Here is a 230,686-nt window from a genome sequence, read left to right as displayed (position 1 = left end):
AGGTGTCGCGTCATTTCATAGGCAGCGATCCGGTCGTCAATGCTGACGGCGGCCAGTTCTCCCGGTGCGCGTCCGGTCGCAACGGCCACGGCGGGGATGCCGGCATCGTCCAGGGCATCGACCAGTTCCGGCAGATCGCACAAAGGGGGGGGCAGAATCACGCCGTCGATCCGCCCACGCTTCAGATGGGCGACAACCGATGCGACGGACGTTTCCTCATCCCATTTCTCCACGACCAGGTCGACGCTGCTGCGGCTGGCCTGATCCAGGCTGCCGACCAGAAATTCGCTGAGATAAGAGGAGGAGGGGTTGGAATAGAGCAGGCCGATCCGCGTCTCGTCGCCGCCCGCCAATGTCCGCGCCGCGGCGCTGGGGGCATAGTTGAGCGCGGCGATCGCCGCCTCCACCTTCTCCCGCGTAGCGGCGCGCACCACCTGTTCGCCATTGATGACGCGCGATACGGTCATCGGCGACACGCCGGCATGGACGGCGACGTCGTTGATGGTGGGCGCGTTGCGCTGGCGGCGGGAAGATCGGCTGTCGCTCAAGAAGGCACTTTCGCTGGGATGATGTCGCAAGTGAAATGGTAGCGACATCATCCGCAATATTTAAAGCGAAAAATCAGTTATGCCCGGGCGCATAGGGGAATTTGAGCGCCTTGTACCAATTGAGGTCATGCGCCGGTTCGGCTGATCCGGCGGGCAGGGGGCGTTTCGACACCGACTGGAAATAGGCGATGCTGGCGTCGCGCCACCATTGGGCCTCACGATGCTGGATCGTCAGGAAGGCGTCCGTCTCCGCGAAGCGTTCCGCATCGACATAGGGTTTCAGCGATGTCCATGTCGTCTGCATGGTCGCGACATAGTTCACGCCCCGATCATAACGATGGATCAGGCCATCCCACAGCGTCTCGCCCGATTGCAGGCGATAATCCCATGGCACATGATGGAACCACAGCAGGTCGCGTTCCGGCGTGCTCTTCACATTATTCCACATCTTCGCCACCGGCGGCGCATATTGGCCTGCCGCGTCGCTGCCGCCCTTCGTCCGGTCAAAGCCGATGCCGCCCGCATCCGCCTTGTGATAATAGACCGGGTTCCATTCAGGTCGCGCCAGTTCCGATACCCACGGCCCGGGACCATAATGATGGCCCGTGTCCATGACATGTGCCAGACCCAGCGGCGTCATATAGTCGACCGCGGCCTCGCGCGATCCCATCATCATCCTGACCATGGGCTGCACGACCCTGGGATCAGGTGAGAAGGTCATCTCCGCCCATTCCTTCGCAATCGCTTCTGCCGACAGGCTGGTATCCCAGGCCAGGCGGCCAAAGGCATACCAGTCGGCCTGGTTGAAGATCGACCCGCTCCAGTCGCGATCGACGCCGATATTGGCGACGCCAGCGATACCGGTCAGCTTGTGGCCCTCCAGCGATCCGTCGATCACCTTGGCGACTGTCGATCCCTTGCCCTTGGCGTAGGTATCGGCGTCCAGCGTCTCCTCGAACAGCGGGCCAAGGTAAGTGAGATGCGTCGACTGGCCCAGATATTCCTTGGTGATCTGGAATTCCATCATCAGCGGCGTCTTGGGCATTGCGCCGAACAGCGGATGGAAAGGCTCGCGCGGCTGGAAGTCGATCGCGCCATTCTTCACCTGAACGATGACATTGTCGGCGAACTTGCCGTCCAGCGGTTTGAAATCAGTATAGGCCTGCTTTGCCCGATCATCGGGATTGTCATGGGCATAGACAAAGGCGCGCCACATCACGATGCCGCCATGCGGCTTCATCGCAGCCGCCAGCATGTTCGCGCCATCGGCATGGGTACGATTATAATCCTGCGGTCCCGGCTGGCCCTCGCTGTTCGCCTTGACCAGGAAGCCCCCGAAATCGGGAATCGCCTTGTAGATTTCGTCCGCTTTCGCCTTCCACCATGCGGCGACGGCCGGGTCGAGCGGATCTGCGGTCTTGAGGCCGTCCAGTTCCATCGGCGCGGTCCATTTGACCGACAGATAGACCTTGATGCCATAGGGGCGGAACACGTCCGCCAGCGCCGCCGCCTTGGCGATATAGGGCGCGGTCAGACTGTCCGCCTTGGCATTCACATTGTTGAGGACGGTGCCGTTGATGCCGATCGAGGCATTGGCTCTGGCATAGTCGCTATAGCGCGGTCCCTTCCAGTCGGGCAGGCGCCACCAGTCCCAGATCGACTGTCCGGCATAGCCGCGCTCCACCGTGCCATTGAGATTGTCCCAATGGTTGAGCAGGCGCAATCCGATCTTCGGCGCGCTGCGAATGTCCAGATTGTCCAGGCTCTCGCCGCTCTGGGCGAGGCGCAGCCAGTGATAGGCGCCGTGCAGCAGGCCGATATCGCTGTTGGCGGCGATCACTGTCACCGCCTTGCCGTCCACCGTCACGGTGCGAATCGCATAGCCTTCGTTACCCAGTCCGTCCGTCTTGACCGGCAGGGCGGGTGTGGAGGCGGGCGTTGCCAGCAGCAGCGCGCCTTGCTGGACTGTTGCTGACAGGGCCGGCGTCGTCCCGGTCATGCCGGCGATACCGCGTTGCAATTCCTGGGTCGCGATAGCCAGCGTCGGGCTGTTCCCGCTTGCCACGATAGCGTTCGCATGAGCCGCCAAAGCGCCCGCGCGCGACGGTTCTGCGCGCGCATAGCGCAGCCACAGATCATAGCCGTCCTCGGCCTGCGCCGCAGGCGCCATCACAGGCGTCAGGGCGGTTCCGGCCATGGCAATCATCCAGCAAAACAGGCGCGCTTTCACTTTCATCCTCTCCCTGATCCTCCACCGTCAAAGCCCATCCAACGGGCATTGACAAGTGCGTCTTGTCGAAGCAATGGTAACGCTATCAGTGCGGCTGCGGCAAGCGGAAATATGGTCGCGGTATAAAAATGGAGAGGGGTTTCGTGATCCGTACCAGCACAATCTTCTGCGCAGCCTCGGCGTTGGCGCTCAGTATCGCCTTGCCCGCAATGCCGGCGCAGGCCGCGCCGGCCGCTACGAGCAGCAAGATGATCTACAAGGATGCGAGCGCCCCGATCGAGGCGCGCGTGGACGATCTGCTCGCCCGCATGACGCTGGATGAAAAGATCGCCCAGATCACGACGGTCTGGCTCGACAAGGTCAAGATTTTCGATGACCAACTCCAACTCGATCCCGCCAAGCTGGCGGCCCAATATCCCAATGGCCTCGGCCATTTCACCCGCCCGTCGGATGCGAAGGGTTCCGTCAGTCCCCGCGTTGCCCGTGGCCGCGATCCGCGCCAGACTGTCGCGCTCGTCAACGGCCTGCAAAAATGGGCGACGACGCAGACCCGCCTCGGCATCCCGATCCTGTTTCATGAAGAAGGGTTGCACGGCTATGCGGCTGTCGGCGCGACCAGCTTCCCCCAGTCGATCGCCATGGCCTCCTCGTTCGACACGGACATGCTGCGTGACGTCAACAGCGTGATCGCGCGCGAAATTCGCTCGCGCGGCGTGCCGATGATCCTGTCGCCCGTGGTGGACATCGCCCGCGATCCACGCTGGGGCCGGATCGAGGAAACCTATGGCGAAGATCCCTATCTCGTCAGCGAAATGGGCGTTGCCGCGGTCGAAGGGCTTCAGGGTGTCGGTCGCGGGCGCAATCTGCGCGACGGCAAGGTGTTTGCCACGCTCAAGCATCTGACCGGCCACGGCCAGCCCGAAAGCGGCACCAATGTCGGCCCCGCACCGGTCAGCGAACGCGAACTGCGCGAAAATTTCTTCCCGCCCTTCGAGCAGGTGGTGAAGCGCACCGGCATCGAAGCCGTCATGGCCAGCTATAATGAAATCGACGGCGTCCCCAGTCACGCAAACCGCTGGCTGCTGGAAAATATCCTGCGCGAGGAATGGGGCTTCAAGGGCGCGGTCGTCTCCGACTATTCGGCCGTCGACCAGTTGATGAGCATCCACCATGTCGCCGCCAATCTGGAAGAAGCGGCGCAGCGCGCACTCGACGCCGGCGTCGACGCGGACCTGCCCGATGGCCTGTCCTACGCCACGCTCGGCAAGCTGGTGCGCGAAGGCAAGGTCAGCGAAGCGAAGGTCGATCTCGCCACCCGTCGCATGCTGGACCTGAAATTCCGCGCCGGCCTGTTCGAACATCCCTATGCCGATGCCGCCGCGTCGGAAAAGATCACCAATAATGCCGAAGCCCGCGCGCTGGCGCTGAAATCCGCGCAGCGCTCCATCACCCTGCTCAAGAATGACGGCATGCTGCCGTTGAAGCCCGAAGGCACGATCGCCGTCATCGGCCCGAGCGCCGCCGTCGCGCGTCTGGGCGGTTATTATGGCCAGCCGCCGCACACGGTATCGATCCTCGACGGGATCAAGGCGAAGGTCGGCACACGCGCGAACATCGTCTTCGCGCAGGGCGTGAAGATCACCGAGGATGACGACTGGTGGGCCGACAGCGTCACCAAGTCCGATCCTGCCGAAAATCGCAAGCTGATCGCGCAGGCGGTGGAAGCGGCGAAGAATGTCGATCGCATCGTCCTGACGCTGGGCGACACCGAACAGTCAAGCCGCGAAGGCTGGGCCGACAATCATCTGGGCGACCGCCCGTCACTCGATCTGGTCGGCGAGCAGCAGGAACTTTTCGACGCCCTGAAGGCGCTGGGCAAGCCGATCACCGTCGTCCTCATCAATGGCCGTCCAGCCTCGACCGTGAAGGTCAGCGAGCAGGCCAACGCCATACTGGAAGGCTGGTATCTAGGCGAGCAGGGCGGCAATGCCGTCGCCGACGTCCTGTTCGGCGATGTGAACCCCGGCGCGAAGCTGCCCGTCACCGTGCCGCGATCGGTGGGTCAGTTGCCGATGTTCTACAATGCCAAGCCTTCGGCGCGGCGCGGCTATCTGTTCGACACCACCGACCCGCTCTATCCCTTTGGCTTTGGCCTCAGCTACACGACGTTCGATCTGTCGGCGCCGCGCCTTGCCGCGACCAGCATTGGCACGGGTGGCAAGACGACCGTCTCGGTCGATGTCCGCAACACCGGCGCGCGGGAAGGCGACGAGGTCGTCCAGCTCTATATCCGCGACAAGGTCAGCAGCGTCACCCGTCCGGTCAAGGAGTTGAAGGGGTTCCAGCGCGTCACCCTCAAGCCCGGCGAAACCCGCACGGTCAGCTTCACCATCAGTCCTGAAAGCCTCCAGATGTGGAACGACCATATGGAGCGCGTGGTGGAACCGGGCGATTTCGAGATCATGACCGGCAACAGCTCGGTCGCACTCAAATCCGCCACATTGACGGTGCGATAATGGCGCTCGCCCGTCGTCAGGCTCTGGGGCTGCTGGCCTCCACTTCCTTCTTCGCGGCGGCCCCGGCCGTCGCGGCGCAGGGCAGGGGGCCGCTCTACAAGGATGCCTCCGCTCCAATCGACCTGCGCGTGCGCGACCTGCTGGCGCGCATGACGCTGGAGGAGAAGGTGGCGCAGATCATCGCGCTCTGGGCGACCAAGGCGCAGATCATGGACGGCATCGCCTTCTCACCCGAAAAGGCGGACAAGGCCTATCCCGACGGCTTTGGCCAGATCACGCGCCCATCCGACCGGCGGGGCGCTGCGGGCGATGCCAATCAGGCGGGCGGCGTCGGCGCGCATTGGCGCAGCCCAAAGGAAACCGTCGATTTCATCACGGCTGTCCAGAACTGGGCGACGCAGAAGACCCGGCTAGGCATCCCGGTGCTGTTCCACGAAGAGTCGCTGCACGGCTATATGGCGACGGAAGCGACCATGTTCCCGATGGCGATCGGCCTGGCGGGCAGCTTCGACCGGCAACTGATGCAGGATGTGCAATCGGTGATTGCCCGCGAAGTCCGCGCGCGCGGCGTTCACCTGGCGCTGTCGCCGGTGGTGGACATTGCCCGTGATCCGCGCTGGGGCCGGATCGAGGAAACCTTTGGCGAAGATCCCTATCTTTGCGGCGAAATGGGCGTCGCAGCAGTGCTGGGGTTGCAAGGCGAAGGCAAGCAACTCGGCCCGGACAAGGTCATGGCCACGCTCAAGCATATGACCGGCCATGGCCAGCCCGAAAGCGGCGAAAATGTCGGCCCCGCGCCGATCAGCCAGCGCGAATTGCGGGAGAATTTCTTCCCGCCCTTCCGTCAGGTGGTGAAACGCACCGGTATTGGCGCAGTCATGCCGTCCTATAATGAAATTGATGGGGTGCCGTCGCACCAGAATAAGTGGCTGCTGGCCGATATCCTGCGCGGCGAATGGCATTTCGACGGCGCGGTGGTCAGCGATTATGGCGCCGTCCACGAACTCGACACCATCCACCATGTCCAGCCCGATCCGGAGGCGTCGGCCCGTGCCGCCCTGCGTGCCGGGGTCGATTGCGAGCTGCCCGATGGTCTGACCTATCGGACGCTCGTGGAACAGGTCCGCAGCGGAAAAGTGCCCCTCGAAGCCGTCGACATCGCCTGCACGCGTATGTTGACGCTCAAGTTCCGCGCGGGCCTGTTCGAAAATCCATGGCCGCGCCGGGATTATGATGCGCTGACCGGCAATGCGCAGGCCCGTGCGCTGGCGCTGAAAGCCGCGCACAGGTCGATCGCGCTGCTCAAGAATGACGGTATCCTGCCGCTGACGGCCGGCGCGCATCCGCGTGTCGCGGTGATCGGCCCCAATGCTGCCATCGCCCGGCTCGGCGGCTATAGCAGCGTGCCGCGCCAGACCGTGTCGCTGCTGGAGGGCGTTACCGCCCGGCTGAAGGGCAAGGCGCAGGTCGTCCATGCGCAGGGCGTGTTTATCACCCGTAGCGAGGACCGCTCGGTCGACGACGTGCAACTGGCCGATCCGGCGCGGAACCAGGCGCTGATCGCAGAGGCGGTCGAGGTGGCGAAGGGCGCGGATATCGTGCTGCTCGCCATCGGCGATACCGAACAGACCAGCCGCGAAGGCTTTGCGAAAAACCATCTGGGCGACCGCACCAGCATCGATCTGGTCGGGGAGCAGAATGACCTGTTCGCCGCGATACGGGCGACTGGCAAGCCAGTCGTGGTCTGCGCGATCAACGGTCGCCCGCCCAGCTATCCCGCCGTGGTCGAGGGCGCGAATGCATTGCTCCAATGCTGGTATCCGGGGCAGGAGGGCGGCACCGCCATGGCCGACATCCTTTTCGGGGATGTCAATCCGGGTGCGAAGCTGCCGGTCACGGTGGCCCGCGACGCCGGACAGATTCCGATCTTCTACAATCGCAAGCCATCGGCGCGGCGCGGCTATGTGTTCGAGGATGTCTCGCCGCTATTTCCGTTCGGATATGGCCTTAGCTATACGCAATTTGACTATGGAAAACCTAGACTTTCTCAGAAAAGCATAGGTGTCGGCGGTATGGTGACGGTCGAGGTCGACGTGCGCAATGTCGGACAGCGGGCCGGCGATGAAGTGGTCCAGCTCTATGTGCATGACCAGACGGCCAGCGTCACCCGCCCGATCAAGGAACTCAAGGGCTTCGAGCGGATCACGCTCGCGCCCGGAGAGACGAGGACCGTCCGCCTGCCGCTCGGCCCCGACGCCTTCATGCTGTGGAATCTGGACATGCAGGAAGTGGTCGAACCCGGCCTCTTTGACATCATGGTCGGACCCGACAGCCGGAATCTCCAGACCGTTACGCTCGAAATCATCTGAACAGGACCGCTCAAATGCCTAAGATTATTGATGCCAAGGTCATTGTTACCTGCCCCGGCCGCAACTTCGTCACGCTGAAGATCATCACGGATGAAGGCGTCTACGGCCTTGGCGACGCGACGCTGAACGGCCGTGAACTCTCGGTCGCCAGCTATTTGCAGGACCATGTCATTCCCTGCCTGATCGGCCGCGACGCGCACCGGATCGAGGATATCTGGCAATATCTGTACAAGGGTGCCTATTGGCGCCGTGGTCCGGTGACGATGTCGGCCATCGCCGCTGTCGATACCGCACTGTGGGACATCAAGGGCAAGCTGGCCGGCCTGCCGGTCTATCAGTTGCTGGGCGGCGCCAGCCGTGAAAGCGTTATGGTCTATGGCCATGCCAACGGCACCAGCATAGAGGATACGGTCAAGGTCGCGCTGGAATATCAGGCGCAGGGATATAAGGCCATCCGCATCCAGTGTGGCGTGCCCGGCATGGCGTCCACTTATGGCGTGTCGAAGGACAAATATTTCTACGAACCGGCTGACGCCGACCTGCCGACCGAAAATGTGTGGAATACCAGCAAGTACCTCCGCATTGTTCCCGAACTGTTTAAGGCTGCGCGCGAAGCGCTGGGCTGGGACGTCCACCTGCTGCACGACATCCATCACCGCCTGACGCCGATCGAGGCCGGTCGCCTGGGCAAGGATCTGGAACAATATCGCCCCTTCTGGCTGGAAGATGCGACGCCGGCTGAAAATCAGGAAGCCTTCAAGCTGATCCGTCAGCACACCACGACGCCGCTGGCCGTGGGCGAGATTTTCAACTCGATCCATGATTGCCGCGAACTGATCGAAAACCAGCTGATCGACTATATTCGCGCCACCGTGGTCCATGCCGGCGGCATCAGCCACTTGCGCAAGATCGCCAATCTGGCCGATCTCTATCAGGTGCGCACCGGTTGCCATGGCGCGACCGACCTGTCGCCGGTCTGCATGGCCGCCGCGCTGCATTTCGACCTGTCGATCCCCAATTTCGGCGTGCAGGAATATATGCGCCACACGCCCGAAACCGACGCCGTCTTCCCGCACGCCTACACGTTCGAGAATGGCGCGATGCATCCGGGCGATGCGCCGGGTCTGGGTGTCGATATCGACGAGGAACTGGCCGCCAAATATGAATATAATCGCGCCTTTCTGCCGGTGAACCGGCTGGAAGACGGCACCATGTTCAACTGGTGATCGATATGCTCGGCTCATCTTTCCCACCTATGGTTTTTACGGCCCCCACATCCGTTTCTGCTGAGCCTGCCGAAGCATGCGCGCGCGCCCTTCGACAGGCTCAGGCCGAACGGACGCGGGTGGAGTCAGGGGAGAGGATGAACTGATGAACACCACCATCCCCAAACCCTCCGGCCCCACAAAGCCCTCCGGGAAAATTCGCTGGATCGTCTGCGGCCTGCTCTTTGCTGCAGTGGTGCTCAGCTATGTCGACAGGCTGGTCCTGCCGACGCTGAAGCCCGATCTTCAGGCCCGCTATGGCTGGAGCGAGAGCGGCTATGCCAGCCTCGCCATCTGGTTCCAGGCGGGCTACGGCATCGCCTATGTCTTCTTCGGCCGGCTGATCGATCGCATCGGCGCGCGGGCGGGCTATGCGCTCGCCGTCGCGCTGTGGACGATCGGCCATGTCGCGCACATCTTCTTCACCTCCACGGCGGGGATGCTGCTGGCGCGCATACCGCTGGCGATCGGGGAGGCGGGGACATTTCCCGCCGCCATCGCCGCGACGAATGAATGGTTCCCCAAGAAGGAACGGGCGCTGGCCATCGGCATCTTCAATGCCGGGTCCAATGTCGGGGCGATCGTCACGCCGCTCATCGTGCCGATCATCGCGGTGACGATGGGCTGGCGCTGGGCCTTCATCCTGACCGGCCTGCTGACGGTTTTCTGGCTGGCGGCCTGGCTGACCTTCTACCGCCGTCCGCGCGAGAAGGCGGGGCTGAGCGCTGAGGAACTCGCCTGGATCGAAACCGATCCGGTCGAACCGCAGGCACCCGTCAAATGGGCCACGCTGTTCCGTCATCGCCAGACCTGGGCCTATATGATGGGCCGCTTCCTGATCGATCCGGTGTGGTGGACATTCCTCTTCTGGCTGCCCGACTTCTTCAACAAGCAATATGGCGTGAAGATGCTGGATTTCGGTCCGCCGCTGATTGCCGTCTATCTGATGGCGGATGTCGGGTCGGTGGCGGGCGGCTGGGCCTCCTCGCGCTTCATGGGCCGGGGCTGGAGCGTCAACCGCTCGCGCAAGTCGGCCATGTTCCTGGCCGCGCTATGCGCCGTGCCGATCGCCTTCGCCGCCAGCGCCCCGTCCATGTGGATCGCGGTTTCGCTGATCGGTCTGGCCTGCGCCGGGCATCAGGGCTTCTCGGCCAATCTCTATGCGCTGCCGGGTGATGTCTTCCCGCGCTGGATGGCCGGGTCGGTGGTCGGGCTGGGCGGCCTGTCGGGCGCGGTCGGCGGCATGCTGATGGCCAAGTTCGCCGGCGCGATCCTCGAAAGCATCGGCAGCTACGGCCCGATCTTCGCGGTCGCCTCCGTCGCCTATCTGGTCGCGCTCGGCGTGATCCATCTTCTGCTGCCCCGCTATCAGCCGGTGGTGGCCTCTGTTCCCGGAAATCCTGCATGACCAAGACTTTGCGCCTCCATCCCGACCGCCTTTTCCCGTCAGACCCGGCCACCCGCGATATCGCGCGGCGGCTCTATGCGACGGTGAAGGATCTGCCGATCGTGTCGCCCCACGGCCATACCGATCCGCGCTGGTTCGCCTATGACGAGCCTTTCGCCAATCCCGCAGAACTGCTGATCGTGCCGGACCATTATGCCTTCCGCATGCTCATGAGCCAGGGTGTGTCGCTCGATCAGCTGGGCGTGCCGACGGTGGACGGCAGCGTGACGGAGAGCGATCCCCGCGCCATCTGGCGTCGTTTTGCCGAGCGCTATTATCTGTTCCGGGGCACGCCCACGCGCATGTGGATGGACTGGGTCTTTGCCGAGGCTTTCGGCATCGACGTGCAACTGAGCGCCGACACGGCGGACCATTATTATGACGTCATCGACGCTGCGCTGAAAACCGATGCCTTCCGCCCGCGCGCCCTGTTCGAACGCTATAATATCGAAGTGATCGCCACGACCGAAGGGCCGCTCGATCCGCTCGACCATCATCGCGCGATCCGGGAGTCCGGCTGGAGCGGCAAGGTCGTCACCGCCTATCGCCCCGACCCGGTTCTGGACCCGGACGATCCCCGCTTCATCGCCAATGTCCAGCGCTTCTGCGCCATGGCGGGCGAGGATGCGGGCAGTTTCGCCGGCTATCTGCGCGCCCATGAAAAGCGCCGTGCCGATTTCCGTGCGGCCGGTGCCACCTCCACCGACCATGGCCATCCGACTGCCTTTACCGCCAACTTGGCCGCTGAAGAAATTGAGGCGCTCTACGCCAAAGTCACGACCGGCCCCGCCACCCGCGAAGAGGCCGAACTGTTCCGTGGCCATATGCTGACCGAAATGGCGCGCATGTCGGTTGCGGACGGCATGGTGATGCAGTTGCACCCCGGCGTCCATCGCAGCCACAACGCTGCTGTGCTGGCCCGCTTCGGCCGCGACAAGGGGGGTGATATCCCGACCTCGGGCGAATTTGTGCGGGCGCTCAAACCGCTGCTCGACGCCCATGGCAATGATCCGCGCCTGACCCTGATCCTCTTCACCCTGGACGAGGATGTCTATGCGCGCGAACTGGCGCCGCTCGCCGGCCACTATCCCGCGCTGAAGCTGGGGCCGCCCTGGTGGTTCCATGACAGCCCGGAAGGGATGCGCCGTTTCCGCGAGCGCATGACCGAAACGGCCGGATTCTACAATACGGTCGGCTTCAACGACGACACCCGCGCCTTCCTGTCGATCCCGGCCCGCCATGACGTCGCCCGCCGCATGGATTGCACGTGGCTCGCCCAGCTGGTCGCCGAACATCGGCTGGAAGAGGATGAGGCGTTCGAACTCGCCCGTGCGCTCGCCTATGACCTCGCCAAGGCGGCGTACAAGCTGTGAACCGCCTGTCTTCCGCCACGCTGGCCGGGCTGCCCGCCGACGTCATGCTGCCGACCTATGACCGCGCCGCCGTGAAATGCGGCATCGTCCACATCGGCATCGGCGCCTTCCACCGTGCCCACCAGGCGGTCGTGTTTGACGATGCCCTGAATGCCGGCGACCTGCGCTGGGGCATCATCGCCGCCTCGCTGCGGTCGCCGGGCGTACGCGACCAGATGGCGCCGCAGGACGGTCTCTACACCATGCTGGTGCGTGATGGGGCGGCCGAGCAGGCGCGCATCATCGGCGCGGTGCAGCAGGTGATCGTCGCACCGGAAGAGCCGCAGGCGCTGCTCGCCGCGCTGGCTGCACCGGACACCCATATCGTCACCCTGACCATCACGGAAAAGGGCTACAAGCTCGATCCGTCGACCGGCGCACTGATCGCGGACGATCCGCAACTGGCCGCCGACCTGGCCTCGCTCGAAAGCCCGCAAACGGCACCCGGCTATCTCGTCGCCGCGCTGGCCCGTCGCCGCGCCGCCGGTCTGCCGCCCTTTACCGCCATCAGTTGCGACAACCTGCCCCATAATGGTGCGCGTTTGCGCAATGCCGTGCTGGAACTGGCCCGCCGCCATGACCCCGACCTTGCCGACTGGATCGCGACCCATGGGGCCTTCCCGGAAACCATGGTCGATCGCATCGTCCCGGCTACCACGCCCGAAGACATTGCCGCGCTCAGCGGGCTTCTTGGTGCCGAGGATCAGGCGATGGTCAAGACCGAGCCCTTCCTGCAATGGGTGATCGAGGACCATTTCTGCGGCCCCCGTCCGGATTTCGGCGCGGGCGTACAACTGACGCAGGCCGTCGCCCCTTGGGAGGAAGCCAAGCTGCGCCTGCTCAATGGCGCGCATAGCGGGATCGCCTATCTCGGCGGGCTGGCCGGCATCGATCATGTCCATGAAGTGCTGGCCCTGCCGGCGGCGCGTCATTTCGTAGAGTCGCTCTGGGACGAGGCGGAAACCACGCTGTCGCCCCCGCCCGAACTGGACGTTGCGGCCTATCGTCGCGACCTGATGGCGCGCTTCGACAACCCGACGCTGCGCCATCGCACGCGCCAGATCGCCATGGACGGATCGCAAAAACTGCCCCAGCGCCTGATCGCGCCCATCGCCGCGCGGTTGCAGGCCGGGCAGGGGATCGACTCGCTCGCCCTGGCCGTGGCGGCCTGGCTGCGGTGGCAGGCGGGGCAGGATGATAAGGGTAACAGTCATCAGGTGGACGACCCGCTCGCAGGCGCGATCGCGGCTACGCTCGCCGATGCCTGCAATCCGCAGCAACGGGTTGCCGCCATCCTCGCGTTCGACGCGGTGATTCCGCCCACGCTTGCTGCGGACGATCGCTTCCGCACGGCGCTGACCGACAGTCTCACCTTATTGGAGGAAGAGGGCGCGCTTGCCGCATTGGCGGCTTTGCGCGGCTGACAACGTAGTCAGCTATATCGTTACCATCATTGCTCGTCGGACGTCTTGACAAAGCGGAAGACGAGTTTATTGAAGCCTTAGTGATAGCGCTACCAGTTTACGCCCACCGGAGAGTCGGGGGCGGCGCTCAGGAGAGGGGTTTGTACATGTCTTCACGCACCCAGATTTTTCGTATCGCGCTGTTCGCCGCGTCCGCCATCGGTTCGCTGAGCCTCGCCCAGGCCGCGTCCGCGCAGGATGCTGCGCCGCAGGCCGATGCCGCCGCGCCCCAGGATGGGGATGTCGCCGACATCGTCGTCACCGGTATTCGCGGTTCGTTGCAGAGCGCTACCAATGCCAAGAAGGATGCCGTCGCCTTTGGTGACTCGATCTTCGCGGAAGACATCGGCAAGCTGCCCGCCACCAACCTTGCCGAAACCCTGAATCGCATGCCGGGCGTGCGCCTCAATCGCGACACCAATGGTGAAGGTACGCAGGTCGCGATCCGCGGCCTTGGCCCCAGCTTCACCCGCGTCCTGCTGAACGGCTCGCAGATTCAGGTCGCGTCGGACGGCGGCACCAACGGCGGCAGCGCCAACCGCGAAGTCGATCTCGACTTCTTCCCGTCGGAACTCTTCACCCGCCTCGACCTGGCCAAATCGCCGTCGCCCTCGACGCTGGAAGGCGGCATCGCCGGTACGGTCAACCTGCGCAACGCCCGTCCCTTCGACAAGCCCGGTACCCATGTCACGGTCGTCGCACAGGGTCAGTATACCGATGCGAATGACAAGATCAGCCCGCGCGGCGCGATCGTCGCTAGCCACACGACCGACACGTTCGGTATCCTTGTCGGCGTGGCCGGCGTGAAGACCAAGACCCGCGTCAAGGGCTTTGAATCGGTCGGCTGGACCGATGGCAATCTGGGTACGGTCAATGGCGTCGCCGATGCCGGCGGCAACAATTTCTCCTGGGCGTCGGTCGTCCCCAACAATGCCGGCCATGGCCTTGTCGCCGGCGATCCGGTCGACGTGGTTGCCACGTCCGGCCTGACCCGCGATCAGCTCAGCACCGCGTTGATCCCGCGCCTTGGCCGTCAGAGCCTGACCGAAGGCACGCGTTCGCGTATCTCGGCGCTGGCGTCGATGGAATGGCGCCCCAGCGACGAACTGCATTTTGCGATCGACGGCATCTGGGCCAAGTCGCAGCGCGACTATACCAAGGTCAACATGAACTGGCAGGTCCGCAACAGCGGCCCCGGCACCAGCGCCCAGTCGACCGGCGGCATGATCCCGATCGACCTGACCGTCGATGAAAATAATGTCGTCACCAGCGGCACCTTCGCCAACTCGTCCTTCTTCCTGGAGGCGAGCCTGTTCAAACAGACGACGAAGTTCTGGAACATCAACCCCAGCGTGACCTGGCAGCCGACCGAAGATCTGAAGGTCGACCTGAGCGCCAACTATTCCAAGAGCAGCTTCTTCCGCGAACAGCCTACCTGGGCGTTCCAGACGACGCCGCAGTCGGGCGTCGACGTCTATTATGAAAATAATGGTGGCGATTACCCGTCGATCACCAGCAATATCGACCTGAACGATCCGAACAATGGCAGCTGGCAGTGGTATCGCCAGAACGTCCAGCTTGTCCGTCGCAAGACCGAAACCAAGGGTGCGCATCTGGATGTGACCTATGGCGATGACTTCTTCAACGTGAAGGTCGGCGCGGCGTTCGATCAGGCGACTCGCTCGATCCGCGCCTATGACAACAGCTCGGCCTATCAGCTGTCGGTCTGCGGCACGGGTTGCACCGGCGCCACCGGCTCCATCACCACCAGCCAGATCGCTCAATATCTGAAGAGCTCGTCGACCGCAGGCTTCATCGTGCCTGATTTCGACGCGATCAAGGCGGCGACCAACTATGCCAGCTATCGCGACAGCGCGCCGGAAACGCGTGGTGCCGTGACTGGCGGTGCGACGGGTGACATGGACGAAAAGGTCATGGGCGCCTATTTCGAACTGAACGGCGTGACCACGATCGCTGGCCGCGACCTGCATATCAACACCGGCATGCGCTATGCGCACACCGATCAGACCGTTGTCGGCCCCAGCCAGATCGGCACCACCATTGTCGATATCACGGCCAAGTCGAAGTACGAGAATTTCCTCCCGTCCATCAACCTGACCTACGATGTCGCGGACAATGTGAAGCTGCGTGCTTCGGCCTCGCGGACGATGACCCGTCCGGACGCCAGTCAGATTCTGCCGGGCATCACCTTCTCCGATCCGTCGGCCCTGATGGCCAGCGCCGGCAATCCGGAACTGAAGCCCTACACGTCGGACAATTATGATCTGGGTGGCGAATTCTACACCGGTGGCATCGGCTATATCGGCGTGTCGGCGTTCATGAAGAATATTCAGGGCTTCACCGTCACAACCTCCAACGAAGTCACCTTCGGTTCGCTCAACATTCCGTTCAGCAGCCTGCTGTCCACGCAGCAAAATGCCTTGACCGATCGTGCTGCGGCCACCGGCGTCGCGGTCAATGACCTGCCGATCACTGTGAACCGTCCGGTCAACCTCAGCGACCTGAAGATCAAGGGTCTGGAAGCGACCTGGGTCCAGCCGCTAGACTTCCTGGTGAAGGGCCTAGGCTTCTCGGCCAACGGTACCTACCTCAAGCAGTCCTCCTCCTCGGGTCTGGTGGCGACCGGCGTGTCGAAATATTCGTACAACCTTCAGGGCTTCTATGAAAATGACGGTCTGTCGGTCAGCGTGAACTATGTCTGGAACGACAAGTCGATCGCTGTGAACAAGCCGCAGAACGGCATCCAGGACGCCTCGCTGCGCTCCGACGCCCGTGGCCAGCTCGACATGTCGGCCGGTTATCAGCTGCCCTTCTTCAACAAGGCGATGCGCCTGACGGTGGACGTGCTGAACATCACGGACGAGCCGATCCGCACCACCTTCGAACATTCGAATGCGGCCTATTCGGTTTACTATCCCGGCCGTTCCATCCTGGCCGGCATCCGGGCGAATTTCTGATCCTCCCCAAGGAAAACTCACAGGGCCGGCCGCAACGCCGGCCCTTTTTCTTGATGGGGTTGCTGCATGGCGGAGCGGCGCAAATGCTTCCAATGTTGGACTTTATCTGATCTGGTCCGGCGATGCCTATGTTCAGCCTCATTGGCCCGTCTTGGCCCTGTTGGAAGTGACGCGTCGTGAGCGCGTCGGCGGTGCGTCGCGAGCGCTTCCGGGGCGCTTCGGCCGCAAAAAGGCCGATAACGGTGTGAACTTCGGTGGCCATCTTACCGGCCTGCCATCATGTCAGAAGGACGGCGATGATGCGTCTCTCTCTCCTCTTCGGTTTCCCGCTTGCCCTGATCGCAACACCGCTCGCGGCAAAGACCTGCACCCCGACCTGGGTGGCCGGCTGGGCCTCGTCGCAATTCCGGCCCACCGGCGACGCGGAACTGCCCGTCGGTACGCTCAGGGACCAGACCCTGCGCCAGATCGTCCGGCCCTCCGTTTCGGGTGACCGGCTGCGCGTCCGCTTCTCCAACCTAGCCGGCACCCAACCGCTGCGCATCGCCGGCGCCAGCATCGCCCGTGCGCTCGGCAGCGCATCGCCGGCAATTGACCCTGGCACGCTCATCTCTCTGCGCTTCGACGGTGCGCCCGAAGTGGTAATCCCGGCCGGTGCCGACTATCTCACCGATCCCGTCTCACTGCCTGCCAAGGCGCTCGACAACATCGCCATCTCGATCCGCTATGATGGCGATCCGGAACAGACCTCCCACCCCGGATCGCGCGCGACGTCATGGCATCTGCCGGGCAATCACCTGATCGACACGGCGATGACGGCTGCCGCCAGCTTCGACCACTGGTTCAACCTCGCCGCGCTGGAGGTGGAACGCTGCGCTCCGTCGAAGCTGATCGTCGCGCTGGGCGATTCCATCACTGACGGCAAAGGCTCCACCACCAACGGCAATGACCGCTGGACCGATATACTGGCACAGCGGCTTCAGGCCGATCCGAAACGCCGCCACATCGCTGTCGTCAATCAGGGTATAGGCGGCAATCGCCTGCTGAACGACGGCCTTGGCCCCAATGCGCTGGCGCGGCTCGACCGTGACGTATTGGCCCAGCCGGGCGTCACCCATATGATCCTGTTGGAAGGGATCAACGATCTTGGCACCCTGACCCGCGACGCGCCGGTGAGCGTGGCGGAGCATCAGGCCCATGTTGCCCGCATCATCGGCGCCTATCGCCAGATCATCGCCCGCGCCCGTGCCAAGGGGATCAAGGTCATCGGCGCGACCGTCATGCCCTTTGTCGGCAATGATTATTATCATGCCGATGCCCGAAATGAGGCCGATCGGCAGGCGGTCAATGCCTGGATCAGGACGCCCGGAAATTTCGATGGGCTGATCGACTTCGACCGCGTGACCCGTGACCCCGTGCATCCCGACCATCTGCTGCCCGCCTATGATGATGGCGATGCGCTCCACCCCTCGCCAAGGGGTTACAAGGCGATGGGGGAGGCGGTGCCGCTCAGCCTTTTCGACTGACGCGCCTTTGCCCGGCCTCCAGCACCGTCTCCATCGCCACGAAGGTCGATGTGCTGGCGACATGGGGCAGGGCGCTGATCTTCTCGCCCAGCACGACACGATAGCGCCGGATATCGGACGTCCGCACTTTGAGGAGATAGTCGAAATTGCTCGCCAGCATATGACATTCCTCGACCTCCGGGATGCGCCGCACCGCTGCATTGAACTCCTGCAACGCTGCTTCCCGCGTGTCGGACAGCTTCACTTCGGTAAAGGCGATATGGTCCATGCCCAGCTTCGCCGGATCGACGATCGCGCGAAAGCCCCGAATGACACCCGCCTCCTGCAACCGCTTCAGCCGCACCTGGCAGGGCGTCTTGGAAAGGCCCACAAAAGCAGCGAGATCGGTGACGGTCATCCGCCCATCATCAACCAAAGCGGCTATGATCCGCCGATCGAACTCGTCCATTTCGACTGAGATGCTCTTATTGGTCATCCAATCTGCCTAGCATGGGCCATCTAATAAGTCACTTCGACCAGTTTGAAGCCATTCATAAGACGGAACGAAAATCTGATCCGGGTTATTCTGCCTTCATGACCGATCAGCCTTTTGCCAGCTTCGCCCCAGCCATTCGCCAGCCCACCCCGCTACGTCAGGCGATCACCACCGCCTATCGCCGGGACGAGGCTGAAGCGCTTGCCCCCCTGATCGCCGCCGCGACCCTGCCGGACGAGACGAAAGCGGCGGTGGCCGACACCGCCCGCGCCCTCGTCACCGCGCTGCGCGCCAATCACAAGGGGACCGGCGTCGAAGGTCTGGTGCAGGAATATGCGCTCTCCAGTCAGGAGGGCGTGGCGCTGATGTGTCTGGCCGAAGCGCTGCTGCGCATTCCCGACACTGCCACCCGCGACGCGCTGATCCGCGACAAGATCGCTGACGGCGACTGGGGCTCGCATCTGGGCGGTGACAAGTCGCTGTTCGTCAACGCCGCCACCTGGGGTCTGGTCGTCACGGGCAAGCTGGTCGGCAGCGTCGATGATCGCGGCCTTGGCGCGGCGCTGACCCGCCTCGTCGCCCGCGCTGGCGAGCCGGTCATCCGTCGCGGCGTCGACCTAGCCATGCGCATGATGGGCGAACAGTTCGTCACCGGCGAGACGATCAAGGAAGCGCTCAAGCGCGCGAAGGAACTGGAAGCCAAGGGCTTCGCCTACAGCTACGACATGCTGGGCGAGGCGGCGACCACGGAGGCAGACGCGAAGCGCTATTATGCCGACTATGAGCAGGCGATCCACGCCATCGGCAAGGCGTCGGCCGGGCGCGGCATCTATGCCGGCCCCGGCATCTCGATCAAGCTGTCGGCGCTGCACCCCCGCTATGTCCGGGCGCAGGCGGATCGCGTGATGGGCGAACTGCTGCCCGCCGTGAAGAAACTGGCGCTGCTCTCCAAAAGCTATGACATCGGCCTCAATATCGACGCGGAGGAGGCCGATCGGCTGGAACTCTCGCTCGATCTGCTGGAAAGCCTCGCCACCGATGCCGATCTGGCGGGCTGGAATGGCCTGGGCTTCGTGGTGCAGGGCTATGGCAAGCGCTGCCCGTTCATCATCGACTGGATCATCGATCTCGCCCGCCGCGCCGATCGCCGCATCATGGTGCGGCTCGTCAAGGGCGCCTATTGGGATGCGGAGATCAAGCGGGCGCAGGTCGATGGCCTTACCGACTTCCCGGTCTACACCCGCAAGCTGCATACCGACGTGGCCTATGTCGCCTGCGCGCAAAAGCTGCTCGCCGCGCCCGACGCCGTCTTCCCGCAGTTCGCCACCCATAATGCGCAGACGCTCGCGACCATCTATCAACTGGCCGGCCCGGATTTCTATGTGGGCAAATATGAGTTTCAGTGCCTGCACGGCATGGGCGAGCCGCTCTATGAGCAGGTTGTCGGCGCGGGCAAGCTGAACCGTCCGTGCCGTATCTATGCGCCGGTCGGCACGCATGAGACGCTGCTGGCCTATCTGGTCCGGCGCCTGCTGGAGAATGGCGCCAACAGCAGTTTCGTCAACCGTATCGCCGATCCCAATGTTTCCATTGACGAGATGATCGCTGATCCGGTCGATATGGTGCGCGCCATGGCGCATCCCGGCCGCCGGCATGACCAGATCGCGCTGCCCGCCGACCTTTACCCCGATCGCCGCAATTCCGATGGCCTCGACCTCAGCTGTGAAACCACACTGGCTGAACTGGACGAAGCATTGCAGCACAGTGCTACGCTTGCCTGGACCGCAGCGCCGGGAAGTGGGACAGGGGAAGCGCGCCCGGTTCTGAACCCTGCCGATCATCGCGACATCGTCGGTACTGTCTGGGAAGCATCTGCGGAGGAGGCCCGCGTGGCCGCCACTCGTGCTGCCGGATCGCTCTGGCCCAACAGTCCGGTCGCCCATCGCGCCGCCGCGCTGGAGCGCGCTGCCGACGCGATGCAGGCGCGTATGCCGATCCTCCTTGGCCTCATCGTCCGCGAAGCCGGCAAGTCGCTGCCCAACGCCATCGCCGAAGTGCGTGAAGCGATCGACTTCCTGCGCTATTACGCCGCGCAGGCCCGTTCCACCTTCGGCACGGCGCAGGCGGCGCTCGGTCCTGTGACCTGCATCAGTCCGTGGAACTTCCCGCTGGCCATCTTCACCGGACAGGTCGCCGCCGCGCTTGTCGCTGGCAATCCTGTGCTGGCCAAGCCGGCCGAGGAAACCCCGCTGATCGCCGCCGAAGCGGTTCGCCTGTTCCATGAAGCGGGCGTGCCGGCCGACGCGCTGCATCTGTTGCCCGGCGATGGTCGGATCGGTGCGGCGCTGGTTGCCGCGCCCGAAACCGCTGCAGTCATGTTCACGGGATCGACCGAAGTCGCCCGGCTGATCCAGCGCCAGTTGGCAGCCCGTCTTTCATCGGCCGGTCGACCCATCCCGTTGATCGCCGAAACCGGCGGCCAGAACGCGATGATCGTGGACAGCAGCGCGCTCGCCGAACAGGTGGTAGCGGATGTCATTGCCTCGGCTTTCGACAGCGCGGGTCAGCGTTGTTCGGCGCTACGTATCCTGTGCCTTCAGGAAGATGTCGCCGACCGGACGTTGACGATGCTGAAGGGCGCACTTGCCGAACTGCGGATCGGCCGCACCGACGCGCTGAAGGTCGACATCGGCCCGGTCATCACCGCAGAGGCGCGCGATGGCATCAACCGGCATATCGATGCCATGACGGCGCTGGGGCGCAAGGTGGAACAGACTGTGCTGCCGGCCGATGCCGTCCATGGCACCTTTGTCGCCCCGACGATCATCGAGATCGAGTCCATCGCCGATCTCAGTCGTGAAGTCTTCGGCCCTGTCCTTCACGTCCTGCGCTTCAAACGCGATCGACTGGATATGCTGGTCGATCAGATCAACGCTACCGGCTATGGCCTGACGTTCGGCCTGCACACACGCCTCGATGAAACCGTCGCCCGCGTGACCAGCCGGGTGAAGGTCGGCAATATCTATGTGAACCGCAATGTCATCGGGGCGATCGTGGGCGTGCAGCCTTTCGGTGGCTGCGGCCTTTCGGGTACCGGGCCCAAGGCGGGCGGGCCGCTCTACCTAGGCCGTCTTGTCGGCACGCCGCCGGTCTTCGCTGCGCGCGTCAGCCATTTGCGCTCGCCGCTGCATAGCTTTTCCGACTGGCTGGACGCGCAGGGTGAGGGCGAAGCTGCCGCCCATGCGCGCCGTACCGGGGATGCGTCTGCGCTAGGCGTCGAACTCACCCTTTCCGGTCCGGTAGGGGAGCGGAACCTTTATGCCCTGCATCCGCGCGGCCGCATCCTGCTGCGACCCGCAACTCGTCAGGGCCTGTTCCGTCAGATGGCCGCCGTGCTCGCCACTGGCAATCATGGCGTGGTGCAGGGAATGACGGTTCCGCCTGGGCTTCCTGCCGATGTCGCCGCCTGTTTCAGCACTGACGCCACCGGTCATTATGCCGCCGCACTGGTCGAAGGGGACGCCGCCAAGATCGCCGCAACCGCTCAGTGCGTTGCCGACCTACCCGGCCCGATCGTGTCGGTTCATGCCGACGATCATGGTCATGGCTATTGCCTCGACTGGCTGCTGGAGGAGCAATCGACGTCGGTCAACACGACGGCGGCTGGCGGCAACGCCAGCCTGATGATGATCGGCTAAATGTTTAGAGCATGATGCGGAAAAGTGGGAACCGGTTTTCCGCTTAAAACGATGCGACAAACTTGTATCGCTCCGGCGGGGTCCCACGGGTCACCTATGTCCCGCTGGCGCTCTCGTGAAAAATCTGGCCCATGGCGTACCCTTTCGTTCCTGGTTGAATAACGCATCATCAAAGGAAGGGGCTAACCAACTAGGGGTTCGCCGGATATTCCTCCACCGGCTGATAGCTGGCGCCGCCATGGCCGATGCGGCTTTCGAAGAGGGTGAAGCCATCGACGCGGAAGGCTGGACCGGTGAGTGCGGCATGGCGGGCGAGGAAGGGGGCGATTAAGGCGCCGGTGCGGCCGAAACGGGCGAGGGTGATATGGGGCAGATAGGCGCGGCTTTCGGGCGGGAGGCCGGTCGCGATGCAGGCGCGGTCGGCCTTTTTATGCAACCGTTCGAGCGCATCGCGGGGCTGGACGCCGGCCCAGAGCGTATCGACCACGCCTTTGCGATCGAAGCTGCCGATGCCGGACAGTTGGATGTCGAACGGCGCGAAGCGGATGGCGGACAGGGCGTCGGCAATGTCGTTCGCCTGATGCCGGTCGACCTCGCCGATGAAGCGCAGGGTGAGGTGAAGTTGCGCATCATCCTGCCAGCGGGCGCCCTCCACCCCCATCATCAGGGAGAGAAGATGCGCGCGCTGGTCGGCGGGCGGGCGGATGGCGACGAACAGGCGGTGCATGGGGGCTATATAGGGGCGTTTGTGACGATTGCTTGTGGGATTTTGGTGGGAGAATGTGGCCGTCACCGATCAGAAGTGGAAGTTGACGTCCGGCCCAGGCGACATAAGATTTCGTGATGACTAGGACGATTCTGCTCGTCGCGACAGCGGCTCTGTTTTCGTCCACGCCAGCATCGGCTTTGACATGCACGCCGGGACCGTGGATCGTCTTTTTTGACTCGAATGCAGCATATGCAGATAGAAATGCACAAGATGTGCTTCGCGATATGAGCCAAGCGATTGGCAGTTGCGGCTCGTCTCGGGCGATACTGGAGGGGCACACAGATACTCAGGAAGATAGTCAGTTAGCATCGGAACGGTTGGATATGGTTCGCACCTATCTTGAAGCGCATGGAATGCCGCATCGATCAATTACCGTGCAATCTTTCGGCTCTCGCCGTCCGCGCCTCGCGCGGAAGGACGATGCGACTGAAAGACAAAATCGCCGTGTTGAAGTATATTTTGCGCCCCTTATGTAATACCCGATTCAAAATATGCTCGTTTCGCTAACCACCAGACTCAGGCAAGCAGCGCCGTTGCAAGCATGACATATGCTGTCCGGACAATGACGAAGCATTCACGCATGCGGGTTTGGCTTGAAGTCGGGGGCGGTTGGGCCGATAATGAGGGGTAGCGGCATTGATGCCGACAAAGGAGAAGATTTTCATGGCCAACTGGTCCGATCCCCGTTCCGACAGCCCTGCCGGCATGGCGGGCTTTGGCGGCGCGACGGCGGCGCGGGGCGAGGCGTTCGACACCGGCCTGCGCAAATATATGCTGTCCGTCTATAATTATATGGCGAGCGGCGTGCTGCTGACCGGCATCGTGGCGCTGCTGTTTGCAAACAGCGGCATGGCCTACAACGTGTTCGTCGGTCCCGGCATCCTGAAATATATCGTGATGTTTGCGCCGCTGGCCTTCGTCATGGTTTTGAGCTTCGGTATCAATCGCCTTTCGACCGGCGCGGCGCAGGCGCTTTACTGGGCCTATGCGGCGGTGATGGGCGTGTCGCTTTCCTACATCTTCCTCGCTTATACCGGCACGTCGATCGCGCAGACCTTCTTCGCGACGGCCGCCGCCTTCGCGGGCCTGAGCCTTTGGGGCTATACCACGAAGAAGGATCTGTCGGGCTTCGGCACCTTCCTCATCATGGGCGTGGTCGGCCTGTTCGTGGCGAGCCTGATCAACATCTTCATGAAGTCGAACGCGATGAGCCTGGTCATCAGCGGCGTAGGCGTCCTGCTGTTCGCGGGTCTGACCGCCTATGACACGCAGAAGATCAAGAGCATCTATGCCCATGTCGCGGGCACGGACATGATGGGCAAGTCGGTGGTGATGGGGGCGCTGAACCTCTATCTCGACTTCATCAACATGTTCCTCTTCCTGCTGCGGCTGTTCGGCGATCGCCGCTGATCGCTTTGCGAGCTTGATATGGAGAAGGCCCGGTGGAGCGATCCGCCGGGCCTTTTCTTTTGTGCTCGCTTCGCTCGCTACCCACCCTTTGCCCGCTCCCTTAAAAGGGAGGGGGTGTGAAGCTCAGCCTTGTTTTTGCATTTCTGCGATGAGCGCGCCGTCTATCTCTTTCTGGCGTTTATAGGCGGGGCGTTCGCGCAGGCGGGCGGCATAGGCCTCAAGCGTGGGGCTGGACGGGATGGACTTGAAGCTCAAACCCCAGTCGATCTGCGAGCCGACATAGACGTCGGCGGCGGTGAACTGATCGCCGCAAATCCAGGCATTCCCCGCTACGGCGGTTTCCAGTGCCGCGACGGTGTCTTCGAAACTGCCATAGCCGGCGGTTCGCTCGCGGCCTTCGGGCAGGGTGAAGCCCATCGCCTTGTTGGTCACGGCAGCCTCGACCGGGCCGGCGGCGAAGAAGAGCCAGCGATAATAGGCATGGCGGTCTGCTGGCGGCGGGGCGAGGCTGGCGTCTGGGAAGGCGTCCGCCAGATAGACGCAGATGGCGGCGCATTCGGTGACGGTGCGGCCGTTGTGGATGATCGCCGGCACCTTGCCCATCGGGTTGATGGCGCGATAGTCGGCGGCCTTCATGCCGTCGTCGCCATAGGCCAGGATCACCGTCTCATAGGGCGCGCCGACTTCCTCCAGCATCCAGCGGACGATCTGCCCGCGCGACATCGGGTTGGTGTAGAAGATGAGGTCAGAGGGCATCGGAATCTCTCCTGAATCGGGATGGCGCGAGGGTGGCGCAAGCATGGGCGCGGCGCCAGCCTGTTTTGGGCCATGGCGCCGGCCTCGTCACATGCCCGTCGAAGACCTGCGCCTGTCCCGGAAGACAGACGGGGGCTTCTACAGGCTCAGCCCGAACGGGCCTTTGGCTATTTCGTCAGCAGCCCACGCCCATGGCGCTGCCCAGCATACCGCCGAGGCCGCCACTGCATTTCTTCTTTTTCTTAGGCTGTTGCTGTTGAGCAGGGGCGTCATCCTGATCGTCACTCGCGTCGCTCATCATGCTACCCATATCGGGGCCGTTCAGCATCCACATCGTGTTGGCGCGATAGCGGACGCGGGCGATCCATTCGGGTTTCCAGGCGATTTTCGGATCGGCCGGACGCGGCGGATAGGCGAAGTTCGCTTCCGGGCCATAGGCATAGAGGCTGCCCATCAGCATCTCTCCGCCCGCCTGAGTGACGGCGGCGGGGACGGTGCAACTGGTCTGGCTGGGCGGCATGACGATTTTCTGCGCGATCATCTTCTGCACGGCGGCGGGCGACATCCAGTCCCAGACCGGGCCGCCGAACGCCTGTGTCGCGGAAGAGGCCCACCAGACCATGTCGCCATTTTCCTGCGCGCCGAAGGTCCAGGCATAATAGCCGGTCGCCTGGGGCAGGCTGTTCCAGCTCAGAATGGTGGCGCCGCCGGCGATCTGCCGGGCGGAGCCTGTGATGGCGGGCATGAAATCCTGTTTCAGGTTGAAGGCGATGTCCGGGCTGTAATTGCCGGCGATGCGATGGTCCCCGAGCAGGGAGCTGTTGGCGGAGATGGTCTTGCGGGTCTGGCCGTTGGGCCAGTCGCCATAGGTCTTGCTGTTGGTGACGCGGACCTGCCATTCCTGTGGGATGGAAGCGCCGGTCATGTAGAGGCCGGGCGGAATCTGGCCCTTGGCGACCTTGGCGAAGTTGATGACGACCGGCTGGCCTGCGCCAACGGTGGCGCCGCAGCCCCAATAAATGAGCAGCCGGCCCTTGGGCCGTTCGCCGGGCATGGGCTGGTCCTCGCTGGGGACCGTGCGGGGGGTGACGAGCGGGACGGAGGTGCCAAGGCCGGCGCCGGTAGGCATGAAATGTTCGGCCGCCGGGGCGCCGCTGGCCGGCGCACGGGTGGAGCCGAGGCGCAGGACAAGTTCGTGCATCGGCTTGTTGCCGCCGCCCATCATCATGCTCATGGCCGCGCCCATGCCGCCGCCGCCACCCGCCATGGCAGCCATGCCGGACATGGTGCCGGCGTCGATCGTGTAGCGGGCGATGGGGCCGGATGCCTGCTGGCTGGTGCCGGGGGCGGCGAGAAAGGCGAGGGATGCGAGAAGAAGCGCACCGCGAGCGGGGCGAGACGTCAGAATTTTGCGCACAACATCTATTCCTTGATCGTTACGGAAGAGATGCGACCTTTTTTCTGGATGCGGGCTTGTAGCAGAGATTCAGGGGCGCTTGAAGCGGCCTTCGTGCAGGAAGTGGGCGACTTGATCGGCGACCGGGTGGCTGTAGATCATGGCGGTATGGGCGATAGGCAGGGTGAGGTGGTCGCTCTGGCCGGGCAGGTGGGTCGCAGCGACGCTGACCTTTCCGTCATTGGGGGCGGGGAAGACGAAGTTGGGCAGCGCGCCGATCATCGGGCGATCACCGGCGATGATGCCGAGGGGGTAGTCGACGGTGCCGAAAAGCGCCTCTGTGATCGTGTCGCGGTTCGTGCGAAGCAGGGCGCCGGCATGGTTCAGGATCGGGCGGTTGAGGCGCAGGCGATAGCAGAGATCGGCCAGTTCGCTGCCGCTATTGGGCGTGCCGAGCATGACGACGCGGCCGAGATGGGCGGGGCGGTGGCGGGCGAGATAGGCGCGCAGCAACAGGCCGCCCATGGAGTGACCGACGCAATGAATATGCTGCGCGGCGTAGGCGGGGCTGGTGGTGATACGCTGGTGGAGGTGAGCCAGCAACCGGTCGAGCGGCCAGCGCCAGCTGGGATAGCCGATATTGGCGACGATGTAGCCGGCAGTGCGCATGCGGCGGGCAAGGAGCGCGGTCTGGAGCGGATGGCCGCCGAAGCCGTGGAGGAGAATGATCGATTCAGGGTGCTGTGGCATGACGAACGAGGTGTCATGGGCAAGCTGCGCGGGCAAGGTGGAACTGTTGTCGTATGCGACCATTTTTTCTGTCGGGGCCCAGCGTTGCTGCCCTTAATTGCAGTCATTCACAGGTTAGATTACAGGGATAAGGCGCGGCTCGAAAGAATAACGCGGTGCCCCTATACACCTACGTCATGTCATGCAAAGGCACGACCAAAGTGTCTCAACATAGGCAAAGCAACTATACGGGGTTTCTGCTTAAACCAATTGCAGAGGCCTTTCCTAACCTCAAACCGGCGTTCGGCAATCTTATGCGAATGCAACCTGAACCCGTATCTGGTGTAGAACGGACGTGGACATGCCAGCAAGAGATAACAGGCGAGTATGTTATTTTGCATGTGATTGAGACGCGCAGTTAGTGCCCGATAGAGGGCGCCGTACATCCGTTCGGGCTGAGCTTGTCGAAGCCCCTCTCTTTAAATCCTCGTATTTTTGAAGAAGGAGCAAAGCCCTTCGACAGGCTCAGGGCGAACGGAGCTGAGGAATAGGCTGGTAGAATGCCGTCCTTAACGGTCATAAAAATGAATTAAAAACAAAAAAGGCGGCCTTTAGAGCCGCCTTTTTCGTTTGCCTGTAGAAAACTCTTACTTCGTGTCTTCGGTCGTCTTGGCCTTGCCGCCCTTCTTGCCCTTTTTGGGAGCTGCGGGGGTGATCTGGAACGCGAGCGCTTCCATGCCGTCGGCATCTTCCTTCATATGGACATGGACTTCGCCGCCATGGACCAGCTTGCCGAACAGCAGTTCCTCGGCCAGCGGCTGCTTGATCTTTTCCTGCATCAGGCGGCCCATCGGGCGCGCGCCGTAGAGCTTGTCATAGCCCTTCTTCGTGAGCCATGCCTTCGCCTCTTCGTCCAGCGTGATGTGGACGTCGCGGTCTGCCAGTTGCAGTTCAAGTTGCAGCACGAACTTGTCGATGACGCGGGCGACGATTTCCGGCGGCAGATAGCCGAACGGCACGATCGCATCGAGGCGGTTGCGGAATTCGGGGGTGAAGAGTTTCTTCACCGCGTCTTCCTGCACATCTTCACGCGTCAATTCGCCGAAACCGATCGATTCCTTCGCCATGTCCGACGCACCGGCATTGGTGGTCATGATGAGGATGGTGTTACGGAAATCGACGGTCTTGCCGTGATGATCGGTCAGGCGGCCATTGTCCATCACCTGCAACAATATGTTGAACAGGTCGGGATGCGCCTTCTCGATCTCGTCCAGCAGCAGGACGCTGTGCGGATTCTGGTCGACCGCGTCGGTCAGCAGGCCGCCCTGGTCATAGCCGACATAGCCCGGAGGGGCGCCAATCAAGCGGCTGACCGAATGGCGTTCCATATATTCCGACATGTCGAACCGCTGCAGCGGGATACCGAGTAGGGTTGCGAGCTGGCGCGCCACCTCCGTCTTGCCGACGCCGGTGGGACCGGAGAAGAGATAGTTGCCGATCGGCTTGTCGGGATCGCGCAGGCCCGCACGCGACAGCTTGATCGCCGACGACAGCACTTCGATCGCCTTGTCCTGGCCGAAGACGACGCGCTTCAGGTCCGTGGTCAGCGATTCCAGCACGCTCTTGTCGTCGGACGATACCGTCTTGGGCGGGATGCGGGCCATGGTCGCGATGACCTGCTCGATCTCCTTGGGCGTGATCGTCTTCTTGCGCTTGCTCGGCACGACCAGCATCTGCATCGCGCCGACTTCGTCGATCACGTCGATCGCCTTGTCCGGCAGCTTGCGGTCGTTGATGTAGCGCGCCGACAGTTCTACCGCCGCCTTGATCGCGTCAGGCGTATATTTGACGTGATGATGTTCCTCGAACGCGGTGCGCAGGCCTGTCAGGATCTTGATAGTATCCTCGATCGTGGGTTCGTTCACGTCGATCTTCTGGAACCGGCGCAGCAGCGCGCGGTCCTTTTCGAAGTGATTGCGGAACTCCTTATAGGTGGTCGAGCCGATGCAGCGGATCGTACCGCCCGACAAAGCGGGCTTCAGCAGGTTCGAGGCATCCATCGCGCCGCCGCTGGTGGCGCCAGCGCCAATGACGGTGTGGATTTCATCGATGAAGAGGACCGCGTGCGGCATCTTTTCCAGTTCGGTAACGACTGCCTTTAGCCGCTCCTCGAAATCGCCGCGATAACGGGTGCCGGCCAGCAGCGCGCCCATGTCGAGCGAGTAGATAACCGCTTCCTTCAAGACGTCGGGCACTTCGCCCTCGACGATCTTGCGCGCGAGGCCCTCCGCGATCGCGGTCTTGCCGACGCCCGGATCGCCCACATAGAGCGGGTTGTTCTTGGAGCGGCGGCAGAGAATCTGGATCGTCCGGTCCACCTCAGCGCTGCGGCCGATCAGCGGATCGACCTTGCCCCGGCCGGCTTTCTCATTGAGGTTCACGGTGAACTGTTCGAGGGCGCTGTCCTTCTTGGCCTTGCCGTCCTGCACCTTCTTTTCCTCCTCGGAAGCGCCCTTTGTCTCCTGACGCTCGGGCGTGGGCGTGCCCTTGCCGACGCCGTGGCTGATGAAGCTGACGGCATCGAGACGGCTCATATCCTGCTGTTGCAGGAAGTAGACGGCATAGGATTCGCGTTCGGAAAAAAGCGCGACGAGGACGTTGGCGCCCGTCACCTCATCCTTGCCGGACGACTGGACGTGAAGGATGGCGCGCTGGACGACGCGCTGGAAACCGCTGGTGGGGGAGGGGTCCGATGCCCCTTCGACCTTCAGGCTGTCGAGTTCGGTATCGAGATAATGGGTGACAGCGTCGCCCAGTTCGCCCAGTTCCACGCCGCACGCCTGCATGACCTTTGACGCATGTTCGTCATCAATCAGTGCCAGAAGGAGGTGCTCCAACGTAGCATATTCATGCTTGCGCTCCGACGCATGCGTCAGCGCATTGTGCAAGGTGGTTTCAAGAGCGGGTGCGAATGAAGGCATGTCTGTTCTACTCCTGGCCCGAAACAGGGGCGGTGTTGAACCCTATGTCGGCATTGCTCGACGCGGGATCAAGGCCATGGCCCCGACCAGCGGAATTGCCTGACTGCCGTAGCCCAACGGAGCCTTTCAAGGCGCAGGGGGCGTGGCAACGGTTCATCGTCTGAATAGCGCCTCGGCACTTGCCTTATGGTTAACGGCGCTTTCCATTGTCGATCTGGTGCGCTTTATTTCCGCTTCGAGGGCGGTGATGCGCGCTTCCAGTTCGGATACGGACAAGGGGCCCAGATCCTGTTTTACCAGGCGGGTCAGCGGATCGTCGCCCTTGTTCGGCAGATCGTCATCCAAGTCCATGACGCCAATGTTGACCCAGTTGGCCACTCTGTCAATAAGGGCACGAGTTCCGCACGGTAATTTTTGATGCGGTGCAACATGGTTAATGGCTGGGGGCAGCGATATGGCGGATTTGGGCGCAGTGCCGGGCGAGATGACGGCGATCGCGATTCCGACGCCGGGCGGGCCGGAGGCTTTGGTGCCCGAGCGGCGGCCGGTACCGGTGCCGGGCGAGGGTGAGGTGCTCATCAAGATTGCAGCCGCGGGCGTGAATCGGCCGGACGTGTTGCAACGGCAGGGCAAATATCCGCCGCCGCCGGGCGCCAGTGACATTCCGGGGCTGGAAGTGGCGGGCACGATCGTCGCAGCTGGCAGCGGTGCGGACGCGCTGGTCGGTCAGAAGGTCTGCGCGTTGCTGGCGGGTGGCGGTTATGCCGAATATGCGGTAGCGCCCGCGGGGCAATGCCTGCCGGTGCCGGGCGGTTATGATCTGGCCGAGGCAGCGGCTTTGCCGGAGACGCTCTTTACCGTTTGGACCAATTTGTTCGAGCGCGCCTATGTGGTCGCGGGCGACACGGTGCTGGTCCATGGCGGGACCAGCGGTATCGGCACGATGGCGATCCGGTTGTGCAACCTGTTTGATGTGACGGTCATAGTGACCTGTGGGTCGGACGAGAAATGCGCGCAGGCGAAGGATTGGGGCGCCGATCATGCGATCAACTACAAGACGCAGGATTATGTCGAGGAAGTGAAGCGGATCACCGGTGGGCAGGGCGTTCAGGCCGTGCTGGACATGGTCGGCGGCGATTATGTGCCGCGCAACCTCAACTGCCTGGCGGAAGATGGCCGCCATGTGTCGATCGCGGTGCTGGGCGGAGCAAAGGCGGAAGTCTTCATACCAGCGATCATGCAGAAGCGGCTGACGCTGACCGGATCGACGTTGCGGGCGCGGTCGGTGGGCTTCAAGAGCCTTGTGGCGGATGAACTGATGCGGACGGTCTGGTCGTTCGTGGGCGAGGGGAAGCTTCGCCCGGCGATGGACCAGAAGTTCGCGTTGACCGATGCGGCCAAGGCCCATGCGCGGATGGACGCGGGCGAGCATTTCGGGAAGATCGTGCTGGTCGTATGACGCAGCGGTAGTTTTACCCGTCCAGCCGGCGCTTGCGGTAGCTGGACGGGGTTTCGCCCGTCATGTTGCGAAAGGCGCGGTTGAAGCTGCTCTGGCTGGCGAAGCCGAGAAATTCGGCGATATAGTTCATTGATGCATCAGACTGGCCGAGCATGTCTTGCGCCCGTTCCAACCGGGTTTTCAATACATATTGGTGCGGGCTGACGCCGGTCGCCTTCTTGAACACGCGGCAGAGGTGCGAGGGCGTGATCCCGATCTGCGCGGCCATTTCTTCCAGCCCATGATCCGCTTCGGGCCTTTCGCGGATCGCGTTCATAATATGGTGGATGCGATAGGCGGAGAAAGCGGATGTCGGAAATTCCTGCGCCGCCGCCTTCACTGGGCCACGCAGCATATGCGCCTTGAGCGCGTCGATCAGGGCCGAGACATAGAGGTCGCGGGGGCCATCCGAGGGGGTATAGAGTTCGGCCAGTATCTGCCGGGCGAGCGCTGCGCCGAGCGGATCATTGAAGGCGAAGCGCATGCGGGAAAACTGGTCCAGCACGGATGCCGAGCGGAGATCGTCGGCATCGACACTCAGGGTCACGACGTCGAGTTCGCCGTCCACCAGCCATCTGGTCGCCATCGTCGCCGGCACGATGGTTGCGGCGCCGGGGAAGGAACTGGTTTCGCTCCAGCCGTCACGATCCCAGGTGCGCACATTGGTCTTGCCGGCCAGTTGCACCACGAAGAGCGGATCGGGCAAAGCGGGCAGGGCATAGCTGCCGACGAACTGGCGCCAGCGGCTGAAACGCCAGCGGCCGTCGGAGGATTCCAGCTTCACTTCCGGACCGCGCTTGAGCGTATCGGCGATGATCGCTTCGCCATGCCATTTCCGGTCGCGGGTCGATGTCTGTCCGGTGGCCATCATAGCGTGACCTTGTCTGCATTGCGCATAGATGTGCAACGAGTGTCCTGCTCGGGGCAGGCTGACAGGCGCGGGCTTTTCCGACTTTCTCCTGCGATCCTCACCGACCTCATCATATCACTCTCCATGCCGCCTTTTTGCGGTCGTTGCATCAGATTGTCATACAAGAATGGCCCGTCCAAGGCATTGCTGAAAAACGGCATCAGATTTTGCATTTCTTGCGCTTCGAATATGGGCGCGAGGAGCGTCAGGGTCGGCCGTCCAGATCCATCCCGCGCGCTATGATTTCCAGCATGATTTCGTTGCTGCCTGCGAAGATCCGGCTGATCCGGGCATCGGTATAAAGGCGGCTGATCCGATATTCGTCCATATAGCCGGCGCCGCCGTGCAACTGGACGCCCAGATCGACCATCTGCCCCTCCACCTCGCTGGCCATGAGCTTCGCGGCGGCGGCGTCGGAGGCTTCCAGCATCCCCGCATTGGCGCGCAGTACCAGTTGATCGACCATGACCTGCACCGCATCGATCCGGGCACGCAGGTCGGCAAGGCGGAAGCGATTGTGCTGGAACTGGCCGATCGCCTGACCGAAGGCATGGCGTTGCCGGACATAGTCGAGCGTCAGGTCGAGCGCGGTCTGCGCGGCGGCAATGCTGGCGATGGCGGCGATCAGCCGTTCGGTGGCGAGAAAGCGCATGAGGTTGCCAAAGCCGGCAGCGGGATCGCCCAGCAGATTGTCCGCTGGGACATGCACATCGTCCAGCATGATTTCGGCCGTGTCCTGCGCTGCCAGCCCCATTTTCCGGAGCGGGCGGCCGCGCGACAGGCCGGCCATGCCCCGTTCGACAAGAAATAGCCCGATCGGTTCGCCCGGCACATCCCGGCATCGCGCCACGACCACGATCGCGTCGCTCACTATCCCGTTGGAGATATAGGTTTTGGTGCCGGACAGGCGCCATCCCTCGCCATCCCTGACGGCCCGTGTCTGGACTGCGCGCAAATCGCTGCCGCCGCCCGGTTCGGTCATGGCGATGGCCAATATGGTGCTGCCCGCCACGATGCCGGGCATCAGCCGTCGGCGCAGCATGGGCGATCCGAGCCGGTCGATATAGGGTGCGACGAGATTGCTGTGCAGGTGGATATAGAAGCCGGTTTCGCCGTGGCGGACATTCTCCTCGATAATGATCTGGTCGAAGCGCAGGTCGGCTATCCCGGCGCCGCCGACATCGGCTTCAGCCCACAGGCAGAGCAGTCCGGCATCGCCCGCCTGCCGATAAATATCCCGATCGACCATGTTGTTTTCGCGCCATCGCGCGGCATGGGGCGCCACATTGGTCAGCATGAAGTGACGGACGGTGTCGCGGAACATCGCATGTTCGCTGTCGAAGATCAGCCTGTCCATGGTGCTGGTCAGTGCCCGGCGGCGGGCGACAGGGCGCGATATTCGTCGATCAGCCTGCGCTTCATCAGCTTGCCGGTGGGTTCTCGTGGCAGTTCGGCACGATAGTCGATGGCGCGCGGCGTCTTCACCCCGCCGAGTGCCGCGCGCACAAACCGGGTCAATTCCTCACTGAGCGATGTGCTGCCTTCCACGCCCCTGATCGGTTGCACGATCGCCAGTACGCTTTCCCCCATTTCCTCGTCGGGTACGCCGATGACCGCAGCATCGGCAACCTTGGAATGGGTTATCAGGCAATTTTCGATTTCCTGGGGATAGATGTTCACGCCGCCCGATATGATCATGAAGCTGCGCCTGTCCGTGAGGAAGAGATAGCCGTCTTCATCCACATGGCCGACGTCTCCCAATGTCGCCCAGCCCCTGTCATTATGGACCGAGGCGGTCTTTTCCGGATCGTTATGATAGACGAAGGCAGGGCCGTCCGCAAAGAAGACGTCGCCGGTAACGCCCGCTGTTACCTCCTGTCCCTGCGCGTCGACTATCCTGACCGTACCCAGCACCGCCTTGCCCACCGAGCCGGGGCGGGCCAGCCATTCGGGGGAGGACAAGGCGGTGATGCCGCAACATTCGGTGCCGGAATAATATTCGTGGACGATCGGCCCCCACCAGTCGATCATGGCCTGCTTGACCGGCACCGGACAAGGCGCGGCGGCGTGGATGACAGCGCGCAGGGAACTATGGTCGTAGCGGTCCCGGATAACTGCCGGCAGTTTCAGCAGGCGGACGAAATGGGTCGGCACCCAGGTTGCGTGGGTGACGCGATAACGCTCGATCAGACCGAGCGAGGCTTCCGCGTCGAACCGATCCATCACTATTACCGTCCCGCCGAGCCGATGGATGGTCATCGCCCAGCGCAGCGGCGCGGCATGGTAGAGCGGGGAGGTGGACAGATAGATGCTGTCTTCTCCCATGGCGTAAAGGCCGGTCCCCATGGCTTCCAGCGCGGTTTGCGCATCTAGCGGCCCATCGGGCAGGTCGGGCTTGATGCCCTTGGGGCGGCCTGTGGTGCCGGACGAATAGAGCATGTCCGTGCCGGCGCGCTCGTCGGGGACCGGGCTCTCGGGATAGCGGGCGACGCTGGCGCGCCAGCTTTTCAGCGGGCCGATGGCATCGTCGACAAGATAAGCCTGTACGCTGTCGCATTCCGCCAGCGCTGCTTGCGCCAACGGGGCGAGACGGTCGGACGCCACCAGGATGCGAGCGCCCGAATCACGCAGAATATAAGCGATGTCGGTGGCCGACAATTTGGTCGATACGCTGGTGAGATAGAGGCCGACGCGCTGCGCTGCCCAGCCCAGCTCGAAGATCGCCGCTTCATTGTCCATCAACAGAGCAATCACATCGCCACGCACGCAGCCGAGCGCGCGCAGCAGATGCGCGCCGCGATTGGCTGCGCTTTCCATGGCGCCATAGCTGATGGTCTGGCCGGTGGCCGGCAGGATGATGGCCGGTCGGTCCGGATCGCTGATCGCGAATGGCCTGGGGTGCATGGGTCGCCTCTCCAAAAATCATGCAGCGGGATATGTGCGGGGGAGGATCGGCCGGGGCCGTCATCTCTCGCTTCTTCTGCTTGATCGCCACAGAGGCCCAGTTTGGGCGCCAGCTCAAGGCAAGCGCAAGAAATGCCAAATTTGGCGTCAACTCTGGGTAAAGCCTTCCCGCGTCGGCTCGGCTAGGTCTGCCTCATCATAATCGCATCCCCCGCCAACAGGGGGAAAGATGGAGGAGAGGCTATAATGAAGTGCATCACGGGCAAGGCTTTGGCGATCCTGCTGTGCAGCGGCGTGTCGCAGGCCGCGCTGGCGCAGGAGGCCGCAGGCTTGCCCCAGTCGGCGACGGACACCGGCGATATCATCGTCACCGCGCAGCGCCGGTCGCAATCGATGCTGGCCGTACCGCTCGCCATCTCAGCGCTGGGTGGCGAAACGCTCCAGAACAAGGGGATTTCCAATTCCGCTGCGCTGGCGACGGCGGTGCCCAATCTGCAGGTCAGCAGCCCCTATGGCAGCACCCAGCCCAATTTCTCATTGCGCGGCATCAGCGTCGCCAATGAATATAACAGCAATCAGGCCTCACCCGTCGGCGTCTATATCGACGATGTCTACATCGCCGCGCGCACCAGTCACGGCATGGGCCTTTTCGATCTTGACCGGGTGGAAGTGCTGCGCGGGCCGCAGGGGACACTGTTCGGGCGCAATACGACCGGCGGCGCGATCAATTTCATCACCCGCGCGCCCAAGCTGTCCGGCACCAATGGCTATGCCGAACTCGGCTATGGCAATTTCAACACGTTCAAGGCGCAGGCCGCGATCGAAACCACGATGGTCGAGGATGAACTGGGCATCCGCGTCGCCGGCAATTATGAAAAGGGCGACGGCATGCTGCACAATGTCGCGCCGGGCGGCCGGGATTCCAACAGCGTCGATACGGCGCAGGGCCGCGTTTATCTGCGCGTGAAGCCGGGCAATGGTCCGCTCGACATCAAGATCCGCGCCTATGCCGGGCGCGATCGCGGAGCGCAGGCCGCCATTCATGGCCTCACCGGCCCCAGCACACCGGGGCAGGGCTTTTTCGACATCAATGAAAATGGCGTGGGTGAAAACCGTACCGATGCCTGGGGCGTGGCCGCTAATGTCGCGCTGGAACTGAGCCCTACAGTCACCCTGACGTCGATTACATCCTATGACGGCGGCAAGCAGGATTTGCGGCAGGCGGCGGACGGATCGCCACTTAACGTGCTCAACATCAACTGGCGCTCCAATTTCCGCCAATTCAGCGAGGAAGCGCGCCTGAATTATGAGGGCGACAAGTTGAAGCTGGTTGGCGGCGCCTTCTATGGCTGGGATCGTACGATCACCGACAATCGCTTCAACATCGGCAGCGCCCTGGGGCCGGGCGTGGACGGCGGCTTCTTCCAGCATTATCGCCAGACGCGGCGCTCTTACGCTGCCTTTCTTCAGGGCGATTATGACCTGACCGACAAGCTGGTGCTGACTTTGGGCGCGCGCTATACTTGGGACAAGGCGCAATATGGCGACGGCTATGCCTATCTGTTCGCCGGTCCGTTCGGCAGCGCGGGCACGCCGATCGCCAGCACCGTGCCCTGCGCCGGCGTGGCGGGCACCTGCGCCTATGATCCCGCAGCGCGCTACGCGATTGACGGCAGCAACAAGGCGCTGACCGGGCGTGCGGCACTCAGCTATACCTTCGATGGCGGTACGCTGGTCTATGCCAGCTACAGCCGTGGCTATCGGTCGGGCGCGTTCAATGGCGGCGGTTATACTTCGTCGGTCGGCATCACCTATATCGATCCCGAACGGGTCAATGCCTATGAAGTTGGCGTCAAGGGCCGCTTCCTCGACAACAAGCTGACCCTGTCGGCGGCCGGCTTCTATTATGACTATAGCAACCAGCAGGTGCAGGATACGCGGCCCGGCCCGGTGTCCTTCCTGGTCAATGCGCCCAAGTCGGAAGTCTATGGCGGCGAGGTGGAGGCCAGCCTGCGCCCGTTCAATGGCCTCGTCATCAACCTGTCGGGCGGTTATCTCCATGCCACCTACAAGGATCTGACGTTGCAGGACACTGACCTGTCGGGCAACGATCTGCCATTCGCGCCGCGCTGGACGGGGACGGCCGGGGTCGACTGGACGATCTTCGACACAGGCAGCGACAGCTTGATCTTCTCGCCGGTGGTCAATTATTTCAGCCGTCAATATTTCTCGCCCTTCAACGGCATCGACGCGGTGGGCACGGCGCAGGATAATGCGGAATTGCAGCAGAAGGGCTATGCCAAGGTCAATGCCACACTGGCCTGGGCGCATGGACCGTTCCAGCTGCGCGGCTGGATCAACAACGCCTTCAACCGCAAGACCTACAGCTATGGGTTGGACCTGCGCGGCGCGGGGTTCCCCTATAATTTCCTCGTCCCGGCCATGCCACGTACCTTCGGCGTGACCGGCCGGTTCAGCTTCTGACCGTGGGGGGAGCGCCCATGACCGCGACGACCTTCGCCCCGGACCTCAAAGACCCGAACCTCTATTTCGACCGGGCGCCGCACGACCTGTTCGCGCGGCTCCGGGCGGAACAGCCCGTCTACTGGAACCCGGAAACCGACGGGGCGGGGTTCTGGGCGCTCACCCGCTATGCCGATATTGTGGAGGTGTCGCGCAATCCGGGCCTCTTCTCGTCGGCCTATGACAATGGCGGCCACCGTATCTTCAACGAGAATGAGGTCGGCCTGACCGGCGCGGGCGAGGCGGCGATCGGCATCCCCTTCATCTCGGTCGATCCACCGGTCCATACCCAATATCGCAAGTTCATCATGCCGGCCCTGTCGCCGGGGCGGTTGGCGGGGATCGAGGAACGCATCCGGGAACGCTGCCTGTCGCTGATCGAGAAGATTCCGTTGGGCGAGACGGTCGATCTGGTGCCGTTGCTGTCGGCGCCGTTGCCGCTGCTGACCTTGTGCGAACTGCTCGATCTGTCGCCGGATATGTGGGTGAAGCTGTACGACTGGACCAACGCCTTTGTCGGCGAGGATGATCCCGATTTCCGTCAGTCTCCGCAAGCGATGGCGGCGATATTGGGTGAGTTCATGGGCTTTGCGCAGAGCCTGTACGAGGAACGGCGGGCGACACCAGGGCAGGATCTGGCGACCTTGCTGGCGACCATGGAGGTCAATGGCCAACCAGTGACGTTCCAGGAGTTTGTCGGCAACCTCATCCTGGCGCTGGTCGGCGCGAACGAGACGACGCGCAATTCGCTAAGTCACAGCGTCGCCGCCTTTGCCGCCAATCCCGATCAGTGGGATATGGTCCGCGCTGATCCGTCGCTGCTGAAGAATGGCGTGCGCGAAATGGTGCGCTATGCCAGCCCCGTCATGCACATGCGGCGGACGGCGACGGCAGACACGCAGATCGGCGGGCAGGCGATCGCCAAGGGTGACAAGGTCGTGTTGTGGTATATCGCCGCCAATCGCGACGAGAGCGTCTTTCCCGATCCCGGCCGGTTCGACATCAGTCGGGGCAATATCCAGCATCTGGGGTTCGGCACCGGCCAGCATGTATGCGTGGGATCGCGCCTTGCCGAAATGCAGCTGAGGGTGGCTTTCAGTCTATTGGCGGAGCGCGTCGGCGGGTTCAAGGTAATGGCGGCGCCACGCCGATTCCGGTCCAACTTCATCAACGGGTTGAAGAATCTGGATGTGCAGATGGCGCCTGCATGAGGAGAGGATGATGCACCCGCTGCCCCCCCGACCGATGAGGAAATCATTTCCGATGCGCTCGGTCGCGCACCCGATATCCAGCTGGGCGCGGATCATGGTCGCTGGCGTCTGTGCCGCTGGCGCCAGTTCGTTGGCAGCTATACCTTGCCGGCGCTGCCCGACCCGATGTTCGTCGTGCATATTGCAGGCAAGCCCAATGTCCGTACCTGGGAATGGGATGGCTGGAGTGAGACGAGTTCGCTGCCGGGATGCGCCACGATCGTCCCGTCTGGGCAGCCGACCGGATGGCTGGTCGACGGCGAACTGGATGTCGTGACGCTCAGCGTCGCGTCGATGGACCTGCAACGTGCGCCTGCGCTCGACCAGTTCCGGCGGATGCGCTTTGCCTTTTCCGATCCGCTGGGCGTGGCGCTGACGCGGCAAGTGCTGGGCGAATTGTACGCGCCGCAGACCAAGGAGCGGGACATCTATGTGGGGGCACTGGTCGATGCGCTGAAAGCGCATATGATGCGCGGGCCGGTGAGCGCCAGCAGCGCGGAAATTCCGACCGCCGCTTTCTCCTCCTATCGCATCCATGCGATCATGAACGCGATCCTCGAACGGCCAGAAGCAAATCATAATCTGGAGGAACTGGCAGCGCAGGCGGGCATCACGCCGACCCATTTCTGCCGCGTGTTCAAGAAGGCGACGGGCGTGTCGCCGCATCAATATGTCATGCGCGCGCGGCTCGACCGGGCGCAGCAGATGCTGGAACAGTCCGACACGTCGATGGCGACCATCGCCGACGCGCTGGGCTTTACCAGCCAAAGCCATTTCACCCGCGCCTTCCGCCAATTTGCCGGCGAAACGCCGAGCGATTTCCGCAGGCGCCGTCAGGAGACGCTTCAGTGAGTTCCATTCAGGGTTTTGACGGGCTGGTGCTGCCGGAATTGGTGTTGCACGCAGGTGGCGATCGGCTGGCTACCGGGGCGACCATCGCCGATATCGACCCCTGCACGGCGCAGGCCTTTGCCGAGGTGCCGGTCGCCGATGCCGGGCAAGTCGATGCGATCGTTCAGGCGGCGCACCAGGCCTTTCACGATCCGGCCTGGCGCGACCTGACGCCGCTGGCGCGCGAACGGTTGCTCCATCGTTTCGCTGACGCGATCGAGGCGGACCTGCCACGGTTGGCGGCCCTGGAGGCGCTGGATGCGGGCAAGCCGATTGCGGTAACGGAGACGGTCGATATTCCCGCCGCGATCGGCTGGCTGCGGACTTATGCCGGATGGCCGACAAAGCTGGCGGGGCGGGCGGGAACATTGTCCGCCACGCCGGGCCAGTGGCATGTCTATTCGCGGCGTGAACCGATCGGGGTGGTGGCGGCGATCACCCCTTGGAATTTCCCGCTGGTGCTGGCGATGTGGAAGATCGCACCGGCGCTGGCGGCGGGATGCACCGTTGTCCTCAAGCCCGCGCCGGAAACGCCGCTGTCGGCGCTGCGACTGGTGGAACTGGCGCGACAGGCGGGGTTGCCGGATGGCGTGCTGAGCGTCGTGACCGGTGATGGCTCGACCGGCGCGGCGCTGGTGGAGCATCCACTGATCGCCAAGGTCGCCTTCACCGGATCGACTGCGACGGGGCAGGGGATATTGCGCGCGTCCGTGCCAGACCTGAAGCGCGTAACGCTGGAACTGGGCGGCAAGTCACCGTCGATCATCTGCGCCGATGCCGACCTGTCGGTCGCGATTCCGCAGGCGGCGATGGGCTGCTTCTTCAACAGCGGGCAGGTCTGCTATGCGGGCACGCGGCTCTATGTGCATCGGTCGGTCTATGATGAGGTGGTCGATGACATCGCCGCCTTTGCCGCCGGTTTGACGCTGGGACGCAGCGCGGATCGCACCACCGCGCTCGGCCCGTTGATCAGCGCGCGCCAGCATGAGCGGGTGTCGGGCTATGTCGAGCGGGCGCTGGCGGCGGGGATAGAGGCGATGTCCGCCAGCGCTGGTCTGCCCGGCGAAGGCTACTATTTCGCGCCGACTGTGTTGCGTAATGTGCCCCGCGATGCGGAAGCGGCGCGGGAAGAGATATTCGGCCCGGTGCTGGCGACGGCGCCCTTCGATAATCTGGACGAAGCGATCGATCTGGCCAATGACAGCCCCTATGGTCTCGCCGCCCATGTCTTTACCCGCGACCTGGCGACCGCGCACCGCACGGCGGCGCGGCTGGAGGCGGGCACGGCATTCGTCAATTGCGTGATGCTGGCCGACCCGGCTTTCCCCTTCGGCGGCATGAAGATGTCCGGTATCGGCCGCGAAAATGGCAGCGAGGTGCTGGACGCCTATCTGGAACCCAAGACCGTGGTGGTGGCATTATGAGTGACGCAAATATGCATGAAGGCGGCTGCCTGTGTGGGCAGGTGCGCTACGCATTTTCGGGTGATCCGATAATGACGGCCATCTGCCATTGCCGCCATTGCCAGAAACAGTCGGGCGCCCCCTTCTCGCTGGTGTGCGTGGTGGCGGATGAGGCTTATCGCGAAAGTGGCGAAACCCGCATCTATGAGGATCGCGGCGAAAGCGGGGCGGCGGTCTACCGCCATTTCTGCGCGACATGCGGGTCGCCGATCCGGTCCATGGCCGCCGCGCTGCCGGGGCTGACGATCGTGAAGGCCGGGACGCTGGACCGGCCCGCCCCATGGACCCCAGCGCTGGAAGCCTATTGCGACAGCGCCATTGGCTGGATGCCCCCCATCACCGACCAGCGCTTTGCGCGGTCCAATATCGGAGAATGAGATGAGCAAGCTGGATGGCAAGACCGCCTGGGTCACGGGGGCGGGATCGGGCATCGGTCGCGCGATCGCGATCGCACTGGCGGAGCAGGGCGCCAATGTCGTGCTGGGCGACATCAATCCGGCTGGGCTGGAGGAGACGGCCGGGTTTTGCGGTGGCGCGGCAATCCTGTCGCTGACGCAGGACGTCACCAGCGAAGCGGCATGGGCGGATGGCGTAGCGGCGATCGGCGACCGCTTTGGACGGCTCGACATATTGGTCAACAATGCCGGCATCATGATGGCCGAGCCGTTCGAGCAATCGCCGGTGGAGACGCTGCGCCGCCAGCAGCGCATCAACGTGGAAAGCGTCTATATTGGCATGCAGACGGCGCTGCCGCTGATGCACCAGACCATTGCGGGCGGGGCGAAAGGCGCATCGATCATCAATATCGCGTCGGTCTATGGCATGGTCGCGGGCGCGCAGTTCGCCGCCTACAGCGCGACCAAGGGCGCGGTGCGATCGCTGACCCGCGCCGTCGCGTTTGAACTGGCGAAGACTGGCATTCGCGTCAATTGCGTGCTGCCGGGACCGGTGCAGACCAACCTGGGAGCCGACTGGGAGCCGCCCCGTGACGAGACGGGGGCCTTGATCCCGCCCGAAGTTGCACTCGCGGCATGGGCGCAGCTTATCCCGATGGGGCGGCTGGGCGTGGCGCAGGATATCGCCCCGCTCGTGGCCTTCCTGGCCGGCGACGATGCCGCTTTCATCACCGGCGCGGAGTTCGTTGCCGATGGTGGCTATACCGCAGCCTGAAGGAACGGACATGGACAGTATCGCCGCCATCGCTCACGCACCGCATCAGCCCTTTTCGGTTGAGCCGATTGCCATAGAGCCGCCCCGGCCCGGCGAAGTGTTGGTGCGGATTGCCGGGGTCGGGCTGTGTCATACCGATCTGGTCGCGCGGGATCAGTTCATCCCGATCCCGCTGCCCGCCGTGCTGGGCCATGAAGGGGCTGGCGTCGTTGAGGCGGTGGGAGAAGGCGTGACCAAGGTCGTGCCCGGCGATCGGGTCGTGATCGGCTTTGCCAGTTGCGGCCATTGCGCGCGGTGCGAGGAGCATCTCCCCTCCTATTGCCGCGAATTTCCGGTGCGCAACTATGCCGGAACGCGGATGGACGGCAGTTCCGGGCTGCGGCAGGGCGATGCCACGCTGTCGGGCCATTTCTTCGGCCAATCCTCCTTTGCTGCGCACGCGCTGGCGCAGGAGCGCAATGTCGTCAAGATCGAGGCGACGGACGTGCCGCTGGAACTGCTCGGTCCGCTGGCTTGCGGATTCCAGACCGGGGCCGGCGGGGTGATGCGCTCGCTTGCCTGTCCGGCCGGGTCTACCATCGCGATCTTCGGCGCCGGGCCGGTGGGGCTGGCGGCGGTGATGGGCGCTGTGATCCAAGGATGCGCGACGATCATCGTGGTCGAACCGGTGGCCAGTCGGCGCGACCTGGCGCTGTCGTTGGGCGCGACCCATGTCATCGACCCGGCGGCAGAGGCGGTGCTGCCGGAGGCAATCCGTGTGATCGTGGCGGACGGGGTGGAGTTTGCATTCGAGACGAGCGGGCGAGAGGCGGTGGTGGAGGCTGCGCTGGCGTCGCTCGGCAGCCATGGCCTGTTGGGGTTGGTCGGGGTGCCGCCCAAGCCGGAGAGCAGCCTCTCCATCAATCTGGCTGCGCTCATCACCTATGGCCATCGCATCCATGGTATCATCGAAGGCGACAGCGACTTGGACAGCTTCATCCCGGAATTGGTGCAACTGTATCAGGCGGGGCGCTTCCCCTTCGATCGGCTGATCCAGACTTTCCCGCTGGCGCAGATTAACGAAGCAGTGGAGGCGCAGGCGCGGGGCGATTGCGTGAAAGCGGTTCTGATCCCCTGAAATTCCCGTTCGCTTCGAGCGAAGTCGAGAAGCGGGGCACTACAGGTTTCTCGGCAAGCTCGAAACGAACGGAAGGAAGTGGTTTTTATCGACGAACAAAGGAATCCGCCTGCGTCAGATGGCTTTCTCCGCCCAGCAGGCGGGTGAAGTTGGGCAGGCCGGTATGCGCCGCGCCGCCGCCGTCGACCACCAGGTCATGACCATTCACATAACTGGCATCGTCCGATGCGAGGAAGGCGATGGCGGCGGCGATCTCCCGCGGTTCTGCGGGGCGGCCAAGGGGGAGGGCGTCGCGCCATGCCGCCATCACCTGCGCATTGCCGGTCAGGCCGGTCGCCAGCGGCGTGCGGGTCAGGCCGGGGCTGAGGCTGTTCACCCGGACGTGGGGCGCGTGATCCAACGCCATTGCCCGGCTGAGGTTGATGACCGCTGCCTTGGCCGCATTATAGGCGGCAAAGCCATAATCGCCGCCCGATCCCGATACCGACGCCACATTGACGATGCAGCCGCGCGCCCGTGCCAGATGGGGCAGGGCATGGCGGCAAGCCCACATGACCGCGTCGAGGTCTATCGTCATCACCTCGCGCCAATGGTCGAGGCCGATGTCCGCGATCGATCCGAAGGAGCCAATGCCGGCATTATTGACCAGTATGTCGATGCCGCCCAGCTTGTCGGCAGCGGTTGCGATCAGCGCCTCGACCGCGTTCAAATCCATCATGTCGACCTGAGCTGTTGTTAGCGCGTCGGTTGGAAGTGACGCCGTCAGTTGCTCAAGAGCGTCAGGCCGGATGTCGGCTGCCAGCACGGCGGCGCCGTCTTCCAGAAAGCGGCGCACGGTCGCCTCGCCGATACCCGATGCGCCGCCGGTCACGATAGCGCGCTTGCCGGTCAGTTTGCCATTGCTCATCCCGCTGTCCTTCCAACATGAAAACGGGCCGCTTCCTGATGAGGAAGCGGCCCGTACGATACACCTGCTCAGAAATTGTAGCGGGCGGTGATGCCATAGGCGCGCGGCGGGGCGTGCAGCATATAGTCGTAGCCAAAGGCGTCGCGCAGGTTGAGGCCGTACATGAACATCTTCTTGTTGAAGAGGTTGGTGGTCCACAGGCGGATCGCCAGTTGCTCGCTTTCCCAGCCCAGTGTCGCATTCACCCGGATATTGCCCGGCGCGTGCAGGTTGGTGTTCCCGGCCTTGTCGTTGAACGGCGAGAAATATTGCTTGCTGGTGTAGATGAGGTTCGGCGAGAAGATGATGCTGCCGCTACCCAACTGGCCCAGCGTCCAGTCCGCCCCGGCATTGATCGTGATCTTGGGCGCATTGGGCAGGTAATTGCCGTCCAGCACAGTGCCCGACAGGGTCAGCTTGTCATAGGTAGCGTCCAGCCAGGTGAAGGAGAAATTGGTCTTCAGGCTGGAGACGAAGCGGGTGTTGAATTCCAGTTCGAACCCTTTGATCGTGGAGCCGGGCGCCGAGCGGATGAAGCCCGTCGTGCCGATCACCTCGTTCAACTGCTGGTTCTTGTAGTTGGTGAGGAAGGCGGCGGCGGTCAGGTTGGCGCGATTGTCGAACAGGCGCGCCTTGGTGCCGACTTCATAGGCCTCCACCTTTTCCGGCGGTACGAAGTCGATCGGGTTGCCGGCATAGAATTGGCTGGAGAAGGAACCCGCGCGATAGCCGCGGCTGTAATTGGCATAGACCATGGCGCCGCTGTCGAATGTGTAATCGACGCCGATCTTGCCGGTCAGGCGGCTGCTGGAGCGGCTCTTGCTGGCCTCTGGCGTGATGACACCGGCGGAAGAGATCGTGCCATGGGTGAAGGTGATGGATGCCGCATCCGGGTCTGCCGGATCGAAATCATAGCCGCCGAAAGAGGGGGAGGTTGCCGGGTCGGCGAACTGCGTCAGGAAGCTGTAGGAGTCGTAATGACGGCTCTTGTCCTTGGTGTAGCGCAGGCCCAGCGTAAAGCCCAGATTGTCGCCCAGCTTCTGATTCAGCTGTGCAAAGGCGGCATAGCTTTTGCGCGTCTGCTGGTAATGCTGGTAGAAATAGAGGATCTGGATCAGGCGATATTTGTCGACATTGTCGATATGGTCCCAGCCATAATAGACGCCCGCCTGCAAATTGGTCCCGGCATTGTTATAGGCGAGTTTTACCTCCTGGTTGAACTGCTTGTAGGTATCGCCATAATTGGTCTGGAGGTGTCCGACGACGGGTGTGCCGGAGCCTTCCTGCGTGAATTCCTGCTTCGACCAGTCATAGGCGGTCAAGGTCTGGAGCGAGAGGGCGTCAGTCAGCTCGTAGTTGAGGTTGAACTGCACCCCGGCATTCTTGACGTCGTTGAAGCCGAGGTCGGGCTGGTTCGTTTCGAAGAAGCTGAGATTATCCTGCGCCCGATCATAGCCCGACGTGCCGTTGGTCAGGTGATAGGCCGCGGCCTGTGTCGGCTTGCCCTTCGACCCGGTGAATTTCAGCATCATGTCCAGCCGCTCGGTCGGGCGGGCACGGATGATGAGACGCCCGGCCAGGCTGTCGCGGCTGTTGGCATCGGGCTGGCCTGGGAAGATATTCTTCACGAACCCGTCCGCCTCGACATAATTGACCGATGCGCGGAAGCCCAGCACATCATCGACCAGCGTGCCTTCGATTGCGGCCTGTCCCTTCACCTCGTTGAAGCGACCATAGCCGCCTTCGACATAGCCGCGCGTGCCCGATTGCAGGTTGGGCTTGACCGAGATGAAGTTGATCGCGCCGCCGGTGGTATTGCGGCCATAGAGTGTGCCCTGCGGTCCGCGCACCGCTTCGACGCGCTCCAGATCATAAAGTTGCAAGCCGTGCATGGTACGGGCGGACAGATAATTGTCGTCGGTATAGACGCCGACCGGCGACACCTGATTGGCGCCATATTCATTGCCGACACCGATGCCGCGCATGGTGAAGTTGGGCTGCGCTTCGCCAAAGGCCGACGTGACTTGCAGCGAAGGGACTGCAGCGCTGAGCGCGAAGGTCGAGTTGGCGCCCTGTCGCTGGAGATCGGTGGGGGTCAGCGCGGTCACGGCGACCGGCACCTTCATCAGCGATTCCGACTGGCGCTGGGCGGTGACGACGATGTCCTCCAGCCCGACATTGGGCTGGGCCTGCGGCGCCTGTGGTTCTTGCGCAAAGGCAGGCGCACCGGCCATGGCCAGCGCCAGCAGCGCACACGATGTATGGAACTTATGGTTCTTCATCATTCCCCTCCTATATTGTCTTTGTTGGGTTGACCGCCTGGGGCGGTTCGCTTTTGTCCGAAGCTTCCTCTTCCGTTAAATTCTCGTCCAATTGCGATTGGCGGCCCATTCATCGGCATGGACGATGGACCGCGCAAAGTTCATTCGATCGGCACCTGCGTCGGCTGGCCGGTGGCCGCCGTTACGCCGCCATCGGCCACGACGATCGATCCGTGCATGTAGCTGGCATCATCCGACGCCAGGAAGGCGACGATCGACGCCATTTCCTCCGGCGCGGCAGGGCGCTGGGCCGGGATCGACTTGAACCAGTCCTCCAGCAATTGCGGGAAGGCCTTGAACGCATCGGTCGCAGGCGTCTCGACAAAGCCGGGGCAGAGCGCGTTGATGCGGATATTTTCGCGGGCATGATAGGTGGCCATGGCGCGGGTCAGATTGATGACCGCGCCTTTCTGTGCGCAATAGCTTGGGTAGGCGCCGTCGCCCGCCAGGCCGGATATGGATGCGACGTTGACGATGATGCCGCCGCCCTGCTGGCGGAACCGGTTCACGGCCCCGCGCGACAGAAAGAAGACGGAGTCGAGATTGACCGCCGTGCTGCGCCGCCATTCCTCCGTGCTATGATCGGGGATCAGCGCCACCGCTGCCTTGGCGGCATTGTTGACCAGGATGTCGAGCCGCCCGAACAGCGTGACCGCCCGCGCCAGCAGCGCCTCGCAATCCCCTTCCTCGCTCACATCGGCGCGCAGGAAATGGGCGTTGGGCGTGTCGAGCGCCGCCAGCGCATCGGCCCCGCGCCCTTCATCCTGCCCGCAGAACAGCACATGAGCGCCTTCGTCCAGCAGCCGGCGGACGATGGCGAGGCCGATCCCCGCCGATCCGCCGGTGACTATGCAGGCCTTGTTATCCAGCCGCGCCATCGCCCTATTCCTTGTCCCAGCGGCTGATATCCATGCCGCTCGTGACACCCAGCGGCGCATAGGCGCCCAATATCGCCTGTTCGAACACGCCGACCGACTTTTCCTGGCTGCCGTCGGGGTTGGTGAGCGTCAGGTGCGACAGGCGCTGAACATGGAAATTCTGCATCGCCATCGGATCGAGATCGTCGACCGTGAAGTCCTCGCGCTCCACCCGCAGCGGCATGCCATGATAACGGCCATGGAACCATTCGGGATGGAAATAGCCGATGCCCTTCATCTGCATCCGGTGGAATGGCTTGAACTCGACCGTATAGGGGCCAGTACCATAATCGACCGTCAGCGTGCCGCTTTCGGGCCAGAGCGTGCCGGGTTGCAGCACCGTGTCCAGCGTGCCTTCTTCCGTCTCCAGAAACGCCTCCGGCCCGGCACCATCAGGGCATAGGACCGAGCGCCGGTTCCAGACATGGCCGTCCGGCTCCGCGGCGATGTGGAAGAACAGGCTCTTGCTGGCAAAGTTCAGCGGGGTCCATTGCCAGAAATAGCCCTGCGGCGATTCGGGCACATTGGGCTGCGGATCGGACAGGCCGATCGGGCGGATGCCCCAGCTGCGATCCCGTGTGCCCATGGCGTTGGGCGACAGGTCGATGCGCCGGCCGTCTATGCTGATCCAGCCCGACCAATGGCCATTCTGGGTCAGGCGCGTGTAATCCAGAAAGCCACGCTTGCCCACGCGTCGGGTGAAGCGCGGTTCCTCGATCGGGAAGGCGCGGCCGGTGATGGTGAGGTCGGCGGCGATGCCGTCCTGCTCCTCGACCACGAAGCGCAAAGTCCAGAGCGGCTTGGGCACTTCCAGCCGCATCGGGCCGATGCTCATGTCCATGCGGTCGGTCAGGATGCGTGATCCGCGCAGGCAATATTGCTTGCCCTCGACCTGTATGGAAATGCCGCAGTCGGTGACGTTGAGATGCGGATAGGTGCCCATGCCGATCAGGAAGAAGAGCGACCCGTCCGGTTCGAAGCCGTTGAACCAGTAGCGGTCGTAGAAATTCCGGTCCGTGCCCGAATAGCAGATCGGTTCGGGCGTCTGGTGGATCGGAAAATCGTCGGCGGCTGTCAGCATCTATTCTCTCCGTCTATTCTGTCAGAAATTGGCGAGGGCGACCCGGCGCCGTTCGGTGGAGGCGCGCAGTTCGTCCCAGATGGCGCCGTTCAGCGCCTGTGCGCTATCGTCCGTCTCGATCCGCGCTTGCAGGTCGATCAAGGCGCGGCGGCGCTGGTCATTGATTCGCTCCAAAGTCGATATTTTGAGGTTTTCGGGTTCCTCTCTCGCCACATCGAAAAAGGCCGGGTCGCCGGTCAGGTCGCTGCCCTGCGCCAGCAGCGTGGCGAGCACGGCATTCTCCTGCACCAGCCGGTCGGCCGCGCCGTCCCAGGCTTCCGCCGTCATGTCGAGCATGGCGGCGGTCATACCGACCATGTTCGCCTGAAAGCCCTTGAGGTCGGGCAGGATCGTCTCGCGCAATTTACGCGCGACATCTTCAAGCACGGCGGGAATGTCTGGTTTCATAGCTTGTCCATCAGTTCGAGGATGGCCCGGTCCTGCGCATTGCGGAGCCACCAGGCGGCATAGGCCTGGATCACGTCGCGGTTCTGGCCGGACTGCCAGACATGGGCGCAGCTATTCCAGATCGCCTGCCCCTTGATGCAATTGAACAATTCCCACCAATGGAGCGCACGGGGATCAGCGGTGAGGCCGCTGGCCTTTTCCCAGATCGCCACCGCCTGATCGCGGGTCGCGAGGCCGCAATAGCGGTCGTCCTTGGCGAAGCAGAAGACGCGCGCGAGGCTCCAGCCCAGATCCTCCAGCGGATCGCCCAGATGGGCCATTTCCCAGTCCAGCACGGCGATCAGATTGCCATCATCGTCGTAGAGGAAGTTGCCGGCGCGAAAGTCGCCATGGACCATCGCCAGCTTCTGCGCGGTCGGTTGCCAGCGTTCCAGCGCCCGGATCGCCGCGCGGGTGATCGGCTCCGCGCCGACATCATGACGGTCCAGCACATCGACCCAGGTCGCCAGTTCCTGTGCGGCGGTTGTCTCCACAGTCGCGGGGCGGGTGAAGCCCATGTCCAGTCGCTCCACCGGCACGGCGGCGAGCTGGCCCATGGTCGACCACATTTGCTGCGCCACATGGGGCAGGCGGTCGGCCCAAGCGGCGTCCTGAAACTGATATTCGCTGTTATGATAGCCGCGCAGATCCTCCGCCAGGCTGATCGCGCCGTCAAAATGGGATGCATCCTGTTCCAGCAGGATCATCTTCGGGACGGGGATGCCGTGGCCGTAGATCGCCCGATAGGCGGCGAATTCATGCGCCCGGTCGCTCTCGACATTGCTGGCGGGCGGATCGCGCCGCAGGATCATTCCGGTGCGTTGGCTCTCCCCCTGTTCGTCCACATAGGACAGGTCGAAGCGGAAGGTTTCCCGCGATGCGCCGAGTGGCAGACGGAAAAGATTCTCGACCGCAAGCTGCGTCCATTGGGGCAGCTTGTGGCCGAGATAGGTTTGGAGAAGGTCTGCACTGATCGGTTTCATGCGTCTCTCAAAATGTCTGGAGAGAAGGGCAGGCTAGGCCGATCCCCGCATGGTGGGGATGGACGGAAATCCACCTATGTCGAGGCGACGAGCAGCTTTACCTGACTGCCATCGCCGCCTGTCAGCGCGGCAAAGGCATTGTCCAGTTGGGTCAGGCCGACGGTGCCGGTGACCATGGGGGCAAGCCGATCGGGATTGGCGGCGATCATCGCGAACGCCTCGCCAAATTCGGCCGGGGAGTAAGCGAAGACGAAGCGCAGGGTCAGGCTCTTCTGCAACAGGAAGGCGGGTTCGATCGGGTCGGTTTCCATGCAGTTGCCGACCACGACCAGCGTGGCGCCGGTGGGCGCGGTCTTCGCCAGCGTCATCAGCATGCCGGGCTTGCCTACGCATTCGAAAACCACCGCACGGCTGCGGCGTTTCTGCTCGGCGGTGACGGCCATGGCGTCCGACATGCCGATGGGCAGGCCAAGGTCGGTCCACCATTGCGCGCCCGCCGCATCGCCGGGCGAAAGTATGACGTCCGCACCCATCCGCTCTGCCATGGCCCGCCGTGCGGCATTGGGTTCGATCGCCAGCACCGGGCCAAGGCCCAGCGCCTTCAACCGCGCGATGATGAACAGGCCCACCGGCCCGCAACCGACCACGGCAAAGGCGCAATCGCTGTCGGCACCGCTTTCCGCGACCGCATGGACCGCGACGGACAGCGGCTCTGCCAGCGCGGCGATATCGGTCGGGACATGGTCGGGCACGGGCAGGCACAAGGCGGCGTCCAGCAGCATCGCTTCGGCAAAGGCGCCATTATAGCGATTGGAATAGCCGATCAGCTCGATTCCCTGCGGCCCGGTGAGGAAGGGGAGGCCGACGATCCGTTGACCTGCGACAAAGGTACCGGCCGACTCTATCAATTCGCAGCAAAATTCATGGCCCATGACGACCGGCCGGGTCGGGTCCATGAAACCGCGAAAGCCCGCGCGTTGGAGCAGGTCGCACAGATGGTCGGCGTGATCGCGAGCATGCAGGTCGCTGCCGCACACGCCGCAAACCAGTGGGCGGGCGAGCAACTGCCCCGCGCTCGGTGTGGGATCGGGTACCGACTCCAGCGTGAATCGTCCGTCGCTCAGCACCATGGCCTTCATTGCTGCTCTCCTTTTTATGTTTGGCCCTTGGGCTTCGCCAGGGTGCCATGCTTGCCGGCGCGCCACTCATCGCCTGTTCCGAACAAAACCAGCCGATTTTCCATATATGGCGTACAGGCTGGGGTTTATCGGGGTTGACCGTGTCCACCATGCACGGTGGCGTTGAGGATGATGTCAATTTCGTCTAACGAAAATATCGGGCAATATCGAGTCGTCAAGAGGCTCGGAGAAAGGAGAGCGATGCCGGACGCTGACCCGCAATTCGTGGTTGAGGCGCTGATCGACGCCTTTAATCGGCGCGATCCAACCGCCGTCGCCGCGCTGTTGCATGACGATATCGTCTGCATCGGCATACCGCTGCCTCCCGCACGGGGCAAGGCGGCGACGCTGGATCTGCTGGCGCCCTTCCTCGCGGCCGAAGCGATTGACTGGCAATTGCATGCCATCGCCGCCAATGGCCGGACGGTCTTCACCGAACGCACCGATCGCTTCCGTTTCGCCGGAGCAGGCTGGACGCAGGTGCGGGCAGCGGGAGTTTTTGAGATCGCCAGCGATGGCCGCATCGGCGCGTGGCGCGACTATTTCGACATGGCGGAACTGCTGGCGGCGCTGCCGCAGGATATTTGACGTTAACGGTCCGACTCTTTATGGTCGGATGAAATTGTCCGATAATGTGGCGAAAGGCCTGGGACGATTCTACCGGAGAGCTGCACGAAGCGGCCATGAACGGGAGGTGAGAGGATGAGGCTGAGCCAGGACATATCCGGCTTTACCGATCAGATGGTGGCGGACTGCGCGCTGGGCAGCGCGTCGATCTTTTTCTATGACGACAATGTCGGGGAAGGGCAGTTGTCCTACCTCTACCATGTCGGCGTCAGCGAAGAGGCGCAGCATCGCTATCATGACGGGCGGGTGTTCAAGTCGGACCCTTTCACCCGGCAATTGCTGGCGCAAAGCGACGTATCCGGCGCGCATTTCGTCCATTGGGGCGACGCCGCGCTCAATCGTTTTGTAGCGCGCAACTATACCAGCTTCCTCGACCATTATGCCGTCGATGTGGTCGGCGCATCGACCCGGCGCCTGGCGCCCGGCCTTTGCCTCATCATCGGCGCGCATCGGAAGGGACATCGTAGCGGATTGCCCGAGGTGCCGGAACCGTTGTTGCAGCAGCGGCTGGACACATTGTCCAACATGGTGGTCGACCGCTTCCTGTGCGACCTCATCGACTCATCGGACGGGCGCGTGGCGCTGCGCACGACGATGGGAGGCGCGGTCGCCTGCGTGGCGGGCCTGTCCCCGCGTGAGGAGCAACTGGCTGCCCTGCTGTGTCGCGGCTTGCAGAACAAGGCGATCGCCTATGAAATGGACCTGTCGGAAAATACCGTCGAAAATTACCTTCGCCGGCTCTACCGCAAGTTGGGTGTGCGCAACCGCGCGGGCCTCGTCTTCCGCATGACGCAGCGACTGCACTGAGCGCCAAAAGGGAGGACGGGCCATGTTCCATGTCGATCTCAAATTGCTGCGCAGCTTTGCCGCCGTGGCCTGTGAATTGTCGGTCACGCGCGCGGCCGAGCGGCTGCACCTGACCCAGCCTACCGTGTCCGGCCAGATCAAGGAACTGGAGCAGGCACTCGGCTTTTCGCTGTTCCACCGCACGACCCGCCATATCGCCCTGACGCCTGAGGGGGAGCGACTGCTGCCACTGGTCCAGTCGCTGCACCAGTGCGCACAGGCGGTGCGGGAAGAGGCGGAGGGCATGCAGCATGCCATGAAGACCCGCTTCCGGCTGGGCGCCGCCATGTACAGCATGGATTTTGTCGACCGGGTCGAATTGATCGACGCCTTTTCCGCTGCGCGATCGGATGTGCGGCTGACCATCGACAATCGCCTGCAATCGGATCAGGTGCGCGACCTGCTGACCGGCAAGCTGGATGCGTCGCTGCTGCTGGGCGTGCCGTTGGACAAGCCAGTGCCTGAATTTCTGGCGGAGATGAACCCCGGCGAGATCGCCAATGAAGTCCAGTTTCCCGCGTCGCTGGAACATGTCGTGCTGCGGCGGCGGCAGATCGGCCTGTTGGTGCCGGACGATAGCGATCTGGCGCGCTATGATGTCATTCCCGGCAGCCAGTTGATCGGGCGCCGGATTGCGATGATTAGCGCCGAACATGGCGAGGCTTTCGTCAACCCGATCGCCAATTTCCTGCTGCAATGTGGTGCTGTGCCGTCGGTATCGGCGGAGGGCAATGCCATGGCGGTGGAGCGACATGCGCAACGGCACGGCATCTGCGCGATCGGCATCGGCTGGTTCGCGACCCTGCCGGGCATGGTCCGGCGGCCAGTCGAGGGCATGGACTTTCACCTGGACCTGTCGCTGGTGTTGGGCACGGCGCCCAATCCGGCGGCGCGGCGCTTCTTCGACTTCGCCGTCCGCTGGCAGGCGGCGCGCGATGCCCTTGGCACCGGGGGCGTGGCGGGCGACCATTTCGCCGACCCGCCGATCGCCAGCACACGCATGGCGTTCGCCTGAAGTGGGTCAGCCGAGCGCGAACACCGCCTTCACATGCGCGGAATCGCTATATTCCTTGACCAGTGCGATCTGTTCCCCGGCGAAGCGAAACAGGAAGATATAGCGATTGTCATAGAGCGTCCCATTCCTGAGCAGGCTGTGCGACGTCGCCTCCACGAACAGATGCTCGCCCTGCTCCATGACGAGGCCGGGGGTGACGTGGATGCCGTCCGCCATCTGGGCATGCAGCGTGCCGAGCAGCGCGTCGAACTCCGCCACGCTGATGTCGATGCCGCCATTCCACCACCAGCGTGCGTCGGCGGTGAAGCGCTCCAGCGGGATGCCGCCGGTCGCGATGGCGGCCAATATCGCGCGGGCTGTCTCTTCATGGCTGGATGGCATGCGGCTCTCCTCTGGTCTGATCGGTCCAGCATGTCGGCGGCGGCTCTGCGTCGCCAATCATATTGGCTGCCGCATTCATCGTGTGGCCCGATGACTGGTCCGCAAAGCCCGATTGGACCCGCCCGGCCATGCTCTTCAAATTGAATTGAGACAGAAAATACGTCCTGAGGAGAGCCCATGTCGATCGCCCCGGCCGACTTGATCCATCCCGATCCCCTGCCCCGGCCCGAACATGTCGATGCGGAGTGGCTCAATGCACTGCTGGCCGACGACGCCGGGGTGGGAAAGGTAGCCGCCGTGACCGCCACACCGGTCGGTGCGGGGCAGATTGGCGAGACGGCGCGCTTCACCCTGACCTATGCGCCGGGGGCGACCGGACCGGCGACCCTGATCGGCAAGTTCGCCTCGCTCGACCCGGCGAGCCGGGAGGTGGCGCGCGGCTGGTCGCTCTATGAGCGTGAATTGCGCTTCTATCATGAACTAGCGCCGCGCGCGGGCATCGCCACGCCGCTTTATCATGGCGCGCGCATGGATGCCGAGGGTGGCTTCGTCCTGCTGCTGGAAGATCTGGCCCCGGCCGCGCCTGGCGACCAGTTCAAGGGGCTGGCGCGTGACCAGATGGGGCAGGCGGTGGCGGAGGCCGCAAGGCTGCACGCAGCCTTCTGGAACGCCGATGCCGACCCTGCGCTCGCCTGGCTCGATGCCGGGCATATAGCGCAGCCCTTCTATCAGGCGGAGGTTTTTCGCGCCGCCTGGCCGGCCTTTCGCGACCGTTACGGCGCGCAGCTTGAACCCCGACATCTGCGCGTCTGCGACGCGCTGGCGGAGCGCTATGAAAGCTACGCCGCACCGCTCTCCAGCCCGCGCTGCGTCACCCATAATGACTATCGGCCGGACAATATGCTGCTGGGGCCGGACCGGTTGACGGTCGTGGACTGGCAGTCGGTGGCGCTTGGCTGGAACGCGGTCGATGTCGCCTATCTGATCGGCGGTGCTTATGGTGCGGCGGAGCGGCAGGGCGTCGAGCACGATCTTTTGCGCCACTATCATGATGAACTGATCCGTTGCGGCGTGGGTAACTACAGCCTCGCCCAATTGCGCGAAGACTATCGCCACTTCACCTTCGCCGGCATCAATGTCGCGGTCGGCGCCGCAATGCTGGTCAAGCGCACGGAGCGCGGCGATCGGCTGTTCCTCACCATGCTCGATCGCTTCGTATCGCATGTGATCGACCAGGATGCGCTGGGCATCCTTCGCCAGCCCGCAGGAGTATGATGATGGTCAGCCTTGCCGATCCGCCCTTCGCCATGCTGATAGATGGCCGCCCTGTTGATGCATTGCAGACGATCCCGGTCGTCAATCCCGCGACCGAGGCGGTGATCGCCCATGTGCCCGATTGCGACGAAGCCGGATTGGAATCGGCGGTGCGTGCTGCCCGCGCTGCCTTTCCCGGCTGGCGCAATACGCCCTATGCGCACCGGCAGGCCGCACTGCGCACGATCGGCGGGACGCTGGCGGCCCATGCCGATGAACTGGCGGCACTGTTGACTGCCGAACAGGGCAAGCCGCTGGCCGCCGCCATGGGCGAGATACAGGCTGCCGCCTGGTGGATCGGCGTGGTGGCGGATCAGAAACTGCCGGTTCATGTCAGCGAGGCGCTGCCCGGCCAGCGCAGTGTCACGCGGCAAGTGCCGCTGGGCGTCGTCGGAGCGATCGTGCCGTGGAATTTTCCGCTGCTTCTGGCGATCTGGAAGATCGGCCCGGCGTTGCTGACGGGCAACACGCTGGTGCTGAAACCCTCGCCCTTTACGCCGCTGGCGACGCTCAGGTTGGGCGCTTTGCTGCGTGACCTGCTGCCGCCCGGTGTGCTCAATATCGTGACCGGCGGCGACGCACTGGGACCGTGGATGACGGGCCATCCGGATATCGACAAGATCAGCTTCACCGGCTCCACCGCGACGGGCCGTCGGGTGATGGAAAGCGCGTCGGCCAATCTCAAGCGGCTGACGCTGGAACTGGGGGGCAATGATGCGGCAATTGTGTTGGACGATGCCGATGTGGAGGCGATCGCCGAGTCGCTCTTCTGGGCCTGCTTCGCCAATAGCGGGCAGGTCTGCGTCGCGGCCAAGCGCGTCTATGTCCATGACGCCGTCTATGACCGGCTGGCGGCGGCGCTGACCGGCATTGCCGCGCGGATGACGGTCGGCGACGGTGCGGCGGAAGGCACGCAATTGGGGCCGGTGCAGAACCGTGCCCAATATGACCGGGTGTGCGGACTGATCGCGGATTCGGTCGCGGCCGGTCACAGTTTTCTCGCTGGAGGAACGGTTCCGGACGGGCAGGGCTATTTCCTGCCGGTCACGATCGTAGACAATCCGCCGGAAGATGCGCGCGTCGTGCAGGAGGAAGCCTTCGGCCCGGTCGTGCCGCTGATCCGCTATCATGATGTGGACGACGCGATCGCGCGCGCCAATGATTGCGACTATGGGCTGGGCGGGTCGGTCTGGTCGAGCGACATGGATCGTGCGCAGGCGGTCGCGGCGCGGATGGAAACCGGCACGGTGTGGATCAATTCGGCGCAGGGCCTTTCGCCTTTCGCCGCCTTTGCCGGGCACAAGCAATCCGGGTTGGGCGTGGAGAACGGCCCTGAGGGATTGCTGGAATTTACCACGCCACAAAGCATCTATCAGCCGGTGGCCAGTTGATGCTGCTGCGGGACAAGGTCACGTTCGTCACCGGTGCAGGGTCGGGCATTGGCCGGGCGGCGGCGCTCCTGTTTGCGCAGGAAGGCGCGCGCGTCGGTGTGCTGGACCACAATGCGGACAGTGCTGCCGCGACAGCGGATGCTATTGTGCAGGCGGGCGGGGAGGCGATGGCGCTGGTCGCCGATGTGGCCGACGACGCTGCGGTCGCGACCGCCATCAGCGCTCTGGTCGATCGTTATGGCGCGCTCCACGGTGCGTTCAATAATGCCGGCATCGAAATGGCCAACCGCCTGCTGCCCGATCTGACGGCGGAGGAATGGAGCCGGATGATGGCCATCAACCTGACCGGCGTCTTTTCCTGCATGAAGCATGCGACGCGAGCCATGGCGCCCGGTGGAGGCGCAATAGTGAATAATTCGTCGGGCGACGGCATCATCGGCGCGCCCTATGCGGCCGATTATGTCGCGGCGAAGCATGGCGTCATCGGTCTGACCCGCGCTGCCGCGTGCGAAGCGCGCCATACCGGCGTGCGCGTCAATGCGCTGCTTCCCGGCCTGATCCTGACGCCGATGGTGGAGGAAAGGCTGATCGGCAACCCTGCCTTCGAAAAGCAGATGGCCCCCATGGTCGAGCGCCATTCGATCGGCCGTTTCGGCAAGCCCGAAGATGTGGCCGAAGCCGCCTGCTGGCTGTTATCAGACCGGTCCGCCTTCATCAACGGCGCGCTGCTGACTGTGGATGGCGGTTACACGGCACGGTGAGATAAAATAGCGAATTGTGGTTTGGGAGAGTGTGATGAGAGACATGCGGATCATCCGCCTGGCCGCAAAGCCGACGCTCGACACGCTTACAGTCACGCGCGCGCCGATCCCGAAACCCGGTCCGGGCGAGGTGCTGCTGCGCTTGCGAGCCTCATCGCTCAACTTCCACGATTATCTGGTTGTCGCGGGCTTTATTCCGGTGACGCCGGGCCTCATCCCCTTGTCCGATGGCGCAGGCGAGGTGACGGCTTTGGGAGAGGATGTCAGCGACTGGACGGTCGGCGACCGGGTGATGGGCGCCTTCTTCCCGCGCTGGATCGACGGGCCGCCAAGCCGCACGAACAACGGCGCGATTAGTGGCGAGACGGCCGATGGTTTCGCCGCCGACTATGTCGTTGTACCCGCCGCATCGCTGACGGCGATCCCCGATGGCTGGTCCTTTGCGCAAGCGGCGACCTTGCCCTGCGCTGGCCTCACTGCCTGGCGCTTTCTGGTGGTGGAGGGGCAGGTGCAGCCCGACGGCACTGTGCTTTTGCCCGGATCGGGCGGCCTCTGCCTGTTCGCGCTGCAAATCGCCAAGGCGCTGGGCCTCACCATCTGGTCGACCACCTCCTCCATTGCCAAGGCCGATCGGTTGCGAGCGATGGGCGCGGACCATATCGTCAATTATCGCACCGATCCCGACTGGGGCGACACGATCCGCGCGGCCACCGGTGGGGAAGGGGTGGATCTGGTGCTGGAGATTGGCGGCCAATCCAGCTTCGTCCAGTCGGTCCGTGCCTGCCGCATGGGGGGCAAGGTCGTGGTCGTCGGCACCACCGCCAATGGCGCGCCGGAACTGCCCTTGAGCGAAGTGGTGATGCGCCACATCCGCGTCGATGGTATCGCCGTGGGCAGCGTGACGCAGTTGCGCGACCTCGTCGCCTTCCTGACCGCCCATGATATCCGCCCCGTCATCGACCGCCATTTTCCGCTGGAGCAGCTGGCCGATGCCTTCCGTTACCAGCTGAGCGGCGCCCATTTCGGCAAGATTATCCTCGATTTCTGACCGACCGCTGGCGGTACTCGAACAAGAGACGGAAATCCGTTATCTTTTAAGATTGTCAGACGATATTGATCGACTATAAAGTCTGTACGAATCAAAAAGAGCATGGAGAGGAGAGCAGCATGGCTGTCGCCGCAGGCCAGGGACCGGTGGGCAAATGACGCTGGATTATGTGCGACTGCTGGAGGCGAACAATGCCATCCAGACGATCGGCGACGATACCTATTGGCTGTGCGTGACGCGCACGGTGCAGGAATCGAAGCTGTTCCCCGTGCCATCCTACATGCTGCTATCCTATCTATGCTGCTATTATCGCTATCCCGCTTTGCTGCGGAAAATTGAAAGCGCGATGAAGGCGGAGGAGATTGGCGACCGGGCGCGGGCCATGGGCGGCAAGTTCGGCAATCTGCCCGGCTGGGGCCTGCCGACCTTCTTCCTGCTGGGGCGCGAAATCCTTATCAATATGGGCCTTCAGACTTCGGCTGACGATGCCGAGGATGTCGCTTATGTCATGGATTTCTGGCGCCGTTTCAAACTGGCGCAGCAGCGCGAGGACGGGCACCTCAACGCCCGCGAATATGGCCAGCGCGTCCAGCTCCTGCCCGAACGGCGTATCCAGCGCTTCCACGCCGATCTGCACGCCTGTTCCAATGGCGACCGGCTGCACAAGGCGGCGCAGACCTTCCTCGCCACTGTCTCCCAATATGGCTTCCTCGTGTCCTGCGAGAGCCGTTGTACGCTCAACAATAGCGGCCCCTACAAGCTGGCGGACAATCGCGAACTGGTGGTGCGAGACTTCACCGATCTGGCGCAGGGCGACTATCCCTGGCTGGACGGCGTGGCCGACGCCATTCCCTATCCCAACCTGACCGTCACGATGGAGGCGACGGACTGTCATTTCTACCTGATGGACGATTGGGGCAGTTTTGAATCCAAGCCGGAATTCACGGCGGAAAAGCTGACCGGGATCGGCCTTTACACATCGGACGTGCTGACCGAAAATTATGTGCCCGTCGGCATGGGATCGGCAGAGGAACTGGCCGAAACCTTCGAGACGCTCACCGAAGCCTTCCGCGCCGCCACGGTCGAATTGTGGAAGAATATGGCCAACTGGTCCCGCGATCAGATGATGGACGCCGGCGCGCTGGTCTATTTCAGCCTGATCAAGGATTTCGCCCATGTCGCGGGCGTTTATGACGTCGATGACTGGATGAAGATCGACGAACGCGCCGATCGCTTCCGGCCGCTCCTGAACGACGAATTCGGCCGCGATTTCCTGGGCGAACTGGTCGGGCTGGTCGATCTGCCCAGCCAGCAACTGCACGACTATGCGATGATGATGCATAATGGCCGCCCGGCCCGCTACATCTCGCATATCCCCCATAGCGTGCTGAACAGCGATGTGCCGCTCAGCAGCGCGCATGTCGCGTCCGGCGTCACCCATCTGACCGAGAAGGTCGATCGCTATATCACCAGCGCGGGGGCGCTGAGTCTGGCCGATTATAATGCGCGCGCGGCGGCGTTCCGCCCGGCGCAGATGCAGCAACCCTATCGTTTCCTGTGCGACAGCAGCGTGCGCGGTGCACCTGACAGTGCCGACGTCGCGGCGCTTTATGCGCTGGAGCAGGAACAGTCACGGCTCCTGAAGGGCAGGGGTGCCGGGCTGACACGCGACCAGATAGAAGCCCTGCGGGAGAAGAAGGCATGAGCGCCGGGGATAAAGAGCTTCAGGATATCGAGGCGCTGATCGCCGATTTCCAAGCATCAGGCATGCGTGAGTTGCATGTGCGGGCAGGGAATGTCGAAATCTATCTGTCGACCGACGCGTCGGCGCCGGGATTGGGCGCGCAGGCGGTCGCGGTGCGGGTGGAGCCGATCGCGCCGGCACCTCATGCGCCCGTCGCCGCGTCAGCAGCTGCGCCAGCCGCTGCTACGGCCACTGCACCGTCCGACTTGCCGGCTGACGCCATCATCGTCCGCGCGCCCTATCTCGGTACCTTCTACCGAGCGCCCAAGCCCGGATCGCCGGTCTATGTCGATGTCGGATCGGTCGTCACCGCCGACACGGAAATGTGTCTGGTGGAGGTGATGAAGCTGTTCACCGCCGTCCGCGCGGGGCTGTCCGGCACGGTCCACGCCATCCTCGCCACCGATGGCGCGATGGTGGAGGCCGACCAGCCGCTCTTTGCTGTTATTCCGGGGTAAAGACGATGGCCGTCAACCGCCTCTTCATCGCCAATCGCGGCGAAATCGCGCTCCGGATCGTGCGCGCAGCGCAGGGCCTGAACGCAGAAACCGTAGTCGGCATTTCGGACGCCGACCGGGGTAGCGCCGCCGCCAAACTTGCGGACCGAGCGCTCGTCCTCGGTCCCGGTTCAGCCGCCAAATCCTATCTTGACCCGCGTCTCGTTGTGCACGCTGCCAAGGCGGCGGGGTGCGACGCGCTGCATCCGGGCTATGGCTTTCTGTCGGAACGCGCGATCCTGCCGCGCCTGTGCGCCGAACATGGCATCGCCTTCGTCGGCCCCGAACCGGACATGATTGACGCGCTGGGCGACAAGTTGCAGGCTCGCGCTATGGCGAAAGCTGCTGGCGTGCCGCTGGTGCCGGGTAGCGAGGAAATCGCCTCCGCTGCCGACGCCCGCCGTGAAGCCGACCGCATCGGCTATCCCGTGCTGCTCAAGGCATCGGCCGGTGGTGGCGGGCGCGGCATGGTGATCGCCAACAACGCGGATGAGGTCGAGGCCGGCTTCCACAAGGCGTCGGCTGAAGCCCTTGCCGCCTTCAACGACGGCCGTCTGTTCATGGAACGCTTTGTGCCCGAAGCCCGCCATGTCGAGGTGCAGTTGATGGGCGACGGCACCGGCAAGGTCGTCCATTTCGGCGAACGCGACTGTTCGGTCCAGCGCCGCTATCAGAAGCTGGTCGAGGAAGCACCCTGCACCGCCATGCCCGATCGCGTGCGCAGGCAACTCCATGAAGCGGCCGTCGCGCTTGCCTCCAGTGTCCACTATCGCAACGCCGGCACCGCCGAGTTCCTTTACGATGTCGCGCGCGAGGAAGTCTATTTTATCGAGGTCAACGCCCGCATCCAGGTGGAGCATCCGGTATCCGAGATGATTACCGGCTTCGACCTGGTGCAGGAACAGATTCGCATTGCCGGCGGGTCGGCGCTGTCGGTGGCGCAGGACGATGTCCGCGTCACCGGCCATGCCATCGAATGCCGCATCAATGCGGAGGATGTGGGGAAGGGCTTCATCCCCGTCCCTGGCCGCATCACCGGCTGGCAGGTGCCGACGGGGGAGGGCGTCCGCCTCGACAGCCATATGTCGGAAGGGGCGATGATCCCGCCCTTCTACGACAGCATGATCGGCAAGCTGATCGTCCATGGGGCGACACGCGCTGACGCGGTGGCAAAACTCACCGAGGCGCTCGACGCCTTTAAGGTGGAGGGGGTGCCCACGACTATCGACCTGCACCGCCGTATCGTGCGCCACCCCGACTTCATCGAAAACCGCATCCACACACGCTGGCTTGAGCAGACGCTGCTCGCTTCCCCGGAGTAACAGGCATGGCCCATATCACTTTCCTCGACGAAACCATGCGCGACGGGCAGCAGAGCCTGTGGGGCATGCGGATGCAGGCCGGCATGGCGCTGCCCGTCACGCCGATCATCGACCAGACCGGTTATAATATTATCAGCCTTGCCGGTTCCTCCCTGTTCGAGGTGCTGACCCGTCATTGCCAGGAAGATCCCTGGGCGGGTCTTGACCTGCTGATCGGCTCCATGCCCAATACGCCTTTGCGGGCGGGTTGCCGCTCCAATGGGTCCGTGACCTTCGGCTTCACGCCCGATGTCCTTATGGATCTGTGGGTCGATCGCCTCTGCGCTCATGGCATCCGCAGCTTCTGGCTCTATGATGTGCTGTTCAACATCGACAAGATGCACCGTTTGGCGAAAATCGCCAAGACCCATGGCTGTCAGGTGGCGGGCACGATGCTCTTCACGCTCTCGCCGGTCCACACCGACGAATATTATGCGGACAAGGCGGACAAGCTCTCGGCGCTGCCCGAAGTCGACAGCCTGCTACTCTACGACACGGGCGGTGTGCTGGACCGCGACCGCATCTCCACCCTTGTCCCCGCGATCGTCGCCAAGGCGCGCGGCAAGCCGATCGAGATGCACGCCAACAACATGCTGGGACAGTCGGCCAAGACCTATATGGACGCGATCGAATATGGCGTGACCGTGCTGCATACGGCGGTCCGCCCGATGGCCAACGGGCCTTCTATCCCCTCGATCGAGATCATGACGAAAAATGTCGAGATGATGGGCCACACCCATAATATCGACACCAGCAAGCTGAAACCCGTCGCCGACCATTTCGAGCGGGTGGGCAAGGCCGCCGGTTTCCTGGTCAACCAGTTTTTCGAATATGACGTCACCGCGCTCAAGCATCAGATCCCCGGCGGGATGATGGGTACGCTGCGCGCGCAGCTGGTGCAGCAGAACATGCTCGACAAGCTGCCCGCCGTGCTGGCCGAAGTCGCCACGGTGCGCCGGGAGCTGGGCTATCCCGGCATGGCCACGCCCTTCGCGCAACTGGTTGGAACGCTGGCCGTGCTGAACATTGTTACTGGCAAGCGCTATTCCGTCGTACCGGATGAGGTGATCCAATATGCGGCGGGCTATTATGGCGATCCGGTCGCCCCGATCGACGCGAACGTCATGGATCAGATCATGGCCAAGCCGCGCGCGAAGGAAATCCTGTCCAACCCGCCGGAGCAGCCCGATCTTGCCGAACTGCGCCGCCGCCATGGCACTGGGGAGGATGACGATGAACTGATCCTGCGCGCCCTGGTGCCAGCGTCCGATATCGAGAAGATGCGCAAGGCCGGCCCGGTGGCACGCGATTATCCCACGCTCTCCTCGCCCGAACTGGCGCAGGTGCAGAAGCTGGTGAAGATGGCCACCGCGCCGCTGGTGCAGATCAAGTCGAGCGGGCTGGACCTGACGCTGCGGCGTTGAACATTCCCGTCATTGCGAGCGTAGCGAAGCAATCCAATGACGCGACGATGGATTGCTTCGCTACGCTCGCAATGACGAAAGGGGTCATCCCATGCGAATGATCGACTATTTCGATCGCGGCCTGCGCATCGCGCATGACAAGCCCTGCATGATCGAGGGCGGCACGCAAAAGACTTACGCAGAGGTCGCGACCCGCGTAAACGCCATCGCGGCGCTGTTGATCGCGGACGGCTTCACGCCTGGCGCCCATGCCGCCGTGCTGAGCGGCAACGCCATGGTCGCGTTCGAGGCGGTGCTGGGCATATTGCGCGCCGATGGCGTCTGGTCGATGGCCAACAACCGCGCCAGCACGGGCGAGAATGCCTATCTGTTCGACCTGCTCGATATCGACACGCTTTTCGTCCATTCCGACGTGGCGGATCGCATCGCCGATTTCCGCGCGCAATGTCCCAATATCCGCCGCTATATCGCGCTGGATCGGCCTTTCGCTGAGGCGGACTTCTATCTTGAAGACCGGATCGATCTCGACACCTCGCCCGTTCCCCAGCGCCGCACCGGCGATCCTCAGGAACTGGGTTTTCTCGCCAATACCGGCGGCACTACCGGCCGGTCCAAGGGTGTGATGCTGACCAACGGCAATTGGCAGGCGCTGGTGTCCAGTCTTGTCGCGTCCATGCCGATGACCACGCCGCCGGTGAACATGGTCGCCGCGCCCATGACACACGCCGCCGGCCCGCTCGCGCTCGCCAGCATGGCGCTGGGTGGCACTGTCGTCATCCTGCCCAAATTCGATCCCGGCCCGGTGATCGAGGCGATCGAGCGGCACCGTGTCACCTATATGTTCCTGCCGCCCACGGCGATCTACATGCTGCTGTCCCATCCGGGCGTGCGCGACGCGGATTTCTCCAGCCTGCAATATATCAGTTATGCTGGCGCGCCCATGTCGCTCGACCGCCTCAAGGAGGCGATAGAAATCTTCGGCCCGGTCATGAATGCCAGCTTCGGCCAGACCGAAGCGCCCATGTGCGTCACCGCCATGCCGCCGCATGAGCATCTGAACGCGGCTGGCGACCTCGCCCATCCGGGCAGTTGTGGCCGCCCGAACCTTCTATCCATCGTCGAGATCATGGACGATGACGGCAACATTCTTCCCCCCGGCGAGCGCGGCGAGATCGTCGTGCGCGGCCCGCTGGTGATGGCGGGTTACTACAAGAACCCGCAGGCCACCGCCGAAGTCTCCACCCATGGCTGGCACCACACCGGCGACATTGGTGTGCGCGACGCAGAAGGCTGGTTCTATGTCGTGGACCGCAAGAAGGACATGATCATTTCCGGCGGCTTCAATGTCTATCCGGCGGAGGTGGAGAAGGCGCTGCTGGCCCATGATGCGGTGCAGGATTGCGCCGTCGTCGGCATCCCCGATGAAAAATGGGGGGAGGCGGTCATCGCTTTCGTCGAGCCGCGCCCCGGCCACAAGCCGCAGGAAGCGACGCTGATTGCCTTCGCCCGTGAGGCGCTGGGCGCGGTCAAGACGCCCAAGCGGATCGAGATCATCCGCCAGTTGCCGCGCACCAACGCCGGCAAGGTATCGCGCGCGCAATTGCGCAAGCCGTTCTGGGAAGAGGCGGGAAGGAAAATCTGATGCGCGACGTCCATATCATCGGCGTAGGCATGACGCCCTTCGGCCGCCATCTCGACCGCACCCATACGGATCTGGCGCAACAGGCCGTCCGCGAGGCACTGGCCGATGCGGGGGCGAAAGCCAGCGATCTGGGCATGGCGATCTACAGCAATGTCATTCAGGGCTTCTTCGCGGGCGAAATGTCGATCCCCGGAGAATATGCGCTGCGGCCGCTTGGCATACAGGGGGTGCGCGTGCTGCATGTCGAGGCCGCCTGCGCCAGCGCGACGATCGGCCTGCATGTCGCGGCCGACTATATCCGTGCGGGCCTGACCGATGTGGCGCTGATCGTGGGCGTGGAAAAGCTCTACAGCGCGGATCGCGACAAGCGCTTCGCCGTGTTCCAGCAGCCGCTCGATGCGATCGAGGCGCAGCGCTATATCGACGCAACGCAGGGCATGCTGGCCCCCGCGCCCGAGGGGCTGGACGGTCCCGGTCCCAACATCATGATGGACGCCTATGCGGCGCAGGCCCGGCTCTACATGGCGACCTATGGCGCGACCCAGCGCCAGATCGCGGCCGTCTCCGCCAAGAACCACATCCATTCGCAGTTCAACCCGCTGTCTCAATATCGCAATGCCATGAGCATCGATGAAGTGCTGGCCGCACCCAATGTCAGCTGGCCGCTAACAGTCCCCATGTGCGCCCCGATCAGCGACGGTGCGGCGGCGGCGATATTATGTGCCGGCGACCTGCTCGACCGCTTCCCACAGGCGCGGTCGGTGCGCGTACTGGCCACGGAATCGCAGAGCGGCAGCGATCGGGCACCCGACGATTATGCCCGCCACGTCACTCGCATCGTGTCCACCCGCGCCTATGAAAAGGCAGGCATCGGCCCGCAGGACGTCCACGTCGCCGAAGTCCATGACGCCAGTTCATCGGGGGAAATCGTGCAGGTGGAGGCGCTCGGTCTCTGCGCACCTGGGCAGGCGGGGCATGATGCTGAAGCCGGCGGGACGGCGCTGGGCGGACGCATTCCGATCAATGTGTCGGGCGGTCTGGTGTCGAAAGGCCATCCGCTAGGTGCTACCGGCCTTGGCCAGATCCACGAACTCGTCACCCAGTTGCGAGGCGCGGCCGGTCAGCGCCAGGTGGAAGGCGCCCGCATCGCGCTCGCGGAAAATAGCGGCGGCTTTTACGGCGTGGAAGATGGCCTGACGGCGGTGACGATCCTGGCCAGGAACTAAACTCCGTCCGTCCTGAGCGTGTCGAAGGACATTATTCCACCTCGAACGCCACATCCGGCAGCTCGTCCACCATCCTATTGGTCTGCGCAAACAGGGCCGCGACCGCCGCTTCCGCCGCTGCGACATCGCCATCATTCACCGTCTGCGCGATTGCCCGATAGCCTTCCGTATGCGAATCCTGCTGCGCGCGGGTCTGGTAGGGGCGGATCTGCGCACGGAACAGGTCGGCGCGCCGCAGCGGCGTAACGCGCGGCAATTCCCGGTTGCCGGCGACTTCGAACAGGCAGTCGTAAAAGGCCTGCCGCACCGCGATATAGGTACGATGATCGCCATCCTCGTCATGCCGCCGCGCTGCCTCCAGCGCGGCATCCATCAGGCTGCGATTGGCATGGCCCGATGCCGCGCCCAGCCGCGCTGCCAGCCGCACCAGTTGCTCCAGCACCTCCAGCAGGTCGCGCACCTCGCGCCGGGTCAGCCGACAGATATGTGCGCCGCGATAGCGATGGATCGCGACGATCCCGTCCCCCGACAGATGCCGCAGCGCCTCCCGCAACGAAGATCGGCTGATCCCCAGCCGAAACGTCAGTTCCGCCTCGACCAGATGCTGTCCCGGTACAAACTGGCCGGTGCGGATGCCGGTCCTGATCGCGTCCGCGACCTTCTCGGTCGTGCCGATCGTGGCTGGAGGGTTCATGCCCGCACCGGTTCGGTTTCGAACAGCGCGCGGAAATTCGCCAGCTGGTCGTGCGCCGTCATGTCGAGCTGCATCGGCGTGATCGACACCGCATTGTCGCGCGCCGCCGCCAGGTCATTGCCTTCCGCCGCACCGCCATCTGGAAAGGCGATCTTGATCCAGTAATAGGGCACATGCCGTTCATCGACCCGCGGCATCGGGCGGAAGGAACCGGGCGGACGCATGCCCTGCGTCGTGACCCGCACGCCGCTGACCTGATCCAGCGGACAATGCGGGAAATTGACGTTGACGAAACTACCCTGCGTCCACGCCAGGTCGAGCAGTTGGGGCAAGATCTGCGCTGTGTAATGGCGCGCCGTGTCCCAGTGGACCGGCGTCTGGTAACTCCATATCTGGCTCAAGGCGATCGAGGGGATGCCCAGCATCGCGCCCTCAATCGCCGCCGACGCCGTGCCCGAATAGGTGATGTCCTCCGCCAGGTTCGGCCCGCGATTGATGCCCGACAACAGCAGGTCGGGCCTGCGATCGCCCAGCAGTTCATAGACGCCCAGCAGCGCACAGTCGGTCGGCGTACCCTTGACCGCAAAATGCCGCTCGTCGCGCTGCTTCACCCGGATCGGGTAGGACAGCGACAGGCTGTGCCCCGCGCCTGACCGTTCCTCGTCCGGCGCCACGACCCACACATCATCGGTAAACTGGCGCACCACCTCTTCCAGCAACAGGATGCCGGGCGCGTCGATGCCATCGTCATTCACGATCAATACGCGCGGATTGGGCTTGGCGTTCACACATTCTCTCCCGGATCGTCTTCTTTGATGCACAGGCTAGATGAGTCGAAGTTTGCCGTCAATATCGTAGGACGATTTCATCTGTCAGATGCTTGACAGCAAAGCCGCGACCCGGCACATCGAAGGTGAGAGCGCAGACTCGCAGAGAACAGGAGAGGTGTATGGGGTTGCCCATCGACAATGCGCACAGGGGGCGCCCGCCAGCTTCGCTGCTGGTGGAGGCGACGCTGAGCCTGGTGCAGGAAAGGCTGCGCGACCGCTTCGCGCAATCGGGACAGGATTGGGACGCTTTTCGCGTCAGCGGTGCGGCCCTGACCAAGGCGGATATGGTGGACGTCGAACGGCGGCTGCTCGCCACCGGCCACCGCTTCGACTGGTCGGCCGGCATTTCGGTCGCGGAACGGCCGGATATCTACAAGTCGCGCGGCGACGGCGATCAGGTGGATGAAAGCTTCTCCCACCCCGATGCGCCGCAGGGCGAACCGGACGCATCGGGCCGCGCGCTCGCTGGCGTCGGGGACAATGTCGTGCGCCATGATGCCGATGTTACCGGCATCGCTCGCTTCATCCGCACCAATGAACGGGTGCTGGATTATCTGACCAACGGCGTTCCGCCTGGCATCATTGCGGTGATCGACGATAGCGGCGGCACGCTGACCGCGCCGATCATCGAGCAGTTCAGTGGTGTCATCTGCGCGGGCGGTACGGTCCGCTCGCATCTGGGCATCCTGACCCGCGAATATAATATTCCCTGCCTGATGAACGCGAAGATCGCCGGCATCGCCGATGGCGACACGGTCACGATCGAGGCAACGGCCGCCGCCAAGACGACCGAGGATTATCAGCAAGGCGTCGATCGCGTCGGTCGCGTCTGGCGCTTGGCCAAAGAGGAGGCCGCTGCATGATCGACGACCGCGATCTCGTCTTCCACGGCGTCGCCATCAAGCGCCATGCCGGTGCCGCCGCCATCGCTGCTCTGGTCGACCTGCCCGAACCGCGCGTATCGACGCTGCTGGCCGATGCCGTAGCGACCGGTCGGGTGGTGGATACCGGCGATGCCTTCATCCTCGCCCCGCTGACCCGTGTGGTGCTGGAGGCGCGCTATGGCCTGCATTTCGCTCCCCTGCGGCAGGACAAGGCGTTCGAAAATGCCTATGTCGCCTTCGAACGGGTGAACAAGAGCCTGAAGCAGGTCATCACCGACTGGCAGACGATCAGCATCGGCGGCAACAAGGTCGCCAACGACCATAGCGATCGCGCCCATGACGAAGCGGTGATCGACCGTCTGGGGGAGGTTCACGAACAGGTCGAACCGATCCTCAAGCAACTCGCCGCCCGCTGGCCGCGCATGAGCTTCTACGCACAAAAGCTGCTCGCCGCGCTCGAAGCGGCCGAGGATGGCGACCATGAGTGGGTCAGCGACATCCGCCGCGACAGCTATCACACCATCTGGTTCGAACTGCACGAGGATCTGCTCCGCATCATGGGCCGGGTCCGGGAGGAATAATCTGATGTCATCCAACTGGACCGTCCTGCTGGACGGCACGAGCCTGCCCGATCGCAGCCTGATCGGTGGCAAGGCCTGGTCGATTGCGCGGATGCGGGGCATGGACCTGCCGGTCCCGCCGGCCTTCGTCATCACGACGGCGGCCTGTAACGCCTATCTGGCGCAAGGCGATTTTCCCGAAGGGCTGGAGGCGGAGATAGAGGCGGGCCTCGCCTGGCTAGACGAAGCGACCGGCCGCCATTTCGGTGGCGGGGACAAGCCACTGCTGCTGTCGGTCCGCTCCGGCGCCGCCATTTCCATGCCCGGCATGATGGATACGGTGCTGAACCTGGGTATCGATGATGCGGCCGAAGCTGCGCTTGCCGGCGAATCCGGCCTGCCGGATTTCGCCCGCGATACGCATCGCCGCTTCCTCGAACTCTATGCCTCGATCGTCCTGAAGATGCCGGTCGAGCTGGATCATGGCGCCAGCCCGGCCGACTGGCGCGCGCAGGTCGACGTGCCGGCCACCCCGCGCGAATGCCTGACCGGCGCCGTCCGCGCTGTCTTCGACAGCTGGAACACCCGCCGCGCGAAGAAATATCGCGAGCATAACAATATCCCGCACGACATGGGCACCGCTGTCACTATTCAGGCAATGGTTTTCGGCAATCTGGACGATCGTAGTGGCACCGGAGTCCTCTTCAGCCGCAACCCGCTGACCGGCGAGGCTGTGCCCTATGGCGAATATCTGCCCCGCGCGCAGGGGGAGGATGTCGTATCCGGCAAGTTCACGCCGCTCGCTCTCGACGCGATGCGTGACCTTGATCCGGCGTCTCATAGTGCGCTGCTCGACGCCACCGCCCGACTGGAGCGGGAACATCACGATATGCAGGATATCGAATTTACGGTGCAGAGCGGCACCCTCTATCTGCTTCAGGCACGTTCCGCCAAGCGCGCGCCCGACGCGGCCGTCCGCGCGGCGGTGGAGATGGTGGGCGAAGGGCTGATCGATGTGGATCAGGCGCTTGCCCGCGTCAGCCCCGAGCAGGTGCGCGCGCTGCTGCTGCCGCGTCTTGGCACCGGCGCACAGGATGCTGCCATCGTCGCGCAGGGGGAAGGGGCTTGTCCCGGCGTCGCGTGCGGCACGGTCGTCACCGATCCCGACGAAGCCGAACGGCGCGCCGCCGCTGGCGAGGCGGTCATTCTCGTCCGTGCGACCACCAGTCCCGATGACATCCATGGCATGATCGCGGCGAAGGCGGTGGTGACGGAGCAGGGCGGGTCGACATCTCACGCCGCCGTCGTCAGCCGCGCGCTCGGTCGCCCCTGCGTGGTCGGCGTGGGCGACGGCAAGGGGCCGCAGCCCGGCACCCTTGTCACCGTTGATGGGGAAACGGGCCGCGTCTATGCCGGCGAACTGCCGGTCGAAATGCCAGATGAGGCCGGCGATGCCCGGCTGGCCCAACTGATCGACTGGGCGCGCGATCGCAGCCCGGTGCGCGTCCTGCGCCCGGCCGATGCGGCCGGGATTGATGATGTGGTCGACATCGACGCGCTTTGGTCGGGGGGCGAGCCGGACGAACTGCCCGCCTTGCTCCACGGCGCTTCAGCGGCGCGAGGCGCGACCCTCGCCAATCCCGACACCGCCCGCATCGCCCGCGCGCAAGGGGTGCGCACCATCGTGACGGAGCCGGTGCTGCCCGCGCTGCTCGCTTTGCTGGGGGAAGCTGCATGACCGATATCATCACCGATACCCGCGCCCTGCTGCGCCTGTTCCGCCAGTCCGGCTATGCCGACATTCATCTGCGTACCGGCGATTATGAGCTGTTCGTTGCTACGTCCGGTGGCGGCACGAACCCGCTCCGTGCATCGATCGCGGTCGATGCAGCGCCTGTGAGGCCAGCCACGACATCAATGGAAGCTGTTAAGGCAGAGCAACTTGTTTCAGCTCCGCATATCGCCTCTTTCGTCTCTGCCCTGTCCGTGGGCAGCGCCGTGGCGGCAGGCGATGCGGTGGCGCGGATCGAACTGCTCGGCGAACCGATCGACCTCTGCGCCGATCAGCCTGGCCTGGTCACCGAAGTGCTGGCGGAACCCGGCGCCCTTATCGAATATGCCGCTCCCCTGGTGCGGCTGCTGGCGGCATAAAAATTCTCTTCTCGCTTGCGAACAGGCAACGTAATTATAAGCTTCATCCCATGGAGGGCCAAAGAAACGTTGGATTGCGCGGCTGCCTGCGCATTGCCATCCCGATCTTCATCCTGATCGGGCTTGGCCTGTACAGCGCTTTCCCGCACCCGACCCATAATCCCACCTAGTTGAGGGCAATCGCTGCCGAATCGCGGCTTTTGATGGCCACTCGCCCGATCAATACGCGGGAACCGGCTTTTCCCGTTCCAAAGGATCAATGGCCGTCTGCGATCGCCGGATTGAATCCCTATTCTGTGACCATCTATCGGGGATCGGTGCATATTGGCACGAAGCCGTTTTTCGATGGCGGCTGGGGATATGGTTTCGCACCGGACAAGGGGAGTCTTGGCCTGCTGCCTGAATGTTGGTCGCATTTGGGCGAGGGCGTGTTTTGGCATGGCCCCTGCTGAACCCAGCACCTTTCGTCTGATGCCTGTTTTCGCCTGCGTTGTAACTATAGCACCCGCATAGGCTCAGGCTGTTCTGGAAGGATTGGGTGAAACCTCCACGCTCGACTGTGCCGGCGGCAACGCGACGGTAATTAGGTCGTGATCGAAGGCGACTGCACGCATTTGACCGTCGAGGGCTTCGGCAACCTTGTAGCCGCGGAATCGGCGATCGATGTCGACGGGATCAGCAATAAGGTCAATTGGCACATGCCCGGCAAGACCGCGTCGAAAATCAGCAGCGCCGGCGTCGGTAACCGCCTGACTCGCGCGACACAGCGAAGCCGTTCGCCCCGAGCCTTTCGAAGCCCTGCGCTGTGATCTTGGCATCACGTGGCGAAAAGCTACTTCGACAGGCTCAGGGCGAACGGCCATTATTTCAGTGGCGGATAGCGCTATTGCCTGTCAGGCCGCCGCCATCGCCCGGCTTACCAGCAGTTTCGTATAGGCCGGCAGTACCGCGCCGAACGCCTTGAACCGCACGTCGGCCACTTTGCCGCTGGTGAAGAGATAGGCCCCCAGCGCAATGATTGCCGCGACCTTCGCCTGTCCCAGCACCGTATAGCGTGCGACGTCCACTGCCGCTCGGCCGGTACCCTTCTCCCATTCCGCGATCATGCGCTCTGCCGACCACCAGCCGGGCAGTTCGAACCCGGCATCCGCCAGCGAAGCCTCCCCCTGATCGTGGAACATCAATATATAGCCAAGGTCCAGCAGAGGTTCGGAAATCTGCGCCATTTCCCAGTCGAGCAGGGCGGTCAGGCGTCCCTCATGCCACAGGCAATTTCCGTGCTTGGGGTCACCATGCACCGGGGTCGGCGCGCCAGACGGGCGGGGCGGCCGGGCGGTCAGATCCTCCAGCACGCCGATCAGATCGGGCGTTGCTTCAGCCGAGCAGGCGACGTCCAGCCAATGCTGCGCCTCCTGCTGCACGGTCCGCCCGCCCGGCGGCATTTCGCCGACCGGCATATTGTGCAGGCCGATCACCGCATCGAACCATTGGCGACAGATGCTGTCCGGCACCGCGACCGGATCTGCCTTCACCCAATCCGGCGTCGCATATTCGAACGCATCGCCCGGTACGCATTCCATCAGGAAGAACTCGTCGCCGATGATCGATGGATCGGTACTGAGTTCCAACATCGCGGGCAGCGGTACCGTCGGCGCATGCGCCTTCACCGCCGACAATACTGCATGCTGCCGCGCCATGTCATAGGGCGGCAACAGCCCCTCCTCGGACGGGGGCATGCGCAGGATTTCGTTCAGCCCCTCGACCAGATAGGTTTCGTTGCTGTGGCCGGCCGACAGGGTCTTGACCCCTGTAATGCCGGCGCCACGGGGCAGAAAGGCACGCAGCCCTTCCGCAAGACGGTCGGTGTCGCGCGCCATGGTCCTTGCTCCCCCTTAGATCAGCGAGTTTTCGGCGGTCAGGCCGATGTCGGGATGGGCGCCATGGATGATCGTTTCCATGATGCCATGACCGGTCGCGTCGCCCTCCCGCACCAGGATCGGGCAGTCGCGGAGCTGGCGGATGCGCTTCAACGTGGTGACGTCCAGCGTGTCGTCGAACTTCTCGCCCTCGACTTCCAGCTTGCCCTTCCACGACCCATGCTTGCGTCCGTCAAAGCCGAGATACAGGCCCGGCCCCAGATGGACCGCCGTCGGTCCGGCGACCTCGACCTCGACCGTGTGACTGCCACCTTGCAGCATGTCGAAATGCACCTTGCCGCCCAGCAGGCGCCGCGTCTTATCGTCATAGGTCAGTTCCGGCCGCACCCGTGCGACCTTTTCCTGCCGCCCGTCGGGATGGTTGCGATAGCCGGATGAATAGAAGATGCGGCCCTGTTTCGACATGAAGTAGAAGTGATAGGCATGCTTCTCTCCATTCGGCGCAGTCAGCATGAACGGGCTCCAGATCAGCACGAACTCGCCTTCGCCGAACTTCACGTCGCCAAAGTCGGAAGAGGGGCGGACGTCGGCATTATGCGCGCCCACGTCCAGCCGCTGACCCCAGCTATGGTCGCGATACTCGGTCCATTCCTCGGGATTGATCTCGATCCGCTCGCCGTCGATCTCGACCCAGCCGGACGGCACGCCGATCTGGTGATAGCGTACCACGTCGGACCCGATGCGAAACCCGTCCTTCTCGCGCTGTTTATGCCGGTCCTCGAAGAAAGGCGGCATTTCGGACGTGAAGGTGACGTCAAAGGCGATCGGCTGGGCGTCGGTCTTTTCCAGCGCATAGCGAACCTTGTGCAGCGGCTCGATAATTTCGTAGGTCAGCGGGCCGACGCTGGTTTCGGTGGGGTCGTCGCGCAGTTCGCGGCTGGCCCGAACGGTCCATTGCTCCACCCCGCGCGCCACGGCGGCCCAGCCGTCCATCACGCCGCGATTATGATAGCGGCCGAGGCCAAAGTCGATCGACAGGCTGCCATCCTTGCGCACCAGTGCGGTCCAGATCTTTTCCGTCCAGCCTAGATCGGCCGTGGCGGTGGAAGAAAAGGTGTCGACAATCTGGTGGTTGAGAAGTTCGTCCAGTCCGATCAACTGGCCGATATCGTCCATTTCATGACGCACGAAGTTCCGCATCGCATTCTCCCGGATTTTGTGTTTTCAGGCGTCGATCAGGCTGCTGATTTGCAGCACCGGATCGACATTGGTGTAGCGGGGGGCATCCCCCATCAGTGCCGCGCCACAGATGCCCATGGCGCGATCAAAACTGTCACGGTCGTCGAAGATGAGTTCGCTCAGCGCCCAATAGGACGGAGCCGTGCCGTCCAGCGCGGCGGTGCCGAGCGTGATCCGCAATTCCCGCAGGCCGTGCGGTTCCAGCAGTTCACGCGCGAAAGGGGCATGGCGGTCGACATAGTCGCCGCCATTGAAATGGCTGCCCGGCAGGTTCGGATAAATGGCCGAAACGCGCAGCATGACACTCTCCTGACCGATGCCCCGATTCGTTCGGGGTCGGATGGAAAGCTAAATGTGTCTGACGATTTCGTCCAGCCAAAACATCAGCCGATCGACGCGATGCTGGCTGTCATCCGGACGGAATGCGCGGATTTCCGACTTTCAGCCCATGGTCGGGAATATATCTTCCGGTAATTCCGTCATCGTCTTGCGCGTGCCGTCAAAATGTTTCTTCACCGCCAGATCGGCCTTTTTCGGGTCGCCGGCGATGATCGCCCTGGCGATCGGGCCATAGCCTGACGCATGCCGCTTGCGCTGGGTGTCGGACTGGACCGTCTCGATCTGGGCGCGAAACAGGTCGGTGCGCGACAGAGGTATGACGCGCGCCAGTTCACGATTGCCGCCCAGGTCGATCATCGCGTCATAAAAGCGGCGGCGCGACTCCAGATAATGCGCGCGGTTGCCTGATCGGGCGGCGCGATCCAGGTCGGCGATTGCCTGCTCGATCAAGTTGCGTGCGGCAGGCGTCGTGCAATTTTCCGCAGCCAGTCGGGCCGCGAGCCGCGCCAGCGGCTCCAGTGTATCAAGTAGTTGCAGTGACGCGGTCCGGTCGAGCAGGCCGATATAGGCGCCGCGATAGCGGTTCAGCGTGACGATGCCGGCGGCCGCGAGATGCTTGAGCGATTCGCGCAAGGAGCCCCGGCTGATGCCCAGGCGGCGGGTCAGGTCCGGTTCCAGCAGATGCTGTCCCGGCACGAACACGCCGGTGCGGATGCCCTGGGTGATGGCTTCGGCCACCTTGTCGGTTGCGCTTTCGCTCTCCGGCGTGGCGGAGGTTTCCATACTGGTCGTGGCCTGTTTCGTCGCGGCTTTGGTCATCATCGGTCCATTATGTTTCTGGTCCGGCAATACCGTCCCGCAGGCGCCACGTCCATATGTGAGCGGACAGGGGCGGACTTCATGGTTAGGCGTTTTTCTCCGATAAAATCGTCAAACGATATTGACGAACAAGTCTGTATGTGGAAACAAGGGGGCATCCGGGGTGATTGGGCTCCCGGCGGCGACCCGCACAAGCGGGCGTGGAACTGGAGAGGAAGACCCATGCGACTCAAGGTCCAATCGACCCTGTTTTCCGACTGTTCGCCACGGGTGCGGGCGGCCATCGGCCAGGCGGCCGACACCGGGTCCATGCGCTTCATCGTCTGAATAGCTTCGAGCCTGCGCCGATCCGATCGGGCGGGCTTTTCGAACGATCATGAATGCGACCTGCAACAGCCGGCGCGACAATGTGGGAGAAGGAAAATGGGCATGATCCAGAAAAACGGCATGATCTGTGGCGTGGGGGCATCGCTGATCGCCCTCATCGCAGGGGCTGGCGCCGCCAGCGCGCAAACCGCCGATGCGCAGGCGTCCGGCGGCAATAATGCATATGCCGACATCATCGTCACCGCCAACAAGCGCGAACAGTCGCTGTCCGATGTCGGTCTTTCGATCACGGCTGAGACTGGCGACACGATGCTTCAGCGCGGCATCAATTCGCCAACCGACCTTGGCAAGATCGTACCGGGCCTGACCGTCCAGCCATCGCCGTTCAATACGCCGGTCTACACGTTGCGCGGCATCGGCTTCTATGAAACTACCCTGTCCGCAGCGCCGACCGTCGCCGTCTATACCGATGAAGTCGCGCTGCCCTTCAGCGCACCGACCCGTGGCGCGGCGTTCGATATCGAACGTGTCGAAGTGCTGAAAGGGCCGCAGGGTACCTTGTTCGGCCAGAACACGACCGGTGGCGCGATCAACTATATCGTCGCCAAGCCGACCGACGATTTCAAGGCGGGGGCGACCGCCAGCTTCGGCCGCTTTTCCACCTATGATGTACAGGGCTATGTGTCCGGCCCGATGAGCGATACGCTCAAGGCGCGTGTCGCCGTGCGCACATTGCAGGGTGGCGAGTGGCAGAAGAGCTTCACCCGCTCGGACGAGTTGGGCAAGCAGGACATGCTGCAAGGCCGCGTGCTGCTGGACTGGCAGCCGAGCGACAAGGTCAAGTTCCTGCTGAACATCAATGGCTGGCGGGACAAGGGTGATACGCAGGCAGCGCAGATCGTTTCCGACAATTGCGCCGGATCGGTAGAGGGCACCTGCGGCAGCCCGGACGCAACCAATTTCAAAAATTATCCCCGCAGCCCGCGCACGCCGCGTGCCGCCGATTGGGGCTATGGCGTCTTCGGTCGTCGTCCAGCCCGCGACGACAGTTTCTGGCAGGCCAGCCTGCGCGCGGATTTTGAGCTGAACGACAATCTGACCTTCACCTCCATCTCCGCCTATTCGCATTACAAGACGGATTCGGTGCAGGATTTCGACGGCACCACCTATGCCTCGGTCGACACCAACACGACCGGTTACATCAAGGACGTCGCGCAGGAATTGCGCCTGACCGGCGAGTTTGACAGCCTGACCTTCATCGTCGGCGGCAATTACAACAAGTCGAAAACCTATGACCGGCTCTTCTACAATTTCAGCGAAGGCCCGTCGTCCAACCCGCTCTGGATGATCCCGGGCGCTCCCCGCGGTGTATTGACCTTCAACTACTCGCGGCAGGATGTGAAGAATCTCGCCGCTTTCGCCAATGCGGAATATAAGGTCACGCCCAACATCACCCTGATCGGCGGCATCCGCTACACCGACAGCAAGCGCAGCTTTGAAGGCTGCACCAACGATTTTGGCGGCGACACGGCGACCTGGTGGAACGCGATCTTCGGCACGAACGTCCAGCCGGGCGGTTGCCTGACTTTCACCGCGAACTTCCCGGAGATCTTCGATCCGGCCGCCTTCGACAATCTCAACGAGGATAATGTCAGCTGGAACGTCGGCGCCAACTACAAGACCGATGGTGGCACGCTCTTCTACACCCGCGTTGCGCGCGGTTATAAGTCGGGCAGTTTCCCCACTGCCTCGGTCGCCAGCTATACCGGCTATGTTCCGGTCAAGCAGGAATCGGTCACCGCCTATGAAATCGGCATCAAGGGGCCGCTGGCCGACCGTCGGATCGAATATGCGCTGGCCGGATTCTATTATGATTATAAGGACAAGCAGCTTCGCGGTCGCAAGCCCGATCCGGTGTTCGGCACGCTCGATGGTCTGGTGCAAATCCCCAAGAGCCGCATCTGGGGTGTCGAAGCCTCGATCGTCGGCCGGCCGGTGGATGGCCTGCGCATCAGCCTGGGCGGCACCTATATCAATACGAAGATCACCGAGTTCACCGGCTATGACGCCTTTGGCGACCTGCGCAATTTCTCGGGACAGAAATTCCCCTATGCGCCCAAGCTGACGGCGGTCGCGGATGCGGAATATCAGGCGCCGATCAGCAGCTCGGCGGAGGCCTATATCGGCATATCCCTCACGCATAACAGCAAGACGACGACGGCGCTGGCCAACACCACGACCGCCTTTGTCGACGCCGATCCGCGCTTTGACATGAAGGCTTACACGCTGGTCGATCTGCGTGCCGGCTTCGAGTTTCCCGACAGTAATGTCCGGGCCGGCATCTACATCCGCAACGTCGGCAACACCTATTACTGGACCAATGTGCAGGACAATCTGGCGTCGATCTCGCGCTTTGCCGGCATGCCCCGCACCTATGGCCTTCAGGTCAGCTGGCACATGTGACCTGATCCTCCCCTGGGGTGGCACTCGACGGAGTGCCGCCCTCCTTGGGTAAGCAAGGTTGCACGTCGAACGTGATCGTCCTACGATGAAGGCAAGATTCCCGGCATGATCGGGACGGAAGAGGAGAGGTCCATGACCGCCCGAACGCTACCCTTTGATGCGGATTTTACGCCAGAGGAAGCCGCGCCGTCGCTGGCGCCGCTGGTCGATCGCATCCCGTTGATCCCGGAACGAAAGACGCTGCACGGCCGGTTGACCGCGCGGCGGCTGCATCGTTTCTACGCGCTGCTGGGCCTTGTCTTCCTGATTGGCGTCGCGCCAATATTGCTGGGGATGAGCGCGCAGTGGAAGGCGTTCGGCTTCGGCCTCATCTTCCCCGGCGCGGGCTTCCTTTATGCCGGCGACGGCGTGGGTATCCTTGGCGCTGCCCTGTCCGTGGTCGCCTTTGCGGTCATCATGTTCATCTGGTGGGCGCGCGGCGTGATCCTCGGCCCGCCTGCGGTAATGGTCGGAACGGCCTTGCTCTCCGCCGCCTGGATCGAGGGGCGTAGCGGCGTAGCATGGATGGAATGGGCCATCCCTGCCGCAGTGCTGGCATTGCACGGCTGGCTTGCCCTTGGTCGCCGCAAAGGCTTCGCCGCCGCCAGGGCGCGGGGTGCGGAGCTCAACGCCATCCTCGCAAAGACGCAGCCAGTCATGCGCGATGCACCGATCATGGCGGAACCGGAAATGCCGCCGTCGCAGGTCGCCGAATTCCGCCGCATGATGGACCTTGCGCTCCAGCCGGTCGACAGCTGGAACGGCTTTTCGACCGAGGACACCTGGCAGGACGGCGCATTGCGCTACCAGATCTGCACCATGTCCTGGAATCTGGCGCTGGGCCAATATACCCGCCTGCCTGCCTTCCATGGCTATCTGAACACCGCGCAGGAAAATCTGATCCGCAAGCATATCGACCGCAAGACCTGGAATTACTGGTATTGGGAAAGCCTGTGGGGCAATTTCAAGATCGAGAAGAACCCGGTCACGACGGACAATATCATGCTGTCGGGCTTCCTCGGCGTTTCGCTCGGCCTGTTCGAGACGGCGAGCGGCACATCGCCCTTCGCGGCGCCGGGCGCGCTGACCTTCCGCTGGGACGAAAAGACCGCCTTTCCCTATAATCACGAAAGCATGCTGGAAGAGGTGGTCAAGAATTTCCAGCGCTATGATCTGGGCTGGTTCCCCTGCGAACCGCGCTGGATCTATTCCATGTGCAACCTTGTCGGCCGCACCTCGCTGGCGCTGCATGATGCGCGGCACGGTACCGACATGCTGGCCCGCGTCGGCGACCGGTTCGACCGGACGATGGAGGAGGAAATGATGATGGCCGATGGCCGCATCAAGGTGTGCACATCCTCACCCTTCGGCTTCCAGGTGCCCAGCCTGTCTGGCCTGTTCGGTGAGACATGGGGCGTGCGTTTCATGACCCCCTATGATCCCGCCGGGGCCGAGCGGCTGTGGGAAGTGATGAAGCAGGATTTCATCGGCGTGAAGCCCGACGGGTCGCTCGACTTCCGCCTGCTGCCGCTGGGCTGGGATACGCGCAAGCCAGCGGACTTCTCGCGTTGGCCGGAACTCAACCCGCTGATGGTGACGCTATGGGCGGCGCAGGAAATGGGCGACGACCGCATCATCGAGGCGACGGTCAAGGCGATCGACCAGCGATCGGGCGAGGGCGTCGCCGCATCGCAAAGCTGGGGCGCGCGCAACACGATCCGCGACATGGTGAACATGGGCCTGCCGGAAGCCTGGGCGAAGGGGCCGATCCTGGCCGACGCCGTCTATCCCGACGTCATAGTTGGTCGGGCGGTCACGGACGGGACGGCGCTGGAACTGGTACTGCATCCCGGCGCGGGAGAGCGGCGCAGCGACATCGGCCTCGACCGATTGGTGCCGGGTCGCCACTATCGCGTCGTCGAGACGGACGAACGCTTTGTCGCCGGCATGGATGGCAAGGCGCAACTGACCGTGGCGCTCTCCGGACGCACGCCGCTGACGATCGTGCCGGTGGCCTGACATGGCCTGCTGCCTCATCGCTGCTTTTCTGGTCGCTCAGGCGATGGCGATGCTGCGGCGCTGGGCGGTCTTCTGGGGCCTGATGCCGGTGCCGGAAGGGGAGGTGGCCGACACCATCTTCACCCGGACTGCCGCCTTCCTGCGCCGTCCGCGTGTGCGGATGGCGGTGGTCGCGCTGCTGCTGGCGGAACTGGGTGGCGTAGGCGTCTGGCTCTATCGCGACCATGGCACCCATATCGCGCAACTGGCCGATATCGGCTGGTCACGGCTGCACGGCCAGCATGTCGTCTATGCCGCCATGTGCGGCATGAACGGGGAACAGAGCGTGCGGCTGGTGATCGACGCCGACGGCATACGCCATCGCACCGTCAGCGGTTAGGCGAGGGGAGCCATGGGGGAATTTTCGGGCAAGACCGCCATCGTCACCGGTGGTTCCAGAGGCATCGGCCTTACTGTCGCGACCCTTCTGGTGGAGCGCGGCGCACGGGTAGTGCTGGTCGGTCGTGATGACACGGCTCTGACCAAAGCAATTAGAGGGCTGGGGGAGGCCGCAGCCATGCTTGCCGGCGAGATAGCGCAGGCCGATACAGCCGAACGCGCCGTCGATTTCGCCATCGCGCATGGCGGCGGCCTCGATATCCTGGCCAACATCGCCGGTATCTTTCCCACCGCGCGGATCGAGGAAACGAGCGACGCCCTCTATGCCGACACGATCGCCGCGAACCTGACCGGTACCATGACTTTCTGCCGTGCCGCTTTCCCGATCCTGCGCGAACGGCGCGGCGCGATCGTCAACATGTCGTCCACCGCTGCACGCTTTCCGACGCCCGGCCTGTCTGTCTATGCCGCCGCGAAGGCGGGCGTAGAGGCTTTTACCCGCACGCTGGCGGCCGAAGGTGCGCCGCATATCCGCGTGAACGCGGTATCGGCCGGCCCGACCCGTACCGAAACCGTGGATGCGCTGATGGCGTCCGACACGACCGGCGCGGTGGAAGCCGTGACCAGCGCCTTGCCGCTTCGCCGGCTGGCGGAGACGAGCGAGATCGCCGAAGCGGTCCTCTTCCTCGCCTCCTCCCGCGCCAGTTTCATCACCGGCCAGATATTGTGCGCCAATGGCGGCGGACTGATGGCCTGAAGGAAAAGAGCATGACGACCGTTCGTACCGACTGGACCCGCGCGGAGATCGCCACGATCTTCGACCTGCCCTTTGCCGACCTGCTGTTCGAGGCGCAGAGTGTGCACCGCGCCCTTCATCGCGCCAACCATGTCCAGCAATCGACGCTGCTGTCGATCAAAACCGGCGGCTGTGCGGAAAATTGCGGCTATTGCAGCCAGTCCGCCCATTTCGACACCGGCCTGAAAGCCAGCAAACTGCTGGCCGTCGAAGCCGTGCTGGAGGCTGCGCGGGAAGCCAAGGCGGCGGGGAGCGAGCGGTTCTGCATGGGTGCCGCCTGGCGTTCGCCCAAGGATCGCGACATGGACAGCATTGTCGCGATGGTGGAAGGCGTGCGGGCGATGGGGCTGGAAACCTGCATGACATTGGGCATGCTGACCGCCACTCAGAGCGAACGGCTGGCACAAGCCGGCCTGGATTATTACAACCACAATATCGACACGGCGCTGGAATATTATGACCAGGTCGTCACCACCCGCGACTGGCAGGACAGGATGGACACACTGGGCCATGTGCGTGACGCGGGCATCAACGTCTGTTGCGGCGGTATCATGGGCATGGGCGAAAGCCGTGACGACCGCGTCGGCTTCATCCATGCGCTCGCCACCCTGCCGCAGCATCCGCAAAGTGTGCCGCTCAACCGGCTGGTCCCCATCGCCGGTACGCCGATCGGCGACGCGCAACTGGATGGGCAGGGCAGGTCGATCGACGAGATCGAATTCATCCGAACCGTCGCCACCGCCCGCATCGTTCTGCCCCGCAGCATGGTGCGGCTGTCGGCGGGGCGTGAAACGATGAGCGAGGCCGGACAGGCGCTCTGCTTCCTCGCCGGCGCCAATTCGATCTTCACCGGCGACCGGTTGCTGACGACACCGAACAAAGGGCAGAGCGCCGACGCGGACTTGCTGGACCGGCTCGGCTTCAACCGGGCCTACGACAGTGACATGTCGCGTGCCGATCAGGCGAAAGTCGTAGCCTGATCAGCCGTCCGGCCAGTAGCGCGCGCGCACGATCCGCTTGAGCAGCTTGCCATTGGGGTGGCGCGGCAGGTTGGGGTCGAAATCGATCTGACGCGGCAGCTTGATGCGCCCGATCCGACCAGCCAGATGCGCCAGCAATTCCTCCGCCAGCGCCGGCCCGGCCTCTTCCCATCGGGCCGGTTCGACCACCGCCACAACGCGCTCTCCCATTTCCGGGTCGGGCGCGCCGATGATGGCGACGTCGGCGACCTTGGGATGGGTGATGAGCGCATCCTCTATCTCCTGCGGATAGATGTTCACCCCGCCCGAAATGATCATGAAGCTCTGCCGGTCGGTGAGATAGAGAAAGCCCTCTTCATCCACCCAGCCGACATCACCCAGCGTGGTCCAGCCATGCCGGTTGCGGCTCTGCGCGGTCTTCTCCGGGTCGTTATGATATTCGAACGGCGCGCCATCGGCGAAATAGATGGTGCCGATCTCGCGCGGCGGCAGCCATTCGCCATCCTCGCCGCAGATGCGGACCTTGCCCCATATCGCCCGGCCGACCGATCCGGGATGGGTCAGCCACTCGGCGGGCCCTATGCTGGTCAGGCCATTGGCCTCCGTCCCCGCATAAAATTCATGCAGGATCGGGCCCCACCAGTCGAGGATCGCCTGCTTCACTTCCACCGGGCAGGGCGCCGCCGCATGAAAGGCCGTGACCAGCGAGGAAAGGTCATAGCGCTGACGCACATTTTCGGGCAGTTTCAATATCCGCACGAAATGGGTCGGCACGAACTGCGCATGGGTCACTGAAAAGCGCTCGATCAGCGCCAGCGTCGCTTCCGGATCGAATTTCTCCATCACGATCACCGTGCCGCCCAGCTTCTGAATCGACATGCACCAGCGCAGCGGCGCGGCATGGTAGAGTGGGGCGGGGGACAGGAAGATGCTGTCGGCATCCATGGCATAGCTGGTCCGGCCATAATCGGTCAGCGCATTGCTCTGATCCAGCGATCCTTCCGGCAGCGGTGGTTTTATCCCCTTGGGCCGCCCGGTCGTGCCGGACGAATAGAGCATGTCGTTCCCCGGCGATTCATCCGCGACCGGTGTCTCCGGCATCGCCGCCCGCTCGCGCAGGAAGTCGCGGGCACCGGGTGCGAAGACGATCAGGCCTTGTGTGGGCAGGTCGGCCGGCACAGGCTGCGACGCGATCAGCAGGCGCGAACCGGAATCGCTTAGGATGAAGGCGATTTCCGGCGTCGCAAGCCGCGTCGACAGACAGGTATAATAGAGGCCCGCCCGCTGCGCCGCCCAGACGATTTCAAAAAAGGCCGGCCCATTGTCGAGCAGCAGGGCGATGCCATCGCCGCGCTGCAACCCCAATGTACGAAACAGATGCGCGCCCTGATTGGAGCGCGCCTCCAGTTGGGCATAGCTGACGCTCTCGCCGGTCCCGGCCATGACATAGGCCGGCTTGTCCGGCGTGGTGCGGGCATGGATGGACGGGTGCATCCCTATGCGCCCCGGCCTGCATGAATGATGGGCATCGACCGCTCTCCCCGGCTATGGTTCTTGGCCTATCAAGCTAGGCAGCCCGTCCCTGTCGTCCAATCGCGATTGCCGGTGCATCCATAGCGGCCGGCGATGAATGGCCGACATGCGCAATCCACAGGCCGCCAGGTTGATCGACGCCGTCGATAAATCCGCTACCATCGCCGATTGGACCGGTTCTCCTCCCGCTCTCAGGATCAGGGGCAAGAGAGGAGACACGCCTGTGACGGACGCATTGCCAGAGGATATTGACGACATCATCGTTGATCCGCGCACCTATGGGGACGAACATAGTTATCACCGCGCTTTCGCGGCGTTGCGGCGGTACGATCCTGTCCACTGGGCGGAGCCGCGCGACTATCGCCCTTTCTGGGCGGTGACGCGTCATGCCGACATCATGGCGGTCGAACTGAACGCGAAGAATTTCCTCAACGACCCGCGCCAGTTCCTCGTGTCGAAACAGGATGAGGAAATGCTGCTGGCCCAGTCCGGCAGCCGCAATCTGGCCCGCAATCTGGTGGCGATGGATGATCCCGATCATCGCGCCTATCGCGCCCTGACCGCCGCCTGGTTCGGCGCGAAGAGCGTGCGGGCGCTGGAAGGGGAAATCACGGCGCTGGCGCGGGAGACGGTCGACCGCATGATCGAGAAGGGCGACGCCTGCGACTTCGCCAAGGAGATCGCCGCCTGGTATCCGCTGCGCACGATCATGATCGTGCTCGGCGTCCCGCGCGAGGATGAGCCGCTGATGTTGTCCCTGTCACAGAAATTGTTCGGCAGCACGGATAGCGACACAGGTGGCGGCGATGGCGTCAATTCTATGGTGGAGGCGTTCGACGCCTTCAGCCACTATTTCGACGCAATCACCCAGGATCGCCGCATCAACCCGCGCAACGATGTCGCCACCATCCTTGCCAATGCGACGATCGAGGGTCAGCCGATCGGCGAGAAGGAACGTAACGCCTATTATCTCATCGTCGCGGCGGCCGGCCATGACACGACCAGTTCGGCCATATCCGGCGGCTTGCTGGCGCTGATCCGGAACCCGGGCGAAATGGCCCGCCTACGCGCCAATCCGGACCTGATCGGCAATGCGGTGGAGGAATTCATCCGCTGGACCACCCCGGTGAAGCATTTCTTCCGCACGGCGCTGACCGATTGCGAGGTCGGCGGCAAGACCATTCGCGCCGGGGACTCGCTGATGATGTGCTATCCGTCGGGCAATCGCGACGAAGCCGTGTTCGACGCGCCCTTCGACTTCCGGGTCGAGCGGCCCGACGCCCGCAAGCATATCGCCTTCGGCTACGGTCCGCATCTGTGTCTGGGCAATATGCTGGCGAAGCTGGAAATGCGGATATTGTTCACCGAACTGCTCGCCCGCATCGACGCCATTGAACTGGCGGGCGACCCTGCCTGGGTGGAGGCGAATTTCGTGTCAGGGCTCAAGCGGCTCCCGATCCGCTATGCGGTACGATCCTGAAAGAGGTGGGCGCCCCGTTTCACCGAGGCGCCCTCATTTACCGACCCAACCACTTGGGCGCACGCTTCTCTGCAAAGGCTTTTGGCCCCTCAATGAAGTCCTCCGACGCCAGCAGCGCCTTCATCGTCGGATAGTCCCATTCGCCTTCCATGCCATCCTGCACCGACAGGGTCAGGCCGCGATGCGTCGCCTCCTTGGTCGCACGGATCGACATCGGGCTGCACGCCAGTATCTCGCCCGCCCAGCGCCGCGCCGCCTCCAGCACATCTCCGTCCGTAACCTCGGTTACAAATCCCAGTGCATAGCCTTCCTGCGCGCTGACGCGACGGCCCGTCAGCAACATGCCCATCGCCCGTTGCAGACCGATGATGCGCGGCAAGCGCTGCATCCCGCCGGCAAGGGCAGCAATGCCGACGCGCGGTTCCGGCAAGGCGAACAGCGCATTGTTCGAGGCAATCACGATGTCGCAGGCCAGCGCGATCTCGAAACCGCCCCCCATGGCGACGCCGTTGACGGCGGCGATGACGGGCTTGGTCAGGTCGAAACGGCTGGCCAGACCGCCAAAGCCGGCGGGCGGGGTCGCAAAGCCGCCACCGGATGCCTGCTGCTTCAGGTCATGCCCGGCGCAGAAAGCCTTCTGTCCCGCCCCGGTGATGATAGCGACCCACTGGCTGTCATCGGCCGCATAATCGTTGAACACGTCCTGCAATTCAAGCTGCGCCGCCGCATTCAGTGCGTTGTGCGCTTCCGGGCGATTGATCGTGACGATCGTCAGCGGACCTTCCCGCACAACATCGACATAGCGGTAGGTCATGCGGCTACCTTTCCGGGCTGGGGTTGCAGGAAGCCGGAGAGGCGCCCCGCGATGATCCGCTCGGCGTCCCCGACGATCTGTGTCAGCAGATCCTGACAGGTCGGAATGTCATGGATCAGCCCCTGAACCTGCCCGGCCCAGACAAGGCCTGCGTCCAGATTGCCCGTCTCCAGCGCCTCGCGTCCTTTGGCGCCGGACACGAAAGGCCGGATGTCCTCGAACACCGCCTCTGGCTGTTGGCTGATGGCGACCACCTGATCTGATACGCTGTTCTTCGCGACGCGGCCGGTATTGTGGAAACGGCGGAAGATCAGGTTGGTGGCGCGCTCGTCATTGGCGACGATGAACTGTTTCACAGCCTCATGGATTGGCGCTTCGACCGTCGCGCAGAAGCGGGTGCCCATGTTGATCCCCTCGGCCCCCAGCGCCAGCGCGGCCGCAAGGCCTCGTCCATCGCCGAAACCGCCGCTCGCCAGCATCGGCACTTTCACCTTGTCCGCCGCAGCGGGGATCAGGATCAGGCCGGGAATATCATCTTCACCCGGATGGCCGGCGCATTCGAAGCCGTCGATGGAGATGACATCCACGCCCATCCGTTCCGCCGACAGCGCATGGCGGACGGCGGTGCATTTGTGCAGCACGGTGATGCCATGGCTCTTGAAGTCCTCGACATGCTCCTGCGGCTTGTGCCCGGCCGTCTCGACGATCCGCACACCGCTGTCGATGATCGCCCTGCGATAGTCCGCATAAGGCGGCGGCGTCACCGACGGCAATATGGTCAGGTTCACGCCGAACGGCTTGTCGGTCATGGACCGGCACCGGTCGATCTCCCGGCGCAGATCGTCGGGCGTCGGCTGGGTCAGCGCAGTCAATATGCCAAGGCCCCCGGCGTTGGAAACGGCAGCAGCCAGTTCCGCCCTGCCGACCCACATCATGCCGCCCTGCACGATCGGATGCTCGATCCCCAGCAACTCGGTAATGCGTGTGCTGATCGCCATTACAGCGCCTCAACAATGGTGACATTGGCGATGCCGCCGCCTTCACACACGGTTTGCAGGCCATAGCGCTGGCCGCGCGCGCGCAGCTCATGTACCAGCGTCGCCATCAGCTTCGTACCGGTTGCGCCCAGCGGATGACCGAGCGCGATCGCCCCGCCATTGACGTTCAGCTTGTCGGGATCGGCACCCAGCGCCTGAAGCCAGGCCATCGGCACCGGCGCAAAGGCTTCGTTTACCTCATACAGGTCGATGTCGCCAATTGTCAGGCCGGCCCGCCCCAGCGCCTTGCGCGTGGCGAAGATCGGTTCTTCCAACATGATGACCGGATCGCCCGCCGTCACCGTCATGTTCACGATCCGCGCGATCGGGGTGAGATTATGGGCCTTGAGCGCGCGCTCGTTGACCACCAGCACGGCCGAAGCGCCATCACAAATCTGGCTGGCATTGGCGGCTGACAAAACGCCGCCTTCCTTCAGCAGCTTGACCGATCCGATCCCTTCCAGCGTGACGTCGGCGCGGATGCCCTCATCCGTCACATGCAGACCATTTTCGGTTTCCAGCGGCACGATCTGCGAGGCAAAGCGCTTGGCCTGCGTCGCGGCGGCGGCACGCTGATGGCTTTGCAGCGCGTACCGGTCCAGCGCGTCCCGATCAAAGCCATATTTGACCGCGATCATCTCCGCCCCTTCGAACTGGCTGAAATTCTCGACGCCGAACCGCTGCTTGATGCGGTCGCTAAATGGTCCCACACCCACGCCTTCGCGCTGATGATAGCTGATGTTGGAAAACATCGGCACGCGCGTCATGCTCTCCGAACCGGCGGCGATGACGACATCCTGCGTACCGGACATCACCGCCTGTGCCGCAAATTGCAGTGCCTGCTGAGACGATCCGCACTGGCGGTCGACGGTGACGGCCGGCACGCTTTGCGGCAGGCGGGACGCCAGCACGGCGTTGCGGGCAAAGGCGAAACCCTGTTCGCCCGCCTGCGTCACGCAGCCAAGGATTACATCCTCGATCGCGGCTGGATCGATCCCGCTGCGGTCGAGCAGAGCGTTCAGCACCTCGCCGCCCATGTCGGCCGGGTGCCATCCCGCGAGCGCGCCATTGCGGCGTCCGCCTGCGGTTCTGACGGCATCAACGATATAGGCTTGCGTCATGTTATGCATCTCCTGAAAAGTCTGGCTTGCGGCGGCCAAGGAAGGCGGCGACGCCTTCGCGACATTCACCGCTGCCGCCCGCCGCCGCGATGCTGCGCGTCTCGCGCTCCAGTTGGGCTTCCAGCGGACTGCTGGAACTTTCGAGCAGCAGCGCGCGGGCGCCGGCAATCGCGCCGGTCGGTCCGTCGGCCAGCATCCGGGCGGTCTTCGCCACTTCCGCGGCAAAATCCTCGTCGGCCACGGTGCGCGTGACCATGCCGATCGCAGCGGCTTCGTCGGCCGTGACCTTGCGGTTGGTCAGGATAATCTCCTGCGCCCGGCGCAGCCCGATATGGCGCGGCAACAGCCAGGACATGCCGCCATCGGGCGTCAGGCCGACGCTGCCATAGGCGGCAATGAAATGCGCCGATTGTGCGGCAATCACCACGTCGCCGGATATGGCGAGGCTGAGGCCCGCACCCGCGGCCGGGCCATTGACCGCCACCAGCAGCGGCTTTTGCATCCGCATCAAGCGGCTCATCGCCATATGCAGCGTGCCCGCCAGCCGGCTGAGAAAGGCCGGCACCTGATCGCCCGCCGCGTCAAAGGCGGAAATGTCGCCGCCACCGCAGAACAGCTTGCCATTGCCGGTCAATATGACGCAGCGAATAGCCGGGTCGCCATCACACAGTATCGCAGCGTCCAGCAGGGCGTCGGCCAGCGCCTGATTGACGGTGTTGCCCGCAGCGGGGCGGTTCAGCGTCAGGGTGGCAATGGCGCCGTCGATCGCGACGGTAACGGGCATATCGCTCATGCGCATTTCTTCATCGATTGGCGGGCCAGTGCGGACAGGCGGGGCAGGGCCTTGGCTCGTTCCCGCGCATGGGCGGAGGCCGCCGTGCCCCGGATCACGCGGCCCTTGATGCCGTGGAAGATCGCCGCCAGCCGGAAATAGTTGAAGGCGATGTAGAAATCCCAGTTGGGAATGCCGCTCCGCCCGGTTCGCGCGCAATAGGCGGCGACATAGTCCGCCTCGCTCGGAATATTCAGCGCGCCGATATCCACGCCGCCCAGCCCCGCCACGATATCGGGCGGCATCTGATACATCATCGCATGATAGGCGAAATCGGCGAGTGGATGCCCCAGCGTCGACAATTCCCAGTCCAGTACCGCCAGCACGCGCGGCTCGGTCGGGTGGAAGATGATGTTGTCGCAGCGGAAATCGCCGTGGACGATGCTGCTTTCCTCGCCTGCCGGGATATTCTCCGGCAGCCAGGCGATCAGCGCGTCCATGTCCGGATCGCGCCCGGCGTCCTCATCCTCCAGATATTGGCGCGACCAGCGACCGATCTGCCGCGCGAAATAATTGCCCGGCTTCCCATAATCTTCCAGTCCGATCGCCGCATAATCAATGCCATGCAACTGGGCGATCGTCGCATTCATCGCGTCGAAATAGGCGGGGCGTTCGGTGTTGGAGACGGTCGGGAAAGTCGCGTCCCAGAAGATGCGCCCCTCCACCATGTCCATAACATAGAACCAGCTGCCGATGACGCTTTCGTCGGTGCATAGGCCAAAGACCCGCGCTACCGGAAAGCCCACGCCGCCCAGCGCGCTCAGCACCCGCGCCTCGCGATCGACCGCATGCGCGCCCTTCAGGGTATCGCCCGGCGGCTTGCGGCGCAGCACATAGTTGCAGCCGGGCGTCACCAGCTTGTAGGTCGGGTTGGACTGCCCGCCCTTGAACTGCTCGACGATCAGCGGCCCCCGATAGCCCTCGACATGATCCGCCATCCACCGCGCCAGCGCTGCCTCATCAAAGCGATAGGCATCGCGCACCGCCGTGGTGCCCGCATTGGCATCGTCGCCCAAAGCGCCCATGCCTGCGCTCATGCCGCCTGCTCCTGTGCTTTCTTCCAGTCGCGTTTGATCTTCTTGGCCAGGCTCCATTTATGGACCTCGGTCGGGCCGTCATAGATGCGAAAGGCGCGGATTTCCCGGAACACCTGTTCTACGATCGTGTTGCTGGTCACGCCGGTGCCGCCCATCACCTGCACGCAGCGATCGGCGACCCGCATCAGCGCTTCGGACACCGCGACCTTCGCCATGGAGCTTTCCGTCGTGCCCAACGATCCTGTGTCCAATACGCCGGCGCACCAGTCGATCATCAATTCGGCCTGTTTCAGGTCGATGAGATTGTCCGCCAACATGAAGCCGACGCCCTCATGGTCGATCATCGCCTTGCCAAAGCCCATGCGGCGATTGGCATAGTCGGTCGCGATCTCGTTGGCGCGAGTACAGGCGCCCAGCCAGCGCATGCAGTGCGACAGCCGCGCCGGGCTGAGCCGCACCTGCGCATATTGAAAGCCTTCGCCCGAATGGCCGAGCATCTGGTCCGCGGGCACGCGCAGATTGTCGATGGTCAGTACGGCATGGCCGCCGGGCATCGAACTGTCGATCGTGTTGGGAACATGGTCGATGCGGATTGCCGGATTGGGCAGGTCGACCAGGAACATGCAAGCGCCATCCGCGGACTTCGCCATGACGATGCCGATCCCGGCCCCCTGCGCACCGGTGATGAACGCCTTGCGCCCGTTGATGACCCAATGATTGCCGTCCTGCACGCAGGTCGTCCGCATCATCGACGGGTCGGACCCGGCGCCGCCCTCCGCCGCCGGCTCGGTCATGAAGAAAGCCGACCGGGCACGTCCCTCCACCAGCGGCTTCAGGAAGCGCTCCTTGATATCCGCACTGCCGACTTTGCCCAGCAGATACATATTGCCCTCGTCGGGCGCAGCGGTGTTGCAGGCCAGCGGGCCGAGCGGCGACAGGCCTGTCTTCGCCAGCACGATCGCGGTTTCGCGCTGGGTCAGGTGGCTGCCATCGCTCAGGATATGGGGCGTCAGCACACCGGCGGCGCGCGCCTTCTCCTTCAATTCGTGGACCAGCGCTTCGCTGGGACAATCATGATGGTCCCTGCGCGGATCATGTTCATAAGGGGCGACGATATCGCGGACGAAAGCTTCCACCTTCGCGGCGATGGCGGCAGTGCGTTCCGCACCTGCCCCATTTTGGGCGCCGCTCATTTCGACGCCATCCGGATCGCGCCGTCCAGCCGGATTACCTCACCATTCAGCATCGGGTTGGCGATAATCTGTTCGACCATCAGCGCAAATTCGTCCGGCTGGCCAAGGCGCGTGGGGAAGGGCACCTGTTTGCCCAGCGAATCCTGCGCTTCCTGCGGCAATGTAGCGAGCAGCGGCGTCATGAAGATGCCCGGCGCGATCGTCATGACGCGAATGCCATAGCGCGCAAATTCGCGGGCGATGGGCAGGGTCATGCCGACGATCCCGGCCTTGGACGCGCTATAGGCGGCCTGCCCGATCTGCCCGTCAAAGGCGGCGACGCTGGCGGTGTTGATGATGACACCCCGTTCCTCGACGCCGACCGTATCGGCATCAAAGATGCGTGCGGCGAATTTGGACAGAACATTGAAGCTGCCGACCAGATTGACCGTCAATATCTTCGAAAAATCGGCCAGGGGGAGGGCCTGACCATCCCGGTTGATGACCTTGGCCGGCGGGCCGATACCCGCGCAATTGGCCAATATCCGCGCCTTGCCGTTCAGCGCTTCCGCTTCCTCGATCGCCTGCGCCACGCCGGTTTCGTCGGTGACATCGACCTGCACGAAGCGCGCACCGATCGCATTGGCATGAGCCGTGCCCAACTCAGCGTTCAGGTCGAAAATCGTTACCTTGGCGCCGGCCTTGGCCAGTCGTGCCGCCGTGGCGCCGCCCAGGCCCGACGCCCCGCCGGTCACGATTGCACCCACTCCGTCCATGTCCATCCGCAATCCTCTTCTCGCTTCGATCGAATCAAGAAACTTATTCGATTAATTTGCACTCATGAGTGTATTGCGCTTCCATGGGTTTCCTGTCAATGGTCGGGCCATGCAGAATTCACCCTTTAGAAATGCGGCGCAGCGAGAAGCGGACAGGGCGGCAAAGCGCGAAGCCGTGTTGCGTGCAGCCGTGCGGATGTTCAACGAACGAGGCTTTTTCCAGACATCGCTGGATGATGTCGCCGCCAGCCTCGGCATATCGAAGCGCACTATTTATCATTATCTGGCGAACAAGGATCAGGTGCTGCTGGAGTGCGTCACCATCGGTCTGGAGCAATTGCTCGAGGCCGCCGATGAGGCACGGTCCGAGCCGGGCAGCGGCCGCGACCGGCTGGTCAAATTCCTGCGTCGATATGTCGAAATCAACATGGACGATTTCGGCATCTGCGTGACGCGCACCGGGGAAGAGGCGTTGTCGCGCGAGAGCCTGCCGCGCTATCGCGGGCTCAAGAAGAAGATCGACGTCGCCATGCGTCAGATATTGACCGAAGCGGTGGAGGACGGCTCGATCGCCCCGATTGACGTCAAGATAACGGCCTTCACGCTCGCCGGGGCACTCAACTGGCCGGCGCGTTGGTATGACACCAAGGGTGAACTGACGCCAACGGAGATATCCGCGGCGATGGTGAAGGTGCTGATGGGCGGGCTGGACCCGCGGCTCAACTGACAGGGGAAAGGCCGGCGATCGAAAGCGCCGGCCTCTTGTTGCTTACGCCGCGCTCTTTGCCGATCGCGCCGCGGTATGGCGATTGTCCGGCACTGGCAGGCCCAGATGCTCGCGGAAGGTCGTGCCCTCATAGTCGGTGCGGAACAGGCCGCGCGCCTGAAGGATCGGGATCACCTTGTCCACGAAAAGGTCCAGTTGTCCCGGCAGCGGCTCGAACACAACAAACCCGTCCGCTGCGCCGCTCTCGAACCAGTCCTGCAACCGGTCGGCGACCGTCTCGGCCGACCCGACGAAAGCGCCACGCGGCGTCGCCAGCCGCTCGGCAATCTGGCGTAGCGTCAAATTCTCCGTCCGTACCTCCGCCAATATGCGCAACGTGCCGCTCTGCTGGCTGTTGAGGCCGATATGCTCGACGTCGGGGAAGGGTGCGTCCAGATCATATTGGCGGAAATCATGGTCATTGAAGGTGCGCGACAGATAGCCGAGGCCGGTGTCGATCGACTCCAGCGCCGCCAGTTCATGATAGCGCGCCTCGGCTTCCTCGTCCGTGTCGCCCACGATCGGCGCGATGCCCGGCAGGATGAAAAGTTGGTCGGCATCGCGGCCAAAGCCCTTTGCCCGGGCCTTGACGTCGGAATAATAGGCCTGCCCATCCTCCTGCGTGGCGGCATGGGTGAAGATCACTTCCGCGCGCTTCGCGGCAAAGGCGCGGCCGTCATCCGAAGCGCCTGCCTGAAAGATGACCGGCTGGCCCTGCGGCGTGCGCTTGATGTTCAGCGGCCCACGCACCTGAAAAAATTCGCCCTTATGATCCAGCCGGTGCAGCTTGTCAGGATCGATGAACTGGCCGCTTTCCTTGTCGGCGACATGGGCGTCCTTTTCCCAACTGTCCCACAGGCCCTGCACCACATCCAGATATTCGCCGGCGATGCGGTATCGCACCGCATGGGCGGGATGTTCGGCCTTGCTGAAATTGGCGGCGGTGTCGCCCAGCCACGATGTCACGACATTCCATCCCGCGCGCCCGCCGCTCAGATGATCGAGCGAGGCGAATTGACGCGCGACGTTGAAGGGTTCGGAATAGCTGACCGTCAGCGTGGCGACCAGGCCGATGCGCGACGTGGTGGCCGCAAGTGCGGACAGGATCGTGATCGGCTCGAAGCGATTGAGATAATGCGGGCTGGACTTTTCGTTGATCGAGAGGCTGTCGGCCACGAACAGGAAGTCGAACTTGCCGCGTTCGGCCGTAGCGGCCTGCCTCTGATACTGGGACAGACTGGTGCTGGCATTGCTGTCCCGATCCGGGTGTCGCCAGTCATTCCAGGTGCGCCCCACGCCATGCAGGATGAAGCCGAGCTTGATATGCCGCTGTTGGGCCATGGAGCGTCCTTTCCATGAAGAGTTGAAGGTCATGGAATAGGCGCGCGCATTTTCACGAACCAACGCGGACTGTTCGATCATTTATGATTTGGACAAATATTAAAGCCCTTCGGCTTCCACCCAATGCGCGCTGGTCAGTTCGCGCGCCAGCGTCCAGACCTGTCGCCGGATATCGGGCACAGCGACGATTTCCCAATGCGCGCCGCGCGTCATGGGGCCGACGATATGGAGCCGGGCCTGTGCATCGCCATGAAATGCGATGGCGCGGCACTGGCGGTCGACGTCGATGCCGATTGCCAGCGGGTCGGGTCTGATATCGCCTCGATCAAACAGGTTACGGAGCAGCGGATCGCTCACCCGCCGCAGGTCACCCAACGGCCCGGTGCAATTGACCACGCGCGCTACCTTCAATGTCTCGCTTGCAGCAGCCCCTCGCGCTCGCAAACCGATCAGCAGTCCATCAGCATCCGGCGTCGCCGTCGCCACCTTCGCGGCCCGCACATCCAGCCGACCCTGCGCACGCAGCCCATCCAGTCTTTCCGCCACAGCGGGTGCGATGCGGTGGCGATGCACATCCCAATAGGGCCGCAAATGGCGCAGGAATCGGCTGCGCTCGCTGGCGCTGGCGGCGCGCCACATGTCAGGGGTGAAGGGGCGCAACTCGTCCACCGCATTGCGCCAGCCAATCTCTGCCGCCCTATCTCTTACCGATCGGACAAGAGCGGAAGCGGGAGCAGCCGGACGCTCCCGTCGCGCGGCGTAGGGCGGGGCAGGGGCATGCGCCTGCGGAGCAAGGCCACGGCGGGACAGGGCGATGATCCGTCCCTTGTAGCCCGCACTGTCCAGGCTCAGCGCGCAATCCACGGCGGTCAGGCCGCTCCCCAGCAACAGCAGCACATCATCCGCCTCAAGACCGGCGGCAATGTCTGCCGCCCAGGGATCGTTGATATAGACGGGACGGTCCAGCCCGACAAAGGCGGGCAGATCATGTGGCGGCAGATTGCCCGGCGCGATCACGGCGGCGTCCGCTTCCAGCACGTCGCCGGATCGCAACGCAACGAAGGCGCCATCATCGCGCAAGACCAGATCGACGGCCTCATCACTGACAACTGCAAAGCGGTCGCCGGCCGCGGCCCGCGTCTCGTCCAGCATCGCGCACAGATAGGTGCCATAGGCGCGTCGGGTCGCAAAGCTGCCTTCCTGGCCTAGCCCCTGCTCCGCCAGCCAAAGTGCGAAATGACCGGGCTGGTCGGGCAGCGCGCTCATATTGGCGGCACGGACATTGAGGATATGGTCGGCCTGCGCCGCGCCATAGGCAAGGCCACGGCCCAGCCGATCGGGCCGGCGCTCCACCAGCGTTACCCGTACATCGCCATGGCGCAGCAGGTTGATCGCCAGCAGCACGCCGCTGAATCCGCCCCCGATAATGGCGACATGGTCGACCTTCAGCATGAATCAAGCATTTCTAATGGGTCCGCCAGCATTGCTTGTGGGACTTATCTCTACTGATAAAATAGATAAAGTCCATCTGCCTCCGAAGAAAGGACGATCATGACCCTGTTGCGTTCTCTGGCCCGGCGATGGGCGCGCCTGCGCGAGGCCGCCCGCCGGGAATTCCTGCGCGACCCCGATGTCGTCCTGTTCGAACGGCGGGTAGAGGCAGCGGGCGATGGCGTGCATGGCCGTTGATCCGCTGTCCCGCCGTGCTTTTATCGGCACGGCCTCCTGCCTGATCCTGACCGGATGCAGCGCGGCTACGGGCGGGCGCCCGAAATTGCGCGTCTCCATCACCGGCAAGGGGGAGGGGGATACGCGGCTGCTGTTCAAGGCGGCCGGTATCGTGCCCGAGGGTTTTGACCTTGCCTATAGCGAGTTCCAGTCCGGTCATCTGGTGGTAGAGGCGCTGAACGGCGGCTCGCTCGACTATGGCGGGATGAGCGAGATTCCGCCCATCTTCGCGGCCGCCTCCACCATCCAGAGCTTCCGCCAGATCGCCGTCGCCCATGGCGACGTCAACAATCAGGTCGTGTTGCTGCCCAAGGGTTCGAAGGCGAAGAGCATCGCCGATTTGAAAGGCAAGCGCGTCGGCTATGTCCGTGCCACCACATCCCAATATTTCCTCATCCGCATGCTGGAGGAGGTCGGCCTCGGCTGGGACGACATCACGCCCGTGGCGATGGGTGTGTCGGACGGCGCGGCGGCTTTCTCCCAGGGCGCGCTCGACGCCTGGGCAATCTATGGCTTCCCGATCCAGCGCGCCATTGCGACGGAAGGCGCGCGCATCCTCAGGACGGCCTATGGCATATTGTCGGGCAATTATCTGGTGTCCGCCCATGTCGATGCACTGGCCGACCCCGAAAAGGCAAAGCTGATCGGCGACTATCTGGCACTTGTGCAGAAAGCCTATGGCTGGGCAGCATCGCATCAGGATCAATGGGCGGCCGTCATCGCGCAGGATATCGGCGTGCCCCGCGACTATGTGCTCGATCAGTTCAGGCGCAAGAGCGCCAGCTATGAACTGCGCCCTGTGACGGACGCGGCAATCGCCTCGCAGCAACAGGTCGCGGATCTTTTCTATCGGCAGAAGCTGTTGCCCAAGGCGGTCGATGTGCGCCCGCTCTGGGACGCGCGCTTCAACCCTGTCCTTCCCAAAAGAGGCTGACCCATCATGGCCACACAGGCACTTCAGCAGGACGAAGCGTCGTTCCAGCCAGCCGGCCCCATCAGCGCAGACCAGTTGGATCGGCTGACGCGGCGCCTTGCCGAAACGGCGGAGCATTATGATCGCAGCGGCGAATTTCCCCGCGCCGGTTTCGATTATCTGGCGAGCGAAGGGCTGATCGGCCTGACCGTCCCGCGCGACCTCGGCGGCCGTGGCGCCGGCCTGGTCGAGGCGATCCGGGTGCTGGGCGCCGTGGCGAAGGGCGATCCCTCGACCGCGCTGATCCTCTTCATGACCTATCATTACCACGCCACGCCGACCCGCGCGCGCACCTGGCCGCAAGCGATCTTCGCGCGACTGGCGCGCGATGCCGTCGCCGGTCGAGGCCTGATCGGCGGCCTGCGGGTGGAGCCGGAACTGGGCACGCCCGTTCGTGGCGGCCTGCCCGCGACGATCGCGCGGCGCACCGCTGACGGCTGGGCGCTCACCGGCACGAAAATCTATTCCACCGGCTCGACCGGGCTCGACTGGTTCTCGGTCTGGGCGAAGACGGACGAGTCGGAGCCGCGCGTCGGCAACTTCCTGGTGCGCGCCGACAGCGCCGGCATCGATATCGAACCCGCATGGGACCATCTGGGCATGCGCGCGACGGTCAGCCATGCGGTGCATTTCACAGATACGCCAATCCCGCTCGATCATGCGGTCGATATTCGTCCGCCCGAGCAATGGGCGGCGGGCGCAGGTGACCCCGGCCTCGCCATCTGGAACGCGCTGGCCATCTCGACCATCTATGACGGCGTTGCGCGGGCGGCACGCGACTGGCTGCGCGGCTATCTCAACGATCGCGTGCCCACCAACCTGGGCGCCTCGCTTGCTACCCTGCCGCGCGTGCAGGAAAAATTCGGCGAGATAGAGGCGTTGCTGCAGGTCAACCGCACGCTGATCCGCGATGCTGCCGCCCGCCATGAAGCCGGCGATCGGCTAAGCGCCGTGGAAGTCAACAATATCAAATATCTTGCCACCGCCAACGCCATCCGCGCGGTGGAGATCGGCCTCGAACTCACCGGCAATCCCGGCATCAGCCGGAAGAATCCGCTCGAACGCCATTATCGCGACGTGCTGTGCAGCCGCATCCACTCGCCCCAGACCGACACCATATTGATCGCCGCCGGCCGGGCGGCGCTTGGGAACTGACATGTCGCTCATCATCGCCAGCCAGTTGGACGCCACTTTCAACAAGGGCCTCAGCCAGCATCCGATCGCCCCGATCCTGATCGACGTGGCGGACGAGGAGCCATGGACTGCCGCAGCCGAAGCCGACGTCCTGCTGGTGCGCCCGTCGCTATCATGGCGGCAACCATCGATCCAGCGCCCACCCGTCTGGCCGGGGCGACTGAAGTGGGTCTACAGCGCGTCAGCCGGCATCGACTTCTATCCGCAATGGTTGCTCGATGCACCGCTGGTCACCTGCGGCCGGGGCGTCGCATCGGATGAGATCGCCGACTATGTCATCGCCGCCATCTATTCCCATGCCAAGAATCTCGAAGGGATCACCGCCCGGTCGCGCGCGCAATGGATCAATGTGCCGCTCGGCCGGGTATCGGGTACGACGATCGGCATCGTCGGTCTGGGCGCGATCGGTCAGGCTGTGGCGAAACGTGGTCTGGCGCTGGGCGCGCAGGTCGTCGGTCTGCGCCGCACGGGTGCGCAATCGGGCATCAGCGGCGTCGAGCATGTCGGCGATATCGACACGCTCGTATCGCGCGCCGATCATATCATCATTGCTGTGCCGGCCACGCCGCAGACACGCCATTTGTTCAACGTGGATCTACTCGCGAAGGTGAAACCCGGTGCCCATATCATCAACGTCGCGCGCGGATCGGTGATCGACCAGGATGCGCTGATTCGTGCGCTGGACGGGGAGGGCGGTCCCGGCTTCGCGACGCTGGACGTCACCGACCCGGAACCGCTGCCTGAGGGCCATCCGCTCTACACCCATCCGCGCGTCCGCCTGACGCCGCATGTGTCGAGCAATCATACGCTGGTGCGTCATCGTCTGCTGGAAAAGGTCCGCGACGATATTTCCCGCTTCGTCCGGGGCGAAGCGCCCAGCGACATTGTCGATCCTGCGCGTGGCTATTGAAAACCAGTAGGCGGCGGATCGCCCGCCGCCTCCTATCTGCTGTCAGAGCGCGCCAACTGTCTCCCGCGCCAGTTCGGCCAGCCGGCTCGCGGCCTTGTCCAGCTTGTCGCCCGACCGCAGGATCGCCGCCACGCGCGGCAGTTGCGGCAGTCGCTCATGCTCCAGCGCCTGACTGTCTTCCAGAAACAGATGCGTCCGGCATGTGACGCCCAGCCCTGCGCCCACGGCCGCTTTCAGCGTCGCCAGATTGGGTGTCTCCACCGCGATCCGCCATTGCAGCCCGGCATCCTCCAGCGACCGGATCGCTGCCTCGCGGAACCGGCATGGCTCTTCCAGCACCGCCAGTGGAATGACCGCGCGATCGACCAGATGGACGTCGCCATACCAGCTCATTGGCGCGACGGTCACGGCATGGGCATCATTCGGCGCGGCAAAGCCCAGCACTATGTCCAGCTCCCGCCGTTCCAGCAGGCTTTGCAACTCCGCCGTGCCGGCTACGCGCGCATAGATTTGCGCGTCGGGATGCAGTTCGGCAAAGCGCGACAGCAGGCCCGAAAGCAGCGTGTCGGCAAAATCCTGCACCATGCCGATCCGCGCCGGCCCGGCAAAGCGCCCGGCGCTCACGGCCGCGACCGCCTCGTCATGCAGCAGCAGCACCCGTCGCGCGTAATCGAGCAATACGGTGCCCGCCGCGGTGAGGTTGAGTCGACGCCCTTCACGCAGGAACAGCGTCTGCTGCACCAGTTCCTCCAGCCGCTTGATCTGAAGGCTGAGGGCGGACTGGGTTACGAACACCTGTTCCGACGCATTCAGCATCGACCCGGTGTCGACGATGGCGACGAAGCTGCGCAGCAAGTTGGTCGGCAGATTGACCGGCACGATAAACCTCTCTGATTACGGGAAGCGGAGGAGCCGATCCGACGCCGGAAACGGACAAGCCCTTATCGCTGATGCTTATATATCAATCAAAATAGTAGAGATTTAAACGGCCCAGAAAAAACTTGGCCAAAACGAGCGCTGGACGGAAAACCGCCAATAACCGCGCTCGTCCGCCTCGTAGGGGCGATGAAATGCCATCTATGACGGATGCTGATAGGTCGGCCAATAAAAACTTAATTGAATAGGTAGACAATTCATGTTGGGCTTGCCGGGACTTCACAAAAGGCCCGGACATGGCAGTTCTGACGATCAATGATATATCACAGGCAGCGCGGGGGCGGTCGGCATCGACGTCCCGGCCTTTCTCCCTTTCGCGCTTTGGCGGTCGCTGGCTGTCACCGGTCCTCCTGCTGCTGCTGTGGGAGGCTGGCTCACGCAGCGGCCTGATCCCGGAGCGGACGCTGGCGGCGCCCTCCGCCGTAATCGGCACCTTGCTCGAAATGGTGATTTCCGGCGAACTGCCGTCCAATCTGCTGGTATCCTTCGCCCGTGTCGCGATCGGCCTGTTCATCGGCGTCAGCCTCGGCCTCGCACTCGGCCTGATCGCCGGCCTGTCCCGCTCGGGCGAACTGGCGGTCGATCCGCTCATGCAGATCAAGCGCACCATTCCCGCGCTGGCGCTCACCCCGCTCTTCATCGTCTGGTTCGGTATCGGCGAAACGCCCAAGGTCGCATTGATCGCCTTTGGCACCATCTTTCCCGTCTATCTCAACCTCTACAGCGGCATCCGCAGCGTCGACCTGCGCCTGCTCGATGCGGCGAAGAGCTTCGGCCTCAGCCGCTGGGATCAGATCTGGCATGTCGTCCTGCCCTCGGCCCTGCCGCAACTGCTGGTCGGCCTGCGCTATGCGCTGTCGGTGTCGATCCTGGTGCTGGTGGTCGCGGAACAGATTAATGCCTCCGCCGGCCTTGGCTATCTCATCAACAATGCCCGCGATTTCATGCGGACCGACATCATCGTCGTCTGCCTCATGGTCTACGCCATTCTCGGCCTTGGCGCCGACTGGCTGGTCCGTGCCATCGAAGCCCGCGCCCTTATCTGGCGCCCCAGCATAGTGGAGCAATAAGCATGGACGCTCGCCTCGGTTTCTCGGCGCTGGAGAGTGCCGCGCATCAACCCCATCCTGATCCCGTCGTCCGTCTGCGCGGCTTCACCCGCCGCTTCGGCGCCAATATCATCATCGACGGCCTGGACCTCGACATCGCGCCGGGTGAGTTCATCGCCCTGCTGGGCCGCTCCGGTTCGGGCAAGACCACGCTGCTGCGTACGCTGGCCGGCCTCGATGAAGTGTGCGGACAGGATGTGGAAGTCCCCGGCTCCCGCGCCGTGGTGTTCCAGGATGCCCGGTTGCTGCCGTGGAAACCGGTCTGGAAGAATGTGTCGCTGGGCCTCAAGGGCAATAATGGCCGCGATCGTGCCGAAGCGGCGCTCAAGGAAGTGGGCCTCGGCCATCGCCTAGATGCTTGGCCGCTCACCCTCTCCGGCGGCGAAGCGCAGCGCGTGGCGCTGGCCCGCGCGCTGGTGCGCGAACCCAAGCTGCTGCTGCTGGACGAACCCTTCGCCGCGCTCGACGCACTGACCCGCTATCGGATGCATGACCTCGTCCTGTCGCTGTGGCGCACGCACAAGCCCGCTGTCCTCATCGTCACCCATGATGTCGAGGAAGCGATCGCGCTCGCCGACCGGGTGCTGGTGCTGGACAAGGGCCGCATCGTCGCGGAAGAACGCATCACCGCCCCGCGCGGGGAACGCGCCAGCTTCGCCGGCCGCTTGCGCGAAAAGCTGCTCTCGCACCTTGGCGGCGACGATCATGGCGAGGGCGTCGTGCCATTCGCGGTCGCCGCCGAATGAACGCGCAGGCTATCCTGGATCGGCCGGTGGCGGCACCCAACACTAGGCGCCTGCGCGGTTTCATTACCGCCTTTGCAGACCTGCTGGCCGCCACGCGTGACGAGCAGGCGATACTGGAGAGCGGCCGCGCGCTGTTCAGCCGCCTGATCGCCACCGACGACTGGCTGCCGGAGGAATTCGCCCAGCCCGATCCCGACCGCTACCAGCAATATCTGCTCCATTGTGACAGTCGCGAGCGGTTCAGCGTTGTCAGCTTCGTATGGGGGCCGGGCCAGTCCACGCCGATCCATGACCATAGCGTCTGGGGCCTGGTCGGCATGTTGCGCGGTGTGGAAAGGGTGGAACGGTTCCGCCGCCTGCCGACCGGCGCGCTGGTGGATGAGGGTGAGGAACTGCTGCACGAGGGGGAGGTGGACGCCGTCTCCCCCCGCATCGGCGACATCCATCGCGTCACCAACGGCCTCACCGACCGACCCTCCATCAGCATCCATGTTTACGGCGCCAATATCGGCGCGGTCGAGCGCGCCACCTACGCCCTCGACGGCACGGCCAAGACCTTCATTTCGGGTTACGCCAACCGCGTGATCCCCAACCTCTGGGACAGATCGAAAACATCATGACCATCGAAATTTTGGACAAGATCCAGACCGCCACGCCGCAGGATATCCGCCACGCCCTGCTGGTGGGCAGCGAAATCGCCATCATCGACGTGCGCGAGGAGCATGAGTTCGCGCAGGGGCACCCGCTCTTCGCCGCACAGATCCCGTTGCGCCGCATCGATGAGGAAGCACATTGGCGTCTCCCGCGCCTTGCCACGCCGATCATCGTCTATGACGATGGCGAAGGGCTGGCGCACAAGGCGGCTGTCCGTCTGGAAGCGCTCGGCTATACCGATGTGCGCGAACTGGAAGGCGGCCTGTCGGCCTGGCGCGACGCGGGCTATGAACTGTTCGAGGACGTCAACAGCTACTCCAAGGCATTCGGCGAACTGGTCGAACATCGCCGCCATACCCCCAGCCTGGCGGCCGAGGAAGTGCAGGCGCTGATCCGCGAAAAGGCGGACATTCGTATCGTCGATGCGCGCCGCTACGACGAATATAACACGATGAGCATCCCGACTGGCACCAGCGTCCCCGGCGCCGAACTGGCGCTGCGCGCGCGCACCATCGCGCCCGATCCCGACACCACCATCATCGTCAATTGCGCCGGCCGCACTCGCTCGATCATCGGCGCCCAGTCGCTTGTCAATGCCGGCGTCCCGAACAAGGTGTTCGCGCTGCGCAACGGCACGATCGGCTGGACGCTGGCCGGGCAGGATCTGGAAACCGGCCAGACCCGTGCCGCGCCGGAAGTGGACGACGCTGCCATCGCTGAAGCCGACGTCCATGCCCGGGACGTCGCCTATCGCGCCGGAGTCAAGCGGATCGGCTGGGCAGAACTGGAAGCGTTCAAGGCCGACACCGCCCGCACCCTGTACCTCTATGATGTCCGCCAACCGCGCGAATATGAAAGCGGCCATCTGCCCGGCTTCCGTAATGCGCAGGGCGGTCAGTTGGTGCAGGAAACCGACCATAACGCCCCGGTGCGCGGCGCCCGCATCGTCGTGACCGACCCGACTGGCGTGCGCGCGGCGATGACCGCCTCCTGGCTGGCGCAACTCGGCTGGGACGTGTCGATCCTCGACATAGACTGGTCGGCCGTCCCGCTGGAAACCGGCCCGGACGGCGCGCCATCTCCGCGCGGGCCGGAGGGCCGCTACAAACGCCCCTATGAAGGCACCGACAACAAGGCCGCCGCCATGCAGGCCTATCTCGACTGGGAATATGGCCTCGTCGCCCAGTTGGAGCGCGACGGCACCCACGGCTTCACCGTCATTTAAAGATTAGGAGAGCAAGCATGAGCGTCAGGTTCATCGGCTATATCGGCTTCAACAACGGGTCCGAAACGCAATCGGCAGTGCGCAGCCGCGCGCTCGACACCGACTATGTCAACGCGGCGGCCAGGGCACAGGAAGAGGGCGGCTTCGACCGCGTCCTCATCCCCTTCGGCTCAAACAGCCCGGAAAGCCAGATCGTCGCGGCCCATGCCGCCGCTATCACCACCAAGCTCGGCTTCCTTGTCGCCCATCGCCCCGGCTTCACCCAGCCGACCGTGGCAGCGCGCCAACTGGCGACGCTGGATCAACTGTCGGGCGGCCGGGTCGCCGTTCACATCATCACGGGCGGCGCGGACGAGGAAATGGCGCGCGACGGCGACACCCGGACGGTGAAAGCGGAACGCTACAGCCGTACCGACGAATATCTAACGATCCTCCGCCAGGAATGGACTGCCTCGACGCCCTTCGACCATCAGGGCAAGTTCTACGACATTCGTCAGGCTTTCAGCGCGATCAAGCCCGACAATTTGCCGGTCTTTTTCGGTGGATCGTCGGATGAAGCGATCGATGTCGCTGGCCGCCATGCCGATGTCTATGCGCTGTGGGGCGAAACGCTCGAAGCGGTGCAGGACACGGTGCGCGCGGTACGCAAATCGGCGGCGCGTTATGGCCGTGACCCCGGCTTCTCGCTTTCGCTGCGTCCAGTGATCGCCGATACGGAGGAAGCCGCCTGGAAACGCGCGGCGGAGATCGAGGAGCAGGTCCGCGAAAACCGCATCGCCGCCGGGCTGCCGCTCACGGACCACCGTCCGCCCAATGCCGGGTCGCTGCGCCTGCTCGACACGGCCAGCAGCAACCGGCAGGACAAGCGCCTGTGGACCGGCGTGGCTGCCCTGACCGGCGCGGCCGGCAACAGCACCGGTTTGGTCGGTACGCCCGAACAGGTCGCCGACGCCATGCTCGATTATTATGATATCGGCATCGACCACTTCCTGATCCGCGGTTTTGACCCGCTGGGCGATTCCATCCTCTACGGCCGCGAATTGCTACCCGTCGTGCGCCGCAAGGTGGCCGAGCGTGAGGCATCCGGCCTCGCACTGGCGGGCTGATCCATGGCTAAGAAAAACGTCGTCATCCTGTCGGCGTCCCTGATCGCGGTGGCGGGCCTTGGGCTCGCCGCCGCGACCTTTAAGGGGCATGATGACAAGGTCTTGCGGGTCGCCAACCAGAAGGGGCAGGTCAAATCCATGATGATCGCATCGGGCGTGCTGAACGGTGCGCCCTACACGGTCGAATGGTCGGAATTTCCCGCAGCCCAGCCCCTGCTCGAAGCGGTCGGCGGCGGCGCGGCGGATCTTGGCCTCGCCGCCGACGCGCCCTTCATCTTCGCCTATCAAAGCGGCAGCCCGGTCAAGGCGATCGCGGTGCAGGCGCCCGCGCAACAGGCCGGGGAGGCGCTCGCCATCCTCGTCAAGAACGGGTCGCCGCTGAAGAGTGCACAGGATCTGGTCGGCAGGTCGGTCGCCACGACGCGCGGGTCGATCGGCCATCATCTGCTGCTTCAGGCGCTGGAGCGCGCCCATATCCCGGCCGATAAGGTGCGCGTCACCTTCCTGCCGCCCGGCGACGCCAAGGCCGCGTTCGACAGCGGCGCGATCGACGCCTGGGCGATCTGGACGCCTTATACCAATGTTGCGGTCAAGGAGGGCGCGCGCGCTATCGTCGATGCGAAGGATTATGGCCTGCCGCTCTATATTGACATCGCCCATGCCGACAGCATCGGCCCGAAACGCGCGCTGCTGGCGGACTTTCTCCAGCGGGAGGCGAAGGCGGTTGCCTGGGCACGCGCCCATCCCGACGAGTTCGCACAGGTTCTCTCAACGGAAACCGGGCTGCCGCTCGACATCGCCCGTGCCAGCTTCGACCGCAACAATCGAGTGTCGCAGCCGATCGACGCGAAGATCATCGCGCATGAACAGGCGATCACCGCCCGCTTCCGGAAAGCAGGCCTGACCGACGGCAAGCGCGACGTCGCGCAGGCTTTCGACACCAGCTTCGCCCGACCGCGCTGAAACAGGGACTTGGTGCCCGCCAAGATAATCTAAAGTTTAAGGAAAATCATGTGGCTAGCCTCAAACTCATTTCTCAATCAAAATTGTAGAAAATAGAGAGGTCCCCAAGTCTGATCTGGGGGAATATCCATGAAGAATAGCGCATATTATCTCGCAACCTCGGCCCTTACAGCTGTCGCACTCGCTGTCTCAACGGCGTCGGCGCAGGCTGTCAGCAGCCCCGACGAAGCTGCTGCCGATGCCGGGACGATCATCGTCACCGGCGTCCGTGGCGCGCCACGCACTATCGCCGAAAGCCCCGCGCCGATCGACGTGGTCGGCGCGGACAAGTTGCAGGCGACCGGCGCAGCGGAATTTGGCGAGGCGCTGTCGAAACTGTTGCCCTCGCTCAATTTCGGATCGACCCATGCCGGCGTCTTTTCCATCGGCCGCCCCGTCACCAATCGCGGTCTGGCCCCGGCCTATACGCTGGTTCTGGTCAACGGAAAGCGCCGCCATAACGGCGCCTTCCTCAACAATTCCACCACTGACACATCGGGCGCCAACCCGGTCGATGTGGACCTGATCCCGACCAGCGCGATCGACCGGATCGAGGTGCTGAAGGACAGCGCCGCTGCCCAATATGGCACCGATGCGGTCGCCGGCGTCATCAACATCCAACTGGCGCAGAAGGAGGGGCTGAGCGGCGACTTCACCTATGGCACGCTCTATTCGGCCAATGGCAAGCCGGACAGTTGGAAGGGCACGATCCGCTACGGCACGAAGATCGGCGATAATGGCGGTTTCCTGTCGATCGCGGGTGACATCCGCAAGCGCGGTGGCGCCTGGTGGAACCTGGCTGCGACCGACACCAATCTCTACGGCCTGCCCGCCGGCCGCACCATCGATCAGGTGGTAGCGTCTAGCGGCCTGACCCGTGAGCAGGTGGAAGCGAACATCGCTGAAGCCAATACGCGCAACGCCGAATGGAACCGCGACGGCGCTCATAATGGCGACCCGCAGATCAAGGCGTTCAACCTCAGCTACAATGCCGAATTGCCGGTGACGGACAGCGCCACCCTCTACAGCTTCGGCACCTATGGCGAGCGGGACGCGCAGATCGGCAACAACTTCCGCCGCCCCAACAGCACCGCCAATTTCACCGCGCTCTTCCCGGATGGCTATTATCCGCTCAACAATATTGATGAGACGGATTTCCAGTTCGTCGGCGGTCTGCGTGGCACATTGATCGGCTGGGACTATGACGTCTCCTCCTCCTTCGGCCGCAACGCCAGCCGCCAATATTCGAAGCTGTCGATCCGCCCGTCGCTGGGTCCGGACAGCCCGACTTACTGGCCCAATCTCGCCAATTTCGAATTTCGCCAATGGACCCATAATGTCGACCTGCATCGCGAATTCGACATCGGTTTCGCCAAGCCGCTGCAAGTGTCGATCGGCGGCGAATATCGGCTCGATCGCTTCCGCACCTTCGCCGGCGATCCGCTCGCCTACGAACCTGCGACCTACACCTTCCAGCCCGGCGACCAGCAATATGACTGGAATGTCGGCCGCGTCGCGTCCCCGGTGGTGCAGGGCGCGATCGTCCTGTCGCCGGCCGACGAAGCCGACATCAGCCGGAAAGTCTATGCCGGTTATATCGACCTTGGCCTCAATCCCACCGACGCCTGGTATATCGGCGCGGCGTTGCGGGCCGAACATTATAGCGACGGGTCTGGCAGCCCGATCGGCCTGAAACTCAACAGCCGTTATGAAATCAGCCCGGCGCTCGCCATTCGCGGCACGGTCGGCACCGGCTTCCGTGCGCCATCACTGACCCAGATCGGCTATGCCCAGACGGACGGGCGCACATCCTCCTTCTTCAACGCCGAAACCGGCCAGACCGAACTGCGCCCGACCGTCGCCAAACTGGTGACGGCCAACTCCACCGTCGGACAATTGCTCGGCGCCAAACCGCTCAAGGCGGAAAAGACCTGGAATGCCGGTCTTGGCTTCGTCTTCACGCCCTTGCCGTCGCTGTCGATCACGCTGGACGGCTATTATATCAAGATCAAGGATCGGGTCGAACGGACCGGCCGCCTGTTCGGTACCGGCATTTCCGCCATCCTTGCTGCCAACGGCCTGTCCGATGTCGAGCAGGCGGAATATTTCATCAACGCCGCCGATACCGAAACCAAGGGCTTCGATCTCGTCGCCGACTATTCGACCGGCCTTGGCGATTTCGGCAAGCTCGGCCTCACTTTCGCCTTTAACTATTCGAAGACCAAGGTGACCGACGTGGTCGCCACGCCTTCGCAATTGTTCGACGCCAATGGCAACAGCCTGCTCGGCGCCGGCTCGGTGTTCTTCGGCGGCGACAAGATTGGCGAACTGGAAGTGCTCCAGCCCCGAACCAAGCTGGTCAGCACGCTCAACTGGTCGAAGGGTATTTTCGGCCTCAGCATCACCAACACCCGCTACGGCAAATATACGCAGCGCACGGCGGCGGGCGACGATCGCTATTTCGGCGCGAAGCTGATTACCGACGCCAGCATCAGCGCGAAGGTCACCGACTTCGCGACGCTGTCGGTCGGCGCCACCAACCTGTTCGACGTTCGCCCCGAAAAGAACGGGCCGGGCAATCCCCAGACCGGGCAGGGCTATTATGGCCCGTCGCCCTTCAACCCCGCGGGCGGCTATTATTATGGGCGGATCGCTCTTGCTTTCTGATCGACGCACTTTCCTCGCCGGCGCCGCCGCGCTCGGCCTCACCGCCTGCGGTGGGGCCGGGAAGGGCGGCCGCACGAAGCTGGTGCTCGGCGATCAGGTCCATCTCCTCCAGTCGAAGGCAGAGGCGGCGGGCGCCATGGGCAATCTTGCCTATGATGTGGAATGGGCCAATTTCGTCGGTGCCGCGCCCTTGCTGGAGGCGCTGAACGCCGGGGCGGTCGATACCGCGCCGGCCGGCGACCTGCCGGTGGTGCTGGCAGCAGCAGCCGGTGCCCCGCTCAAGGTGATCGCCGGATCGCTTTCCTCCACCCGCGACATTGCCATCATCGTGCCGCCCGGATCGCCAATCCGCAATGTCGCCGATCTGGCCGGCCACCGTGTCATCGTGTCGAGCGCGCGCGGCAGCATCTCCCATTATCTTCTGCTCGAAGCACTCAAGGAAGCGAAGGTCGATCGCAAGGCGGTGGATATCGGCTTCATGCTGCCCAATGACGCCGCCGCTGCCTTCGCTGCGGGGCGGATCGAGGCCTGGGCGACCTTCGGCACCTATCAGATCGCGGCGGAAGCACGTGGCGCACGGGTACTGCGCGACGGGCAGGGGATCAATACCGGGCTCACTCTGATCGCCGCATCGCAGGCTGCGCTGGACGATCCGGCCAAATGCGCTGCGTTGAAGGACGTGCTCGCCCGTTTCCGCACCGCTAGCCAATGGGCGCAGGCACATCCCGATATCTATGCCGGCGTCTTCGCCAAGGCGACAGGCGTGGACCCGAAGCTGGCGAAGCTGATCGTGGACCGCCAGAATCCTGCCCTGATCGCGCCGGATGCCGCTGTCATTGCGCCACTGCAACGGGTGGTCGATCGCTTCCACGCCGATGGTGAACTGCCTGTCCATGTCGATGTGGCGCAGATCGTCGATCCGGGCGTGTTCCCGACATGAGCGCTGCTCACCCATCCATCAGACATTCTCATTGGGCGGCCCTGCGCTGCCGCCCTAGATTTGCCCGCAAAGGAGCATTCCCATGGCCCCCACCACCAATGTAATCCTGAAAGACGATCGTTTTCGCGCCTCCGGCATCAGCGAAGCGGAATGGAAGGTCCGCGTCGATCTTGCCGCCTTCTATCGCCTCTCGGCCCTCTATGGCTGGGACGATTTCATCTATACCCATATATCCGCCCGCGTGCCGGGGCCGGACCAGCATTTCCTCATCAACCCGTTCGGGCTGATGTTCGATGAAATTACCGCGTCCAGCCTGGTGAAGGTCGACCTGGACGGCCATGTCATTGGCGAGCGTGATTATGGCATCAACTATGCCGGCTATGTGATCCACTCGGCGATCCATGGCGCACGCGACGACGCCCATTATATCGCCCATTTCCACAGCGCCGATGGCGTGGCCGTCTCCGCTCATGCCGAAGGGTTACTGCCCCTCAACCAGCGCGCGCTCGCCCTGATCCCGCGCCTGTCCTATCACGACTATGAAGGCGTGGCGCTCAATCTGGACGAGCGGGAACGGATCGTCGCGGACCTGGGCGACACGAAGATCATGCTGCTGCGCAATCATGGCACGCTGGCGCTGGGCGCGACCCCCGGCGAGGCATTCAGCGGCATCTATCATCTGGAAGCAGCCTGCAAGGCGCAGGTCCGCAGCCTGTCGATCGGCCGCGACAAGATATTGATCGCCCCGGAAGAAGCCCAGGAAGAAGTCCGCCGCCAGATGAACCGGGACCGCAAGCCGGTCGAGGGAGCGAAGGCGCACTATGATCTCGTCTGGGAAGCCGCCTTACGCAAGGCGAACCGTCAGTCCCCCGGCTTCGATGCATAAGGGGGCGATCATGACCCAGCGCCAACTCAAGCTCGGCCTCGTCCCCACCGGCGTTGGCGGCCCCGGCGACAGCAATCGCTGGCTCGACACGGACATCCCGCTTGACGCCAGCGTCAGCATCGACTGGTATATCGATGTCGTCCGGCAAGCGGAGGCGGCGAAGTTCGACCTCGTCTTCATCGTCGACAGCCAGTTCATCACCGCCAATTCGCCGCCCCATTATCTCAACCGGCTGGAACCGCTCACCCTCCTTTCGGCGCTGGCGGTGGCGACGCAGCATATCGGCCTCGTCGGCACGCTCACCACTTCCTATAACGACCCGTTCAACCTCGCCCGGCGCTTCGCCTCGCTCGATCTCATCAGCAAGGGGCGTGCCGGCTGGAACGTGGTTACCAGCGGCGATGCGGGCACGGCCGGCAATTTCAGCCGGCCGGAGCATTTCGACTATGACACCCGCTATCGCCGCGCGGTCGAATTTCTTGACGTTGCGCGCGGCCTCTGGTCGAGCTGGGAGGAGGGGGCTCTGGTCCGCGACCGCGCGACCGGCCAGTTCCTCGATCCCGACAGGCTGCACCGGCTGGACCACAAGGGCGAATTCTTCCAGGTCGTCGGTCCGCTCAACCTTCAGCGCTCGCCGCAGGGCGAACCGGTGATCTTTCAGGCGGGCGACAGCGATCAGGGCCGCGATCTGGGCGCCACCATCGCCGACGCCATCTTCACCCATGCCGCGACGATCGAACAGGGGCAAGCCTTTTATGCCGACCTCAAAGGGCGCGCCGCACGGCAGGGCCGCAACCCGGACGAAATCGTCATCCTGCCCGGCTTCTTTGTCTATGTCGGCGATACGGACGAAGAGGCACAGCAACTCCAGCGCCGCTATCGCGAGCTCGACCAGAGCTTCGATCAGGCGCTGGCCGAATTTGGCCGCCCCTTCGGCTGGCATGATTTCCGCCAATATGATCCCGACGCGCCCTTCCCGGTACAAGCGCTGGAATCCGCGAAGAACAGCTTCTTCACCCATGCAAAGGCAATAACGGATCATGCTGTCGAACAAGGGCTGACCCTGCGGCAAGTCGTGGAGCGCGCGCGGATCGGACGCGGCAGTCCCTTCGTGGGATCAGCCGAAACGGTCGCGAACGAAATTCAGCGCTGGTTCGAAGGGCGCGCGCTCGACGGCCTCAACGTCCATCTTGGCCATCCGGAACAGTTCCGGCGCTTCGTCGATGAAGTGGTGCCGATCCTCCAGCAACGCGGCCTGTTCCGCAGGGAGTATGAGGCGGATACGCTGCGCGGCAATCTGGGGCTTCCTATCCCGGAAAACCGCCATCAAGCCATCCCCGCCCGGCGCGATGCCGCGTGAACCTATGACAATTCATCGTCGCTGGCGCGCTAACTCTCATTGGCGATGATCCAGGCCGCTCGCCATCATGATCCCGACCCAAGGAGATCATGATGGCGACACTACTCACCCAGACGCTCAAGGATCGGTTAGCCGCATTGCAGGCGGAACGGGAACGCAACTGGCCACCGGCACAACTGGAGGCCAATGCCGGCCAGCGCCGCCAGCTGGTCGAACGGTTCGATCCGGCGGTGGTGGCCCAGCCCGGCGACATATTGCCACCCTTGTCCTTTGCCGAAGTCGGCGGCGAAACGGTGACGCTGGACAATCTCACTGCACAAGGCCCGGCGCTCTTCATCTTCTTCCGCTTTGCCGGCTGCCCCGCCTGCAACATCGCCTTGCCTTATTATGCGGAGGCATTGCAGCCTGAACTGCTCGCGCGCAATATCGCACTGGTGGCGCTCAGCCCGCAACGGCCGGACCGCCTGCGCGACATCAAGCAGCGCAATGGCCTGCCGTTCCGCGTCGCGACCGATGCCGACAATGGCCTTGCCCGTTTGCTGAACATCAGCTTCCAGCCGGAAAATCGCCCATCGCCCCCGCCGGCCGGCTGGATCGGCGAAGTGACTGGTACGAACAGCTGGGAACTGCCGCAGCCCGCGGTCCTTCTCGTCGGGCCGGGGCGTGTCGTACAATGGCTTCAGGTCAGCCCCGACTGGCTGGATCGGCCTGAAGCCGCCGAAATCCTGAACGCGATCGACAACAGTTAGTCCTGATCGCAGGGCGGCGCGGAGGATGTCCGCGCCGCCCCTCGCTACCGGCGATCAGCCAGCGGCTTCCGGCTGGGGCAGGCCGTCGGTCGCTGCATCGACCGGACGGCGCCCGCCATAACGGGCATAGAGCGTCGGCAGCACGAACAAGGTCAGCAACGTCGCCGACAGCAGCCCGCCGATCACTACCGTGGCCAGCGGTTTCTGCACTTCCGCGCCGGCCCCGCTGCCGATCGCCATGGGCACGAAGCCCAGGCTCGCCACCAGCGCGGTCATCACCACCGGCCGCAATCGCTGCACCGCGCCCAGCCGCGCCGCCTCCAGCCTATCCATGCCTGATCGCATGAGATCCTGAATGGAGGACACCATGACCAGCCCGTTCAGCACCGCAATGCCGGACAGGGCGATAAAGCCCACCGCCGCGCTGATGGAAAAGTCCATGCCGCGCAGGAACAGCGCCAGCACCCCGCCGACCAGCGCCATCGGCACGCCGGTAAAGACGATTGCCGCATCCCGCACCGATCCCAGCGCCGCGTGCAGCAACAACAGGATCAGGACGAAGCAGGCCGGCACCACCAGCATCAGCCGGTCACGCGCAGACGCCAGATTTTCGAACTGGCCGCCCCACTCCAGATAGCTGCCCGCCGGCAGGCGGACGTCCTTTGCGATCGCCGCCTGCGCATCTTCGACCACGCTGGCGATGTCGCGGCCTCGGACATTGGCCTGCACGACGACGCGGCGCTTGCCATTTTCGCGGCTGATCTGGTTGGGACCGTCGATCACCCGGATCTGCGCGACGCTGGCCAGCGGCACGAAGCCACCGCCGGCGACCGGCATCTGGATCTGGGCGAGGGCGGTGAGGTCCGCCCGCTGCGTATCGGACAGGCGGATGACCACCGGGAAGCGCCGGTCGCCTTCGAAGATCATGCCCGACGTCCGCCCGCCGATCGTCGCGGTCACCACATCCTGCACATCCTGCGCCGTCACGCCGACCCGTGCCATCGCGTCGCGATCGACGCGAATGTCCAGCATCGGCAGGCCGGCGGTCTGCTCCACCTTGACGTCGGTGGCGCCCTCCGTCTTGCGCAGCACGGCGGCGATCTGGTTCGCCGTGCGGTTCATGGCGTCGAAATCCTCGCCGAACACCTTCACCGCCACGTCGCCACGAACGCCCGCGATCAGTTCATTGAAGCGCATCTGGATCGGCTGGGTGATTTCATAGACGTTGCCCGGAAACTGCGCCAGCTTCCCCTCCAGCCGGGCGATCAGGTCCGCCTTGCTCAGGCGCGGGTCGGGCCATTGGTCGCGCGGTTTCAGGATCACGAACATGTCGGTGGCATTGGGCGGCATCGGGTCGGATGCCAGTTCGGCCGTGCCAGTTTTGGAAAAGACGAACTGCACTTCGGGCTGCTTGCCGACCATCTGTTCGATCGGCCGCTGCATCGCCTGGCTCTGCTGCACCGACGTCGCCGGGATGCGCAGCGCCTGGATCAGCAGGTCGCCCTCATCCAGTTGTGGCAGGAACACCTGCCCCAGCGACAGGAAGGCCGCAACCGCGACCACGCAACCTGCGATGCCGGCCCCGATCGTCATCGTCGGCCGCCCCATCGCCCGATCGAGGCCCGGCTCGTAGCGGGCTTTCAGCCAACCGACGATCCGCCCGTCCTTCTCCTCGACGCGATTGGACAGCCAGATCGCGATCGCGGCCGGCACGGCGGTCAGCGACAGGATGAAGGCAAAGGCGAGCGCGATGATGACCGTGGCGGCCATCGGCACGAAGCTCTTGCCCTCCACCCCGGTCAGCGTCAGCAGCGGCACATAGACCAGCATGATGATCGCCTGCCCATAGACGGACGGCCGGATCATCTCCCGCGATGCCAGCGCCACCATATGCAGCCGCTCATTCTTCGTGAGCAGCCGGCCCTGCCGATGCTGCGCCTCCGCCATGCGGCGCAGCGCATTTTCCACGATGATGACCGCACCGTCGACGATCAGGCCGAAGTCGAGCGCGCCCAGGCTCATCAGGTTCGCCGACACGCCGATCTTCAACATGCCAAAGCCGGTGAGCAGCATCGTGACCGGGATCACCATCGCCGCGATCAGCGCCGCGCGCCAGTTGCCGAGCAGCGCAAACAGCACGACGATGACCAGCAGCGCGCCTTCGGTCAGGTTTTTCGCAACCGTTCCGATCGTCGCATTGACCAAAGCGGTGCGATCCAGCACCGGCTGCACGATCACGTCAGGCGGCAGGGAGGCGTTGATGCTCTTCAGCCGATCGGCCACGGCGGTCGCGACCGTCCGGCTATTCTCGCCGATCCGCATGACCGCGGTGCCGACCACGACCTCTGTGCCATTCTCCGACGCTGAACCCATGCGCACGGCCTGCCCCGTCTTCACCGTCGCGACCTGGCCCAGCGTGATCGGCACGCCCTCGCGCGTGGATACGACGATGCGCGACAATTCGGTGGCGTTGCGGATCAGTGCGTCGGACCGCACCGCCAGCCCCTCGCCATTGCGGTCGATGAAGCCGCCACCGACGGCCGTATTGTTGCGCTCCAATGCCGTGCCAAGGTCGGTCAGTGTCAGCCCCAGCGCGGCCAGCCGCTGAACATCGGGGATGACCATATATTGTTTGCTGTACCCGCCGATCGCGTCGATCCCGGCCAGACCCTTGGTATTTTTCAGCAGCGGCGCAACGATCCAGTCCTGCGCGGTGCGCAGATAGGTCGCCTTGTCGATATCTGTCGTCAGCCGGTCGCCTTCGGGCGTGATATAGCTGCCGTCCGGCTGCATCCCCGGCTCGCCGGGCAGGTGGGTGTCATCCTGGCGATGCTCCAGCCGCACCGTCCACATATAGACTTCGCCAAGGCCGGTGGCGATCGGTCCCATTTCCGGACTGACCCCGGCGGGCAGGCTTTCAGTCACGCCGTTCAGCCGCTCGCCGACCTGCTGGCGGGCGAAATAGATGTCGGTGGATTCATCGAAGACAGCAGTGATCTGGGCAAAGCCGTTGCGGCTGATCGACCGGCTATGGTCGAGGCCGGCGATCCCCGCCAATGCCGTTTCGATCGGATAGGCGACCTGCTTTTCGACCAGTTCGGGCGACAGGGCAGGGGCGCGGACATTGATCTGCACCTGATTGTTGGTGATGTCCGGCACGGCGTCGATCGGCAGGCGATGCAGGGCGATACCGCCGATGATGGCGGCGATGGCGGTCAGCAGCAGGACGAGCCAGCGCTTTTGGACCGCCCAGTTGACGATGGGGGCGATCATGGCTCAATGATCCTCATGCGTGGCTTCGCCCTTGCCGAGTTCGGCCTTGAGCGTGAAGCTGTTGGTGGTGGCGATCGTCTCGCTGCCCTTCAGGCCCGACCTCACGATCACCATCGCGCCGCTGGACTGGCCCAGCGTGACGGGTATGCCCTGGAAACCGCCCGGCGTCCGCACGAACACCATCGGCTTGCCCTCGACCGTCTGGACGGCGGTGGAGGGCACGGCGATCGCCTTGTCGCCGCCTTCGCCCGATAGCTGCACCGCCGCCGTCACCGGCTCGCCCGCGCGCCACTGGCCCTCGCGATTGTCGAGGATGGCGATCACCGGCACCAGCCTTGTCTGCGCATCCAGCACCGGTGACACGAAGCGTACCTGCGCATTGGCCTGACGCCCGGCTGCCGTCACGGTGACGCTATTGCCCGGCTTCACCCGCCCGGCATCGGCCGGCTGCAACTGGAGCGAGAGCGACACCGTCGACAGGTTGGCGACCCGATAAAGTTCGGCATTGGCATCGACCGTCTGGCCCAGCGCGACGCTGCGCGAAATCACCTGCCCTGATGCCGGCGCGACGATGCCGATCCGGTTGAGGCCACCGCCACCGCCGCCGGTCGCGGCCAGTTGCCCCGTCGCCTGTTGGTAGGCGATACGGGCTTCCGTCGCGGCGGTGCGGGCGGCGATCAGATCCTGCTCCGGCGACACGCGCTGCGCGAACAGCCTTTGCTCGCGGGACAGGTTGCTGTTGGCCAGCGCCAGCCGGGCGCGCGAAGCCTCGACCTCGCCCTTCATCAGCGCCGCTTCCCGGCTTTCGATCACGGCCAGCGTCTGGCCGCGCCCGATCGTCTCACCCAGATTGCGGGTCAGCGACACGATCCGCCCGCCGATCGCGGCGGACACGACCTGCATCGCCTGCGGATCGCTCTCGATCGTGGCGGGCAGTTCCAGCGTGCCGGACCCGCCGATGGTCGGCCGGCCGATCTGGATCGCGGCCGACCGTATCTGCTCGTCGGACAGGACAATCTTGCCCTCATCCGCATGGCCTTCATCGCCATGCTCTTCTTCCTTCGCGGCGGTGGCATTGCCCGCCTCCGTCCCGCCACCACAGGCGGCGAGCATCAGGGCGAGGGGCAGCGGCAGCAACGCCGCACGGATCGTCATTGTCATGGTCAATATTCCTCCTGCGGCGCGGGAGCGGTCAGCCGCTCCAACCGGGCCTGGGCATTATGATGGGCGGCCAGCGCGTCGATCGCGGCCAGTCGGGTGTCGGCCAGCGTCCGCTCGGCATCGAGCAGATCGAGTTGCCCGAACTTCCCCTCGCGATATCCGATGCGGGCGATCCGCGCGGCCTCCTGCGCGGCGGCCATCGCCGGTCCCTGTGCGTTGCGCGCCAGCGTGGCGGTAATGTCCGCTTCCGCCTGCGCATCGGTGATCGCCTGCTCCACGTCAAGCGCGGTCATCCGCTTCTGCGCCTGCGCCATCTGCTGCTGCGCCCGCGCCTGCGCCACGCCGGCGCGGCCGGCATTGAACAGCGGAATGGGCAAGGAGACGCTGAACACCGCCGCCAGATCATTGCTGGCGGACAGGCGTCGCACGCCCGGTCCGACCGTCAGGTCCGGCACGCGCTGCGACCGGGCGAGGCGGACGCCGGCATCGGCGGTGGACAGGTCGGCATCGGCCGCCGCCATCGCCAGCGTGCCCCGACTGTCCAACTGCTGCGGCCCCTGCACCGCAGCAGGAAGCCGGTCGAGCAACCCCTCGTCCAGCGGCGCATCGACCGGCTGGCCGATCCGCCGGACCAGATTCGTGCGCGCGGCCATGGCCAGCCGCTGCGTCCGCTCGGCGTTGGCCTGCGCATTCAGGCGGGCCACATTGGCGCGCTGTTCCTCGATCGGGGAGGCGCGACCGGCCCGGACCCGCAGCGCGGCGGCATCATGGGCGTTGCCGGCAATACGCAACTGGTCGGCGGCGATGCTGCCGCGCCGCTGCGCCGCGACCGCCTCGATATAGAGCAATGTCACCTGAAGCCGGACATCGGCCTGCGCGATCGCCGCGCCCAGCCGGGCGCGGTGCGCCTGTGCATCGGCCACGGCAACCCGCGCCGGGCGCTTGCCGCCCAGTTCGATCGGGATGCTCAGCCCGACCGTGGTTTCGGCCTGATCGAACCCATTATAGGCGCCCGATCCGCCGACATTTTCCAGTTCGGTCTGGATGGTGGGGTTGGGGCGCAGGCCCGCGACGGTGCGAGCGGCCTGCGCCGCCTCCACGCCGGCCTTTGCGGCATCGGCGGCGGGCGCGCTGGCACCGGCCGCGCTCAGCGCCTGTTCAAGGGTGAATGGGGCGGCGACAGGGACCGATGTCGGGGCGACATCGCTCTGCGCCTGCGCCATCGCGACACAGCTTGTGGCGGCCCAAAGGACCGCAATGATCTTGTGCATTGGAAAACATCCTGATCGAATCGCATCAGACCGCGATCCGCAGTTGCGGTCACGGCAGGTGAGACGGGATCAGGCGATGGGCGGCCGCAGATCGGGACCGGAAATCCAGCGCCCCAGCGCGGACCGCTCATGCGGTCGGGTGGGGCTGCTCAGGAAAGCGAAAATATTGGGAGAAACGCTGCGCGCCGGCAGGAAAGCCGCCGCGCCATGGCAACTGCCATGATGATGGGTCACGGCCTGATCGCTGTCGCCCGGCGCGCGATCCTCATCCGTATCGCTGTGCACATAGCCGGAACATTCGATGTCGAACGCCCCGGCCAGTTCGCGCGCATGGATCGCCGTCGCCATGGTCAGCGACGCGAGCAGCATGCACATGAACAGGAAGGTGCCCCGAAACATCGCCCCGCTCCTAGCCGATTTGCACGCGCCTGTCATCGAAAACCGCAAAAGCCGGCCGGGCGAAGTCCGCCCGGCCGGCATCGGATCAGAACTTCACCGACGCGTTGACGAAGAAGGCACGGCCATAGACGTCATAGGTCGACGGATAGGTGTTCGCCTGCTGCTGGTTGTCGCCCAGCACCGGCGGCTTCTTGTCGAACACATTGTTCATGCCGATCGACCAGCCGAAGCGCTCGGTCGGCTGCACCTGAAGCGCCAGGTCGAACAGGTTGTACGCCTTGATCTTCTCGACCGTGTAGGTCGTGGTGTCGTCATCGTCCCGAACGCTCGACAGGTAACGATGGGTCACGCCCAGCGTGATCGGCCCGCTGCTCCAGGTGATGCGGTTATTGAGGCGCAGCTTGGAATAGGGATCGCCGCAATTGACGCCGAACTTGCCCGCACAGCTCTGGTTCAGTTCCGCGATCGCCGCCACCGGGTTAAGGTCGTAGCGGATCAGGCGGGTGCCCGCGACGCGGAAGGCCAGCTTGCCGGTCTTGGCCCCGAACACGCCGAAATTGAGCGGCACGCTATAGTTCAGCTCGAAGTCCACACCGGAGGTCTTCAGGCCGCCGGTGTTCGACTGAAGGTTCACCGCCCCCTCAATCTCGCTGCTGGTGGCGTTGCGCGGCAGGAGCGAGCAATAGCTGCTGTCATAGGGCGTCCAGCCATTCGCCTCGTCGCCATAGCAGGCGCGGATGATGTTCGCGGTGCCGGCGGTCGAGATATAATTGTCGATCTTGATGTTGTAATAATCGACCGTCAGCGACAGGCGCGGCGCGAAGCTGGGTTGCAGGACGACGCCCAGGCCCCAGGTGTTCGACGTTTCTTCGCGCAGGTCGGGATTACCGCCGGTCACGGATTCGATCTGCGAACTGCCGCCGTAGAAATCGGTGCCCAGCGCACTCGAAGACACGCTGCTGGCCAGGCAGCTCGCCGACAGGGTCGCGCTGGTCGTGGCGGCGTCGGTCGCGCACGGATCGGTCGCGGTCGGGAAGTCCTGCGACTGGCCGGAATACAGCTCATAAACCGACGGCGCACGCACGGCCCGGCTATATTGCCCACGGAAAGTGATGTCCTTGATCGGCGCGTAGATCAGGCCGGCCGAGAAGGTGCTGACATTCTTCGCCGCGGTCGAATAATGTGAGAAGCGATAGGCGCCGTTGAAGTCCAGCTTGTGCACCAGAGGCAGGTCCGCGAGCAGCGGAACGCTGATTTCCGTGAACAGCTCCTTCACATTATAGCTGCCGCCCAGACCCTGACCGGCGTTGAAGCCGACCACGTCGCCCGAAGACAGCGCCTCGTCGGGATTGTAGCTGCCCTTTTCCGACCGATATTCCGCGCCGAAGGCGATGCCGGCCGGGCCGGCGCCCAGATCGAACAGATTGCCGTTGGTAATCGCCGCATTCGCCACCTGCTCGGTGATGATGCTGACATTGCGCGTCGTGATCGAAATGAAGTCGGCGGCCTCGTCGCTGATATTCCCCGCGCCGAAGATGTTCAGCGGCACGCAGCCATTGCTGGTGTCGGAACAGGCCAGATTGCCGTCCGCATCATAGGTGGTCCGCAGCGCCTGTTCGACCCGGCTGCGCGACACATTGCCATATTGCGTCTCGACCTGCTTGGTACGGGAATAGCTGTAATAGGCGTCGTAATTCCAGTCGCCGCTGATATTGCCCTTGGCTCCGATCAGCGCGCGATAGGCGGTGTTGTCGACATTCGAGATACGGTCGCCCACTTCGGTCAGGCGGCGATAGATATTGGCGGAGGTATAACCGTCGCCATCCGTATCGGCCGCCGCCAGCAACGCCTGTGATTCCGCCGACAGGAAGGAGGAATCGGTGTCGATATCGACCGTGCCGGTGAAGGGCGTCGGGGCCAGCTTGTTGCGGACCTTGTTCTTGATGAACTGGCCCTCGCCATAAAGGGTCAGGTGATCGCTGACGTCGAAATGCGCCTGACCGCTCAGCAGGATGCGCTTCTGGGGCACCTGCAAATAGTTGGACGGAGCATAATTATAGGCATCGGTCGCCGCGCTATAGGCGGAATAGCTGCCATCCTGATTGAACTTATACTGGCTGTTGTTCAGCGCCATGCGCGTGCCGGGAATGGAGCCCGATCCGCCCGCGACCAGATTGCCCTCGCCATCGTCGGTATAGGTCTGCTTGGTATAGCTGCGCGCGCTCTGGTCCACGCCGTTGCGCTTGATATAGTCGGCATAGAGGGTGATGTTGCCGCGCCCGTCGGCGAAATTCTGGCCCAGCAGGATGTTGGTGTTGAACGTGCCGCCATCACCTTCCTCGTTCAGGCGATAATTGGCGTTCGCTTCGACCCCGGAAAAATTCTTCTTCATCACGAAGTTGATGACGCCGGCGATCGCGTCGGAGCCATAGACGGCGGAGCGGCCGCCCGACACGACTTCGACATGGTCGATCAGGCCGGCGGGAACGGTGTTGAGGTCGACCACCTGATTGGAGTCATAGGACACGTAACGATGGCCATCGACCAGCACCAGCGTGCGCTGCGCACCCAGGCCGCGCAGGTCGGCGGTCGACACGCCGCCACCCGGATTGTTCGACGCGGCGGTCGTGCTGGGGATCAGTTGCGGCAGGTCGTTGATGATCGCCTCGACATTGGCCTTGCCGCTCAGCTTCAGTTCCTGGCTGCTGACGATCGAGATGGGCGATGCCTGTTGCAGATCGGGGCGGGCGATGCGCGATCCGGTGACGACGATCGTGTCGTCACTGGCGGCGGCATTGTCATCGCTGGCCTGGGCAAAGGCCGGCGTCGCCAGGCCGAGCAGGACCGTCGACGCCAGAAGGCGCCGGCAAAATTCAGCCGATGTCATGAGATACTCCCTTCGATACGCTAGATGCGACCCGCGCAGTCTATGTCGTTGACCGCTTCGAGTTGGTGGAGCAGGCGTGCCTTGGGATGGCACATATCGTCAATATTGCGCTTTTGTTAAACAACGACTTTTCGCGCTATGTGTCTTTTAAGAAACAAGAATTTCGGAACATTACGGCGCATTGCGTAATATTGCGCAAATTTCATCGCATGACGAAATGTTGCGCCCTTGGATCTATGTTCATTGATCTTCAACCGCCTGCCTCGACCCGAAAGTCCAGAGTGGACGCACGTCGAAAATGGGAACATAAAGAGAACATATTGAGCGATTCGAGATATGGCAGGCAGCGTTCCCATCAACGGCATCCGTCCGACAAGACGGCAAGGGCCAGCGGCAGACATGCCCTTCCCGGCGCTTGTAAGGGGGCATCTGCATGAAATCCACTGCACCGCGCCGGACCGGGCGACGGCGCTCGCCTTCGCCCTGACCCAGGACCTGTCTCAGGAACCAGGGGCGCAGGCAGGGGCGATCTTCGCCTTGCGGGCGGCGCGGCGACAGCGCTTGCCGACGCTCTTTTCCGGGGACGGGCTGGCCCTGCTGGGGATTGATCCCAATCGGCTGACCATCGTGGAAGCGGGCAGTGAAGTGGAAATGCTGCGTGCAGGACTGGAGGCAGCGCGCTGTCCGGGCGTTTTCATGGTGCTGATGGAAAGCGAGGGACGCTTTGCCGATTATGACCTGACCGCCAGCCGCCGGCTGGTGCTGGCCGCCGAAACCTCCGGCGCCAGCATCATGCTGCTGCGCGGCGATGCGGAACAGCGATCAAGCGGTGCGCAGACCCGCTGGTCGATCCGCAGCGCGCCATCGATCCCGCTGGAGGCCGACGCGCCCGGCCTGCCGACGATCGAAGCCGAATTGCTCCGCTGTCGCAGTGGGCCTGCGGGCGGGCGCTGGCTGTTGTCATGGGATGCGGAACATGGATGTTTCAGGAACAGGGATGCAGGAGAGGGGCGCGCAGGAGGAGAAACCGGGCGATCGCCTCTGCCTGGCGCTGTGGTTCCCTTTTCTCGCCTGCGAACGGATGCAGGCCGCGACAGCCAGCGACAGGTTGCCTGACGCGGAACCGGCGCCCTTTGCGCTGGTTGCGCGGGTCGGCAATGCGCTGCGGCTGGCGTCGGTGGACCGGGTGGCCGTCGCGCAGGGGCTGGCGGCCGGCATGACGCTGGCCGATGCGCGGGCGCGCTGTCCGACGCTGGCCACGCATCCGGCCGATCTGCCCGCCGATGCGCGCGAACTGGACCGGTTGCTGGAAATCATGCGCCATTTCACCCCGATGGTCGCGCTCGATGCGCCCGATGGGCTGATCCTCGATATCAGCGGCTGCACCCATTTGTTCGGCGGCGCGCAGGCACTGGCGCGGCAGGCGCGGATCATGGCCGGCTATGCCAGCCGCCATGGTTTCGGCGCCAATGCCATGGCGGCCCGTGCCTTGGCGCGTCATGGCCGCGCCCGTGGCGATATCCACGCCCTGCCGGTCGCCGCGCTCGATCTGGACGATGGCGCATTGGCCGCCCTGCGCCGCGCTGGCCTGCGCAGCATCGGCGACCTCGCTCGCCGGCCCATGGGCATGATCGCCGCGCGCTTCGGGGAGCAGGCCGTCACCCGCCTGCGTCAGATTTTGGGCGAAGCACCCAGCCCGATCGCGCCGCGCCATCCATCCGCGCCCATCCATGCCGAAGCTCGCTTCCCCGAACCCATCGCCCGGACCGAGGATGTGATGGACGTGATCGAGGATCTTCTGGGGCAGGCCGCGCGGCAGATGGAGGCACGTAAGCTCGGCGGGCGCCGCTTCGTCATCCGCCTGTTGCGCAGTGATGGCGCGCGACAGGGGCTCAGCATAGAAACGGGCCAGCCGGTGCGCGATCCCGCCGCCGTGCTGCGCCTGCTGCGCGAACGCATCGACACGCTGGCCGATCCGCTCGATCCCGGTTTCGGCTTCGACGCGGTGTTGCTGGCGGTGCCGCAGGTCGAGCCACTCACCGAACGGCAACAGGTGATGGAGGGGGAGGAGGCGAAGGCCGGCGAGGCCCATATCATCGCCCTGATCGACCGGCTCGGCATCCGCCTTGGCCCTGACAAGGTCCGTCGCCTCCAGCCCCGCGACCGCCATATCCCCGAAGCCGCGCAGGCCTTCGTCCCCGCAACACAGGCCAAGCTGCATCCATGGCCCGCCACCACGGACCATCCGCCCCGGCCGCTGCTGCTGTTCGATCCGCCCCAGCCGGTCGCGGTGATCGCCGGCGTCCCCGACGGCCCGCCCCAACGTTTCCGCTGGCGCGACCACCTGCATGAAGTGCGCCTTGCCGAGGGGCCGGAGCGGATCGCGGCCGAATGGTGGCGCCGGCGCGAGGGGCATCAGCCGGGCGGGGCAGGGCGCACCCGCGACTATTACCGGATCGAGGACAAGGACGGCCGCCGCTACTGGATGTTCCGCCATGGCCTGTTCGGCGAAGAAGCCGACATAAGCTGGTACCTGCACGGCCTGTTCGCATGACCGGCTTTGCCGAAACCGTTGCCGCCACCAATTTCAGCTTCCTGCGCGGCGCTTCCCACCCCCGCGACATGGTGGTGCAGGCCGCGCACCTCGGCATGACCGCCATCGGCATTGTCGATCGCAACACGGTCGCCGGCGTCGTCCGCGCGCATCAGGCGATGAAGGATCTGGGCGTGCTGGCCGGCGGCATGCGCCTGATCGTCGGCGCGCGGCTGGTGTTCGCCGATGGCACGCCCGATATCGTCGCCTATCCCCGCACGCGGTTGGGCTGGGGGCGCCTGACCCGGCTGCTGACCGAAGGCAACCGGCGCACGATCAAGGGTGACTGCACCCTCAACCTGCCCGACCTGATCGACCATGCGCAGGATATGGCGCTGATCGCGATGGATGGCGATGCGGCGCTGCTGGACCGATTGCGCGAGGCAACGCCCCATCTCTGGCTCGCCGCCACGATGGGCCGGTCCGGCCGCGACGCCCGGATGCTGGCCCGGCGTAATGCGCTGGCCGCACAGACCGGCGTTCCACTGATCGCCACCAACGATGCCCTCTACGCGGAAGCCGACGACCGCCCGATGCAAGATATCCTCACCTGCATCCGCGAAGGGCTGACGATCCAGACCGCCGGAAAGCGTCTCGCCGCCAATGCCGAACGCTATCTGAAGCACCCTGATGAAATGGCGCGCCTCTTCGCCGCCTGCCCGCGGGCGATTGCCGCAACGCAGGATTTGCTCGCCTGCATCGCCTTCACGCTCGACCAGTTGGTCTACGAATATCCGCACGAGCCGGTGCCCGAAGGCTGGCAGCCGCAGGACTGGCTGGAACATCTGGTGCAGGAAAAGGCGCAGGCGCGCTTCCCTGACGGCCTTCCCCCTGCCTATCGCAAGACGCTGAAGGAAGAATTCTACCTGATCCGCAAACGCAACTATGCCTATTATTTCCTGACCGTCCACGACATCGTCGCCTATGCCCGCAGCCTCGACCCGCCGATCCTGTGTCAGGGGCGTGGGTCCGCCGCCAATTCGCTGGTCTGCTATCTGCTGGGCGTCACCCCGATCGACCCGGTGCGCGAGAAACTGCTCTTCTCCCGCTTCCTCTCCGAAAACCGTGACGAGCCCCCCGATATCGACGTCGATTTCGAACATGAGCGGCGTGAGGAAGTGATGCAATATATCTACCGCCGCTATGGCCGCGACCGGGCGGGCATCGCCGCGACCGTCATCCGCTATCGCCAGCGCAGCGCGATCCGCGAAGTCGGCAAGGCGCTGGGCCTGACCGAGGATGTGACCGCCCGCCTCTCCGGCACCGTCTGGGGCAGTTGGGGCGGCGAGGAAGTGCCCGAAAGCCGCGTCACTGAAGCCGGCTTCGATCCCGCCAACCCCGAACTCGCCCGCCTGCGCGACATGGCCAGCCGCCTGCTCGAATATCCCCGCCATCTGTCGCAGCATGTCGGCGGTTTCGTCCTCAGCCATGGCCGGCTCGACGAACTGGTGCCGATCCACAATGCCGCCATGCCCGATCGCACCTTCATCGAATGGGACAAGGATGATCTCGACACGCTCCAACTGATGAAGGTCGATGTGCTGGCGCTCGGCATGCTCACCGCGATCCGCAAGAGTTTCGACCTGATGCGCCGCCACGATCTTGGCGACCTGACGCTCGACCGCGTGCCCGTGGAGGATGAAGCCACCTACAAGATGCTGCAAAAGGGCGACAGCATCGGCACCTTTCAGGTCGAAAGCCGCGCCCAGATCGCCATGCTCCCCCGCATGAAGCCCAAGGAACTTTACGACCTCGTCATCCAGGTCGCGATCGTGCGCCCCGGCCCGATCCAGGGCGGCATGGTCCATCCCTATCTGCGGCGGCGGGCGGGAGAAGAAGCGCACGATTATCCGGGGCCGCCGGGCAATCCCTATGAACTGAAAGAGGTGCTGGAAAAGACGCTGGGCGTGCCGCTGTTTCAGGAACAGGCGATGAACCTTGCCATCAAGGCGGCCAAATTCACCCCGGCAGAGGCCGATGGCCTGCGCCGCTCCATGGCAACCTTCCGCAATCGCGGCGACATCGGCAACTGGCAGGAAAAATTCATCACCGGCATGACGAAGCGCGGCTATCCGCAGGATTTCGCCGAACGCTGTTTCGAACAGATTAAGGGCTTTGGCGAATATGGCTTCCCCGAAAGCCATGCGCAGGCGTTCGGCTGGCTCGCCTATGTCTCCTCCTGGCTGAAATGCCATTATCCCGCCGTTTTTACCTGCGCTCTGCTCAACAGTCAGCCCATGGGCTTCTATGCCCCCGCGCAACTGGTCCGCGACGCGCAGGAGCATGGCGTGGAGGTACGGCCGATCGATGTGCAGGCGAGCGACTGGTACAGCAGTCTGGAGGGCGAGCGGATATTGCGCCTCGGCCTCGACCGGATGGATGGCTTTCGGCAGGAATGGGCGGATGCGTTGATGGCGGCGCGGGCCGATGCGCCGATCCGCGACATGGAGGATCTGGCTCGCCGTGTCGGCCTGCCGTCCCGCGCGCTGCATTTGCTGGCCGATGCCGACGCGCTGCGCTCCATCGGCCAGAGCCGACGCGAAGCCGGCTGGGAAGCGCGCCGCGTGCCGCCCGCGCAACTGCCCTTGTTCGCCGCGCAGGACTTGCCGGAACTCGGCCGGGAAGCGGATGCCGCTTTGCCCGTCATGCCCCTGTCGGAGGAAGTGGCGGTCGATTACGCCACCCACCGCCTGTCGCTGAAGGGGCATCCGATGCAATTCCTGCGCGGCCATTTCACGCGGCAGGGTGCGATCGACTGTGCAGGCGTCAATGCCGCGAAGGACGGCGCGAAGGTCCGGGTGGCAGGCGTGGTGCTGACCCGCCAGCGACCGGGCAAGGGCAATGCGGTCTTCATCACGATCGAGGATGAAAGCGGCATCGTCAACGCCTTGCTCTGGGCACGCGACATGGAAAAACAGCGCCGCGCCGTAATGGCCTCCCGCCTGATGCTGATCGACGGCGAAGTCCAGCGCAGCAAGGAAAATGTCGTTCACCTGATGGTCGATCGGGTGACGGACGCCAGCGAAGCGCTGGCCCGGCTGAACGAAGGGCAGGAAGGTGGAAAGCCGCAACGACCGTCCCCCAGAAGACACCCGCGCGATGTGCGGATATTGCCCAAATCACGGGATTTTCATTGAGCGAGGCTGGCTGATTTGGGTGGATTGGGGAGCGTCGGATTTTTAAGCCCTCTCCCGTCTTTACGGGAGAGGGTTGGGTGAGGGTCTTTCTTCCTGCAGGCCGGAAGTGCCTGTGTAGAACGAAAAAGGCCCTCACCGACTGCGACTAGGCAGCAAGCTGCCAAGTCTCCGCTGCCTCTTCCGCGAAGGCGGGAGAGGGTAAAAGGAACGTCCGCATCCGTTCGCCCTGAGCCTGTCGAAGGGCCGCACTTTTCTTCCAACATAAGCCAAAAGAAAGAGCAGGGCTTCGACAGGCTCAGCCCGAACGGATGTTGGGTCTCCGCAAATGGTCGCTCTTGCCCGGTCAGCTTTCTCGCCGGGAACCGGACAGGCCGCTATGATGAAGATCGAGCGCGAACGGGTCTGCGAGATGGTGATCAGGGGTGGGTAGCGGAAGGCCTGTTTCCAACGAGAAAAATCAATCAGCGGACGTTTGGAACTCCATCAGTCACCCATAAGACTGTATCAGCCGCAGGATCAAATATCTTCACCACCTCGTCTGTAAAAAACAGATCGATGGATACTCTTTCCACGTCCGGCGAGATATTTGACGTCAGATGCTCGAAGCTGTCACCAATGTCTTCCCCCCAAGCGATATTAAAAACCGTCAACAATCGGTTCTTCGAGAGAAGGACTTTCGTTTCCTTGCCATCCCTCGAACAGAGAAGTGGAACGATCGAACGGCAATGGGAAGCTGAAGGTCCGGTCATGAGTGAGCTATAACATGCAGTTGAACGGTGATTAATGGCCGTTTCCGACCTGACTGCTTTTTCTCCCAAGGGAAGCAAGCAACCGTTTTCGGGTTATGCCATTCCACCATGCGGCCGTTCATTCCGCATCATTGACCCAATCCTCAACGCGCAGGCCGGGCACGCGGTCGAACTCGCGCCGATTATTGGTGACGAGGATCATGCCGCATGAGCGGGCATGGCCAGCGATCATTTGGTCATAGGGGCCGATCGACGTACCCGTGCGCGCCAGTTCTGCGCGCAACTGCCCGCTATGGGCGGCAGCCCCCCGGCCATAGTCGAGCACGTCCAGCCGTGCGGCAAAACCTTCCACATTCATCAGATTGCGCTCGGGGTCGGCAGATTTTTCAGCGCCGTAAGTCAGTTCCATCAAGGTAACGGAACTGATGCACATCTGGTCATGATGCCGTTTGAATGCCGCGCGCACCTCCTGCGGTCTGTTCTTGATCGTGAAGATGCAGATATTGGTGTCGAGCATATATTTGAGCATCAGAAGGCTTCGCGTTCCTGATCATCCGGTTGCTCACGGTCCGCCATGAAATCGGCGGTCACGCCTTCCCCGTCGAACCAGCTATCCCATGCTTCGCCCGCAGGGGTGATGATCCGGGTGCGGCCCAGAGCGATCACATCGACCCGCTTTACATCGTCAGGAAAGGCAACCGCCTTAGGCAATCTTACCGCCTGGCTGCGGTTGCTCTGAAATATAGAGGCTTGTGGCAAGACATATCTCCCGGATCATCCCAATCTAGGATCAGCATGGGATATGTCAATGGGATATGCCGATCACCCGGTCGCATCCTCTCCAACATCCTTCCAATATAGGATTTCTTCTGATCTATCCTTGGGGATGAACCCAACCTGCCTGCCTCTGATTTCCAAACCCCATTGGTCGCGATCCGGGCGCCAAACTGCCGCGCTTCCGTCGCACACCTGTGCCCCAGTTGGCGCGTCACAGGCGCGTTCCTGTGACCCGCATGGCGCATCACTGTCGCGTCACAGGCGCGTCGCGAGCGCTTCGCGGGCGCAATTGCCCGATTTTGCCCGACGACACTGTGAACTTCGCCCAGTTGCGTTGAAATGTGTCGCGCCGAAACGCGCCGCCTCGCGTCCAGCCCTACCGCTTCAGCGCGAACCAGATCACATGGCGCGGCCCCTTGCCATTGTCACGGGCCTTGACCGCCACTTCGTCCACCAGAAAGCCCGCATTGCGCAGGCGATTGGCGAAGACATCGTCCGACCCGGCCGACCATACCGCCAATATGCCGCCCGGCTTCAACGCGGCCTTGGCGGTTTGCAGCCCCGCCCGCGAATAGAGCCGGTCGTTGGCCGCCGCCGTCAGTCCGTCCGGCCCATTGTCAACATCCAGCAGGATCGCGTCATAGCTGCCATGCCCAGCGGCGATCACCGGCACGACATCGTCGATCAGCAGGTTGACGCGTGGATCGTCCAGGCATCCGGCCATCAGGTCGACCATCGGCCCGCGCGCCCATTCTATGATCTTGGGCACCAGTTCGGCCACCGTCACCTTCGCCGACTTGTCCAGCACGCCCAGCGCCGCGCGCAGGGTAAAGCCCATGCCATAGCCGCCGATCAGGATATGCGGCGCCTTGCGCCCGCGCAGCCGCTCGATCGTCATCAGCGCCAGTTGCTTTTCCGATCCGCTCATCCGGCTGCTCATCAATTCGTTGCGATCCAGCACGATCATATGATCGGCGCCGCGCCGATAGAGTTTCAACTCCTGCCCGCCCGGCACCTGTGCCGAATCCAGATATTCCCGCGGGATCATGTCACGTCCTTCCAATCTATCGCACAGCCTGTCGCGCGGGGTGCGCATGGCAGCTTGGCATCCGTCACGCAAATGCTACAGGCACCCGACAACGCATCATCCTATCACGGCAGGCAGTTTCTTCCTTCATGCGCTATTTCCTCGACACCGAATTTAACGGCTTTGGCGGCACGCTTATCAGCGTGGCGCTGGTTCCCGAGCATGAAGGGGACGAGGAATTCTACGTCTCCCTGCCGCTGCCTGAAGAGATCGAACCGTGGGTCGAAAAGCATGTCGTCCCCTATCTGCGCCATGTGCCGCCCGCCATCGACCTGCAACTGGGGCGGGTCGAAGCGGCCGATCATGTCGCTGCCTATCTGGAAGGGGACAGCGATCCTGTCATCATCGCCGACTGGCCGGAGGATCTGGCCCATTTCTGCGCGCTGCTGGTGACGGGGCCGGGGCGGATGGCCGGGGTCGATTTCGGCCTGCGCCTCGAACTTATCAACGCGGCGGGCTTCAGCGCGGCGGCCAACAGCCGCGTGCCGCACAACGCCCTGCATGATGCGCGGGCGTTGCGCGACTTCTACATGGCGGACTGATCGGTGCTCGACTGACCGGGATGGATCAATAGTCGCCCCAATAGGTCTTGCTGCCGGCGAAATCGACCACCCGGCCGACGTCCTTCAGCTTGGCCTGCACCGCCGGTGTGGCACGGGCGGCGTCCATCACCCCGCGCAGGCGCGCGTCGAAGGCCGACGGCGTCGGCGCCTGACGGGACCGGACGAACAGGCCCAGTGCCGACGCCCGGTCATCCGGCTTGTCGAGCCGTTCGACCAGCAGCGTCTCGATCATCGGCTGGTCGCCGCGGCAGGCCGCCGCCATGGTCACCGCCGATATATTGTCGTCCCGCGTCGCCGCCAGCTTTTCGTCCAGCATCTTGGCGTCGTCGGGGCGATTGAGCGTCCGCAAGGCGCAGGCCTTGCCCGCCCACATCCACATCTTGCCATATTGGCTGGCCTTGCCGGCATATTTCTCGTCCGCCTCGGTCATCGCCGCCAGAGCACGGTCGGGCATGTCGGCATGGTTGAACATCTCCGCCCGGTTGATGAGCTGCGATACCAGAGCGGGATATTGCTCGATTCCCAGCGCCAGCACGGCGTCCATCTGGGCAATGCCATCGGCATGCCGGCCCACATCGGCCAGGACGGATGCATATTCGTTCACGAACCAGAAGGCCGGTTCGCCCGTCGCCTCGATCCGTTCGCGCTCGCCAGCCAGTTTCTTGCCGACGCTGATCGCCTCCTGCGATTTGCCGGCGGTACGCAGCGCCCGCATCAGGGCGGTGACCATGCCGAAATCCTCCGGCGCCTTGGCCGCCGCCGTCCGCGCCATGCTCACGGACTGGGCGATGCTGCCGGCGAACCCGTCGGCCTGCCCCTTCGCCAGATCCGGCCAGACCGCCTGATAGCGTTTGTCCATCGCCAGCCCGGTCAGCGTGTCCGGGGATGGCTGCAACGCGATCAGCCGGCGCGCTTCGGCCAGATTGCCGCGCCGCAACTGCGCCCGGATCGCACCGCCCAGGGCGCTCAGGCCTTCATCGGTGCGCGGGTCCATCTGCCATCCTGCGGCCATCAGGATGATGCACAGTTCATCGCGCGCATCCTGCCGCTTGTCGGCGGGCATGTCGCTGATGCGCCGCGACAGATATTTCATCCAGTCGAGATCGAATTGCCGGATCACGTCGGGCTGCTTGTCCTGCGCAATTCGCATCGTCTTGAGCACGACCGGCGGTTCGTCACTGTTCAGTTGCAGCGCGATCAGGGTGCGGATCATGTCTGCATTGCCCTGATATTGTTCGACGCTGGACTGCAACGCGGCCTTGGCCGGGGCGGCCCGGCTCAGGCTGGTCAGGATCAGCCCCTTCAGGCCATCGAACAGGCCGGCGACGGCGGACGGGCGCGGGGGCTTGTCGGCAATGCGATTGATGATCGACAATGCCTCGATACGCGATGCCTGATCGCTCTTCTCGCCGGTCAGCGCAATGATCTTGTCGAGGTCGGTGCGATAGGGCTGCAATTCCGACGGATCGATCGCGCCCATGGTTTCCGATGGTCGCGACGATTTGTCGATGAAGAAGCGCAGGCCGCTTTCGTCGCTGATCTTGTCGCTGATGGCATAAATCGCAGCCGCTCTGTCTGCGGGCACCACATTGCTGTCATCATTGACCAGCCGGTACGTCATCTGCACCCCGTCGCCGTCGCGGACCGACTTGCGGGTGAAATGCACGCCATCGGCCTGCATGTCGATATCGTCGGGTGTCCAGAGGCGGCGGTCCCTGGCATGGACCTCGATCACTTGGTTGCGGTTGACATTGGCCGGCAAATAGAGCGGCTGGAGACGGGCGCCAACCTGCTTGCCGGGAAGAAGATCGGCGACGGCATAGGCGTTGGTGTTGAGGTCGGACAGGATCTTGCCCTTGTCGAACTCGGCCTTGGACAGGCTGTAATCCTCGCCCAATATCACGATATTGGCATCGCGATCGTCGCTGATCGCCAGCGGCTTGCCTTCCGCCAGGCCGGGGAAGCGTTTCTGGTAAAATTCCAGATTGCCACGCGCCATCTTCGCCGCCGATTGCGAGGCGATCCGTCCACGCATCCAGTCGGCCATGCCGCCGCTGTAGCGCGTCTCGACGCGCAGTTTCAGCGCGGTCGCTGCCGCCTCATCCACATCATAGCGTTCCACCACATCCATGGCGCCGGCGCGGGCGGCATAGCCTTCCATCTTCTCCAGCGCCTGCTGCCCGTCGCGAATTGGCAGGGCATAGCCAAGATTGGACGGCGTGATAGCCAGACCCCGCCCGCCGCGATGGGTGGCGGTCGGGTCGATCCATGTCGTCTGCCCGTCGATCGCGACGCGCACGATGACATGGTCGAACATCAGCGGTGACGCCAGTCGATCGGGCAAGTCGCGCCCCGGCCGGGTCGATACCAGCGCCGGCACCGCGTCGATACCGAGACGGCGCAATGCTACCGCCAGCAGCAGGCTCTTGTCCTTGCAGTCGCCATAGCCGCGTTCCAGCACCAGCTTGGGCCGGCGCGGGACGTAGGAACCCTCGCCCATTTCCTCGCCGACATAGCGGATATTGTCCTGGATATAGCGGCTGGCTTCGGTCAGCCGGTCCTGCGCCTTGGGCCAGCGGGCCGCGATATCCGCCAGTTTCTGTTCGAAGTCCGGCGTCAGGCTGTCGTCGCCGGCATAAAGCGGCAACGCCCAGCGCGCGACCGTGGCCCAGTCGGCCATGGTCGACACATCGACCCGCCCATATTGCGGGTGCCATGTGGGCACGTCATCCTCCCCCGGTCCGAACGGCCGGTCGCGCCCGATCCATTCCCAAGCCGTGATGTCGCCCTGTTTTTGCTGGGTGAAGGCAATGTCGCTGTTGACCGGCTTGAACCGGATCGGCTGGCTGCTCGGCCATAGGAAGCGGATCGCGCGCAGCCCCAGTGGTTCGGAGAAGCGGTCCGTGAAGCTCGCGAAATATTGACCGGGCCACAGCGCGGTGCGGACATGCTGGGTCATGCCATAATCGACGATGTCGCCGACCCGGACATCCTTCAGCGTGGCCATCGCCCGCAGCGATCCGCTGATGATGCCGTCGTCCAGATCATCCTCGCGTTCAACCACGCGGAAACTGGCGTCTGCCGTCCGGTCGATAATCTTGCCGTCGCGGATGATGTGGACGAAATTCAGGGCAACCGTCTCGAATGCGGGGTCATAGCTGGTCGATATGCGCCCGGCTTCCTCCAGCCCGCTGCGATCCACCACCTTGCTGGCGATCCGATAATAGCTGTCATAGCCCTCCGTCGTGCCGCGCACCTGCCAGTCGGTCAGGAGGAAGGCGACGCCATCCTGCGCATGGGCCATCTGGTCGGCCGACATTGTCGGCAGGGTGCGGGCGGCCAGCCAGTCGGGGCTGGCTTCGCGCAGGACGACCGGCGTTTGCACGGGGGCTTGGGGTGTGGCTTGCAATCCTTGTGCGGCAACGGGAACAGCACCGGCGATGGACAAGGCTGCCACGGACGCGGACAGCAGAAGCAGGCAACCACTGGTCGCCGACGGAAAGCGCATCGAATTAACCCCCATTGCGGGCCGAACGGCCCTATCCCCTTGCTATGACTCGGATGGCACCGTTGCAAGAGCGGGCTGAGGGGCACCGGGGCGCCCCAGTCGCGACCGTTCCAGCCACCAGAGCAAGGCGCTGGCCGTCAGCCAGCCCAGCCACCAGAACCAGTTGGACATATGCCGCGCCGCAATCTTCGCGGCGAGCGGTGCATCATTGCGCAGCATGGCCATCGCCTGCCGGTCCCGCGCGGCACGCATGGCTGGTAGTGCTGCGCTAGGCTGGACATGGAAGGGGCGCGTCTCTCCCGCCACGCGCAGCATGTGCCAGCCGGCTTTGTCGGGCCAGAAGGCGCCACAGCCAGCGACCGGCAAAATGGTTGCCTGCTGGCCCTCGGGCGCTTCGATCCGTGCTTCGCCGGGCAGGCCGCACAAGGTCATGCGCTCGCCGGCCCAGACCGTGTCGGTTGCCATGCGGCTGACTGGCGCCGACCGGACGACCGTGCCCAGCAGCGTGCTCCACCAGTCGGCATAGAGATCGCTGCGGCCGGTCAAGGTCAGGCCATAGCTGTCAATCGCCGTGAAGAGGGCGACGCGCCCCGCGCCGATAGCCCGCCACGCAGCCAGCCTCACCCCGCCTGCATCCTCCAGTAAGGGCACGGCATCACTGCCGCCGGGCGTCAGGCCGAACCGGCTGACATCGGGCGCCAATTCTTCCGGCAGCGCGATGTCTGCCGGCACATCCGCGCTGCCAATGCCATGGCGCGTGCGCGCAACTGCCTGGTCCGGCAATTTGGGCAAGGCCAGCGGGGCGACGCCACCCGGTCCGCTGAAGCTGAAGCCCAGTGCCTGCCATTGCGATCGGGTCGCGCCGTCGACCGCTCCACCGGCGCGCAGCACTAGTCCCATGCCGCCCCGGACAGCGGCCAGCAGCGATCCGCGCGCGCCGGGCCAACTGCGTTCATCCACGATCGCGACGTCGAACCGCCGCAGGCTGCCCACGTCCAGCGACACCGGCGCGTCGCCCAGCGCAATGCCGCCGCCCGCGCTCATCTGGGTGGTGACGTCGAAGCCGGCATCGCTCGCCCAGCGGCGCAGATATTTGACCTCCGGCCCCGGCGCCCCGGCCAGGATCAGCAGCTTCGGGCGAGCGCTCTCGGCAACCCACACCGGAACATCGGCCTGCTCGACGATCCGTCGCCCCGATCGCACCTGCACCCGGAAGTCCGCCGTGCCGGCCGCCCGCGCCGTGCCTGCCAGCAGGAAGCGGCCATCCTTGCCCGCCATGCCGCTATCGGTCACGCGTCCCGCCGGATCGAGCAACTCGACCGTGGCGCCAGGCAATCCATGCAGCGTTCCGCCAACCAGAAAGCGACCGCCCGGTGCCACCGTCGCCGGCGGCGCGATGGCGGTGATCCCCGGCCGCAGCGGCGGCGGATCGAAACGTACCGCCACAGTCCGGGCCACGTCCATGTCGCGCGGACTAAGGCCCTGACCCAATATCTCGATCATCGTCACGCCGGGATGGCGGCGCAGGGCGGTGGCGAGGTCCGGGACGGCCTCACCGCCGCCGATCGTCGGTGCTTCGGGCAGCAGGATGAGCGGCGCCCCGTCCTGAGCACCCGCCAGAAGGGGCGTGCCTGTCGTCGCAATCTTCAGGCTGGTCGCGCCGTCATTTGCCGATGGCGGGCATAGCGCAAGATAGAGCAGCCCCGCGCAGACCGGCTGGAGCAGCGCCAGTATGACGGTCCGTGCGATCGATGCCTGGCCGGACGCTTGCGCCGACCGATGCCACAGGCAGAGCCTGACCCAGCCCAGCAGCGTGGCCAGCGTCAGGATCAGCGCAATGGCGATGTCCATGGTCATGGCGTCCCCCCGATCGCGTTCAGATAGCGGGTTCCGGCGGCATCGGCCGGGCGTCTCCGTGCCGGCCGCGCAGTTCGCTCCATGGCCGTCCACAGCAGCGCACGCAGCTTGGTACGACATTGCCGGCAGGCGGGATCGCTGCGCACGCCGTCGATCGCGCCGGTCAGGGCGAGAGCATCGGGCAAGCGTGCGGCATTTGTACGCACCCAGCCTGCCAGCGCATCCAGGGCGATCGGGCCACGAATGGCACCCGGTCCCTCGCCCAAGGCGCGCCATGCGGCGGCGGCTGGCCCGTCATCGCCCTCGATCGGTGCGACCGGCAGGGTCCGGCTCGCCAGCCCCTCGCGCTTGCCGGTCATGCGGCGGCTGGCGTCGATCGGTGGCAGTTCCGGCCCGACCCGCGACAGGAAGATGCGGGTTGCCTGCTGCACTTCCTTGATGAAACGCAGCGCCTTATAGGCATAGGGCAGGGCGGCGTCGGGATGGCCGGTCTTGAGTTCGCGCTCGGACTGCCACATTTCATCGACCGCCTGTTTCAGGATCGCGCGGGTTTCGGGATCGAGGCTGGATGCCGGGCTTTCATCATGCGGATGGCCGAATTCCGCCAGCACATCTTCCTTTTCACCGAAGACATTGGGCGTCGATACCGGCGGGCCATGGTCATGGCCATCGCCATCGCTATGGGCTTCGCCGTCGGCGGTGGGCAGTTCGGGTGCGCTTTCATTCTCACCGCCGAGGAACTGGCTGTAGCGGCCACGCAAGATCTGCTGGTCGCCGCCGATGGCGGCCGAACGCGAGAGGTAACGGTCGGGGGCGAAGCTGCGTTTTTCCTTCAGCAGCTTTTCGATGTCGATGATGATCTGGCGCTGACTGCGAAAATAAGCGGGCAGGGTGGTGTTAACCATGCCGGTCAGGCCGCTGCTTTCAGGCTGTTTCGGGGACGGCCAGCGCAGGATCAGGCTGGGGCCGCGCACTTCCTGCGGATCGGGCGCGCGATTGTCCCGGATAATCAGTTGCACCACCATGTCGCCACCCGCAGCAAAGCCGAAGGTCGAAAAGTCGAGGCGCGGGGCGAAGCGGCGATCGCGGGCCGGGCCACTGCCGCCGACCGGGATTTCCCGCTCGGAGAAGGTCACATTCTCGCCTTCGCCGATTGCCAGCGTGACGCGCAGTCGGCCGTTGGCAGCGACGCCATAATCGTCGGTGGCGGCAAAAGCCGGCGACCAGCTGCGCTGTCCCGGCTTCACCATGGTCAGGCTGTCGGTGAGAGCCTTCACCTGCGGCGGGGCATCGGCAATGGCGTCGACACGGTGGAGCGGCGGCGTCGGCCCGCGCTCGGCGGTGGGGATGACGCGATACAGGAAAGCGGCGTCGGCACTGCGGCTGGCGATCCAGTTGGCGCCATCCGCGCGCAGCGCGAGCGGTTGGCCGGCCAGCATCAGCAGTTTGGGCGCATGCGCCTGCGGATCGAAACGCAGCGTCCATTCCAGCCGCGATCCTTGCGGGACGCGAGCGTCGAGCGAGGCGGAATCGCGCACCGGCAGGCCGGTATAGGCGGGCGGAATGATGCGCAGATTTTGCGCGACGAGGCGGGGGATGCCGGGCTTTGCGGGCAGGCCTTCGCTGCTGGGGGCAAGGGGCGGTGGCCCTTCGCCCGAACGAGGCCAAAGCAGGACGGCGACGATCGGCGCAGCGCAAGCGAGGCAGAGGAGCAGGAACAGGCGCGTCGACCAGTTGGGCACAAAGTCTTGCGGCGCGCCCTGATCGAGGCGGGCGGCGATACGGTTGCGCTGGAGCGATTGCAGCGGTGAGCCGGGCGTGTCCTCAGTGAAGAGGAGGGCGCTGCTATCCTCCAGTTCAGGGCGGGTCCTGTCGAGACTGCGGATCAGCCAGGGGCGGTCGAAACGGACCATGCGCTGACGGGCGACGACCAGTGCGACAGCGAGTGAGACAGTTGCGGCGAGGGTGGCGGCGAGGAAACCACCCGATCGCCAGCCGATAACGGCCAGCGCCAGGATCAGCGGCAGGGCGAGCGCCAGCGTATCGGCAAAACGGCGGCGGCGCGCGGGCGCGACCCAGTGGGCGAACAGCGCGTCGCCGCTCATGGCGCGATGCTCCGGCTGCGACGGGTGGCGACCCAGCGTTCCGCCAGCAGCAGCAGCGCGATCAGGATCGCGAGCAGGGGGCGGAGGGGCTGCGGCGGCTGGTCATAGGCACGACCACCGGTGAGCGGGGCATAGTCAATGGCGGCAACGCGGGTCGGTGCGGCGGCAGGGGCCACCAGAGTGCGCAATTGCTCCGGGAAGTCGGGGGCCAGCAGCACGGGCATCTGAGAGGGCATCAGCGGACGGGTGAAACGGATGAGGCGGCCTTGTCCCAGCGCCATTGCTTCGGCCAGCGGCTGCCCTTGTGCATCGCGCCAGACCGGCATCATGGCCTGATCGACGGGCAGCCTTACATCGTTGGCGACGACCGCCGTGCCGCCTTGCCTCACCCAATCGACAACGCTGTCCAACATCGTTCCGCCCACCAGCCAGACGAGGATATGCCCCTTGTCAGGGAGTGGCGCGTTCGTCGCTTTACTGTCCAACTCGCTGTCTCTTTTGGCGGGCTGCCAGGCGAGGGCCGCCGCGCCGATATAGCGCAAAGCCGCGCGATGATCCGCATCATGGCGGATGGACAGGATGGGCGGCGGCGCGGCCTTGCGGGCTGAGGCCATGGCGCCGCCGCTAATGCGCCACGTCACCTTGCGCGACAGACGCAGACGGTCGGCATCGGCGCCGTCCAGGATGGTCGGGGTAATGATGGTGAGCGGCGTCTTGGCCGGAAGTTCGGCGTCAAGCTGGCGGATCAGGCTGGCGATGGGCAGTGGGCCGGTCGGCCGGGTGGTGTCGATCTTCGGGAAACCGGGGGCGAGCCAGTGGCCACGGGCTTCGCCAAGCGCCTTTATGTCAATCTGCGCGCCCGGCACCACCGCGACATAGGATCGGTCGTTGCCAGCGCAGAACAGTAGCGGTTGCGCCAGCCACAGCGCCGCCAGCGCCAGCAGGGCGAGGCGCAGCAGCAGCAACGGCCATTCGTCGAAACGCAGGCGCGACCGGGGTTTGGGCCGCGACCGCAGCCAGCGCAGCGCCGCAAAGTCGGTCGGTACCTGCTCGCTCTTGCGCGCGATATGGATGATGAGCGGCAGGATCAAAGCCGCGAGCGCAACCAGCGCCGCCGGGAAGAGCAGGCCCATGCTCATTGATATTCAGCTGCGCCCTGCGCCGCGAACAGACGGCGTAGCGGCAGGTCGACAGGCTCATCGAGATAATGCACCGCATGGCGGATGCCGATCGCGTCCAGCCGCGCGTGGAGCGCATCGCGCGCGTCTGCAAAGCGGGCCAGAAATTCGCCGCGCAGGGCGGCGCCATCGGCCAGCAGTTCCTCGCCGGTTTCCGGGTCGCGGAAGCGATAGCCGCCATCGAAGGGGAAATCCCGCTCGGCAACGGTCAGCATCTCGATCACCAATGTCTCGCGTCCCGCCGAAGACAGTTTCTCGGCCAGCGCCACCGCGCCCTCATCGAAACAGTCGGAGAGTAGAAGAACGAGATCATGCGCGCCGATCCGCTCCCAGACCGGACCCAACTGGCTTTCCGGTGCGAAACCACGCGCCGGGCGGACATTCAGCAATTCCAGCAGGAGCCGATCGCGCTGGCGCAGGCCCGTGGCGGGTGGCAGCAGCGCCAGCCCACCATCGCCCAGTGCCATGAAGCCGAAACGGTCGCCCTGCTGCATCGCCAGTTCGGCAATGGCGGCGGCGATGCTCTTTGCGGCGTCGAGGCGGCTGTAATCGGGGCGCGGCGCGTCGCCCTGGCCCATGGAGGCGCTGGCGTCGATCATTATCCAGACCGCGACCGGGCTTTCGCGCTCGGCCTCCCGCACGAAGAATTTGTCCGACCGGGCGTAGAGTTTCCAGTCGATCTGGCGCAGTTCATCGCCCGGTTCGTAAGCGCGGTACTGGGCGAACTCCAAACCCGCGCCCCGACTGTGGCTCTGATGCAGGCCGATGCCGTGCGACCCCACCGCCCGGCGCGTGACGAGGCGCAGGCCGCGAAGGCGGCTGCGCACATCGGGGGGAAGAAGATCGACCATGGCGGAATGGATCAGGCGAGCGGAACGGCGCGGACGAGGGCGGCGACCACATCATCGGCGCTACGCCCTTCCGCCTCGGCGGCGAAGGACAGGAGCAGGCGATGGCGCATTACCGGCACGGCAAGCGCGGCGATATCGTCGCGTGTCGCGGCGAGCCGGCCGTGCAGCAGGGCACGCGCCTTGGACGCCAGGATCAACGACTGGCCGGCGCGCGGGCCCGCGCCCCATTTCACATATTTGCGAATATCCTCCGCCATGCCTTCGCCGGGGCGGCTGGCGCGGATGAGGCGCGTGACCCAATCGAGCAGATCGTCGCTGAAATGCACGTCGCGGACGAGGGCTTGCAGCGCCAGCACTTCCTCCCCCTGCATCACGGCGGGGACGGCGGCGGGCTTCGATCCGGTGGTCTGGGCCAGGATTGCGCGCTCCTCCGCCTCGGTCGGATAATCGACGCGGATATGCAGGAGGAAGCGGTCGAGTTGGGCTTCGGGCAAAGGATAGGTGCCGGCCTGCTCGAGCGGGTTCTGCGTTGCCAGCACGAAGAAGGGCTTGGGCAGGACATGGGTGACGCCCGCATAGCTGACCGTCTTTTCCTGCATCGCTTCCAGCAGGGCGGCCTGCGTCTTGGGCGGGGTGCGGTTGAGTTCGTCCGCCAGCAGCAGGTTGGTGAACACCGGCCCCTGCTGGAAACGGAAGCTGCGATGGCCGGTGCCATGATCCTCCTCCAGCAATTCGGTGCCGAGGACATCACTAGGCATCAGGTCGGGCGTGAACTGGACGCGGCGGAAATCAAGCTTGAGCGCTTCGCCCAGCGAACGGACGAGCAATGTCTTGCCAAGACCCGGCACGCCTTCCAGCAGGCAATGGCCGCCCGCCAGCAGGCCGATCAGGAGTTGTTCCACGACGTCGCCCTGTCCGACGATCGCCTGTCCGATCGCGGCGCGCAGCCCGGTCAGAGCGTCAAGGCGGGTCTGGATGTCGGCTTCGGTGAGGTTGGTCATGTCATGTCCCTTGCTGGACGAAAGGCGGAAAGAGGAGAGGCGGGGACCGTCACACCGACAGCGCGTACATCACGATATTGACCGCGAATTTGGTATTATCCTCGGCCAGGAAGCGCTTGTTGCGCCAGTCATAATCCCATTCGCAGCCATAATCCTTGTTGCTGTAGAGAACGCCCAGCCGCCCGTTCACCTCTATCCCCTTCAGATATTCGTGGACGAGGTCGTCGCCCCAGCCATTGAGTTCCAGGCCGGTATTGGGCGGGCCGTCGAACTTGAAGAAGCTGCGGTAGAGGCCGTGGCTTTTCGGCAATTCCTTCAGCGCCTTCGGCCCGAAAATCTTCGCCATCTGCGCTTCGAACGAGCGGGCGAACAGGCCGTCTATGTCATGGTTGCAATCGTCCACCATGACGAAGCCGCCATTGCGGACATAGCGTTCGAAATTGCGCCGCTCTGCCGGCGAAAACTCGACCAGCTTATGCCCCGCCATGTAGCAGAAGGGCGCGGTCAGCATCTTTGGGTCTGAAAGAGCGATGACATGCTCCTTCGGATCGACGCGCAGCGTGGTGTAGTCGATCAGCGAGGTGATGATGTTGGATGGTGTGCGCTGGTCCACATCCCAGTCGCCGCTGTCATAGCGCAGGCGGGTGAACCAGAAGTCGTAGCCACCCACAGCTTCGGCAGCGAGCGGCCGGGCCAGCAATGTGCTGGCCAGACCACCCGCCATCAACCGAAGAAATTCGCTGCGTGTCATAGGCCTGGAAAATTGATGGGCATGGGGACCGAGACTGCCCCATTATCCCTTTCGTCATTCCCGCGAAGGCGGGAACCCATCTCCTGACCTTTCGACAGGGAATAGGGCGAGAGATGGATCCCCGCCTTTGTGGGGATGACGGAAAAGGGAAGCAGAGGAAGCAGGATTACACCGCGTCCGACAGCGAGGTGAAGGTGAAATCGCGCAGCTTCATCGGCGGCACGACGATGTTCATCGACACTTCGTCCGGCGGCACGCGGACTGGCTTGCCCAGTTCTTCCACATTGTTGAGCATGATGACCGGGCTTTCGTTGAACCGGAAATTCTTGATCGGATATTTGATCTGCCCATTCTCGATATAGAAGGTGCCGTCGCGGGTCAGGCCCGTCAGCAGCACGGTCTGCGGATCGACCATGCGGATATACCAGGTGCGGGTGACGAGCACGCCACGCTCGGTCGAGCGGACGAGATCGGCGGTCGACTTGTCGCCGCCCGTCATCAGGATATTGCCCATCTGCCCGGCGGCGGGCTTGCCCTGCTTGCTGGCCCAGTAGCGGCTATAGTTCAGGTTCACGACCTTGCCGGCCTTCACCATGTCCATGCGCTGACGGGCCAGGCCATCCTCGTCCCACGGTTCGCACGGCGCGACCGGATCCCACGGATCGGTGTAGAAATTGACCTGCGGGCCGAACACCTGTTCGCCCAGCTTGTTGCCGCCACCCTTCTTTGACAGGAAGCTGCGGCCTTCGTCCGCCTCGCGCGCGCCGAAGAAGTAGAACATGAAGCCGATCAGGCCCGCGGCCGCCATCGGTTCCAGAATGACGGTATATTTGCCCGGCTCCAGCGCTTTGGCTTCGGATGAGGCCGATGCCTTGCGCATGGCGATCTGGATATCGCTGTCCGCCTTGAAGCGGGTGGCGTCCTGCGTGTCGGTGCCGACCCAGCCGGAACCCCGGCCGTCTTCGGTACGGACGGTGCAGGTATAATCCAGCATGGTCGAGCGCTGGTAACCGAAATTGCCCTTGCTGTTGGCGATGGCGGTGAAGCTCTGATTATCCTCCAGATAGCCGGCCGCGATCAGCTTCTGCGATTTGCAGGCGTCGATCGATGTCTTGGCGACCTGCGCACGGTAGGCCGGGGTGATGTCGGCGGTCGACTGCGCAAAGGTCGGGCTGGCTTTGTACGCTTGCTTGTCGACGGCGGGCATGAATTCCGGATTGTCGGGCGCCAGCTGCGCCAGCGTTTCGGCGCGGCGCACGACCCGCTCCAGCGAGGCGTCGTCAAACTGGTTGATGGTGGCGGTGCCGACCTTCTTGCCATAGGCGACCTGCACGGCGAGTTCGATATCGTCGGTCAGGCCGGCGGTCGACACGTCGTTGCGGGCGAAGCGAACATTGCCCTGGATCTTGCCGGTGAGTTGGGCGGTGCATTCGTCCGCCTTGGACAGCGCGACGACCTTGGTCAGGATCGCCTTGGACTGCGCTTCGGTGAGGATGCTCATTATACTGTCTCCCTAAACGATCAGCCGAGCGAACGCGCGGTGTTGATGACGTTGATGCCGTTGAAGCGCGCGGTCGATGACCCGTGCGACACGGCGGAGACCTGAGCCGGCTGGCCCTTGCCGTCGAAGAAGGAGCCACCCAGACGATAATCGCTGGCATCGCAGACGCCGGTGCAGGCGTTCCAGAATTCCGGGGTTCGGATCTGGTAGGCGACATCTTCGATCTGCTGGGTGATCTTGCCCTGCTTGATCTCGTAGAAGAGCTGGCCGCCGAACTGGGCGTTATAGCGCTGCTGGTCGATCGAGAAACTGCCGTCGCCGATGATGTAGATGCCATCCTCGACACCGGCGATCATCTCCGCGACGCTCTTCTTGGCCTTGCCCGGCTCCAGCGACACATTGGCCATGCGCTGAAACTGTACATTGGACCAGCTGTCGGAATAGGCGCAGCCGTCCGATTCCTTCTTGCCCTCGATATGGGCCTGATCGCGGATCGCCTGATAGCCGACCAGCTTGCCGTCGCGGATCAGATCCCACTTCTTGGTCTTCACGCCTTCATCGTCATAGGCGACCGCGCCCAGGCTGCCGACCTGGGTCTTGTCGGCGACGATGTTCACATTGGGGCTGCCATATTGGAAATGGCTTTCCAGCTTGTCCATGGTGGCGAAGCTGGTGCCGGCATAATTGGCTTCGTAACCCAGCACGCGGTCCAGTTCGAGCGGATGGCCGACCGATTCATGGATGGTGAGCCAGGTGTGCGAGGGATCGAGGACCAGGTCGTACTTGCCTGGCTTGACCGAAGGCGCCTTCAGCTTCGCGCGCGCCTGCTTGGCGGCGGCGATGGCGTCTTCCTTCATGTCATAGCTATTGCCATAAACGACAACGCCGTTGGGCAGCACAGTCTTGCCGCTAGCGGCGCCATCCAGATATTCATAGCCAAGACCCATGGGGGCGGACAGACCCTCGCGCGTGCGGAACTTGCCGCTGGTCTTGTCGACCGCCGTGATCGTGGTCGGCGCCCAGATGCGGTGGACGTCCTGATCGATATAGCTGCCATCGGTGCTGGCGAAATATTTCTGCTCGTTGACCAGGAACAGGATGGAGTTGATGAAGTCCGCGCCAGCATCCATGGCGGCGGCGTTGACGTCCATCAACAGCGCGACCTTGTCCTTGATCGGCACCTGCATGGCGTTCTTGACGATCGGCGTCTTCCAGCTCACTTCGCCCACGCCCTTGGTCGGGGCAAGCTGGACCGGGGAAGTCTGGGCGGGGGCATTGGCCTTGGCGATGGCAACCGCCTGCTGCGCGGCCTTGGCCACGGCGTCGGCTGTCATTTCATTGGTGGCGGCGAAGCCCCAGGCGCCATTGGCTATCACACGGATGCCGACGCCGCTCGATTCGGTGTTGACGATATTTTCGACATTGCGTTCGCGGGTGATGACGAACTGGCGCAGGTAGCGGCCGACGCGCACGTCGCAATAGGATGCGCCCGCGCTCTTGGCGGCGTTCATCGCGGTATCGGCCAGGCTCTTCTTCACCGCCACGTCGATGGCGCTGTTCAGTTCCTCGGCGGCGATGACCTTGCCGAACATGGAGGGGAGGACAAGGCCACCCACGCCCATGGCCCCAAAGGCCAGAAAATCGCGTCTATGCAAGGTAAGTCTCCTGCCTGACTATGCCCGCATGGCGCGGGTCGGATTGTAATTGGGTGACGGCGCTGGGGCCGGACCGGTGTGATGGCGGGATCATTGCGACCCGGAGAGGCGGGGTCAAACATCTTTTACGGATGCACAAGAACCATCCGTATACTTTCGACAAATGTCATCTGTCGAAAAATCGAGTCAACTGGACGGAGAGCAGACGCAAAAAATCGGCGGTGATGGCTGTGCCATCCCGCTGATTTATCGCTTCTTCCTGTGAAGAAAGTTGGTCGGGGAAAGAGGATTCGAACCTCCGGCCCCTGCCTCCCGAAGACAGTGCTCTACCAGGCTGAGCTATTCCCCGACCGATGCCGAAGCCGCTTTGTGGGCGGCCCCGTAAGGCAGGAGTGGGCCTATAGAGGCGGCTTTCCGGGCTGGCAAGCGGGCAATGACGTTTTTTTGCAATGATCGCAAAATCATCAGAGCAGACCCGCCGCGCGGAAGCTGAAACGGGCTGGTCCGGCCTGGATGACATGATCTGCAAGGTGCATGTTGAGCGGCCGCAGCCGGCGTGTCAGTAAACGTGTCAGCATGATATCGTCGGGACGAGGCAGGGAGGATGTGGCATCGGACCGCTGCTGGATCAGTGCGAGCCAGTGGCCGTCCATCGCAATTAACCGGCCAAATGCCGCCCTCCAGTCCTGTTGCAGGGGAATGACGCCGAACGGTCGCCAGTCGGGGTCAAGAAGGGCGAGAAAAAGCGTATCGCGATCCGTCATGCCGCCAGCATGATGCGTCGACGGGTAGCACCGCCAGAACAAGCTGCGCCATTCCGGCTGGGATCACGGCATGCTTGCTCCATAATGACGGCAAGATTGGCGCATCTTCCCGGCTGGGCTACAGCCGATCCATCCAGACTCGCACTGCCAGGAACCTGCCTTGATCGATATGCCTTCTTCGTCCGTCCCTCATTATGAGCAGCAATATCTGGACCTCATGCGGCATATCTGGCGCCATGGCGACGAACGGGTCGACCGCACCGGCGTAGGCACCCGCTCGATCCTGGGCGCGACGATGCGATTCTCGCTGGCGGACGATGCCGTGCCGTTGCTGACGACCAAGCGGGTCTATTGGAAGGTCGCGGCGCGGGAGATGCTGTGGTTTCTGACCGGCGACACCAACATTCGCGAACTGGTGAAGCAGAATGTGCATATCTGGACCGACTGGCCGCTCGACGCCTATCGCAAGGCGACCGGCGAGGACATCGACCGTGACGGATTCGAGGCGCGAATCATCGCGGATGAGGATTTCGCACGGCAATGGGGCGATCTTGGCCCGGTCTATGGCGCCCAATGGGTGAACTGGCCGCGATACGAATCGGCTGGCGACGGCCTGTTCCGCCGGGCGGCGCAAGGGCACAACCAGATTGCTGATTTGGTCGAGGGCATTCGCGCCACGCCCGGATCGCGCCGCCTGCTCTTCACCGGCTGGAACGTAGCTGAAGTCGCGCAAATGGCGCTGCCCCCCTGCCATATGACCTATCAGTTTCAGGTATCCAATGGGCGCCTCAACGGCCTGCTGTTCCAGCGTAGTTGTGACCTCGGCCTTGGCTTTGCCTTCAATATTTTCGGTCTGTCGATGCTGACCCGCATGCTGGCACAGCAATGCGATCTGGAGCCGGGTGAAGTGGTCTGGCAGGGCGGGGACGTCCATCTCTACCTCAACCATGCCGAACTGGTGGAGGAGCAAATGTCGCGAATTCCGTCCGGCACACCGAAATTGCGGATCAATCGGCGGCCTTCGACTATTTTCGATTATCGCATCGAAGATTTCGAAGTGCGAGATTACGCGCCGCAGGCCCATATTTCCGCGCCGGTCGCCGTCTGACGAGACAGCGAGTTGGACAGGTGAAACGGGATAATGGGTAAGGAAGGCTTGCCTTTCGTGGTGTTGTAATATAATAATTGCCGTAAGCAATATTATTGCAATGCACCATAGGAGGCAGGATGAGCGATCCCACCGGATCAGGCAGCATTGACGGGCAGGCTGGGCGCAATCTCCCACCGCTGCGCCTGCATGTGCCGGAGCCGCCCGCGCGGCCCGGCGAGAGCGCCGACTTCACCCATTTCGACATCCCCGCCGCCGATGCCGCGCCGCGCCCCGACGAGGCGGCGCAGCCTGGCGACATGCGCGACATGGCCTATGGCCTGATCCGTGTGTTGGATGAGGATGGTGCGGCGGTGGGCGCCTGGAATCCCAAGCTGCCGCCCGAAACGCTGCTGCGGATGCTGCGCTACATGGCGTTGACCCGCGCCTTCGACGCGCGGATGTTCCGCGCCCAGCGGCAGGGCAAGACCAGCTTCTACATGAAGTCGACCGGGGAAGAGGCGGTGTCGATCGGCGCCGCGCTGGCGCTGGCGCGCGACGACATGTGCTTCCCCAGCTATCGCCAGCAGGGCATATTGCTCGCCCGCGACTGGCCGCTGGTCGACATGATGAACCAGATTTATTCCAACACCGGCGACCGGTTGAAGGGGCGGCAGCTGCCGATCATGTATTCGGCGCGGGAAGCCGGCTTCTTCTCCATTTCCGGCAACCTCACCACCCAATATCCGCAGGCGGTGGGCTGGGCGATGGCCAGCGCAGCGCGGGGCGACACGCGGATCGCCGCGACCTGGTGCGGCGAGGGATCGACAGCGGAAGGCGACTTCCATTCGGCCTGTACCTTCGCCAGCGTCTACCGCGCGCCAGTTATCATGAATGTGGTGAATAATCAGTGGGCTATCAGCAGCTTTTCAGGTTTTGCTGGAGCCGAATCCACCACCTTCGCGGCGCGTGCCGTGGGCTATGGCATCGCCGGTCTGCGGGTCGATGGCAATGACATCCTCGCCGTCTATGCTGCGACCCGCTGGGCCGCCGACCGGGCACGGGCCAATGGCGGGCCGACCCTGATCGAGCATTTCACCTACCGCGTTGAGGGGCACAGCACTTCCGATGATCCCAGCGCCTATCGCTCGGCCGAGGAAAGCAGCCTCTGGCCACTGGGCGATCCGATCGCGCGATTGAAGCAGCATTGCATCGCGCTCGGTATCTGGGACGAGGATCGTCACGCGGCAATGGACAAGGAACTGGCAGAACTGGTCCGCGACGCCGCCCGCGAAGCGGAGAAGAACGGCATTCTTGGCCATGGCCTGCATCATCCGATGGAAAGCCTGTTCGAGGATGTGTTCGAGGAGATGCCCTGGCACCTCAAGGAACAGCAGCAGCAGATGCTGGACGAATGGAAGGCGGCGGGCCTGTGAGCAAAACGAGCGAACCAGTCGCTGTGAGCGACATGACCATGCAGGAAGCGTACGGCGACGTGCTGCAGATGAACATGATCCAGGCGATCAACAGCGCCATGGACGTCATGATGGAGCGCGACCCAATGGTGGTCGTGATGGGTGAGGATGTCGGTTATTTCGGCGGCGTGTTTCGCGCCACCGCGGGCCTTCAGCAGAAATATGGCAAGAACCGCGTGTTCGACACACCGATCACCGAATGCGGGATCATCGGCGTGGCAGTGGGCATGGGCGCCTATGGCCTGCGCCCGGTGCCGGAAATCCAGTTTGCCGACTATATCTATCCCGCACTCGACCAGTTGGTGTCCGAAGCGGCGCGGCTGCGCTACCGCTCGGCCGGCGAGTTCATCGCCCCGATGACGGTGCGATCGCCCTTTGGCGGCGGCATCTTCGGCGGGCAAACGCACAGCCAGAGCCCTGAAGGCATCTTCACCCATTGTTCGGGGATCAAGACGGTGATCCCGTCGACCCCCTATGATGCCAAGGGGCTGCTGATCGCTGCGATCGAGGATAATGATCCCACCATCTTCTTCGAACCCAAGCGCATCTATAACGGTCCGTTCGACGGCCATTATGACACGCCGGCGAAAAGCTGGGCGGGGCATGCAGATGCGCAGGTACCGGCCGGCTATTATCGTATCCCGCTGGGCAAGGCGCGGATTGCGCGAGAGGGGCAGGCGCTGACGATCCTCTGCTATGGCACGATGGTGCATGTGGTGGAAAATACCGTCGCGGCGCATGGTATCGATGCCGAGATTGTGGACCTGCGCAGTCTGGTGCCGCTGGACATCGACACGATCGAGGAATCGGTGCGCAAGACCGGCCGTTGCCTGATCGTGCATGAAGCGACCCGCACCAGCGGTTTTGGCGCGGAACTGCTGGCACAGGTGCAGGAGCGTTGCTTCTATCATCTCGAAGCGCCGATCGAGCGCGTCACCGGCTTCGACACGCCCTATCCGCACAGTCTGGAATGGGCCTATTTCCCCGGCCCGGTGCGTATCCGCGAAGCCATCAACAAGATCATGAAGGACTGACATCCTTCCAATCTTCCGTTCGTTTCGAGCGAAGTCGAGAAACGGAAGCACAGGTTCATCATCGTGTCTCGACTTCGCTCGACACGAACGGAGCTAGGAAAATGGCCCTTTTCACGTTCAAGCTGCCGGATATCGGCGAAGGTATCGCGCAGGCCGAAATCGTCGGCTGGCATGTCAAGGTAGGCGACCGGGTCGAGGAAGACCAGCCGATCGCCGACATGATGACCGACAAGGCGACGGTCGAGATGGAAAGCCCCGTCGCGGGCACTGTGGTGCGGCTGGCGGGCGAACCGGGCGACCAGATTTCGATCGGCGCGATGCTGGTGGAGATCGAGGTGGAGGGCGAAGCTGTTGCTGCGCCGCCGCCGTCGGATGAGGTGATCGAGGCGGAAGCGCCGGGCGAGGCGGTGATGGCGGAAGTCGCCACGCCGGTTCGGACAGAACCTGCCGAAACGCCTTCTGAGGCTGCGCAGGAGGAAGTAAAGGGCTTCGACAAGCTCAGCCCGAACGGAGTCGGGAGCACACCGGCGATTCATGCGCAACCCATCCTCGCTTCCCCCGCCGTGCGCGCGCGTGCCAAGGAACTGGGCATCGACCTGTCGCAGGTGAAGGCCAGTGGCGACCATGTCCGCCATTCGGACCTCGACGCCTATCTGCTCTATGGGCAGGGGCAGGGCTATCGTCCGGCCGGCCGCTCCGCCAGGCGCGCGGACGAGCAGGTCAAGGTCATCGGCATGCGTCGCCGGATCGCGGAGAATATGGCCGCATCGAAGCGCCACATTCCGCACTTCACCTATGTCGAGGAAATCGACGTCACCGCGCTGGAGGAACTGCGCGAGCAGTTGAACGCCAGCCGTGGCGACCGGCCCAAGTTGACCATGTTGCCGCTGTTGATCGTGGCACTGTGCAAGGCGTTGCCCGACTTCCCGATGCTCAACGCCCGTTATGATGATGAGGCGGGCGTGGTGACGCGCCATGGTTCGGTGCATCTGGGTATGGCGACGCAGACCGATGCGGGCCTGATGGTGCCGGTGATCCGCGACGCGCAGGACCGCAATGTGTGGCAACTGGCGAGCGAAATCCGTCGGCTTGCCGAAGCGGCGCGCAGTGGCAAGGCCAAGTCGGAGGAACTGTCCGGCTCCACCCTGACGCTGACCTCATTGGGGCCGCTGGGCGGCATCGCCACTACCCCTGTCATCAACCGGCCGGAAGTCGCGATCATCGGCCCGAACCGCGTAATCGAGCGCCCAATATTCAAGGGTAAGGAGATCGTCGCGGCGAAACTGATGAACCTGTCGATCAGTTGCGACCATCGCGTCGTCGATGGCTGGGACGCGGCGAGCTTCGTCCAGGCCGTGCGGAAATTGCTGGAGGCGCCTGCCTTCCTGTTCGTGGACTGATCTTTATTTGGTCATTACGACGACGGAGCCGATGCGCAGATCCGGGTTGAACAAGGCCCGCATCGTGCGCATCGCCCAGCGCAGCCGCCGCTTGCTCAGCCAGCGGGCGGGGAAATTATGATCTTCATAGAAAATCTGGTGCAGATATTGCGGCATCGGCAGCACGCGATGGCTGGTGAAGCCGGCCGCCTTGCCGGCTTTGATGATAAGGTGGGGCGGCATGTCCCGTTCCTTGACGCCGAACCTTTCCATCGCCGCGATCGAATGGGGATGGGTGGAATGGCCCTCGCCCGGTTCATGGGTGATGAGCAGGCCCCCGGGTTTCAACGCGCGCCAGGCTGAGCGGATGGCTGCCGCTTCGTCTTCTGCATGATGCAGCGCATCGAAAAATATTGCGGCGTCGAAATGGTCCTGAAAGTCCAGCCCTTCGAAATCGCTGCACAGGAAATGCGTCCGGTCTGCCACGCCGTTCAGCCGGGCATTGTCCTGCGCCACGGCGATCATGTCGGGCGCGATATCCTGCCCGGTCACTTCATAGCCGCGCCGCGCGAGAAACTGGCTGGTCCATCCGCCACCGCACCCCATGTCCAATATGCGCGCGGGCGGGGATGGCAACAACGACATGACGAAGCCGATGGCGGCCAGGTCAATGCCACATTGCGGATCGGAAAAAGGCTTTTGTAGCGAATGGGTTCGGCCATGTTCGCCAAGATTGGCGAGATAGGCGCGTTCTGCGTCTTTGGACATGGCCGGACCTTAGGGGCAGGTTGCGGACCGCTCAAGGCCCGGATTGGCCCGCTGATCGCAAACGCGCGATGCTGGGTTCAGCGTACCACCGCGCGATAGCTCAGCCGGCCGCCTTCGCCGGGGGAGACAGCTCGTGGCAACTGCCACCGCATATGGGTGACATCCTGTGCCACGGCGCGGCGGATGCCGCCCAGCGGGGTCGGGAGCCAAAGCTGGTCGAGCCGGCCCCAGCGCGCGCCGCCATCCACGGATACCTGAACCGCCGGGTCATGCAGGTCGGGGCTGGTGCCGGGCAGGACCGATCGGGTGACGGCAAAGTCGCGCACCGGCATGCGGCCGTCATTGCGCCAGTGGACGATGACGATCAGCGTGTCGCCGGGGCTGATGCGATCGGCGCTGGCCAGGGTCCGGCGCGCCCGGCCATTAAGGTCGGTCGACACCCGTTCCACGAACATCTGCGTATTGAGCCGCATGGCCGGCTGCGCAGTCGCCGCATCTGTCATGCCGGCCGCCATGCCCGCTATCATGGCGAGCCAGGACAAGAGCCTGCGCGTCATAGATTTCCCCGTTCCTGCGTCCCCTTGACGGCCGTCTCTAGCGAGCGAGCGCAAATATTTGGTTAAGCCCGTCTTTTCCTTGCCGGCCGCTCTGCTGACGCCCTTTGTAAATTGACGCTGCGCTGCGGGCGGCGCACATCGGGGCGAACGAAAAGGGAATCGGGCGTGTCATTGACGGATCTGCAAGAGGTCAACCGGCGTCGCGACCGGCTGCTGGCGTCGATCGCGCTGACATCGGGTATCGGCCTTCTGCTGGCGCTGCCCTTCGCGCTGCGGGCGGGCGCGGAATTCTTCCTGCCACTGACGGCCGCGCTGGTCGTCGCCATCGCGCTGGTGCCATTGCTGGAGTGGATGGAGCGGCGGGGGCTGCCCTCCGGGCTGGCCGCCCTGATCGCGGTGGTCAGCTTCCTGCTGGTTGCCAATACCGCGCTGGTGCTGATCGTGGTGCCGGCGACCGACTGGTTTCGCATCCTGCCGCAGCGCCTGCCGCAGATACAGGCGAACCTCGCGCCGCTGATCGACTTCTACGCCAATCTCCAGCGCTTCGTGGATGAAACCGTGCAGATGCTGGCGACCGGCCCGGTGGCGGCGGCGCAGACGGCGGCGGTCGATGCGCCGCGATCCTTGTTACAATTCGCCGCCACATCGGCGCCGTCGGCGATCATCCAGATGGTGTTCGCGCTGCTCATCATCTATTTCTTCCTTGCTGGCTGGACCCGGCTGCGGCGGCGCACGATCAACAGCCGGGGCAGTTTCGACGGCGCCATGGCGGTCGCGCGCGTGATCCAGAATGTCGTCGATGCGACATCCGCCTATGTCATCACCATCGCCATCATCAACCTGTCGCTGGGTCTCGCCGTGGCGGTCGCTTTGTGGCTGATCGGCATGCCGTCGCCGCTGATGTGGGGCGGCATCGTCGCACTGCTGAACTTCGTGCCCTATTTCGGGCCTATGCTGGCCGCGGTGCTGCTGGGGCTGGGCGGCCTCATGGTGTTCGACGATGTCTACGTCGCGTTGCTGCCAGCCGGATTGCAGGTCGCCTTTCATCTGGTGGAGGCCAATGTCATCACGCCGCTGTTGCTGGGACGGCGGCTGACGATGAACCCGCTGCTGATTCTCGTGTCTCTGACCTTCTGGGGCTGGGTATGGGGGACGCCCGGCGCCTTGCTGGCGGTGCCTTTGCTCATCATCATCCAGACGATCGTTTCGGCCGCCGGGACGCCCGATATCGCGGGTTTCTTGTTCGAGCAGGGGACGCTGACGGTGCCGCGCCGCAAAGAAAATGACGAGAAAGATGAAACTGATGTTGCGGACGGTTGACAGCATCGCAGGACGCTCATAGACGGCGGCTCCACACCAAACGCGGGTGTAGCTCAGTTGGTTAGAGTGCCGGCCTGTCACGCCGGAGGTCGCGGGTTCGAGCCCCGTCACTCGCGCCACTTTCCTTGACCGGAAGGTGGATATGGTGTTCCAGACTGCATCGTCTGGTGGCTGAAAAGCCGCAAAAGATGTCGCCCTGCGCGGGTGTAGCTCAGTTGGTTAGAGTGCCGGCCTGTCACGCCGGAGGTCGCGGGTTCGAGCCCCGTCACTCGCGCCACCTTCCTTGACCGGAAGGTGATTTCCCAGATATTGCATCGTCTGGCGGCTTGTTAAGCCGGTAAGGATGCGGCGCCTACGCGGGTGTAGCTCAGTTGGTTAGAGTGCCGGCCTGTCACGCCGGAGGTCGCGGGTTCGAGCCCCGTCACTCGCGCCATCGCTTTGAAAGGCGATGGAATTTTAGGTTTAGCGCCAGCGCCCGGTTTCCATCCAGGCCAGCAGCCGCCGCAACGGCAAGATCCAGATCCACACGATCCCCAGCACCACATAAACCGGTACCTGCGCCCACATCGGCAATGCACCGATCAGGCCGGACAGGCTGCCCACCATGATGGCCCAAAGCGCGATCAGCCCGACGATTGCCAGCATGCCCGCCGGCTTGCGCCAACTGGGCTGGTGATAATGACGCGGGTCGATGCTCACAGTTCCGGTCCTTCGATCAGTTCGACTTCGGTCATGATGATGTCCAGCGGCAGATCCCAGGGATCGGCGGGCACGGCGTCCAGTTGCTGCGCGGACCAGGCGACGCCCACGCGCAGCGCATCGGGGAAGCGGGCGAAAGCGCGGTCATAATAGCCACCGCCCTGGCCCAGCCGGCTCATCGCCCGATCGAAACCCACCAGCGGTGCGATGATGACGTCCGGGGCCACTGGACCGTCCTTCGGATCGGGGTGGCTGGTGCGGAACAGGCCCGGCACCAGTTGTTCCTCTGGCTGCCAGGGCAGGAAATCCATGCTGCCCAGCCGGTCGAGCACGCGCGGCAAGGCCACAACCTTGCCCATAGCCTGCAACTGCGGCGCCATGCGCTGCGCTGGGGCCTCGTCGTCCAGCCCCATGTAGAGCGCGACGATTTTCGCGTCGCCGATCCTGCGGGCGAGGGGGGAGGGAACGGCCTTGAACGCCAGCCGATGCGCCAGCGGGTCCAGCGTGGCGACGAAGCTGCTGCGCCGCTGCCGGGCGATGGCCCGAAGGCTGCTCTTGTCGGCGGCGGGCGTCTCGTCGCTCATGATGACCTTATCGGACTGGAAGATGTAAGGAGGGTGACGGGACCACCTCGGCCGTGTGCTGGAATATCCTCTGACGCCTCAACGTCAGGTGGGGACCATGTAGATCGGGCCGGAACCCGCCCAGGGACAGCCCCCGTGGATGTGATTATCGCCTCAGGGATGTTCGCTAAAGCTCGTACCGCGCAGTGCCCGTCGCCACCCAATCTAGGCGTTGTCGGTCCGCGCGGCAAGCCGGTCGCGCAGCTTTTCTATCCGGCCCGCCAGCGCCTCGATGGCGCGGACGCTCGGTTCGTCGTCGCCATCCAGTTGCAACCGGGCCTGCCGACCGGCATTTTCGCGCTTCAATTCGTTGAGTTCGTCGGCCAGAAACAGCGCTGCGAACAGCAATGTGCGCACTTCCGTCAGCCCCGGCGTGCCTTGCTGCGCCACCCGCGCCTTGTCCTCGATCAGGCTGGCCAGATGGGCCAGATGCGCTTCCTCGCCGTCGCGACAGCGGATCTGATAATGGCGGCTGGCGATCACCAAATTCGTTTCAGCCATGGGCATGCCCTTTCAGCGTGTCGATAAGATCGTCCAGCGAGCGCAGCGCGGCGCGTGCAGCCTTCTGGTCCATAGCGGGGAGGGGATCGGCCGGGGTCGTCAGACCCGCCACATCCTGTTCAAGCCGGCTCACTGCACGCTCCAGCGTGCCGATCGCCTGCATCATGCGGTCGCTTGCCATCGGCCATCCATAGCGAAAGAAGAGGCCCCGCAAAAGCGCTCTTTAGGGCAGTTCGGCCCGCTGCGGGCACCCCTGCGGTTGACGCATGGGGCTTGACGCGACAAAGGGGGCGCGATCTCGACTCGCCTGCATGCGCGCGGGCGTCGTCGCTTGCCATGTTCAGGAAAGACGCCAGCCCAGATGACCGTTTCCGAAAAGTCGCTTGCCAACGCCATCCGGGCGCTGTCCATGGACGCCGTGCAGGCCGCAAACAGCGGCCATCCGGGCATGCCGATGGGCATGGCCGATGTGGCGACCGTGCTGTTCGGCGATTATCTGAAGTTCGACCCGACTGAGCCGAAATGGGCCGATCGCGACCGTTTCGTCCTGTCGGCCGGCCATGGATCGATGCTGATCTATTCGCTGCTGCACCTGACCGGCTATGCCAAGCCGACGATCGAGGACATCGCCAACTTCCGCCAGTTGCACAGCCCCTGCGCCGGCCACCCGGAGAATTTCGAGCTAGCAGGCGTGGAAGCGACCACCGGACCGCTCGGTTCGGGCCTTGCCACCGCCGTCGGCATGGCGATTGCCGAACGTCACCTGAACGCGCAGTTCGGCGACGATCTGGTCGATCACCGCACCTGGGTGATCGCGGGCGACGGCTGCCTGATGGAAGGCATCAACCATGAGGCGATCGGCCTCGCCGGTCATCTGAACCTTGGCCGCCTGATCGTGCTGTGGGACGATAACAAGATCACCATCGACGGCGCCGTCGACCTGTCGAGCAGCGAAGATGTGCTGGCCCGCTATGCCGCGACCGGCTGGCATGTCGTGTCGTGCGATGGCCATGACGTCGCCGACGTCCGCCGCGCGCTGGCGCAGGCCGTTGCAGACAGCCGCCCCTCGATCGTCGCCTGCGCCACCAAGATCGGCTATGGTGCGCCGAACAAGGCTGGCACCTCGGGTGTCCATGGCTCCGCGCTCGGTGAGGCCGAAGTTGCCGCCGCCCGGGAGTTCCTCGGCTGGACCGCCGAACCCTTCGTCATTCCGGCAGACATCGCCGACGCCTGGAAGGCGATCGGTGCCAAGGGCCGTGACGTTCGCGCCGCATGGGAAGGTCGCCTGGCAAGCAGCGACAAGGGCGCGGAATTTTCGCGTCGCATGGCGGGCGACCTGCCCGCCGACTTCTCGCTGTCGGCCTATATCGATACCCTGATCGCCAACCCGCAGAAGGTCGCGACCCGCAAGGCGAGCGAACTGGCGCTGGGCGCGATCAACGATCTGCTGCCCGAAACGTTGGGCGGCTCGGCCGACCTTACCGGCTCCAACAATACCAAGACCAAGTCGACCGGTCCGCTGACCAGCGACGATTATTCGGGCCGTTACGTCTATTATGGCATCCGCGAATTCGGCATGGCCTGCGCCATGAACGGCATGGCGCTGCATGGCGGCGTGATCCCCTATGGCGGCACCTTCCTCGTCTTCTCCGACTATATGCGCGCCGGCATCCGCCTTGCCGCGCTTCAACAGCAGCGCGTGATCCACGTCCTGACCCACGACTCGATCGGTCTGGGTGAAGACGGCCCGACCCACCAGCCGATCGAACATGTCATGTCGATGCGCATGATCCCGAACCTGGACGTCTATCGTCCGGCCGATATTGTCGAGACGGCGGAATGTTGGGAACTGGCGCTGAAGGATGCGACCGGCCCGTCGGTGCTGGCGCTGACCCGCCAGAACCTGCCGCAGTTGCGCACGGAAAAGAGCGAAAACCTCTCGGCCAAGGGCGCCTATCGCCTCGTCGCCGCTACCGCCGCGCGCAAGGCGGTGATCCTCGCCACCGGTTCGGAAGTCGAGATTGCCGTCGCCACCGCCAAGGCGCTGGAAGAACAGGGCATCGGCGTCGATGTCGTCTCCATGCCCAGCTTCGCCCATTTCGATGCGCAGGACGCCGCCTACAAGGCCGATATCCTGCCGGCCGATATACTGCGCGTCTCGATCGAGGCCGGCACCACCTTCGGCTGGGAACGCTATACCGGCCTTGACGGCCTGCGCTTTGGCATCGACGGCTTCGGCGCGTCTGCTCCGGCGGAAGACCTGTACGATCATTTCGGCCTGACCGCCGCGAAGATCGCACCGCAGATCGCGGCTGCGCTCTAACCTATATCGCGCGCCGCCGTCGGTGGCGCGCGCACCACAGACCTATAACCGAACATCACACCCCAGGAGGCTAGTGCAGTGGCAACGAAGGTAGCAATTAACGGTTTCGGACGTATCGGCCGCCTGGTGGCGCGCGCAATCCTGTCGCGCACCGACCATGACCTTGAACTGGTCAGCATCAACGATCTGGGCGACGTCAAGTCCAACGCCCTGCTGTTCAAGCGCGATTCCGTCCATGGCAATTGGGCCGGCGACGTCAGCGTGGACGGCGATTTCCTGGTCGTAGACGGCAAGAAGATCAAGGTAACGGCCGAGCGCGACCCCGCCAACCTGCCGCACGCCGCCCTTGGCGTCGAAATCGCGCTGGAATGCACCGGCATCTTCACCACGAAGGACAAGGCGAGCGCCCACCTGACCGCCGGCGCCAAGCGCGTCATCATTTCCGCGCCCGGCACCAATGTCGACAAGACCGTCGTGTTCGGCGTCAACCATGACACGCTGACCGCCGACGACATCGTCATTTCGAACGCCAGCTGCACCACCAACTGCCTGGCCCCGCTCGCCAAGGTGCTGAACGATGCGATCGGCATCGAAAGCGGCTTCATGACGACGATCCACAGCTACACCAACGACCAGAATACGCTGGACCAGTTGCACAGCGACATGCGCCGCGCCCGCGCCGCTGCCCTGTCGCAGATTCCGACCTCGACCGGCGCTGCCCGCGCAGTGGGTGAGGTTCTCCCCGAATTGAAGGGCAAGCTGGACGGGTCTTCGATCCGCGTGCCGACCCCGAACGTCTCGGTCGTGGACCTGAAGTTCATTCCCAAGCGCCCGACCACCAAGGACGAGGTCAACAGCCTGCTCAAGGCCGCGTCGGAAGCCGGCCCGCTCAAGGGCGTTCTGGGCTATTCGGACGAACCGCTGGTGTCGATCGACTATAATGGCGATCCGCGCAGCTCCACCGTCGACAGCCTGGAAACCGCCGTTGTCGATGGCAAGCTGGTCCGCGTGCTCAGCTGGTACGACAATGAATGGGGCTTCTCGAACCGCATGATCGACACCACCGGCGTCGTTGCGAAGTATCTGTAATATGTGCGAGGGGCAGGCTATCCTGCCCCTCTTTTTCGTCATCCCAGCGAAAGCTGGGATCTCGCTTTCTTCCTCGATGGTGGGAAAGAAGAGAGATCCCAGCCTTCGCTGGGATGACGTCTGTTAGGATCAGGGGAAAAGACATGACCAAGCCCTTCAAGACCCTCGACGATATGGGTGACATCACCGGCAAGATCGTGCTGGTGCGCGAAGACCTGAACGTCCCCATGCAGGATGGTTCGGTCAGCGACGACACCCGCCTGCGCGCGGCGATGCCGACTGTGCTGGAACTGGCCGATCGCGGCGCCAAGGTGCTGATCCTCGCCCATTTCGGTCGCCCCAAGGGCCAGAAGAACCCCGAATATTCGCTGTCGAAGATCACCCGCCCGCTGACGCAGGTGCTGGGCCGCGACGTGCAGTTCATCCCCGACTGCCAGGGCGAAGCCGCCGTCGACGGCATCAAGGTGATGCGCAACGGCGACATCGCGATCCTGGAAAATACCCGCTTCCATCCGGGCGAGGAAAAGAACGATCCGGCGCTGGTCGAAGCCATGGCCGCGATCGGCGACTTGTACGTCAACGACGCCTTCTCCGCCGCACACCGCGCCCATGCCTCGACCGAAGGTCTGGCGCACAAGCTGCCTGCCTTCGCCGGCCGCTCGATGGAAAAGGAACTGGACGCGTTGCAGGCCGCTCTGGGCGAGCCGGTGAAGCCGGTCGCGGCGGTCGTGGGCGGCGCCAAGGTGTCGACCAAGCTGGACGTGCTCAACAACCTCGTCGCCAAGGTCGATCATCTCATCATCGGCGGCGGCATGGCGAACACCTTCCTCTATGCCCGTGGCGTCGATGTCGGCAAATCGCTGTGCGAAAAGAATTTGAGCGATACGGCCGAGGCGATCTTCGACAAGGCGGACGCTGCCGGCTGCACCATCCATCTGCCCTATGACGTGGTCGTCGCGAAGGAATTTGCCGCTAACCCGCCCAGCTTGCGCACCTGCAACGTGCATGAAGTCGCGGAAGACGAAATGATCCTGGACGTCGGCCCCGCTGCGGTGGAAGCACTGGGCGATGCGCTCAAGAACTGCCGCACGCTGGTGTGGAACGGGCCGCTCGGCGCGTTTGAGATCGCGCCGTTCGACGCGGCGACCGTCGCGCTGGCGAAGACGGCTGCGGCGCTGACCAAGGAAGGTCAACTGACATCGGTCGCTGGCGGCGGTGATACGGTGGCGGCGCTCAACCATGCCGGCGTCGGCAGCGACTTCAGCTTCATCTCGACCGCTGGCGGCGCTTTCCTCGAATGGATGGAAGGCAAGGAACTGCCAGGTGTGAAGGCGCTGACCGTCTGATAACCCGTTCGCTTCGAGCGAAGTCGAGAAGCGTGTCTCGACTTCGCTCGACACGAGCGGAAGTTAATACAAAATCTTAGCGGCTGACGCTGGCGCCCCGGTCGAACAGCAGGAAGGCGAGGGTGGCGGCCCCGCCAATCGCCGCACCCGCCAGCGCACTCGCGCTCCAGCCGCCCGCTTCATAGGTGACGGAACCGATCACCGATCCCAGCGCGCCGACCAGGAACATCACCGTCACATAGGCCGCGTTGATCCGTCCGCGCGCATGGGGATCGAGCGAGAAGATCAGCTTTTGCCCGGTAATCTGGCTCATCTGCACCGCGCCGTCGATCAACACGGCCATGATGGTGAAGCCGATCAGGCTACCCGCCGCAACCGTCCAATCCGCCAGCAGGAAGCATAAGGTAAGGCCGACAAGGCCGATCAGCGAGGCCGGGCGGGTCAGCTTGCGGTCGGACATCCATCCCGCCACCGGCGCGACCAGCGCGCCGCCGGCCCCCGCCAGCGCAAAGGCGCCGATGCCGCCATGGCCCAGATGAAATTCATGGATCAGCGCCAGCGGTGCCGCCGTCCAGAACAGGTTGAACGCGGCGAACATCCCGGCCTGATACAGGGCGCGCAGCCGCACGATGCGATGCGTCACCAGTTGGGAGAAGGTGGAGGCCAGCACCTGTCCATAATGCATCCCGCCTTGCGGGCGACGCCTGGGGCAGGCGCTCAGCAGCGCGGTCCCGACCATGGCCATCAGCATGGCCGACAGGATGAAGGTCGCCCGCCAGCCGAACGATCCGGCCAGGAAGTTCGCGACCGGGCGAGATAGCATGATCCCGAACAGCAGGCCGCTCATCACCGTACCGACCACGCGGCCCTGCTTTTCCGGCGCGGCAAGGTGGGAGGCGAGGGGGACCAGCACCTGCGCGCCGGTGGCGCCAACGCCCGTCAGCATGGAGGCTATCAGGAAGCTGATCGGCCCGGCAGACAAGGCGATGGCGATGCAGCCGATGATGGTCGCGGCGATGGACACCAGTACGATCCGGCGATTTTCAAACAGGTCGGCCAGCGGCACGATCAGGAACAGGCCCGCGCCATAGCCCAACTGGGTCAGCGTCGTGATAAGCCCTGCCACGCTCGCCGACATGCCGATTTCCGGCCCGATGACGTCGATCAGCGTCTGGGCATAATAGAGATTTGCGACCATCACGCCGCATCCGATCGCCATCAGCAATATGGTTGCGGGGGGTAGGTCGGCGGGCTTTGCGGCGGCGATGCTGGTCATCGCTGCCCTATGGGTTTTCAGGCGCAACCTTTCAACCCGTGGAAGCGCAAAAGCATGTTGCGATGCAGCGTATGGCGCACTTGTATCGAGGAGGGACATTGCATCTGCCCGACCGGGTGCGGACAGGCAAAATCGCGGCAATCTTCCTTGCGGTGCGACATGGGACTGGCTACCAGCCCCTTACCGGCGATCATCAACAAAAAGTCGCACCCGGCAGGTGGATGGTGGAGCATCCACCGACAAGATTATTTCGTGCCGCCATCGGGCGGCTCCCAAGGGAAGGTATGTGCAGATGCTGGATCAGGACATGAAGCAGAAGATTGCGACGGGCGAAGGCTTTATCGCCGCGCTCGACCAGAGCGGCGGTTCCACGCCCAAGGCGCTCAAGGGCTATGGTGTGGAGGAAAGCGCCTGGACCAGCGAAGAGGAAATGTTCGGCCTGATCCACGCGATGCGCAGCCGCATCATCACCTCGCCCGTATTCACCGGTGACAAGGTGCTGGGCGCGATCCTGTTCGAACGGACCATGGATGGCACCGTTGATGGCAAGCCGACCCCGGCGGCACTGATCGAGCGCGGCGTCGTTCCCTTCATCAAGATCGACAAGGGTCTGGAAGACGAAGCCAATGGCGTGCAACTGATGAAGCCCAATCCCGGCCTCGACACGCTGCTCGCCCGCGCCAAGAGCCTGGGCGTGTTCGGCACCAAGGAACGGTCGGTCATCAACCTCGCCAACCGCGAAGGCATCGCCGCCGTGGTCGCGCAGCAGTTCGAAGTCGGCCTTCAGGTGCTGGCCGGCGGCCTGATGCCGATCATCGAACCGGAAGTGAACATCAAGTCGCCCGAACGTGCCGAAGCCGACCAGATCCTGCTCGAAGAAATCCTCAAGAATCTCGATGCTTTGGACGATGGTGTTCAGGTCATGCTGAAACTGTCGCTGCCGGCCAAGGCCGGTCTGTTCGATCCGCTGGTCGATCATCCTAAGGTGCTGCGCGTCGTCGCTCTGTCGGGTGGTTTTGCCCGACCCGAAGCCTGTGTCGAACTGGCCAAGAATCGCGGCATCATCGCCAGCTTCAGCCGCGCGCTGCTGAACGATCTGCGCCACCAGATGACCGACGCGGAGTTCGATGCCTCGCTTGGTGAAGCGATCGACGAAATCCACGGCGCCTCGGTCGCCAAGCAGCCGGTTGCTGCCTGATCCGCTGATGATCTATTGAAAGGGCCGGCAGAGCGATCTGCCGGCCCTTTTTCATGAAAGAATGATCCGTTCGTTTCGAGCGACCGGCTATTGGATTTGCTGCTTCAGCATCGGCAGCACCTTGTCCAGCGGCAGCGCTTCCGCCGTGCCGCGATGGCCCACCACCGTCTGCGCCTTGAACAGGGCGTTCAGCACCGCTTCCTCGGTCGCCTCGATCGTCGCCTGAAACAAGGGCGAGATGCGATCATTGGGCAGATCCTCCATAGTCGCCACCGCATTGCGCTTGTCGGGGGTACGCCGGACGGCGGCGTTGGTCGAAAAGGCGATCGCATAATCGCCCGATCCATTGGAGAAGCTGGACCCGGTCCGCGCGATCCCCCCGAACGCACGCTCGGCCACCCGGCGCAAATTCCGGTCTGACAGCGGCGCGTCGGTCGCGATCACAATCACGACCGAACCGTCCGCCTTCTTCTCCTCCACCTGCTGCCGATAGTCGTAGCGGCCCAGCTTTACGCCCACCGGCACCCCGGCGATGGTCAGCACGCCGCCATAATTGGCCTGCACCAGGACGCCCACGGTCCAGCCACCCAGCGACACGGGCAGCTTGCGCGAGGATGTCCCGATCCCGGCCTTGTAGCCGAAGGCGATGGTGCCCGTGCCCGCGCCGACAGCGCCTTCCTCCACCGCACCGCCCTTCGCCGTCTCGATCGCCCGGCGGGCGTCGGCGACCTGCACATGGCGGCCACGAATATCGTTGAGCGTGCCGTCATTAGTTTCACCCACCACGGCGTTGACCGACCGCACCTCCTCGTTACCTGGCTGGGCCAGCGTCCATTCGACCGAGGCTGCTGCGGCCTCCGCTACGTTCAGCGTGTTGGTCAACAGAATCGGCGTCTCGACCTCGCCCAGTTCGGCAAGCTGGGTCGATCCCATGAACTTGCCGAATGCGTTGTACGCGACGAAGCCGGCCGGGACCTTGTCCTGAAACAGGTTGCCGCCATGGGGCAGGATCGCGGTGACGCCGCTATTGACGTCATGGCTGCGCGGCAGCGTCACCTGACCCACCTTCACCCCGACCACATCGGTGATCGCATTGAGCGGCCCTGGCTGGAGGATGCCGACAGTCACACCGGCTTCGCGCGCGCGGGGCCGGGTCGCTTCCTTCGCCAGCAGAGGCGCACCGGACAGCAACAGGACGGCGGCGATGGCGTGGCGCATGATGACGATTTTCCTCGAAATGATCCGCCCCTCTATCAAGGGCGCAGGCCGCTCGCCACACTTGGCGCGCGCGCCTGAATGGCTATAAGGCGCGCATGACCGATTTCACCGAAGAAGAGCTGGCGCTCGATCCGCATTTCGCCGACCAGTTCGAGGCAGGCTTTCGCCCCGCCTGCCAGCTTTACCTGATTTCCCCGCCCACCATCGGCGACGATTTTGTCGAGCGACTGGCGCAGGCGTTCGACGGGGGCGATGTCGCTGCTTTCCAGTTACGGCTCAAGGGGCTGGATGACGATGCCATAGCCGCTGCGGCCGCGCCCTTGCAGGCTTTGTGCGCGGAGCGGGAAGTCGCCTTCATCATCAATGACAGCGTGGTGCTCGCCCAGCGTCTCGGTGCGGATGGCGTGCATCTGGGGCAGGGCGATGGCGATGCCAAGGAAGCGCGCAAGCTGCTGGGGCCAAAGGTGCAGATCGGCATTACCTGCCATGACAGCCGCCATCTGGCGATGGAAGCGGGGGAAGCTGGGGCCGATTATGTCGCGTTCGGCGCTTTCTTTCCGACCACGACCAAGGATGTGACGCATCATGCCGAACCGTCGATCCTGGGCTGGTGGACCACCCTGTTCGAACTGCCCTGCGTCGCGATCGGCGGCGTGACCCCGGATAATGCCGGCCCGCTGGTGGCCGCCGGTGCCGACTTCCTGGCGGTCAGCGGCGCGGTGTGGAACCATCCCGACGGCCCCGGTGCCGGGGTTGCCGCTTTCGCTGAGGTGCTGGCCAGCAAGGCCCCGCCGCCGCGCTGATGGGCTGCGCGGCGCAGCCTTCCGCCTCTTCGCGCGTTCTCTCCTCGTAACGACGGAGAGTAGCGCCTTGAAAAATCATCTGTTGCTTGCTGCCCTGCTGTGCAGCGCCTGTAATGTCAGCGTCACCGATGCCAATAGCAGCCAGCCCGCAACCAATGCCGGCCAGCCGGCCAACACCGTAGCGGCGGAGGCGGCTGCCAAAAACGCCACCTATGATTTTCAGGTCGTAACCGAGCAGAATCCGAAACAGCCCAATCGTGTCCTGATGGCGCAGGTGGCGCTGGATCGCTGGGGCTTCTCTCCCGGTGTGCTCGATGGCAAGGATGGCATGAGCTACAAGGCCGCCCTGCGCGGCTTTCAGGAAGCGCATGACCTGCCCGTGACCGGCCAGTTCGACCAGAAGACCGGGAACGCCCTGCTGGAGGGTGAGGCCAGGCCGACCACCTATCTGGTGAAGATCCCCTATGATTTCGCGCGTGGCCCATTCTTCGACGTGCCAAAGGGCCTTAACGAACAGGCGAGTCTGCCTGCGCTCACCTATCGCAACCTGCTGGAAAAGCTGGCTGAGCGGTTCCACACCACGCCCGAAGCACTGGTCGCGCTCAACCCGCCGGGTACCAAGGTAGCCGCTGGCGCCACGATCCGCGTCCCCGCGATCGACAATCAGCCGGTGGCGCAGATCGAGGGCGACGAACGGGGATGGGGCGAGACGCTCGCCAGTCTGGGCGTAGCGAAGGACCAGCCGCAGGCCGACCATATCATCGTCGACAAATCCGAAGGGCTGCTCAAAGTCTATGATGAGCAAAACCGCATGATCGCGCAGTTTCCGGTAACGACGGGATCGCAGCATGACCCGCTGCCGCTGGGCGAATGGACCATCAAGGGGGTCAGCCGTAATCCGGATTTTCACTATAATCCCAACCTCTTCTGGGACGCTGCTGCCAAGGATCAGAAGGCGGTGCTGAAGCCCGGACCCAATGGCCCTGTCGGCGTCGTATGGATCGACCTGTCGAAGGATCATTATGGCATCCATGGTACGCCGGAGCCGCAACTGATCGGCCGTACCGAAAGTCATGGCTGCATCCGGCTGACCAACTGGGACGCCGCGCGCCTCGCCCAGATGGTAAAGAGCGGGGTGAAGGCGAAGTTTCAGGCATGAATCGGCGGGCGTGGGCAGGGGGTGCGATGGCGCTGCTGCTCTGCGCCGCCTTTGCCCATTTTTGCGTGCGGATCGTGCCGGCCGATGCCCCAGCGCCCACGGTAACGATAAGGGCGCCCGATGTGTATCCTTCTGCCGACAATGGCCCGCTGCTGATCCCGGTGGAAGGGGTGCCGGCCTCCGCACTGACAGACACTTTCACGCAGGCGCGGGCTGGCGGCGCCCGGCCGCATGATGCAATCGACATCATGGCATCGCGGGGCAGGGCGGTGCTGGCCGCTGCCGACGGACGGGTGGAAAAGCTGTTCTGGAGCGAGGATGGTGGTCGAACCCTCTATCAGCGCTCCGCAGACGGCCGACTGATCTACTATTATGCCCATCTCGATGGCTATGCGGCGGGCCTGCACGAAGGGCAGTCATTGCAGCGCGGCGAGCCTGTCGCCACGGTGGGTAGCACCGGCAATGCCGATCCCGCCGCACCGCATTTGCATTTCGCGGTGAACATCATGCAACCGAGCGAGGCCTGGTATGGTGGCCGGCCGATCAACCCCTATCCGCTGCTGGTGCGGCGCTGACCTGTCCTACAGAACACTGCTTATGCTAGGTCCGTTCGGCAGGAAGAATGGGTTTTCCGAAAATATCCTACATAGGAAACGCAATTTCAGGATAGGCGGGAAAAGTGCGAAGTTAAGGGCTGGGCCGGCTCCCCCTTGCCCTTCGTGCCGTCCCGCTGTAAAGGCGCGCGCAGCCTCCCAGAGGCCGGCTCTTTTCCACATTCAGACATATAGGCAGGCTCTTCCCATGAAGATCAGCGGCGTCGAGATTCGTCCCGGCAACAACATCGAGTATGACGGCAGCCTGTGGCGCGCCGTGAAGATCCAGCACACGCAGCCCGGCAAGGGCGGCGCCTATATGCAGGTGGAACTCAAGAACCTGATCGACGGCCGCAAGAATAACGTCCGTTTCCGGTCGGCCGAAACCGTCGAGCGCATCCGCCTCGACACCAAGGATTTCCAGTATCTCTACGCCGAAGGCGACATGCTGGTGTTCATGGACACCGAAACCTATGAACAGATCAACCTGGCCCAGGATCTGATCGGCGACGCGTCTGCCTTCCTTCAGGACGGCATGATGGTCGTTCTCGAAATGTATGAAGAGCGCCCGATCAGCGTCCAGCTGCCCGAAACCATCGAAGCAACGGTTGTGGAGGCTGACGCCGTGGTGAAGGGGCAGACCGCCTCGGCGAGCTACAAGCCCGCCATCCTCGACAATGGCGTGCGCGTCATGGTCCCGCCGCACATCGTCACCGGCACCCGCATCGTGGTCGACGTGTACGAACGCGAATATGTGAAGCGGGCCGACTGATGCGGATCGGGCGCAGCACGGCACTGGCCGCCATCTTCGCGATCGGCGTCTTGCCGGTTGCGCTCTCCGCTTCTGCAGGCGCACAGACGACGGCGCGGGCCGCGCCGACCAAGGCACAGCTCGACAGTGCAGCCTATACGCTGCGCATCGTCATGACCGCGCTCCAGTCGAACGAAGTCGAACAGCCAGTCAAGAACGCGCTGTTCGACTGCCTCTATTCCAATTCGATCGGCGAGATCAGCGCCGCGAGCGACAAGGTGATCGCCGCCAACGCCGGCAAGGTTGATCGCAAGGATGCGTCGCAGATGCTGGCGGTGGTCGCCGGCACCTGTGGCTATCGTCCGACCGCGTCGAAGCCTGCTGCCAAGCCCGCCCCGAAGAAATAATCAACCAGGCCGTTCCCGCTGGGAGCGGCGGAGAAAAAATATGGTATCGCACTCCGGCCTTCTCACCGTCATGGAACGCGCCGCGCGCAAGGCGGGGTCGAAGCTCCGCCGCGACTTCGGCGAAGTCGAGCATCTTCAGGTCAGCCGCAAGGGGCCGGCGGACTTCGTGTCCAAGGCGGACCAGCAGGCCGAAAAGACGCTGGTGGAAGAATTGCAGAAGGCGCGTCCCGACTGGGGCTTCCTGCTGGAAGAGGGCGGAGTGATCGAGGGCGATCCCACCAAGCCGCGCTGGATCATCGACCCGCTGGACGGCACCACCAACTTCCTGCACGGCATTCCGCACTTCGCCATCTCGATCGCGGTCGAGGAACCCCTCTATGGCGGCAACAAGCGCGAAGTGACGACCGGGCTCATCTACCAACCCGTTACCGACGAAAGCTACTGGGCGGAAAAGAGCCGGGGTGCCTGGCGTCATGACCAGCGCCTGCGAGTCTCTGCCCGCCGCGACTTGGCTGATTGCGTGATCGCGACCGGCATTCCCTTCATGGGCCATGGCAATATGGCCGAATGGACCCGCATCTTCGGCGCAGTCGCCCCGTCGGTTGCCGGTATTCGCCGTTTCGGCGCCGCCTCGCTCGACCTCGCTCATGTCGCTTCCGGCCGTTACGACGGCTATTGGGAAAGCGGCTTGCAGCCCTGGGACGTGGCGGCCGGCCTGTTGCTGGTTCGTGAAGCCGGCGGCTTTGCCAGCGATTTCCGCGGCGGCGATCAGGCGATCGAACGTAAGGAAGTCATTGCCGGAAACGACGCAATTCACAGCAAATTGCACAAGCTCGTTGCTGGCGCATTGCGCTAAAGTTCAATGGGGCCAAGCTCTTCAAGGGCTTGGCCTTTTTGCGATTCATTCTCACCGCGTTGGCCCCTTGCTTCGCATATGCAGCAGGCCTAAAGCGCGGCCCAAGATACAATTTTCGCCCAGGGGATTCCATTGGTCGATCTCGCCCAATATCTGCCGATCCTGATTTTTCTCGGGATCGCCTTGCTGCTTTCCGGCACCTTCGTCTTTCTGCCGATGCTGGTTGGCCGCCTCACCGGTGCGCACAAGCCCGACCCTGCCAAGCTCTCCGAATATGAATGCGGCTTCCCCGCATTTGAAGAGCCGCGCAGCCAGTTCGACGTGCGTTTCTATCTGGTCGCCATTCTCTTCATCATCTTCGATCTTGAAGCGGCGTTCCTGTTCCCCTGGGCTGTTAGCCTCGACCAGATCGGCTGGGCCGGCTGGGCAACGATGATGATCTTCATAGCGGAGCTGGTGCTCGGCCTCGTCTATGCGTGGAAGAAGGGAGCACTCGATTGGGAGTAGAACTGTCCGGTCCCATTCCCGGCACCATGCCGCCGATGGGAACCCAGCCCGACCAGGCCTTCTTTGACTCGCTCAACAGCGAAGTGAATGACAAGGGCTTCCTGATCACCTCGACCGAGGAACTGTTCCTGTGGGCCCGTACCGGCTCGCTGTGGTGGATGACCTTCGGCCTGGCCTGCTGCGCCGTGGAAATGATCCACGTCAACATGCCGCGCTACGACATGGAGCGCTTCGGCGCCGCCCCGCGCGCGTCCCCGCGTCAGTCGGACGTGATGATCGTCGCGGGTACGCTGTGCAACAAGATGGCCCCGGCGCTGCGCAAGGTCTATGACCAGATGTCCAACCCGAAATATGTGATTTCGATGGGCAGCTGCGCCAATGGCGGTGGCTACTACCACTACAGCTATTCGGTCGTCCGTGGCTGTGACCGCATCGTGCCGGTCGACATCTATGTGCCGGGTTGCCCACCGACTGCCGAGGCGCTGCTCTACGGCATCATGCAGCTTCAGCGGAAGATCCGCCGGATCGGGACGATTGAGCGTTAATATGGCCCATTCCGCACCCAAGATCGTGAACCCGGAAGGCATCGTCGAGGAAATCGGCGCGCTGCTGGGTAGCATGCTGATCGAAACCGTCGATCATGCCGACGAACTGACCTTCACCGTTGCGCGTGACGAGCTGGCCAATGCCATGGTCGCGCTGCGCGACATGGGGCATTACCAGCAGCTGATGGAAATCGCCGGCGTCGACTATCCGGACCGTCCGGACCGGTTCGAGGTCTGCTATCATCTGCTCAGCGTTACGCGGAACCATCGCGTTCGTGTGAAGGTGTCCACCGACGAAGATACGCCGGTGCCGACCGTCACGCACATCTGGCCGGTCGCCGGCTGGCTGGAGCGCGAAGTGTTCGACATGTATGGCGTCGTATTCGACGGCAATACCGACCTGCGCCGCATCCTGACCGACTATGGCTTCAAGGGGCATCCGCAGCGCAAGGACTTCCCGCTGACCGGCTATGTCGAGCTGCGCTATTCTGAAGAGGATAAGCGCGTTGTCTATGAGCCGGTGAAGCTGGCGCAGGACTTCCGTAGCTTCGACTTCATGAGCCCATGGGAAGGCGCACAATATGTGCTGCCCGGCGATGAAAAGGCGCCTGCGCCTGCTGCGCCCGCCGCTGCTCCCCCGGCAGCATCGACGCCCAAGGCGACCGAGAGCAAAGCCGACACCGGTGCTGGCGATGCCGCCAACAAGAAGGCTGAGGAAAAGTCGGGGGATGCCCCGGCCAAGCCTGCTGCCGCCACCGATGAAGGCAAGGGGGCTGCCAAGCCCGAAGGTAAGGCCTGATGTCCGACTATCTTGAAAAGCTGGATCATGTCACCGATGCGGTCGATCCGACCTATGGCGACACGGAAATCCAGAACTACACGATCAACTTCGGCCCGCAGCATCCTGCGGCGCACGGCGTTCTGCGTCTGGTCATGGAACTGGAAGGCGAAATCGTCGAGCGCTGCGACCCGCATGTCGGCCTGCTGCATCGCGGCACCGAAAAGCTGATCGAGCACAAGACCTATTTGCAGGCGCTGCCTTATTTCGACCGGCTGGACTATTGTTCGCCGCTCGGCATGGAGCATAGCTATGTATTGGCGGTCGAGAAGCTGCTGAACCTGGAAGTGCCGCTGCGCGCGCAATATCTGCGCGTGTTCTTCGCGGAACTGACCCGTATCTGCAATCACATGCTGAACCTCGGATCGCATGTGATGGACGTCGGCGCGATGACGCCGAACCTGTGGCTGTTCGAAATCCGCGAGGATTGCCTCAACTTCTTCGAACGGGCTTCCGGCGCCCGCATGCACTCGGCCTATTTCCGGCCGGGCGGCGTGCATCAGGATGTACCGCTGAAGCTGTTGACCGACATTGCCGACTGGCTCGATACTCGCCTGCCGCGCCTGTTCGAGGACGCGATGAGCCTGGTGGTCGACAACCGCATCTTCAAGCAGCGCAATGTCGATATCGCCATCGTCTCCAAGGAAGACGCGCTGAAATGGGGCTTCTCCGGCCCGATGCTGCGCGGTTCGGGCATCGCCTGGGATATCCGCAAGGCACAGCCTTACGACGTCTATGATCGCATGGATTTCGACATTCCGGTCGGCACGGCCTATGACTGCTATGACCGTTTCATGGTTCGGGTCGAGGAAGTGCGCCAGTCCGCGCGCATCATGAAGCAGTGCCTGAACGAAATGCCTGAAGGGCCGATCGCCAGCTTCGACCGCAAGGTTTCGCCGCCCAAGCGCGGTGAGATGAAGCGGTCGATGGAAGCGCTGATCCACCACTTCAAGCTTTACACCGAGGGCTTCCATGTCCCGGCGGGGGAAGTCTATGTGGCGACCGAAAGCCCCAAGGGCGAATTCGGCGTCTATCTGGTCAGCGACGGCAGCAACAAGCCCTATCGCTGCAAGATCCGCCCGACCGCCTTCTCGCATCTGCAAGCCATGGACTTCATGATGAAGGGCCACATGCTTGCTGATACCACCGCTGTACTGGGCGCGATGGACATCGTGTTCGGAGAATGTGACCGATAATGGCTGACGCAGTTCATATCCCCGATGAGGCCGAAACCCGTGCGCGCTGGGGCGCGTTCGAGTGGACCGCCGAAAATGCCGAACAGGCCAAGAAGGTCATCGCGCGCTACCCCGCCGGTCGCCAGCAGTCGGCGGTGATGCCGCTGCTCGACCTGGCCCAGCGTCAGGTCGGTGCCGAAACGCAGACCAATGGCTGGCTGCCCGTGCCGGTGATGGAATATATCGGGCGTCAGCTCGATATGCCGTACATGCGCGTGTACGAAGTCGCGACCTTCTACACCATGTACAATCTTGCGCCGGTCGGCCGTTACCATGTGCAGGTGTGCGGCACGACGCCCTGCATGTTGCGCGGTTCGGACGATGTCTTTTCGGCCTGCAAGAACAAGGGTTTGGTCAAGGGCGGCACGACCCCCGACGGCCTGTTCACGCTGACCGAAGTCGAATGTCTTGGCGCCTGCGCCAATGCGCCGATGGTCCAGATCAACGACGATAATTTCGAAGATCTGACCTATGACAGCATGAGTGCCATTCTGGAGACGCTGGCCTCTGGCGGCCAGCCCAAGATCGGCCCGCAGATCGACCGTCAGACGAGTGCACCCGAAGGTGGTCCGACCACGCTGAAGGACATGGTCAGCGAAAATCACGATTATCGTGGTCAATGGAATGAAGGAGCGACGGCATGACCGATGCACCTGCACCGGCTCCGTTCGTCGGGCCGCTGTCCGACAAGGACCGCATCTTCACCAACGTCCATGGCTTCCAGGATTGGGGCGTTGACGCCGCTATGAAGCGCGGCGACTGGGACAATACCAAGAAGCTGATGGAGTTGGGGCAGGACGCCATCATCGACATCATCAAGGCGTCGAACCTGCGTGGCCGTGGCGGCGCCGGCTTCCCGACCGGCATGAAGTGGAGCTTCATGCCCAAGGAAAGCAAAGACGGTCGTCCCAGCTTCCTGGTCATCAACGCCGACGAATCCGAACCGGGTTCGTGCAAGGACCGCGAAATCATCCGCCACGATCCGCACAAGCTGATCGAAGGTGCGCTGATCGCCGGTTTCGCGATGCGCGCGCGCGCCGCCTACATCTACATCCGCGGCGAGTTCATCTATGAGGCGAAGGTGCTCTTCGCCGCTGTCGAGCAGGCCTATGAAAAGGGCTTCATCGGCAAGAATGCCTGCGGTTCGGGCTATGACTTCGACGTCTTCGTCCATCGTGGCGCCGGCGCGTATATCTGCGGCGAGGAAACCGCGCAGATTGAAAGCATCGAAGGCAAGAAGGGCCAGCCCCGCCTGAAGCCGCCTTTCCCGGCGGGCGCGGGCCTCTATGGCTGCCCGACCACCGTGAACAATGTGGAATCGATCGCGGTCAGCCCGACGATCCTGCGTCGCGGCGCGGCCTGGTTCAACGGCTTTGGTCGTGAGAATAATCGCGGCACCAAGCTGTTCCAGATCAGCGGCCATGTGAACAAGCCCTGCGTCGTCGAGGAATCGATGTCGATCCCGTTCCGCGAACTGATCGACCGTCATTGCGGTGGCATCCGTGGCGGCTGGGACAATCTGCTGGCGGTCATCCCCGGTGGTTCGTCGGTGCCTCTGGTTCCTGCGAAGGAGATCATGGACGCGCCGATGGACTTCGACGGTCTGCGCGCGCTCGGCTCCGGCCTTGGCACCGCAGCCGTCATCGTCATGGACAAGTCCACCGACATCGTCCGCGCCATTTCGCGTCTCTCCTACTTCTACAAGCATGAGAGCTGCGGCCAGTGTACGCCGTGCCGTGAAGGCACCGGCTGGATGTGGCGCGTCATGGAGCGCCTGCGCACCGGTGACGCCGACCAGAGCGAAATCGACATGCTGTTCAATGTGACCAAGCAGGTCGAAGGCCACACCATCTGCGCGCTCGGCGACGCGGCGGCATGGCCGATCCAGGGGCTCATCAAGCATTTCCGTCCGGAAATCGAGCGCCGGATCAACGAGAACAAGGGTAGTGCCCCCGTCATGGAGGCAGCGGAGTAACCATGCCGAAGGTCAAAGTAGACGGCGTAGAACTGGAAGTGCCGGCAGGCGCAACCGTTCTTCAGGCTTGCGAGCAGGCGGGGAAGGAAATCCCCCGTTTCTGCTATCATGAGCGCCTTTCCATCGCGGGCAATTGCCGCATGTGCCTGGTCGAGGTGAAGCCCGGACCGCCCAAGCCGCAGGCTTCGTGCGCGCTGCCGGCCACCGAAGGTCAGGAAATCCGCACCAACAGCGAAATGGTCAAGAAGGCCCGCGAAGGGGTGATGGAGTTCCTGCTCATCAACCACCCGCTCGATTGCCCGATCTGCGATCAGGGCGGCGAATGCGATCTTCAGGACCAGTCGGTCGCCTATGGCCGTGGTTCGTCGCGCTATGACGAAAACAAGCGCGCCGTGACCGAGAAGAATATGGGTCCGATCGTCAAGACGGTCATGACCCGTTGCATCCAGTGCACCCGTTGCGTGCGCTTTGCAGAGGAAGTCGCGGGCGTGCCGGAAATCGGTGCCATCTATCGCGGCGAAAATATGCAGATCACCACCTATCTCGAACATGCCGCCAAGAGCGAGCTGTCGGGCAATGTGGTCGACCTCTGCCCGGTCGGCGCGCTGACCGCCAAGCCCTACGCCTTCGAAGCGCGTCCGTGGGAACTCAAGAAGACCCATGCGATCGACGTGATGGACGCGCTCGGCACCAACATTCGCCTCGACAGCCGTGGCCGTCAGGTGCTGCGCGCCGTGCCGCGCATCAATGACGACGTGAACGAGGAGTGGGCAAGCGACAAGACCCGGCACAATGTCGACGGTCTGGTTCGCAAGCGCCTCGACAAGCCGTTCGTCCGCAAGGATGGCAAGCTGGTTCCGGCGACCTGGGCGGAAGCCTTCGCCGCCGTCGCGGCTGTCCAGCATGGCGGCAGCGTCGCGGCGATCGCCGGCGACCTGCTCGATTGCGAAACCATGTTCGCTGGCAAGGCGCTGGTCGAAAAGCTGGGCGGCACGATGCTGGAAGGTCGCCAGACCGGCCTGTCCTATGATGTGTCGAGCCTGTCGTCGGTCGTGTTCAACACGCCGCTGGCTGACCTCGAAACCGCTGATGTCATCCTGCTGGTCGGCACCAACCTGCGCTGGGAAGCGCCGCTGGTGAACACCCGCATCCGCAAGGCGATCAAGAAGGGCGCGAAGGTCTTCGCCGTCGGTCCCGAGTTTGATCTGACCTACAAGGTCGAATGGCTGGGCAATGACGCCTCGCTGCTGGCCAAGCTGCCGGAAGCCGTGCTCGAAACCTTCAAGGGCGCTACCCGTCCGGCGATGATCGTCGGCGGTGGCGTGCTGGCCAAGGACGGCGCGCATGGCGACACGCTGGCGCTTGTCGAAACGCTGGGCCTCGTGAAGGATGGCTGGAACGGCTATAACGTCCTGCACTTCGCGGCCGCGCGCATGGGTGGCCTGATGCTGGGCTATGCGACCAAGGGCGGTATCAAGGCTGTGGCGGAAGCCGCGCCCAAGCTGCTCTTCTTGCTGGGTGCGGACGAGGTCGACTATTCGGCATTCGGTAGCAGCTTCAAGGTCTATGTCGGCCATCATGGCGACAAGGGCGCGCACGCGGCCGACGTGATCCTGCCGGGCGCAAGCTATGCCGAAAAGGCTGGCACCTACGTCAATCTCGAAGGCCGTGTGCAGTTCGGTGAAAAGGCTGTGTTCGCGCCGGGCGATGCCCGCGAAGACTGGTCGATCCTTCGTGCCCTGTCGGAAGCGCTGGGTGCCAAGCTGCCGTTCGACAGCTTCGACGCGTTGCGCGCCGAAATGGTCAGGGCGGTTCCTGCTCTGGGTGTCGAAGGTATCGCCGACTATGGTTGGTCGGTCCCGTCGCTGCCGACCGGTGCAACCGGTGAGCTGGGTTCGCCGATCAAGGATTTCTACCTCACCAACGCCATCTGCCGTGCCAGCCCGACGATGCAGCAATGCTCGGCCGAGCTGATCCATGGCGTTGAGTATGCGGAGGCCGCAGAGTGACCGCTTTCTTCCAAGGCCTTGGCCTGCCTTTCGAAGGCGCCTGGCTGCTTTCTACCGTCATCGGTATCTTGGTGATCTGTCTGCCGGTCATGCTGGCCGTTGCTATGATCATCTATGCCGACCGCAAGATCTGGGCTGCCATGGCGCTGCGCCGTGGCCCCAACGTCGTCGGTCCCTTCGGTCTGCTCCAGTCCTTCGCGGATGGCCTCAAGGTTTTCCTTCAGGAAACCATCGTTCCGTCGGCATCGAACAAGGCGTTGTTCCTGATCGCACCGATCATCACCTTCACCGTCGCGCTGATGGCCTGGGCTGTCGTGCCGTTCCAGGTGGGCGTGGTGCTGGCCAACATCAATGTCGGCCTGCTCTACATTCTCGCGATCAGTTCGCTGGGCGTGTACGGCGTGGTGCTGTCGGGCTGGGCGTCCAACTCAAAATATCCCTTCTACTCGGCGATCCGCGCGTCGGCGCAGATGATTTCCTATGAAGTCTCGATCGGTTTCATCCTGATCACCGTCGTCCTGTGGGCGGGCAGCTTCAACCTGACGCAGATCGTGGAAAGCCAGAAGGCCTATTATGGTTTCCTGAACGGCAACGGCTTCAACCCGCTGCTGTTCCCGATGGCGATCATGTTCCTGATTTCGGCCATGGCGGAAACGGCGCGCGCACCGTTCGACCTTACCGAAGCGGAAAGCGAACTCGTCGCGGGTTATCAGACCGAATATTCGTCGATGGCCTTCGCGCTGTTCTGGCTGGGCGAATATGCGAACGTCATCCTGATGTGCGCATTGAATGCGATCCTCTTCTGGGGCGGCTATCTGCCTCCAGTCGACTGGGCGCCGCTCTATTATGTGCCGGGCATCCTCTGGCTGTTCGCCAAGATCCTCTTCTTCTTCTTCGTCTTCTCCTGGGTGAAGGCGACGGTGCCCCGTTACCGGTATGACCAGCTGATGCGGCTGGGCTGGAAAATCTTCCTGCCGACCTCGCTGTTGTTCGTCTTCCTGGTTTCGGGCTTCCTCATGCTGACAAGGTATTCGTGACATGAGCCTTGGCTATTACGTCAAAAGCTTCACCCTCTGGGAGTTCGTGAAGGCGCACTGGCTGACCTTGAAGTATTTCTTCAAGCCCAAGGCGACGATCAACTACCCGTACGAGAAGAACCCGATTTCGCCGCGTTTCCGTGGTGAACATGCGCTGCGTCGTTATCCCAACGGGGAAGAACGCTGCATCGCGTGCAAGCTGTGCGAGGCCATTTGTCCGGCGCAGGCGATCACCATCGAGGCGCAGCCGCGCGACGATGGCAGCCGCCGCACCACGCGCTACGACATCGACATGACCAAGTGCATCTATTGCGGCTTCTGTCAGGAAGCCTGCCCGGTGGATGCGGTCGTGGAAGGCCCGAACTTCGAGTTCGCGACCGAAACCCGCGAAGAGCTGATCTACGACAAGGCCAAGCTCCTCGAAAACGGCGACAAGTGGGAGCGGGCGATTGCCGCGAACCTTGCCGCCGACGCACCCTATCGTTAAGCCGCCGGCATCAAGGGGAATATGATCCTGTGATCCACGTTATCGCCTTTTATTTGTTCGCCATTCTGGTGGTGAGCAGCGGCGCGCTCACGATATTGTCGCGCAACCCGGTCCATTCGGTCCTCTGGCTGATCCTGGCCTTCTTCAACGCGGCCGGTCTGATGATCCTGCTCGGCGCCGAATTCATCGCGATGCTGCTTGTCATCGTCTATGTCGGTGCGGTCGCGGTGCTGTTCCTGTTCGTCGTCATGATGCTCGACATCGACTTCGCCGAACTGCGGGCCGGCTTCGTGGATTATCTGCCCTTCGGCCTGCTCATCGCGCTGGTGCTGCTGGCGGAAATCATCCTCGGCATCGGCCTGTGGAGTGCTGGCCCTATCGAGCTGGCGCAGCGTGCCGCTCCGACCAACCCCGAACTGTCGAACATTCAGGCGATCGGCGGGCTTCTCTATACCCGCTACATCTTCCTGTTCGAAGCGGCGGGCATCGTCCTGCTGGTCGCCATGATCGGCGCGATCGTCCTGACCCACCGTGCCCGTGGCGGCGTGAAGGGCCAGAATGTCGCCAAGCAGAACCGTCGCCGTCCGCAGGATGCGACGCGTAACATCAATCAGCCCGTCGGGCAGGGGGTGGAGCTGTGATCGGCCTTCAACATTATATGGTGGTCAGCGCCATCCTCTTCGTGATGGGGGTGCTGGGCATCTTCATCAACCGCAAGAATGTCATCATCATCCTGATGGCAATCGAGCTGATCCTCCTCAGCGTGAACATCAACCTTGTCGCCTTCAGCGCCTTCCTGGGCGATCTGGTGGGGCAGGTCTTCTCGATGTTCGTGCTGACCGTCGCGGCGGGTGAAGCGGCCATCGGCCTCGCCATCCTCGTCATTTACTTCCGTGGTCGCGGCACCATCGCCGTCGACGATGTCAACCGGATGAAGGGCTGAGACTGACCCCATGATCCAGTTCATAGTTCTTCTTCCGCTGCTGGCGGCTGCCATCGCGGGCCTTGGTAACAAGGCCCTTGGCAAGCTGCCCGCAAAGATCGTCACCACCGGCGCGCTGTTCGCAGCCTGCGCGATGAGCTGGACGATCTTCATTCCCTTCCTGCTCGGCCATGCCGAAGCGTCGGTGACGCCGCTGTTCACCTGGATCGAAAGCGGCAGCTTCGATGCCCAGTGGGCGCTGCGCGTCGACACGATGACGGCGGTCATGCTGGTGGTCATCACCAGCGTGTCGAGCCTCGTCCACCTCTATAGCTGGGGCTATATGGACGAAGAGCCGGATCAGCCGCGCTTCTTCGCCTATCTGTCGCTCTTCACCTTCGCGATGCTGATGCTCGTGACCGCGAACAATCTGCTGCAGATGTTCTTCGGCTGGGAAGGCGTAGGTCTGGCCTCCTACCTGCTGATCGGTTTCTGGTTCCGTAAGCCCAGTGCCAACGCAGCCGCGATCAAGGCGTTCGTCGTCAACCGCGTCGGCGACCTTGGCTTCATGATGGGTATTTTTGGCACCTATCTGGTGTTCAACACCATCTCGATCCCGGAAATCCTGGCCGCAGCGCCTTCGATGGCCGGTTCGACCATCGGTTTCCTCGGCCATCGTTTCGACACCATGACCGTGCTTTGCCTGCTGCTGTTCGTCGGTGCCATGGGCAAGTCGGCGCAGCTTGGCCTGCACACCTGGTTGCCGGACGCGATGGAAGGCCCGACCCCCGTGTCGGCGCTGATCCACGCGGCCACCATGGTGACCGCTGGCGTTTTCATGGTCTGCCGCCTGTCGCCGATGTTCGAAACGTCGGAAACGGCGCTGACCGTCGTCACCTATGTCGGTGCCGCGACCTGCCTGTTCGCCGCGACCGTTGGCACGGTGCAGACGGACATCAAGCGCGTCATCGCCTATTCGACCTGTTCGCAGCTGGGCTATATGTTCTTCGCGGCCGGCGTCGGCGCTTATGGCGCGGCGATGTTCCACCTGTTCACGCACGCTTTCTTCAAGGCGCTGCTGTTCCTGGGTGCCGGCTCGGTCATTCACGCGATGCACCATGAGCAGGACATGCGCTACTATGGCGGCCTGCGTAAGAGCATCCCGATCACCTTCTGGACGATGACGCTGGGTACGCTCGCCATCACCGGCGTCGGCCTGCCGATCATCGGCGTGGGCTTTGCCGGCTTCTATTCGAAGGATGGCATTCTCGAAGCGGCCTATGCCGCTGGCGGTGCAGGCACCGGCGCGTTCCTGGTGGGCGTGTTTGCGGCCCTGCTGACCAGCTTCTACAGCTGGCGCCTGGTCTTCCTGACCTTCTTCGGCAAGCCGCGCTGGACCCAGTCGGAGCATATCCAGCACGCGCTGCATGACGCCCATGGCCATGACGATCATGCGCACGGTCACGACGATCATGCGGCGCATGCCCATGATGCCCATGGTCATGACGATCATCATGCGCATGATGCCGGCGACGGCACCGGTGGCTATCACCCGCATGAAAGCCCGCTGGTCATGCTGATCCCGCTGCTGGTGCTCAGCCTTGGCGCAGTCTTCGCCGGCTTTGTCTTCCACGACCAGTTCATTGGTCCGGAAGGTGGCATCGAGTTCTGGAAGGGCGCGCTCGCGTTCGACAGCCATCTGATGCACGAAGCCCATCTGGTGCCGACCTGGGTCAAATTCTCGCCGTTCACGGTGATGCTGACCGGTCTGGTCATTGCCTGGCTGGCCTACATCAAGAATACCGACTGGCCGCGCCGTTTCGTCGCGACCTTCGGTGGCCTGTACCAGTTCCTGCTGAACAAGTGGTACTTCGACGAACTGTACAACTTCCTGTTCGTCAAGCCTGCCTTCGCCATCGGCCGCTTCTTCTGGAAGTTCGGTGACGTCGGCTTCATCGACCGCTTCGGCCCCAACGGGCTGGCTGCTCTGGTCGTGCAGGGCAACAAGATCACCCGTCGGCTTCAGTCCGGCTACCTCTACACCTACGCGCTGGTGATGCTCATCGGGCTCGCCGCGGCTGCAACCTGGGCGATGACACGATAATGGACGGCTTCCCCATCCTTTCCCTGATGATGGCAGTGCCGATGGCCGGGGCCATCGCCTGTCTCTTCGCAGGCGCCAATAATGCGCGCTGGATCGCGTTGATCGCGACGCTGGTCGATTTCGTCCTGGGCATCGTCCTGTGGATGAATTTCGACCAGGGCGGGCTGCAATGGCAGTTCCAGGAATATGCGCCGATCTTCGGCCGTTTCGCCTGGGCGCTGGGTATCGACGGTATCGCCCTGATGCTGATCGCGCTGACCGTTTTCCTGATGCCGATCTGCATCGGCGCCAGCTGGAACGCGATCAACAAGCGCGTTGGCGAATATATGGCGGCGTTCCTGTTCATGGAGGTGCTGATGATCGGCGTCTTCACGGCCCAGGATCTCTACCTCTTCTACATCATGTTCGAAGCCGGCCTGATCCCGATGTATCTGATCATCGGCATCTGGGGTGGCGCGGACCGCATCTACGCTTCGTACAAATTCTTCCTCTACACGCTGCTCGGCTCGGTCCTGATGCTGATCGCGATGATGTGGATGGTCCACGAAGCCGGCTCGACCGAAATTCCGGTCCTGATGGCCTATAATTTCGATCCGCATATCCAAACCTGGCTGTTCCTCGCCTTCTTCGCCAGCTTCGCGGTGAAGATGCCAATGTGGCCGGTCCACACCTGGCTGCCCGACGCGCACGTTCAGGCGCCGACCGCCGGTTCGGTCATTCTGGCCGGCGTGCTGCTGAAGATGGGCGGTTACGGCTTCATCCGCTTCTCGCTGCCGATGTTCCCCGAAGCCTCGGCCCAGCTGGCGCCGATGGTCTGGGGCCTGTCGATGGTTGCGGTGGTTTACACCAGCCTCGTTGCGCTCGTGCAGTCGGACATGAAGAAGCTGATCGCCTATTCGTCGGTCGCGCACATGGCGATCGTCACTATCGGCCTGTTCGCCTTCAATCAGGCGGGCATCGAAGGTGCGATGATGGTCATGCTGGGCCACGGCCTTGTTTCGGGTGCGTTGTTCCTGTGCGTCGGCGTCATCTATGACCGCCTGCATACCCGCGAGATTGCCCGTTATGGTGGCCTCAGCATCAACATGCCGAAATATGCGGTGCTGTTCCTGCTGTTTACCATGGCATCGGTGGGTCTGCCGGGTACGTCTAACTTCGTCGGCGAATTCCTGTCGCTGATGGGCATTTATCAGGTGTCGACCTGGGCAGCGCTGATCTGCACCACCGGTATCATCCTTGGTGCGGCCTATATGCTCTATCTCTATCGCCGCATCTGCTACGGCGATCAGGTCAATGCCGATGCCGCCGCCATGCCCGACCTGTCGGGCCGGGAAATTTGGCTGCTCGCACCGATCGCCGCTGCCGTCCTGTGGATGGGCGTCTATCCGGAGAGCTTCCTCGCCCCGATGCGCGCGGACATCCAAGCGCTTGAAGCGCGCCTCGCCCCTGCGGCTCCCGCAGGAGATTCCAAGATCAAGATGGGCGCGCCCAAGCCTGCGGGCGAAGCGCACCATGAAGAAGCATCCGCGCACGGGGAGGCGCACTGATGATTGAAACCGCTTCCCTTCTGGCGGTCGTGCCGGAACTCATCCTGACGGTGGGTGGCCTTGCGCTGATGCTGGTCGCGGCCTTTGGCGGCGACGGCTCGGCCCGCCTCGTCAACTGGTTGTCGGTGATCGTGCTGGCGATCGCAGGCGTTTCGCTCTCCTGCTCGCTGGCCCACGGCCCCGACGCCTTTGACGGCCTGTATCGCGCCGACGCCTTCTCGGCCTTTGCCAAGGCCCTGATCTATGGTGCTGCTGCTGCTGCCATCCTTCTCGCGCCGCGCTTCTTCTCGGTCGGCGGCAATCCGCGGCCCGAATATCCGGTGCTGATCCTGTTTGCCGCCATCGGCATGGGCATGATGGTATCGGCGGGCGACATGTTGACGCTCTATGTCGGCCTGGAAATGAACAGCCTCGCCTCTTACGTGCTGGCCAGCTTCATGCGCCAGGACGTGCGGTCTTCCGAAGCGGGCCTGAAATATTTCGTGCTCGGCTCACTGGCCAGCGGCATCCTGCTTTACGGTATCTCGCTCCTGTATGGCTTCACCGGCAGCACCGCGTTTGACGGCATCGCCGTGGCGCTGGGCGACGGCGTGTCGAAGGGCGAACTGTTCGGTCTGGTGTTCGTGCTGGCAGGGCTCGCGTTCAAGATCAGTGCCGTGCCGTTCCACATGTGGACGCCCGACGTTTATGAAGGCGCGCCGACCCCCGTCACCACCTTCTTCGCCAGCGCGCCCAAGGTTGCGGCCATTGGCCTCACCGTCCGCGTGGCGATCGAGGCGCTGGGTCCGGCAGGGCTGGACTGGCAGCAGGTCGTCATCTTCGTTGCGTTGGCCTCGATCCTGTTCGGCGCGGTCGCAGCCATCGGCCAGACCAACATCAAGCGCCTGATGGCCTATTCGTCGATCAACAATGTCGGCTTCGCGTTGATTGGCCTGGCCGCGGGCACGCCCGCCGGTGCAGCCGCGACGATGAGCTACATGGCGATCTATGTCATCATGACCATCGGCGGCTTCGCCTGCATCCTGCAAATGCGCGACGCGGACGGCAAGCCGGTCGAGACGATTGCCAGCCTCGCCGGCCTGTCGCAGTCGCGCAAGGGGCTCGCCGCGGCGCTCGCCATCTTCATGTTCTCGATGGCTGGTATCCCCCCGCTCTTCGGTTTCTGGGCGAAGTTCCTGGTCTTCGATGCCGCTGTTGCGTCCGGCCTGACGGCTCTGGCGGCCTTCGGTATCGCCATGTCGGTGATCGGCGCTTTCTACTATCTCAAGATCATCAAGACGATGTATTTCGATGAGCCGACCGTCGCCTTCGAGGCGAAGGGTGGCCCGGTCGAGAATATCATCCTGACTGCCTGCGCCGTGGTGATTGTGCTGGGTTATCTGCTCAACCCCGTATTGGATCAGGCGAGCGCCGCCGCTGCGGCGTCGCTCTTCTGACACTCCTTCGCTTCGTCGAGGAAACTGGTTCCACCAACGCCGATATGCTGGCGTTGGTGGAACAGGGCATGCCCGAGGGTAGCTGGCTGCGCGCCGGCCGGCAGACCGGAGGCAAGGGCCGCATGGGCCGCGTCTGGGAAAGCCCCGACGGCAATCTCTATTGCTCGACGCTGGTGCGGCTGCAATCAAGCGATCCGCTGCCGCACACGCTGGCGCTGGTTGCCGGAAATGCGGTTCATGCGCTGGTCGCGCCGCTCTGTTTGGGGCAGGCGCGGATCAAATGGCCCAATGACATATTGGTCGATGGCGCCAAGATCGCCGGCATATTGCTGGAGCGGGCAGGGGACGCGATCGTCGTCGGCATCGGCATCAATGTGACCGGACATCCGGTCGGGCTGGATCGTCCGGTGACTAGCCTGGCGACACAGGGCGCGACCGATGCCACGGCAGACGTGCTTTACGAGCGACTGGCGCAACTTTTCGCGTATTGGCTGTCGATCTGGCGGGCACAGGGACTTGATCCCATCCGCACCCATTGGCTGCTCAATGCCCATCCGACCGGTACAGTGATGCGCGTCATTCAGCCTGATGGCGGTGAAGTGGAAGGGACGTTCGACACGCTCGATCGTCAGGGCATGCTGATCCTGCGCTTGGCGAATGGGCAGAGCCGTGCCATTCACGCGGGCGATATCATTCTCAGCTGAGGGACCGGCCATGCTTCTCGCGATCGACGCGGGCAACACCAATGTCGTTTTCGCGCTGCTCGACCGGCGCGAGATCAAGGCACGCTGGCGCATCGCCACCGATCCCCGGCGCACGGCCGACGAATATGTCGTCTGGCTGAACCAGCTATTGCAACTGGAAGGCTATGCCATCTCAGATGTGGAAGCGGTCATCATCGCCACGGTGGTGCCGCGCGCGCTGCACAATTTGCAGGTTCTGGCCGAAAAATATTTCAATACAACGGCTCTGGTTGCGGGGCAGGCGCCCGTCGACTGGGGGATCGAACTGGATGTGGCCGAGCCCGGATCGGTCGGCGCGGACAGAGTTGTAAATGCGATCGCCGCACACCATCTCTGCCAAGACGATCTGATCGTGATTGATTTTGGTACGGCGACGACCTTCGACGTGGTCGACTATAGCGGTGCGTACAAAGGCGGTATCATTGCACCGGGCATCAACCTTTCGCTGGATGCTCTGGTAGCCGCCGCCGCCAAGCTGCCCAAGATTGCGATCGAACCGCCGGAAAATCGGTCTGTCATCGGGCGCACGACGGTGGATGCCATGCAGATCGGTGTCTTCTGGGGCTATGTGGCGATGATGGAGGGGCTGGTTACGCGCATTCGCGCCGAGATCGGCCGTCCTGCCAAGGTAATTTCGACTGGAGGGCTCGCTGTCCTCTTCAATGACAATAGCGATATTTTCGATGCGATCGCACCGGACCTCACCATCTTGGGGTTGGCGCTGTTGCACGAACGGAGTTTGAAAACATAATGACACCCAAGGATGAACTGATCTTCCTGGCCCTCGGTGGGTCCGGTGAGATCGGCATGAACGTCAATCTATATGGCTGCCAGGGCAAGTGGGTCATGGTCGACCTCGGCCTTACTTTTGCTGATCCCAATTATCCCGGCGTGGAACTGATACTACCCGACCTCAGCTTTATCGAGGATCGGCGCGACGACCTGCTCGGGATCGTGCTGACCCACGGGCATGAGGATCATATTGGCGCGATCCCCTATCTGGCCGCCGATCTTGGCGTGCCGCTCTATGCCACCCCCTTTACCGCCGGCCTGATCCGGCTGAAGCTGGAAGAGGAGGGCCTCAGCAAGGAGGTGAAGCTGCATGTGATCGAGAATGAAGGCAGCTTCAATCTCGGCCCGTTCGGTTTCCGCTATGTGCCGCTGGCCCATTCCATTCCGGAGGGCAATGCGGTGCTGATAGACACGCCCCATGGCCGTATCTTCCATACCGGCGACTGGAAACTGGACGAGCAGCCCTTGCTGGGCCAGCCGTCCACCCCGGCTGAACTGACGGCGATCGGCGATGAAGGCGTGCTGGCGCTAGTGTGCGACAGCACCAATGTCTTCAACGACAAGGCCAGCGGTTCCGAAGGCGACGTGCGCGAAGGGCTGATGCAGGCGATTGCCGGCGCCAAGGGGCGCGTGCTGGTCACCACCTTTGCCTCCAACGCCGCCCGCGTGCAGACGCTGGGTGAGGTTGCTGCCGCCACCGGACGCAAACTGTGCGTCGCCGGGCGCTCGCTCGACCGCATCATCGGGACTGCAAAGGCGGCCGGCTATCTGAAGGACTTCCCGCCGACCGTCGATTGGGACGATGTCATGGACCTGCCGCGCAGCGAGGTGATGATCATCGCCACCGGCGGTCAGGGCGAAGCGCGCGCCGCACTGTCGCGCATCGCGTTCGACAGCCATCCGATCAAGCTGACGGAAGGCGATACCGTCGTCTTCTCGTCCAAGCAGATCCCCGGCAATGAAATCGCTATCGGGCGTATCCAGAATGCGCTGGCTGCCAAGAATATCCTGATGATTACCGATCGTCAGGCCGAAGTGCATGTTTCGGGTCATCCAGGCCGCCCCGAACTGGAGGCCATGTATCGCTGGATACGGCCGGACATCCTGCTGCCCGTCCATGGCGAGCGGCGTCATATGGCCGAGCAGGCGCGACTGGGCATTGCTACGGGCATCCCGCATGCGGTGGTCCAGTCCAATGGTGATCTGCTGCGTCTGGCCCCCGGTGCGCCGGAGATCATCGGCCATCAGGAAACGGGTCGTTTGGTCCTGGACGGCGACGTAATCCTGCCCGCCGACGGCTCTACCATGAACGAACGGCGCAAGCTCGGCCTGCATGGCCAGATCAGCGTTGCCGTGGCAATCGACCGCAAGGGCAAGCTGATCGGCGATCCGGCGCTGCGGACGCAGGGCGTGCCGGTAGAGGAAGACAAGGCGGCGTTCCTGACGGAAGCGGCCGAGGAAGCTGCCGCCGCCATCCCCAAGGGATCGCTGGAGGAGGAAGCGCTGCGCGAACGTCTGCGCCTCGCCGTCCGCCGTACCGCAACGCGCTGGACCGGCAAGAAGCCGATAGTGGACGTTCTGATCGTTCGCGCCTAAACAGGCGCAATGAACTGGTACGCCATTTTCGCCATCTATTTTCTGATGTGGGTCATCAGCGCCTTCATCATGCTCCCCTTCGGCATTCGCACACCCAATGAAACGGGCGAAGTGCTGCTGAAGGGGCAGGCTGACAGCGCCCCCAGCAACTTCCGGCCAGCCGTGGTGATGCTGCGCGCCACCATATTGGCGACGATCCTGTTCGCCCTATATTATGCCAATTATGTCCAGGGTTGGGTGACGCTGGACATGCTGCCCGGCTATCACATCGCGCGATGAAAGCGGTGGCGCAGCGGATCGTTCGCGCCGCTGCCATCCATGCGCAATCCTGGGCACGCATGCGCATCGCGCTATGGCCCGACGCCAGCCTTGATGAGCATCAAGACGAGATTGCCGACATGCTGGCAGCAGGTGAGGCCATGGCGGCTTTTGTTGCACTGGACGATCAAGGCGTCGCCATCGGCTTTGTCGAGGCTGCGCTACGCCATGATTATGTCAATGGCTGTGACACCAGTCCGGTCCTGTTTGTCGAAGGACTCTACGTCATGCCCGACGCCCGGCGGGCAGGGGTTGCTCGGACTCTGATCGACGCGGTGGCTCAATGGGGCCACGCACAGGACTGCACTGAAATGGCATCGGACGCCGACATCGCCAATCTGTCCAGCCATGCCTTCCACCAAGCCGCCGGTTTCGCCGAAACCGAGCGGGTGGTCTATTTCCGCAGGTTGATCGGCTGAACCGCCACCTTATTGCCGCAGCCGCTCGATCGCCTGGGCGAGCGCGACATAGAGCTTGCCCATGTCGGACGAGAGAATGGCCACGCCCAGCGCGTTGCCATCGCGTGCCGACAGGATGATCCGCAGCATCGCTTCGAAATCGTGGATATAACGGTTCACATGATCGCGGAACTCCGCGTCATTATCATAATGAAGCGCGATTTCACGGGATTCGCCGGCATCCAGCAGTTTGACCGCCCGGCGGGTGAAGACGCCGCGGTCGCCCTTCAGATAGGCGGACCAAGCCGAATCGGTCACATCGTTGGACAAGAGTTTAGCGACGTCGATGGCCGTACTGTTGAGCGATTCGATCAGCAAGGCGGACCGCCGTGCGAAATGATCGCGATCGCGGGTTTCGGAGGCACGCTCCGCTTCCTCGATGCGCTGTTCGACGCTGGCACTGGTATCGGCGATCGTCAGCAACTGGCGGGTCAATCGTTCGGATGCCTGATGGGCCGCCTTGACCGCTTCTTCCGCCACCCGCGCGACCTGTTCGATCTGCGCCGTCACCTTTTCGCCGATCACGCCCTGCAATGCCTCGTCGCTGGCCTCCGCCAGTTGCTGCGCCGCGTCGGGGATAGCCCGGCCCAGCGCCTGACGCGCCCGTTCGGCAGCCTGATCGGCCGTGTCCTTGACCCGGAGCAGGGCGGTCACCAGCAGCGGCCCCGCACCTTCGGTGATGCGCGTCGCATCCTGATGCGCGCCGTCCAGCGTGGTGCGCAGCCGTTCCACCAGTTCGCGGTTGGCCTCCAGCCCGCCCTGCGTGCTTTCCAGCCATTCGGTCAGGCGACTGCCCTGACCCCGCAGCATTTCCTCGGCCTCTTCCGTGCGCCCGACCAGCGCTTCCGAAATCGCCTCCAGACGCTCCATTTCCGGGGTCGTGCTGCCAAGCAAGGCGCGGCTCTGTTGCAAGCGCGCGTCGAACCGCTCCAGTGCCTGCGGATAGGTCTCGTCCAGTTCGCGCACACTGGAATCCAGCGCAACCAGCAGCGTCTCCGCGCATCCGATCAGCTTTTCAGCCGTCATGCCGCCAGCCGCCAGTGCGGCGTCGATCCGCTGGGTTTCCAGCGTCATGCGCATCAACGCCCCGGTCAGCCGCTCGCCGCGCGCCAAGGCGCTATCTTCCAACGCGGCAAAACGGTCTTCGGTGGTTGTGATGGTTTCCAGCAGGCTGCCGTGCAGGCTGGTCATCAGGCTGCGCTGGCCTTCGATCACATCGTTGATCTGGTGCAGGCGACTTTCCACATCGCCGATCGTGTCGCTGAGGCCGTTGACCGTCTCGTCGCCGATCGCGGTCAGGCTTTCGCGCGACCGGGCGATCAGCGCATCGAGCGTCGCGGTCTGGTTGTTCAGGCCGCCATCGGTGATGGCCAGGGTTTCCTGCGCACGCTGTAGCGCCGCGTCGAGGCGACGACGCAGGTCTGTCTCCATCGCCTCCATGTCGCGTTCCAGGATGGTCAGCGCATCTTCGCTTGCCTGACCGATGCCCTTTTCAGCAGCGGCGACGAGTGTTTCCAGCGCTTCGGCGCGACGAGTAAGTGCATCGTCCGTGGTCGTCAGCAGGGTTTGTACGGTGCGTTGGACACCTTCGAACCGCGAACGCACGGCGGCTTCGGTGGCGTCAAGCTCTTCGGCCAGAGTGCGGCGCACCTGCTGGCCGCGGTCTGCCATATTGCCTTGGACTGTTTCGATCATGGACGTCAGCGCAGCGGCGTGCGCTTCGATATCTTGCCGGCTATGCTCCATCGCCTGCCGTGCCCCCTGCGCGGTGGCGTCTATCCGGCCCGATGCAATATCGGCCATGCCGGTCACCTCTTCGGAGGCAGAGCGGGTCGATTCCTGCAACTGGGTCAACTGGCTTGCCAGGCTCTTGGTCGCGGCCAAAGTGCGCGCTCGCGCATCGTCGGACAGTTCGCCCAGAGCATGCAGGCGTGCTTCCAGCGTGTCGATCCGCTCGGCAAGCGCATGGCCATTGTCCATCATCTGCGCGGTCATGCGACCGGTGCGATCTTCCAGTTCAAGGATCGATCCGATCAGTTGATCCATGCGCGAAACGAGGGCCATGGCGGCCCGCTCTGCGGTTTCGGCCCTGTCAGCGGTGATCTGGGCACGGCCCGCGATCAGTTCGGCGGACGCCTCCATATTGCTGCTGGCGGCGGCACCATAGCTGTCGAGCAGTTCGGCCTGATCCTGCATCGCCTGTCGGGCGGCTTCCAACTGAGTGCTGATCCGGCCGAGCCGCAGTTCCAGCAGGTCCGCCTCCGTACGCAGCGCGCGCGCTGTGTCGAGGTAGCGACGCGATTCGGTACGGCTGTTGCGGACGAGGACGAGGTAGGCGACGGCCAGCAGGATAAGGGGAATGGCAAGGGTAACGACCGCATTGGCCCAGGCGAACGGACCGGCCGCCAGATCACCGGAGGTCGCGATCGCCCAACCGGCAAAGCCGATCCAGCCGACCGCCAGCACCGAAAGCGCGATGCGTATCCGTTTCACCGTGCCTTCATCGGCACCCTCTGTTGCTTCACTCTCGTCTATGTCGAGAACGGCCTGTTTCAAAAGCAAAATATCGTCCGTCTGCGACTCGTTGCCGGTCGCGGTTTGTTCGTCTCGCCAGAACTCGACGATGGTGCTGCCCCCTGTCATGCCCTCATCCTATCATCTTTTCCGGCTGCGGAAATGCCCTGTTACCAAAACTTAACGCAAGCCCGATAGCGTCTATCCCATGTCCTATGATCCTGGCGCCCTTCATGCCGCTCTGGCAGCCGCCGTCGGCGACGATAGCGCGTTGATCGCCGATCTGCGTGTCGCCTTTCTGGAAAGCGCTGCGCGGCAGGTCGATCTTCTCGGACGGGCGCGCTGCGACGCCAATTGGGAATTGGCCGCGTGGCGATTGAAGGGGCTTGCCGCCAGTTTCGGCCTGACGGCGTTGATGGCACTGGCCGACGAAGCGGCTGCCGCCGCACCGGGCGATCCGCGCGTGCTGAAGCGTTTGCAGGCGGCGTTGCAGGGCCTGGATCAGGCCTGACCGTTTCGGCGCATGGCCCGGCTTGCGCGAAGCGCGTGGCCTTGCGAAAAGGTCGCCGAACAACAATCGGGTCACAAGCGTAACAATATGAGTTTCGCCGCTATTCTCAGCGCCAGCCGTACATCGGGCGATTCGCCGCCGGGTCTGCGCGCAAGCCTCTATTTCGCTGGTCAGACACTGGTGGAATATCAGGCGCGACAAGCGGCGCATGCCGGCGCCGATCGCATCATGATCCTGGTCAGCGTCATCACCCCGGCGCTGTCGCAGGCGGTGGATCGGCTGAGCGCCGACGGAATCGCCGTAGCCCTCGTCCGTGACATGGTGTCGATGGTGCGCGATGCGCCGCGTGACAGCGACATATTGCTGGTTGCGGACGGTGCCATCGTTTCGCAGGGACATTTCGATGCCCTTGGCGCGGCGGACGGCAATATCATGCTGGTGACCGACGATAGCCGGGCGAGCACGCCGTTCGAACGGATCGATGCAGGTCAGCGCTGGGCCGGTCTGGCCCGAATCAGCCCGGACCTGCTGTTCGGCACGCTTGATATGATTGGCGACTGGGATCTGGCGCTCACCCTGATCCGCACCGCCGTGCAAAAAGGCGCGCGACGCATCACCGTGCCGCAGGACGACCTGCTGGAAGGGCGCGTCGCACTGGTGGAAACACAGGCGCAGGCGGATTTGGTGGCTCAATCCGTGACCGCCGTCGGTGCCGCGGATGCGCAGGGGCGCGGCGGCTTCGAACATTATCTGCTGGCACCGATCGCGCGAATCGCTAGCCCGTCTCTGTTGCGGATGCAGGTTCCGGCGATGCAGGTGCGGATCGCCGGGATTGCGCTGGGCGCCGTCGCGCTGGTGCCGATCGAACTGGGCTGGCCGCTGACCGGATTTCTTCTGATGATGGTCGCCTTGTTCCTGTCGGAAATCAGCGACCGGCTTGGGGATCTGGCACTGCGCGCTCCGCTGATGAACTGGCTGGCCTTCTGCGCGCCGGTTTTAGTGCTGGCCGGCATGGTCTTCGCTGGTGGTACGACGATGGCGGCTGATCTGGCCTTGCTGCTCGGTATCATCATGGTGGCTGATCGCTGGGGACGGACCGGGGCGGCACGGCCGTGGATGATCTTCACCCCCGGCACGGCGCTGCTCCTGCTGATCCTGACTGGGGTGGTTGGCATGATGGCGCAGGGCTTCCGTACCGCCATATTGCTGGCAATTGCTTCGCTGGGCGCGATGCTGTTGCGCAAGCCGGAATAAGTGATTTTACCCGGCAGGGTTTAGTGCATTTTAAGGACGTGGGTTTATGCTGATCGGCATGAGCGCCCATTCGTCCCCTACCGGCATGGCCAGCGACCGGCCGATGGCGCGTGCCATGGCGGGCCTGTCGGCCGTTCCCGTTGGCCATGCCATTGATCTGGCTTTTTTCTTTCCGGATGAAGCACAGGCGCGACCGGATGCTCTGATCGTCGAAACCCGGCGCCATCTGGGCGGCTGTATCGCGGCGATCGAAATGGCGCTGCGCCTGTCGCTCGATCATGCATCCGATGTGGCTGCTGCGCTGGATCGCTGGCCCGAACCGCTCGCCTGGCCGATGGTTTGCGCGCAACCGACGCTGCTTGGCCCCGAATTGCTGGCCCATATGCAAATGCGCGCAGGCGTGACCCTGCTCCTCCGACAGTTCGGGCAGGCCGATGTGGAGCAACTGGATGAGGGGCAGGGCGACCTTGTTCCATCCACCGACGACCCTGAATTGGGTGAGGCCATGTCGGCGCTGGCGCTCGCGGAAGGGCGCTGGCTCGCGCTGGCCGGGGAAGACGCACCGATGAAACCGGACCTTCCGGCCGAGCATTTTGCCGATCTGCTCTGGACGGTGGCGGCCTGCCTCAATGTCGTGGTGCAAAGGACCATGGCCGATGGCGGCGAACGGTCGCTGGCCGCGTTCGACCGATCGGGATGGGCGCTGCTGCGCGATCATGATGAAGCGGCCTGCCCGATCGCACAGGCGGATCGGCTGGTACGGCAGATGGGCGATCGTGCCGATGTGCCGGAATTGCTGGGAGCTTTGCTGGGGCAACGCCGTTTCCTGCTGTTCGCCGCCGTTGCGGCGCGGCGCCTGCGGATGGATAGCCGTCAACTGGTCGACATGCTGGTCGTGGGACCGGTGTCGCAACTGGCCGTCCTGTGCCGTGCGCTGGGTGGGTCTGCGGCTGATTATCGCATCTTGCTGCTGGCGCTTCGCCCGGTGAGGCCGATCCTGTCGGACGTGGCGATCGTGGCGGAGGCTGATCGCTATCAGCACGTCACCGAAGCGCAAGCCGATGGGGCGATCAGCGCGTTGCGGGTGTCTTCTGCCTTGCGCGCCAAAATCGATCATCTTCGCGTGGTGGCCGGCCCATGACGCTGCCATCGCACCTGGCCATCGTTCGCGCAGCCTTATCCGCCGATGGCCGCCTGCTGAGCGCGGATGCGCCGTTGCTCGCGCTGCAACAGGAAGCCGGCGCTGATCTCGGAGAAGCCTTCGCGGTCCCGCAACTGGTGGCCATCGTCCGGCTGGCGGCGCGCCTTGGCGTACTGGTATCGCGGCCGGTGGTGGCTGCGGCACAACGTGGCGATATCGATATGTGGGTACGCGCCAGACCCGATGGTCAGGGCGTCAGCCTGTCGATCGTGGACTGGCGTGAAAGGCCGGCCGCGCCGCTGCCACCCGACGATGGACGGCGCGATGCGGATATTGCGGCGCTGGCGGATGGCTGGACCTGGCAGATCGACACGCAGTTGCGGTTCCAGATGGTATTGGCAGGCGCCGGTGATGGCGGCATTCTGCCAGCCAGTCCGCCGCTGCCTGGCGCACGGTTTTCCAGCTATTTTCGGCTCGAAGCGGATAGCGATGGCGACATGGCGATGCTGCGTGGATTTGCCCAGCGTCGAGCTTTCCGCGACCAGCAGGCGATATTGGCGAGTGATGGCAGCAGTCGTTTCCGCCTCTCTGCCTTCCCGATATTCGACCATGCCGGCCAGTTGACGGGATATCGCGGCACGGCTTTCCCGATGGAAAAGGCACAGGCCGCGCCGTTGGTGGAAGATGTGCCTCTAGCCATCTATCCGGCAGAGTTCGGACGTCGGCTCGATCGCTCGCTGCGCCAGCCGCTGGGCCGGATCATCGCCAATGCCGACACGATCAGTGCTCAGTTGGAAGGGCCGCTACGCCCCGATTATGCCGGCTATGCCAATGATATAGCGGCGGCAGGCCGGCATCTGATGGCATTGGTCGACGACCTCGCCGATTTGCAGGCGATCGACCGGGCGGATTTCAGCGTCATCGCCGAAGATGTGGACCTGGCCGATCTGGGCCGTCGTGCGGCCGGCCTGCTGGCGGTCAAGGCGCTCGACCGACATATCACGATCATTGCCCCGACCCCGGATGCAACCTTGCCGGCGATCGGTGAATTTCGCCGTATCCTGCAGATATTGGTCAATTTGATCGGCAACGCCGTTCGCTATTCACCCGAAGGCACCGAGGTGCGCGTCGCGACCGAATGGGAAGGCGGTCAGGCGCGCATCGCGGTGATCGACCAGGGGCCGGGCGTTGCGCCCGCCGACCGGGAGCGCATCTTCGAGAAATTCGAACGACTGGGCCGGGACGATGCGAGCGGCAGCGGCCTTGGCCTTTATATCTCGCGTCGGCTTGCGCGCGCGATGAAGGGCGACATTTGCATTGGTGGCGCGCCGGGCGAAGGCGCGCGCTTCATCCTCTCGCTGCCAGATGGCAACTGAACATCCTGACCCTGTAGAAAAGAAAACGGCGCCCGATCTGGGCGCCGTTTTCTTTTGATTGGGATGATTTGGCGCTCTTAGCGCTTGTCCACCGGCACGTAGTCGCGCTCGGTCGGGCCGGTGTAGAGCTGACGCGGACGGCCGATCTTCTGTGCTGGGTCCGAAATCATTTCGTTCCACTGTGCCACCCAGCCGACGGTGCGGGCGAGGGCGAAGAGCACGGTGAACATTTCGGTCGGGAAGCCGATGGCCGACAGAATCACGCCCGAATAGAAGTCGACATTGGGGTAGAGCTTCTTTTCGACGAAATAGGGATCGTTGAGCGCGATCTGCTCCAGTTCCTTCGCAACGTCGAAGATCGGATCGTTGACGCCCAGCTTCTCCAACACGTCCTTCGCCGTCTTCTGCATCACGGTCGCGCGCGGATCGTAATTCTTGTACACGCGGTGGCCAAAGCCCATCAGGCGGAACGGATCGTCCTTGTTCTTGGCGCGGGCGATATATTCCGGGATGCGGTCGACGGTGCCGATTTCGCGCAGCATGTTCAGCGCGGCTTCGTTCGCGCCGCCATGCGCCGGACCCCAAAGGCAGGCAATGCCGGCCGCGATGCAGGCGAACGGATTGGCGCCCGACGAACCGGCGAGACGCACGGTCGAGGTCGATGCGTTCTGCTCATGGTCGGCATGGAGGATGAAGATCTTGTCCATTGCATCCACGACCACCGGGTCGGGAATATAGTCTTCCGCCGGGACCGAGAATGTCATGCGCAGGAAGTTGGCGGTGTAGGACAGGTCGTTGCGCGGATAGACGAAGGGCTGGCCGACGCTGTACTTGTAAGCCATGGCGGCGATCGTCGGCATCTTGGCGATCAGGCGATGGCTGGCAATGCGGCGCTGTTCCGGATCGTTGATGTCGGTCGAGTCGTGATAGAAGGCCGACAGGGCGCCGACCACGCCGACCATGATGGCCATCGGGTGCGCATCGCGGCGGAAACCGCGGAAGAAGGCGGTCAGCTGCTCATGCACCATGGTGTGACGCGTGATGGTGTTGGTAAAGTCCGCCAGTTCCTTCTTCGACGGCAGTTCGCCGTTCAGCAGCAGGTAGCAGACTTCCATGAAGCTGGATTCTTCGGCCAGCTGGCCGATCGGATAACCGCGGTGGAGGAGGACGCCGGCATCACCGTCGATATACGTCAGGCCTGATTCACAGCTGGCGGTGGAGGTGAAGCCCGGATCATAGGTGAACATGCCGGTATTGGCGTAGAGCTTGCGAACGTCGATGACCTGCGGACCAACGGTACCATCCATGATGGCATAGTCCTTGCTGTCTCCCCCAACGGTCAAATTGGCTGTGTTATCCGACATGTTTTTCTCCTTGTACGTCATCAACCGGCCGTTGCGTGCCCTGCGGCGGCCAGTCGTTCCAAGCTCTCCTCTTTCCCCAGAAGGAAGAGGACATCAAAAATGCCCGGCGAGGTCGTGCGACCGGTGAGCGCCGCACGAAGCGGTTGCGCCACCTTGCCCAGTCCCAGGCCGGCATCCTCTGCCACGCGGCGTATCACGTCTTCGATCGCTTCAACCGTCCAGGACTGGACGGGCTGGAGAGCGTCGGCTGTCTTGTTGAGCAGCGCGCGCGCGGAGTCGTCTAGCAGAGCAGTGGCCTTCTCGTCAAAATCGAGCGGGCAACTTTTGAACAGAAATTCTGCTCCCTCCGCAATTTCATTAAGGTTCTTTGCCCGGGGCTTCAGCGATGCCATCGCCTCGGTCAGAAGCTTCAGATTGGTATCCGATATAGCGATTTCAAGGCGCTGTTCGACCCGCGGCGCAACCAAAGTCGCCAGCCGCGCATCGTCGGCTTCGCGGATATAATGGCCGTTCAGATTTTCCAGCTTCTTGATGTCGAAGCGCGAGGGCGAGCGGCCGACGCCTATGATGTCGAACAGTTCGATCGCCCGGTCGATCGCGATGATTTCCTCGTCGCCATGACCCCAGCCGAGGCGCAGCAGATAGTTGAGCACAGCCTCGGGCAGCATCCCCATCTCGTCGCGATAGGCATCAACGCCCAACGCGCCATGGCGCTTGGACAGTTTCGCGCCATCCGAACCGTGGATCAGCGGGATATGGGCGTAGACCGGCTCTTCCCAGTTCATCGCCTTGATGATGCTGAGCTGACGGAAGGCGTTGTTGAGGTGATCGTCGCCACGAATGACATGGGTCACGCCCATATCATGATCGTCGACCACGACGGCCAGCATATATGTGGGTGTGCCGTCCGAACGGAGCAGGATCATGTCGTCCAGTTCCGCATTCTGCACGACCACGCGGCCCTGCACGGCATCCTCGATCACGGTTTCGCCGTCGCGGGGTGCCTTGATGCGGATGACGAAGGGCGCGCCTTCGGGCGCGTCTTCCGGCGCGCGATCGCGCCAGCGGCCGTCATAGCGCATCGGCTGCTTGGCGGCGCGCTGCTGTTCGCGCAGTTCCGCCAGTTCTTCCGGCGTGGCATAGCAGCGATAGGCATGACCGGCTTCGAGCAACTGGTTGGCGACTTCGGCATGGCGCGGGGTGCGTTCGAACTGGAACACGGCCGGCTCGTCGCCGCCCAGGCCCAGCCATTCCAGACCGTCGAAAATCGCGGCCACGGCTTCCTCGGTGGAGCGGGCGCGATCGGTGTCCTCGACCCGGAGCAGGAACTTGCCGCCATGGTGGCGTGCGAACAGCCAGTTGAACAATGCGGTGCGGGCGCCGCCAATGTGGAGGAACCCCGTTGGGGACGGGGCGAAACGGGTCACCACCGGCTTGTTCATTCCCGTTGCACTTGCCGTCATATTCTTTGACATTCGCCTTGCTGACCCATGGATGCGCCGCCCCCTAGCACGGCTTTTGAGCCACGACAAACCTCCCTTGGTGGGAGGCTGGCGGCGCTGTTTCGAAGTGGGCTGGAAGCGATTGAAAGCTGGCTGGAATGCGAGCGTGAACAGATCGGCCTGTGGGCGCCGATCGGGCTGGGCGCGGGCATTGCTGCATGGTTCCTGTTGCCGCATGCAATGGCCTGGCTGGCCTTTTGTTGCGTGGCGCTGGCGCTGTCTTGCATCGGGGTGTTGCTCCCGGACGGCGGGCGATTGCGAAGAATGCTTGTCGCGGGCGCAATATTGGCTTGCATGGGGTGCCTGCTGGTGTGGGGCAAGGCAGTATTGCTGGGGCAGCCGCCGCTGGCGCGGGCGCGCTTCGTGCAGATGACGGCCGACGTGACGGCGGTGCGACCGGTGCCGGCGCAGGCGATGGTACGGGTCATGCTGCGTCCGGTCGATGCGCCGGATCTGCCAGCTGTGGTGCGGGTCAATATTGCCGATGTGGATGTGCCGGCTGGGTTGGGAGAAGGCGCGCGGCTACGCTTTCGGGTGCGACTCATGCCGCCTGCGCCGCCGAGCGTGCCGGGGGGCTATGATTTTGCCGCGCGCGCCTATTTCCAGGGAATAGGGGCTACCGGCAAGGCGCTGAAACCGGTCGAGGCGCTGGAACCGTCGACAAACGGCCCGCCGTTGAGGACAAGATTGTTCGGCCATATATTGCAGCAGGTCGATGGCCCTGCGGAAGGAATAGCAGCAGCGCTCGCTACCGGAGATCAGGGCGCCATTCCCGAAGCCGATGCAGAGGCGATGCGGCGCAGTGGTCTGGCGCATCTGTTGTCGATCAGCGGGCTGCATGTGACGGCGCTGATCGGCGCCGTCATCTTCCTGATGATGCGGATCATGGCCCTAAGTCAGCGGGCGGCGCTGGGCTGGCCGCTGATGCTGATCGCGGCGGCGGGCGGGGCGCTGGCCGGGATCGGCTATACCTTGCTGACCGGAGCGGAGGTGCCGACGGTGCGGTCCTGCGTCGCGGCACTGCTGGTGCTGGGCGGACTGGCGATGGGGCGGGACGCAGTGACGCTGCGGCTGGTGGCGACAGGCGCGCTGATCGTGCTGCTGCTATGGCCGGAGGCGCTGACGGGGCCGAGTTTCCAGATGAGCTTCGCGGCGGTGACAGCATTGGTGGCACTGGCGGAGCATCCGCGCTTTCGGGCTTTTGCCGCCGCACGGGACGAAACGTGGGCGCGTAAGCTGGCCCGAAATCTGGCGGTGATGCTGGCGACGGGCATCGCTGTCGAATTGACCCTGATGCCGATCGCGCTGTTCCATTTCCACAAGGCCGGCCTGCTGGGCGCCTTCGCCAATCTGATCGCCATTCCGCTCACCACCTTTGTCGTCATGCCGCTGGAGGCGCTGGCGCTGCTGCTGGATGTGGCCGGGCTGGGTGCGCCGGCCTGGTGGCTGACCGAGCAGGCGCTGAACCTGCTGCTGTTGCTGGCTCATGGCGTGTCGGCCAGCCCGATGGCCAGTCTGCTGGCGCCGACCATGGGGGCGGGCCTGTTCGGTATCGCGATGATCGGCCTGCTCTGGAGCCTGCTGTGGCGAACGCGCTGGCGCTGGCTAGGCCTGCCTGCTGTCCTGATGGCTGTGGCAGTGACCTTTGCTGCGTCGCCACCGGATATCTTGGTGACTGGAGACGGTCGCCATGTGGCGGTGCGGACGGAAAAGGGCATGGCGATATTGCGCGATCGAGCAGGCGATTATGTGCGCGACGTGCTGTCGGAAAGTGCCGGCTATGATGGCGAACTGGCGGCGATTGCCGACTTGCCGGCGGCGCGCTGTTCCGTGGATCTCTGCGCTGTCCGGCTAAAAGACGGCAAAGGACGCAACTGGCGACTGCTGTTCACACGCAGCGATGTGTTGATTGGCCGGCAAGATTTTGCCCGGGATTGCGCCACAGCGGATATCGTGGTCAGCGATCGCGGCCTGCCACGCTGGTGCCGCCCGCGCTGGATGAAGATCGACCGCCGGTTGCTGGCGCGGACCGGCGGTCTGTCGATCGGTTTGGAACGGGGCGAAGTTCACACCGTCCATCGGCCCGGCGATGCCCATCCCTGGATCAGTCGCCCAAGGCCCCGGCCAAAAGAGGGGCAGCCGAGAAGGGCGACGCCTTAATTATAGCGACGCAGCAGCCCGGCCAGCTTGCCCTGAATGCGGACCTGCCGGGGGTCATAGATTTGCGGCTCATAGGCGCTATTGGCCGGGTCCAGCCGTACCCGGCTGCCTTCCCGGCGGAAATATTTGAGCGTGGCTTCGGCTTCGTCGATCAGGGCGACGACGATCTGCCCTTCGCGGGCGACATCGGTGCGCTGGATCAGGGCGAAGTCGCCGTCGAGGATACCGGCTTCCATCATCGAATCGCCGGACACTTCCAGCGCATAATGGTCGCCCGCGCCGAGCAGGGCGGCCGGCACGGAGAGCATGGTCTGCCCTTCCATCGCCTCAATCGGGACACCGGCTGCGATCCGGCCGTGCATCGGGATTTCGATCACGTCATTGGCCGCGATCGGCAGGATCGGCGCGGACGTCACCAGCTTGGGCTTGGGCGGAACGATCGGCGTAGGCGCACGGTGCATCGCGTCGGGCAGCTTGAGCACTTCCAGCGCGCGGGCGCGGTTGGGCAGGCGGCGGATGAAGCCGCGCTCTTCCAGCGCATTGATAAGGCGATGGATGCCTGATTTGGAGCGCAGGTCGAGCGCGTCCTTCATTTCCTCGAACGAAGGCGATACGCCGCCCTCGTCCAGTCGGGTCTGAATGAAGCTCAGCAATTCCTGCTGCTTGGGCGTCAACATCGCGGTCCTCCGTGGAACGTATGAGGAACGCATAGGAAACAGATCGGGCTTAGTCAAGCGTCCTGCGTGTCAGAGCGGCACGATCGTGACCCGCGTCCCCGGATCGGCTGGCGGCGATCCAGCCGGGCGCAGGATCAGGCAGTCGGCGCGGGCCATGGCGGCGGTGGCGGCGCTGTCTTGCGAGGTGACGGAGACGATGCCGTCGGGCGCACGCCAGGCTCGCAGATAATCGTCGCGATCGCCGGTTTGCGGCAGGGCTGAGGCCAACTGCGCCTCGGTCGTCAGCGGCAGCGGATCGCGCGCGCCGCTGATGTGGCGGACGAGCGGGAGCAGGAAGAGCGTCGCGGTGACGAAGGCGGAGACGGGATTGCCGGGCAGGCCGAGGAACAGGCTGTCGCTCAGCCGTCCGGCCATTAACGGCTTGCCGGGGCGCATCCGGATCTTCCAGAAATCGAGTGTGCCTCCGGCCTGGATGAAGGCGGGGCGGACGAGATCATGATCGCCCACTGACGCGCCGCCGGTCGAGACGATGATGTCGGCATCCTTGCAGCGCTCCAGCGCGGCGACCATCGCGTCAAGATCGTCCGGCACGATGCCGAGGTCGATGATATCGCATGGAACGGCGGCGAGCAGCGCCGCGAGCATCGGCGCGTTGGAGGACGGCAGCAGGCCCGCCGGCGTCGGCGCGCCCGGCGCGACCAGTTCATTGCCGGTGGAGAGTATGACGATGCGGGGACGATGGGCTACCGGCAGGGCGCCATGTCCGCCCAGCACGGCAAGGGCGATTTGTGCGGGGCCGAGGCGGCTGCCTGCCTCCAGCAGGATCGCGCCCTTCGCAAAGTCTGACGCGGCCGGGCGGACATGGCGGCCGGGCGCCAGCGGATCGGCGCTGGCGGTCAGCCGATCGCCGTCGCGGATTGCATTTTCCTGGATCAGGATAGTGTCGGCGCCCGGCGGCAGGGGCGCGCCGGTGAAGATGCGGCAGGCCTCGCCGGGGGCAAGTGGTGGCTGAATGCCGGTGCCGGCCGCGCTTTCGGCGGTGACCCGCCAGGGACCGGGCATTTCGGTGGCGCGCACGGCATAGCCGTCCATCGCTGACAGGTCCGCCCAGGGCTGGTCGCGTAGCGCGGTCAGATCCTGCGCCAGCCAGCGGCCGACGGCATTAGCAATGGGCACGGTTTCCACCGGCAGCCGGTCGGCGAGCGCGAACAGGCGGGCCTGCGCCTCTGCGACCGGCAGCAAACTCATGGGACGCGGCGCCAGTCGCCGGACTTGCCGCCGGTCTTGGCTTCCAACTGGACGGCGCCGATGACCATCGCCTTGTCCAGCGCCTTGGCCATGTCATAAATGGTGAGCAACGCCACGGAAGCGGCGGTCAGCGCCTCCATCTCCACCCCGGTCTGGCCGGCAGTGCGGGCAGTAGCTGTGACGGTAACGCCGGCTGCATCCAGATCGAAATCGACCGTCACGGCGCTGAGCGCGATCGGGTGGCAGAGCGGGATGATGTCGGCGGTCTTCTTCGCTGCCATGATGCCCGCGACCCGTGCCACCGCGAGTACGTCACCCTTCTTGACCAGCCCATCGGCAATGGCCTTGGCGGCTTCAACGCTCATGTCGATGCGGCCGGAAGCGACGGCTTCGCGCGCCGTCACTGCCTTCGCCCCGACATCGACCATGCGTGCCGCGCCATCCTCGTCCAGATGGGTGAGGCTGCTCATGCCCCGGTCAGCAGGTTGCGGGTGGCGGCCTCCACATCGGCCTGCCGCATCAGCGTTTCGCCGACCAGGAAGCAGCGCACGCCATGATCGGCCATGGCGGTGAGGTCGGCATGGCTGCCAAGGCCGCTTTCGGCGACGAAGGTGCAGCCTTCGGGCGCCTTGCCCACCAATTCATAAGTGCGGGCGAAATCGACCGAAAAGTCACGCAGGTCGCGATTATTGACGCCGATCAAGCGCGAGCGAAGGTTCAGTGCGCGTTCCAGTTCGGCTTCGTCATGCACCTCGATCAGGGCATCCATGCCAAGACCGAGCGCGGCGTCCTCGATTTCCTGCATCTGGCCATCGTCCAGCGCCGCGACGATGATGAGGATCGCGTCGGCGCCGAGCGAACGGCTTTCCAGCACCTGCCAAGGATCGACCAGGAAATCCTTGCGCAGCACCGGCAGCGCGCAGGCGGAACGGGCGGCCATCAGATAATCGTCATGACCCTGAAAATAAGGTTCGTCGGTGAGGACCGAGAGGCAGGCCGCGCCGCCGGCAGCATAGGACTGGGCATGGGCGGGCGGATCGAAATCGGCGCGGATCAGGCCCTTGGAGGGGCTGGCCTTCTTCACTTCCGCGATCAGGCCGAAGCCGGAGCGGGCAGCATCGTCCAGCGCCTTGCGGAAGCCGCGCGGCGGCGTCTGCTCGCTGGCGCGGGCGTGGAGTGCGGCAATGCTGGTCGCGGCCTTGCGGCGGACGACATCCTCACGTTTGAAGTCGCAGATTTCGATCAGCTTGTTCGTCATTTGTAGGCAATCCAGCAATTGAGCAGAGCGTTGGCAAGGCCGCGGTCGATGGTTTCGGCGGCTTCCTCCACGCCTTCGCGAAGGTTGGATACGGCGTCGGCCACGACAAGGGCGGCAGCGGCGTTGAGCAGCACGGCGTCACGGTAAGGGCCGACCTCGCCCTGAAGCAGGGCGCGCAGGGCGGCGGCATTATGGGCGGCGTCCCCGCCTCGGATCGCCTCGACCGGATGGGTGGAGAGGCCGAGTTCCGCGGCGGTCAGGCGGTGCATGGCGACAAGGTTATGGCCCTTCACTTCCGCCATGTCATTGCCACCGGCGAGCGAGAGTTCGTCCAGCCCTTCATCGCCGGAAATAATCATCGCCCGGTCGACGCCCAGTTCGGCCAGCGCCTCGGCATAGATGGGGACATAGGCGGGGCGGGCGATGCCGACCAACTGGCGGCGGACGCCGGCCGGATTGGCGAGCGGTCCCATCAGGTTGAAGATGGTGCGTTCGCCGATCGCCTTGCGGATCGGGCCGAGTCGCTTGAGCGCAGGGTGGTAATTTTGCGCGAAGAGGAAACAGATGCCGAGATCGGCGAGGGTGGCCTCTGCGGTCGCGGCGGCCTTGTCGAGGTTGAGACCGAGGGCTTCGAGCGTATCGGCGGCGCCCGCCTTGGACGAGGCGGCGCGGTTGCCGTGCTTCGCTACGGGCACGCCGGCGGCGGCGACGACGAGGGATACGGCAGTCGAGACGTTGAGCGTATGATGGCCATCGCCCCCGGTGCCGCAAACGTCGATCGCGCCGGCAGGGGCGCTGACCGATATCATCCGGGCCCGCATGGCGCGGGCGGCGGCGGCGATTTCGGTGGCCGTCTCGCCGCGCCGGGCCATGGTGACGAGGAAATCGGCGATGGCGTCGTCGCTGAGATCGGCGTCGAACAGCAGGTCGAAGGCCATGGCAGCGGCATCGGCCGACAGCGGCGTGGAAGGATCGGGCAGGCTGGTCATCGCCATCGGCCTTAGTCGGCGCGGGGGCGATGAGTCGAGGGGGCGTTATGCGTTAACTTCGCACTTTTCCCGCTGATTCCGTAATTAGATTTCCTATTGCGGACATATTCGCAAAGCGGCCGGGCCATCATAGCCCGATCATGCCCAATAGGACAGGATCAGGCCGCTTCGCGCTCCCGCACCGGCAGGCCGGCAATGCGGAGGAAATTGGCCAGCATGTCATGGCCATGTTCGGTTGCGATGCTTTCCGGGTGGAACTGCACCGAATGGATCGGCAGGCTCGCGTGGCGGAAGCCCATGACCGAGCCGTCGGCGCTGGTGGCGTTGACCACCAGATCGGCCGGAATATCCTCCACGATCAGTGAGTGATAGCGGGTCGCGGTGAAGGGCGAGGGCAGCCCTGCGAACAGGCCGGTGCCGTCATGGGTGACGGGCGAAGTCTTGCCGTGCATCAGGCCGCCACGCACCACCTTGCCACCGAAATGCTGGCCGATCGACTGATGGCCGAGGCATACGCCCAGCAGCGGTGCGCCGGCATCGGCACAGGCCGCGACCAGATCCAGGCTGACGCCCGCTTCATTGGGGGTGCAGGGACCGGGCGAGAGCAGGAATGCCTTCGCGCCGCTGGACAGGGCCTGGCCCGCCGAAATGGCGTCGTTGCGGACGACCTCTACCTCAGCGCCCAACTCCATCAGATAATGGACCAGGTTCCAGGTGAAGCTGTCATAATTGTCGATGACGAGGATCATGGCGCAGAGCCTTAGCGCGGGATGGGCGCGGGGGGAAGTGGGGAGAGCATTCTGCTAGCGGAGCGGCATCCCGCGTAACTATGTGGCAGAGCTAAGGACAAGGCCTTCATCGAAAGGTACAATCTCCTTCCTAGGCGAAGTCAGTAGTCCGCCGCAGATGTAGCCCTGCCGTTCAGCTGTTTTTGGGCCTTGTTGCCAAAAGCCTACACTGATGAAAGTGAAGCCACAGCGTGAGTTAAACCCAAGATGCAAGCCGATGGAATATTCAGACGGCCCATCTGCTTTGAGTAAAGCCTCAGCAGCAGAAAGCCGAATATGGTTGCAGTACCCATATAGCGCGAGGGCGGTAGCAATCAGCAGCGCCGCTTTTGCTATCGTTGCTAATTTCGGTCTGACGGGGGACATGAGCGAACTATGAAAGAAGCGCCACGCCGGATCAAGCCTGTCCTGAGCCTGTCGAAGGGGTCGGGGTGACGGTTAAGAGCCTGTGCTACCCCGTGGCCAGTCGAACGCTATTGCCATTTCCCCACTGTCCCGGCCTTCCGCGTCGAACCGTCGTTCCATCATCGTGCCGCGCCCGTCATGGTCGATCACGACGATGCTGCTGCATCGGGTGCCGTAGACGGGGTTGCGGATGAAGATGGGGGAGGTTGCGGCTTCGTCCGGGGCGTCGGAGGGGATGGCGGGGGCGATGCCGGCGTCGGGCAGGCTTTCAAGGCGCAGCGCGTCGAACAGGCGGGAGGGTTCCTGCGCGCTGTCGGTCAGCCAGTTCAGCAGCGCGGCCTTGAGCGCCAGCGTCTTGGGCCATGGCGCGTCGAGCGTGCCGTTGGACAGCCCGTAGAGGCCGGGCGTCAGCCCCGTGCGCAGCGGTTGCGGCCGGTTGGTGAGGAAATGCGCGCGGTCCTGCTCGATCAGGATGAGGTTGAAGGGGTTGAAATCCTCCAGCCGCGCCTGCGCCACATCGCCATAGGCGCCGTCGCTCGCCAGCAGGTCCGTCACCAGCGCGCCGCGAGAGGCGCGGTCGGGCTGCGGGCCGCCATGGCCGCGCAAATTGGTCACGATTGCGGCGCGACCGGCCTGCGACACGCCGAGCCAGGTGCCGCCCGATTGCAGGTCGCGCCCCGCGATCAGGCCGGGGCGTTCATCCCAGCGGGCGAGCGGGGCGGCGGGACGCGCATGATATTCGTCGCGATTGCCGATCAGGATGAGGCGCCAGCGCGGGTGCGCGGCAAGGGCCATGGCCATGATGCACATGGCCCGATCTATCGCGCCGCAGGTGGCTCAAGTCCATGGCTTGAAAAAGGCGGCGAGTGGCGCCATATGGGGGATGCCGGGTTCGCCCGGCTATGGTGATAAATGGTGTCGTGTAATAGACGCAGCGGACCCGGGGGCAGTACCCGGCGGTTCCACCACATGTCCCGTGACGGCTCGGCCGAAACGGGGTGTCTGACGGGGCCGAACTAGGATCGACGTGTGTTCAAAGACGATGTTTTTACCCGGCCCGTGTAAGCCGTTAAACTGTGCAAAACTCATAAGTGCCAACGATAACGAAGCACTCGCCATTGCAGCGTAATTGAGGGCCTCACGGCCTGACGTTACTCTAAAATAGCGCGGTTGAACCCACCGGGCAACAGAAGGGAATTCAGCGGTCTCCAGGGCACCGGGCAACAGAAGTCCCTGGACCTTATCCCGTCATCGTCACGCTTTCAGGTCGCCCACGCGGCGACGGCGTCGTGCGTCTGCGATTCCCCTGATTCGAATCGCTGGATTTTACCCTGTCTTTTCGATTACGCTTTTATGACAGTATGAAGTAAAATTCATATCATATTGATTTTACATGAAAGAAACTTGTTTTAGGCGCCATCGTGCCATCTTGTCCTGATGTCATCTAAATGAAATACTTCTGGCTATGTTAGGAAGTTTTTTCGAGGAGATCGGGATATGAAAAAGGCCGCTATGATGATGGGTCTGGCGCTGGCAGCGATGATGCCGGGCATGGCTCAGGCGGCGCCCGAGGAGATGGTCGTGGTCGGCGCGCCGGACGGCACGCTGGCGGCGACCGCGATCCAGGCCGGTCGTTTCGCCGATGCGCAGCGCAAGCTGGCGGCGATGCCGGTCTATGGCGAGAATGATCCCGCCCGCCTCATCAACCTGGGTAACGCCTATGCCGGCATGGGCAAGATGGCGCAGGCCCGCGAAGCCTATCGCTCGGCCCGTTTCGCGCCGGAAGTGACGCTGGTGCTGGCCAACGGCACCGAAGAATCGTCGCGATCGGTGGCGGTGCGGGCGCTCGGCCGCCTCAACCCCAGCTATGCGATGAACTGATACTGGTTACGCCCAAAAGGTGCAGGGAGCGGGGGCGCCGTCCGGCAAGGACGGCGCCCTTCGCTTTGAGCGGGATAATCTTACATCGTTTCGTCATTGCGAGCGTAGCGGGCCGCAGGCGGGCGGAGCCCAACCAATCGAAGCGCGCGCCAATGGATTGCTTCGCTACGCTCGCAATGACGGGACGGATTTGTCTGGTTCTCGAAAAACGCAAAACGGCCGGGTTTCCCCGGCCGTTCGCTTGTCTGCGGTGATTAAGGATCAGAAAGCGACGGTCAGCGACGCCGCGATCGACGTGCCGATCTTGTAGCGGTTATAATAGACCTTGTTGCCATCGGCCTGCTGATATTCCTGGAACTTGCGGCCCAGAATGTTGCGGGCTTCCAGCTTCAGCTCGCTGCTGATGCCGCCGGGCAGGGTCAGGCCCTGACGGGCGACGAAGTCCAACTGCACGCCCGGCTTTTCCTTGATGTCGGGTTGCAGGTTGGGACCGCGGCTGGTGACGCGCGGGCTGGCATAGGTCAGCAGCAGCGTCTGCTGCGATAGCTTTTCCGTGTCCTCCAGACCCAGTTGCAGGTTGACCAGATGGTCCGACTGGCCGGTCAGCGGCACGCCGTTCAGGAAATAGTCCGACGCGGCCGGCAGGTCGCCGGTGGTGTAGGTGTAGGGGATGGTGGTGTCCCCTTCCTTCACCTTCAGCTTCGACTGGGTGTAGGTATAGTTGCCGATCAGCGCGATGCGGCGGTTGGCGAAGAAGTCCGAGTTGGAGATATTGCCCAGCGGGACGTATTTCTGCGCTTCCAGTTCGAAACCATAGAGCGACGCTTCCGGTGCGTTGGCGAAGCTGGTCGTCACCGCATAGGTATCGTTGATCGTGGTGAAGGTTTCGATCGGGTTTTCGATCTTCTTGTAGAAGGCTGCTGCGATCAGACGCTCGTCACGCCCCATATACCATTCGGCCCGGACGTCCGCATTCCACAGCTGGCTGTCCTTCAGGAAGGGGTTGCCGCGGAAGAAACGGTTGGATTCGGTGTCGAGATAGGGCTGGGCGATCAGTTCGCGGAACTGCGGACGCGCGATGGTCTTGGACCCGCTCGCCCGGAATTGCAGGCCCTTGGCGGCTTCGACCGTCAGGGTGACGGCGGGCAGCCAATAATCCTTCTTGATCTGGTTGAACGGGGTGACGCCGGTGCTGTAGACGTCGACGCCGGTGACCGACTGGTCGCCCTTTTCATAACGGACGCCCGCGTTGACGGTCACGCCCGGAATGACTTCCGCCTGCACCTGACCATAGCCGGCATGGACGCGCAGGGCGGCGTCATAGACCGGATAATTACCCGAAAATTCGAGCAGGCTGATGTCGTACAGCTGGATGATCGCATCCGACGTCAGATAGTCGGGACGCAGTTGCTGCACGCCGAGCGGCAGGTTGGTGGCGTCATAATGCAGCTCGTAGCGCGACGAGGTGCGCTTCGTGTCGGTGAAGGCATAGCCCGCCGTCAGCGTGACCGCCGGCGAGAATTTGTAGCTGAGGTCCGCGCCAGCCGACCAGAGATCTTCGTTGAGATCGCTGAAGGTGACCGAAGCGTCGCCGCGCTGGCGGTTCAGCGCGTTGATGAAGCGGTCGCCGACCGGATCTTCGGTCAGCGCGCGGTTGGTGCGGACATAGACGAATTCGCGCTCATAGGGCGCTTCACGCTGCGAATTGGCATAGCCGCCGCGCACGTCAAGGCTGAGGCTGTCGCCCAGCTTGAATTCGCCGACCAGCTGGGTGTCGATCAGCTGACGCTCATACCAGGCGGTATTTTGCGTCATATAGTCGGCGCCCTGGATCTGGCCGTCATTCTGGCCGATCGAAAGCGCGCTGCGCTTCAGCGTGTCGCGAATGTAGAGGTTGGTCCAGCGCAGCTTCTGCTCACCCAGTTCCAGCCCGACGCCCAGCAGCGCGTTGACCGTGATCTCATTGTCGGTGCTGATCTGCTGGGTGTTCTTGCCCGCGCCTGCGGCCGGATCGAGCGAGGCCTGTTGCAGCGTGTCGCGGGTGCGCCACTTGTTGCTGTAGGAGCCGGTGGCGATGATGCCGAGGCGGCCGTCGCTGCCGACATCCATCGCCGTGCCCGCGTTGAGCGAGGCCGAGAAGTTGAACGGCACCGCGTTGGTGCGCTGGAGCAGGGTGGTGTCCGCGTTCAGGAACTGCATCGCGATATTGCGCAGGTCCGCACGCGGCATGTTGGGGAAGGGCGTACCGCTCTTGATCGCATCTGCAAGCAGCGGCGGAACGTCGCGCGAACTGTCGTCGAAACCGGTCCAGTCGGACTTGGCGCCGTAATGGGTATAGCCCATCTGGCCGGAGGTTTCGGTGTTGGCCGAGCTGCCGAAGCCGAGTTCCAGATAGGATTCGGTCGGGATCGCCTTGGTCGTCAGGTTGATGACGCCGCCGCCGAATTCACCGGGGAAGTTGGCGGAAAAGCTCTTCTGCACCAGGGTCGAGGCGATTACGCTGGTCGGGAAGATGTCCAGCGGAACGACGCGCTTCAGCGGTTCCGGGCTGGGCAGGGGGGAGCCGTTGAGCAGCGCGAGCGAATAGCGGTCGCCAAGGCCACGGACATAGACATAGCCGCCCGACACGACCGACAGGCCGGTGACGCGCTGAAGCGAGCCGGCGATGTCGCCTTCGCCCGTGCGCTTGATGTCGGCGGCGGACAGGACGTTGACGACCTGCGGCGCGGCCTGCGAGATGTTGGCGGTGCGGCGGCCGGTGACGACGATGTCGGCGCCGGGGATCGACACGTCGACATTGCCCGACTGCGCATCGGCTTCGTCAGCGGCGCTGGGCGTGGTCGACATGCCGGCGTCACCGGCTTGGGTCGGATTGGTCTGCGCCATCGCCATCGGCGTGACCAGCGCAGTGGAAATCAGGAGCAGGCGCGCCAGGCTGAGCGGCTTCGACATGCTATTCGTCCCCCTTGGGAAAATTCTGAGCAAAGAATTTGGGCAAAAGAAGGCGGGGAAGCGCAGTTTACGCTCCCCCGCCCCTATTGAGGTCAGGTGCCGATCAGGTCGTCGGGATGGCGGTGCAGTTGCCGCTGGCGGTGCCGAAGCTGGCGGTCGCCGAGTTGCAGGTCCAGCCGGCATACCAGGTGTCGCTGCTGTCCTTCACCGCACCGACATAGGTGGTGGCGGTGAAGTTGCTGTCGATCGCCTTCAGGTCGGCGGCAGCGCGAGCGGTTTCGGTCGCACCGTTGATGAACAGGCTGGTCAGCGACGGGGTGTAGCTGATGGTGCTGTTCGCGCCGGCTTCGAAGATCGACTGGACAGTGGCGGCATCGACGCCACGGTTGCCCTTGTACGGGGTGCTGCTGCACTGCATCACGACCGAGATATATTTGGGCTTGCCAGCGTCCTGAAGCGCCGTGTCGGCGTCGCGGACGGTGGTGGTGCTGTCGATGCGCAGGCAGCTCTGGGTCGGGCTGACGATGATGCCGTTGGCGAGCGTCAGGTCGGCACCGCCGCGCAGCAGCATGGCTGAACCGTTCGAACCGGTGGTCGAGCGGTTGATGGCGGTGAAGTTGGCGACCTTCAGATACTGGCGCGGCAGGGCGTCTTCGCCGTTGTTCGACGCGGTGCCACCGTTCGAGTCGGTTTCGAGGAAACCGTCACCGATGTCGTTGTTCGCGCGCTGGATGCTCAGCAGGAACTGGACGGTGCCGCGATAGCCGATGTCGGTGTCGAGGTTGTCGTCTTCGTTGCCGGTCAGGACCAGATAGCGCGGGTGGACGGAGCCGCCGAAGATTTCGATGCCGTCGTCCGAGCTGTTGTGAACCTGGATATGGTCCAGCTGGGTGCCGGTGCCGACGCCCGACGGGGTCAGCCCCTGCAATTCGCTCGAACCCGACAGGACGAAGCCCGAATAGCGGATCTGGACATAGGACATGCGGCCCGAATTGTCGGCGTCATTGTCGCCGCCATAGAGGGCGCCGCTGGCGCCTTCGGTGTCGCGTTCGCAGGCCGTGGTGCCGGCGGCGGCGGCAGGGGCGAGGCAGTCGGTGATCTTGGCACGGCCGAGCAGCACGACGCCGCCCCACTGGCCGGACGACTGATCGGTGTTGGTGCCCAGCACGTTTTCACGGCTGGTGAAGATGATCGGCTGGCTGGCGGTGCCGACCGCGTTGATGCGGTTGCCGCGGTTGACGGCCAGGAAGGTGTTGCCGGTGCCGGCGAAGATGGTGACGCCCGGATCGATCGTCAGCGTGACATTGTTGCCGGTGCTGGACGCGCCCTGGTCGGTGCCGACGTCGACGCGGCCCGGCATCGAGTAGATCACGCCGGTCTGCTTGGAAATGGCGGTCGAGCTGGTGAAGCGCGCCGGGAAGGCGCAGTTGCGCCAGGTGTTGGTGCCGTCCGTGATGGTGCCGGCATCGGTCAGCTGGGCCGAGCCGGAAATGCTGGGGCAGCTTGCAGCCGGCGTCACTGCCGTCGGCGTGGGGGTCGGCGTGGGCGTGGGGGTTGGCGTGGGGGTCGGCGTCGGCGTGGGGAGGACGATCGTGCCTTCGCCCGGCGAAGCGATGTCGTCCGCGCCGCAGGCGCTCAGGCCCACGCAGGCGCAGCCCGCCATCAGGATCGTGTGGATACGGTTAATCTTGGCCATGTCGTCTCCGCTCCGGTCTTGCCGGGATGGTTGAAGTGCGGAGCGCAGGGGAATTTCGATTCGGACAACGCCCCCTGTCGCCCTCGGACGGGCAGGTAGGCGCACCAGATGACATGATGATGCTGGTTCTATGACATTGCGAAGACTGTTATGTGACAGTTTAGGGACTCTCATGGCATTTCCATGAAAAGCGGACGCATGCTAAAGGCGTAACGATCGCGGGGGCGTCGACGGGAGCCATGATTTGCAACCGGAAATCGAACTCAAGCTCGATATGTCGGGCGATGCCGCCGATATTTTCGCGCAATGGCCGCCGCTTGGTGCGCTGGATGGCAAGACGGCGACGTTGCACGCCACCTATTTCGATACGCCCGATCATCGGCTGGCCGGGCAGGGGGTGAGCCTGCGCATCCGGCGATCGGGGCGGCGGCGCATCCAGACGGTCAAGGCCAACGGACGCGGCGGCGCCGGCCTGTTCGCACGGGATGAGTGGGAACGGCCGGTGCGTGGCAATGCGCCGGTGCTGGATGAGCGCAATCCGGTGGCGGCGCTGCTGGGCGATGCCGTGGCTGATGTCATCCCCGCATTTGAGGTTCTGGTGGAGCGGCGGACCTGGCTGGTGCCGCAGGACGACGCGATGATCGAACTGGTGCTCGATCGGGGCGTGGTGCGGGCGGTCGAGCGGGAAGAGCCGATCTGCGAGATCGAACTGGAACTGAAAAGCGGGGCGCCGGCGGCGCTGTTCGCGCTGGCCCGGCGGATCGACGCGGACATGGCGGTGCGGCCGGGCGTGTTGAGCAAGTCCGAGCGGGGCTATCGGCTGGCCGAGGCCTTGCCCCATGCCCATAAGGCGGAGCCGGTTCTGCTCGATCCCGACATGACGATCGGTGACGCTTTCAGGCGGATCGTCGCTCTGTGCCAGCGACAATATCGGTTGAACGAGGCGCTTTTGCTGGAGGGCTATGCACCCCAGGCCTTGCATCAGGCGCGGGTCGCGATCCGTCGTTTGCGCACGGCGCTGAGCCTGTTCGGACCCGTGTTGCGGGCGGAAGATGTGGCAGGTTTTCAGGGCGAGTTGCGCTGGCTGGCACATATGCTGGGCGAGGCGCGCGATCTGGATGTGCTGGAACTGTCGGACGCGGCCGGGCGCGAAAGGCTGGAGGCGGCGCGGGCGGATGCACGGGCGCGGGTGCTGCAATGGCTGGCCTCGGCGCGAGTGCGGATGTTGTTGCTGGATCTGACGGAATGGCTGGCTGAGGGGGCGGGTTTGAGCGCCGACGCGGCGCGACCTGTGACACCCTTCGCGACGGAGCGATTACGCAAGCGCCGCAAGCGGGTGGCCAAAGGTGGCAAGCGGATGAAGCGGCTGAGCGACGAGGATCGCCACACGGTGCGGAAAGATGCGAAGAAGCTGCGCTATAGCGCTGAATATTTTGGAAATCTGTTCCCGGCGAAGAAAGCGCGGCGGCGCTACAAGCGCTTCGTCGCCAGACTGGAAGCGATACAGGGCAGGCTGGGGATGCTCAACGATCTGGTGAGTGCGCCGGCGACGCTGGCACGGCTTGGGTTGACGGTGGAGGCAAAGACGGGGGATAGAAAGACATTGCTGTCCGCTGCTGCCAGGGCGCATCGGGCACTGGTCGACGCCCGCCGCTTCTGGACCTGACGCTTAAAGCATGATGACTTTACATAGGCCCGCCATTGCGAGTGCAGCGAAGCAATCCATGTGGCATTCCCTTGGATTGCTTCGCTGCGCTCGCAATGACGAAGCGGGTTAATCTGAAGTCATCAAATTCTACCCCCAGGGGCGTTCGCGATACCATTTGGTGATGACATGCTTCACCCCGGCACGCACCTTCATGCCATGATGGATGCTGGCGGGATTGGGTTCGCTGGACGGCAGCCTGTTGTTCCATATCAGCAGCTTGCCTGTTTCGGGTTGCACCGTCTTGCCGATCTTCGTGAAGCGGGTGGCGCCGCCGGCCGCCGGTTCGTTCAGATAGATCATCAGCGTCCAGGTGCGGTTGCCCGCGACCGAGCAATAGCGCGGATAGTCCGCGCCCTTCGGGTCGAAATAGTCGGTATGTGCCTTGAATTCCTGCCCGACATCATAGCGCTGGCCCTGGATCGGTTCGCCGTGCGGCGTGGCGATGCCCGCAAAGGCGTCCAGCCGGGCATTGATCGCCGCGACGAAGGGATCGCCATGGTCGAGGTCGCACGTCTCGCTGGTGCGGAAATAGCCGTCGCCATTGGCATCGGCAATGGTCGAGGGCCGGCGCTTCGCATCGATTCGCTCGACCAGCGCGGCGCATTCCTGCGCGTTCAGGAAGTCGCGCTGGATGAACAGGGTCAGTTCCTTGCTCGGCACGCGCTGGATGCGGGGATGGGTGGCAATCCACGCGGGATCGGCATCTAGGGCTGCGGGGGGCATGTCGATCTGGTTCGTCATGAGCGATCCGAAAAGGCGAAGTTGAGAGAAAGACGTCGCCACGCCTATCTTCCGTCTTTGAAAATGCAAGTCGCGCGGCAGGGCTGTTACGTCATGTCATATATCGGTCATATAACTGTCATTCTGGAGTAAGATCGTCCGCCTAGCTGACGTCCTGGGACTAATCGGGGGCGTGCTTCACGGTCATGCGTGTGCCATTTGGCGATAGAATAGGCAGTTTCGGGCGGAACCGGTCGGCCTCTGTTTCGGCGATCGACTGGCTGGGGCTGCTGGAAAAAGCGCTGCTGGTGCTGTTGGCGCTGCAACTGGTGCGACTGGTCTGGGCCGTGGTAGCGCCGGTCGGCAGCTTCGGCCCCTGGGAAGGGCGGCAGGCGCAATTGCTGTCGCCGAGCGCACGGCAGGCGCTGTTCGCCAGCTTCGATCCCTTCTTCCGCACCGGCGCGCCGCAGCAGGCGGGCAATGGCGTCGTCACCTCGCTGGCGCTTACCCTTTACGGCGTTCGGCTGAACGAGGGGTCGGGGCTGGGCTCTGCCATCATCGCATCGCCCGACGGGGTGCAGAACAGCTATGCCGTGGGGGATGAAATCCTGCCCGGCGTTGTGCTGAAGGCGGTCGCCTTCGACCATGTGACGATCGACCGGGGCGGGGCGGAGGAGCAGGTTTTCCTCGATCAATCCACGCCTGCGCCGGAAGCGGAGCCTGCCCCCGCAGCAGGCGCTGGCTGGCAGAGCGCAGCCCCGCCGCCGCCCACACCGCCCGGTGCCGGTCCCACCGTCGACAGCCTGAAGCGTGACATTGGTTTCGCTCCGCGCATGCAGAATGGGCGCGTCACCGGCCTGGCCGTCCTGTCCAAGGGGCCGGGTTTTGCCGGTGTCGGCTTCAAGGCCGGCGATATCGTCACGCAGGTCAATGGCCAGCCGATCGGATCGGCTGGCGATCTCCAGACGCTCCAGAACCAGATCGCGCCCGGTGCGCGCCTTTCCCTGACCGTCGAGCGCGGCGCCGCCGTCGCCTCGGTCAACATCATAGTGCAAGGCCAATGACCCGCAAATTCCTCCTTTCCGCTGCCACCGCGCTCGCCCTTGCCACGCCGATCGTAACGCCGGTCATGGCGCAACAGACGCTGAACGTGCGCGATGCCGACATTCGCGCCTTCATTCAGGATGCGGCGCGGGTGACGGGCCGTACCTTCATCATCGACAACAAGGTGCAAGGGAAGGTGTCGGTCGTGACCGACCGGCCGCTGTCGCGCTCGGAATATTTCGAAATCGTGCTGTCGACCCTGCGCGCCAACGGGCTGGTCGCGGTGCCGGCGCCCGGCGGCGCCTATCGCATCCAGCCGGCCGACGGCGCGGCGGGTCAGCCGAGTAGCGTCGGCCGGGCGACCAATCGCAACAGCTTCGTCACAGAAGTCTTCCGCCTGCGGTCCATTGACGCGGCGAGCGCGCTGGAAACGCTGCGCCCGCTGGTGAGCAAGGAAGGCTCCGTCACCGCCAACCGCGCCGGCAACAGCGTAGTCGTGGCCGACTATGCCGACAATATCGCGCGCATCCGGCAGGTGATCGGCCGGATCGACCGGGACACGGCGGCGACGCAGATGGTGATGCTGAAAAATGCCGGCGCGCGCGAGATTGCCACTTCCTTGCAGGCGCTGGTGGCGAGTGGCGGCGGCGAAAATGCCGCGCCGTCGGCCGCGACGGTGGTACCGATCGACAGCAGTAATGCAGTGGCGATCCGGGGCGATGCCAATACCGTCGTGCGTCTGGTGGCGATGGCGCGCCAACTGGACCAGCAGGCGGCAAGCGGCACGGAAATCCGGGTCTACTGGCTGGAACATGCCGATGCCGAAAAGCTGCTGCCGGTATTGCAGCAACTTGTCGGTCAGTCGACCAGCCAGCCTGTGACGGCTTCAACGCCGGCCGCTGGTGGCGCAGCGCCCGCATCACAGGCGGCAGCGCCTGTGGCCGCGGCTTCCTCCTCTTCTTCGTCCAGCGGCGGCGGCATTTCCACGCGCGGCCCGGCGATCGTTACCCGCTATGAGGGCGCCAATGCCATCATCGTTGCCGCTAACAGCGATGTGCAGCGCATGCTGGGCGAAACCATCCGCCAGGTCGATACCCGCCGCGAACAGGTGCTGGTGGAAGCCATCATTGTCGAGATCAGCGACGCGGCGGCCAAGAAACTGGGCGTGCAGTTCCTGCTGGGCAGCACATCGACCGGCTTTGCCGCGACCAATTACAGCAACGCGTCGCCCAATCTGCTGACGCTCGCGGGCGCCTATGGCGCGGACAAGCTTGGCACGACCAAAACGACGGTGGTTGCTGCAGACGGGACTACTACGACCACGGAGACGCAGACCAACAGCGATCTGGCCAGCACGCTGCAATCGGCGGCCATCAACAGTCTGACCAGCGCCACCGGCGCGATCGCGGGCCTGGGCGGCAGCATCGGCAAGAACGGCATTTTCGGCGCGATCATCAATGCGGTGAAGTCCGACACGGAAAGCAATCTGCTCTCCACCCCGTCGGTGATGACGCTGGACAATCAGAAGGCGTCGATTCTGGTCGGCCAGCAGGTACCCGTGACCACCGGTGAGGCGCTGAGCCAGAATTTCGACAATCAGTTCCGCACCGTCCAGCGGCAGGATGTCGGTATCAAGCTGGAGGTGAAGCCGCAGATCAATACCGGTGGCGCGATCAAGCTGTTCCTGAAGCAGGAAGTGTCGAGCGTGGCCGGGCCGGTCAGCAACTCCAGTAGCGACCTCATCATCAACAAGCGCGAGATCGAAACCACCGTCACCGTGGACGATGGCGAGATTCTGGCGCTCGGCGGCCTGCTGGACGATAATGAGCGCAAGACGATCGAGCGTATCCCGCTGCTGTCCGATATTCCGGGGCTGGGCGAATTGTTCAAGTCGCGCAGCCGCAGCCGGACCAAGACCAATTTGATGGTCTTCATCCGCCCGACCATATTGCGGTCGAAGGAGGATGCTCAGCGCCTGACGCAACAGCGCTACGGCTATGTCCGGGGCATGCAGTTGCAGCGCAATCCGGATGTCGAACCCACGATCGATGAACTGGTGCGCGACTATATGGGCGCGACCCCGCCTGTCGCGGCGCAGCCGGGTGACGCGGTGGTGCTGCCGGAGGTAGCGCCGACACAGGTGATCGAACCCAGCGTCCGCCAGTCGAGTGGCGTGGTCCGACCGGTCGAGATACCGGCAAGCGGAGAGAAGAAGTGAGCGACCAGCCGCAGGATACGGACTTTCCCGCAATCCCGCTGCCGTCGCGGCCGATCGACATACCCTATGTTTTTGCACGCAAGCATGGCGTCGTGATGCTGCCGCTGGAGGGCGATCGCCTGACCATTGCCGTGCGCGAGGGCAGCGACCCGCGCATCCTGCTTGAAGTGCGGCGCCATCTGGCGCGCAGCTTCGACGTGCGCTTTGTGGAGCCGACGCAGTTCGACCGGCATCTGTCCGATCATTATGCGATGGAGGGCAGTGCAGCGGCGATGGTGGGATCGCTGGAGGTCGGCGCCGATGAACTGGACATATTGGCTGCCGATATCCCGACCGCCGATGACCTGCTCGACAGCGCGGACGATGCACCGGCGATCCGCCTGATTAACGGCATCATCGCCGAAGCGGCGCGGCAGGGCGTGTCGGACATCCATATCGAGCCCTATGAAACCGGCCTCATCGTGCGGATGCGTGTGGATGGCGTGTTGCGCGAAACGCTGCGCATGCCGCCCCATGTCGCCCCGGTCGTGGTCAGCCGCATCAAGGTGATGGCGCGGCTCGACATTGCCGAGCGGCGCGTGCCGCAGGATGGCCGCATCGGCCTGACGCTCGGCGGCAAGCTGCTCGACGTGCGCGTGTCCACTTTGCCGAGCCGCGCGGGTGAGCGGGTGGTGCTGCGCATATTGGACAAGGAAAATGCCGGCATCACGCTCGACCTGCTGGGCATGACCGGCACGCCCGATCGCATCTTCCGCGAAGGGCTGGGCGAACCGAACGGCATCATCCTGGTCACCGGGCCGACCGGGTCGGGCAAGACGACGACGCTTTATGCCGGTCTGCGCCAGTTGAACGACGGGTCGCGCAACATCCTGACGGTCGAAGACCCGGTCGAATATGCGATGGAGGGCGTCGGCCAGACGCAGGTCAATGCCAAGGTCGGCCTGACCTTCGCGGCGGGGCTGCGCGCGATCCTGCGGCAAGATCCCGACGTCGTCATGGTCGGCGAAATCCGCGACCGGGAAACGGCGGAGATTGCGGTGCAGGCATCGCTGACCGGCCACCTCGTCCTGTCGACCGTCCATACCAATGATGCCGTGGGGGCGATTACCCGGATGCGCGACATGCGGGTCGAGCCGTTCCTGCTCGCCTCCACCCTGCGCGCCGTGATTGCCCAGCGTCTCGTCCGTCGCCTCTGCCAGAGCTGCCGGGAACCGGTACAGGCGGACAAGTCGGCCAGCGCCTTGCTGGGCTTTGACCCCGGCACGATCATCTATCGTGCACGCGGTTGCGACGAGTGTAATGGCACCGGCTACAAGGGCCGTATCGGCGTGTTCGAGGCGATCCGGGTGGACGACACCATCCGCCGCCTCATCAATGACGGCGGCGATGAATTGCTGATCGCGCGCCATGCTTTCCTGAACGCGCCGAACCTGGGATCCGCCGCGCGGGCGCTTGTGCGTGATGGGCAGACCACGGCGGAGGAAGCCATCCGCGTGTCGCGCCGCGACGCGGTCGAGGTGGAAACCATCGCCGATGGCTGATTTCGACTATAGCGTCATCGATCCGGCGGGTCGGGAACGCAGCGGCAGCATCAAGGCCGCGACGATCGAGGATGCGCGCGCCAAGCTGGATGCGCGCAAGCTGTTCATCGTGCAGATCGAGCCGGGTGCGGTCGAAACGGCGCGCAAGCGGGCGGGCCCGTCGCTGCGCGCGCCGCGCCTGTCGGCCAAGGAACTGACGCTTTTCACCCGGCAGTTGTCGACGCTGATCCAGGTCAGTCCGCTGGAGGAGTCGCTGCGCACCATCGGCAAGCAGAGCGAGCAGGATCATGTCCGCGCGATCGTGGGCAAGGTGCATGGCGGCGTGCTGGAAGGGCGTCGGCTCGCCGATGCGCTGGGCGCGGAGCCGAAAAGCTTCCCGCCACTCTATCGGGCGATGATTTCCGCCGGCGAAAGCTCCGGCAGCCTCCCCACGATCATGGAGCGCCTGTCCGACCTGATGGAACGGCAGGCGGTGATGCGGTCGAAGGTGCTGACGGCGATCGCCTATCCGTCCGTGCTGGCGAGTTTCGCCGTGTTCGTAGTCGCGGCGCTGATGATCTTCGTCGTGCCCAAGGTGGTGGAGCAGTTCGACACGGTCGGACAGGAATTGCCACTGCTGACGCGAATGGTCATGGGCGTGTCGGCCTTCCTTGCCGCCTATTGGTGGCTGCTGCTGATCCTGTTGGCGCTGGGTGCCGTCGGTTTCTGGCGGTCGATGAAGGTGGAGCGGTTCCGCTATCGGTTCGACGCGATGCTGCTGGGCCTGCCGCTGCTGGGACGCTTGATCCGGGACCTCCATGCGGCGCGGATGGCGCGGACCTTGTCCACGATGATCGCCAGTCGACTGCCGCTGATGGAGGGGCTGTCGCTCACCGCCAACACTGTCCACAATCGCGTGCTGCGCAAGGCGTCGGACGAGATTGTCGAAGCGATCCGGGGTGGCGGCAGCCTGTCCGCCGCACTGCGTCGGGCCGGCGTGTTCCCGCCCTTGCTCGTCTATCTGGCAGCGAGCGGCGAGAGCGCCGGGCGGCTCGACGCCATGCTGGAGCGCGCCGCCGATTATCTGGAACGCGAATTCGACAGCTTCACTTCGGCCGCGCTGGCGATGCTGGAGCCGGTCATCATCATACTGATGGGCGGCATCGTCGCCGTCATCATCCTGTCCATCCTGCTGCCGATCCTGCAGCTGCAAAGCCTCACCGGGGCTTGAAGGAGTTGAATATGTTGAAATGGAATGAAGTTCGGGCCGCCACCCTGGAGGGTGAGGAAGGCTTCACGCCCGTGAGGCGTTCCGCCGAAGACGGCTTCACGCTGGTCGAACTGATGGTCGTGATCGTCATCATCGGCCTGCTGGCGACGATCGTGGCGATCAATGTCATCCCCGCGACCGACACGGCGCGGATCGAGAAGGCGAAGGCGGATATCGCGACGATCGAACAGGCGCTGGAGCAATATCGGCTCGACAACCTGACTTATCCGGCTGGATCGGACGGGTTGCAGGCGCTGCTTAACCCGCCCGCCTCGCTGGCGCAGCCGCAGCGTTATCGTCGGGGTGGCTATATCAAGAAGCTGCCCGACGATCCGTGGGGCCGCGCCTATCTCTACACCGTGCCGGGGCGCAAGGGCGCGTTCGACATCAGCACGCTGGGCGCGGACGGCCAGCCGGGCGGCGAGAGCGAAAATGCGGATATCTATTCCAGCGAACTCTGATCCCAACGGTTTCACGCTCATGAGGCGTTCCGCCGAAAACGGCTTCACGCTGTTGGAGTTGATGGTCGTGCTGACGATCATCGGCTTCATTTCGGCTGCCGTCGTGCTCGCCATTCCCGATCCGCGCGGGCGCGTGATCGAGGATGCCGACCGCTTCGCCGCGCGCGTTGCCGCCGCGCGCGACGAAGCGGTCGTGACCGCGCGCCCCATCGGTCTGTGGGTGTCGGCCTCCGGCTATGGTTTTCAGCGCCGTGAGGGTGGCCAGTGGGCGCCGCTGGAGGACAAGCCTTTCGTCACCGCCAACTGGAAGGGCGGCACGCGCGCGCTGGTGGGCAAGGATGGACGCCAGCAGATCGCCTTCGACGGCACCGGCCTGCCCACCGATCCCCTGACCGTGACGCTCGCCCGCGAAGGCGAGCGTGTGTCCGTGACCGTCGACATGGCGGGGAAGGTGATGGTCGGTGGGTAAGACACGCGCATCCTGCACTCGGTCCGTTCGCCCTGAGCCTGTCGAAGGGCACAGTACGCGCCCGTCGACAGGCTCAGGGCGAACGGATATAATTGTGGAACGGGCCGAACAGGGCTTCACGCTACTCGAAATGCTGGTCGCGCTGGCGGTGTTCAGTCTTGCCGCGCTGGCGCTGGTGCGGTTGCAGGGAGTGACATTGCGCACCGCCGCCGATCTGGACAGCAAGGCGCTGGGCCAGATGGTCGCGCGCAACCTGATGGTCGATGTGCAGAGCGATCCCGTTCCGCCCTCTATCGGTGAAGAGGATGGCGACGTCGAAAATGGCGGGCGCCGCTGGCACTGGAGCCGCACCGTCAAGCCGACCGACGACCAGCGGCTGTTGCAGGTCGACCTGACCGTCGATGGCCAGCCCGGCGCGTCGCCGGTCGCGCTCAGCTTCGTGCGGGTGGTCGAATGATGACCTATTCTCATCATCCGTTCGGTTCGAGCCTGTCGAGAACGGGGGCGCGCGCAAGAGTTCTCGACAGGCTCGAACCGAACGGAGGGGGGAGATTCCGTCCGCTTCTTTACCGGAGCGTTCCGCCGAAAACGGCTTCACGTTTTTCGAGCGTTCCGCCGAAAACGGCTTCACGCTGATCGAATTGCTTGTTGCGCTCATAATCTTCGCCATGCTGGCGAGTGCCGGCGTATTGCTGCTGGGCAATAGCGTGTCGGCGCAGGCGCAGGTCAAGGCGCGGCTGGACGAGATGGCGGCGGTACAGCGGGCCGGTGGCGCACTGGCGGCCGATCTGGGGCAGGCGGTGCCGCGCATCACCCGGACCGAGGCGGGCACCAATGCGCCAGCCTTCTGGGCGCATGACGATGGCGAAGCGCAGCCGGTGATGCAGTTCGTGCGCGGAGGGTGGGACAATCTGGGCGGCCTGCCGCGCCCCTCCTTGCAAAAGGTCGAATATTGGGTGCGGCAGGGCCGGCTGGAGCGCCGCACCTATGCCCAACTGGACGGCGCGGCGGGTGATGAGCCGGCGGCGTTGCTCGACAATGTCGAAACGGTCGTGCTGCGTTTTCGCGACGCGCAGGGCAAATGGCAGGAGGCATGGACGCCGAGCCAGCCGGACCTGATGCCCCGCGCGGTCGAGATGATGGTGACGCGCACCGGAGAGCCGCCGGTCATGCTGCGCTTTCTGGTTGCGCCCGGCCCGGCCGAGAAGCTGGTGGCGGGAGAGGAGGCGACCGGTGCCTGACCCTCGTAAAGATGGCGAGCGGGGCGCCGCCTTGCTGACCGTATTGCTGCTGGTGGCGGTGATGGCCGTGGTGGCGGCTACCGCGCTGGAGCGGCTGGCGCTGGCGACGCGGATGACCGGCAATGGCGGCGCAGTCGATCAGGGGCGGGCCTATGCCGACGCGGGCATGGCAATGGCGCGGCTGCGGATTGCGGACCTGACTGCATCCAACCCGGCCCGGATCACGCTGGCGGGCGGATGGATGGGCACGCCGCAAAGCCTGCCCGTCCCCGGCGGCGTGGCGACGGCGCGGGTCACGGACGGCGGCAATTGCTTCAATCTCAACAGCGTGGTGAGTGGCGAGACGGAGGCCAGCCTGAAGGTTCGGCCGATCGGCGTACAGCAGTTTCAGGGCTTGTTGGAGGCGCTGGGCGTCAATGCGCGGCAGGCGCAGGTGGCGGCCGCGAGCCTGGCCGACTGGATCGACACGGACAGCGTGCCGCAGCCCGGCGGTGCGGAGGATGAAATCTATGCGGCGATGGAGCGGCCCTATCGCGCTGCCAACCGCATGATGGTGGACCCCAGCGAGTTGCGGGCGGTCAGCGGGATCAGCCCGGCCATCTATGATCTGGCAAAACCGTGGATTTGCGCGCTGCCGGTCACGACGCTGTCGCCGATCAACATCAATACGCTGCTGCCCGATCAGGCGCCTTTGTTCGCAATGCTGCTGCCAGGGCAATTGAGCGTGGCGCAGGCGCGGCAATTGCTGGCGCAGCGGCCGGCGGACGGCTACGGCAGCACGGTGCAATTCTGGGCGCTGCCTTCGCTCGCTGGCGTGTCGCCGATGACCGAGGTGCAGGAACAGGTGAAATTGACGACTGGATTTTTTGGAGTGGACGTTTCGGTGGATGTCGGGGGAACGCAGGTGGTGGAGCGGGCGCTGATCGACGCGCGGGAAAGCCCGGCACTGCTGGTGCGGCGCAGTTGGGGCGCGGGCGCATGAGCAGTCGCGATGCGCTGATCGTCTTCCTGCCCGAAGCGGCGGACGTGCCGTCCCGCTGGATGCGGGTCGTGGATGGCACGCTCACCCAGTCGGGCGAGGGCGCCAACTGGCTGGCGGCCTGCGGTCTTGCTGCCCTGCCCGATCAGGCGCGGGTGATGCTGGTGCCGCCGGCCGCGCTGGTGACATTGCACTGGATGGCGCATCCCGACCTGCCCGTGCGGCAGGGGCGGGCGGCGGCGCGGCTGGCGGCGCTGGCGGGCGGACTGCTGCCGGCCGATCAATTGTTTGCCGTCGCTGACGCCAACGAAGACCCGGCGCGGCGGCATATCGTCGCCGTGGCGAGCCGCGCCGATATGCAGCATTGGCTGCTCTGGGCCCAGCATCATGGTCTGGACCCCGATAGCATCGTGCCGGCCTCGCTGCTGCTGCCCGAGCCGGACCATGGTTTCACGCGCGGCCTGATCGGCGGCGAGACGGTGCTGCGTGGCAAGGACATGGCGCTGACCGCCGACATGGCGCTGCCGGAACTGGTGGCGGACGCGCCGGTCGCCGACGTCGCCACCGGCCTGATCGAGGGACGTGCGATCGCGGCGCTGGACAATCCGCCGCTCGACATGCGGCAGGGGGATTTTGCCAAGCGGGTGCGGCGGTCGGTCGATGGCAGGGTGCTGGGCCGGATCGCCCTGTGGAGCGGACTGATATTGCTCCTCAGCCTGATCCTGTCGTTGGTCGGCATCGCGAAGCAGCATATGGAAGCCAGCCGGTTGGACGGCGACAGTCTGGCCCGCGCGCAGCAGGTACTGCCGGGCGCAAGCGACGCCGCGCAGGCGCTGACCGAGATGGAGGGCAGGCTGGCGGCACGGGGGGCTGGCGGCCGCGCCTTTACCGCCCCGGTCGCAGGCTTGCTGAGTGCGATGCAGGATGCGCCGGGCGTGGCGCTGACCGGCCTGTCGCGCGATGCTGACGGCATGGTGCGGGCCACGCTGGCGGCGGCCAAGGCGGAGGACATCAATGTCGTGCTGCTGGCGTTGCAGGCGGCCGGCTTCACGATCACGGCCACGCCCTCGCAGGAGCCGGGCGGGCGGACGCTGGCGGATATCACGGTACGGTCATGATGGAACGGATAGCGACATATTGGTCGGAACGATCGACCCGCGAACAATGGATGCTGGGCGTGATGTTCGCGCTGCTGGGCGGGGTGATATTGTGGTTTGGCGTGGCGTTGCCGCTCGACCGGGCGCAGCGCTCCGCGCGTGAAACCCTGCTGGCTGCAACGGACCGCAATGCCGCCGTGCGCGCAGCGGTGAAGCAGTTGAAGATATTGCCGCGCGATGCGGCCGCCACTGGCCCGGCGACGCCGGTCGACCAGTTTGTCGGCCAAAGCGCGGGCGAGGCGGGGCTGACGCTGGAACGGGCGCAGGCGCAGGGCAATGACCGGATGGAGATCGCCATCGCCTCGGTCCGGCCGGTCGCGCTCTTTTCCTGGCTGGCCACGCTGGAGGCGCAGGGGGTGCGCGTTGATACGATGAGTGCGCGTCCATCCGCCACGGCGGGGAGCGTGTCGGTCCAGGCCGTGCTGGTCCGGGGAGGCCCGCAATGATGGGCCTCACCTTGTCGCGACGGATGCGGATCATACTGATACTGGCGCTGTTGCTTGGTCTGTTGCTGTTCCTGCCGATGCGCGTGGCCCTTGGCCTTGCCGGACTGGAGCGGCTGGGCGTGGCCGCCCGCGACGTGCGTGGCAGTGTGTGGAGCGGGCGGATCGACCAGTTGATGCTGGGCGACATGCCGCTTGGCAGCGTGCGCGCTGGCCTTTCGCCCGTGTCGCTGCTCATGGGCCGGGCACGCTTCGACATCGCCCGCAAAAAGGGGCTGGCCGATGATATCGGCGGCGCGCTGACCGTCGGGTTCGGACGGATCGGCGTGGACGATGTGACCGGTGCGATGCCGCTCGGTCGCACCTTCGCGCCCTTGCCGGTCGGCAGCCTGATGCTGGAGGATGTCAGCGCTTATTATAGTGGCGATCGTTGCGGTCATGCCGAAGGGCGCGTGCGCGCACGCATGTCCGGCCAGATGCCGGGCCTGAACCTCAGCCAGGGCCTGTCAGGCGTTGTCGCCTGCGATGGCGACGCGCTGCTGCTGCCGCTGGTCAGCCAGTCCGGCATGGAAAAGATCAGCCTGCGCATCTGGCGGTCGGGTCGATACACGGCCGAAATGCGCGTCGAGACGGCAGACCCTGCACTTGCGACGACTCTGGGGCAGGCGGGCTTTGCCAATGTCGGCGGCGCGCAGATGCTCAAGGTTGAAGGCAGCCTGTGATCCCGCCGGTTGCGGCGCTCATCGGCGCGCTGGCGGGTGCGATCGCGGGCAGTTTCCTTGGCACCCTGATCCTGCGCTGGCCCGAGGGGCGCAGCGTGATGCGGGGACGTTCCGCCTGCGACGGATGCGGGCGCACGCTGGGCGCGCGCGATCTTGTCCCCCTGCTGAGTGCGATGATCCAGCGTGGGCGTTGTCGCACCTGCGGCGCCCGTATCGATCCGTTCCACGGCCGGGTGGAAGTTGCCTGCGCCATCATCGGCGCGCTGGCAATTGGCGGGCTGCCCGATGTCGGGGGCGTGGCCTGGGCCTTGTTCGGCTGGCTGCTGCTGACGCTCGCGCTGCTTGACTGGCGTCATTTCTGGCTTCCAGACGCGCTGACCCTGCCACTCGCCTTTCTGGGCTTTACCGCAGGCCTGTGGGCGACCGATGTCGGCCTGCCTGATCGGATCGTCGGTGCGGCGGTCGGCTATGGCGCGTTGCTGGCTATCGCGCTCGGCTATAGGGCGCTGCGCGGGCGCGACGGGCTGGGGCTGGGCGACGCGAAGCTGCTGGGCGCGCTTGGCGCCTGGTTCGGCTGGCAGGCGCTGCCCTTCATCCTGCTGATTGCATCGGTGCTGGGCCTGGCGGTGATGCTTGTCACCGGCCGTGCGACGCAAACCGGTGCCCGCGTGCCGCTCGGTACTTTCCTGGCGCTGGCTGCGCTACCCGCATGGATCATCGTCCTGCGATTGGTCTGAGCCTGCGCCATTTTTAAGCTGTGGTCGGGGAGACAGAGTTCGTGCTTTAGCCGCATCCGATTGTTAATAATAAAAATATAGAAAATTTGAATTTGTAAAAACAACAAATAACAACATATTTGCTATTTATCCATTGAATTCGACGTGAGATACTTTGAGACAATTTTAGAAGATTATCAAGCGTTTTTTGCAAAGTAATTTTATTAATGTGGTGACCGTTATGTCGTGTCTTTGACTGGAGCTCTCTTTCTCTGTAGCGCCGATAAAAAGGATAGATGGGGCTACCGACATTCAGGAGGCGTCGATTGAACGCGGGCGAGGCTGTTGCGGCCGTCGTCGTCAGGTTCACCAACTGAATAAGCCGCTAGCATGGCCTAATGCCACCACGATTAAGCTGCCTGCGCCTTTGGTGTGATGCCATTGGCGGGGCCGATAAGAACCTGGCGACCATATCGTTTGACCGTCGCAATCGGTCACCTTCAGCGAGAATTATTTATCGTTTGGGTAAGACATGGCCCTTGCGGCGAGGGCCGTCGGTGTCGCTGCTTTGGAAATATTTTGGCAAAGATGCTGCGTTGCCGGAAAGAGGTCGCCGTTAGCCTGCAAAACCGTTCGTTTCAAACGGGGAGGGGAAGAGCTGCTACGCGCGAACGCCGCCGCTACCTGATTGGGCAGATTGTCCTAATATTTTTCGGTGACGCCTAATCAGGAGATAAAATGCGCCTGAGCGCTAGCCGCTGCAGCGCGACTGCGGCGCCCATGAGTGGGAAGCGACGCTGGGTAGGGCATGGAAAGGGGTATCCGGAGCGATCGGCGAAATGGGTAAGCCGATGATAGAGCGCAAGTCAGCGACCAATCGTGCCCGATGGAAGCGATGACAAGTCTGCGTGTTCTCCATCTCAAAACTCGCGGCAGACAGGAGCGCAGGTGCCGATAGCTACGATGAGCCCCGCCAGCGTAAGAACGTTGACGGGGTCCATTCTGGTCAGATTGTAAACTTAGAAGTGGAAGATCACGCCAGCCATGGGACGGAAGCTGTCGAGGTCATAAGTATCAACCTGAACGCGCAGACGCACGCCGCTATTCCCGGTGACGCCGCCCAGGCCGATTTCCTTCGGGCCGACTTCTACGCCCGCGCCGTACATCCAGTCCTTGCGGTCAGGCCAGCCGCCTTTGCCGTTGACCCACTGATAGCCAGCCGATGCGTAGATCAGACCGCTTTCTCCAGCACGGGCACCAAAGCGCCCCTTGACCCCATATTCCCAGTCGATGTCACTGAAGCCTTTGGTTGCGTTGCCTTCAACGCCGACAAAAACTGGACCCAGCGGGACATTCACGCCGGCAATACCGCTGATCAAAGCGCCGTTCATGATGGTTTCGCCGGGGATAGCACCGAATTCAGAGCGTCGGTCAAAGGTGTGGTAACCGCCAAGCACACCTACATATGGCTCGACGCCAAACGCGTCGGTGCCGTCAGGGGCAGTCTCCTGCGCGGAAGCAATGACAGGAAAAGCCGCCAGGACGACGGCAGCGGCGAGCAACTTCTTCATGCGAACCCCTATTTGTTTCGATTAGGTGGGGCGTTGAACCGGTAAAACCGCAGCAAGTTTCACAGATAAGTCGTTAATCTAAAATAGTTGCATATATGCAACGGAGCTCGTGTTGGGCCCATGGCCACGGGTTTTGTCCGTTTGGGGCAAGCGACAGGTCTCTCGCAGGCTTTTTTTCCGGCGTCCGGCTCCGCCGTAGGTGGGCCTCTGACACCAAGGCGATGCGTGTGAGGCATCGAAGCCCATCAGGGTGCACAATCGGGCGACACTAATGCTTGGCACCTTGACGGTCTTCTTCACTCCGCGAAAGGAAACAATTCAGATTAGCGAACGCATCATCGCGGGTGAACGCGGTTTCCAGCCGCACCTCCGGACGCTCAGCGGACTTGGGCTCAACCGCCGTAGGGCACGTGGATTTGAGTGATCGTTTCGACCGCCGATGCCGCCGTGCCCACTGGTCGAATGGAATGCGCGCGAATGAAGCTCCCAGGATCGACATCGTGCTCCAGCAAGACACCGCACTTCTCTCCATCCGCCCAGATGACCGAGGCGCAAATTTCGAAATTTTCAACAACGATCGTTACAGGCGTTCCGGGCGGAGGAAAATCGAATCCTTCCAATTGGGCACCGTAGATCGACATGTTCTTGATAGTAGCGAACTCGTAAAGTCCAGACCAATTGACTGTACATGGAATGTTAGAGAACTGGCGCGTGGCGTGACGACGTTCGCAAGCTTGGGCGAGAGCATTAAGCATCATATAGTCCTGTCGTCCCCATTGTAAGACATGCCGGCAGGCAGAAAGTTCCGGAGGTAATTTGGGAGCTTGAATGGACTGGACCGCCCACGCCATGGCGCTTGCTACTTTCTTCGCCGATGCGGACGCTATTAATGCCCAATGGCTTCCTGTGCACGGTCCTGAGTCAGCGCCGGAAGCCTTGGAACAGATAGCTGGCCCTCGGCCGCGCCTGGAACGATGCAACCAGGCGCCCGCTTATCGAGGATTATCGCATTGCCAATATAGGCCATGGTACGCCACTCTCCACAATTGGGAAAGATGTTACGGTGCGACCATGCCGCATATGCTCGAGATGGGTGTTTCATCGACACGATGGATCGCTGCTTCAGTTCACAAAAGCATCTAAAAATGTTTAAAACGCGCCGACATCACTGGTAGCGCGATTAGGTCAGTTGGAAGCGAAGCCTTCTGAACCTTCACGTTCAGTCGCGCCGGGAAGGTAAAGGTCGAACAAATCATTCATGATGCATTTCGCGCTGCAGGGCTCATACGGCGATAGAGGTTCAGTTCACGGGTTGCGCTCGCCTGATGCGATAAGGACCACAGCGAGACGCCATCATTTTTCCCTTCCAACTTAGCTCAACCGATCCATCGTCCACCAACTGATCGATCGCAGCATGGACGAGCGGCATCGCCAAACGCCACGAAGAACCGCTTTGACCAGCGCCCACTTTACCGGCAATCGCCCTTGCGACTTCGCTTGGACACACTGTCGCCTTGTCTGTGCGTTGGTCAAGTAACTGCAAAATGGCGCCGCACGCACTCTTTATTGACCCGAGGCTGCTGCTATGAGTCATGATGTTAAATCCGGTTCGATCCCGGATTTAGGGTGTTTATCTCCAGGCTTGCCCAAACCACCTCGTCTGCGGCAGCGGTCCGAACAAAATCTTACCTGCTCCCAATCCCTCTCCCACTTCTTGCGCCAGGCAAATGGACGCCCACAACCAATGCAGATTTTCGACGGGAGCTTCAGCTTGTGGTGGGTCATGACAGGGTTAAAGGCCGATCTCTTCGAGTGCAGAGGAGAGTTCGGGATCGATGGCTTGGTTGGATTTGGGCGTTAAACGGTTTAGCGCGGTGCACAATCGCTGCTGCGCAACTTGCAACGTCTTATGCCGGATCTCGCGGGTTGCATTGGTTCGCCACGATCGGCTCTCGCCAAGCAGCGCTGCCCATTTCGCTTCTTCTGCTGCCAGGATCGACAGTGCCAGCCGGAGACCGTCCCGACGGCCATTCGCATAATCCTTTTCCATCATTATCACTCGAAATTTCGCGCTCGACGCAACGATAGGGGGGTAATCTCTACAAATAGCTCGACGCAGCGCTGCTGATCGAGACCTCAGTACGATGTCTCATTTTCCTTCGAGGTGAGGCTTTGTACCGCTTGCACGACCCCATATCCGATCACAGCCATCAAGCCGACCTTTGCCGCAGCGCCGATAACGTGAGGCGTAAAATAGCCAATTAGTGCCCCCTTCGCACCGCTGTCGCCGTCGCGCTGGTCCAGCTTGGACCCTATAACCGCACCTATGATATCGGTAATCATGCCAAATCCCCTTGATGATATAGTGGAGCGCGCAACATTGCTCGAGGTTCCACCTGTCTATTTCCCTCCAATTCAACAGTTGGTTTTGATACCCTAGCGGTTGGAACTCTATCTTCCGGCGGACAACCATCTTGCGCTTGAACCACGTGCTTCGCCTTGTGGCTAAGATCGCCATGCGAATGCCGCCGCCTCCTGGATTCGTTCAGCCCATTGGACCTGTCCACTTTGATCGTCGATGAGATCCTGTCGGATCTCAATTTCTGCGTAGAGCAGATCGCGCGGAAAGGCGTGGAACGCTATGGTAAAGTCGGTAGCGTCCATTCGATACGGCTCATTGTCTCCCACGCATATCGCTTTTTCATCCTGCAACCGCGCGAGGAACGCTCTGGCGAAATTCGTGTGCCCAAGCCAATGAAGAACGCCGACATCCCACGGTCGGTCAAGGCCGTTCAACATAGGTGTGAAGCTATGTAGCGAAAGCAGGATGGTATCGGCGCCGGCCGCTTGTCTGGCGTCGAGCATGGCCGATATGGCTGCATGATAGGGAGTGTGTATCGACGCTATTCTGGTTTCCCTGGACACGTCGTCCAGTGCGCTATTGCCGGGGACAGATGTGCCATCGGAGTGAAGGGCAATGGCTTCAGGATGCGCAGGATCACGATTGCAGTCGATTACGAGGCGCGAATAGGTTTGATGGATGAATGGTGCGTCGAGCAGACTTGCCAATTCTCTGCCAAACTCCCGCACGCCGATGTCGACCGCGATATGCCGCGCCTGGTCCGCGATGCTCAGGCCCAGGTCACCCAAGTGCTCGGGAATAGCTGATCCGGCATGGTCTCCGATCAGCAGGAACGGCGAGCATCCTCCCGCGTTATCGATAATGAACGGCGCCGGATCGTCCGGGCCCAATAATGTTGCCGTCCTTCGGGCCATAGGG

General features: G+C 63.7%; 201 protein-coding genes, 4 tRNA genes and 1 other RNA gene (1 of these 206 running past the window's edge). 121 read left to right on the top strand and 85 right to left on the bottom strand.

Going from position 1 to position 230,686, the window contains the following annotated elements:
* On the bottom strand, window positions 1–596 hold the 5' portion of the coding sequence (locus ACNHGR_RS07015) for a LacI family DNA-binding transcriptional regulator (protein WP_475288349.1). Its footprint begins 523 nt before the window's first position; the window shows 596 of its 1,119 coding nt (coding positions 1–596); the start codon lies at window positions 594–596; its stop codon lies off the left edge, out of view.
* 25 nt (window positions 597–621) lie between these two features.
* Window positions 622–2,745 (bottom strand): alpha-glucuronidase family glycosyl hydrolase, encoded by a 2,124-nt coding sequence (locus ACNHGR_RS07010; protein WP_475284986.1) that lies wholly within the window; start codon window positions 2,743–2,745, stop codon window positions 622–624.
* A gap of 161 nt (window positions 2,746–2,906) precedes the next feature.
* Here ACNHGR_RS07010 and ACNHGR_RS07005 point away from each other — a divergent pair, with 161 nt between their 5' ends.
* From ACNHGR_RS07005 to ACNHGR_RS06970, 8 genes are all read left to right on the top strand, one after another.
* Complete coding sequence (locus ACNHGR_RS07005; RefSeq protein ID WP_475284984.1) at window positions 2,907–5,294, top strand: glycoside hydrolase family 3 N-terminal domain-containing protein; 2,388 nt, start codon at window positions 2,907–2,909, stop codon at window positions 5,292–5,294.
* Window positions 5,294–7,663, top strand: coding sequence for a glycoside hydrolase family 3 N-terminal domain-containing protein (locus tag ACNHGR_RS07000; protein WP_475284982.1), 2,370 nt, complete (start codon window positions 5,294–5,296; stop codon window positions 7,661–7,663). The genes ACNHGR_RS07005 and ACNHGR_RS07000 overlap by 1 nt, the downstream gene beginning before the upstream one ends.
* Before the next feature lie 14 nt (window positions 7,664–7,677).
* Window positions 7,678–8,889, top strand: coding sequence for a D-mannonate dehydratase ManD (gene manD / locus ACNHGR_RS06995; protein WP_475284980.1), 1,212 nt, complete (start codon window positions 7,678–7,680; stop codon window positions 8,887–8,889).
* A 145-nt stretch (window positions 8,890–9,034) separates the two neighbouring features.
* Window positions 9,035–10,336, top strand: a complete 1,302-nt coding sequence (locus ACNHGR_RS06990) for an MFS transporter (protein WP_475284978.1) — start codon at window positions 9,035–9,037, stop codon at window positions 10,334–10,336.
* Window positions 10,333–11,748, top strand: a complete 1,416-nt coding sequence (gene uxaC / locus ACNHGR_RS06985) for a glucuronate isomerase (protein WP_475284977.1) — start codon at window positions 10,333–10,335, stop codon at window positions 11,746–11,748. Before ACNHGR_RS06990 ends, uxaC begins: the two co-directional genes overlap by 4 nt.
* Window positions 11,745–13,211 (top strand): mannitol dehydrogenase family protein, encoded by a 1,467-nt coding sequence (locus ACNHGR_RS06980; protein ID WP_475284975.1) that lies wholly within the window; start codon window positions 11,745–11,747, stop codon window positions 13,209–13,211. Before uxaC ends, ACNHGR_RS06980 begins: the two co-directional genes overlap by 4 nt.
* Before the next feature lie 146 nt (window positions 13,212–13,357).
* Window positions 13,358–16,228 (top strand): TonB-dependent receptor, encoded by a 2,871-nt coding sequence (locus tag ACNHGR_RS06975; protein ID WP_475284973.1) that lies wholly within the window; start codon window positions 13,358–13,360, stop codon window positions 16,226–16,228.
* 299 nt (window positions 16,229–16,527) lie between these two features.
* Window positions 16,528–17,754 carry an SGNH/GDSL hydrolase family protein gene (locus ACNHGR_RS06970; protein WP_475284971.1) on the top strand — a complete coding sequence of 409 codons (1,227 nt, stop codon included), beginning with the start codon at window positions 16,528–16,530 and terminating at the stop codon, window positions 17,752–17,754.
* Here ACNHGR_RS06970 and ACNHGR_RS06965 read toward each other — a convergent pair.
* A complete protein-coding gene (locus tag ACNHGR_RS06965) occupies window positions 17,738–18,229 on the bottom strand; it encodes an Lrp/AsnC family transcriptional regulator (RefSeq protein ID WP_475284969.1) in 492 nt (163 codons plus the stop codon). The genes ACNHGR_RS06970 and ACNHGR_RS06965 overlap by 17 nt on opposite strands.
* Window positions 18,230–18,327: 98 nt before the next feature.
* Between ACNHGR_RS06965 and putA the strand changes: the two genes are divergently transcribed.
* On the top strand, window positions 18,328–21,927 hold the full coding sequence (putA, locus tag ACNHGR_RS06960; RefSeq protein WP_475284967.1) for a trifunctional transcriptional regulator/proline dehydrogenase/L-glutamate gamma-semialdehyde dehydrogenase: 3,600 nt from the start codon (window positions 18,328–18,330) through the stop codon (window positions 21,925–21,927).
* 190 nt (window positions 21,928–22,117) lie between these two features.
* Here putA and thpR read toward each other — a convergent pair whose 3' ends face one another.
* Window positions 22,118–22,654 (bottom strand): RNA 2',3'-cyclic phosphodiesterase, encoded by a 537-nt coding sequence (thpR, locus tag ACNHGR_RS06955; protein ID WP_475284965.1) that lies wholly within the window; start codon window positions 22,652–22,654, stop codon window positions 22,118–22,120.
* Between the two features lie 116 nt (window positions 22,655–22,770).
* On the opposite strand from thpR, the gene ACNHGR_RS06950 reads away from it, so the two are divergent.
* Window positions 22,771–23,172, top strand: coding sequence for an OmpA family protein (locus tag ACNHGR_RS06950; protein WP_475284964.1), 402 nt, complete (start codon window positions 22,771–22,773; stop codon window positions 23,170–23,172).
* Between the two features lie 187 nt (window positions 23,173–23,359).
* Window positions 23,360–24,106, top strand: coding sequence for a Bax inhibitor-1/YccA family protein (locus tag ACNHGR_RS06945; protein WP_475284962.1), 747 nt, complete (start codon window positions 23,360–23,362; stop codon window positions 24,104–24,106).
* Between the two features lie 123 nt (window positions 24,107–24,229).
* Here the strand turns inward: ACNHGR_RS06945 and ACNHGR_RS06940 are convergent, their stop codons facing one another.
* From ACNHGR_RS06940 to ACNHGR_RS06920, 5 genes are all read right to left on the bottom strand, one after another.
* Entirely contained in the window at window positions 24,230–24,862 is a 633-nt protein-coding gene (locus ACNHGR_RS06940) for a glutathione S-transferase family protein (RefSeq protein WP_475284960.1), read from the bottom strand.
* Window positions 24,863–25,037: 175 nt separating this feature from the next.
* A complete protein-coding gene (locus tag ACNHGR_RS06935; RefSeq protein WP_475284958.1) occupies window positions 25,038–26,279 on the bottom strand; it encodes a hypothetical protein in 1,242 nt (413 codons plus the stop codon).
* 69 nt (window positions 26,280–26,348) lie between these two features.
* Complete coding sequence (locus ACNHGR_RS06930) at window positions 26,349–27,071, bottom strand: esterase/lipase family protein (RefSeq protein WP_475284956.1); 723 nt, start codon at window positions 27,069–27,071, stop codon at window positions 26,349–26,351.
* A 563-nt stretch (window positions 27,072–27,634) separates the two neighbouring features.
* Entirely contained in the window at window positions 27,635–29,968 is a 2,334-nt protein-coding gene (gene clpA / locus ACNHGR_RS06925) for an ATP-dependent Clp protease ATP-binding subunit ClpA (RefSeq protein WP_475284954.1), read from the bottom strand.
* Window positions 29,969–30,121: 153 nt separating this feature from the next.
* Window positions 30,122–30,319, bottom strand: a complete 198-nt coding sequence (locus ACNHGR_RS06920) for a DUF1192 domain-containing protein (RefSeq protein WP_475288348.1) — start codon at window positions 30,317–30,319, stop codon at window positions 30,122–30,124.
* 103 nt (window positions 30,320–30,422) lie between these two features.
* On the opposite strand from ACNHGR_RS06920, the gene ACNHGR_RS06915 reads away from it, so the two are divergent.
* Window positions 30,423–31,427 (top strand): NAD(P)H-quinone oxidoreductase, encoded by a 1,005-nt coding sequence (locus ACNHGR_RS06915; protein ID WP_475284952.1) that lies wholly within the window; start codon window positions 30,423–30,425, stop codon window positions 31,425–31,427.
* A 13-nt stretch (window positions 31,428–31,440) separates the two neighbouring features.
* On the opposite strand, the gene ACNHGR_RS06910 is transcribed toward ACNHGR_RS06915, so the two are convergent.
* The 3 genes from ACNHGR_RS06910 to ACNHGR_RS06900 form a co-directional block, all read right to left on the bottom strand.
* Entirely contained in the window at window positions 31,441–32,337 is an 897-nt protein-coding gene (locus tag ACNHGR_RS06910) for a helix-turn-helix domain-containing protein (protein WP_475284950.1), read from the bottom strand.
* Between the two features lie 244 nt (window positions 32,338–32,581).
* Window positions 32,582–33,733, bottom strand: coding sequence for an acyl-CoA dehydrogenase family protein (locus ACNHGR_RS06905; protein ID WP_475284948.1), 1,152 nt, complete (start codon window positions 33,731–33,733; stop codon window positions 32,582–32,584).
* Window positions 33,734–33,741: 8 nt separating this feature from the next.
* Window positions 33,742–35,280: an acyl-CoA synthetase gene (locus ACNHGR_RS06900; RefSeq protein WP_475284946.1), complete on the bottom strand. Its 1,539-nt coding sequence runs from the start codon at window positions 35,278–35,280 to the stop codon at window positions 33,742–33,744.
* Between the two features lie 246 nt (window positions 35,281–35,526).
* Between ACNHGR_RS06900 and ACNHGR_RS06895 the strand changes: the two genes are divergently transcribed.
* The 7 genes from ACNHGR_RS06895 to ACNHGR_RS06865 all read left to right on the top strand — a co-directional run bounded on the left by ACNHGR_RS06895 (window position 35,527) and on the right by ACNHGR_RS06865 (window position 43,694).
* Window positions 35,527–37,764, top strand: a complete 2,238-nt coding sequence (locus ACNHGR_RS06895) for a TonB-dependent receptor (RefSeq protein ID WP_475284944.1) — start codon at window positions 35,527–35,529, stop codon at window positions 37,762–37,764.
* A gap of 17 nt (window positions 37,765–37,781) precedes the next feature.
* The gene (locus ACNHGR_RS06890) at window positions 37,782–39,014 is read left to right on the top strand and encodes a cytochrome P450 (protein WP_475284942.1); all 1,233 of its coding nucleotides are present in this window, start codon (window positions 37,782–37,784) and stop codon (window positions 39,012–39,014) included.
* Between the two features lie 144 nt (window positions 39,015–39,158).
* Window positions 39,159–39,905 carry a helix-turn-helix domain-containing protein gene (locus ACNHGR_RS06885; RefSeq protein ID WP_475284940.1) on the top strand — a complete coding sequence of 249 codons (747 nt, stop codon included), beginning with the start codon at window positions 39,159–39,161 and terminating at the stop codon, window positions 39,903–39,905.
* Window positions 39,902–41,368 carry an aldehyde dehydrogenase family protein gene (locus ACNHGR_RS06880; RefSeq protein WP_475284938.1) on the top strand — a complete coding sequence of 489 codons (1,467 nt, stop codon included), beginning with the start codon at window positions 39,902–39,904 and terminating at the stop codon, window positions 41,366–41,368. Before ACNHGR_RS06885 ends, ACNHGR_RS06880 begins: the two co-directional genes overlap by 4 nt.
* The gene (locus ACNHGR_RS06875; protein ID WP_475284936.1) at window positions 41,365–41,784 is read left to right on the top strand and encodes a GFA family protein; all 420 of its coding nucleotides are present in this window, start codon (window positions 41,365–41,367) and stop codon (window positions 41,782–41,784) included. The genes ACNHGR_RS06880 and ACNHGR_RS06875 overlap by 4 nt, the downstream gene beginning before the upstream one ends.
* 1 nt (window position 41,785) lies before the next feature.
* Window positions 41,786–42,577 (top strand): SDR family NAD(P)-dependent oxidoreductase, encoded by a 792-nt coding sequence (locus ACNHGR_RS06870; protein ID WP_475284934.1) that lies wholly within the window; start codon window positions 41,786–41,788, stop codon window positions 42,575–42,577.
* Window positions 42,578–42,587: 10 nt separating this feature from the next.
* A complete protein-coding gene (locus tag ACNHGR_RS06865) occupies window positions 42,588–43,694 on the top strand; it encodes an NAD(P)-dependent alcohol dehydrogenase (protein ID WP_184265313.1) in 1,107 nt (368 codons plus the stop codon).
* Window positions 43,695–43,779: 85 nt separating this feature from the next.
* Here the strand turns inward: ACNHGR_RS06865 and budC are convergent, their stop codons facing one another.
* The 7 genes from budC to ACNHGR_RS06830 form a co-directional block, all read right to left on the bottom strand.
* Window positions 43,780–44,601 (bottom strand): meso-2,3-butanediol dehydrogenase, encoded by an 822-nt coding sequence (budC, locus tag ACNHGR_RS06860; RefSeq protein WP_475284931.1) that lies wholly within the window; start codon window positions 44,599–44,601, stop codon window positions 43,780–43,782.
* Between the two features lie 68 nt (window positions 44,602–44,669).
* A complete protein-coding gene (locus ACNHGR_RS06855; protein WP_475284929.1) occupies window positions 44,670–46,922 on the bottom strand; it encodes a TonB-dependent receptor in 2,253 nt (750 codons plus the stop codon).
* Between the two features lie 140 nt (window positions 46,923–47,062).
* On the bottom strand, window positions 47,063–47,839 hold the full coding sequence (locus ACNHGR_RS06850; protein ID WP_475284927.1) for an SDR family NAD(P)-dependent oxidoreductase: 777 nt from the start codon (window positions 47,837–47,839) through the stop codon (window positions 47,063–47,065).
* A gap of 4 nt (window positions 47,840–47,843) precedes the next feature.
* Window positions 47,844–48,959 carry an Rv3169 family protein gene (locus ACNHGR_RS06845; protein ID WP_475284926.1) on the bottom strand — a complete coding sequence of 372 codons (1,116 nt, stop codon included), beginning with the start codon at window positions 48,957–48,959 and terminating at the stop codon, window positions 47,844–47,846.
* A 21-nt stretch (window positions 48,960–48,980) separates the two neighbouring features.
* Window positions 48,981–49,406: a hypothetical protein gene (locus ACNHGR_RS06840; protein ID WP_475284924.1), complete on the bottom strand. Its 426-nt coding sequence runs from the start codon at window positions 49,404–49,406 to the stop codon at window positions 48,981–48,983.
* Window positions 49,403–50,428 carry a phosphotransferase family protein gene (locus ACNHGR_RS06835; RefSeq protein ID WP_475284922.1) on the bottom strand — a complete coding sequence of 342 codons (1,026 nt, stop codon included), beginning with the start codon at window positions 50,426–50,428 and terminating at the stop codon, window positions 49,403–49,405. The genes ACNHGR_RS06840 and ACNHGR_RS06835 overlap by 4 nt, the downstream gene beginning before the upstream one ends.
* 74 nt (window positions 50,429–50,502) lie before the next feature.
* Window positions 50,503–51,567, bottom strand: coding sequence for a zinc-binding dehydrogenase (locus ACNHGR_RS06830; protein ID WP_475284920.1), 1,065 nt, complete (start codon window positions 51,565–51,567; stop codon window positions 50,503–50,505).
* 240 nt (window positions 51,568–51,807) lie between these two features.
* Here ACNHGR_RS06830 and ACNHGR_RS06825 point away from each other — a divergent pair, with 240 nt between their 5' ends.
* The 3 genes from ACNHGR_RS06825 (at window position 51,808) to ACNHGR_RS06815 (ending at window position 54,094) form a co-directional block, all read left to right on the top strand.
* Window positions 51,808–52,194, top strand: a complete 387-nt coding sequence (locus ACNHGR_RS06825; protein WP_475284919.1) for a limonene-1,2-epoxide hydrolase family protein — start codon at window positions 51,808–51,810, stop codon at window positions 52,192–52,194.
* 114 nt (window positions 52,195–52,308) lie between these two features.
* On the top strand, window positions 52,309–53,040 hold the full coding sequence (locus ACNHGR_RS06820; RefSeq protein ID WP_475284917.1) for a helix-turn-helix transcriptional regulator: 732 nt from the start codon (window positions 52,309–52,311) through the stop codon (window positions 53,038–53,040).
* Window positions 53,041–53,062: 22 nt separating this feature from the next.
* Window positions 53,063–54,094 carry a LysR family transcriptional regulator gene (locus ACNHGR_RS06815; protein WP_475284915.1) on the top strand — a complete coding sequence of 344 codons (1,032 nt, stop codon included), beginning with the start codon at window positions 53,063–53,065 and terminating at the stop codon, window positions 54,092–54,094.
* Between the two features lie 6 nt (window positions 54,095–54,100).
* Here ACNHGR_RS06815 and ACNHGR_RS06810 read toward each other — a convergent pair whose 3' ends face one another.
* Entirely contained in the window at window positions 54,101–54,475 is a 375-nt protein-coding gene (locus tag ACNHGR_RS06810; RefSeq protein WP_475284913.1) for a nuclear transport factor 2 family protein, read from the bottom strand.
* A 177-nt stretch (window positions 54,476–54,652) separates the two neighbouring features.
* Here ACNHGR_RS06810 and ACNHGR_RS06805 point away from each other — a divergent pair, with 177 nt between their 5' ends.
* From ACNHGR_RS06805 to ACNHGR_RS06760, 10 genes are all read left to right on the top strand, one after another.
* The gene (locus ACNHGR_RS06805) at window positions 54,653–55,750 is read left to right on the top strand and encodes a phosphotransferase (RefSeq protein ID WP_475284912.1); all 1,098 of its coding nucleotides are present in this window, start codon (window positions 54,653–54,655) and stop codon (window positions 55,748–55,750) included.
* Window positions 55,750–57,180, top strand: a complete 1,431-nt coding sequence (locus ACNHGR_RS06800; RefSeq protein ID WP_475284910.1) for an aldehyde dehydrogenase family protein — start codon at window positions 55,750–55,752, stop codon at window positions 57,178–57,180. Before ACNHGR_RS06805 ends, ACNHGR_RS06800 begins: the two co-directional genes overlap by 1 nt.
* On the top strand, window positions 57,180–57,941 hold the full coding sequence (locus ACNHGR_RS06795) for an SDR family oxidoreductase (protein ID WP_184265283.1): 762 nt from the start codon (window positions 57,180–57,182) through the stop codon (window positions 57,939–57,941). The genes ACNHGR_RS06800 and ACNHGR_RS06795 overlap by 1 nt, the downstream gene beginning before the upstream one ends.
* Before the next feature lie 34 nt (window positions 57,942–57,975).
* Entirely contained in the window at window positions 57,976–58,989 is a 1,014-nt protein-coding gene (locus ACNHGR_RS06790; protein WP_475284908.1) for a zinc-dependent alcohol dehydrogenase family protein, read from the top strand.
* 154 nt (window positions 58,990–59,143) lie between these two features.
* On the top strand, window positions 59,144–60,694 hold the full coding sequence (locus tag ACNHGR_RS06785; protein ID WP_475284906.1) for a hypothetical protein: 1,551 nt from the start codon (window positions 59,144–59,146) through the stop codon (window positions 60,692–60,694).
* Window positions 60,691–61,191: a biotin/lipoyl-containing protein gene (locus tag ACNHGR_RS06780; protein ID WP_184265277.1), complete on the top strand. Its 501-nt coding sequence runs from the start codon at window positions 60,691–60,693 to the stop codon at window positions 61,189–61,191. Before ACNHGR_RS06785 ends, ACNHGR_RS06780 begins: the two co-directional genes overlap by 4 nt.
* Window positions 61,192–61,196: 5 nt before the next feature.
* Window positions 61,197–62,552, top strand: coding sequence for an acetyl-CoA carboxylase biotin carboxylase subunit (locus ACNHGR_RS06775; protein WP_475284904.1), 1,356 nt, complete (start codon window positions 61,197–61,199; stop codon window positions 62,550–62,552).
* Between the two features lie 5 nt (window positions 62,553–62,557).
* Window positions 62,558–64,015 (top strand): pyruvate carboxylase, encoded by a 1,458-nt coding sequence (locus ACNHGR_RS06770; RefSeq protein WP_475284902.1) that lies wholly within the window; start codon window positions 62,558–62,560, stop codon window positions 64,013–64,015.
* A 91-nt stretch (window positions 64,016–64,106) separates the two neighbouring features.
* Window positions 64,107–65,657, top strand: coding sequence for a class I adenylate-forming enzyme family protein (locus tag ACNHGR_RS06765; protein WP_475284900.1), 1,551 nt, complete (start codon window positions 64,107–64,109; stop codon window positions 65,655–65,657).
* Entirely contained in the window at window positions 65,657–66,883 is a 1,227-nt protein-coding gene (locus ACNHGR_RS06760) for a thiolase family protein (RefSeq protein ID WP_475284898.1), read from the top strand. Before ACNHGR_RS06765 ends, ACNHGR_RS06760 begins: the two co-directional genes overlap by 1 nt.
* A gap of 31 nt (window positions 66,884–66,914) precedes the next feature.
* Here the strand turns inward: ACNHGR_RS06760 and ACNHGR_RS06755 are convergent, their stop codons facing one another.
* The gene (locus ACNHGR_RS06755; RefSeq protein ID WP_475284896.1) at window positions 66,915–67,577 is read right to left on the bottom strand and encodes a GntR family transcriptional regulator; all 663 of its coding nucleotides are present in this window, start codon (window positions 67,575–67,577) and stop codon (window positions 66,915–66,917) included.
* Complete coding sequence (gene surE / locus ACNHGR_RS06750; RefSeq protein WP_475284894.1) at window positions 67,574–68,365, bottom strand: 5'/3'-nucleotidase SurE; 792 nt, start codon at window positions 68,363–68,365, stop codon at window positions 67,574–67,576. The genes ACNHGR_RS06755 and surE overlap by 4 nt, the downstream gene beginning before the upstream one ends.
* A gap of 161 nt (window positions 68,366–68,526) precedes the next feature.
* Between surE and ACNHGR_RS06745 the strand changes: the two genes are divergently transcribed.
* From ACNHGR_RS06745 to ACNHGR_RS06725, 5 genes are all read left to right on the top strand, one after another.
* Window positions 68,527–69,270, top strand: a complete 744-nt coding sequence (locus ACNHGR_RS06745; protein ID WP_475284892.1) for a PEP-utilizing enzyme — start codon at window positions 68,527–68,529, stop codon at window positions 69,268–69,270.
* Complete coding sequence (locus ACNHGR_RS06740) at window positions 69,267–69,872, top strand: hypothetical protein (protein WP_475284890.1); 606 nt, start codon at window positions 69,267–69,269, stop codon at window positions 69,870–69,872. The genes ACNHGR_RS06745 and ACNHGR_RS06740 overlap by 4 nt, the downstream gene beginning before the upstream one ends.
* A 4-nt stretch (window positions 69,873–69,876) precedes the next feature.
* Window positions 69,877–71,589, top strand: a complete 1,713-nt coding sequence (locus ACNHGR_RS06735; protein WP_475284888.1) for a pyruvate, phosphate dikinase — start codon at window positions 69,877–69,879, stop codon at window positions 71,587–71,589.
* Window positions 71,586–72,002, top strand: coding sequence for an acetyl-CoA carboxylase biotin carboxyl carrier protein (locus tag ACNHGR_RS06730; protein WP_475284886.1), 417 nt, complete (start codon window positions 71,586–71,588; stop codon window positions 72,000–72,002). Before ACNHGR_RS06735 ends, ACNHGR_RS06730 begins: the two co-directional genes overlap by 4 nt.
* Before the next feature lie 590 nt (window positions 72,003–72,592).
* On the top strand, window positions 72,593–72,811 hold the full coding sequence (locus tag ACNHGR_RS06725) for a DUF3060 domain-containing protein (protein ID WP_475284884.1): 219 nt from the start codon (window positions 72,593–72,595) through the stop codon (window positions 72,809–72,811).
* 84 nt (window positions 72,812–72,895) lie between these two features.
* Here ACNHGR_RS06725 and ACNHGR_RS06720 read toward each other — a convergent pair whose 3' ends face one another.
* From ACNHGR_RS06720 to ACNHGR_RS06705, 4 genes are all read right to left on the bottom strand, one after another.
* Complete coding sequence (locus ACNHGR_RS06720) at window positions 72,896–73,879, bottom strand: phosphotransferase family protein (protein WP_475284882.1); 984 nt, start codon at window positions 73,877–73,879, stop codon at window positions 72,896–72,898.
* A 15-nt stretch (window positions 73,880–73,894) separates the two neighbouring features.
* Entirely contained in the window at window positions 73,895–75,079 is a 1,185-nt protein-coding gene (locus tag ACNHGR_RS06715; protein WP_475284880.1) for an Rv3169 family protein, read from the bottom strand.
* 24 nt (window positions 75,080–75,103) lie between these two features.
* A complete protein-coding gene (locus ACNHGR_RS06710; protein ID WP_475284879.1) occupies window positions 75,104–75,418 on the bottom strand; it encodes an EthD family reductase in 315 nt (104 codons plus the stop codon).
* 141 nt (window positions 75,419–75,559) lie between these two features.
* The gene (locus ACNHGR_RS06705) at window positions 75,560–76,276 is read right to left on the bottom strand and encodes a GntR family transcriptional regulator (RefSeq protein ID WP_475284877.1); all 717 of its coding nucleotides are present in this window, start codon (window positions 76,274–76,276) and stop codon (window positions 75,560–75,562) included.
* Between the two features lie 429 nt (window positions 76,277–76,705).
* Here ACNHGR_RS06705 and ACNHGR_RS06700 point away from each other — a divergent pair, with 429 nt between their 5' ends.
* The 5 genes from ACNHGR_RS06700 to bioB all read left to right on the top strand — a co-directional run bounded on the left by ACNHGR_RS06700 (window position 76,706) and on the right by bioB (window position 83,278).
* Entirely contained in the window at window positions 76,706–79,066 is a 2,361-nt protein-coding gene (locus ACNHGR_RS06700; RefSeq protein ID WP_475284875.1) for a TonB-dependent receptor, read from the top strand.
* Window positions 79,067–79,198: 132 nt separating this feature from the next.
* Window positions 79,199–81,124: a linalool dehydratase/isomerase domain-containing protein gene (locus ACNHGR_RS06695; RefSeq protein ID WP_475284873.1), complete on the top strand. Its 1,926-nt coding sequence runs from the start codon at window positions 79,199–79,201 to the stop codon at window positions 81,122–81,124.
* A gap of 1 nt (window position 81,125) precedes the next feature.
* Entirely contained in the window at window positions 81,126–81,503 is a 378-nt protein-coding gene (locus ACNHGR_RS06690; RefSeq protein ID WP_475284871.1) for a hypothetical protein, read from the top strand.
* Window positions 81,504–81,515: 12 nt separating this feature from the next.
* Complete coding sequence (locus tag ACNHGR_RS06685; RefSeq protein ID WP_475284870.1) at window positions 81,516–82,259, top strand: SDR family NAD(P)-dependent oxidoreductase; 744 nt, start codon at window positions 81,516–81,518, stop codon at window positions 82,257–82,259.
* 11 nt (window positions 82,260–82,270) lie between these two features.
* Window positions 82,271–83,278, top strand: a complete 1,008-nt coding sequence (bioB, locus tag ACNHGR_RS06680) for a biotin synthase BioB (RefSeq protein ID WP_475284868.1) — start codon at window positions 82,271–82,273, stop codon at window positions 83,276–83,278.
* Here the strand turns inward: bioB and ACNHGR_RS06675 are convergent, their stop codons facing one another.
* Window positions 83,279–84,772 (bottom strand): acyl-CoA synthetase, encoded by a 1,494-nt coding sequence (locus ACNHGR_RS06675; protein WP_475284866.1) that lies wholly within the window; start codon window positions 84,770–84,772, stop codon window positions 83,279–83,281.
* Window positions 84,773–85,034: 262 nt separating this feature from the next.
* On the opposite strand from ACNHGR_RS06675, the gene ACNHGR_RS06670 reads away from it, so the two are divergent.
* Window positions 85,035–86,291 (top strand): cytochrome P450, encoded by a 1,257-nt coding sequence (locus ACNHGR_RS06670; RefSeq protein ID WP_475284865.1) that lies wholly within the window; start codon window positions 85,035–85,037, stop codon window positions 86,289–86,291.
* Between the two features lie 37 nt (window positions 86,292–86,328).
* Here the strand turns inward: ACNHGR_RS06670 and ACNHGR_RS06665 are convergent, their stop codons facing one another.
* Genes ACNHGR_RS06665 through ACNHGR_RS06635 form a run of 7 tightly spaced genes read right to left on the bottom strand, consistent with a single transcriptional unit; the run spans window position 86,329 to window position 93,086 of the window.
* Window positions 86,329–87,105 (bottom strand): enoyl-CoA hydratase-related protein, encoded by a 777-nt coding sequence (locus tag ACNHGR_RS06665; RefSeq protein ID WP_475284863.1) that lies wholly within the window; start codon window positions 87,103–87,105, stop codon window positions 86,329–86,331.
* Window positions 87,102–88,103: an NAD(P)H-dependent flavin oxidoreductase gene (locus tag ACNHGR_RS06660; RefSeq protein WP_475284861.1), complete on the bottom strand. Its 1,002-nt coding sequence runs from the start codon at window positions 88,101–88,103 to the stop codon at window positions 87,102–87,104. Before ACNHGR_RS06660 ends, ACNHGR_RS06665 begins: the two co-directional genes overlap by 4 nt.
* Window positions 88,103–89,263, bottom strand: coding sequence for an acetyl-CoA C-acetyltransferase (locus ACNHGR_RS06655; RefSeq protein ID WP_475284859.1), 1,161 nt, complete (start codon window positions 89,261–89,263; stop codon window positions 88,103–88,105). Before ACNHGR_RS06655 ends, ACNHGR_RS06660 begins: the two co-directional genes overlap by 1 nt.
* 1 nt (window position 89,264) lies before the next feature.
* Window positions 89,265–90,062, bottom strand: coding sequence for an enoyl-CoA hydratase/isomerase family protein (locus ACNHGR_RS06650; protein WP_475284857.1), 798 nt, complete (start codon window positions 90,060–90,062; stop codon window positions 89,265–89,267).
* Window positions 90,053–91,132 carry a phosphotransferase gene (locus ACNHGR_RS06645; protein ID WP_184265227.1) on the bottom strand — a complete coding sequence of 360 codons (1,080 nt, stop codon included), beginning with the start codon at window positions 91,130–91,132 and terminating at the stop codon, window positions 90,053–90,055. Before ACNHGR_RS06645 ends, ACNHGR_RS06650 begins: the two co-directional genes overlap by 10 nt.
* The gene (locus ACNHGR_RS06640; RefSeq protein WP_475284854.1) at window positions 91,129–92,325 is read right to left on the bottom strand and encodes an acyl-CoA dehydrogenase family protein; all 1,197 of its coding nucleotides are present in this window, start codon (window positions 92,323–92,325) and stop codon (window positions 91,129–91,131) included. Before ACNHGR_RS06640 ends, ACNHGR_RS06645 begins: the two co-directional genes overlap by 4 nt.
* Entirely contained in the window at window positions 92,322–93,086 is a 765-nt protein-coding gene (locus ACNHGR_RS06635) for an SDR family NAD(P)-dependent oxidoreductase (RefSeq protein ID WP_475284852.1), read from the bottom strand. The genes ACNHGR_RS06640 and ACNHGR_RS06635 overlap by 4 nt, the downstream gene beginning before the upstream one ends.
* A gap of 103 nt (window positions 93,087–93,189) precedes the next feature.
* Here ACNHGR_RS06635 and ACNHGR_RS06630 point away from each other — a divergent pair, with 103 nt between their 5' ends.
* A complete protein-coding gene (locus ACNHGR_RS06630; protein ID WP_475284850.1) occupies window positions 93,190–93,807 on the top strand; it encodes a TetR/AcrR family transcriptional regulator in 618 nt (205 codons plus the stop codon).
* 42 nt (window positions 93,808–93,849) lie between these two features.
* Here ACNHGR_RS06630 and ACNHGR_RS06625 read toward each other — a convergent pair whose 3' ends face one another.
* Both ACNHGR_RS06625 and ACNHGR_RS06620 read right to left on the bottom strand, forming a co-directional pair.
* Window positions 93,850–95,187, bottom strand: a complete 1,338-nt coding sequence (locus ACNHGR_RS06625) for an LLM class flavin-dependent oxidoreductase (RefSeq protein WP_475284848.1) — start codon at window positions 95,185–95,187, stop codon at window positions 93,850–93,852.
* 99 nt (window positions 95,188–95,286) lie between these two features.
* Window positions 95,287–96,639: an FAD/NAD(P)-binding protein gene (locus ACNHGR_RS06620; protein ID WP_475284846.1), complete on the bottom strand. Its 1,353-nt coding sequence runs from the start codon at window positions 96,637–96,639 to the stop codon at window positions 95,287–95,289.
* 99 nt (window positions 96,640–96,738) lie between these two features.
* Here ACNHGR_RS06620 and ACNHGR_RS06615 point away from each other — a divergent pair, with 99 nt between their 5' ends.
* From ACNHGR_RS06615 to ACNHGR_RS06600, 4 genes are read left to right on the top strand one after another with little or no spacing between them, the layout of a single operon-like run.
* Window positions 96,739–96,876, top strand: a complete 138-nt coding sequence (locus tag ACNHGR_RS06615; protein WP_184265215.1) for a hypothetical protein — start codon at window positions 96,739–96,741, stop codon at window positions 96,874–96,876.
* Window positions 96,866–97,849 (top strand): ABC transporter substrate-binding protein, encoded by a 984-nt coding sequence (locus tag ACNHGR_RS06610; protein ID WP_475284844.1) that lies wholly within the window; start codon window positions 96,866–96,868, stop codon window positions 97,847–97,849. Before ACNHGR_RS06615 ends, ACNHGR_RS06610 begins: the two co-directional genes overlap by 11 nt.
* Window positions 97,850–97,855: 6 nt before the next feature.
* Complete coding sequence (locus ACNHGR_RS06605; protein ID WP_475284842.1) at window positions 97,856–99,043, top strand: acyl-CoA dehydrogenase family protein; 1,188 nt, start codon at window positions 97,856–97,858, stop codon at window positions 99,041–99,043.
* 1 nt (window position 99,044) lies between these two features.
* Entirely contained in the window at window positions 99,045–99,992 is a 948-nt protein-coding gene (locus ACNHGR_RS06600; RefSeq protein ID WP_475284840.1) for a D-isomer specific 2-hydroxyacid dehydrogenase family protein, read from the top strand.
* A 42-nt stretch (window positions 99,993–100,034) separates the two neighbouring features.
* On the opposite strand, the gene ACNHGR_RS06595 is transcribed toward ACNHGR_RS06600, so the two are convergent.
* Window positions 100,035–100,871, bottom strand: coding sequence for a LysR substrate-binding domain-containing protein (locus ACNHGR_RS06595; protein ID WP_184265207.1), 837 nt, complete (start codon window positions 100,869–100,871; stop codon window positions 100,035–100,037).
* A 293-nt stretch (window positions 100,872–101,164) separates the two neighbouring features.
* Here ACNHGR_RS06595 and ACNHGR_RS06590 point away from each other — a divergent pair, with 293 nt between their 5' ends.
* The 11 genes from ACNHGR_RS06590 to ACNHGR_RS06540 all read left to right on the top strand — a co-directional run bounded on the left by ACNHGR_RS06590 (window position 101,165) and on the right by ACNHGR_RS06540 (window position 113,372).
* A complete protein-coding gene (locus tag ACNHGR_RS06590; RefSeq protein ID WP_475284838.1) occupies window positions 101,165–101,998 on the top strand; it encodes an ABC transporter permease in 834 nt (277 codons plus the stop codon).
* A gap of 2 nt (window positions 101,999–102,000) precedes the next feature.
* Window positions 102,001–102,783, top strand: a complete 783-nt coding sequence (locus ACNHGR_RS06585; RefSeq protein WP_475284836.1) for an ABC transporter ATP-binding protein — start codon at window positions 102,001–102,003, stop codon at window positions 102,781–102,783.
* Window positions 102,780–103,403 carry a cysteine dioxygenase family protein gene (locus tag ACNHGR_RS06580; RefSeq protein ID WP_475284834.1) on the top strand — a complete coding sequence of 208 codons (624 nt, stop codon included), beginning with the start codon at window positions 102,780–102,782 and terminating at the stop codon, window positions 103,401–103,403. Before ACNHGR_RS06585 ends, ACNHGR_RS06580 begins: the two co-directional genes overlap by 4 nt.
* On the top strand, window positions 103,400–104,662 hold the full coding sequence (locus tag ACNHGR_RS06575; protein WP_475284832.1) for a rhodanese-like domain-containing protein: 1,263 nt from the start codon (window positions 103,400–103,402) through the stop codon (window positions 104,660–104,662). Before ACNHGR_RS06580 ends, ACNHGR_RS06575 begins: the two co-directional genes overlap by 4 nt.
* Window positions 104,663–104,679: 17 nt before the next feature.
* Window positions 104,680–105,768 (top strand): LLM class flavin-dependent oxidoreductase, encoded by a 1,089-nt coding sequence (locus ACNHGR_RS06570; protein ID WP_475284830.1) that lies wholly within the window; start codon window positions 104,680–104,682, stop codon window positions 105,766–105,768.
* A 3-nt stretch (window positions 105,769–105,771) separates the two neighbouring features.
* Window positions 105,772–106,731, top strand: a complete 960-nt coding sequence (locus ACNHGR_RS06565; protein WP_475284828.1) for an ABC transporter substrate-binding protein — start codon at window positions 105,772–105,774, stop codon at window positions 106,729–106,731.
* 129 nt (window positions 106,732–106,860) lie between these two features.
* Window positions 106,861–109,437 (top strand): TonB-dependent receptor plug domain-containing protein, encoded by a 2,577-nt coding sequence (locus ACNHGR_RS06560; RefSeq protein WP_475284826.1) that lies wholly within the window; start codon window positions 106,861–106,863, stop codon window positions 109,435–109,437.
* Entirely contained in the window at window positions 109,427–110,377 is a 951-nt protein-coding gene (locus ACNHGR_RS06555; RefSeq protein WP_475284824.1) for an ABC transporter substrate-binding protein, read from the top strand. The genes ACNHGR_RS06560 and ACNHGR_RS06555 overlap by 11 nt, the downstream gene beginning before the upstream one ends.
* An 82-nt stretch (window positions 110,378–110,459) precedes the next feature.
* The gene (locus ACNHGR_RS06550) at window positions 110,460–111,263 is read left to right on the top strand and encodes a class II aldolase/adducin family protein (protein WP_475284823.1); all 804 of its coding nucleotides are present in this window, start codon (window positions 110,460–110,462) and stop codon (window positions 111,261–111,263) included.
* 10 nt (window positions 111,264–111,273) lie between these two features.
* Window positions 111,274–112,623 (top strand): LLM class flavin-dependent oxidoreductase, encoded by a 1,350-nt coding sequence (locus ACNHGR_RS06545; RefSeq protein ID WP_475284821.1) that lies wholly within the window; start codon window positions 111,274–111,276, stop codon window positions 112,621–112,623.
* Between the two features lie 92 nt (window positions 112,624–112,715).
* Window positions 112,716–113,372, top strand: coding sequence for a peroxiredoxin-like family protein (locus ACNHGR_RS06540; RefSeq protein ID WP_475284819.1), 657 nt, complete (start codon window positions 112,716–112,718; stop codon window positions 113,370–113,372).
* A 54-nt stretch (window positions 113,373–113,426) separates the two neighbouring features.
* Here ACNHGR_RS06540 and ACNHGR_RS06535 read toward each other — a convergent pair whose 3' ends face one another.
* The 5 genes from ACNHGR_RS06535 to ACNHGR_RS06515 form a co-directional block, all read right to left on the bottom strand.
* Window positions 113,427–116,645 carry an efflux RND transporter permease subunit gene (locus ACNHGR_RS06535; RefSeq protein ID WP_475284817.1) on the bottom strand — a complete coding sequence of 1,073 codons (3,219 nt, stop codon included), beginning with the start codon at window positions 116,643–116,645 and terminating at the stop codon, window positions 113,427–113,429.
* A 3-nt stretch (window positions 116,646–116,648) separates the two neighbouring features.
* Window positions 116,649–117,806, bottom strand: coding sequence for an efflux RND transporter periplasmic adaptor subunit (locus ACNHGR_RS06530; RefSeq protein WP_475284815.1), 1,158 nt, complete (start codon window positions 117,804–117,806; stop codon window positions 116,649–116,651).
* A 2-nt stretch (window positions 117,807–117,808) separates the two neighbouring features.
* A complete protein-coding gene (locus ACNHGR_RS06525) occupies window positions 117,809–119,077 on the bottom strand; it encodes a TolC family protein (RefSeq protein ID WP_475284813.1) in 1,269 nt (422 codons plus the stop codon).
* A 69-nt stretch (window positions 119,078–119,146) separates the two neighbouring features.
* Window positions 119,147–119,476 (bottom strand): hypothetical protein, encoded by a 330-nt coding sequence (locus ACNHGR_RS06520; protein WP_475284811.1) that lies wholly within the window; start codon window positions 119,474–119,476, stop codon window positions 119,147–119,149.
* 85 nt (window positions 119,477–119,561) lie between these two features.
* Window positions 119,562–122,363, bottom strand: coding sequence for a TonB-dependent receptor (locus tag ACNHGR_RS06515; protein WP_475284809.1), 2,802 nt, complete (start codon window positions 122,361–122,363; stop codon window positions 119,562–119,564).
* Window positions 122,364–122,699: 336 nt separating this feature from the next.
* Between ACNHGR_RS06515 and ACNHGR_RS06510 the strand changes: the two genes are divergently transcribed.
* From ACNHGR_RS06510 to ACNHGR_RS06500, 3 genes are read left to right on the top strand one after another with little or no spacing between them, the layout of a single operon-like run.
* Window positions 122,700–123,479, top strand: coding sequence for an ImuA family protein (locus ACNHGR_RS06510; protein WP_475284807.1), 780 nt, complete (start codon window positions 122,700–122,702; stop codon window positions 123,477–123,479).
* Window positions 123,361–124,917: a Y-family DNA polymerase gene (locus tag ACNHGR_RS06505; RefSeq protein ID WP_475284805.1), complete on the top strand. Its 1,557-nt coding sequence runs from the start codon at window positions 123,361–123,363 to the stop codon at window positions 124,915–124,917. Before ACNHGR_RS06510 ends, ACNHGR_RS06505 begins: the two co-directional genes overlap by 119 nt.
* Window positions 124,914–128,093, top strand: a complete 3,180-nt coding sequence (locus tag ACNHGR_RS06500) for an error-prone DNA polymerase (RefSeq protein WP_475284803.1) — start codon at window positions 124,914–124,916, stop codon at window positions 128,091–128,093. The genes ACNHGR_RS06505 and ACNHGR_RS06500 overlap by 4 nt, the downstream gene beginning before the upstream one ends.
* 461 nt (window positions 128,094–128,554) lie before the next feature.
* Here ACNHGR_RS06500 and ACNHGR_RS06495 read toward each other — a convergent pair whose 3' ends face one another.
* The 4 genes from ACNHGR_RS06495 to ACNHGR_RS06480 form a co-directional block, all read right to left on the bottom strand.
* Window positions 128,555–128,842 carry a hypothetical protein gene (locus tag ACNHGR_RS06495; RefSeq protein WP_475284801.1) on the bottom strand — a complete coding sequence of 96 codons (288 nt, stop codon included), beginning with the start codon at window positions 128,840–128,842 and terminating at the stop codon, window positions 128,555–128,557.
* Between the two features lie 118 nt (window positions 128,843–128,960).
* Window positions 128,961–129,371, bottom strand: coding sequence for a type II toxin-antitoxin system tRNA(fMet)-specific endonuclease VapC (gene vapC / locus ACNHGR_RS06490; RefSeq protein WP_475284799.1), 411 nt, complete (start codon window positions 129,369–129,371; stop codon window positions 128,961–128,963).
* The gene (gene vapB / locus ACNHGR_RS06485) at window positions 129,371–129,586 is read right to left on the bottom strand and encodes a type II toxin-antitoxin system VapB family antitoxin (protein WP_475288347.1); all 216 of its coding nucleotides are present in this window, start codon (window positions 129,584–129,586) and stop codon (window positions 129,371–129,373) included. The genes vapC and vapB overlap by 1 nt, the downstream gene beginning before the upstream one ends.
* Before the next feature lie 409 nt (window positions 129,587–129,995).
* On the bottom strand, window positions 129,996–130,667 hold the full coding sequence (locus ACNHGR_RS06480) for a spermidine synthase (RefSeq protein ID WP_475284797.1): 672 nt from the start codon (window positions 130,665–130,667) through the stop codon (window positions 129,996–129,998).
* Window positions 130,668–130,795: 128 nt separating this feature from the next.
* On the opposite strand from ACNHGR_RS06480, the gene ACNHGR_RS06475 reads away from it, so the two are divergent.
* Window positions 130,796–131,248, top strand: coding sequence for a hypothetical protein (locus ACNHGR_RS06475; protein ID WP_184265161.1), 453 nt, complete (start codon window positions 130,796–130,798; stop codon window positions 131,246–131,248).
* A gap of 25 nt (window positions 131,249–131,273) precedes the next feature.
* Here ACNHGR_RS06475 and ACNHGR_RS06470 read toward each other — a convergent pair whose 3' ends face one another.
* From ACNHGR_RS06470 to ACNHGR_RS06420, 11 genes are all read right to left on the bottom strand, one after another.
* Entirely contained in the window at window positions 131,274–134,654 is a 3,381-nt protein-coding gene (locus ACNHGR_RS06470; protein ID WP_475284795.1) for a DUF3857 domain-containing protein, read from the bottom strand.
* 165 nt (window positions 134,655–134,819) lie between these two features.
* Window positions 134,820–136,634 (bottom strand): carboxypeptidase regulatory-like domain-containing protein, encoded by a 1,815-nt coding sequence (locus tag ACNHGR_RS06465; protein ID WP_475284793.1) that lies wholly within the window; start codon window positions 136,632–136,634, stop codon window positions 134,820–134,822.
* The gene (locus ACNHGR_RS06460; protein ID WP_475284792.1) at window positions 136,631–138,739 is read right to left on the bottom strand and encodes a DUF4175 domain-containing protein; all 2,109 of its coding nucleotides are present in this window, start codon (window positions 138,737–138,739) and stop codon (window positions 136,631–136,633) included. The genes ACNHGR_RS06465 and ACNHGR_RS06460 overlap by 4 nt, the downstream gene beginning before the upstream one ends.
* Window positions 138,736–139,872 carry a BatA domain-containing protein gene (locus ACNHGR_RS06455; RefSeq protein WP_475284790.1) on the bottom strand — a complete coding sequence of 379 codons (1,137 nt, stop codon included), beginning with the start codon at window positions 139,870–139,872 and terminating at the stop codon, window positions 138,736–138,738. Before ACNHGR_RS06455 ends, ACNHGR_RS06460 begins: the two co-directional genes overlap by 4 nt.
* Window positions 139,873–139,874: 2 nt before the next feature.
* Window positions 139,875–140,768: a DUF58 domain-containing protein gene (locus tag ACNHGR_RS06450; protein ID WP_475284788.1), complete on the bottom strand. Its 894-nt coding sequence runs from the start codon at window positions 140,766–140,768 to the stop codon at window positions 139,875–139,877.
* Window positions 140,769–140,779: 11 nt separating this feature from the next.
* On the bottom strand, window positions 140,780–141,769 hold the full coding sequence (locus tag ACNHGR_RS06445; protein WP_475284786.1) for an AAA family ATPase: 990 nt from the start codon (window positions 141,767–141,769) through the stop codon (window positions 140,780–140,782).
* A 49-nt stretch (window positions 141,770–141,818) separates the two neighbouring features.
* Entirely contained in the window at window positions 141,819–142,520 is a 702-nt protein-coding gene (locus ACNHGR_RS06440; RefSeq protein WP_475284784.1) for a DUF4159 domain-containing protein, read from the bottom strand.
* Window positions 142,521–142,686: 166 nt separating this feature from the next.
* Complete coding sequence (locus ACNHGR_RS06435; protein WP_475284782.1) at window positions 142,687–144,021, bottom strand: TldD/PmbA family protein; 1,335 nt, start codon at window positions 144,019–144,021, stop codon at window positions 142,687–142,689.
* A gap of 20 nt (window positions 144,022–144,041) precedes the next feature.
* Window positions 144,042–145,676, bottom strand: coding sequence for a TldD/PmbA family protein (locus ACNHGR_RS06430; protein ID WP_475284780.1), 1,635 nt, complete (start codon window positions 145,674–145,676; stop codon window positions 144,042–144,044).
* Window positions 145,677–145,948: 272 nt separating this feature from the next.
* A tRNA-Pro gene (locus ACNHGR_RS06425) sits at window positions 145,949–146,025 on the bottom strand.
* A 115-nt stretch (window positions 146,026–146,140) separates the two neighbouring features.
* Window positions 146,141–146,440 (bottom strand): JAB domain-containing protein, encoded by a 300-nt coding sequence (locus ACNHGR_RS06420; RefSeq protein ID WP_475284779.1) that lies wholly within the window; start codon window positions 146,438–146,440, stop codon window positions 146,141–146,143.
* A 169-nt stretch (window positions 146,441–146,609) separates the two neighbouring features.
* On the opposite strand from ACNHGR_RS06420, the gene thyA reads away from it, so the two are divergent.
* The 4 genes from thyA to ACNHGR_RS06400 all read left to right on the top strand — a co-directional run bounded on the left by thyA (window position 146,610) and on the right by ACNHGR_RS06400 (window position 151,436).
* On the top strand, window positions 146,610–147,548 hold the full coding sequence (thyA, locus tag ACNHGR_RS06415; RefSeq protein WP_475288345.1) for a thymidylate synthase: 939 nt from the start codon (window positions 146,610–146,612) through the stop codon (window positions 147,546–147,548).
* A 119-nt stretch (window positions 147,549–147,667) separates the two neighbouring features.
* Window positions 147,668–148,963, top strand: a complete 1,296-nt coding sequence (locus ACNHGR_RS06410; protein WP_475284777.1) for a thiamine pyrophosphate-dependent enzyme — start codon at window positions 147,668–147,670, stop codon at window positions 148,961–148,963.
* Window positions 148,964–149,031: 68 nt separating this feature from the next.
* Window positions 149,032–150,036, top strand: coding sequence for an alpha-ketoacid dehydrogenase subunit beta (locus ACNHGR_RS06405; protein ID WP_184271769.1), 1,005 nt, complete (start codon window positions 149,032–149,034; stop codon window positions 150,034–150,036).
* A 101-nt stretch (window positions 150,037–150,137) separates the two neighbouring features.
* Entirely contained in the window at window positions 150,138–151,436 is a 1,299-nt protein-coding gene (locus ACNHGR_RS06400) for a dihydrolipoamide acetyltransferase family protein (protein WP_475284775.1), read from the top strand.
* A gap of 3 nt (window positions 151,437–151,439) precedes the next feature.
* Here ACNHGR_RS06400 and ACNHGR_RS06395 read toward each other — a convergent pair whose 3' ends face one another.
* Complete coding sequence (locus ACNHGR_RS06395; RefSeq protein ID WP_475284774.1) at window positions 151,440–152,183, bottom strand: class I SAM-dependent methyltransferase; 744 nt, start codon at window positions 152,181–152,183, stop codon at window positions 151,440–151,442.
* 77 nt (window positions 152,184–152,260) lie between these two features.
* Window positions 152,261–152,740, bottom strand: a complete 480-nt coding sequence (locus ACNHGR_RS06390; RefSeq protein WP_475284772.1) for a hypothetical protein — start codon at window positions 152,738–152,740, stop codon at window positions 152,261–152,263.
* 165 nt (window positions 152,741–152,905) lie between these two features.
* Between ACNHGR_RS06390 and ACNHGR_RS06385 the strand changes: the two genes are divergently transcribed.
* The 4 genes from ACNHGR_RS06385 to ACNHGR_RS06370 all read left to right on the top strand — a co-directional run bounded on the left by ACNHGR_RS06385 (window position 152,906) and on the right by ACNHGR_RS06370 (window position 154,493).
* Window positions 152,906–154,060, top strand: a complete 1,155-nt coding sequence (locus ACNHGR_RS06385; RefSeq protein ID WP_184265130.1) for an AI-2E family transporter — start codon at window positions 152,906–152,908, stop codon at window positions 154,058–154,060.
* Between the two features lie 42 nt (window positions 154,061–154,102).
* A tRNA-Asp gene (locus ACNHGR_RS06380) sits at window positions 154,103–154,179 on the top strand.
* Between the two features lie 81 nt (window positions 154,180–154,260).
* Window positions 154,261–154,337 (top strand) — tRNA-Asp (locus tag ACNHGR_RS06375).
* Between the two features lie 79 nt (window positions 154,338–154,416).
* A tRNA-Asp gene (locus ACNHGR_RS06370) sits at window positions 154,417–154,493 on the top strand.
* Window positions 154,494–154,522: 29 nt separating this feature from the next.
* Here the strand turns inward: ACNHGR_RS06370 and ACNHGR_RS06365 are convergent.
* The 4 genes from ACNHGR_RS06365 to ACNHGR_RS06350 all read right to left on the bottom strand — a co-directional run bounded on the left by ACNHGR_RS06365 (window position 154,523) and on the right by ACNHGR_RS06350 (window position 156,064).
* On the bottom strand, window positions 154,523–154,759 hold the full coding sequence (locus tag ACNHGR_RS06365) for a DUF2842 domain-containing protein (RefSeq protein ID WP_184265128.1): 237 nt from the start codon (window positions 154,757–154,759) through the stop codon (window positions 154,523–154,525).
* Window positions 154,756–155,343: a 5-formyltetrahydrofolate cyclo-ligase gene (locus tag ACNHGR_RS06360; RefSeq protein ID WP_475284769.1), complete on the bottom strand. Its 588-nt coding sequence runs from the start codon at window positions 155,341–155,343 to the stop codon at window positions 154,756–154,758. Before ACNHGR_RS06360 ends, ACNHGR_RS06365 begins: the two co-directional genes overlap by 4 nt.
* 204 nt (window positions 155,344–155,547) lie before the next feature.
* Entirely contained in the window at window positions 155,548–155,883 is a 336-nt protein-coding gene (locus tag ACNHGR_RS06355; protein ID WP_475284767.1) for a cell division protein ZapA, read from the bottom strand.
* Window positions 155,876–156,064, bottom strand: a complete 189-nt coding sequence (locus ACNHGR_RS06350; protein ID WP_475284765.1) for a hypothetical protein — start codon at window positions 156,062–156,064, stop codon at window positions 155,876–155,878. The genes ACNHGR_RS06355 and ACNHGR_RS06350 overlap by 8 nt, the downstream gene beginning before the upstream one ends.
* A gap of 180 nt (window positions 156,065–156,244) precedes the next feature.
* On the opposite strand from ACNHGR_RS06350, the gene tkt reads away from it, so the two are divergent.
* The 3 genes from tkt to ACNHGR_RS06335 all read left to right on the top strand — a co-directional run bounded on the left by tkt (window position 156,245) and on the right by ACNHGR_RS06335 (window position 160,641).
* Entirely contained in the window at window positions 156,245–158,206 is a 1,962-nt protein-coding gene (gene tkt / locus ACNHGR_RS06345) for a transketolase (protein WP_475284764.1), read from the top strand.
* A 78-nt stretch (window positions 158,207–158,284) separates the two neighbouring features.
* Window positions 158,285–159,295: a type I glyceraldehyde-3-phosphate dehydrogenase gene (gap, locus tag ACNHGR_RS06340; RefSeq protein ID WP_184265120.1), complete on the top strand. Its 1,011-nt coding sequence runs from the start codon at window positions 158,285–158,287 to the stop codon at window positions 159,293–159,295.
* A gap of 143 nt (window positions 159,296–159,438) precedes the next feature.
* Window positions 159,439–160,641: a phosphoglycerate kinase gene (locus ACNHGR_RS06335; RefSeq protein ID WP_475284762.1), complete on the top strand. Its 1,203-nt coding sequence runs from the start codon at window positions 159,439–159,441 to the stop codon at window positions 160,639–160,641.
* 76 nt (window positions 160,642–160,717) lie between these two features.
* On the opposite strand, the gene ACNHGR_RS06330 is transcribed toward ACNHGR_RS06335, so the two are convergent.
* Window positions 160,718–161,917 (bottom strand): MFS transporter, encoded by a 1,200-nt coding sequence (locus ACNHGR_RS06330; protein WP_475284760.1) that lies wholly within the window; start codon window positions 161,915–161,917, stop codon window positions 160,718–160,720.
* Between the two features lie 292 nt (window positions 161,918–162,209).
* Here ACNHGR_RS06330 and ACNHGR_RS06325 point away from each other — a divergent pair, with 292 nt between their 5' ends.
* Window positions 162,210–163,115 carry a fructose bisphosphate aldolase gene (locus ACNHGR_RS06325; RefSeq protein ID WP_475288344.1) on the top strand — a complete coding sequence of 302 codons (906 nt, stop codon included), beginning with the start codon at window positions 162,210–162,212 and terminating at the stop codon, window positions 163,113–163,115.
* Window positions 163,116–163,202: 87 nt separating this feature from the next.
* Here the strand turns inward: ACNHGR_RS06325 and ACNHGR_RS06320 are convergent, their stop codons facing one another.
* On the bottom strand, window positions 163,203–164,333 hold the full coding sequence (locus ACNHGR_RS06320; RefSeq protein ID WP_475284758.1) for a DmpA family aminopeptidase: 1,131 nt from the start codon (window positions 164,331–164,333) through the stop codon (window positions 163,203–163,205).
* A gap of 95 nt (window positions 164,334–164,428) precedes the next feature.
* Between ACNHGR_RS06320 and thiE the strand changes: the two genes are divergently transcribed.
* The 25 genes from thiE (at window position 164,429) to aac(6') (ending at window position 187,412) form a co-directional block, all read left to right on the top strand.
* Window positions 164,429–165,136, top strand: coding sequence for a thiamine phosphate synthase (thiE, locus tag ACNHGR_RS06315; protein ID WP_475284756.1), 708 nt, complete (start codon window positions 164,429–164,431; stop codon window positions 165,134–165,136).
* A gap of 67 nt (window positions 165,137–165,203) precedes the next feature.
* Window positions 165,204–166,295, top strand: coding sequence for a L,D-transpeptidase family protein (locus ACNHGR_RS06310; RefSeq protein ID WP_475284754.1), 1,092 nt, complete (start codon window positions 165,204–165,206; stop codon window positions 166,293–166,295).
* A complete protein-coding gene (locus ACNHGR_RS06305) occupies window positions 166,292–166,870 on the top strand; it encodes a M23 family metallopeptidase (RefSeq protein WP_475284752.1) in 579 nt (192 codons plus the stop codon). The genes ACNHGR_RS06310 and ACNHGR_RS06305 overlap by 4 nt, the downstream gene beginning before the upstream one ends.
* Before the next feature lie 226 nt (window positions 166,871–167,096).
* Window positions 167,097–167,660, top strand: a complete 564-nt coding sequence (gene efp, locus ACNHGR_RS06300) for an elongation factor P (protein WP_066855666.1) — start codon at window positions 167,097–167,099, stop codon at window positions 167,658–167,660.
* On the top strand, window positions 167,660–168,046 hold the full coding sequence (locus ACNHGR_RS06295) for a hypothetical protein (protein WP_475284750.1): 387 nt from the start codon (window positions 167,660–167,662) through the stop codon (window positions 168,044–168,046). The genes efp and ACNHGR_RS06295 overlap by 1 nt, the downstream gene beginning before the upstream one ends.
* 40 nt (window positions 168,047–168,086) lie before the next feature.
* Window positions 168,087–168,902 carry an inositol monophosphatase family protein gene (locus ACNHGR_RS06290; RefSeq protein ID WP_475284748.1) on the top strand — a complete coding sequence of 272 codons (816 nt, stop codon included), beginning with the start codon at window positions 168,087–168,089 and terminating at the stop codon, window positions 168,900–168,902.
* Between the two features lie 132 nt (window positions 168,903–169,034).
* Complete coding sequence (locus ACNHGR_RS06285) at window positions 169,035–169,409, top strand: NADH-quinone oxidoreductase subunit A (RefSeq protein ID WP_056689651.1); 375 nt, start codon at window positions 169,035–169,037, stop codon at window positions 169,407–169,409.
* Window positions 169,400–169,954 carry a NuoB/complex I 20 kDa subunit family protein gene (locus ACNHGR_RS06280; RefSeq protein WP_475284746.1) on the top strand — a complete coding sequence of 185 codons (555 nt, stop codon included), beginning with the start codon at window positions 169,400–169,402 and terminating at the stop codon, window positions 169,952–169,954. The genes ACNHGR_RS06285 and ACNHGR_RS06280 overlap by 10 nt, the downstream gene beginning before the upstream one ends.
* 1 nt (window position 169,955) lies before the next feature.
* Window positions 169,956–170,753, top strand: coding sequence for an NADH-quinone oxidoreductase subunit C (locus ACNHGR_RS06275; protein ID WP_475284744.1), 798 nt, complete (start codon window positions 169,956–169,958; stop codon window positions 170,751–170,753).
* The gene (locus ACNHGR_RS06270; RefSeq protein ID WP_184265101.1) at window positions 170,753–171,988 is read left to right on the top strand and encodes an NADH-quinone oxidoreductase subunit D; all 1,236 of its coding nucleotides are present in this window, start codon (window positions 170,753–170,755) and stop codon (window positions 171,986–171,988) included. Before ACNHGR_RS06275 ends, ACNHGR_RS06270 begins: the two co-directional genes overlap by 1 nt.
* The gene (locus tag ACNHGR_RS06265; protein ID WP_184265099.1) at window positions 171,988–172,671 is read left to right on the top strand and encodes a complex I 24 kDa subunit family protein; all 684 of its coding nucleotides are present in this window, start codon (window positions 171,988–171,990) and stop codon (window positions 172,669–172,671) included. The genes ACNHGR_RS06270 and ACNHGR_RS06265 overlap by 1 nt, the downstream gene beginning before the upstream one ends.
* On the top strand, window positions 172,668–174,002 hold the full coding sequence (gene nuoF / locus ACNHGR_RS06260; RefSeq protein WP_184265097.1) for an NADH-quinone oxidoreductase subunit NuoF: 1,335 nt from the start codon (window positions 172,668–172,670) through the stop codon (window positions 174,000–174,002). The genes ACNHGR_RS06265 and nuoF overlap by 4 nt, the downstream gene beginning before the upstream one ends.
* Window positions 174,003–174,004: 2 nt before the next feature.
* Complete coding sequence (gene nuoG / locus ACNHGR_RS06255) at window positions 174,005–176,011, top strand: NADH-quinone oxidoreductase subunit NuoG (protein ID WP_475284741.1); 2,007 nt, start codon at window positions 174,005–174,007, stop codon at window positions 176,009–176,011.
* Complete coding sequence (gene nuoH, locus ACNHGR_RS06250) at window positions 176,008–177,048, top strand: NADH-quinone oxidoreductase subunit NuoH (RefSeq protein ID WP_184265093.1); 1,041 nt, start codon at window positions 176,008–176,010, stop codon at window positions 177,046–177,048. Before nuoG ends, nuoH begins: the two co-directional genes overlap by 4 nt.
* Before the next feature lies 1 nt (window position 177,049).
* A complete protein-coding gene (gene nuoI, locus ACNHGR_RS06245) occupies window positions 177,050–177,535 on the top strand; it encodes an NADH-quinone oxidoreductase subunit NuoI (protein ID WP_056689625.1) in 486 nt (161 codons plus the stop codon).
* A gap of 29 nt (window positions 177,536–177,564) precedes the next feature.
* Window positions 177,565–178,176: an NADH-quinone oxidoreductase subunit J gene (locus ACNHGR_RS06240; protein WP_184265091.1), complete on the top strand. Its 612-nt coding sequence runs from the start codon at window positions 177,565–177,567 to the stop codon at window positions 178,174–178,176.
* Window positions 178,173–178,478 carry an NADH-quinone oxidoreductase subunit NuoK gene (nuoK, locus tag ACNHGR_RS06235; protein WP_004211745.1) on the top strand — a complete coding sequence of 102 codons (306 nt, stop codon included), beginning with the start codon at window positions 178,173–178,175 and terminating at the stop codon, window positions 178,476–178,478. Before ACNHGR_RS06240 ends, nuoK begins: the two co-directional genes overlap by 4 nt.
* A gap of 10 nt (window positions 178,479–178,488) precedes the next feature.
* On the top strand, window positions 178,489–180,561 hold the full coding sequence (gene nuoL, locus ACNHGR_RS06230; protein ID WP_184265089.1) for an NADH-quinone oxidoreductase subunit L: 2,073 nt from the start codon (window positions 178,489–178,491) through the stop codon (window positions 180,559–180,561).
* Window positions 180,561–182,108, top strand: coding sequence for an NADH-quinone oxidoreductase subunit M (locus ACNHGR_RS06225; RefSeq protein WP_184265087.1), 1,548 nt, complete (start codon window positions 180,561–180,563; stop codon window positions 182,106–182,108). Before nuoL ends, ACNHGR_RS06225 begins: the two co-directional genes overlap by 1 nt.
* Entirely contained in the window at window positions 182,108–183,544 is a 1,437-nt protein-coding gene (gene nuoN / locus ACNHGR_RS06220) for an NADH-quinone oxidoreductase subunit NuoN (RefSeq protein ID WP_475284736.1), read from the top strand. Before ACNHGR_RS06225 ends, nuoN begins: the two co-directional genes overlap by 1 nt.
* Entirely contained in the window at window positions 183,541–184,248 is a 708-nt protein-coding gene (locus ACNHGR_RS06215) for a biotin--[acetyl-CoA-carboxylase] ligase (protein WP_475288343.1), read from the top strand. The genes nuoN and ACNHGR_RS06215 overlap by 4 nt, the downstream gene beginning before the upstream one ends.
* 10 nt (window positions 184,249–184,258) lie before the next feature.
* Complete coding sequence (locus ACNHGR_RS06210) at window positions 184,259–185,038, top strand: type III pantothenate kinase (protein ID WP_184265083.1); 780 nt, start codon at window positions 184,259–184,261, stop codon at window positions 185,036–185,038.
* Window positions 185,038–186,675 (top strand): ribonuclease J, encoded by a 1,638-nt coding sequence (locus tag ACNHGR_RS06205; protein WP_184265081.1) that lies wholly within the window; start codon window positions 185,038–185,040, stop codon window positions 186,673–186,675. The genes ACNHGR_RS06210 and ACNHGR_RS06205 overlap by 1 nt, the downstream gene beginning before the upstream one ends.
* A 9-nt stretch (window positions 186,676–186,684) precedes the next feature.
* Window positions 186,685–186,954 (top strand): DUF1467 family protein, encoded by a 270-nt coding sequence (locus tag ACNHGR_RS06200; protein WP_475284734.1) that lies wholly within the window; start codon window positions 186,685–186,687, stop codon window positions 186,952–186,954.
* Window positions 186,951–187,412, top strand: coding sequence for an aminoglycoside 6'-N-acetyltransferase (aac(6'), locus tag ACNHGR_RS06195; RefSeq protein ID WP_475284732.1), 462 nt, complete (start codon window positions 186,951–186,953; stop codon window positions 187,410–187,412). Before ACNHGR_RS06200 ends, aac(6') begins: the two co-directional genes overlap by 4 nt.
* A gap of 9 nt (window positions 187,413–187,421) precedes the next feature.
* Here aac(6') and ACNHGR_RS06190 read toward each other — a convergent pair whose 3' ends face one another.
* Window positions 187,422–190,094, bottom strand: coding sequence for a coiled-coil domain-containing protein (locus ACNHGR_RS06190; protein ID WP_475284730.1), 2,673 nt, complete (start codon window positions 190,092–190,094; stop codon window positions 187,422–187,424).
* A gap of 79 nt (window positions 190,095–190,173) precedes the next feature.
* Between ACNHGR_RS06190 and ACNHGR_RS06185 the strand changes: the two genes are divergently transcribed.
* The 4 genes from ACNHGR_RS06185 to ACNHGR_RS06170 all read left to right on the top strand — a co-directional run bounded on the left by ACNHGR_RS06185 (window position 190,174) and on the right by ACNHGR_RS06170 (window position 194,247).
* Window positions 190,174–190,476: an Hpt domain-containing protein gene (locus ACNHGR_RS06185; RefSeq protein ID WP_184265073.1), complete on the top strand. Its 303-nt coding sequence runs from the start codon at window positions 190,174–190,176 to the stop codon at window positions 190,474–190,476.
* Window positions 190,477–190,563: 87 nt separating this feature from the next.
* Window positions 190,564–191,730: a hypothetical protein gene (locus ACNHGR_RS06180; RefSeq protein ID WP_475284728.1), complete on the top strand. Its 1,167-nt coding sequence runs from the start codon at window positions 190,564–190,566 to the stop codon at window positions 191,728–191,730.
* 46 nt (window positions 191,731–191,776) lie between these two features.
* Window positions 191,777–192,871, top strand: coding sequence for a DUF2336 domain-containing protein (locus tag ACNHGR_RS06175; RefSeq protein WP_475284727.1), 1,095 nt, complete (start codon window positions 191,777–191,779; stop codon window positions 192,869–192,871).
* Window positions 192,868–194,247: a sensor histidine kinase gene (locus ACNHGR_RS06170; RefSeq protein ID WP_475284725.1), complete on the top strand. Its 1,380-nt coding sequence runs from the start codon at window positions 192,868–192,870 to the stop codon at window positions 194,245–194,247. The genes ACNHGR_RS06175 and ACNHGR_RS06170 overlap by 4 nt, the downstream gene beginning before the upstream one ends.
* A gap of 77 nt (window positions 194,248–194,324) precedes the next feature.
* On the opposite strand, the gene gltA is transcribed toward ACNHGR_RS06170, so the two are convergent.
* Both gltA and gltX read right to left on the bottom strand, forming a co-directional pair.
* Complete coding sequence (gene gltA / locus ACNHGR_RS06165; RefSeq protein ID WP_184265068.1) at window positions 194,325–195,611, bottom strand: citrate synthase; 1,287 nt, start codon at window positions 195,609–195,611, stop codon at window positions 194,325–194,327.
* A 20-nt stretch (window positions 195,612–195,631) separates the two neighbouring features.
* Window positions 195,632–197,053, bottom strand: a complete 1,422-nt coding sequence (gltX, locus tag ACNHGR_RS06160) for a glutamate--tRNA ligase (RefSeq protein ID WP_475288342.1) — start codon at window positions 197,051–197,053, stop codon at window positions 195,632–195,634.
* Window positions 197,054–197,101: 48 nt separating this feature from the next.
* Between gltX and ACNHGR_RS06155 the strand changes: the two genes are divergently transcribed.
* Window positions 197,102–199,273 carry a ComEC/Rec2 family competence protein gene (locus ACNHGR_RS06155; protein ID WP_475284723.1) on the top strand — a complete coding sequence of 724 codons (2,172 nt, stop codon included), beginning with the start codon at window positions 197,102–197,104 and terminating at the stop codon, window positions 199,271–199,273.
* On the opposite strand, the gene lexA is transcribed toward ACNHGR_RS06155, so the two are convergent.
* The 7 genes from lexA to ACNHGR_RS06120 form a co-directional block, all read right to left on the bottom strand.
* A complete protein-coding gene (gene lexA / locus ACNHGR_RS06150; RefSeq protein WP_475284721.1) occupies window positions 199,270–199,950 on the bottom strand; it encodes a transcriptional repressor LexA in 681 nt (226 codons plus the stop codon). The genes ACNHGR_RS06155 and lexA overlap by 4 nt on opposite strands.
* A 69-nt stretch (window positions 199,951–200,019) precedes the next feature.
* Complete coding sequence (locus ACNHGR_RS06145; RefSeq protein ID WP_475284719.1) at window positions 200,020–201,198, bottom strand: molybdopterin molybdotransferase MoeA; 1,179 nt, start codon at window positions 201,196–201,198, stop codon at window positions 200,020–200,022.
* Complete coding sequence (gene moaC, locus ACNHGR_RS06140; protein ID WP_475284717.1) at window positions 201,195–201,668, bottom strand: cyclic pyranopterin monophosphate synthase MoaC; 474 nt, start codon at window positions 201,666–201,668, stop codon at window positions 201,195–201,197. The genes ACNHGR_RS06145 and moaC overlap by 4 nt, the downstream gene beginning before the upstream one ends.
* The gene (gene trpC, locus ACNHGR_RS06135) at window positions 201,665–202,456 is read right to left on the bottom strand and encodes an indole-3-glycerol phosphate synthase TrpC (RefSeq protein ID WP_475284715.1); all 792 of its coding nucleotides are present in this window, start codon (window positions 202,454–202,456) and stop codon (window positions 201,665–201,667) included. The genes moaC and trpC overlap by 4 nt, the downstream gene beginning before the upstream one ends.
* Window positions 202,453–203,445 (bottom strand): anthranilate phosphoribosyltransferase, encoded by a 993-nt coding sequence (gene trpD / locus ACNHGR_RS06130; RefSeq protein ID WP_475284714.1) that lies wholly within the window; start codon window positions 203,443–203,445, stop codon window positions 202,453–202,455. The genes trpC and trpD overlap by 4 nt, the downstream gene beginning before the upstream one ends.
* A gap of 158 nt (window positions 203,446–203,603) precedes the next feature.
* Window positions 203,604–204,194 (bottom strand): anthranilate synthase component II, encoded by a 591-nt coding sequence (locus tag ACNHGR_RS06125; RefSeq protein WP_475284712.1) that lies wholly within the window; start codon window positions 204,192–204,194, stop codon window positions 203,604–203,606.
* Between the two features lie 477 nt (window positions 204,195–204,671).
* Window positions 204,672–205,448 (bottom strand): NRDE family protein, encoded by a 777-nt coding sequence (locus ACNHGR_RS06120; protein ID WP_475284711.1) that lies wholly within the window; start codon window positions 205,446–205,448, stop codon window positions 204,672–204,674.
* 36 nt (window positions 205,449–205,484) lie between these two features.
* Here ACNHGR_RS06120 and ssrA point away from each other — a divergent pair.
* Both ssrA and ACNHGR_RS06110 read left to right on the top strand, forming a co-directional pair.
* Window positions 205,485–205,839, top strand: a transfer-messenger RNA (tmRNA) gene (ssrA, locus tag ACNHGR_RS06115).
* 296 nt (window positions 205,840–206,135) lie between these two features.
* Window positions 206,136–206,519 (top strand): tetratricopeptide repeat protein, encoded by a 384-nt coding sequence (locus ACNHGR_RS06110; protein ID WP_475284709.1) that lies wholly within the window; start codon window positions 206,136–206,138, stop codon window positions 206,517–206,519.
* A 261-nt stretch (window positions 206,520–206,780) separates the two neighbouring features.
* On the opposite strand, the gene ACNHGR_RS06105 is transcribed toward ACNHGR_RS06110, so the two are convergent.
* Both ACNHGR_RS06105 and ACNHGR_RS06100 read right to left on the bottom strand, forming a co-directional pair.
* A complete protein-coding gene (locus tag ACNHGR_RS06105) occupies window positions 206,781–209,471 on the bottom strand; it encodes a TonB-dependent receptor domain-containing protein (protein WP_475284707.1) in 2,691 nt (896 codons plus the stop codon).
* Window positions 209,472–209,574: 103 nt separating this feature from the next.
* Window positions 209,575–211,167, bottom strand: a complete 1,593-nt coding sequence (locus ACNHGR_RS06100) for a hypothetical protein (protein ID WP_475284705.1) — start codon at window positions 211,165–211,167, stop codon at window positions 209,575–209,577.
* A gap of 244 nt (window positions 211,168–211,411) precedes the next feature.
* Here ACNHGR_RS06100 and ACNHGR_RS06095 point away from each other — a divergent pair, with 244 nt between their 5' ends.
* Complete coding sequence (locus ACNHGR_RS06095; RefSeq protein WP_475284703.1) at window positions 211,412–212,833, top strand: CYTH and CHAD domain-containing protein; 1,422 nt, start codon at window positions 211,412–211,414, stop codon at window positions 212,831–212,833.
* Window positions 212,834–212,962: 129 nt separating this feature from the next.
* Here the strand turns inward: ACNHGR_RS06095 and ACNHGR_RS06090 are convergent, their stop codons facing one another.
* Complete coding sequence (locus tag ACNHGR_RS06090) at window positions 212,963–213,616, bottom strand: prolyl hydroxylase family protein (RefSeq protein WP_184265045.1); 654 nt, start codon at window positions 213,614–213,616, stop codon at window positions 212,963–212,965.
* 185 nt (window positions 213,617–213,801) lie between these two features.
* Between ACNHGR_RS06090 and ACNHGR_RS06085 the strand changes: the two genes are divergently transcribed.
* From ACNHGR_RS06085 to ACNHGR_RS06025, 13 genes are all read left to right on the top strand, one after another.
* Window positions 213,802–214,659 (top strand): type II secretion system protein N, encoded by an 858-nt coding sequence (locus ACNHGR_RS06085; protein WP_475284701.1) that lies wholly within the window; start codon window positions 213,802–213,804, stop codon window positions 214,657–214,659.
* Entirely contained in the window at window positions 214,656–216,857 is a 2,202-nt protein-coding gene (gspD, locus tag ACNHGR_RS06080; RefSeq protein ID WP_475284699.1) for a type II secretion system secretin GspD, read from the top strand. Before ACNHGR_RS06085 ends, gspD begins: the two co-directional genes overlap by 4 nt.
* Window positions 216,854–218,398 carry a type II secretion system ATPase GspE gene (gspE, locus tag ACNHGR_RS06075; RefSeq protein WP_475284698.1) on the top strand — a complete coding sequence of 515 codons (1,545 nt, stop codon included), beginning with the start codon at window positions 216,854–216,856 and terminating at the stop codon, window positions 218,396–218,398. The genes gspD and gspE overlap by 4 nt, the downstream gene beginning before the upstream one ends.
* Complete coding sequence (gspF, locus tag ACNHGR_RS06070; protein WP_475284696.1) at window positions 218,391–219,608, top strand: type II secretion system inner membrane protein GspF; 1,218 nt, start codon at window positions 218,391–218,393, stop codon at window positions 219,606–219,608. The genes gspE and gspF overlap by 8 nt, the downstream gene beginning before the upstream one ends.
* Before the next feature lie 11 nt (window positions 219,609–219,619).
* Window positions 219,620–220,108 (top strand): type II secretion system major pseudopilin GspG, encoded by a 489-nt coding sequence (gspG, locus tag ACNHGR_RS06065; RefSeq protein WP_475284694.1) that lies wholly within the window; start codon window positions 219,620–219,622, stop codon window positions 220,106–220,108.
* A gap of 19 nt (window positions 220,109–220,127) precedes the next feature.
* Window positions 220,128–220,577 carry a GspH/FimT family pseudopilin gene (locus tag ACNHGR_RS06060; protein WP_475284692.1) on the top strand — a complete coding sequence of 150 codons (450 nt, stop codon included), beginning with the start codon at window positions 220,128–220,130 and terminating at the stop codon, window positions 220,575–220,577.
* Window positions 220,578–220,671: 94 nt separating this feature from the next.
* Window positions 220,672–221,034 (top strand): type II secretion system minor pseudopilin GspI, encoded by a 363-nt coding sequence (gene gspI, locus ACNHGR_RS06055; RefSeq protein ID WP_475284690.1) that lies wholly within the window; start codon window positions 220,672–220,674, stop codon window positions 221,032–221,034.
* Between the two features lie 94 nt (window positions 221,035–221,128).
* The gene (gene gspJ, locus ACNHGR_RS06050; protein ID WP_475288341.1) at window positions 221,129–221,818 is read left to right on the top strand and encodes a type II secretion system minor pseudopilin GspJ; all 690 of its coding nucleotides are present in this window, start codon (window positions 221,129–221,131) and stop codon (window positions 221,816–221,818) included.
* Window positions 221,811–222,800 carry a type II secretion system minor pseudopilin GspK gene (gene gspK, locus ACNHGR_RS06045; RefSeq protein WP_475284688.1) on the top strand — a complete coding sequence of 330 codons (990 nt, stop codon included), beginning with the start codon at window positions 221,811–221,813 and terminating at the stop codon, window positions 222,798–222,800. Before gspJ ends, gspK begins: the two co-directional genes overlap by 8 nt.
* Window positions 222,797–223,915 (top strand): type II secretion system protein GspL, encoded by a 1,119-nt coding sequence (gspL, locus tag ACNHGR_RS06040; protein ID WP_475284686.1) that lies wholly within the window; start codon window positions 222,797–222,799, stop codon window positions 223,913–223,915. The genes gspK and gspL overlap by 4 nt, the downstream gene beginning before the upstream one ends.
* Window positions 223,912–224,400, top strand: a complete 489-nt coding sequence (gspM, locus tag ACNHGR_RS06035; protein ID WP_184265028.1) for a type II secretion system protein M — start codon at window positions 223,912–223,914, stop codon at window positions 224,398–224,400. The genes gspL and gspM overlap by 4 nt, the downstream gene beginning before the upstream one ends.
* Entirely contained in the window at window positions 224,397–225,119 is a 723-nt protein-coding gene (locus ACNHGR_RS06030) for a type II secretion system protein N (RefSeq protein ID WP_475284683.1), read from the top strand. Before gspM ends, ACNHGR_RS06030 begins: the two co-directional genes overlap by 4 nt.
* Entirely contained in the window at window positions 225,116–225,856 is a 741-nt protein-coding gene (locus ACNHGR_RS06025; protein WP_475284682.1) for a prepilin peptidase, read from the top strand. The genes ACNHGR_RS06030 and ACNHGR_RS06025 overlap by 4 nt, the downstream gene beginning before the upstream one ends.
* A gap of 998 nt (window positions 225,857–226,854) precedes the next feature.
* Here the strand turns inward: ACNHGR_RS06025 and ACNHGR_RS06020 are convergent.
* The 7 genes from ACNHGR_RS06020 to ACNHGR_RS05990 form a co-directional block, all read right to left on the bottom strand.
* The gene (locus ACNHGR_RS06020) at window positions 226,855–227,406 is read right to left on the bottom strand and encodes an opacity protein (protein ID WP_475284680.1); all 552 of its coding nucleotides are present in this window, start codon (window positions 227,404–227,406) and stop codon (window positions 226,855–226,857) included.
* A gap of 392 nt (window positions 227,407–227,798) precedes the next feature.
* Window positions 227,799–228,257 (bottom strand): hypothetical protein, encoded by a 459-nt coding sequence (locus ACNHGR_RS06015; RefSeq protein WP_475284679.1) that lies wholly within the window; start codon window positions 228,255–228,257, stop codon window positions 227,799–227,801.
* 449 nt (window positions 228,258–228,706) lie between these two features.
* Complete coding sequence (locus ACNHGR_RS06010) at window positions 228,707–229,000, bottom strand: DUF3253 domain-containing protein (RefSeq protein ID WP_475284677.1); 294 nt, start codon at window positions 228,998–229,000, stop codon at window positions 228,707–228,709.
* Window positions 228,997–229,191 (bottom strand): DUF2256 domain-containing protein, encoded by a 195-nt coding sequence (locus tag ACNHGR_RS06005; RefSeq protein ID WP_475284675.1) that lies wholly within the window; start codon window positions 229,189–229,191, stop codon window positions 228,997–228,999. The genes ACNHGR_RS06010 and ACNHGR_RS06005 overlap by 4 nt, the downstream gene beginning before the upstream one ends.
* Window positions 229,192–229,198: 7 nt before the next feature.
* The gene (locus ACNHGR_RS06000) at window positions 229,199–229,459 is read right to left on the bottom strand and encodes a hypothetical protein (protein WP_475284673.1); all 261 of its coding nucleotides are present in this window, start codon (window positions 229,457–229,459) and stop codon (window positions 229,199–229,201) included.
* An 83-nt stretch (window positions 229,460–229,542) separates the two neighbouring features.
* Entirely contained in the window at window positions 229,543–229,749 is a 207-nt protein-coding gene (locus ACNHGR_RS05995) for a hypothetical protein (protein WP_475284672.1), read from the bottom strand.
* A 162-nt stretch (window positions 229,750–229,911) separates the two neighbouring features.
* Window positions 229,912–230,682 (bottom strand): N-formylglutamate amidohydrolase, encoded by a 771-nt coding sequence (locus ACNHGR_RS05990; RefSeq protein WP_475284670.1) that lies wholly within the window; start codon window positions 230,680–230,682, stop codon window positions 229,912–229,914.
* Between the last annotated feature and the right edge of the window lie 4 nt (window positions 230,683–230,686).

The organism is Sphingobium sp. RS1 (genome assembly GCF_056156825.1).
The sequence above is the reverse complement of the archived record's forward strand: the minus strand, read 5'-3'. Positions and strand labels throughout refer to the sequence as shown.

Bases quoted from the DNA above. Each gene is read 5' to 3' on its own strand.
- ACNHGR_RS06685 (WP_475284870.1), top strand. From the start codon at position 81,516: ATGGGGGAATTTTCGGGCAAGACCGCCATCGTCACCGGTGGTTCCAGA.
- ACNHGR_RS06700 (WP_475284875.1), top strand. From the start codon at position 76,706: ATGATCCAGAAAAACGGCATGATCTGTGGCGTGGGGGCATCGCTGATC.
- ACNHGR_RS06790 (WP_475284908.1), top strand. From the start codon at position 57,976: ATGAGAGACATGCGGATCATCCGCCTGGCCGCAAAGCCGACGCTCGAC.
- ACNHGR_RS06845 (WP_475284926.1), bottom strand. From the start codon at position 48,959: ATGCTGACAGCCGCCGACGATTTTCCGATCCACCAGACGCCCGAACCG.
- ACNHGR_RS06675 (WP_475284866.1), bottom strand. From the start codon at position 84,772: ATGCACCCGTCCATCCATGCCCGCACCACGCCGGACAAGCCGGCCTAT.
- ACNHGR_RS06830 (WP_475284920.1), bottom strand. From the start codon at position 51,567: ATGAAGGCCATGGTGCTGAGCGACGGACGATTCACGCTGGAGTCGGTA.
- ACNHGR_RS06710 (WP_475284879.1), bottom strand. From the start codon at position 75,418: ATGCTGCGCGTTTCGGCCATTTATCCGAACCTGCCGGGCAGCCATTTC.
- ACNHGR_RS06780 (WP_184265277.1), top strand. From the start codon at position 60,691: ATGAGCGCCGGGGATAAAGAGCTTCAGGATATCGAGGCGCTGATCGCC.
- ACNHGR_RS06875 (WP_475284936.1), top strand. From the start codon at position 41,365: ATGAGTGACGCAAATATGCATGAAGGCGGCTGCCTGTGTGGGCAGGTG.
- ACNHGR_RS06090 (WP_184265045.1), bottom strand. From the start codon at position 213,616: ATGACGAACCAGATCGACATGCCCCCCGCAGCCCTAGATGCCGATCCC.
- ACNHGR_RS06560 (WP_475284826.1), top strand. From the start codon at position 106,861: ATGAAGAATAGCGCATATTATCTCGCAACCTCGGCCCTTACAGCTGTC.
- ACNHGR_RS06320 (WP_475284758.1), bottom strand. From the start codon at position 164,333: ATGCGCCACGCCATCGCCGCCGTCCTGTTGCTGTCCGGTGCGCCTCTG.
- ACNHGR_RS06605 (WP_475284842.1), top strand. From the start codon at position 97,856: ATGGCCACACAGGCACTTCAGCAGGACGAAGCGTCGTTCCAGCCAGCC.
- ACNHGR_RS06450 (WP_475284788.1), bottom strand. From the start codon at position 140,768: ATGGTCGATCTTCTTCCCCCCGATGTGCGCAGCCGCCTTCGCGGCCTG.
- ACNHGR_RS06405 (WP_184271769.1), top strand. From the start codon at position 149,032: ATGAACATGATCCAGGCGATCAACAGCGCCATGGACGTCATGATGGAG.
- trpC (WP_475284715.1), bottom strand. From the start codon at position 202,456: ATGACGAACAAGCTGATCGAAATCTGCGACTTCAAACGTGAGGATGTC.
- trpD (WP_475284714.1), bottom strand. From the start codon at position 203,445: ATGACCAGCCTGCCCGATCCTTCCACGCCGCTGTCGGCCGATGCCGCT.
- ACNHGR_RS06325 (WP_475288344.1), top strand. From the start codon at position 162,210: ATGCTGGATCAGGACATGAAGCAGAAGATTGCGACGGGCGAAGGCTTT.
- ACNHGR_RS06905 (WP_475284948.1), bottom strand. From the start codon at position 33,733: ATGGACAGGCTGATCTTCGACAGCGAACATGCGATGTTCCGCGACACC.
- ACNHGR_RS06500 (WP_475284803.1), top strand. From the start codon at position 124,914: ATGACCGGCTTTGCCGAAACCGTTGCCGCCACCAATTTCAGCTTCCTG.
- ACNHGR_RS06390 (WP_475284772.1), bottom strand. From the start codon at position 152,740: ATGACGCGCAGGCTCTTGTCCTGGCTCGCCATGATAGCGGGCATGGCG.
- ACNHGR_RS06550 (WP_475284823.1), top strand. From the start codon at position 110,460: ATGGCCCCCACCACCAATGTAATCCTGAAAGACGATCGTTTTCGCGCC.
- nuoL (WP_184265089.1), top strand. From the start codon at position 178,489: ATGATCCAGTTCATAGTTCTTCTTCCGCTGCTGGCGGCTGCCATCGCG.
- ACNHGR_RS06395 (WP_475284774.1), bottom strand. From the start codon at position 152,183: ATGTCCAAAGACGCAGAACGCGCCTATCTCGCCAATCTTGGCGAACAT.
- ACNHGR_RS06455 (WP_475284790.1), bottom strand. From the start codon at position 139,872: ATGGGCCTGCTCTTCCCGGCGGCGCTGGTTGCGCTCGCGGCTTTGATC.
- ACNHGR_RS06170 (WP_475284725.1), top strand. From the start codon at position 192,868: ATGACGCTGCCATCGCACCTGGCCATCGTTCGCGCAGCCTTATCCGCC.
- ACNHGR_RS06435 (WP_475284782.1), bottom strand. From the start codon at position 144,021: ATGAGCATCCTCACCGAAGCGCAGTCCAAGGCGATCCTGACCAAGGTC.
- ACNHGR_RS06275 (WP_475284744.1), top strand. From the start codon at position 169,956: ATGGCCCATTCCGCACCCAAGATCGTGAACCCGGAAGGCATCGTCGAG.
- ACNHGR_RS06755 (WP_475284896.1), bottom strand. From the start codon at position 67,577: ATGAACCCTCCAGCCACGATCGGCACGACCGAGAAGGTCGCGGACGCG.
- lexA (WP_475284721.1), bottom strand. From the start codon at position 199,950: ATGTTGACGCCCAAGCAGCAGGAATTGCTGAGCTTCATTCAGACCCGA.
- ACNHGR_RS06665 (WP_475284863.1), bottom strand. From the start codon at position 87,105: ATGACCTACCGCTATGTCGATGTTGTGCGGGAAGGTCCGCTGACGATC.
- ACNHGR_RS06835 (WP_475284922.1), bottom strand. From the start codon at position 50,428: ATGAAACCGATCAGTGCAGACCTTCTCCAAACCTATCTCGGCCACAAG.
- ACNHGR_RS06760 (WP_475284898.1), top strand. From the start codon at position 65,657: ATGCGCGACGTCCATATCATCGGCGTAGGCATGACGCCCTTCGGCCGC.
- ACNHGR_RS06735 (WP_475284888.1), top strand. From the start codon at position 69,877: ATGTCATCCAACTGGACCGTCCTGCTGGACGGCACGAGCCTGCCCGAT.
- nuoN (WP_475284736.1), top strand. From the start codon at position 182,108: ATGATTGAAACCGCTTCCCTTCTGGCGGTCGTGCCGGAACTCATCCTG.
- ACNHGR_RS06900 (WP_475284946.1), bottom strand. From the start codon at position 35,280: ATGCACCCCAGGCCATTCGCGATCAGCGATCCGGACCGACCGGCCATC.
- ACNHGR_RS07005 (WP_475284984.1), top strand. From the start codon at position 2,907: ATGGAGAGGGGTTTCGTGATCCGTACCAGCACAATCTTCTGCGCAGCC.
- ACNHGR_RS05995 (WP_475284672.1), bottom strand. From the start codon at position 229,749: ATGATTACCGATATCATAGGTGCGGTTATAGGGTCCAAGCTGGACCAG.
- ACNHGR_RS06620 (WP_475284846.1), bottom strand. From the start codon at position 96,639: ATGCTGAAGGTCGACCATGTCGCCATTATCGGGGGCGGATTCAGCGGC.
- ACNHGR_RS06205 (WP_184265081.1), top strand. From the start codon at position 185,038: ATGACACCCAAGGATGAACTGATCTTCCTGGCCCTCGGTGGGTCCGGT.
- ACNHGR_RS06850 (WP_475284927.1), bottom strand. From the start codon at position 47,839: ATGGCGCGGCTGGATAACAAGGCCTGCATAGTCACCGGCGGATCGGCG.
- ACNHGR_RS06145 (WP_475284719.1), bottom strand. From the start codon at position 201,198: ATGAGTTTGCTGCCGGTCGCAGAGGCGCAGGCCCGCCTGTTCGCGCTC.
- ACNHGR_RS06120 (WP_475284711.1), bottom strand. From the start codon at position 205,448: ATGTGCATCATGGCCATGGCCCTTGCCGCGCACCCGCGCTGGCGCCTC.
- ACNHGR_RS06015 (WP_475284679.1), bottom strand. From the start codon at position 228,257: ATGGCGTGGGCGGTCCAGTCCATTCAAGCTCCCAAATTACCTCCGGAA.
- ACNHGR_RS06505 (WP_475284805.1), top strand. From the start codon at position 123,361: ATGCAGGAGAGGGGCGCGCAGGAGGAGAAACCGGGCGATCGCCTCTGC.
- ACNHGR_RS06350 (WP_475284765.1), bottom strand. From the start codon at position 156,064: ATGGCAAGCGACCGCATGATGCAGGCGATCGGCACGCTGGAGCGTGCA.
- ACNHGR_RS06465 (WP_475284793.1), bottom strand. From the start codon at position 136,634: ATGACCATGGACATCGCCATTGCGCTGATCCTGACGCTGGCCACGCTG.
- ACNHGR_RS06625 (WP_475284848.1), bottom strand. From the start codon at position 95,187: ATGGCCCAACAGCGGCATATCAAGCTCGGCTTCATCCTGCATGGCGTG.
- ACNHGR_RS06920 (WP_475288348.1), bottom strand. From the start codon at position 30,319: ATGGACTTGGATGACGATCTGCCGAACAAGGGCGACGATCCGCTGACC.
- ACNHGR_RS06815 (WP_475284915.1), top strand. From the start codon at position 53,063: ATGTTCCATGTCGATCTCAAATTGCTGCGCAGCTTTGCCGCCGTGGCC.
- ACNHGR_RS06805 (WP_475284912.1), top strand. From the start codon at position 54,653: ATGTCGATCGCCCCGGCCGACTTGATCCATCCCGATCCCCTGCCCCGG.
- ACNHGR_RS06965 (WP_475284969.1), bottom strand. From the start codon at position 18,229: ATGACCAATAAGAGCATCTCAGTCGAAATGGACGAGTTCGATCGGCGG.
- ACNHGR_RS06795 (WP_184265283.1), top strand. From the start codon at position 57,180: ATGCTGCTGCGGGACAAGGTCACGTTCGTCACCGGTGCAGGGTCGGGC.
- ACNHGR_RS06770 (WP_475284902.1), top strand. From the start codon at position 62,558: ATGGCCCATATCACTTTCCTCGACGAAACCATGCGCGACGGGCAGCAG.
- ACNHGR_RS06410 (WP_475284777.1), top strand. From the start codon at position 147,668: ATGAGCGATCCCACCGGATCAGGCAGCATTGACGGGCAGGCTGGGCGC.
- ACNHGR_RS06635 (WP_475284852.1), bottom strand. From the start codon at position 93,086: ATGGACATGGACGGAGTGGGTGCAATCGTGACCGGCGGGGCGTCGGGC.
- ACNHGR_RS06630 (WP_475284850.1), top strand. From the start codon at position 93,190: ATGCAGAATTCACCCTTTAGAAATGCGGCGCAGCGAGAAGCGGACAGG.
- ACNHGR_RS06870 (WP_475284934.1), top strand. From the start codon at position 41,786: ATGAGCAAGCTGGATGGCAAGACCGCCTGGGTCACGGGGGCGGGATCG.
- ACNHGR_RS06865 (WP_184265313.1), top strand. From the start codon at position 42,588: ATGGACAGTATCGCCGCCATCGCTCACGCACCGCATCAGCCCTTTTCG.
- gspG (WP_475284694.1), top strand. From the start codon at position 219,620: ATGTTGAAATGGAATGAAGTTCGGGCCGCCACCCTGGAGGGTGAGGAA.
- ACNHGR_RS06125 (WP_475284712.1), bottom strand. From the start codon at position 204,194: ATGATCCTCGTCATCGACAATTATGACAGCTTCACCTGGAACCTGGTC.
- ACNHGR_RS06175 (WP_475284727.1), top strand. From the start codon at position 191,777: ATGCTGATCGGCATGAGCGCCCATTCGTCCCCTACCGGCATGGCCAGC.
- thiE (WP_475284756.1), top strand. From the start codon at position 164,429: ATGACCGATTTCACCGAAGAAGAGCTGGCGCTCGATCCGCATTTCGCC.
- nuoI (WP_056689625.1), top strand. From the start codon at position 177,050: ATGAGCCTTGGCTATTACGTCAAAAGCTTCACCCTCTGGGAGTTCGTG.
- ACNHGR_RS06615 (WP_184265215.1), top strand. From the start codon at position 96,739: ATGACCCTGTTGCGTTCTCTGGCCCGGCGATGGGCGCGCCTGCGCGAG.
- ACNHGR_RS06010 (WP_475284677.1), bottom strand. From the start codon at position 229,000: ATGACTCATAGCAGCAGCCTCGGGTCAATAAAGAGTGCGTGCGGCGCC.
- gspL (WP_475284686.1), top strand. From the start codon at position 222,797: ATGAGCAGTCGCGATGCGCTGATCGTCTTCCTGCCCGAAGCGGCGGAC.
- tkt (WP_475284764.1), top strand. From the start codon at position 156,245: ATGACCGTTTCCGAAAAGTCGCTTGCCAACGCCATCCGGGCGCTGTCC.
- ACNHGR_RS06970 (WP_475284971.1), top strand. From the start codon at position 16,528: ATGCGTCTCTCTCTCCTCTTCGGTTTCCCGCTTGCCCTGATCGCAACA.
- ACNHGR_RS06645 (WP_184265227.1), bottom strand. From the start codon at position 91,132: ATGAGCGCAGGCATGGGCGCTTTGGGCGACGATGCCAATGCGGGCACC.
- ACNHGR_RS06810 (WP_475284913.1), bottom strand. From the start codon at position 54,475: ATGCCATCCAGCCATGAAGAGACAGCCCGCGCGATATTGGCCGCCATC.
- ACNHGR_RS06515 (WP_475284809.1), bottom strand. From the start codon at position 122,363: ATGACATCGGCTGAATTTTGCCGGCGCCTTCTGGCGTCGACGGTCCTG.
- ACNHGR_RS06360 (WP_475284769.1), bottom strand. From the start codon at position 155,343: ATGAGCGACGAGACGCCCGCCGCCGACAAGAGCAGCCTTCGGGCCATC.
- ACNHGR_RS06510 (WP_475284807.1), top strand. From the start codon at position 122,700: ATGGCAGGCAGCGTTCCCATCAACGGCATCCGTCCGACAAGACGGCAA.
- thyA (WP_475288345.1), top strand. From the start codon at position 146,610: ATGCCTTCTTCGTCCGTCCCTCATTATGAGCAGCAATATCTGGACCTC.
- ACNHGR_RS06585 (WP_475284836.1), top strand. From the start codon at position 102,001: ATGGACGCTCGCCTCGGTTTCTCGGCGCTGGAGAGTGCCGCGCATCAA.
- ACNHGR_RS06730 (WP_475284886.1), top strand. From the start codon at position 71,586: ATGACCGATATCATCACCGATACCCGCGCCCTGCTGCGCCTGTTCCGC.
- ACNHGR_RS06305 (WP_475284752.1), top strand. From the start codon at position 166,292: ATGAATCGGCGGGCGTGGGCAGGGGGTGCGATGGCGCTGCTGCTCTGC.
- nuoG (WP_475284741.1), top strand. From the start codon at position 174,005: ATGCCGAAGGTCAAAGTAGACGGCGTAGAACTGGAAGTGCCGGCAGGC.
- ACNHGR_RS06650 (WP_475284857.1), bottom strand. From the start codon at position 90,062: ATGCGCATGAGCGATATGCCCGTTACCGTCGCGATCGACGGCGCCATT.
- ACNHGR_RS06950 (WP_475284964.1), top strand. From the start codon at position 22,771: ATGACTAGGACGATTCTGCTCGTCGCGACAGCGGCTCTGTTTTCGTCC.
- ACNHGR_RS06295 (WP_475284750.1), top strand. From the start codon at position 167,660: ATGCGGATCGGGCGCAGCACGGCACTGGCCGCCATCTTCGCGATCGGC.
- ACNHGR_RS06990 (WP_475284978.1), top strand. From the start codon at position 9,035: ATGAACACCACCATCCCCAAACCCTCCGGCCCCACAAAGCCCTCCGGG.
- ACNHGR_RS06030 (WP_475284683.1), top strand. From the start codon at position 224,397: ATGATGGGCCTCACCTTGTCGCGACGGATGCGGATCATACTGATACTG.
- ACNHGR_RS06575 (WP_475284832.1), top strand. From the start codon at position 103,400: ATGACCATCGAAATTTTGGACAAGATCCAGACCGCCACGCCGCAGGAT.
- ACNHGR_RS06495 (WP_475284801.1), bottom strand. From the start codon at position 128,842: ATGACCGGACCTTCAGCTTCCCATTGCCGTTCGATCGTTCCACTTCTC.
- ACNHGR_RS06890 (WP_475284942.1), top strand. From the start codon at position 37,782: ATGACCGCGACGACCTTCGCCCCGGACCTCAAAGACCCGAACCTCTAT.
- ACNHGR_RS06265 (WP_184265099.1), top strand. From the start codon at position 171,988: ATGGCTGACGCAGTTCATATCCCCGATGAGGCCGAAACCCGTGCGCGC.
- ACNHGR_RS07000 (WP_475284982.1), top strand. From the start codon at position 5,294: ATGGCGCTCGCCCGTCGTCAGGCTCTGGGGCTGCTGGCCTCCACTTCC.
- ACNHGR_RS06765 (WP_475284900.1), top strand. From the start codon at position 64,107: ATGCGAATGATCGACTATTTCGATCGCGGCCTGCGCATCGCGCATGAC.
- ACNHGR_RS06800 (WP_475284910.1), top strand. From the start codon at position 55,750: ATGATGGTCAGCCTTGCCGATCCGCCCTTCGCCATGCTGATAGATGGC.
- ACNHGR_RS06720 (WP_475284882.1), bottom strand. From the start codon at position 73,879: ATGGCGCGCGACACCGACCGTCTTGCGGAAGGGCTGCGTGCCTTTCTG.
- ACNHGR_RS06420 (WP_475284779.1), bottom strand. From the start codon at position 146,440: ATGACGGATCGCGATACGCTTTTTCTCGCCCTTCTTGACCCCGACTGG.
- ACNHGR_RS06440 (WP_475284784.1), bottom strand. From the start codon at position 142,520: ATGACACGCAGCGAATTTCTTCGGTTGATGGCGGGTGGTCTGGCCAGC.
- ACNHGR_RS06270 (WP_184265101.1), top strand. From the start codon at position 170,753: ATGTCCGACTATCTTGAAAAGCTGGATCATGTCACCGATGCGGTCGAT.
- ACNHGR_RS06825 (WP_475284919.1), top strand. From the start codon at position 51,808: ATGCCGGACGCTGACCCGCAATTCGTGGTTGAGGCGCTGATCGACGCC.
- ACNHGR_RS06565 (WP_475284828.1), top strand. From the start codon at position 105,772: ATGGCTAAGAAAAACGTCGTCATCCTGTCGGCGTCCCTGATCGCGGTG.
- ACNHGR_RS06225 (WP_184265087.1), top strand. From the start codon at position 180,561: ATGGACGGCTTCCCCATCCTTTCCCTGATGATGGCAGTGCCGATGGCC.
- ACNHGR_RS06290 (WP_475284748.1), top strand. From the start codon at position 168,087: ATGGTATCGCACTCCGGCCTTCTCACCGTCATGGAACGCGCCGCGCGC.
- ACNHGR_RS06715 (WP_475284880.1), bottom strand. From the start codon at position 75,079: ATGCGGAACTTCGTGCGTCATGAAATGGACGATATCGGCCAGTTGATC.
- ACNHGR_RS06740 (WP_475284890.1), top strand. From the start codon at position 69,267: ATGATCGACGACCGCGATCTCGTCTTCCACGGCGTCGCCATCAAGCGC.
- ACNHGR_RS06775 (WP_475284904.1), top strand. From the start codon at position 61,197: ATGGCCGTCAACCGCCTCTTCATCGCCAATCGCGGCGAAATCGCGCTC.
- uxaC (WP_475284977.1), top strand. From the start codon at position 10,333: ATGACCAAGACTTTGCGCCTCCATCCCGACCGCCTTTTCCCGTCAGAC.
- ACNHGR_RS06840 (WP_475284924.1), bottom strand. From the start codon at position 49,406: ATGAAACCAGACATTCCCGCCGTGCTTGAAGATGTCGCGCGTAAATTG.
- ACNHGR_RS06200 (WP_475284734.1), top strand. From the start codon at position 186,685: ATGAACTGGTACGCCATTTTCGCCATCTATTTTCTGATGTGGGTCATC.
- ACNHGR_RS07010 (WP_475284986.1), bottom strand. From the start codon at position 2,745: ATGGCCGGAACCGCCCTGACGCCTGTGATGGCGCCTGCGGCGCAGGCC.
- ACNHGR_RS06660 (WP_475284861.1), bottom strand. From the start codon at position 88,103: ATGGCGATCAGCACACGCATTACCGAGTTGCTGGGGATCGAGCATCCG.
- ACNHGR_RS06610 (WP_475284844.1), top strand. From the start codon at position 96,866: ATGGCCGTTGATCCGCTGTCCCGCCGTGCTTTTATCGGCACGGCCTCC.
- ACNHGR_RS06400 (WP_475284775.1), top strand. From the start codon at position 150,138: ATGGCCCTTTTCACGTTCAAGCTGCCGGATATCGGCGAAGGTATCGCG.
- ACNHGR_RS06355 (WP_475284767.1), bottom strand. From the start codon at position 155,883: ATGGCTGAAACGAATTTGGTGATCGCCAGCCGCCATTATCAGATCCGC.
- ACNHGR_RS06820 (WP_475284917.1), top strand. From the start codon at position 52,309: ATGAGGCTGAGCCAGGACATATCCGGCTTTACCGATCAGATGGTGGCG.
- ACNHGR_RS06020 (WP_475284680.1), bottom strand. From the start codon at position 227,406: ATGAAGAAGTTGCTCGCCGCTGCCGTCGTCCTGGCGGCTTTTCCTGTC.
- ACNHGR_RS06655 (WP_475284859.1), bottom strand. From the start codon at position 89,263: ATGACGCAAGCCTATATCGTTGATGCCGTCAGAACCGCAGGCGGACGC.
- ACNHGR_RS06005 (WP_475284675.1), bottom strand. From the start codon at position 229,191: ATGACCCACCACAAGCTGAAGCTCCCGTCGAAAATCTGCATTGGTTGT.
- gspD (WP_475284699.1), top strand. From the start codon at position 214,656: ATGACCCGCAAATTCCTCCTTTCCGCTGCCACCGCGCTCGCCCTTGCC.
- ACNHGR_RS06190 (WP_475284730.1), bottom strand. From the start codon at position 190,094: ATGACAGGGGGCAGCACCATCGTCGAGTTCTGGCGAGACGAACAAACC.
- ACNHGR_RS06105 (WP_475284707.1), bottom strand. From the start codon at position 209,471: ATGTCGAAGCCGCTCAGCCTGGCGCGCCTGCTCCTGATTTCCACTGCG.
- gspF (WP_475284696.1), top strand. From the start codon at position 218,391: ATGGCTGATTTCGACTATAGCGTCATCGATCCGGCGGGTCGGGAACGC.
- ACNHGR_RS06335 (WP_475284762.1), top strand. From the start codon at position 159,439: ATGACCAAGCCCTTCAAGACCCTCGACGATATGGGTGACATCACCGGC.
- moaC (WP_475284717.1), bottom strand. From the start codon at position 201,668: ATGAGCAGCCTCACCCATCTGGACGAGGATGGCGCGGCACGCATGGTC.
- ACNHGR_RS06530 (WP_475284815.1), bottom strand. From the start codon at position 117,806: ATGACAATGACGATCCGTGCGGCGTTGCTGCCGCTGCCCCTCGCCCTG.
- bioB (WP_475284868.1), top strand. From the start codon at position 82,271: ATGACGACCGTTCGTACCGACTGGACCCGCGCGGAGATCGCCACGATC.
- ACNHGR_RS06110 (WP_475284709.1), top strand. From the start codon at position 206,136: ATGAAAAAGGCCGCTATGATGATGGGTCTGGCGCTGGCAGCGATGATG.
- ACNHGR_RS06570 (WP_475284830.1), top strand. From the start codon at position 104,680: ATGAGCGTCAGGTTCATCGGCTATATCGGCTTCAACAACGGGTCCGAA.
- ACNHGR_RS06180 (WP_475284728.1), top strand. From the start codon at position 190,564: ATGAGTTTCGCCGCTATTCTCAGCGCCAGCCGTACATCGGGCGATTCG.
- ACNHGR_RS06480 (WP_475284797.1), bottom strand. From the start codon at position 130,667: ATGATCCCGCGGGAATATCTGGATTCGGCACAGGTGCCGGGCGGGCAG.
- ACNHGR_RS06525 (WP_475284813.1), bottom strand. From the start codon at position 119,077: ATGCACAAGATCATTGCGGTCCTTTGGGCCGCCACAAGCTGTGTCGCG.
- ACNHGR_RS06000 (WP_475284673.1), bottom strand. From the start codon at position 229,459: ATGATGGAAAAGGATTATGCGAATGGCCGTCGGGACGGTCTCCGGCTG.
- ACNHGR_RS06640 (WP_475284854.1), bottom strand. From the start codon at position 92,325: ATGAGCGGCGCCCAAAATGGGGCAGGTGCGGAACGCACTGCCGCCATC.
- ACNHGR_RS06590 (WP_475284838.1), top strand. From the start codon at position 101,165: ATGGCAGTTCTGACGATCAATGATATATCACAGGCAGCGCGGGGGCGG.
- ACNHGR_RS06545 (WP_475284821.1), top strand. From the start codon at position 111,274: ATGACCCAGCGCCAACTCAAGCTCGGCCTCGTCCCCACCGGCGTTGGC.
- ACNHGR_RS06085 (WP_475284701.1), top strand. From the start codon at position 213,802: ATGCGTGTGCCATTTGGCGATAGAATAGGCAGTTTCGGGCGGAACCGG.
- ACNHGR_RS05990 (WP_475284670.1), bottom strand. From the start codon at position 230,682: ATGGCCCGAAGGACGGCAACATTATTGGGCCCGGACGATCCGGCGCCG.
- ACNHGR_RS06930 (WP_475284956.1), bottom strand. From the start codon at position 27,071: ATGGTCGCATACGACAACAGTTCCACCTTGCCCGCGCAGCTTGCCCAT.
- gltX (WP_475288342.1), bottom strand. From the start codon at position 197,053: ATGAACAAGCCGGTGGTGACCCGTTTCGCCCCGTCCCCAACGGGGTTC.
- putA (WP_475284967.1), top strand. From the start codon at position 18,328: ATGACCGATCAGCCTTTTGCCAGCTTCGCCCCAGCCATTCGCCAGCCC.
- ACNHGR_RS06895 (WP_475284944.1), top strand. From the start codon at position 35,527: ATGAAGTGCATCACGGGCAAGGCTTTGGCGATCCTGCTGTGCAGCGGC.
- clpA (WP_475284954.1), bottom strand. From the start codon at position 29,968: ATGCCTTCATTCGCACCCGCTCTTGAAACCACCTTGCACAATGCGCTG.
- efp (WP_066855666.1), top strand. From the start codon at position 167,097: ATGAAGATCAGCGGCGTCGAGATTCGTCCCGGCAACAACATCGAGTAT.
- ACNHGR_RS06535 (WP_475284817.1), bottom strand. From the start codon at position 116,645: ATGATCGCCCCCATCGTCAACTGGGCGGTCCAAAAGCGCTGGCTCGTC.
- gspM (WP_184265028.1), top strand. From the start codon at position 223,912: ATGATGGAACGGATAGCGACATATTGGTCGGAACGATCGACCCGCGAA.
- ACNHGR_RS06100 (WP_475284705.1), bottom strand. From the start codon at position 211,167: ATGGCCAAGATTAACCGTATCCACACGATCCTGATGGCGGGCTGCGCC.
- ACNHGR_RS06460 (WP_475284792.1), bottom strand. From the start codon at position 138,739: ATGAGCGGCGACGCGCTGTTCGCCCACTGGGTCGCGCCCGCGCGCCGC.
- ACNHGR_RS06705 (WP_475284877.1), bottom strand. From the start codon at position 76,276: ATGACCAAAGCCGCGACGAAACAGGCCACGACCAGTATGGAAACCTCC.
- ACNHGR_RS06690 (WP_475284871.1), top strand. From the start codon at position 81,126: ATGGCCTGCTGCCTCATCGCTGCTTTTCTGGTCGCTCAGGCGATGGCG.
- ACNHGR_RS06185 (WP_184265073.1), top strand. From the start codon at position 190,174: ATGTCCTATGATCCTGGCGCCCTTCATGCCGCTCTGGCAGCCGCCGTC.
- ACNHGR_RS06210 (WP_184265083.1), top strand. From the start codon at position 184,259: ATGCTTCTCGCGATCGACGCGGGCAACACCAATGTCGTTTTCGCGCTG.
- ACNHGR_RS06695 (WP_475284873.1), top strand. From the start codon at position 79,199: ATGACCGCCCGAACGCTACCCTTTGATGCGGATTTTACGCCAGAGGAA.
- ACNHGR_RS06475 (WP_184265161.1), top strand. From the start codon at position 130,796: ATGCGCTATTTCCTCGACACCGAATTTAACGGCTTTGGCGGCACGCTT.
- budC (WP_475284931.1), bottom strand. From the start codon at position 44,601: ATGAGCAATGGCAAACTGACCGGCAAGCGCGCTATCGTGACCGGCGGC.
- manD (WP_475284980.1), top strand. From the start codon at position 7,678: ATGCCTAAGATTATTGATGCCAAGGTCATTGTTACCTGCCCCGGCCGC.
- ACNHGR_RS06600 (WP_475284840.1), top strand. From the start codon at position 99,045: ATGTCGCTCATCATCGCCAGCCAGTTGGACGCCACTTTCAACAAGGGC.
- ACNHGR_RS06975 (WP_475284973.1), top strand. From the start codon at position 13,358: ATGTCTTCACGCACCCAGATTTTTCGTATCGCGCTGTTCGCCGCGTCC.
- ACNHGR_RS06155 (WP_475284723.1), top strand. From the start codon at position 197,102: ATGGATGCGCCGCCCCCTAGCACGGCTTTTGAGCCACGACAAACCTCC.
- ACNHGR_RS06745 (WP_475284892.1), top strand. From the start codon at position 68,527: ATGGGGTTGCCCATCGACAATGCGCACAGGGGGCGCCCGCCAGCTTCG.
- ACNHGR_RS06060 (WP_475284692.1), top strand. From the start codon at position 220,128: ATGAGGCGTTCCGCCGAAAACGGCTTCACGCTGTTGGAGTTGATGGTC.
- ACNHGR_RS06915 (WP_475284952.1), top strand. From the start codon at position 30,423: ATGGCGGATTTGGGCGCAGTGCCGGGCGAGATGACGGCGATCGCGATT.
- ACNHGR_RS06945 (WP_475284962.1), top strand. From the start codon at position 23,360: ATGGCCAACTGGTCCGATCCCCGTTCCGACAGCCCTGCCGGCATGGCG.
- ACNHGR_RS06910 (WP_475284950.1), bottom strand. From the start codon at position 32,337: ATGATGGCCACCGGACAGACATCGACCCGCGACCGGAAATGGCATGGC.
- ACNHGR_RS06940 (WP_475284960.1), bottom strand. From the start codon at position 24,862: ATGCCCTCTGACCTCATCTTCTACACCAACCCGATGTCGCGCGGGCAG.
- ACNHGR_RS06855 (WP_475284929.1), bottom strand. From the start codon at position 46,922: ATGAAGAACCATAAGTTCCATACATCGTGTGCGCTGCTGGCGCTGGCC.
- thpR (WP_475284965.1), bottom strand. From the start codon at position 22,654: ATGCACCGCCTGTTCGTCGCCATCCGCCCGCCCGCCGACCAGCGCGCG.
- ACNHGR_RS06520 (WP_475284811.1), bottom strand. From the start codon at position 119,476: ATGTTTCGGGGCACCTTCCTGTTCATGTGCATGCTGCTCGCGTCGCTG.
- ACNHGR_RS06580 (WP_475284834.1), top strand. From the start codon at position 102,780: ATGAACGCGCAGGCTATCCTGGATCGGCCGGTGGCGGCACCCAACACT.
- ACNHGR_RS06785 (WP_475284906.1), top strand. From the start codon at position 59,144: ATGACGCTGGATTATGTGCGACTGCTGGAGGCGAACAATGCCATCCAG.
- ACNHGR_RS06445 (WP_475284786.1), bottom strand. From the start codon at position 141,769: ATGACCAACCTCACCGAAGCCGACATCCAGACCCGCCTTGACGCTCTG.
- vapC (WP_475284799.1), bottom strand. From the start codon at position 129,371: ATGCTCAAATATATGCTCGACACCAATATCTGCATCTTCACGATCAAG.
- ACNHGR_RS06540 (WP_475284819.1), top strand. From the start codon at position 112,716: ATGGCGACACTACTCACCCAGACGCTCAAGGATCGGTTAGCCGCATTG.
- gltA (WP_184265068.1), bottom strand. From the start codon at position 195,611: ATGTCGGATAACACAGCCAATTTGACCGTTGGGGGAGACAGCAAGGAC.
- ACNHGR_RS06330 (WP_475284760.1), bottom strand. From the start codon at position 161,917: ATGACCAGCATCGCCGCCGCAAAGCCCGCCGACCTACCCCCCGCAACC.
- nuoF (WP_184265097.1), top strand. From the start codon at position 172,668: ATGACCGATGCACCTGCACCGGCTCCGTTCGTCGGGCCGCTGTCCGAC.